Origin of the sequence: Sandarakinorhabdus sp., from assembly GCF_040398665.1 — a bacterium.
Classification (GTDB): domain Bacteria; phylum Pseudomonadota; class Alphaproteobacteria; order Sphingomonadales; family Sphingomonadaceae; genus Sandarakinorhabdus.
On the sequence record NZ_JBBATQ010000002.1, the window covers coordinates 1 to 227,972 of the forward strand.

The 227,972-nt window shown below is 65.0% G+C and carries 206 protein-coding genes, 3 tRNA genes, 2 pseudogenes and 1 riboswitch (1 of these 212 running past the window's edge); of the genes and pseudogenes, 124 read left to right on the forward strand and 87 right to left on the reverse strand.

Going from position 1 to position 227,972, the window contains the following annotated elements:
- Positions 1-360 precede the first annotated feature (360 nt).
- On the reverse strand, positions 361-690 hold the full coding sequence (locus tag ABWP22_RS02795) for a DUF6481 family protein (protein WP_353198426.1): 330 nt from the start codon (positions 688-690) through the stop codon (positions 361-363).
- Between the two features lie 110 nt (positions 691-800).
- On the opposite strand from ABWP22_RS02795, the gene ABWP22_RS02800 reads away from it, so the two are divergent.
- The 12 genes from ABWP22_RS02800 (at position 801) to ppdK (ending at position 14,564) form a co-directional block, all read left to right on the forward strand.
- Complete coding sequence (locus ABWP22_RS02800; protein ID WP_353198427.1) at positions 801-1,427, forward strand: Pr6Pr family membrane protein; 627 nt, start codon at positions 801-803, stop codon at positions 1,425-1,427.
- A gap of 21 nt (positions 1,428-1,448) precedes the next feature.
- Positions 1,449-2,972 carry an acyl-CoA synthetase gene (locus tag ABWP22_RS02805; protein WP_353198428.1) on the forward strand — a complete coding sequence of 508 codons (1,524 nt, stop codon included), beginning with the start codon at positions 1,449-1,451 and terminating at the stop codon, positions 2,970-2,972.
- Positions 2,973-3,013: 41 nt separating this feature from the next.
- Positions 3,014-3,865 (forward strand): TraB/GumN family protein, encoded by an 852-nt coding sequence (locus tag ABWP22_RS02810; RefSeq protein ID WP_353198867.1) that lies wholly within the window; start codon positions 3,014-3,016, stop codon positions 3,863-3,865.
- Positions 3,862-4,248, forward strand: coding sequence for a hypothetical protein (locus ABWP22_RS02815; RefSeq protein WP_353198429.1), 387 nt, complete (start codon positions 3,862-3,864; stop codon positions 4,246-4,248). Before ABWP22_RS02810 ends, ABWP22_RS02815 begins: the two co-directional genes overlap by 4 nt.
- A 305-nt stretch (positions 4,249-4,553) precedes the next feature.
- Entirely contained in the window at positions 4,554-5,150 is a 597-nt protein-coding gene (locus ABWP22_RS02820) for a 50S ribosomal protein L25/general stress protein Ctc (RefSeq protein WP_353198430.1), read from the forward strand.
- 69 nt (positions 5,151-5,219) lie between these two features.
- On the forward strand, positions 5,220-5,792 hold the full coding sequence (gene pth, locus ABWP22_RS02825) for an aminoacyl-tRNA hydrolase (protein ID WP_353198431.1): 573 nt from the start codon (positions 5,220-5,222) through the stop codon (positions 5,790-5,792).
- Positions 5,793-5,842: 50 nt separating this feature from the next.
- The gene (gene ychF, locus ABWP22_RS02830; RefSeq protein WP_353198432.1) at positions 5,843-6,943 is read left to right on the forward strand and encodes a redox-regulated ATPase YchF; all 1,101 of its coding nucleotides are present in this window, start codon (positions 5,843-5,845) and stop codon (positions 6,941-6,943) included.
- Positions 6,944-7,168: 225 nt separating this feature from the next.
- A complete protein-coding gene (locus ABWP22_RS02835; RefSeq protein WP_353198433.1) occupies positions 7,169-8,341 on the forward strand; it encodes a molybdopterin-dependent oxidoreductase in 1,173 nt (390 codons plus the stop codon).
- A complete protein-coding gene (locus ABWP22_RS02840; protein WP_353198434.1) occupies positions 8,341-8,637 on the forward strand; it encodes a cytochrome c in 297 nt (98 codons plus the stop codon). The genes ABWP22_RS02835 and ABWP22_RS02840 overlap by 1 nt, the downstream gene beginning before the upstream one ends.
- A 35-nt stretch (positions 8,638-8,672) precedes the next feature.
- Positions 8,673-9,626 (forward strand): glycine--tRNA ligase subunit alpha, encoded by a 954-nt coding sequence (locus ABWP22_RS02845; protein ID WP_353198435.1) that lies wholly within the window; start codon positions 8,673-8,675, stop codon positions 9,624-9,626.
- Positions 9,623-11,809, forward strand: coding sequence for a glycine--tRNA ligase subunit beta (gene glyS, locus ABWP22_RS02850; RefSeq protein ID WP_353198436.1), 2,187 nt, complete (start codon positions 9,623-9,625; stop codon positions 11,807-11,809). The genes ABWP22_RS02845 and glyS overlap by 4 nt, the downstream gene beginning before the upstream one ends.
- Positions 11,810-11,888: 79 nt before the next feature.
- On the forward strand, positions 11,889-14,564 hold the full coding sequence (gene ppdK / locus ABWP22_RS02855; protein ID WP_502951076.1) for a pyruvate, phosphate dikinase: 2,676 nt from the start codon (positions 11,889-11,891) through the stop codon (positions 14,562-14,564).
- Between the two features lie 90 nt (positions 14,565-14,654).
- On the opposite strand, the gene ABWP22_RS02860 is transcribed toward ppdK, so the two are convergent.
- The gene (locus tag ABWP22_RS02860; protein WP_353198437.1) at positions 14,655-14,954 is read right to left on the reverse strand and encodes a hypothetical protein; all 300 of its coding nucleotides are present in this window, start codon (positions 14,952-14,954) and stop codon (positions 14,655-14,657) included.
- Between the two features lie 65 nt (positions 14,955-15,019).
- On the opposite strand from ABWP22_RS02860, the gene ABWP22_RS02865 reads away from it, so the two are divergent.
- The gene (locus tag ABWP22_RS02865) at positions 15,020-16,054 is read left to right on the forward strand and encodes an alpha/beta hydrolase (protein WP_353198438.1); all 1,035 of its coding nucleotides are present in this window, start codon (positions 15,020-15,022) and stop codon (positions 16,052-16,054) included.
- On the forward strand, positions 16,051-17,181 hold the full coding sequence (locus ABWP22_RS02870) for an NAD(P)/FAD-dependent oxidoreductase (protein WP_353198439.1): 1,131 nt from the start codon (positions 16,051-16,053) through the stop codon (positions 17,179-17,181). Before ABWP22_RS02865 ends, ABWP22_RS02870 begins: the two co-directional genes overlap by 4 nt.
- 172 nt (positions 17,182-17,353) lie before the next feature.
- Here ABWP22_RS02870 and tgt read toward each other — a convergent pair whose 3' ends face one another.
- Complete coding sequence (gene tgt, locus ABWP22_RS02875; protein ID WP_353198440.1) at positions 17,354-18,505, reverse strand: tRNA guanosine(34) transglycosylase Tgt; 1,152 nt, start codon at positions 18,503-18,505, stop codon at positions 17,354-17,356.
- A 112-nt stretch (positions 18,506-18,617) separates the two neighbouring features.
- Between tgt and ABWP22_RS02880 the strand changes: the two genes are divergently transcribed.
- Positions 18,618-19,535 carry an NAD(P)-dependent oxidoreductase gene (locus tag ABWP22_RS02880; protein ID WP_353198441.1) on the forward strand — a complete coding sequence of 306 codons (918 nt, stop codon included), beginning with the start codon at positions 18,618-18,620 and terminating at the stop codon, positions 19,533-19,535.
- Here the strand turns inward: ABWP22_RS02880 and ABWP22_RS02885 are convergent.
- On the reverse strand, positions 19,516-20,370 hold the full coding sequence (locus ABWP22_RS02885) for a LysR family transcriptional regulator (RefSeq protein WP_353198442.1): 855 nt from the start codon (positions 20,368-20,370) through the stop codon (positions 19,516-19,518). The two genes, ABWP22_RS02880 and ABWP22_RS02885, sit on opposite strands and share 20 nt — an antisense overlap.
- Before the next feature lie 101 nt (positions 20,371-20,471).
- On the opposite strand from ABWP22_RS02885, the gene ABWP22_RS02890 reads away from it, so the two are divergent.
- The 4 genes from ABWP22_RS02890 to ABWP22_RS02905 all read left to right on the forward strand — a co-directional run bounded on the left by ABWP22_RS02890 (position 20,472) and on the right by ABWP22_RS02905 (position 24,024).
- A complete protein-coding gene (locus ABWP22_RS02890) occupies positions 20,472-20,840 on the forward strand; it encodes a hypothetical protein (RefSeq protein ID WP_353198443.1) in 369 nt (122 codons plus the stop codon).
- A gap of 5 nt (positions 20,841-20,845) precedes the next feature.
- Positions 20,846-21,871, forward strand: a complete 1,026-nt coding sequence (locus tag ABWP22_RS02895; protein ID WP_353198869.1) for a zinc-dependent alcohol dehydrogenase — start codon at positions 20,846-20,848, stop codon at positions 21,869-21,871.
- Positions 21,872-21,926: 55 nt separating this feature from the next.
- A complete protein-coding gene (locus ABWP22_RS02900; protein ID WP_353198444.1) occupies positions 21,927-22,310 on the forward strand; it encodes a cupin domain-containing protein in 384 nt (127 codons plus the stop codon).
- Positions 22,311-22,473: 163 nt separating this feature from the next.
- A complete protein-coding gene (locus ABWP22_RS02905) occupies positions 22,474-24,024 on the forward strand; it encodes a PEP-CTERM sorting domain-containing protein (RefSeq protein WP_353198445.1) in 1,551 nt (516 codons plus the stop codon).
- Here the strand turns inward: ABWP22_RS02905 and ABWP22_RS02910 are convergent.
- Positions 23,969-25,693, reverse strand: coding sequence for an O-linked N-acetylglucosamine transferase, SPINDLY family protein (locus ABWP22_RS02910; protein WP_353198446.1), 1,725 nt, complete (start codon positions 25,691-25,693; stop codon positions 23,969-23,971). The genes ABWP22_RS02905 and ABWP22_RS02910 overlap by 56 nt on opposite strands.
- A gap of 47 nt (positions 25,694-25,740) precedes the next feature.
- On the opposite strand from ABWP22_RS02910, the gene ABWP22_RS02915 reads away from it, so the two are divergent.
- The 7 genes from ABWP22_RS02915 (at position 25,741) to proC (ending at position 30,421) form a co-directional block, all read left to right on the forward strand.
- Positions 25,741-26,964: a radical SAM protein gene (locus ABWP22_RS02915; protein ID WP_353198447.1), complete on the forward strand. Its 1,224-nt coding sequence runs from the start codon at positions 25,741-25,743 to the stop codon at positions 26,962-26,964.
- A gap of 76 nt (positions 26,965-27,040) precedes the next feature.
- Positions 27,041-27,361, forward strand: coding sequence for a hypothetical protein (locus ABWP22_RS02920; protein ID WP_353198448.1), 321 nt, complete (start codon positions 27,041-27,043; stop codon positions 27,359-27,361).
- Positions 27,358-28,089: a TlyA family RNA methyltransferase gene (locus tag ABWP22_RS02925; RefSeq protein WP_353198870.1), complete on the forward strand. Its 732-nt coding sequence runs from the start codon at positions 27,358-27,360 to the stop codon at positions 28,087-28,089. The genes ABWP22_RS02920 and ABWP22_RS02925 overlap by 4 nt, the downstream gene beginning before the upstream one ends.
- A gap of 78 nt (positions 28,090-28,167) precedes the next feature.
- Positions 28,168-28,716 carry a TspO/MBR family protein gene (locus ABWP22_RS02930; RefSeq protein WP_353198449.1) on the forward strand — a complete coding sequence of 183 codons (549 nt, stop codon included), beginning with the start codon at positions 28,168-28,170 and terminating at the stop codon, positions 28,714-28,716.
- A 4-nt stretch (positions 28,717-28,720) separates the two neighbouring features.
- Complete coding sequence (locus tag ABWP22_RS02935; RefSeq protein ID WP_353198450.1) at positions 28,721-28,993, forward strand: accessory factor UbiK family protein; 273 nt, start codon at positions 28,721-28,723, stop codon at positions 28,991-28,993.
- A 95-nt stretch (positions 28,994-29,088) separates the two neighbouring features.
- Positions 29,089-29,607 (forward strand): type III secretion system chaperone family protein, encoded by a 519-nt coding sequence (locus tag ABWP22_RS02940; protein ID WP_353198451.1) that lies wholly within the window; start codon positions 29,089-29,091, stop codon positions 29,605-29,607.
- A gap of 31 nt (positions 29,608-29,638) precedes the next feature.
- Positions 29,639-30,421: a pyrroline-5-carboxylate reductase gene (proC, locus tag ABWP22_RS02945; protein WP_353198452.1), complete on the forward strand. Its 783-nt coding sequence runs from the start codon at positions 29,639-29,641 to the stop codon at positions 30,419-30,421.
- A 145-nt stretch (positions 30,422-30,566) separates the two neighbouring features.
- On the opposite strand, the gene ABWP22_RS02950 is transcribed toward proC, so the two are convergent.
- A complete protein-coding gene (locus tag ABWP22_RS02950) occupies positions 30,567-31,079 on the reverse strand; it encodes a MarR family winged helix-turn-helix transcriptional regulator (RefSeq protein WP_353198871.1) in 513 nt (170 codons plus the stop codon).
- A gap of 185 nt (positions 31,080-31,264) precedes the next feature.
- Between ABWP22_RS02950 and ABWP22_RS02955 the strand changes: the two genes are divergently transcribed.
- Positions 31,265-32,176 carry a branched-chain amino acid aminotransferase gene (locus ABWP22_RS02955; RefSeq protein WP_353198453.1) on the forward strand — a complete coding sequence of 304 codons (912 nt, stop codon included), beginning with the start codon at positions 31,265-31,267 and terminating at the stop codon, positions 32,174-32,176.
- A gap of 4 nt (positions 32,177-32,180) precedes the next feature.
- Here the strand turns inward: ABWP22_RS02955 and ABWP22_RS02960 are convergent, their stop codons facing one another.
- Positions 32,181-33,374, reverse strand: a complete 1,194-nt coding sequence (locus ABWP22_RS02960) for a glycosyltransferase family 4 protein (protein ID WP_353198454.1) — start codon at positions 33,372-33,374, stop codon at positions 32,181-32,183.
- Positions 33,375-33,391: 17 nt separating this feature from the next.
- On the reverse strand, positions 33,392-34,432 hold the full coding sequence (locus ABWP22_RS02965; protein WP_353198455.1) for a polysaccharide biosynthesis/export family protein: 1,041 nt from the start codon (positions 34,430-34,432) through the stop codon (positions 33,392-33,394).
- 279 nt (positions 34,433-34,711) lie between these two features.
- On the opposite strand from ABWP22_RS02965, the gene ABWP22_RS02970 reads away from it, so the two are divergent.
- From ABWP22_RS02970 to ABWP22_RS03025, 12 genes are all read left to right on the forward strand, one after another.
- A complete protein-coding gene (locus ABWP22_RS02970) occupies positions 34,712-34,999 on the forward strand; it encodes a hypothetical protein (protein ID WP_353198456.1) in 288 nt (95 codons plus the stop codon).
- Between the two features lie 149 nt (positions 35,000-35,148).
- The gene (locus tag ABWP22_RS02975) at positions 35,149-36,591 is read left to right on the forward strand and encodes a mannose-1-phosphate guanylyltransferase/mannose-6-phosphate isomerase (protein ID WP_353198457.1); all 1,443 of its coding nucleotides are present in this window, start codon (positions 35,149-35,151) and stop codon (positions 36,589-36,591) included.
- Positions 36,592-36,631: 40 nt separating this feature from the next.
- Positions 36,632-37,855: a KpsE/RkpR family capsule polysaccharide export protein gene (locus ABWP22_RS02980; protein ID WP_353198458.1), complete on the forward strand. Its 1,224-nt coding sequence runs from the start codon at positions 36,632-36,634 to the stop codon at positions 37,853-37,855.
- 6 nt (positions 37,856-37,861) lie between these two features.
- Positions 37,862-38,647 carry an ABC transporter permease gene (locus ABWP22_RS02985; RefSeq protein WP_353198459.1) on the forward strand — a complete coding sequence of 262 codons (786 nt, stop codon included), beginning with the start codon at positions 37,862-37,864 and terminating at the stop codon, positions 38,645-38,647.
- A complete protein-coding gene (locus tag ABWP22_RS02990) occupies positions 38,644-41,445 on the forward strand; it encodes an ATP-binding cassette domain-containing protein (RefSeq protein ID WP_353198460.1) in 2,802 nt (933 codons plus the stop codon). Before ABWP22_RS02985 ends, ABWP22_RS02990 begins: the two co-directional genes overlap by 4 nt.
- A 101-nt stretch (positions 41,446-41,546) precedes the next feature.
- The gene (locus ABWP22_RS02995) at positions 41,547-42,827 is read left to right on the forward strand and encodes a glycosyltransferase family 4 protein (RefSeq protein WP_353198461.1); all 1,281 of its coding nucleotides are present in this window, start codon (positions 41,547-41,549) and stop codon (positions 42,825-42,827) included.
- On the forward strand, positions 42,824-44,935 hold the full coding sequence (locus tag ABWP22_RS03000) for an FkbM family methyltransferase (RefSeq protein ID WP_353198462.1): 2,112 nt from the start codon (positions 42,824-42,826) through the stop codon (positions 44,933-44,935). The genes ABWP22_RS02995 and ABWP22_RS03000 overlap by 4 nt, the downstream gene beginning before the upstream one ends.
- Positions 44,935-48,933, forward strand: coding sequence for a glycosyltransferase (locus ABWP22_RS03005; RefSeq protein WP_353198463.1), 3,999 nt, complete (start codon positions 44,935-44,937; stop codon positions 48,931-48,933). The genes ABWP22_RS03000 and ABWP22_RS03005 overlap by 1 nt, the downstream gene beginning before the upstream one ends.
- Entirely contained in the window at positions 48,930-49,733 is an 804-nt protein-coding gene (locus ABWP22_RS03010; protein ID WP_353198464.1) for a class I SAM-dependent methyltransferase, read from the forward strand. Before ABWP22_RS03005 ends, ABWP22_RS03010 begins: the two co-directional genes overlap by 4 nt.
- An 8-nt stretch (positions 49,734-49,741) precedes the next feature.
- On the forward strand, positions 49,742-50,779 hold the full coding sequence (gmd, locus tag ABWP22_RS03015) for a GDP-mannose 4,6-dehydratase (RefSeq protein ID WP_353198465.1): 1,038 nt from the start codon (positions 49,742-49,744) through the stop codon (positions 50,777-50,779).
- Positions 50,780-50,785: 6 nt separating this feature from the next.
- The gene (locus ABWP22_RS03020) at positions 50,786-51,685 is read left to right on the forward strand and encodes an NAD-dependent epimerase/dehydratase family protein (protein WP_353198466.1); all 900 of its coding nucleotides are present in this window, start codon (positions 50,786-50,788) and stop codon (positions 51,683-51,685) included.
- Positions 51,678-52,781 carry a glycosyltransferase family 4 protein gene (locus ABWP22_RS03025; protein ID WP_353198467.1) on the forward strand — a complete coding sequence of 368 codons (1,104 nt, stop codon included), beginning with the start codon at positions 51,678-51,680 and terminating at the stop codon, positions 52,779-52,781. The genes ABWP22_RS03020 and ABWP22_RS03025 overlap by 8 nt, the downstream gene beginning before the upstream one ends.
- Here ABWP22_RS03025 and ABWP22_RS03030 read toward each other — a convergent pair whose 3' ends face one another.
- From ABWP22_RS03030 to ABWP22_RS03045, 4 genes are read right to left on the reverse strand one after another with little or no spacing between them, the layout of a single operon-like run.
- A complete protein-coding gene (locus ABWP22_RS03030; RefSeq protein WP_353198468.1) occupies positions 52,782-54,320 on the reverse strand; it encodes a capsular polysaccharide export protein, LipB/KpsS family in 1,539 nt (512 codons plus the stop codon). It abuts the gene before it with no gap.
- A 3-nt stretch (positions 54,321-54,323) separates the two neighbouring features.
- Positions 54,324-55,142 (reverse strand): 3-deoxy-8-phosphooctulonate synthase, encoded by an 819-nt coding sequence (gene kdsA, locus ABWP22_RS03035; protein WP_353198469.1) that lies wholly within the window; start codon positions 55,140-55,142, stop codon positions 54,324-54,326.
- Positions 55,142-55,957, reverse strand: a complete 816-nt coding sequence (locus ABWP22_RS03040; protein WP_353198470.1) for a 3-deoxy-manno-octulosonate cytidylyltransferase — start codon at positions 55,955-55,957, stop codon at positions 55,142-55,144. Before ABWP22_RS03040 ends, kdsA begins: the two co-directional genes overlap by 1 nt.
- Positions 55,958-55,963: 6 nt before the next feature.
- Positions 55,964-56,953 (reverse strand): KpsF/GutQ family sugar-phosphate isomerase, encoded by a 990-nt coding sequence (locus tag ABWP22_RS03045; RefSeq protein WP_353198471.1) that lies wholly within the window; start codon positions 56,951-56,953, stop codon positions 55,964-55,966.
- Between the two features lie 118 nt (positions 56,954-57,071).
- On the opposite strand from ABWP22_RS03045, the gene ABWP22_RS03050 reads away from it, so the two are divergent.
- Positions 57,072-57,743 carry an HAD family hydrolase gene (locus ABWP22_RS03050; protein ID WP_353198472.1) on the forward strand — a complete coding sequence of 224 codons (672 nt, stop codon included), beginning with the start codon at positions 57,072-57,074 and terminating at the stop codon, positions 57,741-57,743.
- On the opposite strand, the gene ABWP22_RS03055 is transcribed toward ABWP22_RS03050, so the two are convergent.
- Positions 57,712-58,335 carry a sterol desaturase family protein gene (locus tag ABWP22_RS03055; RefSeq protein ID WP_353198473.1) on the reverse strand — a complete coding sequence of 208 codons (624 nt, stop codon included), beginning with the start codon at positions 58,333-58,335 and terminating at the stop codon, positions 57,712-57,714. The genes ABWP22_RS03050 and ABWP22_RS03055 overlap by 32 nt on opposite strands.
- 249 nt (positions 58,336-58,584) lie before the next feature.
- On the opposite strand from ABWP22_RS03055, the gene ABWP22_RS03060 reads away from it, so the two are divergent.
- Positions 58,585-59,421 carry an SDR family NAD(P)-dependent oxidoreductase gene (locus ABWP22_RS03060; protein WP_353198474.1) on the forward strand — a complete coding sequence of 279 codons (837 nt, stop codon included), beginning with the start codon at positions 58,585-58,587 and terminating at the stop codon, positions 59,419-59,421.
- On the opposite strand, the gene ABWP22_RS03065 is transcribed toward ABWP22_RS03060, so the two are convergent.
- On the reverse strand, positions 59,408-60,859 hold the full coding sequence (locus tag ABWP22_RS03065; protein WP_502951077.1) for an LTA synthase family protein: 1,452 nt from the start codon (positions 60,857-60,859) through the stop codon (positions 59,408-59,410). The two genes, ABWP22_RS03060 and ABWP22_RS03065, sit on opposite strands and share 14 nt — an antisense overlap.
- Before the next feature lie 213 nt (positions 60,860-61,072).
- On the opposite strand from ABWP22_RS03065, the gene ABWP22_RS03070 reads away from it, so the two are divergent.
- Positions 61,073-62,338 (forward strand): capsule polysaccharide biogenesis protein, encoded by a 1,266-nt coding sequence (locus ABWP22_RS03070; protein ID WP_353198476.1) that lies wholly within the window; start codon positions 61,073-61,075, stop codon positions 62,336-62,338.
- A gap of 3 nt (positions 62,339-62,341) precedes the next feature.
- On the opposite strand, the gene ABWP22_RS03075 is transcribed toward ABWP22_RS03070, so the two are convergent.
- From ABWP22_RS03075 to flgB, 13 genes are all read right to left on the reverse strand, one after another.
- Complete coding sequence (locus ABWP22_RS03075; RefSeq protein ID WP_353198477.1) at positions 62,342-63,229, reverse strand: flagellar motor protein MotB; 888 nt, start codon at positions 63,227-63,229, stop codon at positions 62,342-62,344.
- 10 nt (positions 63,230-63,239) lie between these two features.
- The gene (motA, locus tag ABWP22_RS03080; RefSeq protein ID WP_353198478.1) at positions 63,240-64,106 is read right to left on the reverse strand and encodes a flagellar motor stator protein MotA; all 867 of its coding nucleotides are present in this window, start codon (positions 64,104-64,106) and stop codon (positions 63,240-63,242) included.
- Between the two features lie 146 nt (positions 64,107-64,252).
- Entirely contained in the window at positions 64,253-65,221 is a 969-nt protein-coding gene (locus ABWP22_RS03085) for a flagellin N-terminal helical domain-containing protein (RefSeq protein WP_353198479.1), read from the reverse strand.
- Positions 65,218-67,083, reverse strand: coding sequence for a FlgK family flagellar hook-associated protein (locus ABWP22_RS03090; RefSeq protein WP_353198480.1), 1,866 nt, complete (start codon positions 67,081-67,083; stop codon positions 65,218-65,220). The genes ABWP22_RS03085 and ABWP22_RS03090 overlap by 4 nt, the downstream gene beginning before the upstream one ends.
- Positions 67,083-67,313, reverse strand: coding sequence for a hypothetical protein (locus ABWP22_RS03095; RefSeq protein ID WP_353198481.1), 231 nt, complete (start codon positions 67,311-67,313; stop codon positions 67,083-67,085). Before ABWP22_RS03095 ends, ABWP22_RS03090 begins: the two co-directional genes overlap by 1 nt.
- A 68-nt stretch (positions 67,314-67,381) precedes the next feature.
- On the reverse strand, positions 67,382-68,470 hold the full coding sequence (locus tag ABWP22_RS03100) for a flagellar basal body P-ring protein FlgI (protein ID WP_353198482.1): 1,089 nt from the start codon (positions 68,468-68,470) through the stop codon (positions 67,382-67,384).
- On the reverse strand, positions 68,470-69,102 hold the full coding sequence (locus ABWP22_RS03105; RefSeq protein WP_353198483.1) for a flagellar basal body L-ring protein FlgH: 633 nt from the start codon (positions 69,100-69,102) through the stop codon (positions 68,470-68,472). The genes ABWP22_RS03100 and ABWP22_RS03105 overlap by 1 nt, the downstream gene beginning before the upstream one ends.
- A gap of 142 nt (positions 69,103-69,244) precedes the next feature.
- Positions 69,245-70,030 (reverse strand): flagellar basal-body rod protein FlgG, encoded by a 786-nt coding sequence (gene flgG / locus ABWP22_RS03110; RefSeq protein ID WP_353198484.1) that lies wholly within the window; start codon positions 70,028-70,030, stop codon positions 69,245-69,247.
- A 12-nt stretch (positions 70,031-70,042) separates the two neighbouring features.
- Complete coding sequence (locus ABWP22_RS03115) at positions 70,043-70,804, reverse strand: flagellar hook-basal body complex protein (protein WP_353198485.1); 762 nt, start codon at positions 70,802-70,804, stop codon at positions 70,043-70,045.
- Positions 70,805-70,815: 11 nt separating this feature from the next.
- The gene (locus tag ABWP22_RS03120; RefSeq protein WP_353198486.1) at positions 70,816-72,108 is read right to left on the reverse strand and encodes a flagellar hook protein FlgE; all 1,293 of its coding nucleotides are present in this window, start codon (positions 72,106-72,108) and stop codon (positions 70,816-70,818) included.
- A 3-nt stretch (positions 72,109-72,111) separates the two neighbouring features.
- A complete protein-coding gene (locus ABWP22_RS03125) occupies positions 72,112-72,387 on the reverse strand; it encodes a flagellar hook assembly protein FlgD (RefSeq protein ID WP_353198487.1) in 276 nt (91 codons plus the stop codon).
- Complete coding sequence (gene flgC, locus ABWP22_RS03130; RefSeq protein ID WP_353198488.1) at positions 72,384-72,779, reverse strand: flagellar basal body rod protein FlgC; 396 nt, start codon at positions 72,777-72,779, stop codon at positions 72,384-72,386. Before flgC ends, ABWP22_RS03125 begins: the two co-directional genes overlap by 4 nt.
- Positions 72,779-73,147: a flagellar basal body rod protein FlgB gene (gene flgB, locus ABWP22_RS03135; protein ID WP_353198489.1), complete on the reverse strand. Its 369-nt coding sequence runs from the start codon at positions 73,145-73,147 to the stop codon at positions 72,779-72,781. The genes flgC and flgB overlap by 1 nt, the downstream gene beginning before the upstream one ends.
- Before the next feature lie 226 nt (positions 73,148-73,373).
- On the opposite strand from flgB, the gene ABWP22_RS03140 reads away from it, so the two are divergent.
- From ABWP22_RS03140 to ABWP22_RS03175, 8 genes are all read left to right on the forward strand, one after another.
- A complete protein-coding gene (locus tag ABWP22_RS03140) occupies positions 73,374-73,895 on the forward strand; it encodes a hypothetical protein (RefSeq protein WP_353198490.1) in 522 nt (173 codons plus the stop codon).
- Between the two features lie 86 nt (positions 73,896-73,981).
- Positions 73,982-74,281, forward strand: a complete 300-nt coding sequence (gene flgM, locus ABWP22_RS03145; protein WP_353198491.1) for a flagellar biosynthesis anti-sigma factor FlgM — start codon at positions 73,982-73,984, stop codon at positions 74,279-74,281.
- A gap of 2 nt (positions 74,282-74,283) precedes the next feature.
- Entirely contained in the window at positions 74,284-74,613 is a 330-nt protein-coding gene (locus ABWP22_RS03150) for a hypothetical protein (RefSeq protein WP_353198492.1), read from the forward strand.
- On the forward strand, positions 74,610-75,329 hold the full coding sequence (locus ABWP22_RS03155) for a transglycosylase SLT domain-containing protein (protein ID WP_353198493.1): 720 nt from the start codon (positions 74,610-74,612) through the stop codon (positions 75,327-75,329). The genes ABWP22_RS03150 and ABWP22_RS03155 overlap by 4 nt, the downstream gene beginning before the upstream one ends.
- Positions 75,326-77,416: a flagellar biosynthesis protein FlhA gene (gene flhA, locus ABWP22_RS03160; protein ID WP_353198494.1), complete on the forward strand. Its 2,091-nt coding sequence runs from the start codon at positions 75,326-75,328 to the stop codon at positions 77,414-77,416. The genes ABWP22_RS03155 and flhA overlap by 4 nt, the downstream gene beginning before the upstream one ends.
- On the forward strand, positions 77,416-78,156 hold the full coding sequence (locus ABWP22_RS03165; protein ID WP_353198495.1) for a sigma-70 family RNA polymerase sigma factor: 741 nt from the start codon (positions 77,416-77,418) through the stop codon (positions 78,154-78,156). Before flhA ends, ABWP22_RS03165 begins: the two co-directional genes overlap by 1 nt.
- A gap of 183 nt (positions 78,157-78,339) precedes the next feature.
- A complete protein-coding gene (locus tag ABWP22_RS03170; RefSeq protein WP_353198496.1) occupies positions 78,340-79,164 on the forward strand; it encodes an HpcH/HpaI aldolase/citrate lyase family protein in 825 nt (274 codons plus the stop codon).
- A 99-nt stretch (positions 79,165-79,263) separates the two neighbouring features.
- A tRNA-Gln gene (locus ABWP22_RS03175) sits at positions 79,264-79,338 on the forward strand.
- Positions 79,339-79,493: 155 nt separating this feature from the next.
- On the opposite strand, the gene ABWP22_RS03180 is transcribed toward ABWP22_RS03175, so the two are convergent.
- Positions 79,494-81,212 (reverse strand): MmgE/PrpD family protein, encoded by a 1,719-nt coding sequence (locus tag ABWP22_RS03180; RefSeq protein ID WP_353198497.1) that lies wholly within the window; start codon positions 81,210-81,212, stop codon positions 79,494-79,496.
- A gap of 544 nt (positions 81,213-81,756) precedes the next feature.
- Here ABWP22_RS03180 and ABWP22_RS03185 point away from each other — a divergent pair.
- Together ABWP22_RS03185 and ABWP22_RS03190 are read left to right on the forward strand one after the other, a co-directional pair.
- Positions 81,757-83,442, forward strand: coding sequence for a tetratricopeptide repeat protein (locus tag ABWP22_RS03185; protein WP_353198498.1), 1,686 nt, complete (start codon positions 81,757-81,759; stop codon positions 83,440-83,442).
- 18 nt (positions 83,443-83,460) lie between these two features.
- The gene (locus ABWP22_RS03190) at positions 83,461-87,774 is read left to right on the forward strand and encodes a hypothetical protein (protein ID WP_353198499.1); all 4,314 of its coding nucleotides are present in this window, start codon (positions 83,461-83,463) and stop codon (positions 87,772-87,774) included.
- A 43-nt stretch (positions 87,775-87,817) separates the two neighbouring features.
- On the opposite strand, the gene ABWP22_RS03195 is transcribed toward ABWP22_RS03190, so the two are convergent.
- A complete protein-coding gene (locus tag ABWP22_RS03195) occupies positions 87,818-88,321 on the reverse strand; it encodes a pyridoxamine 5'-phosphate oxidase family protein (RefSeq protein WP_353198500.1) in 504 nt (167 codons plus the stop codon).
- 40 nt (positions 88,322-88,361) lie between these two features.
- Between ABWP22_RS03195 and ABWP22_RS03200 the strand changes: the two genes are divergently transcribed.
- Entirely contained in the window at positions 88,362-89,564 is a 1,203-nt protein-coding gene (locus ABWP22_RS03200; RefSeq protein ID WP_353198501.1) for a cobalamin-independent methionine synthase II family protein, read from the forward strand.
- A 67-nt stretch (positions 89,565-89,631) separates the two neighbouring features.
- On the opposite strand, the gene ABWP22_RS03205 is transcribed toward ABWP22_RS03200, so the two are convergent.
- Positions 89,632-90,657, reverse strand: a complete 1,026-nt coding sequence (locus tag ABWP22_RS03205) for a uroporphyrinogen decarboxylase family protein (RefSeq protein ID WP_353198502.1) — start codon at positions 90,655-90,657, stop codon at positions 89,632-89,634.
- A 54-nt stretch (positions 90,658-90,711) separates the two neighbouring features.
- Positions 90,712-91,467, reverse strand: a complete 756-nt coding sequence (locus ABWP22_RS03210) for a citryl-CoA lyase (protein ID WP_353198503.1) — start codon at positions 91,465-91,467, stop codon at positions 90,712-90,714.
- A 292-nt stretch (positions 91,468-91,759) separates the two neighbouring features.
- On the opposite strand from ABWP22_RS03210, the gene ABWP22_RS03215 reads away from it, so the two are divergent.
- The 9 genes from ABWP22_RS03215 (at position 91,760) to ABWP22_RS03255 (ending at position 101,141) form a co-directional block, all read left to right on the forward strand.
- Positions 91,760-92,920 (forward strand): CaiB/BaiF CoA transferase family protein, encoded by a 1,161-nt coding sequence (locus ABWP22_RS03215; protein ID WP_353198504.1) that lies wholly within the window; start codon positions 91,760-91,762, stop codon positions 92,918-92,920.
- A 55-nt stretch (positions 92,921-92,975) separates the two neighbouring features.
- The gene (locus ABWP22_RS03220; protein WP_353198505.1) at positions 92,976-93,770 is read left to right on the forward strand and encodes an IclR family transcriptional regulator domain-containing protein; all 795 of its coding nucleotides are present in this window, start codon (positions 92,976-92,978) and stop codon (positions 93,768-93,770) included.
- A 228-nt stretch (positions 93,771-93,998) separates the two neighbouring features.
- The gene (locus tag ABWP22_RS03225; protein ID WP_353198506.1) at positions 93,999-96,179 is read left to right on the forward strand and encodes a TonB-dependent receptor; all 2,181 of its coding nucleotides are present in this window, start codon (positions 93,999-94,001) and stop codon (positions 96,177-96,179) included.
- Positions 96,180-96,193: 14 nt separating this feature from the next.
- Entirely contained in the window at positions 96,194-96,796 is a 603-nt protein-coding gene (wrbA, locus tag ABWP22_RS03230; protein WP_353198507.1) for an NAD(P)H:quinone oxidoreductase, read from the forward strand.
- A gap of 35 nt (positions 96,797-96,831) precedes the next feature.
- Positions 96,832-97,380, forward strand: a complete 549-nt coding sequence (locus ABWP22_RS03235) for a VOC family protein (RefSeq protein WP_353198508.1) — start codon at positions 96,832-96,834, stop codon at positions 97,378-97,380.
- A 39-nt stretch (positions 97,381-97,419) separates the two neighbouring features.
- Positions 97,420-98,211 carry an alpha/beta fold hydrolase gene (locus ABWP22_RS03240; protein WP_353198509.1) on the forward strand — a complete coding sequence of 264 codons (792 nt, stop codon included), beginning with the start codon at positions 97,420-97,422 and terminating at the stop codon, positions 98,209-98,211.
- Positions 98,212-98,284: 73 nt separating this feature from the next.
- Positions 98,285-99,385 carry a CaiB/BaiF CoA transferase family protein gene (locus ABWP22_RS03245; protein WP_353198510.1) on the forward strand — a complete coding sequence of 367 codons (1,101 nt, stop codon included), beginning with the start codon at positions 98,285-98,287 and terminating at the stop codon, positions 99,383-99,385.
- Positions 99,382-100,137, forward strand: a complete 756-nt coding sequence (locus tag ABWP22_RS03250) for an enoyl-CoA hydratase/isomerase family protein (RefSeq protein WP_353198511.1) — start codon at positions 99,382-99,384, stop codon at positions 100,135-100,137. The genes ABWP22_RS03245 and ABWP22_RS03250 overlap by 4 nt, the downstream gene beginning before the upstream one ends.
- Positions 100,138-100,184: 47 nt before the next feature.
- Positions 100,185-101,141 (forward strand): zinc-binding dehydrogenase, encoded by a 957-nt coding sequence (locus ABWP22_RS03255; protein ID WP_353198512.1) that lies wholly within the window; start codon positions 100,185-100,187, stop codon positions 101,139-101,141.
- 126 nt (positions 101,142-101,267) lie between these two features.
- On the opposite strand, the gene ABWP22_RS03260 is transcribed toward ABWP22_RS03255, so the two are convergent.
- Complete coding sequence (locus ABWP22_RS03260; RefSeq protein WP_353198513.1) at positions 101,268-102,056, reverse strand: helix-turn-helix domain-containing protein; 789 nt, start codon at positions 102,054-102,056, stop codon at positions 101,268-101,270.
- Positions 102,057-102,559: 503 nt separating this feature from the next.
- Here ABWP22_RS03260 and ABWP22_RS03265 point away from each other — a divergent pair.
- Both ABWP22_RS03265 and ABWP22_RS03270 read left to right on the forward strand, forming a co-directional pair.
- Positions 102,560-103,177: a PEPxxWA-CTERM sorting domain-containing protein gene (locus tag ABWP22_RS03265; RefSeq protein ID WP_353198514.1), complete on the forward strand. Its 618-nt coding sequence runs from the start codon at positions 102,560-102,562 to the stop codon at positions 103,175-103,177.
- Between the two features lie 532 nt (positions 103,178-103,709).
- Positions 103,710-104,153: a hypothetical protein gene (locus ABWP22_RS03270; RefSeq protein WP_353198515.1), complete on the forward strand. Its 444-nt coding sequence runs from the start codon at positions 103,710-103,712 to the stop codon at positions 104,151-104,153.
- On the opposite strand, the gene epmA is transcribed toward ABWP22_RS03270, so the two are convergent.
- The gene (epmA, locus tag ABWP22_RS03275) at positions 104,119-105,135 is read right to left on the reverse strand and encodes an EF-P lysine aminoacylase EpmA (RefSeq protein WP_353198516.1); all 1,017 of its coding nucleotides are present in this window, start codon (positions 105,133-105,135) and stop codon (positions 104,119-104,121) included. The genes ABWP22_RS03270 and epmA overlap by 35 nt on opposite strands.
- A 95-nt stretch (positions 105,136-105,230) precedes the next feature.
- Here epmA and efp point away from each other — a divergent pair, with 95 nt between their 5' ends.
- Together efp and katG are read left to right on the forward strand one after the other, a co-directional pair.
- Positions 105,231-105,803: an elongation factor P gene (gene efp, locus ABWP22_RS03280; protein ID WP_353198517.1), complete on the forward strand. Its 573-nt coding sequence runs from the start codon at positions 105,231-105,233 to the stop codon at positions 105,801-105,803.
- Between the two features lie 185 nt (positions 105,804-105,988).
- Positions 105,989-108,217 carry a catalase/peroxidase HPI gene (gene katG, locus ABWP22_RS03285; protein ID WP_353198518.1) on the forward strand — a complete coding sequence of 743 codons (2,229 nt, stop codon included), beginning with the start codon at positions 105,989-105,991 and terminating at the stop codon, positions 108,215-108,217.
- 55 nt (positions 108,218-108,272) lie between these two features.
- Here the strand turns inward: katG and ABWP22_RS03290 are convergent, their stop codons facing one another.
- Positions 108,273-109,115, reverse strand: a complete 843-nt coding sequence (locus ABWP22_RS03290) for an AAA family ATPase (protein ID WP_353198519.1) — start codon at positions 109,113-109,115, stop codon at positions 108,273-108,275.
- A 119-nt stretch (positions 109,116-109,234) separates the two neighbouring features.
- Between ABWP22_RS03290 and ABWP22_RS03295 the strand changes: the two genes are divergently transcribed.
- Positions 109,235-110,758 carry a hypothetical protein gene (locus ABWP22_RS03295; RefSeq protein ID WP_353198520.1) on the forward strand — a complete coding sequence of 508 codons (1,524 nt, stop codon included), beginning with the start codon at positions 109,235-109,237 and terminating at the stop codon, positions 110,756-110,758.
- Positions 110,759-110,762: 4 nt separating this feature from the next.
- On the opposite strand, the gene ABWP22_RS03300 is transcribed toward ABWP22_RS03295, so the two are convergent.
- The 5 genes from ABWP22_RS03300 to ABWP22_RS03320 form a co-directional block, all read right to left on the reverse strand.
- Positions 110,763-111,449, reverse strand: a complete 687-nt coding sequence (locus tag ABWP22_RS03300) for a hypothetical protein (RefSeq protein ID WP_353198521.1) — start codon at positions 111,447-111,449, stop codon at positions 110,763-110,765.
- A gap of 132 nt (positions 111,450-111,581) precedes the next feature.
- Entirely contained in the window at positions 111,582-112,256 is a 675-nt protein-coding gene (locus ABWP22_RS03305) for a hypothetical protein (protein ID WP_353198522.1), read from the reverse strand.
- Positions 112,257-112,301: 45 nt separating this feature from the next.
- Positions 112,302-114,314 carry an RNA polymerase sigma factor RpoD gene (gene rpoD / locus ABWP22_RS03310; protein WP_353198523.1) on the reverse strand — a complete coding sequence of 671 codons (2,013 nt, stop codon included), beginning with the start codon at positions 114,312-114,314 and terminating at the stop codon, positions 112,302-112,304.
- Between the two features lie 171 nt (positions 114,315-114,485).
- Positions 114,486-116,321 carry a DNA primase gene (gene dnaG / locus ABWP22_RS03315; RefSeq protein WP_353198524.1) on the reverse strand — a complete coding sequence of 612 codons (1,836 nt, stop codon included), beginning with the start codon at positions 116,319-116,321 and terminating at the stop codon, positions 114,486-114,488.
- Positions 116,318-116,770, reverse strand: coding sequence for a GatB/YqeY domain-containing protein (locus ABWP22_RS03320; RefSeq protein WP_353198525.1), 453 nt, complete (start codon positions 116,768-116,770; stop codon positions 116,318-116,320). Before ABWP22_RS03320 ends, dnaG begins: the two co-directional genes overlap by 4 nt.
- Positions 116,771-116,908: 138 nt before the next feature.
- On the opposite strand from ABWP22_RS03320, the gene carA reads away from it, so the two are divergent.
- The 5 genes from carA to ABWP22_RS03345 all read left to right on the forward strand — a co-directional run bounded on the left by carA (position 116,909) and on the right by ABWP22_RS03345 (position 123,036).
- Positions 116,909-118,072 carry a glutamine-hydrolyzing carbamoyl-phosphate synthase small subunit gene (gene carA / locus ABWP22_RS03325; protein WP_353198526.1) on the forward strand — a complete coding sequence of 388 codons (1,164 nt, stop codon included), beginning with the start codon at positions 116,909-116,911 and terminating at the stop codon, positions 118,070-118,072.
- Positions 118,073-118,236: 164 nt separating this feature from the next.
- The gene (locus ABWP22_RS03330; protein WP_353198527.1) at positions 118,237-118,596 is read left to right on the forward strand and encodes an endonuclease domain-containing protein; all 360 of its coding nucleotides are present in this window, start codon (positions 118,237-118,239) and stop codon (positions 118,594-118,596) included.
- Positions 118,596-121,838, forward strand: a complete 3,243-nt coding sequence (gene carB, locus ABWP22_RS03335; protein ID WP_353198528.1) for a carbamoyl-phosphate synthase large subunit — start codon at positions 118,596-118,598, stop codon at positions 121,836-121,838. The genes ABWP22_RS03330 and carB overlap by 1 nt, the downstream gene beginning before the upstream one ends.
- A gap of 93 nt (positions 121,839-121,931) precedes the next feature.
- A complete protein-coding gene (gene greA / locus ABWP22_RS03340; protein ID WP_353198529.1) occupies positions 121,932-122,411 on the forward strand; it encodes a transcription elongation factor GreA in 480 nt (159 codons plus the stop codon).
- 19 nt (positions 122,412-122,430) lie between these two features.
- Complete coding sequence (locus ABWP22_RS03345) at positions 122,431-123,036, forward strand: rhomboid family intramembrane serine protease (RefSeq protein ID WP_353198530.1); 606 nt, start codon at positions 122,431-122,433, stop codon at positions 123,034-123,036.
- Positions 123,037-123,290: 254 nt separating this feature from the next.
- Here ABWP22_RS03345 and ABWP22_RS03350 read toward each other — a convergent pair whose 3' ends face one another.
- The gene (locus tag ABWP22_RS03350) at positions 123,291-123,770 is read right to left on the reverse strand and encodes an Lrp/AsnC family transcriptional regulator (protein ID WP_353198531.1); all 480 of its coding nucleotides are present in this window, start codon (positions 123,768-123,770) and stop codon (positions 123,291-123,293) included.
- A 193-nt stretch (positions 123,771-123,963) separates the two neighbouring features.
- On the opposite strand from ABWP22_RS03350, the gene trxB reads away from it, so the two are divergent.
- The 5 genes from trxB to ABWP22_RS03375 all read left to right on the forward strand — a co-directional run bounded on the left by trxB (position 123,964) and on the right by ABWP22_RS03375 (position 127,491).
- On the forward strand, positions 123,964-124,914 hold the full coding sequence (gene trxB / locus ABWP22_RS03355; protein ID WP_353198532.1) for a thioredoxin-disulfide reductase: 951 nt from the start codon (positions 123,964-123,966) through the stop codon (positions 124,912-124,914).
- Positions 124,915-124,918: 4 nt separating this feature from the next.
- Positions 124,919-125,089: a hypothetical protein gene (locus ABWP22_RS03360; protein ID WP_353198533.1), complete on the forward strand. Its 171-nt coding sequence runs from the start codon at positions 124,919-124,921 to the stop codon at positions 125,087-125,089.
- On the forward strand, positions 125,086-125,997 hold the full coding sequence (locus ABWP22_RS03365) for a LysR family transcriptional regulator (RefSeq protein WP_353198534.1): 912 nt from the start codon (positions 125,086-125,088) through the stop codon (positions 125,995-125,997). The genes ABWP22_RS03360 and ABWP22_RS03365 overlap by 4 nt, the downstream gene beginning before the upstream one ends.
- Before the next feature lie 353 nt (positions 125,998-126,350).
- A tRNA-Ile gene (locus ABWP22_RS03370) sits at positions 126,351-126,423 on the forward strand.
- Positions 126,424-126,441: 18 nt separating this feature from the next.
- A complete protein-coding gene (locus ABWP22_RS03375; RefSeq protein WP_353198535.1) occupies positions 126,442-127,491 on the forward strand; it encodes a lysylphosphatidylglycerol synthase domain-containing protein in 1,050 nt (349 codons plus the stop codon).
- Here ABWP22_RS03375 and ABWP22_RS03380 read toward each other — a convergent pair.
- The 3 genes from ABWP22_RS03380 to ABWP22_RS03390 all read right to left on the reverse strand — a co-directional run bounded on the left by ABWP22_RS03380 (position 127,415) and on the right by ABWP22_RS03390 (position 130,847).
- Complete coding sequence (locus ABWP22_RS03380; protein WP_353198536.1) at positions 127,415-128,095, reverse strand: MOSC domain-containing protein; 681 nt, start codon at positions 128,093-128,095, stop codon at positions 127,415-127,417. The two genes, ABWP22_RS03375 and ABWP22_RS03380, sit on opposite strands and share 77 nt — an antisense overlap.
- 227 nt (positions 128,096-128,322) lie before the next feature.
- Complete coding sequence (locus ABWP22_RS03385; RefSeq protein ID WP_353198537.1) at positions 128,323-129,885, reverse strand: OFA family MFS transporter; 1,563 nt, start codon at positions 129,883-129,885, stop codon at positions 128,323-128,325.
- A 179-nt stretch (positions 129,886-130,064) separates the two neighbouring features.
- A complete protein-coding gene (locus ABWP22_RS03390) occupies positions 130,065-130,847 on the reverse strand; it encodes an enoyl-CoA hydratase-related protein (protein WP_353198538.1) in 783 nt (260 codons plus the stop codon).
- Positions 130,848-131,317: 470 nt separating this feature from the next.
- Here ABWP22_RS03390 and proS point away from each other — a divergent pair, with 470 nt between their 5' ends.
- The 4 genes from proS to dnaE all read left to right on the forward strand — a co-directional run bounded on the left by proS (position 131,318) and on the right by dnaE (position 138,317).
- Positions 131,318-132,631, forward strand: a complete 1,314-nt coding sequence (proS, locus tag ABWP22_RS03395) for a proline--tRNA ligase (RefSeq protein ID WP_353198539.1) — start codon at positions 131,318-131,320, stop codon at positions 132,629-132,631.
- Between the two features lie 165 nt (positions 132,632-132,796).
- A complete protein-coding gene (locus ABWP22_RS03400) occupies positions 132,797-134,044 on the forward strand; it encodes a lipoprotein-releasing ABC transporter permease subunit (RefSeq protein ID WP_353198540.1) in 1,248 nt (415 codons plus the stop codon).
- On the forward strand, positions 134,037-134,717 hold the full coding sequence (locus tag ABWP22_RS03405) for an ABC transporter ATP-binding protein (RefSeq protein WP_353198541.1): 681 nt from the start codon (positions 134,037-134,039) through the stop codon (positions 134,715-134,717). Before ABWP22_RS03400 ends, ABWP22_RS03405 begins: the two co-directional genes overlap by 8 nt.
- An 87-nt stretch (positions 134,718-134,804) precedes the next feature.
- A complete protein-coding gene (gene dnaE / locus ABWP22_RS03410; protein WP_353198542.1) occupies positions 134,805-138,317 on the forward strand; it encodes a DNA polymerase III subunit alpha in 3,513 nt (1,170 codons plus the stop codon).
- A 103-nt stretch (positions 138,318-138,420) separates the two neighbouring features.
- On the opposite strand, the gene ABWP22_RS03415 is transcribed toward dnaE, so the two are convergent.
- Positions 138,421-138,765, reverse strand: a complete 345-nt coding sequence (locus tag ABWP22_RS03415) for a transposase (RefSeq protein ID WP_353198543.1) — start codon at positions 138,763-138,765, stop codon at positions 138,421-138,423.
- A gap of 1,255 nt (positions 138,766-140,020) precedes the next feature.
- Between ABWP22_RS03415 and ABWP22_RS15665 the strand changes: the two are divergent.
- Positions 140,021-140,125: pseudogene (locus ABWP22_RS15665) on the forward strand (PEPxxWA-CTERM sorting domain-containing protein); the annotation flags it as partial.
- 118 nt (positions 140,126-140,243) lie between these two features.
- Here ABWP22_RS15665 and ABWP22_RS03425 read toward each other — a convergent pair.
- Positions 140,244-141,182: a glutaminase gene (locus ABWP22_RS03425; protein ID WP_353198545.1), complete on the reverse strand. Its 939-nt coding sequence runs from the start codon at positions 141,180-141,182 to the stop codon at positions 140,244-140,246.
- 110 nt (positions 141,183-141,292) lie between these two features.
- Here ABWP22_RS03425 and ABWP22_RS03430 point away from each other — a divergent pair, with 110 nt between their 5' ends.
- The 16 genes from ABWP22_RS03430 to ABWP22_RS03505 all read left to right on the forward strand — a co-directional run bounded on the left by ABWP22_RS03430 (position 141,293) and on the right by ABWP22_RS03505 (position 157,063).
- Positions 141,293-142,675 carry a cytochrome P450 gene (locus ABWP22_RS03430; protein WP_353198546.1) on the forward strand — a complete coding sequence of 461 codons (1,383 nt, stop codon included), beginning with the start codon at positions 141,293-141,295 and terminating at the stop codon, positions 142,673-142,675.
- An 11-nt stretch (positions 142,676-142,686) separates the two neighbouring features.
- Positions 142,687-143,007 carry a 2Fe-2S iron-sulfur cluster-binding protein gene (locus tag ABWP22_RS03435; RefSeq protein ID WP_353198547.1) on the forward strand — a complete coding sequence of 107 codons (321 nt, stop codon included), beginning with the start codon at positions 142,687-142,689 and terminating at the stop codon, positions 143,005-143,007.
- Positions 143,008-143,435: 428 nt separating this feature from the next.
- A complete protein-coding gene (locus ABWP22_RS03440; protein ID WP_353198548.1) occupies positions 143,436-143,945 on the forward strand; it encodes a DUF1993 family protein in 510 nt (169 codons plus the stop codon).
- 100 nt (positions 143,946-144,045) lie between these two features.
- On the forward strand, positions 144,046-145,212 hold the full coding sequence (locus ABWP22_RS03445) for a PQQ-dependent sugar dehydrogenase (RefSeq protein ID WP_353198549.1): 1,167 nt from the start codon (positions 144,046-144,048) through the stop codon (positions 145,210-145,212).
- 235 nt (positions 145,213-145,447) lie between these two features.
- Positions 145,448-146,278, forward strand: coding sequence for a 30S ribosomal protein S2 (gene rpsB / locus ABWP22_RS03450; protein WP_353198550.1), 831 nt, complete (start codon positions 145,448-145,450; stop codon positions 146,276-146,278).
- Between the two features lie 116 nt (positions 146,279-146,394).
- Positions 146,395-147,321 carry a translation elongation factor Ts gene (gene tsf / locus ABWP22_RS03455; protein WP_353198551.1) on the forward strand — a complete coding sequence of 309 codons (927 nt, stop codon included), beginning with the start codon at positions 146,395-146,397 and terminating at the stop codon, positions 147,319-147,321.
- A gap of 187 nt (positions 147,322-147,508) precedes the next feature.
- Positions 147,509-148,237: a UMP kinase gene (pyrH, locus tag ABWP22_RS03460; RefSeq protein ID WP_353198552.1), complete on the forward strand. Its 729-nt coding sequence runs from the start codon at positions 147,509-147,511 to the stop codon at positions 148,235-148,237.
- Complete coding sequence (frr, locus tag ABWP22_RS03465) at positions 148,230-148,799, forward strand: ribosome recycling factor (RefSeq protein WP_353198553.1); 570 nt, start codon at positions 148,230-148,232, stop codon at positions 148,797-148,799. Before pyrH ends, frr begins: the two co-directional genes overlap by 8 nt.
- Positions 148,796-149,527 carry an isoprenyl transferase gene (locus tag ABWP22_RS03470; RefSeq protein WP_353198554.1) on the forward strand — a complete coding sequence of 244 codons (732 nt, stop codon included), beginning with the start codon at positions 148,796-148,798 and terminating at the stop codon, positions 149,525-149,527. Before frr ends, ABWP22_RS03470 begins: the two co-directional genes overlap by 4 nt.
- A gap of 5 nt (positions 149,528-149,532) precedes the next feature.
- Positions 149,533-150,396, forward strand: coding sequence for a phosphatidate cytidylyltransferase (locus ABWP22_RS03475; RefSeq protein ID WP_353198555.1), 864 nt, complete (start codon positions 149,533-149,535; stop codon positions 150,394-150,396).
- A gap of 10 nt (positions 150,397-150,406) precedes the next feature.
- Positions 150,407-151,567 carry a 1-deoxy-D-xylulose-5-phosphate reductoisomerase gene (locus ABWP22_RS03480; protein ID WP_353198556.1) on the forward strand — a complete coding sequence of 387 codons (1,161 nt, stop codon included), beginning with the start codon at positions 150,407-150,409 and terminating at the stop codon, positions 151,565-151,567.
- Between the two features lie 13 nt (positions 151,568-151,580).
- Positions 151,581-152,729, forward strand: coding sequence for an RIP metalloprotease RseP (gene rseP / locus ABWP22_RS03485; protein ID WP_353198557.1), 1,149 nt, complete (start codon positions 151,581-151,583; stop codon positions 152,727-152,729).
- A 65-nt stretch (positions 152,730-152,794) separates the two neighbouring features.
- Positions 152,795-155,425 carry an outer membrane protein assembly factor BamA gene (gene bamA, locus ABWP22_RS03490; protein WP_502951086.1) on the forward strand — a complete coding sequence of 877 codons (2,631 nt, stop codon included), beginning with the start codon at positions 152,795-152,797 and terminating at the stop codon, positions 155,423-155,425.
- Positions 155,425-156,024: an OmpH/Skp family outer membrane protein gene (locus ABWP22_RS03495; RefSeq protein WP_353198558.1), complete on the forward strand. Its 600-nt coding sequence runs from the start codon at positions 155,425-155,427 to the stop codon at positions 156,022-156,024. Before bamA ends, ABWP22_RS03495 begins: the two co-directional genes overlap by 1 nt.
- Positions 156,025-156,040: 16 nt before the next feature.
- Positions 156,041-156,520 (forward strand): 3-hydroxyacyl-ACP dehydratase FabZ, encoded by a 480-nt coding sequence (gene fabZ, locus ABWP22_RS03500; protein ID WP_353198559.1) that lies wholly within the window; start codon positions 156,041-156,043, stop codon positions 156,518-156,520.
- An 84-nt stretch (positions 156,521-156,604) separates the two neighbouring features.
- Positions 156,605-157,063 carry a hypothetical protein gene (locus ABWP22_RS03505; RefSeq protein WP_353198560.1) on the forward strand — a complete coding sequence of 153 codons (459 nt, stop codon included), beginning with the start codon at positions 156,605-156,607 and terminating at the stop codon, positions 157,061-157,063.
- Here ABWP22_RS03505 and ABWP22_RS03510 read toward each other — a convergent pair.
- Genes ABWP22_RS03510 through ABWP22_RS03530 form a run of 5 tightly spaced genes read right to left on the reverse strand, consistent with a single transcriptional unit; the run spans position 157,035 to position 160,936 of the window.
- On the reverse strand, positions 157,035-157,922 hold the full coding sequence (locus ABWP22_RS03510) for a DMT family transporter (protein WP_353198561.1): 888 nt from the start codon (positions 157,920-157,922) through the stop codon (positions 157,035-157,037). The genes ABWP22_RS03505 and ABWP22_RS03510 overlap by 29 nt on opposite strands.
- A gap of 32 nt (positions 157,923-157,954) precedes the next feature.
- Positions 157,955-159,181, reverse strand: a complete 1,227-nt coding sequence (locus ABWP22_RS03515) for a glutamate carboxypeptidase (RefSeq protein ID WP_353198562.1) — start codon at positions 159,179-159,181, stop codon at positions 157,955-157,957.
- Positions 159,178-160,341: an isovaleryl-CoA dehydrogenase gene (locus tag ABWP22_RS03520; RefSeq protein WP_353198563.1), complete on the reverse strand. Its 1,164-nt coding sequence runs from the start codon at positions 160,339-160,341 to the stop codon at positions 159,178-159,180. Before ABWP22_RS03520 ends, ABWP22_RS03515 begins: the two co-directional genes overlap by 4 nt.
- Positions 160,342-160,377: 36 nt before the next feature.
- On the reverse strand, positions 160,378-160,710 hold the full coding sequence (locus ABWP22_RS03525; RefSeq protein WP_353198564.1) for a DUF5615 family PIN-like protein: 333 nt from the start codon (positions 160,708-160,710) through the stop codon (positions 160,378-160,380).
- Positions 160,691-160,936 carry a DUF433 domain-containing protein gene (locus ABWP22_RS03530; RefSeq protein ID WP_353198565.1) on the reverse strand — a complete coding sequence of 82 codons (246 nt, stop codon included), beginning with the start codon at positions 160,934-160,936 and terminating at the stop codon, positions 160,691-160,693. The genes ABWP22_RS03525 and ABWP22_RS03530 overlap by 20 nt, the downstream gene beginning before the upstream one ends.
- A 140-nt stretch (positions 160,937-161,076) precedes the next feature.
- On the opposite strand from ABWP22_RS03530, the gene ABWP22_RS03535 reads away from it, so the two are divergent.
- A complete protein-coding gene (locus ABWP22_RS03535) occupies positions 161,077-161,343 on the forward strand; it encodes a helix-turn-helix transcriptional regulator (RefSeq protein WP_353198566.1) in 267 nt (88 codons plus the stop codon).
- An 87-nt stretch (positions 161,344-161,430) separates the two neighbouring features.
- Complete coding sequence (locus tag ABWP22_RS03540) at positions 161,431-161,841, forward strand: hypothetical protein (RefSeq protein WP_353198567.1); 411 nt, start codon at positions 161,431-161,433, stop codon at positions 161,839-161,841.
- A gap of 177 nt (positions 161,842-162,018) precedes the next feature.
- On the opposite strand, the gene ABWP22_RS03545 is transcribed toward ABWP22_RS03540, so the two are convergent.
- From ABWP22_RS03545 to ABWP22_RS03580, 8 genes are all read right to left on the reverse strand, one after another.
- Positions 162,019-163,974: an acetyl/propionyl/methylcrotonyl-CoA carboxylase subunit alpha gene (locus tag ABWP22_RS03545; RefSeq protein ID WP_353198568.1), complete on the reverse strand. Its 1,956-nt coding sequence runs from the start codon at positions 163,972-163,974 to the stop codon at positions 162,019-162,021.
- Between the two features lie 81 nt (positions 163,975-164,055).
- Positions 164,056-164,517 (reverse strand): nuclear transport factor 2 family protein, encoded by a 462-nt coding sequence (locus ABWP22_RS03550; protein ID WP_353198569.1) that lies wholly within the window; start codon positions 164,515-164,517, stop codon positions 164,056-164,058.
- Positions 164,502-165,281, reverse strand: a complete 780-nt coding sequence (locus ABWP22_RS03555; RefSeq protein ID WP_353198570.1) for an enoyl-CoA hydratase-related protein — start codon at positions 165,279-165,281, stop codon at positions 164,502-164,504. Before ABWP22_RS03555 ends, ABWP22_RS03550 begins: the two co-directional genes overlap by 16 nt.
- A 20-nt stretch (positions 165,282-165,301) precedes the next feature.
- Positions 165,302-166,876: a carboxyl transferase domain-containing protein gene (locus ABWP22_RS03560; RefSeq protein WP_502951078.1), complete on the reverse strand. Its 1,575-nt coding sequence runs from the start codon at positions 166,874-166,876 to the stop codon at positions 165,302-165,304.
- 58 nt (positions 166,877-166,934) lie between these two features.
- Positions 166,935-167,621, reverse strand: a complete 687-nt coding sequence (locus ABWP22_RS03565; protein WP_353198571.1) for an ABC transporter ATP-binding protein — start codon at positions 167,619-167,621, stop codon at positions 166,935-166,937.
- Entirely contained in the window at positions 167,621-168,559 is a 939-nt protein-coding gene (locus ABWP22_RS03570; protein ID WP_353198572.1) for a FecCD family ABC transporter permease, read from the reverse strand. The genes ABWP22_RS03565 and ABWP22_RS03570 overlap by 1 nt, the downstream gene beginning before the upstream one ends.
- The gene (locus tag ABWP22_RS03575) at positions 168,556-169,290 is read right to left on the reverse strand and encodes an ABC transporter substrate-binding protein (protein ID WP_353198573.1); all 735 of its coding nucleotides are present in this window, start codon (positions 169,288-169,290) and stop codon (positions 168,556-168,558) included. The genes ABWP22_RS03570 and ABWP22_RS03575 overlap by 4 nt, the downstream gene beginning before the upstream one ends.
- A 173-nt stretch (positions 169,291-169,463) precedes the next feature.
- Entirely contained in the window at positions 169,464-171,374 is a 1,911-nt protein-coding gene (locus ABWP22_RS03580; RefSeq protein WP_353198574.1) for a TonB-dependent receptor plug domain-containing protein, read from the reverse strand.
- A 163-nt stretch (positions 171,375-171,537) separates the two neighbouring features.
- A riboswitch (cobalamin riboswitch) is annotated at positions 171,538-171,739 on the reverse strand.
- An 88-nt stretch (positions 171,740-171,827) separates the two neighbouring features.
- Between ABWP22_RS03580 and rpmE the strand changes: the two genes are divergently transcribed.
- The gene (rpmE, locus tag ABWP22_RS03585) at positions 171,828-172,061 is read left to right on the forward strand and encodes a 50S ribosomal protein L31 (protein WP_353198575.1); all 234 of its coding nucleotides are present in this window, start codon (positions 171,828-171,830) and stop codon (positions 172,059-172,061) included.
- A gap of 259 nt (positions 172,062-172,320) precedes the next feature.
- On the opposite strand, the gene ABWP22_RS03590 is transcribed toward rpmE, so the two are convergent.
- The 7 genes from ABWP22_RS03590 to ABWP22_RS03620 all read right to left on the reverse strand — a co-directional run bounded on the left by ABWP22_RS03590 (position 172,321) and on the right by ABWP22_RS03620 (position 176,862).
- Entirely contained in the window at positions 172,321-173,886 is a 1,566-nt protein-coding gene (locus tag ABWP22_RS03590; protein WP_353198576.1) for an AMP-binding protein, read from the reverse strand.
- A gap of 67 nt (positions 173,887-173,953) precedes the next feature.
- A complete protein-coding gene (locus ABWP22_RS03595; RefSeq protein ID WP_353198577.1) occupies positions 173,954-174,166 on the reverse strand; it encodes a DUF4170 domain-containing protein in 213 nt (70 codons plus the stop codon).
- 26 nt (positions 174,167-174,192) lie between these two features.
- Entirely contained in the window at positions 174,193-174,774 is a 582-nt protein-coding gene (locus ABWP22_RS03600) for a gamma carbonic anhydrase family protein (RefSeq protein WP_353198578.1), read from the reverse strand.
- A complete protein-coding gene (locus tag ABWP22_RS03605; RefSeq protein ID WP_353198579.1) occupies positions 174,771-175,430 on the reverse strand; it encodes an MlaC/ttg2D family ABC transporter substrate-binding protein in 660 nt (219 codons plus the stop codon). Before ABWP22_RS03605 ends, ABWP22_RS03600 begins: the two co-directional genes overlap by 4 nt.
- 37 nt (positions 175,431-175,467) lie before the next feature.
- The gene (locus ABWP22_RS03610; protein ID WP_353198580.1) at positions 175,468-175,956 is read right to left on the reverse strand and encodes a hypothetical protein; all 489 of its coding nucleotides are present in this window, start codon (positions 175,954-175,956) and stop codon (positions 175,468-175,470) included.
- Complete coding sequence (locus tag ABWP22_RS03615; protein WP_353198581.1) at positions 175,949-176,371, reverse strand: phage holin family protein; 423 nt, start codon at positions 176,369-176,371, stop codon at positions 175,949-175,951. Before ABWP22_RS03615 ends, ABWP22_RS03610 begins: the two co-directional genes overlap by 8 nt.
- Positions 176,371-176,862: a hypothetical protein gene (locus ABWP22_RS03620; protein ID WP_353198582.1), complete on the reverse strand. Its 492-nt coding sequence runs from the start codon at positions 176,860-176,862 to the stop codon at positions 176,371-176,373. Before ABWP22_RS03620 ends, ABWP22_RS03615 begins: the two co-directional genes overlap by 1 nt.
- Before the next feature lie 125 nt (positions 176,863-176,987).
- Between ABWP22_RS03620 and eno the strand changes: the two genes are divergently transcribed.
- From eno to prfB, 4 genes are all read left to right on the forward strand, one after another.
- The gene (gene eno / locus ABWP22_RS03625; RefSeq protein ID WP_353198583.1) at positions 176,988-178,262 is read left to right on the forward strand and encodes a phosphopyruvate hydratase; all 1,275 of its coding nucleotides are present in this window, start codon (positions 176,988-176,990) and stop codon (positions 178,260-178,262) included.
- A 47-nt stretch (positions 178,263-178,309) separates the two neighbouring features.
- Positions 178,310-179,608, forward strand: a complete 1,299-nt coding sequence (locus ABWP22_RS03630; protein WP_353198584.1) for an N-acetylmuramoyl-L-alanine amidase — start codon at positions 178,310-178,312, stop codon at positions 179,606-179,608.
- A 39-nt stretch (positions 179,609-179,647) separates the two neighbouring features.
- Complete coding sequence (locus ABWP22_RS03635; RefSeq protein ID WP_353198585.1) at positions 179,648-182,044, forward strand: penicillin-binding protein 1A; 2,397 nt, start codon at positions 179,648-179,650, stop codon at positions 182,042-182,044.
- 60 nt (positions 182,045-182,104) lie between these two features.
- Positions 182,105-183,233, forward strand: a protein-coding gene (gene prfB, locus ABWP22_RS03640; protein ID WP_353198586.1) for a peptide chain release factor 2 whose coding sequence is annotated in 2 segments (ribosomal slippage) — positions 182,105-182,173 and positions 182,175-183,233 — 1,128 coding nt in all. Because the reading frame shifts where the segments join, the coding sequence is not laid out codon by codon here.
- A 140-nt stretch (positions 183,234-183,373) separates the two neighbouring features.
- Here prfB and metC read toward each other — a convergent pair.
- Together metC and sseA are read right to left on the reverse strand one after the other, a co-directional pair.
- The gene (metC, locus tag ABWP22_RS03645; RefSeq protein WP_353198587.1) at positions 183,374-184,582 is read right to left on the reverse strand and encodes a cystathionine beta-lyase; all 1,209 of its coding nucleotides are present in this window, start codon (positions 184,580-184,582) and stop codon (positions 183,374-183,376) included.
- A gap of 92 nt (positions 184,583-184,674) precedes the next feature.
- Positions 184,675-185,514 (reverse strand): 3-mercaptopyruvate sulfurtransferase, encoded by an 840-nt coding sequence (gene sseA / locus ABWP22_RS03650; protein WP_353198588.1) that lies wholly within the window; start codon positions 185,512-185,514, stop codon positions 184,675-184,677.
- 64 nt (positions 185,515-185,578) lie between these two features.
- Between sseA and queF the strand changes: the two genes are divergently transcribed.
- A complete protein-coding gene (gene queF / locus ABWP22_RS03655) occupies positions 185,579-186,073 on the forward strand; it encodes a preQ(1) synthase (RefSeq protein ID WP_353198589.1) in 495 nt (164 codons plus the stop codon).
- Positions 186,074-186,101: 28 nt separating this feature from the next.
- Complete coding sequence (locus ABWP22_RS03660; protein WP_502951079.1) at positions 186,102-187,835, forward strand: DUF885 domain-containing protein; 1,734 nt, start codon at positions 186,102-186,104, stop codon at positions 187,833-187,835.
- Positions 187,836-187,975: 140 nt separating this feature from the next.
- On the opposite strand, the gene queE is transcribed toward ABWP22_RS03660, so the two are convergent.
- From queE to ABWP22_RS03685, 5 genes are all read right to left on the reverse strand, one after another.
- Complete coding sequence (gene queE / locus ABWP22_RS03665) at positions 187,976-188,608, reverse strand: 7-carboxy-7-deazaguanine synthase (protein WP_353198590.1); 633 nt, start codon at positions 188,606-188,608, stop codon at positions 187,976-187,978.
- Positions 188,605-189,285: a 7-cyano-7-deazaguanine synthase QueC gene (queC, locus tag ABWP22_RS03670; RefSeq protein ID WP_353198591.1), complete on the reverse strand. Its 681-nt coding sequence runs from the start codon at positions 189,283-189,285 to the stop codon at positions 188,605-188,607. The genes queE and queC overlap by 4 nt, the downstream gene beginning before the upstream one ends.
- A gap of 3 nt (positions 189,286-189,288) precedes the next feature.
- Entirely contained in the window at positions 189,289-190,179 is an 891-nt protein-coding gene (gene hslO / locus ABWP22_RS03675; RefSeq protein ID WP_353198592.1) for an Hsp33 family molecular chaperone HslO, read from the reverse strand.
- A complete protein-coding gene (argF, locus tag ABWP22_RS03680) occupies positions 190,179-191,105 on the reverse strand; it encodes an ornithine carbamoyltransferase (protein WP_353198593.1) in 927 nt (308 codons plus the stop codon). The genes hslO and argF overlap by 1 nt, the downstream gene beginning before the upstream one ends.
- A 117-nt stretch (positions 191,106-191,222) precedes the next feature.
- Positions 191,223-192,410: an aspartate aminotransferase family protein gene (locus tag ABWP22_RS03685; protein WP_353198594.1), complete on the reverse strand. Its 1,188-nt coding sequence runs from the start codon at positions 192,408-192,410 to the stop codon at positions 191,223-191,225.
- A gap of 178 nt (positions 192,411-192,588) precedes the next feature.
- On the opposite strand from ABWP22_RS03685, the gene ABWP22_RS03690 reads away from it, so the two are divergent.
- Complete coding sequence (locus ABWP22_RS03690; protein WP_353198595.1) at positions 192,589-193,074, forward strand: YbaK/EbsC family protein; 486 nt, start codon at positions 192,589-192,591, stop codon at positions 193,072-193,074.
- A 311-nt stretch (positions 193,075-193,385) separates the two neighbouring features.
- Here the strand turns inward: ABWP22_RS03690 and ABWP22_RS03695 are convergent.
- Positions 193,386-194,387 (reverse strand): annotated as a pseudogene (locus tag ABWP22_RS03695) (ABC1 kinase family protein); the annotation flags it as partial.
- 111 nt (positions 194,388-194,498) lie between these two features.
- Here ABWP22_RS03695 and ABWP22_RS03700 point away from each other — a divergent pair.
- The 5 genes from ABWP22_RS03700 to ABWP22_RS03720 all read left to right on the forward strand — a co-directional run bounded on the left by ABWP22_RS03700 (position 194,499) and on the right by ABWP22_RS03720 (position 198,177).
- On the forward strand, positions 194,499-195,194 hold the full coding sequence (locus ABWP22_RS03700; protein ID WP_353198596.1) for a class I SAM-dependent methyltransferase: 696 nt from the start codon (positions 194,499-194,501) through the stop codon (positions 195,192-195,194).
- Positions 195,195-195,442: 248 nt separating this feature from the next.
- Positions 195,443-195,844, forward strand: coding sequence for a transposase (locus ABWP22_RS03705; protein ID WP_502951080.1), 402 nt, complete (start codon positions 195,443-195,445; stop codon positions 195,842-195,844).
- Positions 195,757-195,954 carry a hypothetical protein gene (locus tag ABWP22_RS03710; RefSeq protein ID WP_353198885.1) on the forward strand — a complete coding sequence of 66 codons (198 nt, stop codon included), beginning with the start codon at positions 195,757-195,759 and terminating at the stop codon, positions 195,952-195,954. The genes ABWP22_RS03705 and ABWP22_RS03710 overlap by 88 nt, the downstream gene beginning before the upstream one ends.
- A 59-nt stretch (positions 195,955-196,013) precedes the next feature.
- Entirely contained in the window at positions 196,014-197,852 is a 1,839-nt protein-coding gene (locus ABWP22_RS03715; protein ID WP_502951087.1) for an outer membrane protein assembly factor BamB family protein, read from the forward strand.
- Positions 197,853-197,949: 97 nt separating this feature from the next.
- Entirely contained in the window at positions 197,950-198,177 is a 228-nt protein-coding gene (locus tag ABWP22_RS03720; RefSeq protein WP_353198599.1) for a hypothetical protein, read from the forward strand.
- A gap of 142 nt (positions 198,178-198,319) precedes the next feature.
- Here the strand turns inward: ABWP22_RS03720 and ABWP22_RS03725 are convergent, their stop codons facing one another.
- The 3 genes from ABWP22_RS03725 to ABWP22_RS03735 form a co-directional block, all read right to left on the reverse strand.
- Entirely contained in the window at positions 198,320-198,478 is a 159-nt protein-coding gene (locus ABWP22_RS03725) for a hypothetical protein (RefSeq protein ID WP_353198600.1), read from the reverse strand.
- Between the two features lie 164 nt (positions 198,479-198,642).
- Positions 198,643-199,776, reverse strand: coding sequence for an HpcH/HpaI aldolase family protein (locus ABWP22_RS03730; protein ID WP_353198601.1), 1,134 nt, complete (start codon positions 199,774-199,776; stop codon positions 198,643-198,645).
- 94 nt (positions 199,777-199,870) lie between these two features.
- Positions 199,871-202,924, reverse strand: a complete 3,054-nt coding sequence (locus tag ABWP22_RS03735) for a TonB-dependent receptor domain-containing protein (protein ID WP_353198602.1) — start codon at positions 202,922-202,924, stop codon at positions 199,871-199,873.
- 265 nt (positions 202,925-203,189) lie between these two features.
- On the opposite strand from ABWP22_RS03735, the gene ABWP22_RS03740 reads away from it, so the two are divergent.
- The 4 genes from ABWP22_RS03740 to ABWP22_RS03755 all read left to right on the forward strand — a co-directional run bounded on the left by ABWP22_RS03740 (position 203,190) and on the right by ABWP22_RS03755 (position 208,395).
- Positions 203,190-204,359, forward strand: coding sequence for an NHL repeat-containing protein (locus ABWP22_RS03740; RefSeq protein WP_353198603.1), 1,170 nt, complete (start codon positions 203,190-203,192; stop codon positions 204,357-204,359).
- 230 nt (positions 204,360-204,589) lie between these two features.
- A complete protein-coding gene (locus ABWP22_RS03745) occupies positions 204,590-206,656 on the forward strand; it encodes an outer membrane protein assembly factor BamB family protein (RefSeq protein ID WP_353198604.1) in 2,067 nt (688 codons plus the stop codon).
- On the forward strand, positions 206,653-207,132 hold the full coding sequence (locus ABWP22_RS03750) for a hypothetical protein (RefSeq protein WP_353198605.1): 480 nt from the start codon (positions 206,653-206,655) through the stop codon (positions 207,130-207,132). The genes ABWP22_RS03745 and ABWP22_RS03750 overlap by 4 nt, the downstream gene beginning before the upstream one ends.
- Before the next feature lie 312 nt (positions 207,133-207,444).
- Positions 207,445-208,395: a cupin domain-containing protein gene (locus ABWP22_RS03755; protein ID WP_353198606.1), complete on the forward strand. Its 951-nt coding sequence runs from the start codon at positions 207,445-207,447 to the stop codon at positions 208,393-208,395.
- Between the two features lie 46 nt (positions 208,396-208,441).
- Here the strand turns inward: ABWP22_RS03755 and ABWP22_RS03760 are convergent, their stop codons facing one another.
- The 6 genes from ABWP22_RS03760 to ABWP22_RS03785 are packed head-to-tail and all read right to left on the reverse strand — an operon-like array spanning position 208,442 to position 215,105.
- On the reverse strand, positions 208,442-210,115 hold the full coding sequence (locus ABWP22_RS03760) for an outer membrane protein assembly factor BamB family protein (RefSeq protein ID WP_353198607.1): 1,674 nt from the start codon (positions 210,113-210,115) through the stop codon (positions 208,442-208,444).
- Positions 210,116-210,155: 40 nt separating this feature from the next.
- Positions 210,156-211,439, reverse strand: coding sequence for an NHL repeat-containing protein (locus ABWP22_RS03765; RefSeq protein WP_353198608.1), 1,284 nt, complete (start codon positions 211,437-211,439; stop codon positions 210,156-210,158).
- Entirely contained in the window at positions 211,420-212,274 is an 855-nt protein-coding gene (locus ABWP22_RS03770; protein WP_353198609.1) for a 2-keto-4-pentenoate hydratase, read from the reverse strand. The genes ABWP22_RS03765 and ABWP22_RS03770 overlap by 20 nt, the downstream gene beginning before the upstream one ends.
- Entirely contained in the window at positions 212,231-213,055 is an 825-nt protein-coding gene (locus ABWP22_RS03775) for an IclR family transcriptional regulator (protein WP_353198610.1), read from the reverse strand. Before ABWP22_RS03775 ends, ABWP22_RS03770 begins: the two co-directional genes overlap by 44 nt.
- 58 nt (positions 213,056-213,113) lie before the next feature.
- On the reverse strand, positions 213,114-214,148 hold the full coding sequence (gene dmpG / locus ABWP22_RS03780) for a 4-hydroxy-2-oxovalerate aldolase (RefSeq protein WP_353198611.1): 1,035 nt from the start codon (positions 214,146-214,148) through the stop codon (positions 213,114-213,116).
- 3 nt (positions 214,149-214,151) lie between these two features.
- The gene (locus ABWP22_RS03785) at positions 214,152-215,105 is read right to left on the reverse strand and encodes an acetaldehyde dehydrogenase (acetylating) (RefSeq protein WP_353198612.1); all 954 of its coding nucleotides are present in this window, start codon (positions 215,103-215,105) and stop codon (positions 214,152-214,154) included.
- Between the two features lie 192 nt (positions 215,106-215,297).
- Between ABWP22_RS03785 and ABWP22_RS03790 the strand changes: the two genes are divergently transcribed.
- The 6 genes from ABWP22_RS03790 to ABWP22_RS03815 all read left to right on the forward strand — a co-directional run bounded on the left by ABWP22_RS03790 (position 215,298) and on the right by ABWP22_RS03815 (position 221,037).
- A complete protein-coding gene (locus ABWP22_RS03790) occupies positions 215,298-215,903 on the forward strand; it encodes a cupin domain-containing protein (protein ID WP_353198613.1) in 606 nt (201 codons plus the stop codon).
- 58 nt (positions 215,904-215,961) lie between these two features.
- Positions 215,962-217,143, forward strand: a complete 1,182-nt coding sequence (locus tag ABWP22_RS03795; protein ID WP_353198614.1) for an NHL repeat-containing protein — start codon at positions 215,962-215,964, stop codon at positions 217,141-217,143.
- 139 nt (positions 217,144-217,282) lie between these two features.
- Positions 217,283-218,500: an MFS transporter gene (locus ABWP22_RS03800; RefSeq protein WP_353198615.1), complete on the forward strand. Its 1,218-nt coding sequence runs from the start codon at positions 217,283-217,285 to the stop codon at positions 218,498-218,500.
- A gap of 40 nt (positions 218,501-218,540) precedes the next feature.
- On the forward strand, positions 218,541-219,605 hold the full coding sequence (locus ABWP22_RS03805; RefSeq protein ID WP_353198616.1) for a sugar phosphate isomerase/epimerase family protein: 1,065 nt from the start codon (positions 218,541-218,543) through the stop codon (positions 219,603-219,605).
- Between the two features lie 134 nt (positions 219,606-219,739).
- Entirely contained in the window at positions 219,740-220,552 is an 813-nt protein-coding gene (locus ABWP22_RS03810) for a ThuA domain-containing protein (protein ID WP_353198617.1), read from the forward strand.
- Positions 220,549-221,037, forward strand: coding sequence for an SRPBCC family protein (locus ABWP22_RS03815; RefSeq protein WP_353198618.1), 489 nt, complete (start codon positions 220,549-220,551; stop codon positions 221,035-221,037). The genes ABWP22_RS03810 and ABWP22_RS03815 overlap by 4 nt, the downstream gene beginning before the upstream one ends.
- A 436-nt stretch (positions 221,038-221,473) precedes the next feature.
- On the opposite strand, the gene ABWP22_RS03820 is transcribed toward ABWP22_RS03815, so the two are convergent.
- The 5 genes from ABWP22_RS03820 to ABWP22_RS03840 all read right to left on the reverse strand — a co-directional run bounded on the left by ABWP22_RS03820 (position 221,474) and on the right by ABWP22_RS03840 (position 227,016).
- A tRNA-Glu gene (locus ABWP22_RS03820) sits at positions 221,474-221,549 on the reverse strand.
- Positions 221,550-221,631: 82 nt separating this feature from the next.
- Positions 221,632-223,416: a single-stranded-DNA-specific exonuclease RecJ gene (recJ, locus tag ABWP22_RS03825; protein ID WP_353198619.1), complete on the reverse strand. Its 1,785-nt coding sequence runs from the start codon at positions 223,414-223,416 to the stop codon at positions 221,632-221,634.
- A 40-nt stretch (positions 223,417-223,456) separates the two neighbouring features.
- Positions 223,457-224,437, reverse strand: coding sequence for a class II fructose-bisphosphatase (gene glpX / locus ABWP22_RS03830; protein WP_353198620.1), 981 nt, complete (start codon positions 224,435-224,437; stop codon positions 223,457-223,459).
- A gap of 71 nt (positions 224,438-224,508) precedes the next feature.
- Entirely contained in the window at positions 224,509-225,801 is a 1,293-nt protein-coding gene (locus ABWP22_RS03835) for a homoserine dehydrogenase (protein WP_353198621.1), read from the reverse strand.
- 3 nt (positions 225,802-225,804) lie between these two features.
- Positions 225,805-227,016 carry an LL-diaminopimelate aminotransferase gene (locus ABWP22_RS03840; RefSeq protein ID WP_353198622.1) on the reverse strand — a complete coding sequence of 404 codons (1,212 nt, stop codon included), beginning with the start codon at positions 227,014-227,016 and terminating at the stop codon, positions 225,805-225,807.
- Positions 227,017-227,303: 287 nt separating this feature from the next.
- Here ABWP22_RS03840 and ABWP22_RS03845 point away from each other — a divergent pair, with 287 nt between their 5' ends.
- Positions 227,304-227,972, forward strand: partial view of a PHA/PHB synthase family protein gene (locus ABWP22_RS03845; protein WP_353198623.1) — the start only. 1,122 nt of this gene lie beyond the right edge of the window; only the first 669 of its 1,791 coding nucleotides appear in the window; the start codon lies at positions 227,304-227,306; its stop codon lies off the right edge, out of view.

Here is a 227,972-nt window from a genome sequence, read left to right on the forward strand (position 1 = left end):
CACCAGCAAGGATTCTGAATCAGAAATCAGCCGCTTTGGGAATCCCCCATCGATTCAGCGACGTCGAAATCCGCTCTAGAGCGTTTTGCGACCAAGTTGGGCCAAATCCGCCCCGCCCCGAAGGGGTCGCCCGATAGGGCGATGACGGTGATCCAACTTGGTCGGAAATCGCTCCAGGGAGATCCAACTCCCTCCCCCTTGCGGGGAGGGCGAGTGACGAGCCGTAGGCGAGGCCACGGGGTGGGGGTTGCGCCTTATGTCACCAAAGGCGGGACCCCACCCCGCTTGGCTGGCGCCGAGCGGCCCGCCCCCGCACGGGGGCGGGAGCCGGGAAGCCACAAATTCAATGCTCTCGTGGGTTTACTTGATCCGCTGCTTGCGCGCCGCATAGCGCGCGTCGCGGGCGGCCTTCTGGGCGGCTTCGCGGGAAATGGCTTCCAGCCGGGCCTGCTCGACGGCCTTTTCACGCTGGGCTTCGCGGATCTTCTTTTCTTCGGCCTGCTGGCGGGCGCGCTCGGCGCGGGCGGCCTTGGCTTCAGCTTCCTTCTGGGCGCGCTTGTCGGCGCGAGCCTTGCTGGCGGCCAGGGCTTCTTCGCTGGGCGGGGCGGCTTGCTTGAACTTTTCCAGCTTGGCCAGGCGGGCTTCGGCCGCCGTCTTGGCGCGGTCATTGTGGTCGGGGAGTTTGAACATGCCCGCTGCTTTAACCGCTCAGGGGTGCTGCCGCAACTATGAACGGCACGGGTGATCCCCCCTATCCCAACAGGCTTTGCGCTGGCCGGCGCTTGCGATAGCAAGGATACATGAACGACAGGCTGCATCCGCGCGCCCGCATTGCTGCTGCCGGCATCGCGATGCTGGCTGGCTGCGCGCTGCTGACCCAATTCGGCCTGGATGTGGTGGAACGCGACCGTGATCCGGTGCGCGCTGCCGCGGTGCTCTTTGGCTGGTTCACCATCTGGTCGAACACGGCGGTGGCGTTGATCGCGGTGCAGGCCGGGCTGGGTGGGCGCGCCACTGGCCTCGCGCACCCGGCGCTGTTGGCGGCGAGCACAGCGTGGATCGTGGTCGTCGGCATCATCTACAACACGCTGCTTGCGGGCCTGAACCATCCGCCCACGTGGCTGCGCCAGGCGGTGGACGTGGTGTTCCACATCATCACACCGCTGGCCTGGGCTTCATGGTGGCTGTGGCTGCGCCCGGCCGGGCATTTGCGCTGGCGGCATCTGGCAGTGGTGCTGCCGCTGCCGTTGGCCTATTGTGGTTTTTCGTTGTGGGTTGGCGGGCAGACGGGACGCTATGCCTATTTCTTCATCGATGCCGGCAAACTGGGCTGGGGCCAGGTGATGCTGAACATGACCGGCCTTGCCGCGCTGTTTGCCGTGCTGATGGCGATGGCAATTCTATGGGACCGGCGCCGGCCGGCCTGAGCCTGATTTGGGGAGACGCGCATGCATCCGTTCCACCACGCCGCCGCGCAGCCGGACACACCGGCGATCATCATGGCTGGCAGCGGCCAGATGCTCAGCTATGCCCAGCTCGAGGCCGAATCGAACCGTGTGGCGCATCTGCTGCGCGGCCTCGGTCTGGTGCGCGGCGACACCATCGCCATCCTGATGCACAACGAAATCGATTATCTGCCGATCTGCTGGGCCGCGCAGCGTTGTGGGCTGATCTTCGTTGCCATGTCCACCAAGCTGAACGCCGAGGAAGCCGGCTATATCGCCCAGGATTCTGCCGCAAAGGCGATCTTCTGTTCACCGGCACTGGCGGCGGTGGCCGTGGCGGCAACGCCCGGGCTCGATCTCGGCGCGCGCCTGTGCACGGCGGCTGGCGCGGCCGGCTGCGTGCGGTTGGCCGATGCCGTTGCCGGCCTGCCCACAACCCGCATCGCCGATGAAAGCACCGGGCGCGACATGCTGTACAGCAGCGGCACCACCGGCCGGCCCAAGGGTGTGCGGGGCAATCTGCCTGAAGGGCCGATCGATCAGGTCGATGCGCTGTCCGGGCTGGTGGCGGCGCTGTATCAGTTCGCGCCTGGCATGATGTATCTGTCGCCGGCGCCGCTCTATCACGCGGCGCCGCTGCGTTATTGCATGGCGGTGCACAAGTTCGGCGGCACCGTGGTGGTGATGGAGAAATTCGATCCGGAAACCTATCTGGCGCTGGTCGAACGCTTCGCCATCACGCACAGCCAGTTGGTGCCGACGATGTTCGTGCGCATGTTGAAACTGCCCGAAGATGTGCGCGCGGCCCATGACGTGTCTTCAATGAAGGTCGCCATCCATGCCGCCGCGCCGTGCCCGGTGGATGTGAAGCAGGCGATGCTGGCCTGGTGGGGCCCGGTAATCTACGAATATTACAGCGCCACCGAAGGCGCCGGCTTCACCGCGATTTCCCCGCAGGAATGGCTGGCGCGGCCGGGCAGCGTCGGCAAATCCATTCTCGGTCAGGTCCGCGTGCTCGATGATGACGGCACTTTGTTGGGCCCGAACCAGACCGGGCGCATCTTCTTCCACGGCGGCGGATCGTTCAGTTACCACAATGATCCGGCGAAGACGGCGAGCGTGATGAGCGAGCATGGCGCCACCTTCGGCGATATCGGGCATGTGGATGAGGACGGCTATCTGTTCCTCACCGACCGCGCCGCCTTCATGATCATTTCGGGCGGGGTGAACATCTATCCGCAGGAAGCCGAAAACGCCCTGACCCTGCACCCGGACGTCGTCGACGTCGCGGTGTTCGGCATTCCCGACGATGTGATGGGCGAAGCCGTGCACGCCGTGGTGCAGCCGCGCGACATGGCCCGCGCTGGCCCGGATCTGGAGGCCGAACTCATCGAATTCGTGCGCGGGCGGCTCAGCCACGTCAAATGCCCCAAGCGCATCGATTTCCGCGCCGAGCTGCCGCGGCATGATACCGGCAAGCTCTACAAGCGGCTGCTCAAGGATGAATATTGGGCCAAGAGCGCCTGATCTTGCCCAAACGGCCCGGCCTGTTATGCCGGTCCATCGTGATGCGTCTCTTCCATCTGGTGCTTGCGCTGCTGCTGGCCGCGCCGGCGCTGGCCGCGCCGGCAATGTGGCAGGTGGAAGGTGGAGCCGCGCGCATCACGCTTTATGGCACGGTGCACGCGCTGCCGCCGGGAAAGGCGTGGATGAGCGATGCGGCGCGCGCCGCCTTCACCAGCGCCGGCACATTGGTGGTGGAGGTCGCCAACAGCGGCGATGCGGTCGCCATGGCCAGCGTGGTGCAGCGCTTGGGGCGGCTGCCGGCGCCGATCCCGCTGGCCAGCCGATTGCCGCCCGATCTGCGGCCGAAGTTGGCATCACATATGCTGGGGCTGGGCATGTCCGCCGGCAGCCTCGATCAATACAAGAGCTGGCTGGCCGCCATCACCATATTGGCCGTCGACATGCAGCGCAGCGGGCTGGACCCGGCCGATGGCGTCGATCGCGCCCTGATCGCCATGGCCCGAACGGCAGACAAACCGGTGGTCGCTCTGGAAACCGCCGAATTTCAGCTCGGCCTGTTCGATGCGCTGCCTGAATCCGAACAGCGCCTGCTGCTGGGTTCGGCAGTCATCGATGCCGGCGCCGCGCAGGATGAAGTGCGTGCGCTGTTGAAGGCATGGGAGGCTGGCGATGTCGAGCGCATCCGCGCGGAATTCGATGATGGCAGCCTGTCGCCAGCACTTGCGGCGGCGCTGATCACCCGCCGCAACATCGCCTGGGCGGATTGGCTGGCAAAGCGCGCCGCGCAGCCCGGCGCCGTGTTCGTGGCGGTGGGCGCGGCGCATATGGCCGGGCCAGACAGCCTGATTGCGCTGCTCACGGCGCGGGGCTTGCGCGTGCGGCGGGTGGAATGAGGCGGTTGTTGCCCCTGCTGATGCTGCCCGCAATGCTGGCGGCATGCAGCCGTGCGCCGGGCGAGGCCGACAGCGTGGCGGTGATCGACCGGTTCCATGTCGCTCTCAATGCTGGCGACACCACCGCCATCGATGGCCTGCTCAGCCAATCGACGCGCAACCTGCGCCCCGGCATCGGCACGGCGCGGGCGTTCCGGGCGATCAGCGCCCGGCATGGCCGCTATCTGGACGGCCGCGCCGCCAGCGTGACCAGCGCGGACGAACACACAAGCATCGATTGGCAGGCGCGCTATGACCGCGGCCCGGTGTCGGAATTGTTCGTGCTGGTGAACGAAGCCGGCGCGGTGAAGATGGACAGCTACACCGACAACGCCGCGCCCTGAGCGCCTTTGAGCTGAAGCGTTCAATTCCCTCCTCCTTGCGGGGAGGGCGACTCGCGCCTCTTGGCGCGAGCGGGGTGGGGGTCTCTTGTGCGGCCACTGGTGGAACCTCCACCCCGCTCGGCTGGCGCCGGGTCGCCCTCCCCGCAGGGGGGGGAGGCGCCAGGATACTTCGTCAAGACTGCAATCGAGCCTATCGCTTGCCTTTTGCCGTCGCTTCGCCTAAGCGCCGCCCTTCGCGTGGCCACCACCATTTTCGCATCCCTGGAGGCGGAGTGGCACCGCGATTGACCAATCAGGAGCGAGCAATGAGCATTACCGTGAAGCTCGCGGCCGAAGTTCGTGCCAAGGCAGGCAAGGGAGCCTCCCGCGCGATCCGCCGCGAAGGCCGTGTCCCGGCCGTGATCTATGGCGCCGGCGAAGCCGCGACCACCATCCACATCGAAGAAAAGCTGCTGGTTCGCCAGCTGCACACCGGCCATTTCATGAGCGCCGTGGTCGAGCTGGAGCTGGATGGCACCACCATCCGCACCCTGCCGCGCGATGTCGCCTTCCACCCGGTGAGCGACCGCCCGATCCATGTCGATTTCCTGCGCCTGTCGGGCAGCGAGCTGGTCACCGTGACCGTGCCGGTGCACTTCGTCGGCCAGGACGAATCGTCCGCGATCAAGGCCGGCGCCATGCTGAACATCGTCGCCCACGAATTGAAGCTGGATTGCCCCAGCGACAACATCCTGGACGAAGTGACGGTCAATGTGGCCGGCCTCGCCATCGGCGCGTCGATTCACATTGCTGATGTGGTGCTGCCGGCCGGCGTAAAGCCGCACGGCCGTGACACCGGCCTGACCATCGCCACCATCGTTGCGCCCAAGGCGATGCGCAGCGAAGAAGCCACTCCGGCGTAATCCCAGCCGTCGCGCCCTGTCGATCCGGCGGGGCGCGACGTTGGTTCGCAGGATTGGGGTATCCCGGCCATGCAAATTCTGGTCGGCCTCGGCAATCCCGGCGCGCAATATGCGCTGCATCGGCACAATGTCGGCTTCATGGCGGTGGACGCCATAGCCGCGCAGTGGAACATCGGCCCGTTCAAGCCGCGATTCCAAGGCCTCGCCGCCGAAGGTCGTATCGGCCCGCACAAGCTGCTGCTGCTGAAACCCGCGACCTTCATGAACGAGTCGGGGCGCAGCGTTGCGGAAGCGATACGCTTCTTCAAGCTCGATCCGGCCACGGCGCTGACCGTGCTGTATGACGAGCTCGATCTGGCGCCGTTCAAGCTCAAGCTGAAGCACGGTGGCGGCGCGGCCGGGCATAACGGCATCCGCTCCATCGACGCGCATCTCGGCCCCGATTGGCGGCGGGTGCGGATCGGCATCGGCCACCCCGGCCACAAGGACCGCGTGACCGGGCATGTGCTGGGCAATTTCGCCAAGGTGGAACTGGAGCCGCTCGCCGATCTGCTGGGCGTGATGGCCGCCGAATTGCCGACCCTGCTGGCCGGCGATGAGGCGCGTTACCTGTCGGATGTGGCGCTGCGGTTGCAGGCGTGACACCCGCGCTCTAGAGAGCCGCGCAAACCCCTTTCATCCGGAACACCAAAATGCCCATCCGCTGCGGTATCGTCGGCCTGCCCAATGTCGGCAAATCCACCCTGTTCAACGCGCTCACCCAAACGGCGGCAGCGCAGGCGGCGAATTATCCGTTCTGCACGATCGAGCCGAACGTCGGCAATGTCGCGGTGCCCGATGCGCGGCTCGATCGGCTGGCGGCCATCGCGAAAAGCCAGAAGATCATCGAAACGCAACTGGGCTTCACTGATATCGCCGGGCTGGTGAAGGGCGCGTCGAAGGGGGAGGGGCTGGGCAACCAGTTTCTCGCCAATATCCGCGAAACCGACGCCATCTGCCATGTGCTGCGCTGTTTCGAGGATGACGATGTCACCCATGTCGCCGGCCGCGTGGACCCGGTGGAAGATGCCGAAACGGTCGAGACCGAGCTGATGCTCGCCGATCTGGAGAGCCTGGAAAAGCGCGTGCCGCAGTTGCAGAAAAAGGCTGCGCAGGGCGACAAGGAGGCCAAGGTGCAGGCCGCGGTGCTCGGCCAGGCGCTGGCACTGCTGCAACAGGGCAAGCCCGCCCGACTGACCGAAGCCAAGGACGAGGAAGAAGCGCGCGCCCTGAAGAACGCGCAACTGCTCACCACCAAGCCCGTGCTGTATATCTGCAATGTCGAGGAGGCCAGCGCCGCCAGCGGCAATGCCCACAGCGCGGCAGTGGCGAAGATGGCCGCCAGCATCGGCGCCAGCGCCGTGGTCGTCTCCGCCGCGATCGAGGCAGAGATTGCCACCATGGAACCGGCCGACCGCCAGGAATATCTGGAATCGCTGGGCCTGGCCGAAACCGGCCTGACCCGCGTGGTGACCGCCGCTTATGCCTTGCTCGGCCTGATCACCTTCTTCACCGTCGGCCCCAAGGAAGCCCGCGCCTGGACCGTCAAGAAAGGCGCACGTGCCCCGCAGGCGGCGGGTGAAATCCACGGCGATTTCGAGAAGAAGTTCATCCGCGCCGAAACCATCGCCTTTGATGATTATGTGACGCTGGGCGGCGAAGGGCCGGCCAAGGATGCCGGCCGGCTGCGGGCGGAAGGCAAGGACTATGTCGTGGTGGATGGGGATGTGATGCATATATTGCATGGTGCGTGATGCGCAGCGCGGCTGGCGGCGTGCCGCCGCCTGGCTCGCGCAAGCACGGCCGGGCTGGCGGATGGCGCTCCTGCCATCCGAACAGCTTCGACGGCGTGGCTCTGCCACGCTCTTTCTTCCTTCCTTGTGGACCACCCCAGCGGACTCGGCGGCTTTGCCGCCGGCCGCGCTCAACCGGCCGCAGCTCCGCGTGACAGACCCCAACCCACCGGCTACACCATCCCCATGCTCACACGTCGCACCCTGATCGTCTCCGCGCTGGCCACACCGGCGATGGCGCAAGTCGATCTGGGCTTCAGCGACAACCCGATGCGCCTTCTCACCAGCGCCTTCCCGCAGAAGGGCGCGATGATCCTGCAGCGGTCCAGCCCGCCGCTGCTGGAAACCCCGATCGACGTGTTCGATACTGCGGATTTCACGCCCAATGATCGCTTCTTCGTGCGCTGGCACCATCCGTTTCCGCTGGAGATCGATCCGGCGCAGCACCGGCTGGCGGTGACCGGTCATGTCCGCAAGACGCTCTCCCTGTCGCTGGCTGATCTTGCCCGGTTGCCGCGTGTGGCCATTGCGGCGGTCAACCAGTGCGCCGGCAACGGCCGCGGTCTGTTCAACCCGCGCATCCCAGGCGCACAATGGGGCAACGGCGCGATGGGCAATGCCTTGTGGGAAGGTGTGCGGTTGAAAGACGTGCTCGCCTTGGCCGGGGTGCAGGCTGGTGCGGCGGCGGTGCGCTTCGGCGGGCTGGATGCGCCGCTCACCGACAGCGCGCCAGCCTTTGAAAAATCGCTGCCCTTCGATCATGCGCTCAGCGACGATGTCATGATCGCCTGGGGCATGAATGGCCAGCCGCTGCCATTGCTGAATGGCTTTCCGCTGCGGCTGGTGGTGCCGGGCTGGTACAGCACTTACTGGATCAAGATGCTGGATCGCATCACCGTGCTGGACAAGCCCGATGATGGCTATTGGATGACCAAGGCCTATCTGCAGCCGGACAATGCGCTGGCGGATATCGCGCCTGGTACCCCGCCCGGTCGGCGCGTGCCGGTCACCACCATGCGCCCGCGCGCCATCATCACCAGTATCAGCGGCGGCGCCAAGCTGCCGGCGCGCAGCTTCACCCCGGTGCGGGGCGTGGCGCTGGGCGGCGATCAGGGGGTGAAGTCGGTTGAGCTTTCGGCCGATGGCGGCGCCACCTGGCTGTCGGCGCAGCTTGGCCCCGATCATGGCCGTTTTGCGTTCCGGCGCTTTCTGGGCGCGCTGGCGCTGCCGCCAGGCCGCCATGTCATTCTGGCGCGCGCCACCAACGCGGCGGGCGAAACCCAACCCGTGCGGCAGAACTGGAATCCATCGGGTTATAATCGCGCCGGGGTTGAACCGGTGCCGGTGGAGATCAGCTGATGCGTATGGTGCTTGCCCTGGGTGCGATCTTGCTGCTCGCGGCTGCGCCGCCCGGCCGCCCGCTCAGTGTGGCGTTGCCCGACGCCGATGGCCCGCTGCCCGAACGCTATGGCGTGTCGTCTGTTGCGGTCAACGCCAATTGCCTGGCCTGCCACAGTGCCGGGATGATCACGGCGCAGCCGCGTCTGACGCGCGTGCAGTGGGGCGAGACGATCACCAAGATGCGCGCCGTTTATGGCGCGCCGATCAATCCGGCCGACGATGCCGCCATCCTCGATTGGCTGGTCGCCGATTGACCAGCTCATGCTGCGCCCGCTAAGGGCCATGCACCGTGAGCAAGTCGCTTTCCTTCCAGTCCATGATCCTGGCCTTGCAGTCCTATTGGGGCAGTCATGGCTGCGTGATTCTGCAACCCTATGATCTGGAAGTCGGTGCCGGCACCTTCCACCCTGCCACCACTTTGCGCAGCCTGGGCCCTGATCATTGGAACGCCTGTTATGTGCAGCCCTGCCGGCGGCCGTCGGATGGGCGCTATGGCGAAAACCCCAATCGCTTGCAGCATTATTACCAGTTTCAGGTCATCCAGAAACCGTCCCCGCCCGATCTGATCGGGCTGTATCTCGGCAGCCTCGACGCCATCGGCATCGACCGCGCCAGACATGATATCCGCTTTGTCGAGGATGACTGGGAAAGCCCCACACTTGGTGCCTGGGGCCTGGGCTGGGAAGTGTGGTGCGATGGCATGGAGGTGAGCCAGTTCACCTATTTCCAGCAGGTTGCCGGCATCGATTGCGCACCGGTGGCGGGCGAGCTCACCTACGGACTCGAACGGCTGGCCATGTATATCCAGGGCAAGGACAGTATCTATGATCTGGCCTACAACGATGCCGGCGTCAGCTATGGCGACGTGTTCCTGAAACAGGAGCAGCAGTTCAGCGCCTATAATTTCGAACATGCCAATACCGAGCGTCTGTTCCAGCATTTCAAGGATGTGTCCGAAGAATGCCGGGCGCTGGTGGCGGCCAGATTGCCGCTGCCGGCCTATGATCAGGCGATCAAGGCCAGCCACCTCTTCAACCTGCTGAACGCGCGCGGCGTGATTTCGGTGGCCGAACGCCAGGCCTATATCGGCCGCGTGCGTGATCTGGTGAAGGCCGTGGCGGATGTGTGGGTGAGCCAACAACTCCCCTCCCCTTCAGGGGAGGGGCTGGGGGTGGGGCCGGGGAGACCGAGCGCGTCATTCCCCACCCCCGACTCCTCCCCTGAAGGGGAGGGGAGAGCATGAATTTCCTCCTCGAAATCCTGTCCGAAGAAATCCCGGCGCGCATGCAGGCGGCGGCCGCCGAACAACTGCGCACGCGTTTTGTCGATGCGCTGAAGGCCGCTGGCCTCACCCACGGCGCGGTGATGGCCGACGCCACCCCGCGCCGCCTGTGGCTGATCGCGGACGATCTTGCCGCCGCCAGCGCCGGCAGCGCCGAGGAACTGAAAGGCCCGCGCGTCGATGCACCGGCGCAGGCCATCGACGGCTTCCTGAAAAAGACGGGCCTGACCCGCGACCAGCTTGAAGAGCGCGACACCGGCAAGGGCGTGGTGCTGTTCGCCATGCTGCGCCGCGAAGGCCGCAGCGCGGCGGACATATTGGCCGAGGTGATCCCGCAGATCATCCGCGATTTCGCCTGGCCCAAATCGATGCGCTGGGGCGCCGCCAGCCATAGCACGGCAAGCCCGCGCTGGGTGCGCCCGCTGGTCGGCATTGTGGCGCTGCTGCACGATGCGGTGGTGCCGCTGACGGTGCATGGCGTCACGTCCGGGCGCGCCACGCAGGGCCACCGCATCCACGCGCCGGGGCCGCTCGATATCCACAGCGCCGAAACCTATGTGGCGCAATTGCGCGCTGCGCATGTGATCGCGTCCAGCGCCGAACGCCGTACGCTCATCGCCGCGCGCGCGGCCGAACTGGCGCGGGAGGCCGGGCTGGCGCTGATCCCCGATGATGGCCTGGTCGCGGAAAATGCCGGCCTCACCGAATGGCCGGTGCCGTTGTTGGGCCGCTTCGATCCGGATTTCCTGTCGGTGCCGCGCGAGGTGATCGTGCTGACGATGCGCACCAACCAGAAATATTTCGCGCTGGCCGATGCGGCAGGGGCGCTCGCTCCGGCGTTCATCTGCGTCGCCAATCTTGTCGCCAGCGACGGCGGCACCGCCATCGTGGGCGGAAACCAGCGCGTGCTGTCAGCGCGGCTTTCGGATGCGCGCTTCTTCTGGGAACAGGATCTGGCCACCGTTCGCGCCGGCGGGCTGGAGGCGTTCCTGCCCAAGCTGGAGAATATCGTTTTCCACGAGAAGCTTGGCACGGTGGCGGACAAGGTCGCGCGTGTGGAAGCGCTGGCGACGTGGCTGTGGGATCACATCACCTCTCCCCTTGGGGGAGAGGTCGACCCGCCGCAGGCGGCGGGAGAGGGGGCGGCCACAGGCAGCACCCAGCCCCTCTCCCGGGCCGCCGCTGCGCGTCGTCTCTCGACCTCTCCCCAGGGGGGAGAGGTGACCGCACTCGCCGCCCGCGCCGCCCGCCTCGCCAAAGCCGATCTCGTCTCCGCCACCGTCGGTGAATTCCCTGAACTGCAAGGCCAGATCGGCCGCTACCTGGCGCTCAGCATCGGCGAGGACCCCGCTGTGGCGGACGCCATCCGCGACCATTACAAGCCGGTCGGGCAGGGCGATGACGTGCCGACCGCGCCGGTGAGTGTGGCGGTGGCGTTGGCGGACAAGTTGGATACGTTAGGTCAATTCTTCGCAGTCGGCGAATACCCCACCGGGTCCAAGGACCCATTTGCACTTCGCCGCGCGGCTTTGGGCATCATTCAGATTGTGCTGAAGAACGATATCAGGCTGCCGCTTCGCCCACTGCTTCGAGTTGCGATCGGTGAACCGCTTGCAACTCAGGCGACGCCGAAGCTGCTCGACTTCTTCGCCGACCGCCTAAAGGTCCAGCAGCGCGAAGCCGGCGTGCGTCACGACCTGATCGACGCCGTGTTCGCCCTTGGCGGTGAGGACGATCTCGTCCGCCTGCTGGCCCGCGTGAAGGCGTTGCAGGCGTTTGTGGAGACGGATGAGGGCATCAATCTGCTCGCCGGCTACAAGCGGGCGGCGAATATCTTGAAGGCGGCGGAGAAAGAAGGCCCACCCCCGGCCCCTCCCGCAAGCGGGAGGGGAGAAGGAAGTGAGGCGGCGCTCGCCAGCGCGCTCGACCTCGCCTTGCCCACCGCAACGCAAGCCGTCGCCGACGAATACTTCACCGACGCCATGGCGGCGCTCGCGTCGTTGCGCGCGCCGGTGGATGCCTTCTTCACCGATGTGATGGTCAACGATCCCGATCCGGCCATCCGCGCGCGGCGGTTGGCGTTGCTGGCGCGGTTCCGCGATGCGGTGCATGGGGTGGCGGATTTTTCGAAGATTGAAGGTTGATGGCAAATGCCGTTGCGGGCAGGGGTGGTTCGCGGCGCATGGGCATGTTGAAAGCCACATAGCAGGGATTCAGGGCAGCATGACCAAATCAGTGTTCAAATCAGTGTTCAAGTTCGGTGGCGGCATGGCGGAGGGCGATGCCCGCCAGAAGGAACTGCTCGGCGGCAAGGGCGCCAATCTGGCCGAAATGGCTGGCATCGGGTTGCCGGTGCCCCCCGGGCTCACGATCGCCACCCATGTCTGCGCTGCCTATTATGATGCCGGCGGCCGCCTGCCCGATGATGTGCAGGCCGCGGTGCTCGATGCGCTGAAGTTCATCGAAACGACCACCGGCAAGACCTTCGGCGACCCCGTGAATCCGCTGCTGGTCTCCGTCCGCTCCGGCGCGCGCGTTTCGATGCCGGGCATGATGGATACGGTGCTCAATCTCGGCCTCAACGATGCCACCGTCGCCGGCCTGGCCACGGCATCGGGCAATGCGCGCTTTGCGTGGGACAGCTATCGCCGCTTCATCCAGATGTACGGCGATGTCGTGCTGGAACTTGACCATTATCTGTTCGAAGACGCGCTCGAAATCGCCAAGGAAGACAAGGGCGTCACCCAGGATACCGGGCTGGACGCCGCCGACCTGCAAGGCCTGGTGGCCCGGTACAAGGCCATCGTCGAGCAGAATCTCGGCCGGCCGTTCCCGCAGGACCCGCATGAGCAATTGTGGGGCGCCATTGGTGCGGTGTTCGGTTCGTGGCGTTCTGATCGCGCCCGCACCTATCGCCGGCTCAACGACATCCCCGAAAGCTGGGGCACCGCCGTGAATGTGCAGGCGATGGTGTTCGGCAATCTGGGTGACACCTCGGCCACCGGTGTGGCCTTCACCCGCGATCCGTCGACCGGTGAGAAGGCCTGGTACGGCGAATATCTGATCAACGCGCAAGGGGAAGATGTCGTCGCCGGCATCCGCACCCCGCAATATCTGACGCTGAGCGCTCGCGAAAAGGCCGGTGCCAGGGCCGCCTCGATGGAAGAATCGATGCCGGTGGTGTTCGCCGAACTTGGCCGGGTCTTCGATCTGCTCGAAGGCCATTACCGCGACATGCAGGATATCGAATTCACGGTGGAGGATAACCGCCTGTGGATGCTGCAAACCCGCGCCGGCAAGCGCACCGCCCGCGCCGCGTTGAAGATCGCCGTCGATATGGTGGCCGAAGGACTGATCAGCGAAGCCGAGGCCGTGCTGCGTGTCGAGGCCAGCGCGCTCGATCAATTGCTGCACCCGACGCTCGATCCCAAGGCGCCGCGCGATATCATCGCCCGCGGCCTGCCGGCCAGCCCCGGAGCAGCCAGCGGCGCCGTGGTGTTTGACAGTGACACCGCCGAAACACGCTCCCGCACCGGCGAAGCCGTGATCCTGGTGCGCACCGAAACCAGCCCCGAAGATATCCACGGCATGCACGCGGCGCGCGGGATTCTCACTGCGCGTGGCGGCATGACCAGCCACGCCGCCGTGGTGGCGCGCGGCATGGGCCGCCCTTGCGTGTCGGGCGCCGGCAGCATCAGCATCGATCTGGTGGGCCGCACCATGTTGGCCGGCAACCGCCGCATCAATGAAGGCGATCGCATCACCATCGATGGCGCCACCGGCGATGTGATGCTGGGCGAAGTGCCGACGGTGGACCCGGATCTGTCCGGCGATTTCGGGATCCTGATGGTGTGGGCCGATCGCCACCGCCGCATGAAGATCCGCACCAATGCCGAAACCCCGGCCGATTGCCGCGTCGCCCGCCAGTTCGGCGCCGAAGGCATCGGGCTGTGCCGCACCGAGCATATGTTCTTCGAACCCAGCCGAATCACCGCGGTGCGCCGCATGATCCTGGCCGAAGACACCGCCGGGCGTGAGGCCGCGCTGGCCGAACTTCTGCCCGAACAGCGCAGCGATTTTGCCGAGATTTTCCGGGTGATGGCCGGCTTGCCGTGCACTATCCGCCTGCTCGATCCGCCGCTGCACGAATTCCTGCCGCATGATGATGCCGGCTTTGCCGATGTGGCGGCGGCGACGGGCCTGACCGAAGCCGTGGTGCGCCGTCGCATCGGCGAACTGCACGAATTCAATCCCATGCTCGGCCATCGCGGCTGCCGGCTGGGCATCACCTATCCCGAAATCTATGCCATGCAGGCGCGCGCCATTTTCGAGGCGGCGGTGCTGGTGGCACAGGAAACCGGCGAGGCGGTGGTGCCCGAAGTGATGGTGCCTCTGGTGGCGACACCCAAGGAACTGGAACTGACCAAGGCTGCCATCGATGCCGAAGCGTTGAAGGTGTTTGCCGCCACCGGCACCACGCTGGATTACATGGTCGGCACCATGATCGAACTGCCGCGCGCCGCGCTGCGTGCTGCCGAGATTGCGGAATACGCGCAATTCTTCAGCTTTGGCACCAACGATCTGACGCAGACGACGCTGGGCATCAGCCGCGACGACGCCGCCCGCTTCCTGGTGCCGTATGTCGAAAAGGGCATTTACCCGAAGGACCCGTTCGTTTCGATCGACGAAGAGGGCGTGGGTGAACTGGTTGCGCTGGCCGCCGAGCGCGGCCGCCGCACCAAGCCCGATCTGAAGCTGGGCATCTGCGGCGAACATGGCGGCGATCCGGCCAGCATCCTGTTCTGCGAAGGCCTGGGCCTCGATTACGTCAGCTGCTCCCCCTACCGCGTGCCCATCGCGCGGCTGGCAGCGGCGCAGGCGGCGTTGAAGAAGGGGTAAGGCGCTAACGCCGCCAGATCCACGCGCCCGTCACCAGCCCGACGGCAAAGCCGGCCAGCACCAACAGCCAGATTTCGCCGAACAGCCAACTCATGGCGCGGTCCTTTCCACCCACATCGCATCGGCGATGCCGGGGTGCTGGCGCAGGTGGGCAACCACGCGGGCGCGGGTGGCGGGGTCTGCCGTGCCCGAAACGCGGGCGATGCGGCCGATCATGCCGCTGGCGGCGCGGAAGCTGACGCTGCCATCGGCAACCTGTTCGGCGGCCATAGCATCGGCCGCCGCCCCGGACAGCGAAGCCATCAACGACTGGCCCTGCAGCATGGCGCCGGCCCGCGCCACCACCAAAGTGGCGGCCACCCCGGTCAGCAGCTTGAACCCGATGTGCATGCGCTCTGCCTATGGCGTCACCAAGGCGCTGGCAAGCATGGGCGCAGCAAGCTATCGACGGCAACATGAGCGATGTCGAACTTGGGCCCGAAGACGCCTATGTCGTGCAGCCGGTTCCCGGCATGGGCCCGTTGGCGCAGGCCTGGCTCACCGAGCCGGATTGGCGCGATCCGCTGGTGCGCCGCCGCGTGTTGCCGCCGGGCGGGGTCAGTGCCTATGTGCCGATGCGCGATGCCTGGCCGGTGCGGTCCTTGCGCTGGCTGCCCCGGAATGATGGGCGTGACCCTGGTCGCCCCACCATCCTGATCCTGACCGGGCGCGCCGATTTCGCCGAGAAATATTGCGAAACCCTGCACGATCTCACCGAGGCCGGTTGGGGCGTGGCGATCTTCGATTGGCGCGGGCAAGGCCTGTCGCGGCGGCTGGGCAAGACACCGCAGCACGGCGCCTCGCCCGGTTTTGGCGTGTGGCTGGATGATCTGAAACAGATGCTGGAATGGGCCGCCGTGGATGGCCCGGTGCATGTGCTTGCGCATTCGATGGGTGGGCATCTGCTGCTGCGCCATCTGGCCGCTGGCGGCGCACATGTGGCGCGCGCCGTGGTGCTCGCGCCGATGGTCGGGCTGGCCAGTGCGTCGCTGTTCGCCCGCCTGCTGACGGCGCTTCAGATGCTGCGCGGGCGCGGCAGCGATTATGTGATCGGCGGCGGGCCATGGCGGCAAGGCATGGCCGGTGATCGCCGCCAGACGATGTTGACCAGCGATCCTGAACGCTATGGCGATGAAAGCTGGTGGATCGGCCAATTTCCATCGCTGGCGCTGGGCAGCGTGACCTGGGGCTGGCTGGATGATGCCATGGCCAGCATCGCGGCACTGAACGGGCGCGGGGTCGCGCAAGCCATTACCACGCCGCTGCTGGCGTTGCTGCCCACCAGGGACGCGCTGGTCGATAGCGCTGCCACGCGCGCCCTGATCAAGCGCGTGCCCGGCGCGCAGTTCGTCGATTATCCCGGCGCCGGCCACGAGCTGCTGCGCGAAGCGGAACCGCTGCGCAGCCAGGTGCTCGCCCGCGCCCTGGACTTTCTTGACCTCGGATCATGACAGACGCGCATTTCGATATCGCCATCATCGGCGCCGGCATCGCCGGGGCCAGCACCGCCTGGGCTTTGCTGGAGGCTGCGCCGCACCTGCGCGTTGCCCTTATCGAGATGGAGGATCGCCCCGGTTATCACACCACCGGGCGATCGGCGGCCTTCTGGGTGGAAAGCTATGGCGGGCCCAAGATCGTGCCGTTGTCGCGCGCCAGCCGGGACTTTTTCGGCGCGCCGCCGGCCGGCTTTCCGCCGCTGCTGTCGCTGCGCCCGGGCCTGACAATCGAATCGCCGGACGATCCCCAGGGGCTTGAGCGCATGGCCGCCGAATTCGATGAAGGCGCCGTGGATTATCGCTGGCTGGATGCGGCCGCCATGGCCGCCCTGTCCGCTGCACCGATGCTGCGGCCTGAATGGCGGCAGCGGGGCCTGCTGGAACCCGATTGCCACGATATCGATGTGGCCGGCCTGCATCAGGGATTCTTGCGCGGGGCCGGCGGTGCCAGGCCGACCTTGATCTGCAATGCCGAGGTGGAACGGCTGGAGCGCCGCGGCGGCCAGTGGCAGATCATCACCCGCGCCGGCGTGGTGCAGGCGCCGGTGCTGGTCAACGCCGCCGGGGCCTGGGCCGATGGGCTGGCGGCCATGGCCGGCGCGCGCCCACGCGGCGTGCAGCCGCTGCGCCGGTCGATGGCCGTGCTGCGCATCGATCCGCCGCCGCCGGCCGATCTGATGGTGGTGATGGACGCCGCCGGGCAGTTTTATTTCAAGCCCGATGGCGGCCGGCTCTGGCTGTCTCCCCATGATGAAACGCCCGATGTCGCCCACGATGTGCGGCCCGACGATCTGGACATCGCCACGGTGATCGACCGGTTCGAGCGCGCCACCACGGTGCGCGTGCAGCGGCTGGAAAGCAGTTGGGCCGGCCTGCGCAGCTTCGCGCCGGACCGGGCGCCGCTGTTCGGCTTTGATGGCGCGGTCGATGGCCTGTTCTGGTGCGCCGGGCAGGGCGGCTTCGGCATCCAGACCGCGCCGGCGGCGGGGCGGCTGTGCGCGGCGCTGATCCTGGGGCAGACGCCGCCGCTCGATCCGGCACCCTATGCGGCGACGCGGGTGCTGGCCGCTTTGGCCCACTGATGCGCTTCAACTCCCTCCCCCTTGCGGGGAATGCGGCTCGGCGCCAGCCGAGCAGCCTGCCCCGGACTTGATCCGGGGGGCTGGGGGTTCCTGCTTTCGATGCCCGCTGGCGCAACCCCCACCCCGGGCCGCCTTCGGCGTCTCTCGCCCTCCCCGCAAAGGGGGAGGGATTTTAGGGCTTTGACGCCCGTGCCTTGTAACGCGCCAGGAAGCCCGCCGCGAAATCATCCAGCCCGCCGGCCGCAATCGCACCGCGCAGGCCGGCCATCAACTGCTGGTAAAATCCGATATTATGCTGGGTCAGCAGCATCGCGCCGAGCATTTCACCGGCCTTGATGAGATGGTGCAGATAGGCGCGGCTGGCGGCTTCCGGTCCGTGGCACACCGGGCAATGGCAATCCGCGTCCATCACGCGAAGATCCTCGGCATGGGCGGCGTTTCTCAGATTGAGCGGGCCATCGTGGGTGAAGGCCTGGCCATTGCGCCCGGACCGCGTCGGCAACACGCAATCGAACATGTCGACGCCGCGCTGCACCGCGCCAACGATGTCATCGGGCTTGCCCACCCCCATCAGGTAACGCGGCGCATCCTCCGGCAGTTGCGCAGTTGCATAATCCAGCACGCCGAACATCGCCGGCTGGCCTTCACCCACCGCCAGGCCGCCGATCGCATAGCCATCGAAACCGATTGCGCGTAGCGCCGCAGCGGATCCGGCGCGCAGCCGTTCATCCAGCCCGCCCTGCTGGATGCCGAACAGCGCTGCACCCGCCGCATGGCTTGCGCCGGCATCGAACGCCGCCCGGCTGCGCGCCGCCCAGCGCATGGAGCGGTCCATGGCCGCCTGCACCACCTCACGCGGCGCTGGCAGCGCTACCAGCTCGTCAAAGGCCATGACGATATCGCTGCCGAGCAGGCGCTGGATTTCCATCGAGCGTTCGGGACTCATCAAATGGCGCGAGCCATCGAGATGGCTGGCAAAGGTCACGCCTTCCTCGCTGCGCTTGGTCAGGCTGGACAGGCTCATCACCTGATAGCCGCCACTGTCGGTCAGGATCGGCCGCTCCCACCCCATGAAGCTGTGCAAGCCGCCCAGCCGCGCAATCCGCTCCGCAGTGGGCCGCAGCATCAGATGATAGGTGTTGCCCAGGATGATATCCGCCCCCGCCGCGCGCACTTCGGACGCGCGCAGCGCCTTCACCGTCGCGGCCGTGCCCACCGGCATGAACGCCGGCGTGCGGATTTCGCCGCGCCGCATCTGGATCGTGCCGGTGCGCGCCTTGCCGTCGCGGGCGTGGATGACGAACTGAAAACGGGGGTCTGTCATTCTGCGGGGCTTAGCCGGCTTTGTTGGCGGGCGCAAAAACGGGCGACCTGCTTGCAATGGGCGGCGACTGCGCCATGATCTGTCCCATTCTGGATGCAGGGATACGGTGCCGATGACCGGAAATCGATCCAATCCCGTGGGCTTCATCGGTCTTGGCGCGATGGGGGAGCCGATGGCGCTGAACCTGGTCCGTTCGGGCCAATCCATGATCGTCTGGAACCGCACGCCCGACCGCTGTGCACAGCTGGCGGCGGCCGGCGCAGAGGTGGCGGCCACGGCGAGCGCGCTGTTGGCACGCTGCGAGATTGTCTTCCTGATGCTGGCGGATGCAGCTGCGATTGACGCCGTGATCAGGCGCGGCACGACAGGCTTTGCCGCCAACGTGCAGGGCCGCACGCTCATCAACCCGGCAACCGTGTCACCGGGCTATTCCCTGGCGCTGGAGCAAGACATTGTTGCGGCCGGTGGTGCCTATGTCGAAGCGCCCGTTTCGGGTTCGCGGTTGCCGGCAGAAGCCGGCCAGCTGCTGGCCATGCTGAGCGGCGATCCGGCTGCCGTCGCGCGTGTGCAGCCGCTGTTTGCGCCGATGTGCCGGGCCGTGCTGCCCTGTGGCGCCGTGCCAGGCGCACTGACGATGAAGCTTGCCGTCAATATCTTCTTGATTGCCAGCATCACCGGCCTGGCTGAATCGGCCAATTTCGCTCGTGCCCTGGGGCTGGACATGGCCAACTGGGGCGCAATCGTGAACGCCAGCCAGATGGCCAGCGACATTTCGCGGGTAAAGGCCGACAAATTGCTGGCTGGGGACTTCGCAGCGCAGGCGGCGATCGGCAACGTGCTGGAAACCAATCGATTGATTGCCGAAGCGGCGCAAACCGCCGGCATTGCTGCGCCGCTCACAAATGCCTGCATGGCACTGTATCAGCAGTCGGTCGCACGCGGACTGGCCGAAGCAGACATGATAGCGGTCGTGCAGGCGCTAGGCACGCAAGCGCCGGCGGACGACGACCTCATCCAAAGGCGGCACTGATCCAGCGGCTCACCGCGCGCACCGCCGGCAGCCGGTGTACATCGCGGTGGACGGCCAGCCAAGGCGTGCGCAGCGGCGCTGGCGTGGTGGTGGGCAGCTCGATCAGCCCTGCCGCCAGCGCGGCGCGGCGCGGCAGCAGGCCGATGCCGGCGCCGGCCAGCGTCGCCAACAGCAGCGCCCGCGTTGAACCGGTGGCGAGCTTGACCGAAGGGGCGAGGCCCAACCCGGCGAGCCAGGCCATTTCCGGGATGCGGCCGTAGCTGTCGTCATAGGCGAGGATCGGGCCTTGGCTCGCGTCGATCGCGGCGGGATCCCGCCCCGCCAGCCACAGCGGCGACGCGAACAGCGCGACCTGCTCCACCGGCAACGCCCGGATGATCAGCGCAGCGCCTTCGGGGCGGACCATGCGCACGGCGATGTCGGCTTCACGTCCGGCCAGGCTGACCACGGCGCTCTGGCTTTGCAGGGTGAGGCCAAGATCGGGATGGCGGGCCCACAGAAAGGGCAGGGCGGGGGCGAGGCGATCGGCGATGATGGTTTCGGTGGCCGTCACCCGCACCATCGGCGGGCCGCCGCTGCGCATCGCGGCAGCGGCGCGCTCGATGCTGGCGATCTGGGCTTCCAGGGGTTCGGCGAGCAGGGCGAGGCGCTGGCCTTCAGCGGTCAACCGTGTGCCATCGGCGCGGCGATCGACGAGGCGCAATTTCAACGATGCCTCCAGGCCATCGAGCCGCCGTGTCGCCGTGGAGATGGCAATGCCGCGGGCCCGCGCCGCCGCGCTGATCGATTGCAGGCGGCCGATCGCGGCCAGCAGGGTCAGCTCGGCGATGTCCATGGCGAACCGTTCCAATAATGCAACGCTGGTTTCCTCAGATGTGCATAGCGTGAACATGCCCACCGCGCCTAGCCTTGGGGCATCAGACGGAAAGGAACCACATGATGCTGCCGAAAATGATCCCCACCCTGTTGCTGGGTGCGCTGCTTGCGGCGGGCACCGCCACCGCGGCTCCGGTCGCCGTGCTGGTCGCCGTTCCCGTGCCCGCCGGCCTGCCACGCGCGCAATTGGAACAGGCCTTTGCCGCCAGTGTCGGTGATTATCAGGGCCGCGCCGGACTGATCCGCAAATATTACACCATCGGCGACGATAACCGCGCCGGTGGCATCTACCTGTGGGAAAGCCGCGCCGCCGCGCAGGCCTGGTACAACGATGCCTGGAAGGCTGGCGTGCTCAAGCGCTGGGGCGCCCCGGCCAGCGTCTACTATTTCGATGTGCCATTGGTCGTCGACAATGCGGCAAAGCGGTGACGGCAATGCAGGCGCTGTATTTCCTGAAGCCCGGCCAGTTCGAATGGCGCGAGGTGGCGATGCCCCGCCTTGCCGCCGATACAGACGCGATTGTCCGCCCGCTCGCCGTCGCCCGCTGTGATCTCGATCTCTACATTGCCACCGGCGTCGTGCCGTTGGCCGGGCCGTTCGCCTTTGGCCATGAGACGGTAGCGGAAGTGATCGAAGCCGGGCCAGCGGCGGGCGTGGTGCCGGGGCAGCGCGTGGTGGTGCCGTTCCAGTTGAGCTGCGGGCGCTGCGATGCCTGCCGGCGCGGTTTCACCGGCAGTTGCGATGCCTATCCGCCGCTCGCCAATTATGGCCTGGGCGGGGCGCCGCGGACCGATTTTGGCGGCGCGCTCAGCGGTGCCATGCATGTGCGCTTTGCCGATCATATGCTGGTGCCGCTGCCCGATGGCCTCGATCCGGTGACGGTGGCCAGTGCCAGCGACAATATCGCCGACGGCTGGCGCGCGGTGGGGCCGCAATTGGCGGCGCGACCGGGCGCCAGCGTGCTGGTGATCGGCGGGCTGGCGCAGAGCGTCGGGCTGTACGCGGCCGGCTGTGCGGTGGCGGCCGGTGCCGGGCGCGTGCTGTATCTGGATGATGATGCCGGTCGTCGCGCCCGCGCTGCGACATTGGGGGCCGAAACCGAGCCGCTGGCCCTGGGCGAAGGCCGGCGCGCCAGGGAATTGTTCGATATCGTGGTGGAAGCCGCCGGCACGGCCGAGGCGCTGGCCTTTGCCATCCGATCGGCCGGGCGCAACGGGGTATTGACCAGCGTGGCCATTCACCTTTCACCACTTACCCCGGTGCCGTTGACCGAGGCCTATTATCGCGGCCTGACGCTGGTGACGGCGCGAGTCGATTCGCGTGCGCATCTGCCCGCCGTGCTCGGCTGCATCGCCTGCGGGGCGCTGCACCCAGCGCATGTCACCCACCGCGTGACCGGCTTTGCCGAAGCCGGCGACGCCATGGCCGATCCGGGGCCGAAGATCGTGTTCGTCGCCTGATTGCCAAACCGCGCCACTTGCCCGAAACTTGTGCGGCACAATCAGGAGGCGGGACATGATGAAGACATTTGGCGTTGGCGCGGCCATGCTTGCGGTGGGTTTTGGCGCAGGCCTCGCCTTTGCGCAGGCGCAGGCCCCCACCGGGCGCACGCCGCAGTTTGCCAATGATGAGGTGAAGGTGTGGAAAAGCCTGATCCAACCCGGCAATCCCCTGCCGCTGCACCGCCATGATCATCCGCGCATCATCATCGCGCTGAAGGGCGGCACCATGCACATCCTCGAGGAAACCGGCCCCGCCGCCGACAAATCCGACATTCAGACCTGGGAGAGTGGCAAGGCCTATTGGCTGCCGGCCAACCCGAAGACCCAGCATCAGGATGTGAACATCGGCAAGGAACCGATCGAGGTGATGGTGGTGGAACTGCAGAAGGCCTGGTGATCAGAAAAATCAGTTATCTCAGTCTATTGAATGGCATGTGTGGCATCGGTTCTGCGGCCGGCGTGTTGGCGATCTTAATGGATGGTTAGCCCATCGGGCCTAGCCAGATACCAAAGTTTCCCATAAGGAAACCTCTGGGGCTCATCTCAGGGGATCAAGCGTCATGCGGTACAGTCTCTGGTTGGCAGCGGCGGGCGGTGCCGCTTCGATGGCGGCGCCGGTTCTGGCTGTGCCGCTGCCCGGCGGCGGGACGCCGTGCGCCGTCGGCACCTTCTCCATCACCGGCAACACACCCTGCACGGACGCCACCCCAGGCCATTATGTTCCTGGAACGGGCCGAACCAACCAGACGGCCGCCAGCCCCGGCCATTATGTCACCGGCACGGGGAACACCGGCCAGACCGCCGCCAGCCCCGGTTTTTATGTGCCGACATCCGGCGCCTCCAGCCAGACGCCGGCCGACGTCGGCCATTTTGTGCCGGGCGCTGGCCAGACAGGCCAGACGCCGGCCAGCCCCGGCTATTTTGTCGACTCCGCGGCCGCTTCGGAAGCGACTCCGGCTGATCCCGGCTTTTACGTCAGCGGCAGCGGCGCGTCGGCACCGTCGGCGGCCGAACCCGGTTATTATGTTTCCGGCATCGCGGCCACGGCGGCAACCCCGGCCGGCCCGGGCTTCTTCGTCAGCGGCAGCGGCGCGTCGGCACCGTCGGCGGCCGAACCCGGTTATTATGTCTCCGGCATCGCGGCCACGGCGGCAACCCCGGCCGGCCCGGGCTTCTTCGTCAGCGGCAGCGGCGCGTCGGCACCGTCGGCGGCCGAACCCGGCTATTATGTCTCCGGCACCGCAGCGAATGCGGCAACCCCGGCTGGTCCCGGCTATTTCGTCAGCGGCAGTGGTGCATCGGCCCCGTCGGCGGCCGAACCCGGCTATTATGTCTCCGGCTCCGCCGCGACGGCGGCAACCGCGGCCGGACCCGGTTTCTTTGTCTCCGGCACCGCTGCCACGGCGCCCACCGAAGCCGGCCCCGGCTACTTCGTGGCCGGCACCGCCGCCACCTCGGCAACCCCAGCGCCGATCGGCTCCGTGGTGTTCGGCACCGGCGCATCGTCGGCAACGCCGGTCGCCGCTGGCCTTTATGCGCCCGATGTCGGCCTGGCCACCGGCATCGCCTGCGGTGCCGGCACCGAAAGCTATGGCGGCGCGCAATTATGCCGGATCGTGGCGGCCAATCCGGTGGGCGGCACCGGGCCGCTGTTCAATTCTACCCTGCCGCAGGCGATCGATTTCGGCACGGTGGCGCCGGGCAGCTTCGCCGAATTGAGCTTCGACATCAGCAACAACCCGCTGATCAGCGCTGTCGGCACCAACATCACCGATCTCAGCCTGTTGTCGTTGCAATTCAGCAATTCCGCCTTCAGCGGCAGCGGCTTCGCGCCGACGCTGGTGCTGGGTGATGGCGATACCGTCTCCTTGCTGCTCCGCTTCACGCCGGGATCGTCGGCCGCTTCGCTCGGCACATTGACCATCGGCACCGATCAGGGCGCCAGCTTCGGCAGCACCGGGCAGAGCTTCACCTTCAGCCTGCTCGGCAACAGCGCCGTGCCGGAGCCCGGCACCTGGCTGCTGCTGTTCACCGGCTTTCTGGGCATCGGCGGCCTCAGCCGCCGTCGGCGAGCCCGATCAGCGCCGCGTCGAGCGCCGCAGCAAGCCTGACGGTCGAACCCAGCGGCGAAGCGGCCAACCGTTCGCGCCGCTGCTTGCGGCTGTCGCCCAGCGCCAGCGCGCGCTGCACGGCGGCGGCATGATCATCGGGCGATGCCGCCACCGTCGCCGTCTCGCCGATGGCCGACAACATGGCACAGCTCTGGCGCGATCCCGGCGCGCGGCCGGGCAGCGTCACCACCGGCACGCCCATCCACAGCGCCTCCGCCGTGCTGGCGCCGCCACAGAAGGGAAAGGGATCGAGCGCCACGTCGATCCGGCCATAATCGGCCAGCAGGCGGGCATGATTGCTCTCCGGCTCCAGCACGAGGCGGACGGGATCGAGCCCGGCCTCCGCGAACATGGCCGTGATACGGCCGCGCAGCCACGGATCGGCCAGGCCGCGGCGCTTGATCAGCAGGCGGCTGCCCGGCACGTGATCCATCGCCTGCACCCATAGGGAAGCCACATCCGGATTGAGCTTGGCCAGCGCCTGGAAGCAGCCGAAGGTGACCGGGCCGCCCGGCTGTCGCGCCGGTTCTGGTGCTTCGGCCGGCGGGGTATAGGCAAAGCGGCCGCCGGGCAGACGCAGCAGCTTTTCTGCAAACAGTGCTTCGCTGCCCGGCGGCGCATGCCATTCATCCATCAGCACGGCGGCAACTGTCGGCAGGCCGGTGGTGGCGACATGGCCGAGCCAGGAGACAATCCTGGGCGCCGGCTGCATCGCCAGCACGCCCGGCCGGCCGCCAGCGGTGTGGCCGGCGAGGTCCACCAGGATATCGATCCGATCGGCGGCGATCTGGCGGGCGATGTCGGCATCGGCCAGGCTGGTGCAGTCGCGCCACAGCGCTACGCCGCTGCGGAACGCCCGCGCCACATCATCGTCGCTGTGCGCCGTGGCATAGACCAGCGGCATCAGCCGATCCGGATCATGATGCAACATGGCGCGCGCGCCCAGCCAGGCGACCGGGTGACGGCACAGATCGGCCGAGAGATAGCCGACGCGCAGCGGACGGCCCGGTGGGCGTGGTGGCAGTGGCAGGCGCGGCGTCCCGGCCGTCAGCCGCGCCCCCCAATCACAGGTGGCCTGCGCCGCCACCATCGGGTCCAGCGCAATGTCATAGCTCATGGCCATGAAGGCGTTCATCGCATGGCCGAGCGAGGCCGGCGCGACCCCGGCCGCTGCAATGGCGGCGGCGATGGCACCGGCGGGATCAGCGGCATCGAGCAGCAGGATGCCCCGGTTGCCGAGCGCGGATTCCGATCCCGGCGCCAGCGCCACGGCGCGATCGATGGCCACAAGCGCGCTGCCGATCCGCCCCATGGTGCGCTGCGCCATGGCCATGCCAACCAGCGCATCGGCGTGGCCCGGATGCCGGGCCAGAACCGCCGCAAAGCGATCGGCGGCCGCCTGCGCTTGGCCAGCGGCCAGCAGGGCATGGCCAAGATTGGCCGCTGCCACCGCATGATCGGGCGCCAGCGCCAGTGCGGCTTCGGCGCGGGCGATCGCGGCCAACGGATCGCCGGCGCGCAGCAGCGCCAGCGCGTGATTTGCCACCGCATCGGCATCATCGGGTGCCAGCGCCGCCGCGCCGGCAAAGGCGGCGAGCGCCCCGGCCGCATCGCCGGCCAAGGCCCGCTGCTGCCCCACGCTGTTCAGTCGTGCTGCGTCGTCCCGCATGACATGGCTCTGGCATGAGGCAGGCGATTCTGCCAAGTATTGCCCTGATGTTGGCAGAGATTTCGGCACATCTGGCGGCGGGCCGCTTCCGTTCGGCGGTGGCCGCGGCGGCTCAGCTACAAGCGACGCGGCGCTTCGATCCCGCGCTGATCGCGCTGCCGCGGCTGATGGGCGAGGCGCTGTTCGCTGCCAGATTGTGGCTTGAGGCGCAGCCCTGGCTGGCCGACGCTGCGGCGCTGGAACCGTGGGACGCAGGGCTCGCCGATCGCCTTGAACAATGCCGCTTGCCGGCCTGGCTGGCGCCGTCGTGGCAGGATCCGCACAGCGGCCGGCGGCTGCGGCGGCACCCGCCGCGCGAGGGCCGCGCCTACAGCTACACGGTCGATGTCGTCGGCACCTGCAATCTGCGCTGCCCATCCTGTCCGGTCGGCAATTCGCCAGCGCGGCCGCGCGGCTTCATGGCGCCAGCCTTGTTCGGGCAGATACTGGCCAAGATCCGCGCCGAAAGCCCGGACCCCGCGCCGCGGCTGACGCTGTACAATTGGGGCGAACCGCTGCTGCATCCCGAACTGCCGCGCCTGATCGGCATGGCGCACGATGCTGGCTTCGGGGTGCAGTTGTCGACCAACCTCAATATCCGCCACGGCCTTGAAGCGGTGATCTCAGCCGCGCCGGAGGAGCTGAAGATCTCGCTGTCGGGTTTCACCCCGCAAAGCTATGCGCGCAGCCATCGGCGCGGCGATCTTGCCCTGGTGCTGGCCAACATGCGCGAAGTCCGCCGCCTGATCGACAAGCATCGGGTCGGCACGAGGGTATGGATCGGCCACCACATCTATCGCTTCAATAAGGATCAGATTCCGGCGGTGGCGGCGCTGGCGCGGGAATTGGGCTTTGCCCATCATCCCATTGATGCCTTTTTCATGCCGCTGGAGCGGCTGGGCGACTATCTCGATGGCGACCCGGCGGCCGATCCGGGCGGCATCATCCCCGATCTGCCGCTCGATCCGCGCCAGCGGCAGGCGGCGCTGACCGGCCAGCAGGACCCCGACAGCGATTGCGAGCTGCGCTATGCGCAGACGGTCATCAATCACGACGGCAGCCTGGCGCTGTGCTGCTCGGTCTATGATCAGGCTAATATGCTGGGCGGCAACTTCCTCGATCTCGATCATGCCGAGATCCAGCGCCGCCGCTATGCCCACCCCTTTTGCGGGACCTGCATGGCAAAGCGCATGCATTATGCCGGCCGGGCGCTGATCGATCTGACGAACTGAAGCCGTGCCGAGCCGGCAATGCGGTTCGGGTGCGGATCTGTTTTGCAACGCCCGATCATTGGACTATCCTGCACGCATGATCTTCGCCGCCGCCCTGTTGCTCGCCGCCGCTGCTGCCCCAGAGCCGGCGACCTGCCTGATCACCGGGCGGCAACTGGATTACAAGTTTGTCAGCGAAACCGAACTGCTGATCCGGGCCGGGGGGCGCTGGCATCGATCAGCATTGCCCGAAGCCTGTCCGGGCCTGAAGCCCAACATGATCCTGGTGCGCCGCGAGGCCAGCCCCCGGCTGTGCGCCAATGATCTGTTCGAGGTGCGGGACAATTTCACGCCGGCCGTGTTCAGCCTGTGCCGCTTCGGCCGCTTCGAAACCCTCCCCAATGGCGCAAAGCCCTGAAAATTCGGGTCGATCAGTTGCTGGTGGCGCGCGGGCTGGCGGAATCGCGGGCGCGGGCGCAGGCGCTGGTGATGGCAGGGCTGGTCTATTCGGACACCCGCAAGCTGGCCAAATCCGGCGACACGTTGGCCGCGGATGCGCCGCTGGAGGTGCGCGGCCGCGATCATCCCTGGGTGTCGCGCGGCGGGGTGAAGCTCGATCATGGCCTGACGCATTTCGGCTGGGATGTGGCAGGCGCGGTGGCGATCGATGTCGGGTCGTCCACGGGCGGCTTCACCGATGTGCTGCTCACCCGCGGCGCCACGCGCGTTTATGCGGTTGATTCGGGCACCAACCAGTTGGCGTGGAAATTGCGCCAGGACGCGCGGGTGGTGGTGTTGGAGCGGCTGTCTGCGCGGCTGCTGACGTTGGAGCATATCCCGGAACCGGTCGATCTGATCGTCTGTGATGCCAGCTTCATTTCGTTGATGAAGGTCCTGCCCGTGGCGATGGGCTTTGCCGCGCCGGGCGCGCGCCTGCTGGCGCTGATAAAACCGCAGTTCGAAGCCGGGCGCGCCGATGTCGGCAAGGGCGGCGTGGTGCGTGATCCGGCGGTACACGACCGCGTCTGTGCCGAGGTGTCGGCATGGCTGACGGGCGCCGGCTGGCCGGTGCTGGGCCTGACGACCAGCCCGATCACCGGGCCGGAAGGCAATGTCGAATTTCTGATTGCGGCGCAGCGGGGCTAGGGGGCCAATCTCTGCTGCGTCATCATCGGCCAAGGCTTTCGATGGCGCCGCGCCGGCCAAGCCGCTACACCATCGTCAATGACCACCGAGTCCCCAGCGCAGGTGCACAACCCGTGGTTCGCCGCCGGCAGCTTCGCGCGCGCCGCGCTGGTGGCGGTGCCGGCCATCCTGTTTGCCGGCGGCATCGCGGCGCGGCTGTCGGGATCGACCGAAACCAACCCCTGGTACCAGTCGCTGACCTTGCCGGTGTTTCAGCCGCCGGGGCCGTTGTTCGGCATTGCCTGGTCGATCCTCTACACGCTGATCGGCTTTGCCTTGGCGTTGGTGTGGGGCACGCGCGATGCGCCCGGCAAGCGATTGGCGATCGGCCTGTTCCTGGCGGGCTTTGCCGTCAATCTCACCTGGTCGCCTCTGTTCTTCCGTTTCCACATGATTTCCGCCGCGCTCGGCGTGCTGGCGGTGATGCTGGTGGTGGCCTTGTTGACCACCTGGGCCTTTTATCGTGTCAACCGGCTGGCGGCCTGGCTGATGCTGCCCTATGTGGCGTGGCTATGCTTTGCCGCTGTGCTGAACACGCGGATCCTGATGCTCAATCCGATGGCCGATGCCATGCAGATGGGAGTTTGATACCATGCAGAACGACAATAAATTGTTTGAAGACCTGTCCAAGGTCGCCACCGCCGCCATGGGCACGCTGGCCGGCGCCAGCCGCGAATTTTCCGATGTCGCGCGCGAGCGCATGAAGGATTTCGTCGGCGCCAGCGACATCAGCCGCGACGAATTCGATGCGGTGAAGGCAATGGCGGCGTCGGCTCGCGAAGCCGTGGTGCTGTTGCAGGCCGAAGTGGCGGCCCTGAAGGCCGAACTGGCCAGTGCGCGCACATCTGGTGGGGACCAGGCCTGATATCCACAAGAGATTGGGGTTCGCCCCCCAGAGCCCCCTTGCCGAATCGGCAAGCCTTGCCCAGCCTGTGGGCGTTGCTGTAGAGGAGGGGCGAAATGAGCTTTTCCGAGATTGAACCCGCCGCCATTGATTCGGCCCCCATCGACTTGCTCGAACAATTGTTCGACGCCAACGGTTGGGCGTCCGAACGTGTCGCCGACGAAGAAATTGTCACCAGCATCAAGGGCGGCTGGACCAGTTACCAGTTGCGGGCGCTGTGGCGCGGTGAAGATCGGGTGCTGCAGATCATCGCGCAATCCGATCTGGTCGCCAGCCCCGAACAGCGCGGCGTCGCCTATGAAATGCTCGGCCTGATCAACGAACAATTGTGGATGGGCCATTTCGAGCTGTGGTCCGCCGATGGCAGCATCCTGTTCCGCCACGCCACCTTGCTGGCCGATGACGATGCCGCCGATGGCGGTGATCTGTCGGCGGCACAGGCCGAAATCCTCACCGAAGCTGCGGTGGAGGAATATGAACGCTATTATCCGGTGTTCCAACTGGTGCTGATCGCCGGCAAGACCCCGGTTGAGGCACTGGCGGCAGCGCTGATCGAAACCGCCGGCGAGGCTTGAGCGCCGGCCCTGACGGCGAGGGCTGCGGAACATGGATGGCGAAGGCAATGCCCCGATCTGGTTGATCGGATGCGGCAACATGGGCGGCGCGCTGCTGCGGCGCTGGCTGGATGAAGGCCTGGGGCCGGTGGCGGTGATCGATCCCGCGGCGCGCAGCCTGCCTGACGGTGTCACGGCATCGCCGCGCCCGCCAGCCAGCGGCAAGCCCGATATCGTCGTGCTGGCCGTGAAGCCGCAGGCCTGGCATCAGGCGGTGTTGCCGCTGGCCGGGCGGCTGGGCCCGCTCACCCTGGTGATTTCGGTGATGGCCGGCGTCTCCACCGTTGATCTTGCGCGGCTGTTTCCCGGTGCCGGCATCGTGCGCGCCATGCCCAACACGCCGGCGGCGGTGGGGCAGGGGGTCACGGCGCTGTTCACCCGCGATGGCGATATCGTGCAGGGCGCCGCCGAAGCGCTGTTCCGTCCGGTGGGGCCAACGGTGTGGCTGTCGGAAGAAGCCCAGTTCGATGCGGTGACCGCGCTGTCCGGTTCGGGCCCGGCCTATGTGTTTCATTTCATCGAAGCGCTGGCCGCAGCCGGCGTGGCGGCTGGTCTGGAACCGGGCATGGCCATGGCGCTGGCGCGGCAGACGGTGATCGGCGCGGCGGCCTTGGCCGTGCACGATGGCGCGACGCCAGCGGCCATCTTGCGGGAGCGCGTGACATCACCGGGCGGCACCACGGCGGCGGGCCTGGCTGTGTTGATGCCCGGCCTGGCGCCGCTGCTGGAGCAAGTGCTGGCGGCGGCAGCGGCCCGGTCGCGCGAATTGGGGTAAGGCGCGCTGCGGTTTCCAAGCGCGCCACCCCTCCGGCTCACTGCGCTCGCCACCTCCCCTTGAAGGGGAGGAACGTGTTCCTCCCCTTCAAGGGGAGGTGGCGCCGAAGGCGACGGAGGGGTGCCGAGCGCCCAGCTTGGTCCCGTTACCCCTGCAACGCCTCCACCTGCGCACGGTCGGCTGGCGGCACCAGCCCCATCAGCACCGCCCAGAACCCGGTGACTGCCTGCTGCCCGGCCTCGTTGTAGGCAGACGCCATGCTGCGTTCCAGCTCGGTGAACAAGCGCGCTTCCAGCGCTGCACCGGCGGGCGTCAACAGCAGCAGGCGTTGCCGACGATCGTTGGTGCCGATCCGCTGTTCGACCAGTTCGCGACCGTTCAGATCGGTCAGCACCCGGCCCAGCGACTGTTTGGTGATGCCGAGCAAGCCGAGCAGCTCGCCCACCGACAGGCCGGGGCGCCGCGCGATGAAATAGAGCGCGCGATGGTGCGCCCGCCCCAGGCCCTGTGCCTCAAGAATGGCATCGGCGCCGCGGATCATCGCGCTGTAGCCGAAATACAACAGCTCGATGCCACGGCGGATTTCATCTTCGCGCAGGAACAGCGGGGAGGCGGGAGTCACCTTCAGCGGCGGCGCGGCAGCGGCGGAAAATTGCATCTGGGGTGCCTGGCGATTTGGGACAGTCATGTTGACATATCTTGCACAGCCATTATGGCAGAACAAGCGGCCAGCGCAAGAACATGCCACAGCCGGACGGTTCGTCGTTCGTTTGTTGCACTGCATAAGCGGTTGTGCCGCCGAAAATTGCCACAACACCAATCAACACCAATATTGGGTGCCCAATGATCGATGCCACCTTCGACGACCGCGACGGCTTCATCTGGTTCGATGGAGCCATGAAACCGTGGCGCGAAGCCAATGTGCATATCCTGACCCATGGCCTGCACTATGCCAGTTCGGTGTTCGAAGGCGCGCGCGCCTATGGCGGGCAGATCTATGCGCTGTCGGCCCATTCGCAGCGCCTGATCGATTCGGCGCGCATCATGGGCTTTGCACTGCCGTACACGGTGGAACAGATCGACGAAGCCTGCCGGCAGACGCTGGCCGCCAATGGCCTGACCAATGCCTATGTGCGCCCGGTGGCGTGGCGCGGCAGCGAGCAGATGGGCGTTTCGGCACAGAAGACCAAACCGCATTTGGCGGTCGCCTGCTGGGAATGGGGTGCCTATTTCGGCGCCGAGGCGCTGAAGAAGGGCCTGCGCCTCAACATCGCGCCGTGGCGGCGGCCGGCGCCCTACACCGCGCCGGTGCGCGCCAAGGCGGCCGGGCTGTACATGATCTGCACCATGTCCAAACACGCCGCCGAAGATGCCGGCTACAATGATGCGATGATGCTCGATTGGCGCGGGCAGGTGGCCGAAGCGACGGGCGCCAACATCTTCTTCTTCAAGGATGGTGCGCTGCACACGCCGACTCCGGATTGCTTCCTGGATGGCATCACCCGCCGCAGCCTGATTGCACTGGCGCAGCGCCGCGGCATCAAGGTGATCGAGCGCGCCATCTGGCCGGAGGAACTGGCGACCTTCAGCGAAGCCTTCTTGACCGGTTCCGCCGCCGAAGTGACGCCGCTGGCCGAAATCGGGCCGTGGAACTTCCAGGTGGGTGAGGCGACGATGCAACTGGCGCAGGATTACAGCGATCTGGTGCACGGCCGCATCACCGGCGTGGTGCCGGTGGCATCGACGCAGGTGTGATGGATCAGGGTTGCAGCGTTTCCAGAAACGCATCGACCCTGGCGAAATGCCCGGCCCAATCGGGCGCGCGGAACCCCGCCAGCCGGGCCATCTGCGCCGCCCGAAGCGGGCTGCCATCGGTGGCATAGGCCATGATGGCCGCCTGCCAGCCGGCCACATCATCGGGGGGCAGCAGATCGGGCACGCCCTGACCGATCTCCAGGAACACCGGCAGATCGCTGGCAATCACCGGCACGCCGGCATCCAGCGCCTCCACCAGCGGCAGGCCATAGCCTTCAGCAAAACTGGGAAACAGCAGGGCCCGGGCACTGGCCAGCCGTCGGGCAATGGCGGCATCATCGAGCGCCCCGGTTTCCACCACCCGATCCCCGAAACCGCCGGCATCCAGCCGCGCCAGCACATCATCACACGCCCAGCCCCGCCGACCGATGATCACCAACCGCGGCGCCGCCCGGCCATGTTCGCGCAACAGCCGATCCCACACATCCAGCAGCAACATGTGATTCTTGCGGCCTTCGATGGTGCCCAGGATGATGAAGTCCCGCTGCTCCCCACCCACTGTGTCGCTTGTCACGGGCAGATGCGGGGTGCCCGGCCAGGCAACCAGCGCCGCCGGCATGGCCAGTGCCTCGCTGCGGGCAAAATCGGCCAGCGTTTCGATGGTGTGCTGACTGTTGCCGATCACGGCGTGGCCGATGGTCAGCAAGGCGTGCATCCGCAGCCGGTGGCGATCAGCCTCTCCGGCACGGCAATATTGCGGATGGGTGATGGGGATCAGATCATGCACCATCAGCACCGGGCGCAGTTGCGCGGAACGGCACCACGACGCGAGGCCTGGCAGATCCAATCCCGTGTGTCCGATGTTGAGCCACAACCGCCCAAGCCCCGGTCGGGCCCGCTGCGCCGACCCGAAGTGACGCAGGCCCCAACCGATCAAGGCCCGGCGAAACTGGTTGCGACCGCCATGGCCATCGCCGGCCGCCTCTGGTTCGGCCAGCAATTGAAACAGGGCCTGCGATGCGGAGCCAGACAGGATATGCCGGCCGTGGCGGTGGAGCAGCACCGCCTGGGATTGGCTGGCATAATGCTGCAACCAGGCCGAGCAGATCCGATCGATCCCGGTCGGGCGCACACCGGCCCAGCGTCGCCAGACCAGCCGCGACGCATCAAACAACAGGGGCGCCTCATTGTCGCGCACATCCGGCGCCTTTTCGATCAGTTTTGCTGGATCACCGTCGTCACCGTGGCGATCGGCAGCAAGGTTTGCGACACGATACCCACAAAACGCTGAAGTTCCGAAACGGGCGCATTGGTGATGTAAATCAGGTCGCGATCGTTCATGCGAAACTGTTGCGCCAGGAAGAACACGGCCGGATCCTTCAGGTCAAAGCTGTAGATGACCGGCGTGCGCGGGCCGCCGGGCACAGTCGGGGCCTCCCAGCGAAACAGAAACACGCCGCGAGGGTTTGCACGGCCATCCTGCAGCCCGCCAAAGCGCCCAAGCGCCTGCGAAAGGGTGATGCCAAAGGCCTCGAAACGTATCTCGTCGTTTCGGCCGGCGGCGCCCAGCACGGTAAAGCTGTAAGGCTGATAAAGCACGGTGACGACATCGTTGCGTGACAGCAGGATGTTGTTTTCCGTGCGCTCTATAATGTCCGACAGGATCATGCGGTAACTGTTCGCCCCACGCGTGACCTGGATGGTCGTCAAGTTTACCGGCGGCTTGACCCCGCCAGCCTGGGCCAGGACATCCAGCAGACGCTCACCACGAGGCGACAGCGGCAATCGCGCAGATTGGTTCACGTCGCCCACCACGGTCACCGTGGCGGTGTCGTTTCGCACCAGGCGCACCAGCACTTGCGGTGCGTTGGCGCGGCCGCGCAGCCGGCGGACAATCTCGCCTTCGATCTCCCGCAACGTGCGGCCACTGGCCGGCACCAGGCCGGCAAAGGGCACATTGATGGCGCCATCCGGGCCGACCAGCATTTCGGGCAGGGTGCTCGGCCGTGACGTGCTGATGGCACTGCCGATGCGGGTATCCGCCGCTGCGCCGCCAAACAGGGTCGCCGGCGGCGCTTCCCAAATGGTCACTTCCAGCGCATCGCCAGTGCCGACGGCCGCGCCGATCGGCTGCGCGTCACCCAGAACGTCGGCAAAGGCCGGCCATGATGGTGGCCTCTGCAACTGCGACGCCATATCTGCGCTCAATTGCACGATCTTGATGCTGGCGGCAGCATCAGTGGGTCCTGCAGGCACGCGCGCCGCGCGGAGCACGGCATTGCGGCTTGGGCCAAATGGTTGGCACGCGGTCAACGACAGGGTGATTGCCGTGATGGCGACAACGGGAGCGGCGGGAAAAGATCGCTTCATGAGGGTTTTGCCAATGTATTCCGGGTGATGCAGCGGCGGTTCTTTCGCAGGTTACCGCATTGCTGTCGACGCCATCGCATTTGCATCCGGCCGTGTCAAAGCCGCGCCGGCGCAACGACATCGTCCCCGTTGTCGGCCTGAAAATCTCGCCAAACCGATGGATGAATGGCCACTTCGATCACAGTGGCAAAGCTGGATGGTCGAGGTGCTCGCACGGCTTGCTTCGCCTCGCGGCTGACAGGTTCAAAAACGCGCCAAGCTGCCATGGAGCCAGGCGCGAGCCATCTCCAGCGCTTGACGAGGGCCAGCGATGACCGTATTTGCAAAGCGGATGTAAGTTGCTTAACCAGTGGAAATATCTCGCGCCTCAAGGCGCTGAAATCGGAGAAAAGCCTATTCTTGCCTGGTAAAACAATAGCAACAGGTTTTTATTTCCTGGCAAGATGTAACTGAAAGAGTGATCTTAGATTTGGTGTCAGTCACGCTTCAGCGTTCAAGTAGTCTGAATGAAATAGTGGTAAAGCGCACTTTAGCTGATTGAGCATTGAACTGATGGATTCGTTTGTCTGCCTACTTTCTTCCATCCCCCGGGAGACAATCGAATGACGCTCGCTCCGATCCATCCGGTTATCCTCTGCGGCGGGGCCGGAACGCGGCTGTGGCCGGCATCCCGGCGCAATCAACCCAAGCAGTTTGCCCTGATCATCGATGGCCTGAGCCTGTTTCAGCATGCCGTTCGCCTGGTGGATGCCGCCGATTTTGCAGCTCCAATGGTGGTGACCGGTGTGGACCAGCGGTTCTGGGTGATCGAACAGTTGGCCCGGATCGAACGCACGCCGGGCAGCATCATCATAGAACCCGACGCGCGCAATACCGCACCAGCGGTTCTGGCCGCAGCGCTGCATCTTGCGCAGCACGATCCCGACGCATTGTTGCTGGTGCTGCCGTCTGACCACCGCATTGCCGATGTTGCCGCCTTTCGCGAGGCCGTGGTGGCCGCCGCGTCGCGGGCGTCGGCCGGCGATATCGTGACCTTCGGGATCCGGCCGGTCCGGGCAGAAACGGGCTATGGCTATCTGGAAATGATGGACCCTGCGGCCCGCGATGCGGCGTTGCCGCAAACGTTGGTGCGGTTTGTCGAAAAGCCAGATGCGGTCCGCGCTCAAGCCATGCTGGATGGCGGGCGTCATTTGTGGAACGCGGGCATCTTCCTCATGTCAGCGCGCACGCTGGTGACCGCCTACCAGTCCCTTGCTGCCGATCTGTACGATGCCGTGCAGGATTCAGTGGCCGAAGCGCGGCTTGAAGCCGGTCTCACTTTGCTCGGCAAGCGTGGGTGGCTCAAGGCAAGCAGCATTTCCATCGACTTTGCCATCATGGAAAAGGCGCACAATCTGGCAGTCATGCCGTTTTCAGGCCGCTGGAGCGACCTCGGTGATTGGGACAGTGTTTGGCGCGACGGCGACGGCGACGGCAATGACAATGTATTGGTGGGGGACGCGCTGGTGTTCAACTGCCAGGGCAGTCTGGTGCGAACCGACGTGCCCGACCAGATGGTGGTCGGTCTGGATCTGGATCAAATGATCGTGGTTGCCACCAATGATGCTGTGCTGGTGGCGCCACGCGCTTCGAGCCAGCAATTGTCGAAACTCGTCAACGATCTGCGCAAGATGGAACGGCCGCAGGCCGACCGCAGTCGCCGGGATCACCGGCCATGGGGCTGGTACGAAAGTGTCGCCGTGCGCGATGGCTTCCAGGTCAAGCAGATCGTGGTCAGTCCGCATCAGGCCTTGTCCTTGCAGTCCCACAATCACCGGGCTGAACACTGGATCATCCTGTCTGGGACGGCCCGCATAACTGTTGGCAATAGCGTTCATGATGTCGATGGCGGAGGCTATGTTTTCGTCCCGCTTGGGGCGATCCATCGACTGGAGAATTTGTGCGATGAACCAGTGACCATGGTCGAAGTGCAGATTGGAAGCTACTTGGGTGAAGATGACATCATCCGTTATGCTGATCGCTATTCTCGGGTAGGAATGTCGTGAGATTTTACGCTGTGCGGTCATCCATTTTGTGTCGGGAACTATGAATTCGCATCCTGAAAATCTGCCACAACCGTCAGAAGTTGTGGCGTTTGACCAGCGCAGGGTTCGACCGCCGGGTGACGTGCCGGGCAGTCTCGAGAAGCAGCGTGTCAGCCGGTTCGGCAGTGCAATTTCGCAACTGCGGCGCATGGGTGTCATTTTCTGGATGACCGTACTTGTGCCGTCGACGTTGAGCATCCTGTATTTTGGCCTGATCGCCTCGGACATATATGTGTCCGAAACCCGTTTCGTCGTGCGCAGCCCTGAAAAGCCCCAAAAGAGCGGCTTGGGGGTCTTGTTGAGTTCGGCCGGATTTGCCAACGCCAGTGAGGAAGTGCAAGCTGCCCAAGGCTATATCCAGTCCCGCGATGCGCTGCGGACGCTAGACAAGGATGGTTTGGCGCGCGTGGCTTGGGGCAATAGGCAGGTCTCCCTGTTCAATCGCTTTGATCCGTTCGGATATGCAGGTTCGTTTGAAGAATTGTTTCTCTTTTATAGAGACAAGGTCGGTGTGGAATTTGACAGCGATACCGGCATCACTACGATGACCGTTCGCGCCTTTTCACCTGACGATGCGCGCCAGATCAACAGCAGACTGCTTGCGCAGGCCGAAGCGTTGGTCAACCAGTTGAATGAGCGCGGCCAGGGCGATCAGGTGCGTTACGCCGAGCGCGAGGCTGTAGAAGCGCAGACGCAGGCCCGGCGCGCGGCCCTCGCGCTGGCAGCCTACCGCAATAGCGCCGGCGTGCTGGACCCGGAGAAACAGGCAACCGTGCAGCTTCAGATGGTTTCAAAGTTGCAGGATGAGCTGATTGGCGCGCGGATGCAACTGGTGCAACTGACCACCGTTGCCAGCCAAAATTCGCAGATACCGCTGTTGAAGATGCGGATTGCCGGACTGCAGCAGGCTATCAACGAGCAACTTGGCCAAGTCGCGGGCAACAGCCGTTCTCTTTCGGCCGAGGCCGCACAGTACCAGCGCCTTCAGTTGCAACGCGAATTTGCAGACCGGCAACTTGGGTTGGCAATGGCAGCACTGCAGGATTCACGCAACGACGCACGTCGCCAGCGTGCCTATGTTGAACGGGTCGCGCAGCCCAGCCTGCCAGACCATGCGATGGAACCGCGGCGCTTGCGCGGCATCCTGGCAACGATCGTCATTGGGCTTGTGGCTTGGGGCATATTGTCCATGCTGTTGGCTGGCGTGCGCGAACATAGCGCTTGATTTGATATGGCGAGCAAGCTGGCTTCGTCTTTTGCAATACAACGGCGCACCGTGGTGGCACTTTTGCTGCGTGAAATGTTGACCCGTTACGGACGGCACAATATCGGCTTTTTATGGCTCTTTGTTGAACCCATGCTGTTCACGTTGGGTGTTACTGCATTATGGACCGCCACCCAGTCGGTGCATGGTTCCGATCTGCCGATTGTGGCTTTTGCGCTCACAGGTTACTCAAGTGTACTGCTTTGGCGTAACATGCCTAGCCGTTGTATCATGTCGGTAACGCACAATCTTGCCATTATGAACCACCGAAATATCAAGATTATTGATATTTATTTGGCGCGTATATTGCTTGAGGCCGCCGGCGCAACGATTTCCTTTGTGGTCCTCTCCGTGATCTTCATTGCGATCGAATGGATCAAGCCGCCGGAGAACTTGCTGCAGATCGCCTATGGCTGGTTCATGCTGGCGATGTTCGGCATGTCGCTCGCGTTTTTTCTGGGTGCCCTGTCAGAACAGTATGAGGCTGTCGAAAAACTCTGGCACCCGGCCTCTTATCTGCTGTTTCCGTTGTCGGGCGCTGCCTTCCTGGTTGATAGCTTGCCGAAGGCAGCCCAGGAGTTTGTGCTGACTTTGCCGATGGTCCACGGGGTGGAGATGATCCGTGAGGGTTATTTTGGCGGAAAGATCAACGTGATTTATGACAGCAGTTACATGACCGCCATGATCATGTTGTTGTTTTTTCTCGGGCTCATTCAAATCAGGCGGATCAGCAAGGATGTCGTGCCCGAATGATCCGGCTGGAAAACATATCAAAGAATTACCCGGGAAGCAGGGGCGCTTCGGTTCCGGTTCTGCGCAATATCGATCTTACCATCGGGCGTGGTGAGCGGATCGGGATCCTTGGCAGAAATGGCGCGGGCAAGTCCACGCTGATCCGGCTGGTGAGTGGCAGTGAACGGCCATCCTCAGGCTGCATCGAGCGCCAGATGTCGGTTTCGTGGCCACTTGCCTTCGGCGGCGCATTTCTTGGCCGATTGACCGGGTACGACAACTTCAAATTTGTTTGCCGCCTTTACAACGTCGATCCCAGCAGCAAGGTTGCGTTCGTCGAGGATTTTTCAGAGCTTGGCCGTTATTTCCGCGAGCCATTGCGAACATATTCCGCCGGCATGCGCGCCAGACTCGCGTTTGCCGTGTCGATGGCGGTGGAGTTTGATTGCTTTCTGATCGATGAGATCATCGCTGTGGGTGACAGTCGCTTTCAGGCCAAATGCCACGAAGAACTGTTTGTGAAGCGCGCTGATCGGGCGTTGTTGATCGTTTCGCACCATGCTGATTTTGTAAGAGAATATTGCACTTCAGCAAGCATATTGGAAGCCGGCGTGCTGCGATCTTTTCCCAGCGTTGACGCCGCCTACGAAGTGTATAGTGCGCAACAGGCCATGCGGCCGCCAATCATTGCGGCCACGATCGGGGACGTGGAGGATACATCGGAGCCCTCACGCGTGGTTATTGAAGAAAGGTCGAGCGGTGCGCTGATGGAAGAACGAGCGCAGAGCTTGGCCGAGGTGATTTTCGGGCTGGATCAGGACGGTATCGGTCACGACATGTTGCCATCGGTTGCGAAGGCCTTTGCCAATGAGCTGGGCGATTTTTCGATGGCCTTGCGGGTCATCGACATCGTCAGGGCCATGGGCAATCAGTCTGCGGCGATCAACCTGGCTCGGGCCGTCGGCCATCTTCATGGCAAAAACAGCCTTTACCATGTCGTGCTGGGCGATCTGCTCGTGCGCAATGAACGCGTCAAGGAAGCGATCAGCGCTTACCGCATGGCCGTCGAACTGGAACCGCATTCCTTCTGGGCCCAGCGCAACCTTGGCATCGCGTTGTTCGATATCGGATGTTACGCCCAAGCGGGCGAGGCATTTGAATTCGCGGCGCGCCTGGGCGCATCTGATACGTTGAAGCGCGAAATCAGCCGATATGTCATTGATTGTAAAACATATCTTGACGGCGGCGCGCTGTCAGGCCTGCCTCACCTGATCGCACACCCTGGCGATAATCTGGAAGAGGTCACGGCTGTTTCATATCCCGGACTGGGCGTTGTTTCCGTGCGTGTCCAGGGCTTCCGCCTTGCTGGGCGCCGCGATGATTCCATGCGGATAGCCATCGAAATCGGTTCAAGCCGGGAAATTATATCCGCCAATGGCCATGCGTCGAACTCGTTCCGACGCTATGCCGAATTTTCGGGCGGTGACAGCCATGGCTCTGAATTGATTGTTCGACACGCCGACCGGCCTGATCAGGTAAAGGTGACGCTGCTGATCGACGGTGAGCCGGTTGATCACCGCGTGGCTGATGTTCGTGTTGACGGGCGATCGCCCGCCGCCTCTTGCGATGTGGCGGGGAACGCCGCAGAAGCGGCCTCGAAGTCCTATGCGGCCCATGATTATGAAGCCTGCGCATTGTTTGCGGGCCTAGCGCTCGCTGACGGGCTTGCGATCGATCATGAAGCCTATGCAGAATCGTTGATCGCTCTGGGTCGCTATCATGATGCAGAGCATCATCTGGCTGGCCTGTTTGCGGCTGCCACGGCTGGGCAGATAGATGCCCAAGGCGGGAAACTGTTCGATCTGCTGTGCGTGGAGATCGCGCGATCACGATTGCCGGGCTGGCGGAATCATATTCAGTCCTTGATTGACAATAGATTGGCGATCGATCCCGATAGCGTGTGCGCATTGACCAACCAGGGTCATCTGTCCGTGGACGACCAGCGCATCCCCGACGCAATCGGATGGTATGCCAAGGCCGCCCAAACTGCTGGTGACCTTGATATCATTCATTTCAATCGCGGTATTTTTTCCGCGCAATTTGCCCAGTTCGATGATGTCAGCGGCGACGAGGCTGCGCAGAATGCATCGGCTGGGGCCGGACTTGTTCACCTGATTTCCTGTGATGCCACCTATTTCAAACGCTATGGCCCGGCTGTTGTGCGAAGTTCCCGCAATGCGATCGATAGTGAACGGACGATGATGCATGTCCATATCATTGATCCCGATGTTGAAGCGTTGGAACTTGCCCGTGAATTGCAACGGACCTATTCGTTCAATGTGACCACGGATTTTTTTCCATTCGATGATGCGCCGCGGCATGTCAGGATCGCCTATTATACTGCTGGGCGGTTTCTGGTCGCGCCGAAACTTCTGGATTTGTATCAGAAGCCGATACTGATCACGGAGACTGATTGCCTGATCAACTGGGCGTGGGGCGAGATCGTCGATTGGTGCGGCAATTCCGATTTCGGATCAATGCAATCCGCGCTTTCCAATCTTGTACCTTGGACCAAAATTCCGGCCGGCATCGTCTACTTCGACAACGGCCAACACGGCATACGCATGGCGCGGGACGTGCGCGATTTTCTGTTGCGCGTGTTCGGAGATGCAGATGCCCATCGTCATAATCTGTGGACCATTGATCAGGTTGCACTTTGGCTTGCGTGGCAACGCAATCATGAAGCGGTCAACGCTGTGCATCTTCCGATGTATTCGATGCTGAAGTTGGCTACAGGTGACAAAACAAATATACTGTAGCTGTATGGATGGCGTTGGTCGGGTGGCGTTGGACGAGATTTGGTAGCTGGCTATATGAAGATTTTTCTCATTGAAATCCGCCAGATAGACGATGATCATTCATGTTGATTGATCGGGCATCCGCGCCGTTGTTGACATCAATTGGCAGTGCACTGCGCCGCCGGCTTAAGGCGTCGTCCTACCAGTTCGAACCGGCCTCCACACCCGACAGGCGGCAATTGCTGGTTGATTTATCGGTCATCGTGCAAAGGGACGCGCGCACCGGAATCCAGCGGGTCGTGCGCGCGCTGCTCGGTCAACTCATGGCCTATTCCGGTCCGGATCTGGCCGTTGTGCCCGTGTTCGCCGCTCGTGATCATGGTTACTGCCACGCCAGACGGACGCCAGATGGACAGCTGGAAATGACCAGTCAGCATCGCCGGGTCCTGCAACCTGTGGCAGTGCGGTCAGGTGACATTTTCCTGGGGCTGGATCTGGCTGCCCATCTGCTGCCACAGGCGGAATCCGATCTGCGCCGCTGGCGCAGCGAAGGTGTCTCCATCAACTTGATGGTTTATGATTTGCTGCCCTTGCACCATCCTGAATGGTTTCCTGCGCGTACCGTGCGGAATTTTGATCGATGGCTTGGCGTGCTCGCGCGTCAGGCTGATCGCTGCATCTGCATATCCCGCGCTGTCGCAGCAATGTTGGCGCCAGCCTTGGCGATGCGAGTGCACGGCATCATGCCGGACATTGTTTGCATTCCCATGGGGGCGGACCTTGCTGCAAGTCATCCCAGCAGCGGTTTGCCGTCCAACATTGCCGAAGTGCGCGATTGGCTGCGCCGGCACCGTGTTCTGCTGTGCGTGGGCACCATAGAGCCGCGAAAGGGCCACGAGCCGGTTCTGGCGGCGCTGGAGCATCTCTGGCAGTCTCGACCCGCAAGCGACATTGCACTGCTTCTGGTGGGGCGGCCTGGTTGGAAAACAGCAATCCTGCAGAAGCGCTTGCGTCTCCATCCCGAACAGGGCCGGCGATTGCTGTGGCTCGACCAAGCCAGCGACGAATTGCTCGGCGAACTCTACGGCAGTGCATCGGGATTGATCGCTGCGTCGCGGGGGGAGGGCTTCGGCCTGCCATTGATCGAAGCCCTGGCCCATGGCGCCCCCGTGCTGGCACGGGATTTGGACGTGTTTCGCGAGACCGGCGGGCCGTTGTTCGAATATTTTGACGATGATGCGCCCCAGATGTTGGGCGAACGGATCGAACGCTGGCTGTCAGGTGCGCCCCGCGTGTCTGCAGAGCGGGTTGCGGCGTTGCCGCGGTGGGTGGATAGCGCTGGCGCTCTCGCCGCAATTCTTGGCCTTCCCCAACGACCGACGTCGATTTCGGTTACATCATGACGTTTGTAAGCCATGCCCAGAATTTCGAGGATGTGCGGCTGTGGCGCGCCTTCAGCGATGTCAGTGGCGGGCGATATCTGGACATCGGCACGCAGGAGCCGGTGCGGGACTCGGTCAGCCTTGCCTTTTATGAGCGGGGCTGGCGCGGTGTGCATGTTGAACCCACGCCGGCATATGCCGCCAGGATGCGGGCCGCGCGGCCGGATGAACTGGTCATCGAAGCTGCCGTCAGCATGGCCGCCGGCCCGATGCGATTTTTCGAGATTTCCGGCACCGGGTTGTCCACGGGCGTGACTGACGTGGCGAAGCGTCATGCTGATGCAGGATGGGATTGCCGGGAAATCACTGTTCTTACCGTCACTTTGGCCCAGCTTTTCGACCATATGGGGCCCGAACCGATCCATTGGCTGAAAATTGACGTTGAGGGCATGGAAGGCGACGTCCTCGCCAGTTGGGGTGATCATGTGGCACGACCAGCCGCGCTGGTGATCGAAGCGACAGCACCAAACACCCAGCAACCAACCCATCAGTTGTGGTTGGAACTGGTCACCAGCCGTCAGTATCATGAAGTCTTGTTCGATGGTCTCAGTCGGTATTTCCTGCATGAGACACATTTGCACCGGGCAGAGGCAATGGCACTGAGCCCGAATGTCTTTGACGGCTTTTCTGTACCGGAAACCCACTTTGCCGCTGGCCTTTTGGTGCAAGAGAAACAACTGGCTCTAAAGACGGCGAATGACCAGCTGGCGGACCAACTGCAAACGGCGGCAAGGGAACGGGCCGCGCTGGAACAGGCGGCCCAACAGCAGGCCGAAGCCGCGGTCAATCAGGTCAGGCTTTTCGAAGAAGAACAGGCCAGGGTGCACGCTGCACTGGCAAAGGCCGAGGCGGAGCAGGGGGCAGCGGCGGCAATTGCTGCCGCGCAGTTGGCCGTTCTCGATGCCGATCTGCGGGAGGCCAGAACGCAAAATGCCCACCTGCAGTCCCGGTTTGACGACCAGGCGGTGGCCCATTCGGCCCAGCTTGGCGAATTGCGGGAAGGATTCGAAGCAAGAATCGGTTTTGTCGACCTGAAGCTTGCCGAGGCTGGTGAAGCGCTTGCGGCCCAGCGGCAGCTTCATGCCGACTCCATGCGGGAAGCCGGGGTGCTTGAGGGCCGGCTGCGCGCTCAGGCCGAAGCGCATGACGCCCGCACGGCCGAACTTCAGCAGCAAGTCGACAAGGAGTCGAAGGCGCATCAGCTTGATGGCCGGCGCGCGCATGCCGACATGTTGGCGTTGCAGTCGCAGATTGCCTGGCGTGAAGCGCAATTGGCACAGGCCACGCAACTGTTATTGCGCGCGCCAAATCCTCTGACCGGCCGGCCAGTCGTCATCGCCCGCCTGGTGCGCTGGCTCGCTGGACGTGGCTGGCAGCACGCGGCAGCCGATCATCAAGCAGCCGTGCAGCAGTGGCAGACCGGCATCAAGGTGCCGCTACCATCCATGCCGCAAAAAATATCACATGATTCCAATATAGTAGTTGCACAGGCCGGCCAAGAACATGAGGGTGGGTACAATATGGACAGGGAAGGGCCGATCACATCGGTGCCCAGGCTGCTGGCACCGCACGACGCAGCATTCATCCATCTGGCTTATCAGGCGATATTGGGCCGGGCACCGGATCCCGTCGGCGGCGCGCATTATCTGGCGTCATTGCGTGCGGGAGCGCACAAGTTGAATATTGTCAGGCAGTTGCGTCAGTCGCCGGAAGGTCGGGCGTTTGTTCCTGGCGTGGCCGGGTTGGATCGTGCCATCAAACGCCATCGTTGGGCCGCGTTGCCCGTCGTTGGCCCGGTCTTCACGCTGTTCACGGGTGCCGAAGGTGACGGGCCGGTGCAGCGACAATTGCGTGTGATTGCCAATGATCTGGCAAGGTTGCGTGCCGAGCAGCGTGAGGCCATCGAAGATCTCAAGGGCGGTATCCAGGCCTTTGGGTCATCGAGTCAGGTCATGTCCGGCGAAGACATGGCAGCAAAGACGCAAAAGTCAGTGGCAACCGTCAATGCCTTAATACGGCTACGGCCTGGCCTTGCGGGATATTTTCAAGATAATCTGTGGAATAACTGATGGCAAAAATTCTGGCATTCAGTTTTTTCCCCGCCAATCTGCCGCCGCGCTCAGGCGGCGAAATTCGCTTGTTCGCCCTATACGAAGCGCTCTCCCACCACCACGATGTCACGCTCCTGACGTCCGGCGAATTGGGCGGCGCGCTCCAGACCTTCCAGTATAACCCGCGATTTCGCGAGATACGGGTCCCAAAGTCACACGAATTCGCCGAAACCTGGGCTCGTTTGGCACCGGTGGCTGGCTCGGGAGACCTGTCCGGACCTTGCCTGGCGGCGGCAAGCAGTCGGCCTTGCGCCTTGCATGACGCTTATTTGACCCACCATCCGTTGTCGGATGTCATCATCCACGATTCGCCATTCACCATCGGTTATGACCTTTTCGCGGGGTTTGATGGCAAGCCAAGAATATACAACAGTTATAATGTAGAACAGGATCTGTATCGGCAGTTGCATTGCGATGCGAAAGCGGATCAGATTCCAGAATTGGTGATGTCGTGGGAGCGGCAGATCATTGAGTGCTGCGATCTGGTGACCGCGTGTACCGATGATGATCTGAAGCGCTTTGCGGAGCTATATGATGCACCGAAAGCCGCGATGCTGCTGCCGAATGGTGTCGATGCTTTTCAGGCTCCGACAGTGGCGCCTGCCGGCAATCGGCTGGTGTTCATAGGCAGTGCGCATCGCCCCAATCAGACAGCGGCAGCACAGATCGTCAATGTGTTGGCGCCGGCCTTTCCCGATCATGTATTTGATATCATTGGCCGCTGCTGTGAACCCGGGCAACCAGCGCGAAATATACGATCGCATGGGATGGTGGATGACACTAGCAAGGCCAGATTGCTGGGTGACGCACTGGCCTGCATCAATCCGATGCTGGAAGGTGGCGGTTCAAGCCTCAAGATCCCCGACATGGCCGCCCACGGGGTGCCGATCATTTCAACAGACCTTGGCGCACGCGGTTTTGATCTTGTCGCTGGCCTGCATTACAGCTGCATCGATCCCGACGATCCCGTGGCGTCCGTGCGATCAGCGCTCGGCGATCATGGCCGGCTGGCCGCCCAGGCGATGGCCGCCGCCGAACATTTCAGCCAGAATTTCACCTGGCCCGGCATTGCCGGCAAGTTGGCCAAGCGGATCGACGCGCTTATGGTTGAGCGGCGCGAATCGAGCGATCGTCCGCGCGTGGTTGTTCTGAATGATTACGATCCAATCGAGGCCGTCGGCGGCGGCGGCACCCGGATCCGGGGATTGTATCAGGGCGCCAGTGAACAGATACAGCCCCTCATCCTCAGCTTTGTCGAAGGGCAGGAAATTGCGCGTCGCCCCATCTTTGATGGCAAGGGTCTGGCGATTGGCATCCCCAAGACGCGTGAACATTGCGAACACGACATGGCTCAGGCTGCCGAATTCCATGTTTCCACAGCCGACATCGTTTCGCAGTTGATGGCGCCACGCAATACGCTGTTGATGGCTGTCTTCCAGGCAACGGAACATTTCGTCGGCCTTGTTGCCTGTGAGCATCCCTACATGGCGACCATGCTGGTCGGGAGCACGCGCAAGTTTGTTTATTCTTCTCAGAATTTTGAGACCAATCTGAAGCGCCAGTTGCTGGCCTATCATCCCCGGCGCGAAGAATTGCTGGCAAATGTGGCGTCAATCGAACGCTTCTGCGTTGGCTGCAGTGAATTGATCCTGGCGGTGTCGGATAATGACGCGGAAAGCTTCGCTGCCGAGCATGATCTGGTCGCGCCTGTGCTGGTTGTCAGCAATGGCGCCGAAGACGTGCAGCGTCCCGATGGCCTTGTGCCTTTGCTGAACGGTTTCAATGTCTGTTTCCTGGGATCGGGGCATTTGCCCAATCACCAGGCTGTGCGATTTCTCATTGAAGATGTGGCACCGCACCTCCCCGATGTCATGTTCCAGATCGCGGGATCGGTTTGTGAAGGTTTTGATGAGGCTCCGGCGAATGTGCGGCTGTTGGGACGGCTGGATGATGCAGACAAAACCCTGCTGCTGATGCGGTGTCAGCTTGCTCTCAATCCGATGGAAGAAGGCAGCGGTTCCAACGTCAAGATGGCCGATTACTTGCGGCACGGGCTCCCGGTGCTGTCCACGCCATTTGGCGCGCGCGGCTATGATGGTTTGGACGAAGATGATCTGAAGCTGGTACCATTGGCGGATTTCGTGTCAGCCATTGTGGATGCAAGCCAACGCGATTTCACTGAATCGCATCGTGATGCCCGGCAAGACCGTTTCAGGGATCGGTTTTCGATGTCGTCCTTTGGCCAGGACTATGGTGCCATCTTGCGCGAATTGCGGTTGCCGCGGCGCCGGGCACTCTATGTCACCTATCGCTTCAACGCGCCGCCACGCGGGGGTGGGGAGCATTATGTCAATCGCCTGGTGGGGTTTCTCGCCGCCGCCGGTATCGATATTGATGTGTTGACCCCAAAGGTCGACAGGATCGTCGATACTGATCGATTTGCCAGCGACTATCCGGCGGTTGGACGCACATATCCCGTGCCATTTGCCCAGCCGCAAACGCGGGTGGCCAAGTTCGACGTTGCACCGATGGCCGATCGCGCCGCGCAGATTGATCAAATCTGGGCGCAGCAGCCTGCCTTCGAGGAAGCGCTGTACCGGCACTATATGGCGCAAACCACTGGCACAGGGCCGACCTGGGGGTGGAGCCACGGTGACGGAAATGGCCGTTGGGCATTGGCGCAGTTCGGGTTGCATGGTGGCGAAGCCGGACGGTGGCGGATTTCCGGCGAGTCTGCGGCAGAATATTATCTCGTCCTGCGTGGTGAAGCCGGACAACATCTGCTGGGCTGTACGGTCAGTGGCAGATTTGAATGTGAATTCGATGCCCCGGCCGGTTCGGTTGCTGCCACCCTGTTTCGAATTGCCGGTGACCGCCCACTGGATCCGCGGCCCCTTGGCATATATGTCACCCAATTGCAGCATGACGGGACATCGCTGCTGGCTCAGCCCGCGTTGCAGCCCTGGCAGGCAGCAGGTGAACCGCTCAGCCTGTTTCACGCCATGCATCAGGCCGCACGCGGAACGCGTTTTCAGGCTGGTGCATCATTGGCCGAACTGCGCGGGCCATATTGCCCTGATCTTGAAGCCTATCTGGCGCGTCACACGCACGAATATGATCTGGTCATTACCCACAACGTCGTTTTCCGAACCGCCAGCGTGGCCGTGGCGGCGGCAAATGCAGCCGGTGTGCCGTCGCTGATCGTGCCGCACGCGCATTTCGAGGATGATTATTACCACTTTCCCGATGTGATGACTGCAATCGCCAACGCATCGCGAGCGCTGGTCACGCCGCGGCTGGCCTGCCGGTTTCTAACCGAAATCGGGATGGACAATGTCGAATTTCTATCGCCCGGGATTGACGGTGACGAAGATTTTTCCGCCGAGGATGAAGCTGAATTTGCAGCCCGCTATCCCCGCAAGGGACCGTTTGTGCTGGTTGCCGGGCGCAAGGCGGCGGCCAAAGGCTATCGGGAGGTCATTGCGGCAACGGCGCAGGTGCGGACAAACGGATACTCCGATCTGCGGGTTGTGATCATCGGGCCTGATGACGATGGCGAGCCGATCACCGAGGATTTTGTCGATTATCTGGGAATGGTTGAACGTCCGGTGTTGCGCGGAGCCTACCGGGCATGCAGCATGCTGGCGAACATGAGCCGGAGTGAAAGTTTCGGGATTGTCTTGCTCGAAGCCGGACTCGCCGCTCGCCCGGTTGTTGCAAACAATGGCTGTGCGGCCTTCATGGAGTTGGTCGCGGATGGTCGCAACGGGTTTTTGACCACGCCGGCCCGGTTGGCCGAACGTCTGGCAGCCGTGATGGCTGATCCCGTCAGGGCATCGGCAATGGGCAAAGCCGGCCGCGAGATGGCGCTGGAATATGACTGGTCACGCATCGGGAGTGCCTTCGTGAACCATTGCACCCAGTTGATGAACACCAGGAAGGTGTCGGCCAAATGAGCGACGCTTACACAGAAGCGCAGGATTTCGCCGAAAAGGTAGGCGTGCTCAACGACCTTTCTCACTGGCTAGGCGAAGTGCTGCACGCGGGCCGCGTCGATCGTGCGCTTGAGATTGGCGGTTCCGGCGGATTGCTCGCCGGGCTTTTTGCCAGTCGCCACGGCAATGTGATCTGTACCGATATCGTTGATTGGGACATGAAATACGGCGGCGAGGGAATGAAGCTGCTGCGCGAGAAATTCGCCCGCAACGGACACGCGCTTGTTACGGAACGGCTCAAATATATTCCTGCCGACGCGCAGAATTTGATGTTCCGGGATGACTGGTTTGATATCGTGTTTTCACTCAATGCGTTCGAGCATATCTCCGATCCGGCATTGGCTCTCCGGGAAGCGGTTCGCGTAACGCGTCCGGGCGGAATGCTGTATTTGCGCTTTGATCCCGTCTGGACAGCCGATTCAGGCTGCCATTTTCTCCACCGCATTGGCGCCCCCTGGGCCCACCTGTTGCTGGGCGATGAAGATATTGCAGGCCTGATGCGAACCAATGGGGCCGACGAAGATGAAATCGCAAGCTACCGGCAGGACATGAATCGTCTTCCTGTAAACTATTACCAAAACATCTTGCCAAACCTCGTTGCTGAACTTGGCTGTTCGATGGTCTTTTTCACGCCGTGGTCTGGCACGGTTGATCCTGATTATGTTCACCATCCCAATCTGGCGATGGCAGCGGCCCGACTCAATCTCGATCCCGACGAATTGCTGGTTCGAGGATTTCAGTTTGTCATAAGGAAAGGTTGAAGAAATTTATGGCTCAATCAGCCATCATCACCGGCATCACCGGGCAGGACGGCGCCTATCTGGCCGAGTTGCTGCTGGGCAAGGGGTATATTGTTTACGGAACCTATCGCCGTACCAGCAGTGTCAATTTCTGGCGGATCGAGGAGTTGGGTGTCGCCAGCCATCCGAATCTGAAGCTGGTGGAATATGATCTGACCGACCTGTCGGCCTCCGTCCGACTGCTGCAGTCCACGGGTGCCACCGAAGTGTATAATCTTGCGGCGCAAAGCTTTGTGGGCGTGTCGTTTGATCAGCCGGTCACCACGGCTGAAATCACCGGCATCGGCCCGCTGAACCTTCTGGAGGCGATCCGTATCGTCAATCCGGCCATCCGTTTCTATCAGGCCAGCACGTCGGAAATGTTCGGCAAGGTGCAGGCCATTCCGCAGGTGGAAACCACGCCGTTCTGGCCACGCAGCCCCTATGGCGTCGCCAAGCTCTACGCCCATTGGATCACGGTGAACTACCGTGAAAGCTACGATATTTTCGGGTGCAGTGGCATCCTGTTCAACCATGAAAGCCCGCTGCGCGGCCGTGAGTTCGTGACCCGCAAGATCACCGACAGCGTGGCAAAGATCAGCTTGGGCAAGCTGGATTGCCTGGAATTGGGCAATCTGGATGCCAAGCGGGACTGGGGTTTTGCCAAGGATTATGTCGATGGCATGTGGCGGATGTTGCAGGCAGAAGTGGCAGACACCTACGTGCTTGCCACCAATCGCACCGAAACCGTGCGCGATTTTGTGGCGCTGGCGTTTCAGGCGGCGGGCGTAACCGTGGAATTCACCGGCCAGGCCGAGCAGGAGACAGCGGTTGACACGGCGTCGGGTCGTACGGTGATGCGCATCAACCCACAATTTTATCGTCCGGCCGAGGTGGAACTGCTGATCGGTGATCCGGCCAAGGCCAAGGCCGATCTGGGCTGGGAACCGACCACGGGGCTTGAAGATCTGTGCCGAATGATGGTGGAAGCGGATTTGCGCCGCAACCGCGCCGGCATGTCGTTCTGATCCGCGATGGCGCGCATCCTGATCACCGGCGCCAACGGATTCACCGGCCGCCACCTTCTCGATCGCCTGGCACGTGACGGCCATGAACTGCACGGGCTGTTCCATGTCGCGCCGGCGGAATCCCTGGCGCCCTTGCATGCGGCACACATCGGTGATCTGCGGGATCTGCCGAGCATTGCCGCGGCCATCGCGCAGGTGAAGCCCGACCTGGTGGTGCATCTGGCCGCCATTGCATTTGTCGCGCATGGCGATCCTGCGGAGTTGTACAGCACCAACATATTGGGCACGCGCAATCTGCTGCAGGCGCTGGCCACCGCCCCCAAGCAACCGCAAGCGGTTCTGCTGGCCAGCAGCGCCAATGTTTACGGCAACCGGCGTGAAGGTGTGCTGCGCGAGGACATGGCGCCGGCACCCGCCAATGATTATGGACTGACCAAGCTTGCCTGTGAGCAACTGGCGCAGCTTTATGCCGATCGCCTGCCGATCATCACCGTGCGGCCGTTCAACTACACCGGGTGCGGCCAGGCCGAACAGTTCATCATCCCCAAGATCATCGCCCATGCCAGGGCGCGTGCGCCCGTGATCGAGCTTGGCAATATCGACGTGGCCCGCGATTTTTCCGACGTCCGCACCGTGGTGGATTGCTATACGCGGCTGCTGGCGATGCCGTCAGCCGTGGGCGGGCTGTTCAACGTCTGCTCCGGCGAGGCGCGTTCCTTGGCAGAGGTGATTGCCATGGTGGAAACAGCGTCCGGCCATCGTCTGGAAGTTCGGGTCAATCCTGCGTTCGTTCGATCCGATGAGGTGAAGAGCCTGTGTGGCAGCCGCGCGAAGCTGGAGGGCGTGATCGGCCCGCTGGCAATGCCGCCTTTTGAAGACACGATCGCCTGGATGCTGGATGACTGATTCCGTGCGGGTGGCGCTTTCGGTGGACGCACTTGGCCCGCGCCTCACCGGCATCGGCCGCTATTGCCTGGAATTGGTGCGCGGTGTGCCGGCCGTGCCTGGCGTGGGCGATATCCGGTATTTCCGCGGCCCGCACTGGCTTGATGATCCTGAGGCTCTGCTGGCTGAAGGCTGGGCGCCAGCAAGGCGGGGCTGGTTCGGGCATTGGCTCGACCAACGGCGCAACCGGCGCGCCATGGGAACATCGGTGGTGCATGGCCCGAACTTCTTTCTGCCCGATTGGGCAGAGCATGGCGTGATCACCGTGCATGACCTGTCGGTCCTGCTTTATCCAGAAACCCACCCTGCCGAGCGGGTCCGCGATTTCGAGCGGCGCTTCAAGTCCAGCCTGGATCGCGCCTCGGCGATCATCACCGACAGCGAGGCGGTGCGCAGCGAGATCATTGCCATGCTTGGCGTGTCTGGCGAACGGGTGAAGGCGATCCCCCTGGGGGTGAGCATGGCGGCGACCCGGGCCGATCCGCAATTGCTTGGCCAATCGGGCCTTGTGCCGGGGGGCTACACCCTGTGTGTCAGCACGTTTGAACCGCGCAAACGCATTGATGATCTGGTCAGGGCCTATGGTCTGCTCGATCCCGCCCTGCGCCGCGCCGTGCCACTGGTGCTGGCCGGGGCAAGCGGCTGGCGCAACGATGCGTTGAACAGTCTGATCGAGGCCGGCGTTGGCGAAGGCTGGGTGAAGCGGCTTGATTTCGTTTCAGATCAATTTCTTGGCAGTCTCTATGGCGGTGCCCGGCTGTTCGTCTATCCCTCCCGCTATGAAGGGTTCGGTTTGCCGCCGATCGAAGCGATGTTTCATGGTGTGCCCACCATCGTGGGCAACGCCGCCACGCTGGTGGAGGTCACCAAAGGCGCGGCCCGTACCGTAGATGCTTCCGATATCGAGGCCTTTGCCACACTATTGGCCGCGTCGTTGGAGGATCGCGCCTGGCAGGCAGTTGCGGCAACGGCGGGCCGCGCTGTGGCTGAATCCTATCGTTGGGCGGATTGCGTTGCCGCCACTGTCGAGGTGTATTTCCGCGCCGCGCAGCAGTGATCAGCGCGCCAGCCGCCGCCGCACACGCCCGGTGGCGCGGCGGACGGCGACGACGGCGCTGGCGGTGGGGTCGAGCGTGGGTTGGCCTGATGTGAGGCGCTGCACCAGCACTTCGGCGGGGCAGGGCAGGCCGGTGGTGGGATCGAGATAGCGCGGGTAGAGCAGCAGGGCGGCGACGACCAGTTCATCCAGGGTGCGCCGGGCGGTGCGCCGGGCCGGCACCGGGCCATGGTCGGTGGTGAGGCCCCAGCCGGCATAGAAGGGCACACCGTGCACCGTCACCGGCTTGTGACGCAGCAGCGCCTCGAAGCCGGCGAGCGAGCTGTTGACGTGCAGTTCGTCGACACAAGCGATCAGCCCCGCCATGGGCGCGCTTGTCTCGACCTGGTCAGCCAGCGCCGCCATGTCGGCCGCGGCGATATGGCCGCGGCGGTGGCCGGCCAGCACGTCGGGGTGGGGCTTGTAGATCACAAACGCTTCCGGCCCGGCGGCGGCGCGGGCGCGGCGCAGCAGTTCCAGATTGCTGGCCAACGCACCGCCGCTGGTGACAGCGCGATCATCCTCGACCTGGCCGGGCACCAGCACATGGCGTCGTGCACCGCCGGGGCGCGGCAGGGCGATGGCCTGGCCGGATTCATATTTGGACAGGCCGCTGGCGACGATGGCGGTGCGCAAGGCGGCGGCGCGGGCCAGCAGATCGGACGGGAAATCGCCATCTTGCAGCAAGAGTTCCAGCCCGCTGGGGCCGTTGGGATCGAAATGCACGCCCACGCCGTCGACGATCACCGACAGCGGCGGCACACAATCGGCGCCCAACCCGGCGGATCGGATGAAGCCATCCTCCACTTCCAGAACCGGCACGGCGCAGCGGGCCAGTTCGCGCGATTGGGTGGCCGTCAGCCGGGAACGCCACACCGCCACTTGCTGGCCCGCGCCCAGCGCCGGCAGATCGCGCCGGAACGGTGATGCCGCACCATTCCACAGCAGGGGCGCCACCGTCGGCCGCTTCCAATAGGCAAAGCCCAATGCCGCCGCGATGCCGCGATTGCCATCGATCAATTGTCGCCAGAATCCCGCCAGCGCGATGGCCTGCCGGCAAGTGATGGCGCCGCCGCCGAACGGATCCTGCCAGTGCCAGCCGGTAAGCTGCGCATGCAGGAGCGCGGCGATCATCGCCGCATCCGGGGCCTGCTCGCGCCCGGCATCGCTCACCACCACATCGCGCCCGGCCGCCACCGCCAGCAGGATGCGGGCGTCGCCCGCCGGCAGCCGCACCCGCGCCGCACCGTCCAGCATGTGCCAGGGATCGGCATCGGCGGGCCAGGCCAATGCACCGGCGGCCGGCGACATGGTGCCATCCAGATCATGACCCGCAGCAGGCAGCGCCGGCTGATGGCCCCAGTAACAGCCGCCCACCCGTCGCTGCGCCAGCGCCGCCAGCAGGTCGGCCGCATCCTCGCTGCCGCCGCCCCACACGCCAAAGCGCGGCGGCCGCGCGCCGGGGAAGGGCGGGATGGCCAGAAGGGGGGCAAAAGCCACCGGCTACCCCACAGCAGCGATGGCGATCAGCCGCTGCATCAGGCCGGGCAATTGATCGAGCGGCACCATGTTGGGCCCATCCGAAAGCGCCGCATCGGGATCGGGGTGGGTTTCCATGAACAGGCCATCAACCCCGATTGCCACGGCGGCGCGCGCCAGTGGCTCGACATATTGGCGCTGGCCCAAGGAGCGGTCGCCGCCGCCACCGGGCAATTGCACGCTGTGCGTGGCATCGAACACCACCGGGCAACCCATGTCGCGCAGGATCACCAGCGCGCGCATGTCGACCACCAGATTGTTGTAGCCAAAGCTCGATCCGCGTTCGCACAGCAGGATAGTGCTGCTGTCCACCCCGGCCGCCGTGGCGGCGGCGCGGGCCTTGGCCAGTACGGCGGCCATGTCGTGCGGCGCCATGAACTGCGCCTTCTTGATGTTCACCGGCCGGCCGCTGGCGGCGGCGGCGGTGATCAGGTCGGTCTGCCGCGCCAAGAAGGCCGGGGTTTGCAGCATGTCCACCACTTCGGCGACCGCCGCCACCTGATCGGGCAGATGCACATCGGTCAGCACCGGCAGCCCGGTTTCGCGGCGGACTTTTTCCAGCACGCGCAGGCCTTCATGCAGGCCCAGGCCGCGATAGCCGGCGCCCGACGTGCGGTTGGCCTTGTCGAAACTGGCCTTGAAAATGACCGACAGGCCCAGAAGATCGGCCATGGCGCGCAATTGCCCGGCGATGGCCAGGCACAGCGCCTCGCTTTCGATCACGCACGGGCCAGCGATCAGGAAGGGCGGCGCACCGGGCGCGCGGGTGAAACGGGGGAGCATCAGGCGGTTTCCTCGGCGCGCCGCGCCAGCTGGGCCTCGATCAGGGGCGTGTCGGTCGGGTTGTTGAGCTCGATGAGGTCCCAGCCCGGCGCCGGGCACACCGCGACGCCCACCGGCAGGCCGGCATCCAGAAAGCGCAATTGTTCAAGGCCTTCCTGCAATTCCAGCACGGCCGGCCCGGCGGCGGCATAGGCTTTCAGCGCGTCCGGGCGATAGGCATAGAGCCCGACATGCAGCAGCACCGGCTGCGACGGCTGTGTGCCGGGCGCCACATGCGGGATGATCGATTTGGAAAAATACAGCGCGCGCTCGCTGCGGCTGCACACCACCGTCGTGCCGCCGACGCGCCCGGCCGCAGCATCGCTCTGCAGATGCGCCAGCACCGCTGCGCTGGCCGGCACAGCGGCCGTCGCCAGCGCCAGCCCCGGATCGGCGGCCAGGCAATCGATCACCGCCGCCACCATCGCCGCTGGAATCAGCGGGGCATCGCCTTGCAGGTTGACGACGATATCCGGCGCTGCCGTCAGCCCGGCCAGCGCGGCGGCACAGCGTTCCGTGCCGTTCAAACAGTCCGCCGGCGTCATCACCACCGCCATGCCGTGCGCGCGTGCGTGGTCCGCAATCCGTATGTCATCGGTGGCGACCACGCATTCGGCGAAGCCCGGTACGGCCCCGGCGGCCGCCCCCGCCGCTGCCCACGTCCATTCCAGCAAGCTGCGCACCCGGCCATCCGGGCCCGCCAGCGGCGCCAACGGCTTGCCGGGAAAGCGGCTGGAGGCAAAACGGGCCGGAATGATCAGGGCAATGCGCGCCATGGCGGTTCAGGCCTGCACCAGCGGATGCGGTTGAAGAGGTGGGGGCGCCGCGATGTCATAAATCTGCACCGCACCCAGCGGCCGGCGCGGCTGGGCATCGTCCACCACGAACAGTGTGGTGATGCGGTGAATGTTCATCATTTCCAGCGCGTCTTCCACCAGGGCCGTGCGCGGGATGGTCTTGGGCGTGGCGGTCATCGTGGCGGCTGCGGTGCTGGCCAGCAGGTCGGCGGCATGGCGGCGCAAATCGCCGTCGGTGATGATGCCGACCAACAGGCCCTGATCATCGACCACGCCGGTCATGCCCAGCCGCTTTTCCGTCATCGTCAGCAGCGCCTGGTGCATCGGTGTGTCCATCGCCACCAGCGGCAGCCGGTCACCGCCGTGCATCACATCCTCCACGCCGCGCAGGTGCAAGCCGATCGTGCCGCCGGGGTGCAGCGCCCTGATGTCCGGCCCGGACAGGCCGCGCGCCCGCATCACCGTCACGGCCAGCGCATCGCCCAGCGCCATCATCATGGTGGTGGATGTGGTCGGTGCCAGGCTGGCGGTGCAGGCTTCCTCGACCATGGGCAGCAACAGGCCAAGATCGGCAGTGCGCATCAACAGCGAGGTCGGGTTGCTCGACACCCCGACCAGCCGGCAGCCGATGCGCTTGGCGTGCAGGCACAAGGGTTGCAGCTCCACCGTGCCGCCGCTGTTGGAGAACACCAGCAGTAGATCGCCCGGCATCACCATGCCGGCATCGCCGTGCGCGGCTTCACCGGCATGCACGAAATGTGCCGGCGTGCCGGTGGCGGCCAGCGTGGCGGCGATCTTGCGGGCAATGTGGCCGGATTTGCCGATGCCCGATACGATCACCCGGCTGCGGCAAGACAATATGGCATCGACCACGGCGGAAAAACGGCCGTCGATCATGGCTTCCAACTGGCGCAGCGCTTCGGCTTCCAGGGCAATGACCTGACGGCCGATATCCTGATGCAGACCGCCGCTCATCCTGTTGTTCTTTCTGTCCAACCGCCGGCCCAGCGCGCTCGAGTCTCTATCCATGGGCTGATTTGCGGTCAATTGCAGCACGCTTGACAGGGCCGTGCCGGGCAGGGATGCGTCGGCCATGCCGGCGCCCCCCCCTGATGCGATCCTGTTCGATCTGGATGGCACGCTGATCGATTCGGTGCGGATCACCTGTGCGATCATCGATGCGATGCTGGCGGCGCGCGGCAGCGATGATCGTGCCGATCCGGCCATCGCCCGTGCCATGGATGCGGTGGGTGGTGCGGCGATGATTGCCGCGGTGCTGGGCCGGCATTGCCGCGATCCGGATGCCGAAATTGCCGAATTCCGCGCCCGCCATGCGGTGGTGTCCACGCCATCCGATCTGGCCTTTCCGGGCGTGACGGCGGCGTTGGCAGCGTTGCACGATGCCGGCATTCGCTTGGGCATCTGTTCCAACAAGCCGCAGGCTCTGTGTGACAAGATTCTCGCCGATCTCGATCTGGCCCGGTATTTCGGAGCCATTGTCGGCGCGCGGCCCGACCGGCCGCGCAAGCCGGCCCCCGATGCCGCGCGCTTCGCCATGGCCGGCATGGCTGCCGACGCAGCGACCTGCCTTTATGTGGGCGATTCGGCGGTGGATGTGGCAACGGCCCATGCAGCAGGGCTCCCGATCATGTTGGTCGGTTGGGGATATGGTCTGGCCGGGGCAAGATCGGCGGCGCCCGACGCGCCGGTGCTGGCCAGCATGGATGAACTAGTCAGGCTTGCGAGGCCGTCGCCGGCCGCTTGATGCTGTTCAGGCGGGTGACGAACAACCGGTCCCACATCATGCCGGTGATGGCATAATTGCCTTTGTCATGGGCATGGTGGTGGCGCATGTGATGCTGCTTGAGCATGCGGGCAACGCGGCCCTTCATCGGCCACTGGTGGCAGGCATAATGCACCAGATCATAGGCGACATAGCCGGTCATGAAGCCCAGCAGCAGCCACACGCCCGACGGGCCGATCATCGCGACAAAGCCGGCACCGACCGCCAGGCCAACGGGAATGCTCACCATTGGCGGCATCAGATTGCGCAGCGGATCGTTCGGCACTGCATGATGATTGCCGTGCATGATGAACACGAATTTTTCCAACAGCACCGACGCTGGCTCCCAATGGAACAGGAAACGGTGCAGCGCATATTCGGTGAGCGTCCAGATCAGGCCGCCGGCCAAGGTGAGCCCCGCGGCGGTCATGGGCGTCGCCGTACCCCATGCCGTCCACAGGATGGCAGGCAACAGCACGGCCCACAGGGCGATGAACGCCGGCGCCGACAAAAGCGTCAGCTTTTCCAGCCAGCGATTCTGAAACAGCGTGGGTCGGGATTGGTATACGGTCATTAAATCTGTTTCAACAGATGCGCGGGCCAACTGTCAAGGATGATAAGTCCCATTGCTGCGGCCTTGCGGCGATTTGCCAACTCATTGCGTCTTTTGGGTAATTTGTGAAAATATCGTGACAGTTCAAGGCGCTGCACCAGCAGAGCGCGCCGCCACGACGACGATGCGTGTGACGATTGCGCTGATCTGACCGCCCGGCTTGTGCCGGGGCCGGTCATTGCCGATGAAGAACAGGCCATGTCCACATCCTTGTCTCCAACGCTCCCTGCTTCAACGCCGCCGGATCGTCCGATCCTTCGCGATGCACCGACGCCAGCGCGCAGTGCCGCGTCTGCCCGCCACATCCTGATCACCGGTGCGTCGGGCGCGTTGGGCGGCGCGCTGGCCCGCGCACGCGCAAAGCCGTGTGTGGCGCTGCAACTGTGGGGGCGCGATCTTGGGCGTCTCGCGGCCACGGCAGACGCCTGCCGCGCTGCGGGAGCCGACGTGACGGTGCGCAGCCTCGATCTGGCGGACATCGGCGCCATGCTCGCTGCCATTGCCGAGGCCGATGCGGCAACCCCATTTGACGAGGCGCTGCTGGTCGCCGGGCAGGGCGATACGGCGGCGGCGGACGCCAGGGTGGAGGATGCCGCGCAGGTCGCCCGGCTGGTGCAGGTGAACTTCGCAGGCCCAGCGGCGCTGGCAGCGGCGCTGGCGGATCGGATGGCGGCACGCGGCCACGGCCGCATCGTGCTGATCGGATCGGCGGCGGCCTTTCATGCCTTGCCGTTTGCGCCGGCCTATGCGGGCAGCAAGGCCGGGCTGGCGCGCTTCGTCGATGCGCTGCGCCTGGCGGTGCGGGGCTCTGGCGTGCAGGTGACCTTGGTGTCGCCCGGCTTCATCGATTGGCCCGGCGGCGGCCGGCCGGTGCCGCGGGCGCTGCTGATGTCGCTGCCGACGGCCGTGCGGCGGGTGCTGGCGGCGGCGGATCGTGGCCAGTCCCATGCCATCATTCCCTGGCCGTTCGCCGCGCTGCGCCTGATCGACCGGCTGTTGCCAGCGCCGTGGCGCGATCGGCTGTTGCTGGCCTTCAAGCCGCCGTGAGCGCAGCAATCAGCGCGTGATGCAATTGGGCCGGTGACAGATCGCAGGGGCCATCGCCACTGCTGATCATCTGCCCATCCGTTCCATAACGCAGCAGCACGAACGGCGTATGGCGCGGGCCATCCGGTGACGTCGCGCCGGGAATGCTGGGCCGATGATCACCATAGAACAGCAGCAACGCCGGCTGCGCGCGCGCGGCAAGGCTGGCGTGCAGACGCGCCAGCATGGCGTCGCCCCGGCGAACCAGTTTCAGATAGGAGGTGGACAGGCTGCCTGTTGCTGCCGCCCCATCAACCAGCCAGGGCCCGTGATTTTCGATGGTGACCGCATGCAGCAGTGTGGGGCCGGTTGCGGCCGCGATCTGCGCCAGCACCGCATCGGTGATCGCCGCATCAGAGACATAGCGGCCCTGTTCCGCCGTGGGCGGTGCGAAACGGTCCAGCCCGATCAGTTCATCGAAGCCGGCGGCTGGCAGGATCGCATCGCGGCCATAGAAGCGCATGTCGTGCGGATGGACGAACAGGCTGCGCCAGCCGGAGCGGGCCAGACGTGCCGGCAGGGCGTGGCTGGCCTCGCCTGCGGCGGTCAGATAGGGATCGAAGCGGCGAAACCCCAGGGCGGCCTCGTCCCGGCCGAAGATCACGCCATATTCGGTGCGCATCGTATAGGCGCCAAAGCCCGACACCAGCAGCCGCCCGTGCAGCCAGGCCGCGCCTCGCGCTGCGGTCAGGCCGGGCAGGGCCAACGCCGGATCACTGAACAGCTCGGCCGGATCGGCAAAGGATTCGCACTGGATGATCACCACCAGCCCGGCATTGGCTGGTCCCGGCAGCGTTGCGGTGGATGGCAGCGGGTCGCGGCTGGCGCGCCAGCGCTGCCGGTGCAGGAAGATGGTCGCCAGCAGGCCATGGCGCGCCACATCGGCATCGGCATCGGGCACCGGCGCCAGATCGCGCCAGGGCGGCAGGCGCAGGCTGATAGCCAGCAGCGCCAGCGCCCCGCCCAGCACGGCCAGGCCCCACAGATGCGGGGCCAGCGCCGGCACGAACAGCCAGGCCATCGCTGCGGGCGCGGCCAATGCGCCGCCCACCAACGCCAGCAACTGAAGCCGGCTGAGCGCGGTGAAATAGAATTGCGGATGCCGGAACAGCGCCCGCACCAGCGCCAGATCGGAGAACAGGATCGGCTCGCCCAACACCCGGTGCTTGGCATTCGATCCCAACACCAGCGCCGCCATCAGCATCAGCGTCGCCGCCGCCGCTGCCAGCGGATTGCCGCACAGCGCCAGCACCAGGCCAAAGCCTGCCAGTAGCCCCAAGCCCTGCACCCACAGCCCAGCCGCGCTGCGCAAGGCCTTCGCGGCGCGCGGCTGCACAGCCATGTCCAGCAGCGTGGTGCCAACCAGCAGGGCGACAATGATCAGCGGCAAGTTCGGCACTGCAACAGGAGCTCCATACGGGTCTGGCGCCGCTGCCATGCCCAAAGCGTGGCCAAATGCCCACAACATTGGTTGAAATTGTGGCGGCTCTTGCGCAATTGCCGCCCAAAAGGCAGGGAGCGCGGGGGGCGGTGTGTGTTGTGACCGCAGGGCAGATGGTGCGGACAGGGGTCGCAAAACGGGTCTGATTCGGCCCGCCACGGAGCGCAATTGATGCCCGAAGGATCGATCATGGCCCAGGCCACGCTCACGCCCGCGCCCGCCGCGCGGCGCAGCGTGTTGTTGTTGCAGGGCTTGATGGGTCCGCTGTTCCGTCGGCTGGGCCAGGGCCTGCTCGCCGCCGGGCATCATGTGCACAAGGTGAATTTCAACGGCGGCGATCGCGCCTTCTGGCGGTTGCCCGGTGGCATCGATTATCGCGGCACGCTGGCCGATTGGCCCGATGCGCTGGCCGGCATCATTCGCGCCCACGCCATCACCGATGTCGTGCTGTTCGGTGATTGCCGCGATCACCATATCCAGGCCACGCGCGTCTGCCGCGAACTGGGCATCACGGTGCATGTGTTCGAAGAAGGCTATGTCCGCCCCGATTGGGTGACGCTGGAACAGGGCGGCGTGAACGGCCATTCCACGCTGCCGCGCGATCCGGCCTGGTATCGCGAAGTGGCGGCAACGCTGCCGCCGGTGCCGGTGCACACCCGCGTGCTGTCCTCCTTCCCGCGCCGCGCCACCGAAGGCGTGATCTACAATGTCGCCGATCTGTTCAGTCGCTGGCATTATCCGCACTGGCGCAATCACCGGCCCTGGCATCCGTTGGTGGAGGCCACCGGCTGGGCGCGCAAGCTGCTGCGCCGCAAGCGCCGCGAGACCGAAGCCGCCGCCCTGCTGAACCGCCTGGCCGCCCCCGACGCGCGTTATTTCCTGTTTCCGCTCCAGCTTGATTCCGATGCACAGATCCGGCTGCATTCTCCCTTTGCCGGGATCGCCGATGCGCTTAAGCTGGTGATCGAATCCTTTGCCGCCCATGCGCCGGCCGATGCCCGGCTGGTGGTGAAGGAACATCCGCTCGACAATTGGGTCCGCGATTGGAACCAGGAGGCGCGGGATGTCGCCACCCGCTGTGGCGTCGCCGATCGGGTGGATTATCTGGCGTGGGGCGATATCGAAGCCATTGCTCAGGGCGCCCTCGGCATGGTGACGATCAACAGCACCAGCGGCACGCTTGGTCTCGCCAAGGGCGTGCCGGTGATCGTGCTCGGCCATGCGGTGTACGACATTCCCGATATCACCTGCCAGAACGGGCTGGATGATTTCTGGCAGCGGCCGGTGCCGCCCGACGCCGCCACCTTTGCCGCCTTCCGCCGGGTGCTGATCGATCGCTGCCTCATCCCCGGCGGCTTCTTCAGCGAGGCGGCGCTGGCCCGCGTGATCCAGCATGCCATCGCCCGCTTCGAAGGCCGGCCGCTGCTGCCGGAATAGGGCCTACGCCGGGTCCTGATACAGCAAGGTGATGCTGATCCGGCGGTTGCGCGGGTCGGTGGGCGCATTTTTCACGAAGGGATCGGTATCGGCCACGCCTTCGATGCGGCGGAACCGGCTGCCGGCTATGCCGGCACCCATCAGCAGGCGGCGGGTGGCATCGGCGCGGGTGGTCGAAAGGCTCCAGTTCGAGGCACCGCCCGGCGATTTGAAGCCCAGCGCATCGGTATGGCCGCGCACCGCCAGATGATTGGGCGTGTCTTCGATGGCATGCGCCACGGTCTGCACGAGGCTGCCGGCGGCGGTGGTGGGGGCGGCGGTGCCCAGGGCGAACATCGAAAAATCGGCGCGCTCCACCAGATCGATGCGCAGGCCATCGCGGGTCTTCACGAATTTCACCTGGCCCTTCAGGCCCTTCAATGTCGGATCGGCTTCCAGCCTGGTTTGCAGCTTGCGGGTGATGGCCTCGAACCGCGCTTCATCGCTCGCCTTCTTGCTGCCGGCCTGGCCTTGCAACGGCTGATGTACGCCGGGCTTCGGGTCGGGCCGCGTCGGTTTCAGGTCGCTGCCCGCCTGGGTCAACGGCCGCTTGCCGGTGGTTTCCGGGCGGACCGAACTGCCCTCTGGCGCCACCACCGATTTGCCGCCGAACAGGCCGTTGGAACCGCCGCTGGCCTGCATCTGGATGACGGTGGGGGTGAAATAATCGGCGATGCCCTTGCGTTGCTGTTCGTTGGTGGCCCCCAGGATCCACAGCAGCATGAAAAACGCCATCATCGCGGTGACGAAATCGGCATAAGCGATCTTCCAGGCGCCGCCATGGTGGCCATGGCCGTGCACTTTCACCTTCTTGATGATGATCTCCGGCTCGATCTTGCCTTCCGGTTTCATGTGGGCAGGCTCACTTTGCCGTCCGCAGACCGTCGAAAATCTCGCTGAAACTCGGCTGGTGGGTCGGGCTGATCGCGGTGCGCGCCGATTCGATCACCAGCGGCTGCGGCTGGCCCTTCAGCGTGGCGATGATCACCCGGCGCACCACCAGATAAATCTCGCTGTCCTCGTCGATCACCGCCTTCAGCCGCGCCGAAAGCGGGCCGACGATGCCATAGCTGAGCAACACCCCCAGAAACGTGCCGACCAGTGCCGAACCCACCATCGCGCCCAGAATGGCGGGCGGCTTGTCGATGCTGCCCATCGTCTTGATCACGCCCAGCACGGCCGCGACAATGCCCAGCGCCGGCAGCGCGTCCGACATGGTCTGCAGGCGCTCGACCGGCTTCAGCGCGGCATGGTGGTGGGTTTCGATATGGGTATCGATCACCTCTTCCACCGCATGTGGTGACAGCGTGCCGGTGGAAACGACCAGCAACCGGATTGAATCGGTGACCAGGCTGATGAAGAAATGATCCGCGGCAAATTGCGGATACTCGGCAAAGATGTTCGATGATTTCGGGTCCTCGATATGCGGTTCCACCGCCGTCGGGCCATCGGTGCGGAACAAGCGCATCAGCCGCGCCGTCAGGAAGATGGCGGCGCCATAATCGGCCTTCTTGTATTTCGGCCCCTTGACCACCTTGCCCAGGCCGCCACCCATGTCCTTGATGCCCTTGATATCGGTGGCCACCAGCGTGGCCCCGGCTGCCGCGCCGCCGATGATCAGGAATTCGTGCGGCAGCGCATGCATCACCGGCCCCAGGCTGCCGCCGGTGATGGCAAAGCCGCCAAACACCATGACGATGAGCACGACAAGGCCGATGATCGACAACATTGGGCAGGGCGGCTCCGGGTGAGGGTTCGCTCCGGATTACGGCCGGTGCCAAAGCGGATTAAATAGGTCCGTTGTGGAGGGGCAGCAGGAGCGCGACAAACGCCCTCCCCCTTGCGGGGAGGGCGCCAGACCACTTCGACAATCGCCTACCGCAGTTCGTCCCACAGGCTCAGCCGGGACACCCGCGCAAAGCTCGCCTGCGCCGCATCCAGCACCACGCCAAGCCGGTCCAGCCGCGCGATCGCGGCGGCCATGTCGGTGTCCTCCAGCTTTGATACCTCGCTCTTCAACTGCAATTGCGCCTTGTCGAGCCGCTCGGCTTCCGCTTCCAGCCGCGCCGCGCGTGTGCCCAGCGTCGCCTGCGCTGCGGCCAGCCGATCGATGTGGCCGTCAATCGCAGCCAGCGCCTCGTCCATGCCGGCTTCGAATAACGCCGGCCGGGCTTCGGTCAGGCTGGCGGCGAGATGCGCCAGCGCGTCGAACAGGTTGCGAGCGCGCGGGGGCGGCGGCCGCAGCGGGTCGGGCGCCGCCATTGGATCAGGTGGGGGGAGTGGCGCCGTCACCCCGAAGGCTTCCGGGCCGGTGATGCCGGCGGCCAGCGTGCGGCCCTGCACGGCGACCCGCGGGCTGGTGCCCAACCCGGCCCAGGCGGCCAGGCCTTCACTATCCTCGCCATAGCTGGGCGACAGGCCGGCCCCGGCGAACAGCGCCTCGCCATCGGGCCCGCGCGCTTCGGCCAGGCCGCGCGCAGCACTCAGCAATTCGCCGACTTCGTTGGCCAGGATCGTGCGGTCGGCAGCGTTCAGGCTGGCGTTGCGCCCGGCCAGTGCCAGTTCCTTGGCGCGCGCCATGATGTCGGCGATGCTGGCCAGTGCCGTCTCGCTGGCGGACAGGCGCGATCCGGCGGCGTCCATGGCCCGGCGCTGCACATCGGCGCTGGCATCGGCGCGTTTCAACGTCGCGGCGCGGGCAAAGGCCACCGGATCATCGCCGGGCCGCACCACCTTGCGGCCGGTGGAAATCTGCTGCTGCACGTCGGCCAGTTGCCGTGACAGATCGGTCAACCGGCGCACCGCGGCATCATGGCCGGATCGTGTCGAGATCGGCGGGATCACCGGCTGAGGCCCAGGATCTGATCGAACAGGTCGCGCGCCACGCCGATCACCTGCGCGTTGGCGCGATAGGCGGCCTGCAGGCGGGTCAGCTCGGCGGCTTCAACTTCCAGATCGACGCCCGACACCGCATCATTGGCGCGGGCCGTGTCTTCCTTCAGCGTGGCGGCCGCGGCCTCCAGACGGCGCGTGTCGGCGATGCGTGCGCCGATGCCGGCGCTGTCGGCGGCCAGTTCCGCCTCCAGCGTGCCGTTCGGCCCCGGTTGCACCCGCAGCCGCCCCAGCAGAATCGCATTTGCATTGTCCGGGCTGCCGGCCGGGGTGGGGCTGATTCGGAACAGATCACCGGCCGCCGCGCCTGCCGGCACGCTGAAGCGCACGCCCGGCCCGGCGATCAAGCTGCCATCGGCCGGCACCGTGTCGATCAGGGTGGTGCCGGCACGAATCTCCGCCAGGCCGCCAGCGATCACGCTGATCCGCCACGGCGGCGGCGTCGTGTCGCCGCCGGGCAGCGCCAGCGCGGTGGCATCATCGATGATCGTCGGCAGGCCGCTGCTGGCATTGTCCGGTGGCGCATCGATCTGCCAGCGCGCGGCGGCGGCGACCTCGCCGGGCTGCAGCGGCCGCAGCGCCAGGCCGCGCGCGCCGTCCAGCCGCGCCAGCGTCCATTGATCGCCGGCCACCGCGTCGCCGCCGATGCTGACCGTCAAGCCGTCGAGCAGCAACGGGCCCGCACCGGTCACGCTGGCGCTGCCATCGCCGCGCGCCAGGGTGAAGCCGGCAGCGTCCGCGATCAGCCGATAGCCTGATGCATCCGGCACCGCCCCATCGGCCAGCACCACATGCACCGGCGCGCGGCCGGCATTGGCCTTGCCCACTGTCGTCGCCACGCCCAGGCGCGCAAACACCGCCTGGCCCGGCGCGCCATCGCCATCGACCCCGCGCCCATGCCAATCATTGACCAGCGCTGCAAAGCCGGCAGCGCTGCTGTCCAGCGCGGCGCGGGCACGGGTGATGTCGGCGCTGGCCTCCAGCAGGCCAGCGAGCCGTCCGGAGGCGGGCAGGCGCAGCGGCGTGGGATCGAATTCCGGATTGAGCAGCACGGCCGCGCCATCGGGCGCCACCCCGATGCGACGGCTGTTGCCGGCCTGCGGCACCAGTTGCACCGCCGATGGCCCGCTGCCGAGGTTCACCTCGACCACACCGCGCGGGCCTTCATTGATGCTGATCCGCACCTCGGCGGCGAGATCGGCCAGCAGCCGGTCGCGGTTGTCGAGCATGCCGGCCGCCGCCGCATCGTCGGGATCGCCGCGCCGGAGCTGCTCGTTGATGCGCACCAGCGCGGCGGCGAGATCATTGACCGTGCGCGCCGACAGGGCGGCTTCACGGCCGATGTCGTCGCCGAGCGCGGCCAGCGCCTCGCCATGCCCGGCAAAGGCCGATGCCGCATCATCGGCCGCGCCCAGAAACAGCGTGCGCGCGGCGCGATTGGTGGGTGCGGCGGCCAGATCGGTGGCTGCATTGAAGAAGGCGCCGACCCGCGTCGCCACGTCGGCACTCACCCCCAGCCCCTCCAGCCGCTCCAGCCAGTCCAGCCGTGCCGCAAAGCGCGCCTGATCGCCGCTGGCGGTGCGCGCGGCATTGGCCTTGAGCGCATCGACATCGCGCACCAGCGTGGCGAACCGCACGCCGGCCGATGTCGGCGCACGCTCCAGCGGTCCGCCGCGCCCTGCCGGCTGCGTCGTCAGCAACGCGCGCCGCCGCACGAAGCCCGGCGTGTCGGCATTGGCGACATTCTCGCCCGTTGCGTTCAGCGCGCGCTGAAACGCCAGCACGCCGGAACGGCCAAGGCCGAGCAGATCCATCAGCGTTTCGCCTCGCGCGCCAGCAACTGTGCCAGGCCGAGCGGGGCGGCCGCCGTAAGGCTGCGCGCGCGGGTTTCGTCGATCAGGTCGCGGATCTGGTCGTTCGTGCCCATCAGATCGTCGCCGAGTTTGGCAGCGCGGGCGGTTTTCAGCAGGCGGGTGACGAGCAGGGCTTCGAAATCGCTGCCGGCCTTGGCGGCGCGTTTGGCGTCGTCTTGTGTCGGGTTCATCGGCAAGCCCTTCGACAGGCTCAGGATGAGCGGTTCCTTGATGGGAAGGGCAGGCGGGCGCACCGCCATCAGATCACCACCAGTTCGGCCCGCAGCGCACCGGCTGCCTTCAACGCCTCCAGGATCGCCACCAGATCGCCCGGTGCCGCGCCGATGGCGTTCACTGCATCGACGATGTCACCCAGCTTCGCGCCCGGTGCGAACAGGTTCATGCGGGTCTGCGCCTCGCCGGCCTCGACGCTGGATTGCTGGGTCACCACCGTCTGGCCGCGCCCCAGCGGAGCGGGCTGGCTGGCTTGCTGGTTCTCGGTGACGCGCACGGTCAGATTGCCGTGGGCGACGGCGGCGGGCAGGATGCGCACTTCGCCCGAAATCACCACGGTGCCGGTGCGCGCATTGACGATCACCCGCGCCGGCGGCGGTGACAATGCCACTTCCAGCGCCTCCACTCGCGCCGCCAGCGCGATGCGGCGGGTGGGATCATCGGGCGCATTCAACTTGATGCGGATGCCGTCTTCGGCCGTGGCGACCTCGCCGCCATAGGCGCGGTTGATGGCATCGGCGACCGCCTTGGTGGCGGAAAAATCCGGCTCGTTCATGTCCAGGTGCATCGGGCCGCGGTTGGTGAACGGCGATGGCACCGATCGTTCGACAATGGCCCCGCCCGGCACGCGGCCGGTGGCGGGTGTGCCGACGACGATGCGGCTGCCGTCACGCCCCTCCGCGCCGAACCCGCCCACTGCCAGACTGCCTTGCGACAGCGCATAAATCTCGCCGTCCGGCCCTTGCAGGCTGGTGAGCAGCAGCGTGCCACCGCGCAGGGATTTCGCCTGGCCCAGCGCCGCCACCGTCACGTCCAGCCGCTGGCCGGGCTTGGCAAAGGGCGGCAGTTCGGCGGTGACCATCACGGCGGCGGCATTGCGCAACTGCGGATTGACGCCGGGCGGCAGTCGCACGCCCAGCCGGCCCACGGCGGCGATGAGGGACTGGATGGTGAATTCCAGATTCTGGTCGCCGCTGCCGGTCAGGCCGACGACGACGCCATAGCCGGTGAGCGCATTGGCGCGCACCCCGGCAAAGCGCGCGATATCCTTCACCCGCTCGGCCTGTGCCGGCACGGCCAGCAGGGCCATCACCAAGGCGATCAGCGCCAGCATCAGAACGGCAGGATCCTGGCGAAGAAGCGCGCCAGCCAGCCTTGCCGGCTGTTGTCCGCCACCTGGCCGGTGCCGCCAAAGCGGATATGCGCATCGGCGACGCGGGTGGATTCGACGCTGTTGTCGGCACCCAGATCGTCGATGCGCACCAGGCCGCTGATCTGCAGATGCTCCTCGCCGCGATTGAGCGCCAGGCGCTTCTCGCCGGCCACGCGCAGCACGCCGCCGGGCAGCACTTCGGCGACGGTGACGCTGATCTGGCCGATCAGTTCATTGTTCTGCTCGGCGGTGCCGGTGCCGGCAAAGCCCTGGCTGCTGCCGGCTTCGGTGGCGCCGGGCGGCACCCGCGTGAACGGGAAAAACTGCGGCAGCCTTATGGCGGTGTCGCTTTCCCGGTTCGATCCGGCACTGGCGGATTTCGATGCGGTGGTGCGCTCGGCAAGTCTTATGGTGATCAGATCGCCCACCCGCCGCGCCCGCCGATCGGTGACCAGCCCGGTGAAGCTGGCGGGGTTGAACAGGCTGCCGGTGATGGCCGCCGGTTCGATGACCACGACCGGCAGGGCGGGGGGCATGGGCTTCACCTTGGCTGCGCAGGCCGGGGCAGAGAACAGCAGGAGCAACAGCGCCACGCCCTCCCCCTTGCGGGGAGGGCGGCTCGGCGCCAGCCGAGCGGGGTGGGGGTTCGCGCCTTGGGTTTCCACGGGCGCAACCCCCACCCCGCCGCGCTGCGCGCGGGTCGCCCTCCCCGCAGGGGGCAGGGAGTTGGGCGGCTCAAACATTCTGCACCACGTACCGGCTCATCTCGTCGGCCGCGCTGATCACCTTGGAATTGATCTCATAGGCCCGCTGCGTTTCGATCATGTCGACCAGTTCCTGCACCGTCGACACGTTCGATCCTTCCAGCATGCCCTGGCGGACCTGGCCCATGCCGGCCTGTCCGGCAACGCCCTGGGTTGGTGGCCCCGATCCGGCGGTTTCGCGATAGAGATTGTCGCCCACCGGCATCAGCCCGGCCGGATTGAGGAAGCGCGCCAACTGCAACTGCCCCACTTCCACCGGCACGGCCTGGCCGGGCAGGCTTGCCGTCACCGTGCCGTCGGGCGCAATCACCAACTGCGTCGCGCCATCGGGCACGGTCAGCGGCTGCGCCAGCCGCAGCCCGGCGGTCGTGACGATCTCGCCGGTGGCGGACAATTTGAAGCCGCCGTCGCGCGTATAGCCCACCGTGCCATCCGGCATCTGCACCGCGAAGAACCCGGCGCCGTCCACCGCCAGATCGAGCGCATTGTCGGTCTGGATCATCGTGCCCTGCGCATGGATACGCTCGGTGCCGACCACGCGCACACCGGTGCCGGTGCCCAACCCGCTGGCATATTGGCTGTCGGCGCCGCTGGCTGCACCGGGGCTGCGATCATCCTGATACATCAGGCTGGCGAAATTGGCGCGATCGCGCTTGAAACCGGTGGTGGAAACATTGGCGAGATTGTTCGAGATCGTCTTCATGCGCTGATCGAGCGCGTCGAGGCCCGAACGGGCAATCTGCAAGGCGGTGGTCATCGCATATGCTCCTCATTTGCCATCCAGGCTGATCAGCCGCGCACCCTGCTCGTCCATGTCCTGCACCAGTTTCAGCAGCCGGGCGTTCACTTCGAACCCGCGCTGTTCCTCGACCAGTTCGACCAAAGCTTCGGCGGCGGTGATGTTGGCGCTTTCCAGTGCGCCGGTTTCCAGGCGTGCGGCCGGGTCTGCCGGCAGCGGCTCTTCGGGCATGAACAGGCCATCGGCGGCCTTGTCGCGGCTTTTCAGGCTGCTGCCATCGACCAGTTTCAGCTTGCCGAGCGCCTGCGGTCCGTCGGGCAGGGTGGCGGTGATGGTGCCATCCTCGCCGATGGTGAGCTGAGCGCCGGGCGGCACCGAAATCGGCGCGCTGTTGCCGTTCAGCACGACGCGGCCATCGCCCAGCGTGATCAGCCCGGCGGCATTCACCTGCAAGTCGCCGCGCCGCATATAGGCCTCGCGCACATCGCCGCCGACGATCGGGCCCTGTACGGCCAGCCAGGCTTCGCCGGCCAGCGCGATGTCCAGCGGGCGGCCTGTCGCCGAAATGCGCCCCGGCTGGTGCGGCGTGGCCAGGCTGGGCGCGCCGGCCTGCGCCCGCGCGCGCCAGGCGCCATCGACAGCGCGCGCCGCGCTCAGATAGCGGCTTTCCTGCGCCACCACATCGCGGCGAAAGCCCGGCACGCCGGCGTTGGCCAGATTGTTGGCGGTCACCACGCTTTCGCGGGCCCGCGCCGAAAGGCCGGTCAGAACGGTGTAGATGGCGCGATCCATTGTTGAGCCGATCAGGAGCTGATGTTGATCACGGTCTGCATCGTCTGGTTGTCGGTTTCGATGGCCTTTGACGATGCCTGGAAATTGCGCTGCGCCGCGATCAGACTGATCAGTTCGGTGGTCAGATCGACGTTCGATCGTTCCAGCGTGCCGGAAACGAGCGCGCCGATGCCGTTCTGGCCGGCCTCACCGGTAATGGGTTCGCCCGCTTCGGGGGTGCCGACATAATGGGCCTCGCCCACCTGCTTCAGTCCCTGCGGATTGGAAAACGTGGCCAGCGCCACCTTGCCCATGATCTGTTTCTGCCCATTCGAATAACCGATGCTGACAGCGCCATCACTGCCCATCGAGATGGCCTCCAACTGGCCGGCGGCAAAACCGTCCTGCTCCTTGGCTTCCACGGCAAACGGGCCGGCAATCTGGGCCGTCAAACTGCCATGATTGATGGTGATCGACAGCGGATCGCCGCCGCGCGGTGGCGGCACCGTATCAAAGGTGAACGGGGCGGTCGGGCTGGTCAGCACGCCGCTGGCATTGAACACGAGGGGAATGCCGGGCGTGCCGGCCACGCTCAATTCCTGGTCGCCCACAAACATCCGAGCGGTCCAGCGATGGGTGGGATCGCCCGGGCTCGGCACGGCATCCTTCACATAGTAAATGGTGGCGGCCAGCGGATTTCCCAATGAATCATAGATCGTGTTCGAACTGCTGTGATTGTAGGTGCCGGGGTTCTTGGGATCGAACACATAGGGGTTGGCCGGTGTGTAAACGGGCTTGTTGCGGATGATTTCCGCATCGGCTGGCAGATTGACCGAAACATTGATCCTTGATGTGGCGCGTGGCTCCCCGGACGACAGGGGGATTTTCGCCGGGATGGTGCTGTCCAGATCGCTGGCGCGCAGGCTGCCATCGCTGCTGGTCGGGAACAACTGCAACTGCCGGCCAAGATCATCCACCAGAAACCGATCGGATGTTACCTTGAAGCTGCCGTTTCTGGTATAACTGATGGACCCGCTCAGTGGGTTCTTCACGATGAAAAAGCCTTGCCCGCTGATCGCAAGATCGGTCGCCGAGCTGGAGGTTTCCAGAGCGCCCTGGCCAAACTGCATCAGCACGCCCTGCACCTTCGTGCCGGAACCGACCAGCCGCGACGGGTTCTGTTTGGGGCTGGTCGAGATGATGTCGCCAAAGCTGACGCGGCTCCGCTTGAAACCGCTGGTGCCAACATTTGCGATATTGTTGGCGATGGTGGCCAGTTCGGTCTGTGCCCCGTTCAGGCCGGTCAGCGCAGTGTAGAAAGCCATGGGTTATTGCTCCGTGCTGGGAAAACGGGTGACCAGTTGATCAAGCCGATCGGAAATGCCGGCCAGTGCCTCATTGGTCTGGTTGGCGGCAGCCAGCTGGCTGAACATCGCCATCTGCTGGACATATTGCAGGTTATCGACCGGCTTGGTCGGATCCTGGCTCTTCAATTGCGCGATCATCAGGGTGAGGAAATCGCCCTGATCCAGCGCCGTCTTTGGGGTGCGCACCGGGGCGGCCGGCGCCGTCGGGTTGGCGTTCATGGGCGCGATGCTGCTCATTTGCCGATCCGCAGCGTATCGAGCGCCAGGCCGCGTGCGGTGCTGAGCACTTCGACATTATTGGCATAGGCGCGTGCGGTTTCGACCATTTCCACCATCTCCTGATTGGGATCGACCGCGGCCTGCCAGACATGCCCCGTGGCATCGGCCAGCGGATGGTGCGGATCGAGCTTGCGTTCCGGCGTGCCGGTGCGCGCCATCGATGCGACATCCACCGTGGCAGCGGCACCATCATAACGGGTGGCAAACACCGGCCGCAGCGCGCGATAGGCACCCTGTTCGGTGCCGGAAATGCTGCCCGCATTCGCCAGATTGGATGCGATGGCGTTCATCCGCACCAGTTGCGATGCCATGGCGCGCCCGGCGATATCGAAGGTGGAAAGCCCCTTCATCACTCTGGCCGCATCGCGCTCATCAGCGTCTGGATGCGTCCGTTCAGGAACTCCAGGCTGGCGCGGTATTTGAGGGCATTTTCGGCAAAGGCCGCCTGTTCGGTGGCCATGTCCACCGTGTTCCCATCCAGGCTGGGCTGCATGGCGGCGCGGAATTTCAGCGCGCCGGCTCCGGCCTGTTCGCCGGCCAGCATCCGGGCAAAGCCGCCAGCGCCGATCCGTGCCAGCGCCGCATCGGCATCCAGATCGCGGGCCTTGAAGCCCGGCGTGGAGGCGTTGGCGATGTTGCCGGCGATCACATCCAGCCGTTGGCCGCGCAGTTTCAGCGCGGCGGCGGACAATCCCAGGGCGGAGTCGAGCATGGTCATGGCCAGCGCAATGCACAGGCCGTGCCAAGCGCCAGCAACAGCGATGGAATCACCGGTGAGGCCCGGGGCTCGGCAAAGGCCTGCCGCTGCGGCGGCAAGCCATTGCCGGCCCCGGGCCGGGTCGCGGCGCGCCAAACGGGGGATCTGCAATTGGCGCGGTTCTTGCTGGTCAGGCCGGAATGCCGGGGGACATGCACCCTGGCCTGACCGAAAGGATCAACGGCCGATGCGCGCGCCCCTTAAACGGCTTGATCGTAAATTTGCCCATCTGGCCATTGGGCTTGTTGGCCTGGCGGTGCTGGTGTTCAGCGGGTCGGCCCATGCCCAATCCGGCCCGGCCCAATACACGCCGGCCTTGCACGATGTGGCGGTGCTGCGCGCGGCGGTCGAGCGCTTTGCCGGCGGACCGGCGCGCCTTGATGACCGCTTGGTGGTGCCGCGCTGCCCGTCGCCGGCGCTCAGTTGGGCCCGCGCCGACGTGGTGCGTGCCGATTGCGCCGATCCGGCGTGGACGCTGTATGTGCCGGTTGCCGGCACGGCGCCCCCCCAATCGTCCGCCCGCGCCAAACCCGCCATCCGTCGCGGCGAACATGTGCTGGTGGAAGCCAGCGGGCCGGGCTTTGCCATCCAGATGGAAGCCGAAGCCGAACGCGATGCCGATGGTGCGCGCGTCGCCCTGAAAGGCCCCGCCGGCCGCCGCTTCACCGGCCGCATCGAACCCGGCGGGCGCGTCGTGCTGGCGCGATGACCGGCGAATTAAAGCCCATGGTGAATGGCCGTTAACAGCGTTGGGCCGCCCGTGACGACCGGCAGCCAGGCAAAGGGACCAACAGGATGATCGATGGCATCAATGGCGGCGGCGGCCCGATCCGCAGCCCGTTCACCGCGCGAAATCAGCCGGCTGGCGACACCGCCGCCAGCGACCCCGGCAAGCCGGTGCGTCGCATCGCACCGGCTGTGGCCGTATCCGGCAGCATCGGCAACAGCGGCCTGATCAAGGACATGGCCAGCGCGCCGCCGGTGAACGGCGCCCGCGTTGCCCAGTTGCAGGCGGCGATCGCGGCCGGCGGCTATCCGATCGATGCCGATGCCATTGCCGGCGCCATGCTGGCGCTGGACCGCGGCAGGCGCTGATCATGGCGGGGGGCATCGAGGATCTGGCCAGCACCCTGGTCGACGCGATCCGCGCCGAGCTGGCGGCGCTGGAATCCGAAGATGCCGACAGGATCGAACGCGCCACGGCCGCCAAGACGGCCGCACTCGCCGCCGTGCAGGCTGCAGTCGCCGACGGCGCCGCGCCGCCGCGCCCGCTGCTGGAACAGGCGCGCGACCTCAACAGCGAAGCCATCCTGCGCAGCCGCGCCAAGCTGATCAGCGTCGAACGCCGGCTGGCGGCACTGCGCCCGCCCGGCACGACGCTGCGCCCGCCGGCCATCACCTATGGCAGCGACGGCCGCTGGGCATGACCATCGCGGTCTCCTCGGCGCAGGCGCGCAGCGGCATCATCGCCGCCGTCGAACAGGCGGCGGCGCGCACCGGCGTGGATTTTTCCTATCTGCTCGCCAACGCCCGCGCCGAATCCGGCCTGAACCCCACGGCCCGCGCCCGCACCTCGTCGGCCAGCGGCCTGTTCCAGTTCACCGATGCCACCTGGCTGGGGGTCGTCGCCCGCCATGGCGACAAGCACGGCCTGGGCTGGGCGGCCGACGCGCTGAAAAATGGCGCCAGCCGTGCGGTGAAGGATTCGATCCTCTCGCTGCGCCACAACGCCGAAGCCGCTGCCGCCATGGCCGGCGAGTTCACCCGCGACAATGCGGCATTGCTGGAACGGTCGCTGGGCCGCGCCGCCGGCAGCGCCGATCTCTATCTCGCCGCCTTTCTGGGGGCGGGCGGGGCGATCAAGTTCCTCGGCGCGATGGCCGCCAACCCCGGCACTGCCGCCGCCGGCCTGCTGCCCGCCGCCGCCGCCGCCAATCGCAGCACATTCTTCCACAAGGATGGCAGCGCACGCTCGCTGAGCGACGTTCATGATCTCGTCGCCAGCCGCATCAACCGGCATATGGGTGGCAGTGGTGGCGGCAATCCCCTGCCGCCCATCGGCCGAACCCTGCCGCCGGCCGATCCGGCGCTCACCGCATCGCGCGCCCAGATGGCCTATCTCGTGCTGGCGGCCATGCAATGAACTTTGCCGCCCGCCTGCCGGCGCAATTGCGCGCCAATTTCACCGCCCGCGCCGCCTTGATGCCGACGGCGATATTGGTGCTGGTCGGCCTGATGGTGGTGCCGCTGCCGGCGTTGCTGCTCGATCTGTTCTTCGTCACCAACATCGCGGTGGCGCTGATCGTGCTGATGGTGGCGATCAACATCCGCCAGCCGCTGGATTTCTCGGCCTTTCCCACCGTGCTGCTTTACGCCACGCTGCTGCGCCTCGCGCTCAATGTCGCCTCCACCCGCGTCGTGCTGGTGCACGGACACGAAGGCACGGCGGCGGCCGGGCATGTCATCGAAAGCTTCGGCAATTTCCTGGTGGGCGGCGATTATGTCGTCGGCCTGTTCGTGTTCGGCGTGCTGATGATCATCAATCTGGTGGTGATCACCAAGGGCGCCGGCCGCGTCTCCGAAGTCGCCGCGCGCTTCACCCTTGATGCCTTGCCCGGCAAGCAGATGGCGATCGATGCCGATCTCAACGCCGGGCTGATCACCGCCGAAGACGCCCGCCTGCGCCGCGCCGAGGTCACCACCGAAGCCGATTTCCACGGCGCCATGGATGGCAGCAGCAAGTTCGTGAAGGGCGATGCCGTCGCCGGTGTGCTGATCCTGGCGATCAACATCATCGGCGGGCTGATCCTGGGCACCGTTTCCCATGATCTGTCGCTGGCTGATGCGGCACGCACCTATCTGCTGCTCGCGGTTGGTGATGGCCTGGTGGCGCAGGTGCCGGCGCTGCTGCTGTCGATCGCTGCCGCCATGGTCGTCACGCGCGTCGGCAAGACGCAGGATCTGGCCGGGCAGGTCGGGGCGCAACTTGGCCTCACCGCGCCGTGGTTGCCGGTGGGGGTGATATTGGCGCTGCTCGGCCTGTTGCCCGGCATGCCGCTGCTGATCGTTGCGCCGGCGGCCGGCGCGGCGTTCTGGCTGGCGCTGCGCAAGCGCCCGGCCGCGCCGCCAGAGGCTGACACTGCCAGCACGGACGCGCCCGACAGCAGCGCCCGCATCGATTGGGCCGATGTGGCCGATACCGCGCCGGCCGCGCTCGATATCGGCTTTGCGCTGGTGCCGCTGGTTGATGCCGCGCGTGATGCACCGTTGATGGCGCGCATCACGGCGGTGCGCCGGCAATTGTCGCGCAATCTCGGCTTCGTGCTGCCTCAGGTGCGGGTGCGCGACGATCTCGGTCTCGCGCCGTTCCGCTATCGCATCACGCTGGCCGGCGTGGTCGTCGGCGAAGACGAAATTTTCCCCGACGACATGCTCGCCATCGAAGCCGGGCCGATCGCCACCGTCATTCCGGGCCGCGAATGCGCCGATCCCGCCTTCGGCCTGCCGGCCCGCTGGATCGATCCGGCCGAAGCCGATCTGGCCGAGGCCGCCGGCTATACGGTGGTCGATCCCGCCGCGGTGGTCGGCACCCATCTCAATCAGCTCCTCGCACGCCACGCCCACCGCCTGCTTGGCCAGGATGATACGCAGGCGCTGCTCGATACGCTGGCCGAGACCGCGCCCGCGCTGGCCGGGGCGCTCACGCCGAAACTACTTTCGGTTGCGGTGGTCACCCAGGTGCTTGCCCGCCTGCTCGAAGAAGCCGTTGCCATCCGCGATCTGCGCTCCATCGCCGCCGCGCTGGTGGCCTCCGCGCCCAAGACGCAGGACCCTGCCGAACTTGCCGAACTGATCCGGCCGGCGCTGGGCCTGGCGCTCGTGCAGCAATTGGCCGGCGTGAAGGGCGCGCTGCTCGCTGTCGCGCTCGATCCCGGGCTGGAGGGCCTGCTGGTCCAGGCGGTGCGCGCCAATCCGGGCATCGCCCACCCGTTCGATCCGGCGCTGGTCACCCGCGTGGCCGAAGCCGCCGCTTCGGCCTGTGCGCCGATGCTGGCCGATGGCCGGCGCTTTGCCATCGTCACCGTGCCGCAGATCCGCCGGCCGCTCTGGCAGATGCTGCGCGCGCGGCTGGCCGGCGTCGCCGTGCTCGCCTTCCCCGATATCCCCGATGATCGCGATGTGGAGGTTGCCGCCATCATTGGCGCTGCCCAACCCAAAGGAGACGCCTGATGGACGCCCGCCTTGGCCTTGATCCGGCGCTTTATGCGCCCGCGCGGCTGGTTCAGGTCGATCCCGAACGGCTGATCTCCGGCCATCTGCCGCTGGTGCGCCGCATCGCCTGGCATGTGCATGCGCGGGTGTCGTCCGCCATCGAGGTGGAGGATCTGGTGCAGATCGGCATGATCGCGCTGATCGAATCGGCGCGCAGCTTTGAAGATCGCGGCCACGCGGCGTTCGCCACCTATGCCAGCGTGCGGGTGCGCGGCGCGATGATCGATCATCTGCGCAAGGGCGCCACGCTGGTGCGATCGGCGATGCGCCGCAAACGCGAATGGGGCCAGGTGCGCGGCCGGCTGGAAGGTCAGTTGGGCCGCAGCGCCACCGATGCCGAAATGGCGCAGGCGCTGGAGATCAGACTGGCCGATTACCGCGCCGGCATGGCGCAAACCGTGGCGGCGCACACCGAAAGCATCGACGATGTCTATTCCGATCACAGCGACTGGTTTGCCAGCAACGATCCCGATGCCCATGATGTGCTGGAAAGCGACCGCCGCCGCCGCGCCATCGCCGGGGCCATTGCCAGTCTGCCCGAACGCGAGGCGCGCGTGCTGCAACTTTATTTCGTCGAGGAACTGAATCTGGAGGAGATCGGCCAGGTGCTGGGCGTCGGGGCGGCGCGCATCTGCCAGATCAAGAAAGCCGCGCTCACCAAATTGCGCGGCACGCTCACCGGCTGGGCTGACGATTGAAGCCAACGCCCTCCCCCTTGCGCGGCGGGGCGGGGGTCCCCAGCGTTGCCACGCTTGGCACCCCCACCCCGCTCTCGCCAAGGGGCGAGGGTCGCCCTCCCGGCAAGGGGGAGGGAGTTGAACTGCGCATATTGTACGCCTCGCCAGTTGCACCCCACCGGTCAGGCTGGCACGCTGGCCGCCATGGACATGACTCGCCTGAAATCCCTGCTCTATCTGCCGGCCAACCGCGCCAGCGCCATTGCCAAGGCCCGCACCCTGGCCAGCGACGCGGTGATTCTCGATCTGGAAGATGCCGTGCAGCCCGATGCCAAGCCGGATGCGCGCATCGCGGCCGTGGCGGCGGCGCTGGCGGGCGGCTGGGGCCACCGCGCGCTGTTCCTGCGCATCAATGGCGTCGGCACGCCATGGCATGATGACGATCTGGTTGCCGCGCATGTCGATGGCTTTGCCGGCGTGGTGGCGCCCAAGATCGAAACTGCGGCGCAGGCCGCCCAGATCGTCGCCCACGCCGGTGGCCGGCCGCTGCTGGCGATGATCGAAACGCCCGGCGGCGTGCTGAATGCGCCGGCCATTGCCGCCGTGCCGGGGGTCGCCGGGCTGGTGGCCGGTCTCGCCGATCTGGCCAAGGCGCTGAACACTGGCGCTGATCCGGAACGCAGGCCCTTGGTTTACGCCATGTCGGCCATGGTGATCGCCGCCAGGGCCGCCGGCATCGCGGTGTTCGATGGTGTCTGCACCGATGTCCGCAACGAAGCCGCGCTGCGCGCCGAAGCCGCCCAAGCGCGGATGCTGGGCTTTGATGGCAAGACGCTGATCCACCCCGGCCAGGTCGATCCCTGCAACGCCGTGTTCGCGCCCAGCGCCGCCGACATCGCCGAGGCCCAGGCGCTGATCGCCGCCTATGAGGCGGCACTGGCCGAAGGCCGCGGCGTCGCCACCCACAAGGGCCAGCTCGTCGAAGTGCTGCATGTGGCGCAGGCCAAGGCCCTGCTGGCGCGTCTCTGAACAACTGCGGCCGATTTTCGCTTGGCAAACCCGGCCCGATTGCCTAACGCCGCAATCCGTCCCGGCTGCCGCGCCCGCGCAGCGCAGTTGGACGCCTGCTGGGGCGTCGCCAAGCGGTAAGGCACCGGTTTTTGGTACCGGCATTCCCAGGTTCGAATCCTGGCGCCCCAGCCATTCTTGCTTCAGATCGTGGAGGTTCCTGACGTCGGCACATCAGCCGGGGTCCGGCTGTGCCTGCTGCTGTGCGCGCCAGGGGGTGATCGATGGCCGGGCAGAGCCAGATCGATCGGCGGGGCCACCAATGGCGGTTCCGGATTTTCTGCCGCGACTTATGCGCTTCCAGCCGCGGCGATCCGTGCGGCATCGTCGAGCGTCTCGACGTGCCAGCACAGGTCGATCAGCCGCTGGGTGGCGGCATCGGGCAGAATGCCGCTCGCCAGATCCCTGAACTTCGTCTCGATCATCGTATCGGTCATGGGCGCTTCGAGACTGCCGATGGCATGTTCGATATGCTTGTTCAGACGGCGGCCGTCCCTGAGCGTCAGTGTCAGATCGCATTTGTCCGGTGGCACGGCTGGATCGATGCGCAGCGTGATCCGTTTGCGCAACGCGATCACCTGGGGATCGCGCACGATCGTATCGGAAAATTGCCGTTCGCCGGCCGCGCCCTGCATGATCCCCATGGCGATGCAATGATAGATCGAAAACTTGCCTTCCAGCCCGACCATCGGATCGGTCTTCCCCATCAGCGACGGTACGAGCGGATTGCAGTGCAGTTCGGCGGACTCGATCTCGGCGCCGGTCAGGTTGTGCGCGTTGCGCAACTGGATGGCGGCGTCGATCGCGGGATGGCTGACGATGCCGCAGGCGAATGGCTTGTAGCTGTTCAACGCCGCCTCGTACCGCACGCCCAGGCCGTCGGTGATCTGGGTCCAGTCCTGACGCGTGGACAGCGTCTGACCCCAACCGTCCTTGCCTTCGATCGCCGCCACATTCGCGGTAAAGCCCTGCTGTGCCAGCAGCGCGGCGAACAGGCCATTCTGCGCCGCGCGACCGGGATGGAAGCTCTTCGTCATGGATCCAAACTGGATCTTCAAGCCGACCGGCTGGGACGCGGCGATCCCTAGCGCGTGCGTCATCTGCTGTTCGTCCAGCCCGAGCAGCTTGCCGCAGGCAACAGCCGCCCCGAACGGGCCGGTCGAACCGGTGATGTGCCAGCCCATGGCATAATGTTCGGGGTACACCGCGTTGCCAATCCGGCACTCGGTTTCCACACCCAGCACCAGCGCGTTCAGAAACTCCGTCCCGGTCACCTTGCGGTGCTGCGCCAGCGCCAGGATCGCCGCGGCGACCGGACCGGCAGGGTGGATGATCGTCTTGAGATGGGTGTCGTCGTAATCGAAGACATGGGACGATGCACCGTTGAGAAAGGCGGCCGTGACGCTGTCGAACCGCTCACGGCGCCCCAGCACATTGGCCTCGGCCTTGCCCGAGAATGGCGCAAGCGCCGCAATGGCCTTGTCGATGGTCTCGTGGCGCGATCCACCGACGGCACAGCCGACCCAGTTGAGCAGCGTTCTTGTGCCCTGCTTGCGCACCATCTCTGGCAGATCGGCGAATTTGGCCCCCACGATGTACCGCGCCAGGATCCGCGTTACCGCGGGCGGCGTTCGAGGCGGCGCGCTGGGAACGGATATGGCCGGTTGCGCGGTCGTGGGTGCGTGCACTGCGGCTGCAGCCGCGACGGCCCCGCTCAGAACAGCGCGGCGGCCAAGAAGCCTTGGTGTGTTGTTCATTTGATCGTCCCCCTTGCGCGCCACGCGCATAGCGCATTTCGCACGACCGTCCACCGGTTCGCCAGGCGCTGCGCCGCCGACGATGCCGATGAGGCAGGTTGAGCGGGGCGTCCATTCAAACCCTGGTTGGCAATCCGCGCGCCCCCGCCAGTCGATTGGATGGATTTTGCGGCATGGCGCGGCCTGCTGCCGCTGCTGCTCTGCCGATGTCACGGGCGGGAAAAGTTGCGGCCCTGCCGCCTGCAGGGTCAATCACAGGCGGCAGGGCTCGCGCCGGCTGGGGTGCCGGAAGTCTGGGCCAGCGGCGGTGTCGGAAAGGGAAGGGCGTCAGTCTGGTTCCGGCGCCTGTCGCCCCGCGTCCTGGGTCGATGGCCATCGGATCATCCTGTCGCCCGCCGCCACCGGCCGCTGGCCTGATGTGGGCATCCCGGCATTGCGATGTGGGTCCTCATCGCGCGCCCGGGATGTTCCCCCGCATCATTGGTTTGGCTGTTGTGGCAATGCCACCATGCGCAGATTGCGCCTGCGCATTGCCAAGCCGTAACTTCGAACCGATGAGCAAACCCGAAAGCCGCTGACCGGTCACGATCGGGCCAGGTGCGCCGCCATCAGCAATGCCGACAGCCGACCCTGGGCCAGATCCTCATGGATTGGCCTTGCGACCAACCCCTTGAAATAGCGTTAGCCCATGCCGCAGCGCCGGTCATCCCGGCTGGCGTGACCTTGCCGTGAATAATGCGTGACACCGCCGGCCGGCCCATATTAACGAGGAAGACGGCAAGGCATGGAGAGACATGTGCAACAGGGCGATGACACCGATGACCATGCCGCCAACCACCCAGCCGGCGGCAGCAGCGGCAATCGGCGCGCGCATCCGCGCTTGCGCATCGGCCTGCACGGGCCGTTCCGCATGCTTGATGCGGCCGGCAACCGCATCGAATTGCCCAGCCGCAAGGGCATGGCGCTGATCGCCATGCTCGCCCTCGTGCCTCGCCATGAACACACGCGCGATTGGCTGCGGCGGATGCTGTGGGGCCGGGTTGACGAGGAACAGGCCCAGGCCTCGCTGCGCAAGGAACTGTCGCGCCTGCGCCAGCGGCTGGAATCGGTGGCCCCCGATCTGGTGCAGGCCCGGGGCCGCCGCGTGTGGCTCGATGCGGCGGCCTATGATCTGATGCCGGCCGAACCGGGGCAGATGCTGCTGGAAGGCCTGGACATTCCGGGCGCAGAACCGTTCGCGGACTGGATCGCCCAGCAACGCGCCGATGCCCCGCACCGCCAGCCAGCCGGTTTTTCGGTCCCGCGCGCCGCAGCCTCCCTGGCGGTGCTGCCGTTCACCAACGAAAGTGGTGACAGCGCGGCGGATTATCTGGCAGCGGGCATCGGGGATGAACTTGCCGGCCGCATCGCGCAGTTGCGCTGGTTGAAGGTGATCGGTTCGGGGGACAGCTTCCCCATCGATGGTTCTGAAGCGGCGCTCGATGCCGGGCGGCGTTTGGGGGCGGCGTTCGTGTTTGGCGGGCGCCTGCGCAAATTGGGCAACGGCTGGCAACTGGCCGGGCGACTGATCGATACCAGCGATGGCAGCTTGATGTGCGCGCCAAGCCTTGATCTCGCCAATCCGCAGGAAAGCAATGCCTTTCTGCCGATCATCGATCAACTGGTGGCGATGCTTGCCGTGCAGCTCGATGATGCCGAGCGCGACCGGGCGGCGACCTTGTCGTCTGATGCGCTGGCGGTGAATGATCTGATCTGGCGCGGCCGCTGGCATCAGAACCGGCTGGCGCGGCCCGATCTGGACGCCGCCGCCGGCTATTTCGATCAGGCACGCGTCGCAGCACCGCAATCGGCCAATGCCGCCATCGAATGGGCGCAGAATTTCGGCTATCGCCTGTGGAGCCAGCGGGCCGGCCCGGACGATATCGCCGCCTTTGGCGAAGCGGCGCGGCGCGCGGTCGAGCTTGATCGCCGCGATGGCCGCGCCCATATGTTGGTCGGTATCGCCGAAATGTGGCAACGCCGGATGGAGCCGGCCGAAACCTGGCTGCGCCAGGCGGTGGATCTGTGCCCCAGCCTGGCGATGGCGCATGAACAATTGGGCACGCTGCATTTATTGGCGGGGCGGCCGGCGGTGGCGGTGGACTGGCTGGACACGGCGCTGCGGCTGTCGCCGCATGATTTCCACCGCTTCTTTCGCCACGGCGAACTGGCCTTGGCGATGCTGTTGCAGGGCGAGTGGGAGGCTGCGCAGCGCCATGCATCCATCGCGACGGCCTTGCAGCCCGGCTATTGGCACGCGCATGTGATCGTCATCAACGCCCTGTGGCGCAGCGGTGATGGTGCAGGCGCCGCCGCCGCATTGGCCGCGCTGAAGGCGGCACGGCCAACCTTCAACATCGGCCATATCGACTGGATTCCGTTCCGCAGCGCGGTTTGGAACGATTGGTTGAAGGAACCGCTGGCGGCGTTGCGATCGGATTAGGGGCGTTTTGGGGATGGCATGGCGGGAGTTCGGGTGAAATATCCGGTGGCAGACAGGCCGGCCGATTGGCATCTCGCCGGGCAGGATCTGGCGCAGGTCGATTTCCGGCTGGAGCGGCGGACGCCCGGCACCGGCCTGGCGGCGCGCTTCAAATCCTGGCTGTTCGCGCTGGCGCTGTGGCTGTTCAAGTTCGTGGCCGCCCGGCTCGGCAAGCTGAAATTGTTCGGCGTCACCATCTTTGCCCGCGACGCCAATGTCACCGCGGTGCTCGGCGATCCCGCCACCTATCCGGTGCCATTCGGTGCCGAAATGCGGCTGCTGGCGCATGGTCCGCCCGGCACTGGTGATGACCCGGCGCTGCGCCCGGCGTTCATGCTCGGCACCGAAGGCGAAGATCATGCCGGCCAGCGCGCCTTTGTGCTGGCCGCCATGCAGCAAGGCACGGCGAGGAACGCGCGCTTTGCCGCCGACACCAGCGCCCTCACCGCGGCGCTGACGGCGAACAGCGATGGCCAGATCGATGTGATGCGTGACGTGTTTGCCCATGTCATCGCGCAAACCGGCGCGGACTGGCTGGGCTTGGCGCCGCCCGACATCGATGCCTATTCCGACTGGACGCTGGCGATGTCGGCGATGCTGTTCGGTGAAGTGCTGGGCGATCCCACCACCCGTGATCTGGCGCAGCATGCCGGCTGGCGGCTGCGCGGCCTGATCGATGCCCAGATTGCGGCGTGCGTGGCCGAACTGGCACCGCTGCCCGGCGATGCGCGCGCGGAAATCGCCGCGGCGCGCGGCCTGATCTGGGCGCTGGTGGCTGCAAAGATGGCCGGTGAAGCCAGCCTGACGCCGGCCGATCATGCCCTGATCCGTGCCATCATGACCGGGCTGGCGATCGGGCTGGGGCCCACCACCGCGCTGGCCGGCGGCAAGGCCTTCGAATGGCTGCTGCGACATCCGGCGGCGTTCGCTGCCACCTGCAACGCCGCCACCGCCGGGGACCACGACGCGCTGCGCCGCATCGCGCTGGAGGCCGCGCGCATGGCCCCGGCGCTCGATCCCGGCCAGTTCCGCATGGGCCCTGATGGCCCGGTGCTGGCCGCCACCGCCATTGCCATGCACGATGCCACCAAATGGCCGCAACCCGGCCAGTTCAAGCCCGAACGCTGGGCCGGCATCGAACAGGCCGGCAATCTGATGTTCGGCCATGGCATCCACAGCTGCATCAGCCAGCATATGGCCATTGATCAGCTGACCCGCATCTTCGCCGTGCTGTTCGCGCTGCCTGGGCTGGCGCGCGCGCCGGGGGCGGCCGGGCGCATGCAGACCGCCGGGCCGTTCCCGCGCCGGCTGGAGGTGCGCTTTGGCGCGGCGCAGCCCGCCGGACCGGCGACGCACAGCATGATCACGCTGAACGTGCCGGTGCTGCACGGCGTCGCCCCGGCCGCTGCGCCGGCGGCGCTCACCGCGCTTGAAGATGATCTGCTTGGGTTCGGCAATCCAGCCGGGCCGCTGGTGCGGGCCTGGCTGGACGATGCCGCCATCGTGCATTTCCTGTCGATCAATGCGCTGGACGTCGGCACGCCTGCTGCACCCGATGTGCGATTGCTGATCGAGATCAGCGTCGATGGCCCGCCCGAGGCCGCGCTCGACAGGATTTTCGGCAGTGCGCCGCCCGAATTGATCCATTTGTTCGAACAGGCCAGCGGCTGGGATGGCGTGTCGCCGCTGCCGGCCTTCCTCAACCGCCATCGGCTGGATGTGCGGCCACGGGCCTGGGGCGCCACCGGCCTGCTCTATGACGGCTCGCCCGGCTTCACCATGGCCGCCAAGCGCGCCCGCGATGATCTGGCGGATTTCGCCCGCAAGGCGCTGGATGATTGGCAGCAGCATTGCGCCGGTGCGATGCAGCCACCGCTGGCGGCGCTGGCGCATGTGCGCGGGCTGCTGGATGGCAGCATCACGCCGCCGCCGCACCTCGCCGAAGCCGCCGCGCGGTTGCGCCCGATGCTGCTTGTGCCCGGTCGCCAGCGGCTGAACTTCGTCGATTTCCGTTTTCCCGGCCTGTGGGGCGGCATCTTCGCCCATCTTTTCAGCCGGGATGGGCGTTGGATCATCGCCACCGGCCTGCTGCCGGTGCTGGTCTGCGGCCTGCTGGCCTGGGCGGCGATGGGGGACGGGTTCTGGATTGGCCGGGCGCTGATCGCCATCATTGCCGGTATCATCGGCGGCGCGGCGCTGTGGATCGGCCTTGGCTTCCGGGCCTGTTTCGCGCTGCGCGCGCTGGAAACCGCCGATGCGCCCGACACGCGCGATCCCGATCTGTTGCGCCGGCTGCGCATCACGGCCCGCGAAAATCCGCCCGGCCACGAACAGAGCCACATCATTTCGGCCAGCGATTTCAAGCCCGGCATCCTGCGGCGGCTCACCTTCGCCTTCGCCATGTGGGGCATCGGCGTGTTCGCGCGCCACTACACCCGCCCCGGCTTCATCCTGTCGATGGGCACCATCCATTTCGCCCGCTGGCTGCGGCTGCCCGATGCCGAAAAGCTGATCTTTTTCAGCAATTATGATGGCACCTGGGAGTCTTACCTCGAGGATTTCATCACCAAGGCCCACCCCGGCCAGACCGCGGCGTGGAGCCATGGCATCGGCTTCCCGCCCACCGTCGGCCTGATCGGCGAAGGCGCGAAGAACGGCGATCTGTTCAAGCGCTGGGTGCGCCGCCAGCAACAGCTCACCGGCTGCTGGTACAGCGCACTGCCGCATCTGACGCTCGATCGCATCCGCGCCCAGGCGTTGATCCACCACGGGCTGGCCCGCGCCAGCGATGCCGCTGCCGCACGCGACTGGCTCGATCTGCTCGGCGCCCTGCCGCGCCCGGCCGCCACGGTGGAAACCGCGCAGGTGCAAAGCCTGGTGTTCCGCAGCCTCGGCAGCTTGCAGCACGGTGCGCATATCTTCCTGAATTTCCCGGACGTGGCCCCCGGTGCTGCGCTGTCCCGCATCGTCGGCGGGGAGGGCGCGCTGCCGCCGGTGATCTTCGGCGATCTGCCATCGGGTTCGGCGCGGATCGATGCCGCCGCGGCCATCGCGCTGTCCCCTGCCGGGCTCGCGCGTCTTGGCCTGCCGGGGCCAGACAGCGCGCAGGGGCTGGCCAGTTTCCCGCTGCCGTTCATGGCCGGCATGGGCGCCCGTGCCGACATTTTGGGCGATACCGGCCTCTGGCAACTACCGGGCAGCGGCCAGCCGGGCCTCGCCGCCTATGACCGTTGCGACGCGGTGCTGATGCTGGCGGCCGACACGCCCGAACGGGTAAATGCTGCCCTCGCGGTGCTGGGCGGCATCGTCACCATCATCGATTCCGTCATCACCGGCCCGACCGGTACGGCGCCCGATGGCCAGCCCGGCCTCGATCATGATCATTTCGGTTTCCGCGACGGCATTTCGCAGCCGGCCATTCGTGGCACCGGCGATTGGCGTGACCGGCCGGCGCGCGACCACCTGGCTCCCGGCGAATTCCTGCTCGGTTACCCGGCCAGCGCCGGCTATACCGCACCGCCGCTGCGCCTGGCCGCCGAACAGGATCCCGCCGGCCTGCTGCCCGGCACGGCGGAACCGGCGCGGCCCTACCCGGATTTCACCGCCAGCACCGCCTTCCGGGATTTCGGCCGCAACGGCAGTTTCCTGGTGGTGCGCCGCCTGAAACAGGATGTTGCCGGTTTCCATGGCGGCACGGCGGCGGCGGCCGGCGATCTTGTCGCGCGCTGCCCGCATTTGCCGGCCGCGCTTCACCAGACCATCGATGGCCCCTGGTTGCAGGCGCGCATCATCGGCCGCTGGCCCGATGGCACGCCGGTGATCGACCGCGCCGGCGCCACCGGCCACAGCGGCGCGCGCAACGATTTCTCCTTCGCCGCCGAAGACCCGCAGGGGCTGGCCTGCCCGCTGGGTGCGCATATCCGCCGCGCCAACCCGCGCGACAGCCTTGATCCCGCCGATCCGCTGGCCTGGGATCTGTCCAACCGCCACCGCATCATCCGCCGTGGCCGTCCCTTTGATACGGGATCGGAAAAGGGCCTGATGTTCACCGCCATCTGCGCCGATATCGAACGTCAGTTCGAATTCGTGCAGCAGCGCTGGCTGTTGGGCCGCAGCTTCCACGGCCTGCCCGGCGAAGTCGATCCGCTGTTGGGGCAGGGCGATTTCACCCTGCCCACGGCCATTGGCCCGGTGCGGGTGCACGGCCTGAACAACTGGGTGGAAACGCAGGGCGGCGGCTATTTCTTCATGCCGGGCCGCGCCGCGCTGCAATGGCTGGCGCAGGGGCGCTGATGAACTCCCTCCCACCTGCGGGGAGGGAGCCAAAGCATTGCCCCTACAGCGAAACCTTCGCCACCTTGTTCGTGTAGTCCGCCTTGGGATCCATCCCCAGCAGCATCTTCATGCCCGTCACGATGCTCGATGCGTCGATCCAGATTTCCGCTTCGTCCGGGTCCAGCCGGATCAGCGCCACGCTGGGATCATCCTTGCCGCCCGGATACCAGGCGGCGATGAAACGGTTCCACAGCCGGTCGATCACGGCCCGATCCTGGCTGGTGGTCAGGCGGCCGTGCACGGTGGCCCACACATCATGGCCCTTCGATACGAAATGCGCCATGGCGCGCGCGCCCGGGGTGATCTGCTGATACAGGCCGCCGTCGGTGGAGGTGAAGAACCAGATCGGTCCATGATAAAGGTCGCCGCGCTTTCCTTCATCCTCCAGTTGCGCCGTCATCGGCCGGGCATGGCCATCGGCGCCTTCCGCCAAACCCAGGAACATCGTGCGGTCGCTGCGCAGCGCATCCCAGAATTTGCAGGTGATGTCATGGTCGTTCGGCATGGTCGTCTCCGGCTTGTCCATGCTTTCCAAAACCGCGCAGATGCCGCAGGGTTCCCCGCTGGCGTGCCTGGCGCTACACCGCGCCCACAACATCAAGGGGATCATCATGGCCGGTCGTTTTCTCACCACCCACGTCGGCAGCCTGCCGCGCGCCACCGACCTGCTCGATCAGATCATCGCCAGGGAAGAAGGCGCTGCGGTGGACGAAGCCGCACTGGCCAGCCGCATCGAACAGGCCGTGGCCTATGTGGTGGGCAAGCAGGCCGCCGCCGGCATCGACATCATCAACGATGGCGAACAATCCAAGCCCAGCTATGCCACCTATATCAAGGATCGCCTCACCGGCTTCGGCGGCAGCGGCACCTCCTATGTCTTTCAGGACATCGAGGATTTCCCCGGCGTCAAGCAGCGCATCTTCGGCGATGAGGGCCGCAAGCACCGCAAGACCCCGGCGTGCAACGCCCCGATCAGCGTGAAGGACATGGAAGCCGTCAAGCACGACGCCGCAAATCTGAACAACGCGATTGCAGCCCACCCCGGCAAGCAGGCCTTCATGTCGGCTGCGTCGCCGGGCGTCACCGCCCTGTTCTTCCGCAACGATTATTATGCCAGCGACGAAGCCTATGTGATGGCGCTCGCCGAAGGGCTGCGCCACGAATATGAAGCCATCGTCGGCGCCGGCATCATGCTGCAGGTCGATTGCCCCGATCTCGCCATGGGCCGCCACACGCAGTTCCGTGAACTCGATCTGCCGGGCTTTCGCGATCACATGGCGCTCAACATCGCCGCGCTCAATCACGCCACGCGCAACATCGCGCCCGAACAGATGCGCATGCACCTGTGCTGGGGCAATTATCCCGGCCCGCATCACTGCGACGTGCCCTTGCAGGATATCATCGATCTGGTCTGGCAGGCCCGCCCGCACGCCATCCAGTTCGAAGCCGCCAACCCGCGCCACGCCCACGAATTCGCCATCTTCGAAAGCGTGAAGCTGCCCGATGGCAAGAAGCTGATTCCCGGCGTCGTCGAATGCCAGAGCCCCTATATCGAACACCCCGGGCTCATTGCGCAGCGCATCGCCCGCTACGCCCACCTTGTCGGCCGCGACAATGTGCAGGCCGGCATCGATTGCGGCTTTTCGATCCACGCCGGATCGGGCGGCGTCGATCCTGATGTGGTCTGGGCCAAGATGGCCGCCATGGCCGAAGGCGCGGCCATCGCCAGCAAACAATTCTGGCCCTGATCTTTACCCCCCTCCCTTGGCGCGTGCCGCGCTGGTCAACCCCTCCCCGGCGGGGAGGGGGGAGGGCTCAACCCGCCAGTTCGGCTCGCACGATGGCAGCGCCCGCCACCATCGCCTGCATCTTGCCGAATGCCGTTTCGCGCGGCAGATATTTCATGCCGCAATCGGGCGCCACGATGATGCGGGCCGGATCGACATCCATCAGCGCGCGGCGGATGCGGGCGGCCACCACGTCTGCGGTTTCGATGGCCGGGTCGGAAAGGTCGATCACGCCCAGGATGATCGTCTTGCCCGCAAGGCTTTTCAGGATGCTGGTGTCGAGGTTGGACTGCGCGGTTTCCACGCTGACTCCGCTGACGCTCGATCCGGCCAGTTCGGGCAGGAAATTATAGCCAGCCGGCCGTTCGTGGATGATCGCGGCATAACCGAAACAGATGTGCAGCGCGGTTTCGCCATTGATGCCATCCAGCGCGGCGTTCACCGCCTCCAGGCCATATTCACGGGCCTTTTCGGGTCGGGCTTGCATATAGGGCTCGTCGATCTGCACCACGTCGGCACCGGCGGCGAACAGATCGCGGATTTCGGCGTTCACCGCAGCGGCATAATCCAGCGCCATCTCGCGCTCGCTGGTGTAGAAATCATTCTGGGCCTGCTGCGCCATGGTGAACGGGCCTGGCACGGTGATCTTGATGCGGCGGTCGGTGTTGGCGCGCAGGAACTGCACGTCGCGCACCTCCACGGCATGGCGGCGGCGGATGCGGCCGGTCACCCGCGGCACCGGATTGGGATGGCCGGACCGGTCCAGCGCCGAGCCGGGATTGTCGAGATCGACGCCATCGAGCGCGGTGGCAAAGCGGTTTGAGTAGCTTTCGCGGCGCATCTCGCCATCGGTGATGATGTCCAGCCCGGCGCGCTCCTGGTCGCGGATGGCAATGATCGTGGCATCGTCCTGCGCCTGATCCAGAAACTCCGGCGCCACCCGCCACAATTCGCGCGCCCGCACGCGCGGCGGGAAGCGCCCGGCCAGCTTGGCGCGATCGATCAGCCATTCCGGCTGCGGATAACTGCCGACGAGTGACGTTGGAAACAACATGGTCTTCTCCGCTTCGGTGGTTGTGGTGGTTGCTTCATGCACGGCCAGGGCCGGTCACGGCCCATCGTACGAGATCGCCGCCGCTGCCGCACCTGACATGATGAAGCCGATCGGCCGCTGGGTCTCTTCCTGCAAGTGCCCGATCAGGCTGGCGGTGCGGGCGAGCAGCGAGATGCCCTTGAGCGCGGCAAGCGGGAAGCCGACATCGAGCATCACGGCGGGAATGGCGCCGTTGACGTTGATCGGCAGGCTGCGGCCGATGGCGCCGGGCAGGGCGGCCTGAATGGCGTTGAGGGCCGCGATGTGCGGGCCTTCGATACCATGTTCGGCGGCAAGGCGCAGCAGCAGGTTGGCGCGCGGGTCGCCATCGCTGTGCTGCGGGTGGCCAAAGCCGGGGATGGCCTGTTTCGTGGCGCGCAGCTGCGCAATCTCGCTGGCCGGATCGCCGCTGGCGACCACCTGGGCCAGGAAGCGTCCGGCGACTTCGGCGGAGCCGAGCACGACGCTGCCACAGCCGAGCAGCCCGGCAGCGACAGCGCCGTGGAAGGCTTCCGGCGCGGCGGCATAGGTCATGCGCGCGGCGACCACCGATGGCACCAGGCCGTGTTCGGCAATGGCGCACAACACGGCGTTGGCGAAATATTTCTGCGTCTCGGTGGGGGCCTGGCCGGTGACCAGCAGCCAGAAATAGCTGGTGAAATCGGTGTTGCCGATGATGTCTCCGGTCAGGTCGCGGCCGCGCACGGTGATGCTGTGCGCATCGGATGTGCAGATGGCGGAGAGCGGGGCGTCCTGCTTGCCGATGCGCATGAAAAGGGCTCCTCAGAAATTCGCAAATCGAACTTGCCTTCGATATGCGAAAAGACTAGCAACGGCAAGCTGTGTAAGGGTGCCCCGTTTCGGCTGGGGTGTAGGAAGGGGCGCCCTGGTTGGCCGCCTGCGCCGGCGCGGCGCAGGAACGTTCCAACAGGAATTCGCCGATTTCCAACGGCAAAAACAGGTGGTTTTTTGGCCGATTGTTGCAGCGAGCCGCCGCAAACAGCAGCAAAACGGCCGCAAATGCCGGCCGGGTTGATGATGTTGCGGTGCAGGAGGACGGGTGATGCAGGATCAAACCCCAGATCAGACAGCGGATCAGACGGCCGCACTGCCGCTTTCGGGTGTGACGGTGCTGGAAATGGGCACGTTCATCACCGGGCCGTGTGCCGGCATGCTGCTGGCCGATCTGGGCGCGCGGGTGATCAAGGTGGAGCAGCCGGGCACCGGCGATCCATTCCGTGCCTTCAAGGGCACGCTTTATTCCCCGCATTTTCAAACCTATAACCGCAACAAGCAATCGATCACGCTCGACACGCGCGATGCCGCCGATCTGGCTGCCTTCGATGATCTGGTGCGCGGCGCCGATGTGTTCATCCAGAATTTCCGGCCCGGCGTGGCGAAGAAGCTCGGCGTGGATTGGGACCGGCTGCGCAGCCTGAACGAAGCACTTGTTTACGCGAGCATTTCCGGTTTCGGCAGCACCGGGCCGGATGCCGCCCGGCCGGCGTTCGACACGGTGGCGCAGGCGGCCAGCGGTTTCCTGCGGCTGCTGGTCAACCCACGGCACCCACGCGTGGTCGGCCCGGCGATCGGCGATGCGATGACCGGATTCTACACGGCGCAGGGCGTGCTGGCGGCGTTGTATCAGCGGCAGCAGACCGGACGGGGGCGGCTGGTGGAAACATCGATGTTCGAAGCGATGTGCCACTTCAACCTCGATGATTTCACGCATCTTTTTGCCGCCGGTCAGGTGATGGATGCCTATTCCCGGCCGCATGTGTCGCAATCCTATGTGTTCCAGTGCAGCGATGGCCTGTGGCTGGCGCTGCACATGAGCTCGCCGCCGAAATTCTGGGAGAATCTCAGCGTTGCGGTGGAGCAGCCCGGCATGCTGGCGTTGCCGGCCTTTGCCACGCGGGACAGCCGCATCGCCCATTATGATGATGTGGTGGCGCATCTGGCGCCGCTGTTCGCCGGCCGCCCCCGCGCCGAATGGCTGGCACGGCTGCGCGATCTGGAGGTGCCATCCGCCGCAGTGGCGACCAGCGCCGAAGTGCTGGAAAATGATCAGGCGAAGCATCTGCAGCTCGAGGTTTCGGCGCCGGGGCCGATGGGCGAATTCCGCACCATCCGGTCGCCGCTCAGCTTCGATGGGCAGCGCAGCCTGAACGTCACCGCGCCGCCGCTGCTTGGGCAGGACAATGCCAAGATCCTGGGGCGATAGTGCTGCGTTGGCCGGCGAGTTGACGCCAGGCGGACAAGCCTGTCAGACGCAGCGGATGACGGCTGGCAAGGATCCGGAATATCTGTCCACCCTGGAACGCGGCCTGAAGGTGCTGCGCGCCTTTGATGCGACGCGACCCGAGATGGCGCTTTCGGACGTGGCAGCAGCAACCGCGCTGTCGCCGGCAGTGGCGCGGCGTTGCCTCAACACGCTGGTGGCATTGGGGTATGTCAAGCAGGATGGAAGGCGGTTCCTGTTGACGCCGGAGGTGCTGACCTTTGGGTCGGCCTATCTGGATTCGATGAACATCGAAAGCGTGGCGGTGCCGCCGCTGCAGGCGCTGGGCCAGACCACCGGCGATTCGGTGAGCCTGGCGGTGCTGTCGGGGCGGGATATATTGTATGTCTGCCACATCCCATCGAACCGCCGCATCCGGCTGGGTGCCGGGGTGGGCACGCGCTTCCCGCTCCACGCCACGTCGATGGGCAAGGTGCTGCTCGCCTACAGCAGCGAGGCCGTGATCGCGGAATTGCTTGGCCAGCCGCTGACCCGGCTGACCGAGCGGACGTTGACCGACCCGGCGAGCGTCCGCAGCCGATTGGCGGCCGTGCGCGACCGTCATTACGACAGCGCGCTCGATGAACTGGATTATGGCATTGTCTCCGTGGCGGTGCCGGTGCGCGACAGTGGCGGCAAGGTGGTGGCTGCGATCAACTGCTCCACCTCCACCACGCGGATCAGCCAGGATGAGCTGGTGCGCACCCGATTGCCGTTGCTGCAGGAGGCCGCCGGTGCGATTGAAGCGGAATTGCGCCGCTTCCCGATGCTGGCGCGATCACTGGCGCGCTGACGCGGTGCGTTGCCGAAAAGTGACATCGGGGAATCAAAACGCGGCGTGATGCCGCAAAGCGGCCTCGGTAGCCTGCCAACGCCCAATTCTTCGCATATCGAACTTGACTTCGCAATACGAAAGGCTAATCCCCAAAACAGGCAAGCCATGCCGGCCTTCTCTGTCGTTACCCGGCGGACAGGATCAGGCGGCGGCCGCCGCGGTCTGCCGCATCTGGGGAGGTTCAATATGGCAATTTCGTTCAAGATCATCGGTTTGGCTGGCGCTTCGGCAATTGCTCTGGCGGCTTCGCCGGTGCTGGCGCAAACCGCGGCCGCGCCCGAAACCAGTGCGGACAGTGGCGAGATCATCGTCACCGCCACGCGTCGCGCCGGCACGGTGCAGGAAACGCCGGCCGCCATCGCCGCCTTCAGCGCCGCCACCATCCAGGCCGCCGGCATCGAGCGGCCGGGCGATTTCATCGGGCTGACCAGCAACGTCAATCTGGTGGAAACCCAGAATGCCGGCAACGCCTTCGTCATCATCCGCGGCATCACCCAGGCCCGCAACAGCGAGCCATCGGTGGCGGTGATCGTCGACGGCATCCAGCAGGTGAACCCGGCGCAGTTCAACCAGGAACTGTTCGATATCGAACAGATCGAAGTGCTGAAGGGCCCGCAGGGCGGTCTCTATGGCCGCAACGCCATCGGCGGCGCCATCATCATCAAGTCCAAGGCCCCCACCGATGAAATGGCCGGCAAGATCACCGCCGGGGTGGACAATGGCTTCGGCTATTATGTGCGCGGCAATGTTTCGGGCCCGCTGGCCGAAAATCTGAAATTCCGCCTGTCGGGCAGCTGGTACGATACCGATGGTTTCATCCAGAACACGTTCCTGAACGAGAAGGCAGATCCGATCAAGGATCTGAACCTGCGCGGCAATCTGCTGTGGACCCCCACCGCCGGTCTCGATGTCGATCTGCGCGTCAGCTATTCCAACCTGCAGACGCAGGCGCTGTATTTCAACATCGTCAATGATGTGAACAACACCTCGCTGCCGGTGCGCGTCAACAATCGCGGCCAGAACGATCGCGAAATGTGGAACGGCGCGCTGAAGCTGAAGTACAGTGGCGATTTCGGCACCGTTTCCAACGTCTTTGCCTACGATCGCGTGACGGAAGTGCTGACCGGTGATGCGTTCAACTTCCTGCCAATTCGCGAATCCCTGTTCTTCCAGTTCTTCGGGTTCGATCTCAACCAGAGCCAGTATCTGGAAGTCGATGCCTGGTCGAACGAGCTGCGCTATGAATCGCCGTCCGACAAGCCGGTGCAGTTTGTCGCCGGGACCTACATGGTGGGCACCAAGCGCTTCATTTCCACCGGCAACATGATCGACACCGGCGCCGGCGTATTCCCGGTATTCCGCACCCCCAGCACCAATGCGGCCAACCCGCAGTTCAGCTTCCTGTCGGACAGCCAGGACAATTTCGCCTGGGCGGTCTTTGCCAACACAAGCTGGAAAGTGAACGAGCAACTGCGGGTGGACGCCTCGCTGCGTTATGACCGCGACAATCGTGAGAACACCACGCTCACCCCCACCGCATTCCTGCCCAACGTGGCCGGCTTTCCACAGGGTCGCAGCGGCGATGTCCGCGAGCGCAGCTTCCAGTCCTGGCAGCCGAAGTTCACCATCAGCTACAAGCCGATCGACGAAGTGAACCTGTACGGTGGCTGGAGCCGCGGCTTCCGCTCCGGCGGCTTCAACCAGACCGGTGTGGGCGCGGTGGCAGCCGGCAACGGCATTGTCGGCGTGAGCGACATCTTCAACGCCGAAGTGGCGGAAACCTGGGAAGTCGGCGTGAAGACGCAGACCAGCGACCGCCTGTTCACCTTCAACGCGGCGGCCTTCTCCACCCGCACGGAAAACAGCTATTTCTTCGTGTTCCTGGCCGCCAACTCGACGCAGAATCTCGGCAATGTGCCGCTGGCGCAGATCAAGGGCTTTGAACTCGAAGCCAGCCTGCGCCCGATGAAGGGCCTGGATATCAATGTCGGCCTGGGCTATACGGACAGCAATATCAAGGCGTTCGCAGATGCCCGCCGCATCGGCAACGAATTGCCGCTGATCAGCCGCTACACGCTGAATGCCGGCATCAACTATGCCCGGCCGATCACCGACACGCTCGATCTCAACGCCCGGCTCGATTATCGCCGCACCGGTCGGACCTGGTGGGATGTGGAAAACAGCACCAGCCGCGATCCGGTGGATATCGTCGATGCCCGCCTGGGGGTCTCCACCAAGCGCTTCAGCGTGACGGCGTTCAGCCAGAACCTGACCAACAGCATCTACAACGCCGAATTTTCGCCGGGCGGCTTTGTGTTCAAGGCGCGTCCGCGGCGCTATGGTATCGAAGCCAGCGTCAATTTCTGATCAGGAGTAACCCCATGGCCCGCGTCCTCGTGCTTTACTATTCCAGCTATGGCCATATCGAGACCATGGCGCATGCGGTGGCAGAGGGCGCGGCCAGTGTGGCGGGTTGCCAGGTGGCTGTGAAACGGGTGCCGGAACTGGCACCAGTCGAGGTGACGGCGGCCTATGGCTTCAAGACGGAGCAGGATGCCGCCATCGCCGATCCGAACGAGCTGGCCGATTATGATGCCATCATCATCGGCACGCCGACCCGCTTCGGCAACATGGCCGCCCAGATGCGCAACTTTCTGGATCAGACCGGCGGCCTGTGGGCCAAGGGCGCGCTGATCGGCAAGGTCGGCAGCGCATTTGTCTCCACCGCCAGCCAACATGGCGGCCAGGAAACCACGCTCACCAGCACCCATACCACCTTGCTGCACCATGGCATGATCATCGTCGGCTTGCCCTACAGCTTTGCCGGCAACACCATCATGAGCGAGATTTCCGGCGGCACGCCCTATGGCGCCAGCACGATCGCCGGCGGCGATGGCAGCCGCCAGCCCTCGGAAAACGAATTGGCCGGCGCGCGTTTCCAGGGCAAGCATGTCGCGGAAATTGCCGGCAAATTGTTCGGCTGAACCATCTTGCGATCCATCTTTGAGGGGAGGACCATATGAGCATCACCCGCCGCCCGAACCGTCTGCATCACACCGCCTATGTCACCAAGGATCTGGAGGCGACGCGGGCCTTTTACGAAGATGTGATCGGCCTGCCGCTGATTGCCACCTGGACCGAAGCGGACGAGCTGTTCGGCAAGCTGCGCACCTATTGCCATGTCTTTTTCGAATTGGCCGATGGCTCCTGCCTGGCATTCTTCCAGTTCGTCGATGCGGACGATCAGGCCGAATTCGGCCCCGATATTCCGTACAGCCCGTTCATCCACATCGCGCTGCATGTCGATCAGGACACCCAGGCCGATATGGAAGCCCGCATCGCCGCCGCCGGCATCGTCGAGCCGCAAACCTATGTGCTGGAACATGGTTATTGCCGGTCGGTCTATGTCACCGATCCCAACGGCATGATCCTGGAATTCACCTACGATGCACCGCAGGCGCTCGATCCGGCGCTGGATGCGGCCCGCCGTGCCTCTGCCCATGCCGATCTGAAGCGCTGGCTGGCGGGCGATCACAGCAACAACAATCATTTCCGCACTGCCGCCTGAGGGCGGCCGGTGACGCCCATGCCGGCGGTTGCGACGGGCATGGACGGTGCCTTCGCCGATGGCCGCACGCACCGGATCGCCGTGCCCGGCGGTGATCTGGTGGTCGAGATTGCCGGATTGGATCCGGGGCGCGGCCCAGCGCTGATCTTCTGGCACGGCTGGACCCTGGATCGTCGCCAGTGGCGTGGCCAGGCGCCGCTGGCCGATCACTTCACCCTGGTGGCGGTGGATCGGCGCGGCTTTGGCGAGGCGACCGCGCCGCCGGGCCTGGGCGAAGAACCCGCCGACGTAACCCGGGTGGCGGCGGCGCTGGGCCTGAGCCGCTATCATCTTGTCGGCTTCAGCCAGGGTGGCAAGGTTGCGCTGGCACACGCGGCGGCGCGGCCTGCGGGCCTCGATCGGCTGGTGGTGATCGGCGCGCCGCTGGATGCCGATCTGTCCGATCCGCAAGACGTCCTGCCGCTGGCCGAAATGACCGTGCTGGCCGCGGCAGGCCGTCTGGATGCGATGCGGCAATTGTGGCTGGCCGATCCGCTCACGGCCGCCCAGCCGGCGGTGCGCAGCGCGGTGGTGGCCATGTTGGCGCGCTATCGGGCACGCGACCTGCTGGCGCCGGGCCAGAAGCTCAGCGTGACGCTGGGTGATGTGCGCCGCATCAAGGTGCCGGCCACGGCCCTGGCCGGCGCGGATGATACGCCGTGGCGGCGGGCGGTGGCGGCGGCGCTTGGTTCGGCTGGCTTTGCGACCGGCCTGATTGCCGGGGGCGGCCATCTCGCGCCGATGGAGGCGCCGGCCGCCACCAATGCCGCGATTGTCGCGGCATTGGGCTGACGCGCGGCTTGCCGGCGGCCGGGCGCGGTGCGATGGCAAATCCTCAAACCCGCAGCGGAGGCGCAACAATCAGATGGGCAAGTTGTCCGGTATCCGCGTGATTGATCTCAGCCAGTTCCTGCCTGGCCCGATGCTGACCATGATGATGGCCGATCAGGGCGCCACCGTGATCAAGATCGAACCGCCGGCCGGCGATCCCGCGCGGGAACAAGGCCCGTTCGAGGCTGGCCACAGCATCTGGTTCGCCAATCTCAACCGCGGCAAATCCAGCGTGGTGCTCGATCTGAAAAGCGATGCCGGCAGGGACGCGCTCGCCGAATTGGTGCGCGGCGCCGATGTGTTCGTGGAAGGCTTCCGCCCCGGCGTGATGGCCCGGCTGGGCTTTGGCTGGCAGGCTGTGCAGGCCATCAATCCGCGCATCGTCTATTGCTCGCTGTCCGCCTTCGGCCAGTCGGGTGCGCTTTCCGATCATCCGGCGCACGACATGGCGGTGCAGGCGCTGGCTGGTTTTCTCAGCGTGAACGATGGCCCGGAGGGCAAGGGTGGGATTGGGCCGGTGGTGCCCGGCGTGCCGGCGGCGGATGTGGCGGCCGGCCTGACGGGCCTGTCGGCGGTGCTGATGGCGCTGATCGGCCGGGAACGCAGCGGGCAGGGCGACTATATCGATATCGCCATGTTCGACAGCCTGCTGCCCTGGTGCGCCCACACTGCCGGCGCGGCGATCGCCGGCGGCCCGGCGCCGACATCGGCCTCCCAACGCTCGCTGGGCGGTGCCGCCTTCTACAATGTCTATACCTGCGCCGATGGCCGGCACATCGTGCTGGGCGGGCGGGAGATCAAGTTCGCGAGGCATCTGCTCACCGCGCTGGGCCGGCCCGATCTGATCGCCCTGGCGCAAGCCGAGGCCGGGCCGGCACAGGCGCCGTTGATCGCCTATTTGCGCGAGACATTCGCCACCCGCAGCCGCGATGCGTGGGAATCGTATATGGCCGATCTCGATGTGGCGTTCGCACCGGTGCTGGATTTCGCCGAAGCCTTTGCCAGCGATCACGTCGCGCAGCGCGGTCTGATCGTCGAGGCCCATGGCCGCCACCAGATCGCGCCGGCCATCCGCTTTGCCGGCGAGACCTGGACGCCGGGGCCGGTGCCGGAACTGGGAGATTCCATGCCATGACGCTGCGCTTGCAACAGGACGGCGCCGTCGCCCGGCTGCTGATCGATCGCCCCGACAAGCGCAATGCCTTCAGCCTGGCGATGTGGCAGACGCTGCCGCGGCTGCTGGCCGCTGCGGCGGCCGATCCTGGCTTGCGCGTGCTGGTGGTGCAGTCGGCCAATGGCGGGGCGTTTTGCGCCGGGGCCGATATCGATGAAATGCTGGCCAACCGCGACGATGCAGATTGGCGCGCTGCCAATCAGGCGGCGATCAACCGCGCGCAATTTGAACTCACGCGTTTTCCGCTGCCCACCATCGCCTTCGTCACCGGCGATTGTGTCGGCGGCGGCTGCGGGCTGGCACTGGCCTGCGATCTGCGCATTGCCACAGCGGCGGCGCGGCTTGGCATCACCCCGGCCAAGCTCGGTCTGGTCTATCCGCTGCATGATGTGAAATTGCTGGTCGATCTGGTCGGGCCGGGCCAGGCGCGGCGCCTGTTGTTCACCGGCAGCCTGCTCGGCGCCGAGGAGGCGCTGCGCATCGGGCTGGTGGAATTGATCGCCGACACGCCTGCGCCGGTGATCGAGGCCATCGTCGGCGGTTCGCGCCATTCCACCAAGGCGATCAAGGGCTTCGTGCGCCGTGTGCTCGATGGCCAGGCGGCGGAAGATGCCGAAACCGCTGCCATCTTCGCTGCAGCCTTCACGGGTGCGGACTTTGCCGAAGGCGCCGCCGCCTTTGTCGCCAAGCGCAAGCCGGTCTTTCGCGCCTGACGTTTGAGCCGGGTGGCGCGGCCGCGGACGACGGGCCATGTTGCCCCATGCGCGCTGCCGTCTGTTCCCGTCTGTCCGATGATCTGTCCGGCCTTGCCCTGGTCGATGACTGGCCGGAGCCGCCCGCGCCGGGGCCGGGCGAAGTGCAGGTTGCGGTCAGCCATGTCAGCCTGAATTTCCCGGATTGGCTGATGCTGCAAGGCGGTTACCAGTACAAACCGGACCTGCCGTTCATCCCCGGCACCGAAGCGACCGGCCAGGTTGTCGCGGCGGGCGCAGGGGCGGAGGCGCTGCTGGGCCAGCATGTGATGCTGGGCGGCCGGTCGGGCATGATGGCCGAGCGCGTCACCCTGAAGGCAGGCAGTGTGCGGGCCGTGCCGGCAGGGCTCAGCCTGGCCGAGGCCGCCGCCTTCACCGTGGGCGCGCTCACCGCCTGGGTCGGCCTGGTCGAGCGTGGCCGCATCGCCGCCGGGGAACGGGTGCTGGTGACGGGTGCGGGCGGCGGCATGGGCCGCGTTGCGGTGCAACTGGCAGTGCACATGGGGGCGCATGTCGTGGCGCTGGCCAGCAGCCCGGCGCGGTTGCAACTGGCGCGCGAGGCCGGCGCGCATGAGGCCTTTCTGGTCGATCGCGAGACCCCGGACATTCCGCTGCGCGATATCGATCTGGTGTTCGATCCCGTCGCCGGGCCGCTGGTGCTGCCGCTGGTCAAATGCCTGCGCCGCGGTGGCCGCTATGCCATCATCGGCTTTGTCGGTGGGCGTGGGCCAGCGGTGCCGCTGAATCGGCTGTTGCTGAAGGAAATCGAACTGGTCGGCGTGCGGGCGGGCGAACAGGGGCGGCAAGACCCGGCGGCCGGCGTGCGCCACATCGCCGAGATCGACGCGCGGGCCGTGCACATGCGCCCGCATATCGGGCTGGAACTGCCCTTGGCCGCGGTGCGGGATGCGTTTGTGGCCATGGGGGCGGGGCGGATTGATGGGAAGTGCGTGATCGGGGTTTGAACTTGGGATCCCCCTCCGTCAGCCTTCGGCGGCCACCGCCCCCAGAGGGGGAGGCGCTTGGTGATCCTCCCCCTTCTGGGGGCGGTGGCACGCGAAGCGTGACGCAGGGGGGCGGACGGGACCGCCTCAGCCAAACGCCGCCCGCGTCGCTTCATCCGCCGGGAACAGCAATTCCAGCCGCAGATCGCGCACGGTCACATCTTCCGACGTGCCGCACTGGGCAATCACCGACAGGAACGACAGCCGCCCGCCGGGGGAATTGTAGATCACCGGCATGATCGGCGATCGCAGCCGCGCGCTCGGTTTGAAGGGGTGGCGCTGCGCCGCAGCGCGGGTGATGGCGATCAGATCGGCCAGCACCGGATCATCGCCGGCCAGCGCCTGCTCCAACGCCAGCCGCTCCAGGCTTTCGTGCAGCACCTGGGGCAGATTGGCGATCAATTCGGCGGACCGTGGATGCGTGGCGGTGAGCGCAAACACATTCGGCGGGCCATTCCAGCCCTCCAGCAGCGGGCCGAGCATCGCGGCGGCCGCCGGGCTTGCCTCCAGCACATTCCAGTGCCGATCACACAGCAGCGCCGGGAAGGGGGCATGGTTCGCCATCATCTGGGTGAGGATCGCCCGGAACGGCGCCACCGCTTCGGAACTGAGCGGCGATGCCGGAAACGCCGCCGCAAAACCCGCCGCGGTGAGCAACTGGTTGCGCTGCCACAGCGGCAGCGCCAGCGCCTCGGCCAGGGTCAGCACCATCTCGCGGCTTGGGGACGCGCGCCCGGATTCCAGGAAGCTCAAGTGCCGCGCACTCACCCCGGCATCCAGCGCCAGCGCCATCTGGCTGAGCCGCCGGCTGGCGCGCGCCGTGCGCAGCGCGGTGCCGAACGGGCCGGGGTCGTGCAGGTCGGGACGGGTCGCCATGGGTGCATTGTGCCACAGGCGCGCAGGCGCGCAATGATGTGGCAGGTAAGGGTGGGGATGATGTGGTTGGCCGAAGCCAACAGACCTCCGCCCGGATCAAGTCCCGGCTGATGTGGGCAGTGCTTGAAGCCCTGCACCTGGTTTCGGGTTGGTTCCGGCCGATGGGACGGGTTGACCCACGAGACGCACGATGGCTTTCGCCCGGAATCCGGCATTGGTTCGCACGGCGCCGGCTCCGAACGTCCTGACGTCGTGCGGTTCCGGGCTTCGACAGTTCCGCTTGCTGCGGGGCCCGGACATTGCGGCCTGTTCAAGATGGCTCTTGCCCGAACGAAATGTGGGATTCAGCCCTGAAGTGTAAAAAAATAATACAGTTTGGCCAGGGAACTTTTTACGTTTTTCCGATCCTTCACGGTGAAAAACGCCGGCACGCACTTGGCACGATATATGCTTGAAATGTGGTGCGCGGGGTCAACCTTGTCGACGTAAGGATTACCAACAAAATGGCTTTCTCCCGTATTTCCCTACCGCTCGCCGCACTCGCCATTGTGCTTGGTGCCACGGGTGCGAATGCGCTCACGCTCACCAGGGCTGCCGTCACTGGCGCGTCGGGCACGATCTGGACGACCGGGCAAACCGGCAACTACACGCTGTTCGTCGCCACCCCGAATGCGGGCGACTATCTCAACCCGAACGATCAACCGATCAGCCTTGGCATCGCGCCCGACGCCATCACGCGCGCTTTGCTGTCTGGTGAAGGTTATCTGCCCGGTACGGTCGTCGATTCAGATGCGATCTACAATTTGACGCTCAACTTCGACACCGGTCAGACGCTGACGGGCATGTACACGCCGCTGACGAACACGTTCAACAGCGGCAGTTCGTTCACGTCGGGCGGCCAAAGCTACGCGTTGATCGAGTTCTCGTTTCGCCGTGACCTCGGCGACTCGGTACAAGCCAACGTTGCAACGTTCGGCGGCGACGGCAATGACTATAACGGCAACTTCCGCCTCCAATCCGGTGCGGTTCCGGAGCCCGCCATGTGGCTGATGATGCTCGGCGGCTTCGGACTGGTCGGCGCATCCATGCGTCGTCGCTCGCACGCAGCCATCGCTGCCTGACCCGGCAACCAACCGGCAGATCAAAGGGGCGTCGTGGCAACACGGCGCCCTTTTCTTGCGGCCAGGCCTGATGGAGGCGTGCGTGCCAGAACATGTTGGCGCAAGCTTCGATTTCGCCCGTCTTTCCTTCAAGGCGGCTCGTGGCGGCAGGCCGATGCGGGGCCTGTCCTACACCGCCGAAGCCTGTCATCATGACAAGAGCGGTTGGTCTGGCGCCGGGCAGGGATGATCACTGAAAACAACGCTGAACCCCGCCGGATTCGTCAATTTGGTCAAAACTGCCGCCGGTGGATTCGCCACTTTGCCCGCAAGTGCGCGGGCTGTGATCTGGTTTTCCGTTCTTTTTCAGGTCAGGAAAAGGCGCGGTGCCGACGCCTGAATCGAACGGGTGCGGGGGCCGCCGCTGCCCACGTCACGGGCTTGATCCGGGGCGCAGGCCTCTTCTGATTTCTCATATCCTATGCACCCGGTAATTGCGGCGCTTCCCCGCCCGGTCCAGTATGGCGAGGCAATCAGGCAGAGGGGTCCGGCAATGACGCGCATTTTCTGGCAGCAATGGCTGCACATCTGGTGCTGGGCGATGATCGGTCTTGGTGTGGTGTTTTCGGCGGCCGGAGTGCCGGGGCTGGATGGCGCGGCGGGGGCGTTCTACCAGATGGTCAGCCTGGGCACGCTTTCGGCGGCGGATTTCGCGGCGCCGGGGATGCGGTTGACGGTGTCGCTGGCCGGGGCGGTGATGCTGGGTTGGGGGTTGTGTCTGCTCGCCATATACCGGGCGTGCGGCGCTGAACCGGTGGTGTGGCGCGGGTTGGGCTGGGGCGTGTTCGGGTGGTGGGCGGCGGATTCGGCGCTGTCGATGCTGAATGGTGTGCCGGTGAATGTGGTGACGAATACGGTGCTGGTGACGGCCTATCTGGTGCCGGCGGTCAAATTGGGGTTCTTCAAACCGGAAACGGGGTCCAGATCACCTGCCTGATGTCGGTGCCGCCCAGCGCCAGCAGCGCCAGCCGATCAAAGCCGAGCGCGACGCCACTGGCCGGCGGCATGGCGCCCAAGGCCGCGAGGAAATCCTCGTCGAGCGGATAGCGCCGGGCGTAGAGGCGCTGCTTCTCGTCCATGTCGGCTTCGAACCGCCGGCGCTGCTCGACGGCATCGGTGAGTTCGCCGAAGCCGTTGGCGAGTTCCACGCCGCAGGCATAGGCTTCGAAGCGTTCGGCCCAACGCGGATCGGTGGGGCAGGGGCGGGCAAGCGCGGCCTCGCAGACGGGATAGTGGGTTAGGAAGGTCAGGCGGTCGCGGCCCAATAACGGTTCGATGGTGACGATCACCCGGCTGAACAGGTCGGACCAGGTGTCGTCGCCGCGCACGTCGAGGCCGATGCGCGACACTTCGGCGGCCAGCGCGTCGCGATCATCCAGGCATGCGGCGAGATCGATGCCGGCGTGGGCTGCGAAGGCGTCGGCGACGCTGAGCATGTCGGGTTCGGCCAGCGCGTCGCAGCTACGGCCGCGCCAGCGCAGCAGGCCACCGCCAGCCACTTGCGCAGCGCGGGCCAGTGCCAGTGTGTCGGTGATCACGGTGGTCCAATCCGCGTCGGTGCGATACCATTCGACCATGGTGAATTCGGGGCTGTGCAGCGGGCCGACTTCGCCGTTGCGCCAGACGCGGGCGAAATCGACGATCCGCGTTTCACCGGCCGCCAGCAACTTCTTGGCGGCAAATTCCGGGCTGGTGTGCAGATAACGTGTCTGTTCCGCTTCGCCGTCCGGGCGCCACAGCACGGGAAAGCCATGCAGGTGGATTTCGTTGCCGGGCGACAGTTGCACGGCGCCGCATTCCACCTCGGTAAAGCCCTGATCGGCGAACCAGTGGCGCAGCGCCGCCTTGACCCGGTTGCGGCCGAGCAGGAAGGGGCGGCGGTCAGCGTGGATGTCGGCATGCCAGAACGGGCGAGGCAAGATGATTTTCCCAATCATGATTTAGCTTGAACAGTCATGCTGCCATGCCCTAACGCCGGGCAGCATTATCGGTGCGTTGGCGCATAGGGGATAGCATGGTCAAGGAAATCGCGAGCAATTTCCGCAAGGGTCAGGTGATCGAGCACGAGGACAACCATCTGTATGTCGTGCTCAAGGCGGAAACCTTCCGCCCCGGCAAGGGCACGCCGACCACCACCATCGACATGCGCCGCATTTCCGATGGCGTGAAAACGGTGATCACCGTGAAAACCACCGACAGCCTGGAAAAGGCGTTTGTCGAGGAAGTGCCGCACAATTATCTCTACAAGGATGGAGAGGAGTATATCTTCATCAATAACGAAACCTATGACCAGATCAGCCTGACTGAAACGATGATCGGCGATGGCATCGGGTTCCTGCAGGAAAATGCCGAGTGCAAGATCCTGATGTTCGATGGCAAGGCAATCACCATCACCCTGCCGACCCGCGTGACCATGGCGATCACCGCCACCGAGCCGGTGATGAAGGGCCAGACCGCCAGTTCCAGCTACAAGCCGGCAACGGTGGAATCCGGCGCCCGCGTGATGGTGCCGCCGCATATCGAAGTCGGCACGCGCATCGTCATCAACACCGAGGATTCGAGTTACGTGGAGCGCGCCAAGGACTGAGGCGCTCGCCTGACCGATGCGTTGCAAGGGCCGGCAGTGATGCCGGCCTTTTTGCTGCCGGCGCAAATCAACTTAGGCACAATTTCGATCAGCCTGAGCGCAAATCCCAATTTCTTCGATGGAACCGTGCCAGCGTAGGGTTTGTTGCAGTGGGAACCGACCCGCGCCAACCGCAGGGAGCGAGCATGAAACGCAATTTCGCATCGATCGTGGCATTGGCCATCGCCAGCATGACCAGCAGTCTGGCCGCCACGGGCGCCGCCGCGCAAACAAACCCGACCGCCAACACCAGCAACCAGTTCTGGTGGCCCGAACTGGTCGATCTGTCGCCACTGCGCCAACAGGCACCGTCGTCGAACCCTTATGGCAGCAATTTTGACTACGCCGCTACGTTCAGCACACTGGACCTGAAGGCGGTGAAGGCCGACATCGCAAAGGTGCTGACCACGTCGCAGCCGTGGTGGCCGGCCGATTATGGCAATTACGGTCCATTCTTCATCCGCATGGCTTGGCACAGCGCCGGCACTTATCGCATCGCCGATGGTCGCGGCGGGGCCGGTGGTGGCCAGCAGCGCTTCGAACCGCTCAGCTCGTGGCCGGACAATGCCAATCTCGACAAGGCGCGTCGCTTGCTGTGGCCGGTGAAGCAGAAATATGGCCGGGCGCTGAGCTGGGCCGATCTGATGGTGCTGGCCGGCAATGTCTCCCTGGAAACCATGGGCTTCAAGCCGTTCGGCTTTGCCGGCGGTCGCCAGGATGATTGGGAAGCCGACAAGGTTTATTGGGGCCCGGAATCCAAGATGCTGGACGACAAGCGTTACAGCGAAGGCCGCAAGCTGGCGAACCCGCTCGCCGCCGTGCAGATGGGCCTGATCTATGTGAACCCGGAAGGCCCGAACGGCGTCCCCGATCCGCTGCTCGCCGCGAAGGACATCCGCGAAACCTTCGGCCGCATGGCGATGAATGATGAGGAAACCGCAGCGCTGATCGCCGGCGGCCACACCTTCGGCAAGGCGCATGGTGCCGCCAAGCCCGACGGCAATGTCGGCAAGGAGCCGGCCGGCGAAGCGCTGGAAAAGCAGGGCATGGGATGGGAAAACAAATATGGCACCGGCAAGGGCGCCGATACCATCACCTCCGGCCTGGAAGGCGCCTGGTCGGCCAGCCCGACCCAGTTCACCATGCAATATCTGGAAAATCTATACGGCAACGAATGGGTGCAGACCAGGAGCCCGGCCGGGGCCATCCAGTGGGAACCCAAGGATGCGGCCAACAAGAAGTTCGTCCCGGACGCGCACCGCGAGGGCGTGTTCCATGCACCGATCATGTTCACCACCGATCTCGCGCTGCGCATGGACCCGGCCTACAAGAAGATCACGCAGGCCTGGCTGAAGAACCCCAAGGGCTTTGAAGATGCCTTTGCCCGCGCCTGGTTCAAGCTGACCCACCGCGACATGGGCCCGCGTGGCCGCTACATCGGCCCGGATGCGCCCAAGGAAGTGCTGATCTGGCAGGATCCGGTGCCGGCCGTCGATCACCCGCTGGTGGTCGAGGCTGACGTGGCCAGCCTGAAGGCCAATGTGCTGGCCAGCGGCCTCAGCGTGCCGGAACTGGTGCGCACCGCCTGGGCGGCGGCGGCGAGCTTCCGCGGCACCGACATGCGCGGCGGCGTCAATGGCGCCCGGCTGCGGTTGGCTCCGCAAAAGGATTGGGCGGTGAACAATCCGGCTGAACTGGCGAAGGTGCTGCCCGTGCTGGCCCGGGTGCAGGCCGATTTCAACAAGGCCGCGCCGGGTGGCCGCAAGATCAGCCTTGCCGATCTGATCGTGCTGGCCGGCAATGCGGCGGTGGAGAAGGCTGCTGGGGATGCTGGCGTGGCCATCAGTTTGCCGTTCACGCCGGGCCGCACCGATGCGTCGCAGGCGCAGACCGACGTGACCAGCTTTGCCGCGCTGGAGCCCAAGGCCGATGGCTTCCGCAATTATTGGACCGCGGACAGCCACTACAACCCTACGCAAGGGTTGATCGACCGCGCCAATCTGCTGGGCCTGACCGTGCCGGAAATGACCGTGTTGATCGGCGGCCTGCGTGTGCTGGATGCCAATGCTGGTGGCAGCAAGGTGGGTGTGTTCACCGCGCGTCCGGGCGTGCTGAGCAATGACTGGTTCGTCAATCTGCTCGGCATGGACACCAAGTGGCAGAAGTCCGCGACGACAGGCCAGTATGACGGTCTCGATCGCAGCACCGGCGCAGCCAAGTGGACGGCCAGCCCGGTCGACCTGCTGTTCGGTTCGCACAGCGAACTGCGCGCCGTGGCCGAAGTCTATGGTGCTGCCGATGGCCATGCCCAGATGGTGCGGGATTTCGCGCACGCCTGGACCAAGGTGATGGCGAACGACCGGTTCGGCCGCTAAGCTGCAAGCATCCAATGAAGGCGGCGGCGCTCCACCCGGAGAGCCGCCGTCTTCTTTACTGGCCGCGCCGGCTCATGAAGGCCAGCCGCTCGAACAGCATCACGTCCGCCTCGTTCTTCAGCAACGCGCCATGCAGCGGCGGGATCAGGGTCTTGGTATCACGATTGCGCAGCACTTCGATCGGCAGATCCTCGTGCATCAGCAATTTCAGCCAATCGAGCAGTTCGCTGGTGCTCGGCTTCTTCTTCATGCCGGGCACTTCGCGCATGTCGAAGAAGATGTTGAGCGCCTCGCCGACCAGCGCGCGCTGGATGTTCGGGTGGTGCACGCGCACGATGGCTTCCATCGTCTCGCGATCCGGGAACTTGATATAGTGGAAGAAGCAGCGGCGCAGGAACGCGTCGGGCAGTTCCTTCTCGTTGTTGCTGGTGATGATCACGATCGGGCGCTGCGCGGCCTTCACCCGCTCACCGGTTTCATACACGTCGAATTCCATCCGATCGAGTTCGGTCAGGAGATCGTTGGGAAATTCGATGTCGGCCTTGTCGATCTCGTCGATCAGCAGCACCGGCAGTTGCGGACTGGTGAAGGCCTCCCACATTTTGCCGCGCCGGATATAATTGTTGATGTCCGACACGCGCGGATCGCCGAGCTGGCTGTCGCGCAAGCGGGACACGGCATCATATTCATACAGGCCCTGTTGCGCCTTCGTGGTGGATTTGACGTTCCATTCGATCAGCGGCGCATCGAAGGCGTTGGCGATCTGCTGGGCCAGCACGGTCTTGCCGGTGCCGGGTTCCCCTTTCACCAGCAGCGGCCGGCGCAGGGTGACGGCGGCGTTGACCGCAACCTTCAGATCATCGGTGGCGACATAACCGGTGGTGCCTACAAAGCGCATGGAACATCCTCTTCTGCGGCCAAGAGTTAAAGTCGGGCAGGTTCGGGCGCAATCCTGTCATTGTGCCAAGGGCAACCGAAATGCCAAAAGGCCGCAACGAATCGCTTGAGGGGTCATACATGAAGCGTTGGTTTGGCTGGGCTGTTGCCGGCTCCATCCTTTTTTCTGCCGTGCCGGTGCTGGCTGCACCGTCGGCGCTCATCCGCTGCGACGGCTATGGCCGCCGTCAGACGCCGGGCGAGCAGGTGGGGCGTGGTTTGCTGGTGCTTGGCACTCTGGGGCTGTTCGGCAGTGCCGAAGCCGACAATCCGGCCGCGCGCGAACCCGGTGACAAGGGCATTGCCGCCTGCACCGAAGCCCTGGCCGACAGCCGCACCACCAGCAATCCGGTGCGCCGCGCCGAGGTATTGTTGATGCGCGGTGTGCGCCAGTTCGAAATGGGCCGGTTCGACGAGGCCATTGCCGATGCGCGCGCCGCCCGTCAGGTCGATCTGACCCCCCTGGTGCGCGCGCATTTCGATCGCAACGTTGGCGCCAGCACCAACGTGTTGGAAGCGCTGGCGCTCTTGTCCCAGAACAAGCAGTCCGAAGCCGAGACGTTGATGTTCAAGGCGGCCACTGCCCGGCCGCAGGGCAATTTCCTGGCCGAGGAGGCGCTGCGGCTGATGGCGTTGACCGCCGAGATCTCGCCAGACGAGCGCCAGTTGCTGGATCGGCAATGGCGGCTGCAACCCAATGTGCGCCAGTCCCAGCATCTGGAAGGCGCCGGCGATTGGAAAGGGGCAGCGGCCAGCCTGACCCAACTCGTGGCGCTGCTGACGAAACCGGGCGTCGTCATTCTGGCGCGCCAAGCCGCCGTGCAGGCTCTGGCCGGCGAATCGGCCGCGGCGCAGACGACTCTGGCTCGCGCCGCGCAGGATATCGATGAACTGGCGGCCAAGGCCGGCGGCACCGATCAGGCCGCGCAAACGGCCGCCCAGCAGGTGGCCCGTGCCGATGAACTGGTGCAATTGGCCAAGGCGCAGTTGGCGCTGAACGCGGGCCAGTTGGAAGAGGCCAAGGGCTATCTGGCCGGCCGGCCGCGCTGGTTGTCACCGGCCGCGCTGACGGCGGCCGTCATCGCCAACGTGCAGGCCAAGGCCGGAGCGGGTGCGGCACCAGGCCTTGATCCGGCCAAGATCCGTACCGATGCTGTCAAGGTGGCGCGGGAAAACCTGACCGGCAAGGGCGTGTTGAATGTGCTGGTGACAATGCTGCCACGCTGGGAAGAGGCCAGCGAGGCCAGCGAGTTCGGCAAGGCGATGCTGCCCACATCCAAGCTGATGCAGCCAAAGCCGGTGCGTGACGGCACCGCAACCGGGATCACTGCATCGCGGACCGCGGCGATCGACACGGCCGCTGAAGCCTTGCTGGTGGCGGCGGCGAAGGCGGCAGCGGCCAAGGGCCAGGATCGCTTTGCCGTACTGGCGCAACTCACCATACCTGGGACAGCGCGGGTCGGCCTGGTCAACCGGTTGAGCATCCTGGAATTTGTCACCCCGGCCGATGCGCTGTTTGCGGCGCAGGCCAGCCGGGCGATCATGGTGGCGGATATCGAGGCCGCGCTGGGCGAAGCCTATCGCGCGCCGCTGCCCGTCAAATGACGCTTCAGCGGTAGGTGTAGGTGACCTGATTCACCTCGCCGCCGCCAAAGCCGAACATCTGGCCCTTGCTCAGCGCGCTCTGACCGGTAAGTCGCGGCCTTCCATTGGGGCCGAGGCCGAAATCAAGTGTCTGCCGGAATTCGGTGACCTTGATGCGGCCACCCAGCTTGAAGGGCTCACGGGCCTTCAGATTGAGCTGGCTGACCCAGGGCTTGCCGTTGGTGGTGGTTATGACGGCCTCACCCGACAGGTGGCTGGAAACATCGTCGCTCTCGCTGCGCACCGAAGCCGCCGGCAGCACCGCAATTTTCAGGATCTTGCGGCCCTTTTCGTCGGTGCTGATCTCGCCCGCGGCGGTCAGCATCGCTGCCAGGCGATGATAGCCCGGCACCGGGGCGTTTACGGTGGCCCTTTGAAAATATCGGCGGTGGGATGATTTGGGCGTGCTGCCGTTCACGCTGACCAGGGTCCAGCCCTTGCCATCCCAACGTTCGATGGTGACGCTTTTCTCACTGCCGAGCGGGCTGTGCTTGGTCGCCGTGGTGGTGCGATCAAAGGCCAGCGCAGCCGGTTCAATGCGGCTTGCTTCGGCGATGATGGCGTCGCGCACCAGCCCCAGATCGGGCGGCGGCGCTGCGGCCACGAGCAGGCCGGCGACGGCCGGCAATAGCGTGCGACGATGGTGGCTCATCTGCAGATGCCTAGCGTTCGCGGCGTTATGCCACAAGTTGCAATGGCATCACGTTCATCGGCCCGGCGCGGATTGGCGAAGGCGTCCCAGCCAATGGCCTCACGACCTTGCTGGGGTGTGAACCGGATGCGATCACCCCAATATCGTGTAGAGGCTTTCGCTGCGGCTGGTACCTGATTTGCCCATCTGCTTGCCGGCGATGACCTGGGTCTGGCGTACCAGCATCGGTCGGCCGCCGACCAGACGATATTCCGAGACCGCCTCGAAACTGTCCAGCCGGGCCATAAACATCAAGCCCAGCGGCTTTGGCAAGGTGATGCGCAGTCGGCTGACAAAGGGCTGCGGCCCGCTGTTGTCGATCAGGGCCTCTGCAACCAGACTGCCGGAAATATCCCTGCCGATGTTGATGCTGCCCTTGGGCAGGCCGTTGACCCGGTAGAACATCCGCCCTTGCGCATCCTGGCTGCGGATGGCGCCGGTGCCGAAATAATCTGCCACCCGATGATAGCCGGGCAGCGGCCGGCCAGCACTGGCCTTGCGATGGCTGGCGATGTCATCGGCGGTTGGCGGTTTGCCATCGACATTGATCAGGGTCAGTTGCTTGCCATCCCAGCGCTCGGTGCGGCTGTGGCTTTCGGTGCGGCTGTCGCCGGCTTCCTGGCCCGACTGTTTCAGGGCGCGTTCCCAGCGGGCACTGGCAGGCGGCACCGCGCGCGCGCCCGCCACGATCTGCTGCAACAGCGGATCAGGAGCAGGGGCCGCAGCAACGACGAGCAGAAACGAAAGGGCGGCAAGGACAAGGCGCATGCCGTGACCTTACCGCCCTTTTTGTGTATTGCAAGAGCAATACACTCAGACGTCGAGGAAGCTGCGCATCTTGCGGCTGCGTGACGGGTGCTTCAGCTTGCGCAGCGCCTTGGCCTCGATCTGACGGATACGCTCGCGGGTCACGCTGAACTGCTGGCCGACTTCTTCCAATGTGTGATCGGTGTTCATGCCGATGCCGAACCGCATGCGCAGCACGCGTTCTTCACGCGGGGTGAGCGACGCCAGCACGCGGGTGACGGTTTCCTTCAGATTGGCATGGATCGCGGCATCCACCGGGATGACGGCGTTCTTGTCTTCGATGAAATCGCCGAGATGGCTGTCTTCCTCGTCACCGATCGGCGTTTCCAGACTTATCGGTTCCTTGGCGATCTTCATCACCTTGCGAACCTTCTCCAGCGGCATGGAGAGGCGTTCGGCCAGTTCTTCCGGAGTCGGCTCGCGGCCGATTTCGTGCAGGATCTGCCGGCTGGTGCGCACCAGCTTGTTGATCGTTTCGATCATGTGCACCGGAATGCGGATGGTGCGCGCCTGATCGGCGATGCTGCGGGTGATGGCCTGGCGGATCCACCAGGTGGCATAGGTGCTGAACTTGTACCCGCGGCGATACTCGAACTTGTCCACCGCCTTCATCAGGCCAATATTGCCTTCCTGAATGAGATCAAGGAATTGCAGACCGCGATTGGTGTATTTCTTGGCGATGGAAATCACGAGGCGCAGATTGGCTTCAACCATTTCCTTCTTGGCGATGCGGGCTTCGCGCTCGCCCTTTTGCACCATGTTGACGATGCGGCGGAATTCGCCCAGGTCGACACCCGTGGTTTCGGCGATGCCGGCCAGCTCGCGGCGGTTCTGTTCAACCGATGCGCCTTCGCTCTGAACGAAGGCCGCCCACTTCTTGTCGATGGCGGCCACACGCGGCAGCCAGCCTTCGGCAAGCTCGTTGCCGACATATTCATCCAGGAAATTCTTGCGGTTGATGCGATGCTTGTCGGCCAGGCGCAGCATGTTGCCGCCCAGCGCCATCAGCCGCTTGTTCTGGGTATAGAGCGATTCAACCAGCAGCTCGATCTTGTTGTTGTTGAAATGGATCGACTGCACGCCGCGCGTCAGTTCCTCGCGCAGCTTCTGGTATTTCTTCTCGTCACCGCCGGCAAAGGCCGGGCCACCATGAATGGCCGACAGGCGAGCTTCCTGCAGCTTCTGGAACTTCTTGTAGGTGCCGGTGATCTCGGCGAATTTCTCCAGGGCGGCCGGTTTGAGCTGCTCTTCCATCTGGCCCAGCGACAGCCCGCCTTCGTCGTCTTCCTCGGCTTCGGCGGCACGTTGCGGCGCCCGGCGCTCGGTGAATTCATCCTCTTCGTCGGCGGCCGGCGTTTCGGCTTCCGGTTCTTCGTCTTCCTTGAACTGCACGGTGGGCAGGTCGCTGCCTTCGGCCACTTCTTCGCCGTCCTCACCCGGAACCTTGGCCAGCATGGCTTCCAGATCGAGGATCTCGCGCAGTTGCATGCGGCCTTCGTTCAGCGCGTTCGACCAATCGATGATGGCGCGGAAGGTCATCGGGCTTTCGCACAGCCCGGCAATCATGGTGTTGCGGCCGGCCTCGATGCGCTTGGCGATGGCGATTTCGCCTTCGCGGCTGAGCAGTTCGACCGCGCCCATCTCGCGAAGATACATGCGCACCGGATCGTCGGTGCGATCCAGCGGGGCCTTGACCACGGCGACCGGCGCCGGCGCCAGATCGCCATCGACGGCTTCCGGTTCGTCCTCGGCCTCTTCGGGGGTTTCCGCTTCGTCGGAGGTGTCGTCGTTCTCGACGATGTTGATGCCCATCTCGTTGATCGACGACATGATGTCCTCGATCTGCTCGCTGGTCATCTGATCCTGGGGCAGGGCCTCGTTGATTTCGTCATAAGTGATGTATCCGCGCTTCTTGGCGCGGGCGATCAGCTTCTTGATCGAGGCTTCGTTCAGGTCGATCAGCGGGGCATCGCCCTCAGCCTTGGGATCGACCGCTTCGTTGGCGCCAGCTTTGGCCATCCGATTTTGCATCCTTGCATCTGGCCGAGGCAGGGACCTGCACCGGCAAAAATCTTCTCACGCACATGGCGAACCGTGCCAACCGAACCGTCTTAACATACAACAGCCCGCCCGCCCGGCTGTTTGCGCGGGCGGAGCAGGTTCAAACTGCCCGCGTATTATACAGGCTCCTTAATCCTCTCGCCGCGATTCCACCAGCTTCATCATCGCTGCGTCAAGCGATTCCATATCCTGGCGCAAGGCCTGCTGCGCTTCGAAATCCGCCTCCGACAGGCTGTGCTGAAACCGCGTCGTGGCTTCGGCCAAACCGGCGAGCAAGGCCGATCGCGCCGTGGCCTGGCGCAGCGCCAGCCCGAAATCCGCATCGGCCACATCTGCCGATGCATCCGCCCGCGTGAACGAGAAAGCCAGCCGGTTCATGGCCTGCACGCGCCGGGCGGTTTCCCCCAACCCGATGCTGTGCAGATGGGCGGCCAGGCCAGCAGATTCAAGGCCCAGCCCGCTGGCCGTTGCCGCCAGCACTTCGGCCAACAGGGCGGCTTCCTCCGGATCGCCAAGCGGCAGCCCGGCCAGGGCGTCGGCATGGGCATCGGCCAGGCTGGGCCGCACCAACAGACCGGCCAGCACGGCGGTGAGCAACGGGTCGCGATCCCTGCTGACCAGCGCCTTCAGCGCCGCCGAGGCGCCGGGCACCGGTGGCTGCCATTTATCGCCGGGCTGGCGCGGCTGCCAGGGCGCGCGCGCCGGGCGCGACAGGAAGGCGGCTTCAAAACGATTGTTGAACTCGGCTTGATACAGGCTGCGCACATCGGGATCGGCGATGCTCGCGGCGGCTTCGCGCAGCCTTGTGCGGGCTTGGGCGCGGCGTTCCGGGATTGCGACCTCCAGCCCGGCGGTCTCGCTGGCCCAGATATGATCGATCAGCGGCACGGCAGCGGCCAGCACGGCTTCGAACGCGGCAGCGCCCCCCGAACGGCACAGATCATCCGGGTCCTGCCCCGGCGGCAGTGTGGCGATGCGCAGCGACTTGCCGGGCTTCAGCAGCGGCAGCGCCCGGCCAGCGGCGCGGGTGGCGGCGCGCAGGCCGGCGCCGTCGCCATCGAAGCAGAGGATGGGTTGATCGACCAGCCGCCAGGCCAGGGCGATCTGGGTTTCCGTCATCGCGGTGCCAAGCGGCGCAACCGCCTCGGCGATGCCCGCATTGGCGAGGCCGATCACGTCCATATAGCCTTCGACGACGATCAGCCGGCCACTCTGGCGGGCGGCCGGCCCGGCGAGATCGAGATTGTAGAGCAGCCGGCCCTTGTCAAACAGCGGGCCATCGGCGGAGTTCAGATATTTGGGCTGCACATCGCCCAGCGCGCGGCCACCAAAGCCGACCACGCGCCCGCGGCGGTCGCGGATCGGGAACATGAGCCGGCCGCGGAAGCGATCGAAGATTTCGCCTTGGTCCGATTTGCCGATCAGCCCGGCTTCGAGCAGCTTGTCGGCCTCCACATCATTGAAGTGGCTGCGTAGCGCCGTGCGACCGTCCAGCGCAAAGCCCAGCCCGAAGCGTTTGGCGAGGTCGGGCGACACGCCGCGCCGATCGAGATAGGCACGCGCCGCCGCACCGGCTTCGCCGGCGAGCTGCGCCTGGAACCATTTGGCAGCGCGTGTCGTGAGCTCGGACAGGCTGTCGGCGACCTTGGCTTTCGCCTGGGCTTCGGGCGAGGCGGCCGGCACTTCCAGGCCGGCTTCTGACGCGAGCTGCTTGACCGCCTCCATGAACGGCATGCCCATATTGTCGGTGAGGAACTTGATGACATCGCCATGCACACCGCAGCCGAAGCAGTGGTAGAAGCCCTTGTCGTCGTTGACGTAGAAGCTGGGGGTCTTCTCGTTGTGGAACGGGCAGCAGCCCTTCATCTCCCGCCCGGCCCGCGTCAGCTTCACCCGCCGCCCGACCACGCCCGATACGGGAACACGGGCGCGCAATTCATCGAGGAAGGCGGGGGAGAGGGTCAACCCAGCGCGGCCTTCACCAGCCCATTCGCCTTGCTCATGTCGAGCTTGCCGGCAAAGCGCGCCTTCACGGCGGCCATCACCTTGCCCATGTCCTTCACGCTGGTGGCACCCAATTCGGCGACCAGCGCCTGGATGGCGGTCATCGCTTCGGCCTCGTCCATCTGCACCGGCAGGAAGCTTTCGATCACGCCGAGTTCGGCGCGTTCGGCATCGGCCAATTCGGCGCGGTTGCCGGCCACATACATCTCGATCGATTCGCGGCGCTGCTTGGCCATTTTCTGCAGCACGTCCACCACAATCAGATCATCATCGGCCGGCGCGGCGCCGGTACGCAATTCGATATCCTTGTTCTTCAGGGTGGAACTGATCAGGCGCAGAGCACCCAGGCGGGCGGTGTCCCGCGCCTTCATGGCGTCGGTGGTGGCGGCTTTGATGGCATCGCGCAGCATGGCGGGTTCCGATCTGAAAATTGCGGGTTGATGTTTGCCGGTCGATAGCGTCTTGAACCGCGAAAGAATAGATTGACGGGCACAGCGGTGGACCTTATCCGCCCGGCCGTTTGCCCGCCTGACAAAAGGAATCACTGCATGGCCGTCGCCAAAGCGCCTGTCCAACCCAAAGGCGCGACTGGCGTTCTCGTGCTGGCCGATGGCAGCGTGATCTGGGGCCATGGCTTCGGCGCCGAAGGGGCCGCAGTGGGCGAGGTGTGCTTCAACACCGCGATGACCGGCTATCAGGAAGTGCTGTCGGATCCCAGCTATGCCGGGCAGATCATCAATTTCACCTTTCCCCACATCGGCAATGTCGGTGCCAACAACGATGACATCGAATCGCCCAACCCGCACGCGCTGGGCTGCGTGGTGCGGGAACCGGTCACGGCGGCGGCCAATTTCCGGTCGCAGCGCCGGTTCGATGATTGGATGCGCGCCTGGGGCCGCATCGGCGTATCGGGCGTGGATACCCGCGCGCTGACCAAGCGCATCCGCGAAGGCGGCGCCCCCAACGGCGTGATCGCCCACAACCGCGCCGGGCAGTTCAACGTGAAGAATCTGCTCAATCAGGCGCGCGGCTGGCCGGGCCTGGAAGGCATGGACCTCGCCAGCGTGATCAGCGCCACGCAGAATTACACGTGGGACGATGGCCTGTGGACGCTGCAGGGCGGCTATGCCGTGCACAGCGGCAACCCGAACGGCCCGCATGTCGTGGCCATCGATTATGGCATGAAGCGCAACATCCTGCGCAACCTGGTCGCCGCCGGCGCACGGGTGACGGTGGTGCCGGCCACCGCGACCTTCGACGAGATCATGGCGCTGAAGCCCGCCGGCATCTTCCTGTCGAACGGCCCCGGCGACCCGGCCGCCACCGGCATCCACGCCGTGCCGACCATCCAGAAGATCCTGAACGCCGGCCTGCCGCTGTTCGGCATCTGCCTCGGCCACCAATTGCTCGGCCTGGCGGTGGGCGCAAAGACGCTGAAGATGACGCAAGGCCACCGCGGCGCGAACCATCCGGTGAAGCGGCTTTCCGATGGCCGGGTGGAAATCACGTCGATGAACCATGGTTTTGCCGTCGACACCGCGACGCTGCCGGCGACGGCGCGGCCGACGCATATTTCGTTGTTCGATGGCACGCTGGCCGGGCTGGAACTCACCGATCGGCCGGCGTTCAGCGTGCAATATCACCCCGAAGCCAGCCCAGGCCCGCAGGACAGCCACTATCTGTTCGAGAAGTTCGTCTGGGGGCTCACGTGAGCGTGGCTGGAGAGGCGTTCACCTCTCCCCTTGGGGAGAGGTCGAGAGACGCCGAAGGCGGCCCGGGAGAGGGGTTGCCCAGCGTCACCACAGCCGGCGCTCACCCCCCCTCCCGGGCCGGCGCTGCGCGCCGTCTCTCGACCTCCCCCCGGCGGGGGGAGGTGATGGAGGCGCAGCGTGGGCGTGCCAAGGCGATGCGGCATCAAATGACGCCGCCAGAGGCCCGGCTTTGGAACGTGCTGCGTGCGGGTCGCTTGAACGGCTGGAAATTCAGCCGTCAGGTGCCGATTGGCATCTATATTGCTGATTTCGCTGCTCGTCGTGAAAAATTCATTGTCGAAGTTGATGGCCAGTCCCATCAACAAACGCACACGCATGACCAGCGCCGCGATCTCTGGCTGACAACCCAAGGTTATCGCGTCCTGCGCATTGCTGCGGCCGACGTGCTCGCCAACCTCGACGGCGTTGCCCGTAGCATCGATCATGCACTTGGCTTGCATGTTGCAAATATCCGGAACAACTGATGCCCAAACGCACCGACATCAAATCCATCCTGATCATTGGCGCTGGTCCGATCATCATCGGCCAGGCTTGTGAGTTCGATTATTCGGGCACGCAGGCGGTGAAGGCGTTGAAGGCGGAAGGCTATCGGATCATCCTGGTCAACAGCAACCCGGCGACGATCATGACCGATCCGGAGCTGGCCGACGCCACCTATGTCGAGCCGATCACCCCGGAAATCGTCGCGCGCATTATCGAGAAAGAACGTCCGGATGCGGTGCTGCCGACGATGGGCGGGCAGACGGCACTGAACACCGCACTGGCGCTGGCCAAGGATGGCACGCTGGAAAAATACAATGTCCAGTTGATCGGCGCCGATGCCGAAGCCATCGACAAGGCCGAGGATCGGCTGAAGTTCCGTGACGCCATGGACAAGATCGGCCTGGAAAGCCCGATCAGCCGCATCGCGCACACCGTGGAAGAAGCGCTGGCGGCGCTGGAGCATGTCGGCCTGCCAACCATCATCCGCCCCAGCTTCACCATGGGCGGCACCGGCGGCGGCATTGCCTATAACCGCGAGGAATTCATCCGCATCGTTACCGGCGGCCTCGACGCCAGCCCGACCACCGAAGTGCTGGTCGAGGAATCGGTGCTGGGCTGGAAGGAGTATGAGATGGAGGTGGTCCGCGACCGCGCGGACAATGCCATCATCATCTGCTCGATCGAGAATGTCGATCCGATGGGCATCCACACCGGGGACAGCATCACGGTGGCGCCGGCGCTGACGCTGACCGACAAGGAATATCAGATCATGCGCAACGCCAGCATCGCGGTGCTGCGCGAGATCGGCGTGGAAACCGGTGGGTCGAACGTGCAGTTCGCGGTCAACCCCAAGGATGGCCGGCTGGTGGTGATCGAGATGAACCCGCGCGTCAGCCGTTCCTCGGCGCTGGCGTCCAAGGCCACCGGCTTCCCGATCGCCAAGGTCGCGGCGCTGCTGGCGGTCGGCTATACGCTCGATGAGATCATGAACGACATCACCGGCGCCACGCCGGCGTCGTTTGAACCGACCATCGATTATGTGGTGACGAAAATCCCGCGTTTCGCCTTTGAAAAATTCAAGGGCTCGGCACCGCTGCTCGGCACGGCGATGAAGTCGGTCGGCGAAGTGATGGCGATCGGCCGCAACTGGCAGGAAAGCGTCCAGAAGGCCCTGCGCGGGCTGGAAACCGGCCTGACCGGCTTCGATGAAGTGCCGGAACTGGTCGGCGCGTCGATCGAGGAAATCGAAGCGGCGCTGTCGCAGCCGACCCCCAACCGCCTGCTGGTCGCCGCGGACGCGCTGCGCGCCGGGATCAGCGTGGAGCGCATCCACCAGATCGCCAAGTTCGAACCCTGGTTCCTGCGCCAGATGCAGGAACTGGTCGAGGCCGAAGCCGGCGTGAAAGCCGGCGGCTTGCCCAGCGAGGCCGCCGACTTGCGCCGCCTGAAATCCATGGGCTTTTCCGATGCGCGTTTGGCGCAGTTGACGGGGCGCAGCGAAGCCGATGTCTCCGCCGTCCGCCGTGCGCTGAATGTGCGCCCGGTGTTCAAGCGCATCGACACCTGCGCTGGCGAATTCGCCGCCAAGACGCCGTACATGTACAGCAGTTACGAAGCGCCGAGCTTCGGCGAACCGGAATGCGAAAGCGCGCCCAGCGCCGCGCGCAAGATCGTCATCCTGGGCGGCGGGCCGAACCGCATCGGCCAGGGCATCGAATTCGATTATTGCTGCTGCCATGCCTGCTTCGCGCTGGGCGACGCCGGGTACGAGACCATCATGGTCAACTGCAATCCGGAAACCGTCTCCACCGATTACGACACGTCGGACCGGCTGTATTTCGAGCCGCTGACCGCGGAAGACGTCCTGGAAATCCTGAATGTCGAACAGCGCAATGGCGAGCTGGTCGGCGTGGTCGTGCAGCTTGGTGGGCAGACGCCGCTGAAGCTCGCGCAGGCCTTGCAGGATGCCGGCATCCCCATTTTGGGCACCAGCCCGGACAGCATCGATCTGGCCGAAGACCGCGAGCGTTTCGCCGCGCTGATCACGGAACTTGGCCTGAAACAGCCCGACAACGGCATCGCCCGCAGCGCCGAAGAGGCGTTGAACGTGGCCGAAACCATCGGCTATCCGGTGCTGATGCGGCCATCCTATGTGCTGGGCGGGCGCGCCATGGAAATCGTCGACAACCGCGCCCAGTTGGAAACCTATATCCGCGAAGCCGTGGTGGTGTCGGGCACGTCGCCGGTGCTGATCGATCGCTATTTGCGCGATGCCATAGAGGTTGATGTCGATGCCGTGGCCGATGGCACCGACGTGCATGTGGCCGGCGTGCTGCAACATATCGAGGAGGCCGGCGTGCATAGCGGCGACAGCGCCTGTTCGCTGCCGCCGTATAGCCTGCCGGACGACATCATCGCCGAAATCGAGCGGCAGACGGCCGTGCTGGCCCGCGCGCTGAAGGTGACCGGCCTGATGAACGTCCAGTTCGCCGTGAAGGACGGCGATGTCTATCTGATCGAGGTCAATCCGCGCGCCAGCCGCACGGTGCCGTTCACGGCCAAGGCCACCGGCATTCCGGTTGCCAAGATCGCGGCGCGGGTGATGGCCGGCGAAAAGCTCGCCAGTTTTGATCTCAGCCCGCGCAATGTCGGCTATCATATCGCCGTGAAAGAAGCGGTGTTCCCGTTCGCGCGCTTCCCCGGCATCGATCCGGTGCTCGGCCCCGAAATGAAATCCACCGGCGAAGTGATGGGCATTGATGTCGATTTCGCCACTGCCTTTGCCAAGAGCCAGCTCGCCGCCTCAACAAGGCTGCCCGAAACCGGCAACGTGTTCATTTCGGTGAAGGACAGCGACAAGCCGCAGATGATCGACGCGGCGCGCGATCTGGTGACGATGGGCTTTGGCCTGGTCGCCACCGAAGGCACGGCCGCCGTGCTGTCAGCGGCGGGCATCCCCGTCACGATGGTCAACAAGGTGGCCGAAGGCCGGCCACACATTGTCGATCGTATCAAGGATGGCGATATCGCCTTGATTTTCAACACCACCGAAGGCCGGCAATCGTTGACCGACAGCCAGTCGATCCGCGCTTCGGCGCTCTATGGCCGCATCCCGTATTTCACCACGGCACCGGCCAGCCGGGCGGCCGTGGCGGCCATTGCTGCGCTGCGGCGACAACCGCTTGAAGTGCGGCCGCTTCAATCCTATCATCGTATCCCCTGACACACTCGTATGTGGTGTGCCATTGCTCTGCCGGATCTGCATGAGCAGGTGCGGGCAGCGTTTTGAACCGATTTGCAGGATGTGACAAAAGCCATGGCGACGTTGGAAAAGGTGCCGATGCTGCCAACCGGACACCAGTCCCTGTTGGTGCAGTTGAAGCAGCTGAAGGAAGTGGAGCGGCCGGCGGTGGTGCAAGCCATCGAGGAAGCGCGTGCCCACGGCGATCTTTCGGAAAATGCCGAATATCACGCCGCCAAGGAACGTCAGGGTCAGATCGAAGCCCAGGTGATCGAATTGGAAGACATGCTGGCGCGTGCCATCGTGATCGATCCCAAGACCCTGTCTGGCGACAAGGTGGTGTTTGGCGCCACCGTGCATCTGCAGGATGAAGACGACAAGCCGGTGACCTACCAGATCGTCGGCCAGCATGAAGCCGACGTGAAATCGTCACGGATCAGCTTTTCCTCACCGCTGGGCAAAGCCTTGATCGGTCGCCTCGTTGGCGACGAAGTTGAAGTCCACACGCCGTCGGGCGACAAATATTACCAGATCGATCGCGTTGAATTCATCTGAACTTGGCGTGGCGGCGCGCGTGGAACCGTATCTGACACGCGTGATGCTGCTGGCCAATCTGGGGGTGGCGGCGGCCCTGTTTCTGGCCGGGCCGGCGATCAACCAATCCGTGTTGCTGCACTATGGCCTGGTGCCGCTGCGCCTGACACTAGCACTGGATGGCAATGCAGCGCTGCTGCCGGCGCTGGCCAGCCTGGTCACCCACCTGTTCCTGCATGGCGGCTGGCCGCACCTGGCGATGAACATGATCATGTTGCTGGCCATGGGCAATTTGCTGGAACCCATCGCAGGGGCACGGCGGTTGGGGCTGCTGTATCTGGCCGGCGGGCTGGCATCGGCGCTGGCCGAATGGGCCATTCATCCGATGAGCATGGTGCCGACCGTCGGCGCATCGGGGGCGATTTCAGCCTTGATCGGCGCACAGGCGATGCTGGGCGGGCAGGGCCCCCAGGGCCCGTTGCTGCGCGGGCTGGGGCTGGCGGCGGCGTGGATCGCCTTCCAGTTGCTGGCTGGGCTGGTGATGAACGGGCCGGGATTTCAACTGGCAATCGCCGGCCATATCGGCGGGTTCCTTGCCGGGTTGCTCTTGGCGCAGACTTTGATCAGGCCGGCTGCGTTTCGCTGAACGCGGTCGCCGACGGGCTGAACCCGTCATCAAATTCCTGATTGAGAAAGAGCCGCCGCAGCCCGACACCCGGCCTTGGCTTTTGCCACTCTTGACGATTCCGGCGGGATTGGGCGTTGGAGAGTCGTCCAAAACCATAAATGACAAGCATCCCGGACGAGGTCATCGTGACAGAACCGCCATCGGCACGAATCCCACGCCGAGCCATGATGACAGAATCAGTCCGTGTAGGACATTTGTTTGCCGGGCCGCGCTCAATCCACCGGAACGCCCGGCCGTGACAGCGATGTGCGGATCACGAAGCTCGTCTTGACGCTTTCGACGTTGGGCGCCGGGGTGAGTTCGCTGGTCAGGAATTTCTGGAATTCCTGCAGATCGTGGGCGACCACCTTCAGGATGAAATCGATCTCGCCGTTCAGCATATGGCATTCGCGCACCTGGGGCAGGGCGGCGATATGGTCTTCGAAGGCGCGCAAATCCGCTTCGGCCTGGCTTTTCAGGCTGACCATGGCGAACACGGTGATGCCATAGCCCAGCGCCACCGAATCGAGATCGGCGTGATAGCCGCGGATGACGCCGCCTTCTTCCAGTGCCCGCACGCGGCGCAGGCAAGGCGGTGCGGTCAACCCGGCGCGGGTGGCCAGATCGACATTGGTGACCCGGCCTTCGGCCTGCAGATGGCGCAGGATCACGCGGTCGATATCGTCGATCGGCAAACGCGAGCGGTGGACCAAGAGCAATACTCCAAGCTTTACGGGCCGGTATTGATAACATTATTTCACGAGCGCGCAAGATGCAGGCTGATATCCGGCCTGATTCGGCAAGCCCGGCCGCTTTGGGGCCGCCGGACTGGAAATGCTGGCAAATCCGGTTAAGTCAGGTTCCATCGCTGCGCGGCCGCGCGCGCCCTTTCGGAGATTCGGTTGAATGACTGCCCCCGCCACGAGTTTGCGCCATACCAAGTTGCTGATCATCGGTTCCGGCCCCGCCGGCTATACCGCCGCGGTTTATGGCGCGCGCGCGCTGCTGGCGCCGGTGTTGCTGCAGGGCCTGCAACCGGGCGGGCAGTTGACCATCACCACCGAAGTGGAGAACTGGCCGGGCGATACCATGGTGATGGGGCCCGATCTGATGCTGCGCATGGAGGCGCAGGCGCGGCATGCCGGCGCAGAGATCATCACCGATATTGTCACCGGCGTCGATCTGTCGAACCGGCCGTTTGCCGTGCAGACCGACAGTGGCCAGGCCTGGACGGCGGATACGCTGGTGATTGCCACCGGCGCCCAGGCGCGCTGGCTGGGGCTGCCCGGCGAGACGCGCTATCGCGGCTTCGGCGTGTCGGCCTGCGCCACCTGCGACGGGTTCTTCTTCCGCGGCAAGACGGTTGCTGTGGTTGGCGGCGGCAACACGGCGGTGGAAGAAGCGCTGTTCCTAACCAAGTTCGCCAGCAAGGTGCATCTGATCCACCGTCGCGGTGAACTGCGTGCCGACAAGACCAACCAGGCGCGGTTGCTGGAGAACCCCAAGGTCGAGACGCATTGGTACAGCGAAGTCGCCGATGTCCACGGAACGGACATGCCGTTGAAGGTGGAAGCCATCACGCTGGCGGACACGCGCGACGGCAGCACGCGGCCGTTGCCGGTCGATGGCCTGTTTGTCGCCATCGGCCACGTGCCGGCGACCGCGCTGTTCGAAGGGCAGGTCACGATGGACGATGAAGGCTATGTGATCACCGCGCCGGACAGCACCGCGACCAGCATCCCCGGTGTGTTCGCCGCCGGCGATGTGAAGGACAAATTGTACCGTCAGGCGGTGACGGCGGCCGGCATGGGCTGCATGGCGGCGTTGGAAGCAGAGCGGTTTCTGGCGCACGGATGATGCAATGATCGGCACCTTCCTGCGCTGGTTTTTCGCGCCCTTCGTGCTGCTGGGTGTGCTGGGCGTGATGTTCGGCCACGCGGGGCTGCTGGCGAAGATCGTCGCCGGTGTCGTCGGTTGCATCGTGATCGGCGGGGGGCTGCTGGCGCTGGCGTCGCACGGCAGGAGGGGGTGAAGTCGGCCATGGGCCTCGATTGGGAAAAGCTGCGGCTGTTCGATACGGTTGCCGAAGCCGGCAGCTTCACCGAAGCCGCGCGGCGCCTGCACATGAGCCAGCCGGCGCTGTCGCGTCAGGTGGCGGCGCTGGAGGAAAGCCTGGGCGCCAAATTATTTCATCGCCACGCCCGCGGCCTCGCCATGACGCATGAAGGCGAGCAGTTGCGCGCCGCCACCGCCGACATGCACGAGCGCATCGACAAGGCCGCACAAGCCATTGATGCCAGCCGCGATCGCCCCACCGGCACCATCCGCCTCACCACCACCGTCTCCTTCGGTTCCACCTGGCTGGCGCGCCAGCTTGGTGATTTCCTCGATCTTTATCCAGATATCAGTGTGCATCTGATGCTCACCGATGCCGATCTCGATCTCGCCAAGCGCGAGGCCGATGTCGCCATCCGTTTCCACCGCCCGTTTCAGTCGGAGCTGATGCAGCGCCCGCTGGCCGAGATCCGCCACCATCTGGTCGCCAGCCCTGAGTATATCGCCCGCCACGGCGAGCCGCAGACCGTGGCTGATCTCGATCATCACCGGCTGATTGCCTATGGCGATGCTGCGCCAGACTATCTGAAGGGCATCAACTGGATCCTCGAACTCGGCCATGAAGGCCATCCCCGCGTAGCCGCGCTGACCATCAACAACAGCCACGGCGTGTTGCAGGCGGTCGAAGCTGGTGCCGGCATCGCGGCCTTGCCGACCTATCTGATCCGGTCATCCGGCCGGGTGAAGCTGGTGCTGCCGCATGTGGAAGGCCCGCTGTTTCGTACCTTTTTCACCTATCCTGCTGAATTGCGACGCAGTTTGCGCATCGCGGCGCTGCGCGATTTCCTGCTGGCCCGGATGACCAACGCCGCGCTGGACATGTAGCGTCATTATGTCGCCATGCACTGAGTGCATGGCTGCACAGCTTTTTTGTGCACTGCAATATAATCCGCCATCGCCTAAATAGAGGGTGTCGCCGCGATAGCGGTAACGCCGGGCCCGCTGCTCTCCCCTCCTTGCAGCGCTCCCGGCCGGCTGGCTGCCTCTCCCCCCTGCGGCAGCCGCCAGCCCGGACCGCGCCTCCTCCCCCCCTGGCGCCTTCCGGGCCATATCGAAGGGCCGGGTGCCGAACAGGCACCCGGCCCTTTTTTTGCCTGTGCGACCACCCGCCATCTGGCTGCGACGGCGCGGCCTTCCCAAATCACCATCCATCGGCTAACCGCGAACGTCCCGGGTCGGGGCCTGTAGCTCAACGGTTAGAGCTGGCCGCTCATAACGGCTAGGTTGGGGGTTCGAATCCCTCCGGGCCCACCGGTGTTGGAAGGACAGATGTTGGGCGTATCGGTGGATGAAGCGGCTGGTGCAGAACAGGACCAGCGACCCCGTGCCAACTGGAAAAGCTGGGCTGGTGCCGCGCTGGGCCTGGTGGTGCTTGGCCTCGCCGCCTGGGGGCTGAACAAGATCGCGGGCCAGGTCACCATGGCGCAGGTGATGGCCGAGATCCAGGCGACGCCGCCGCATCTGATCGTCTTTGCTGCCAGTTCCACCGCCTTGTCCTATGTTGTGCTGATTGGTTACGATTGGTTTGCCACCCGCCATCTGGGTTACAAGATCGGTTGGCCGACCCTGGCCGCTGCCAGCTTCTCCAGCTTCACCATCAGCCACACGCTGGGGGTCACCGTGTTGACCGGCGGCACCGTCCGCTATCGCATCTATACCCGCGTCGGCGTCCGTGCGGCTGATATTGCCATGATCGTGCTGTTGTGCGGCTGGACCTTCTGGCTGGGCATCATCTTCGTGGCTGGGCTCGGCCTGATCGTGGCGCCCGATCTTGCGGCGCCGATCCGCGCCTGGATGCCGCCGCAGGCCGAGGAATGGACCGGCGCGCTGCTGCTTGGTGGCGTTGCGGCCTACACGGTGTTGACCAGCTTGTGGAAGCACGAGTTCAAATTGTGGCGCTATCGCTTCGCACTGCCCGACGGCAAGCAGACGCTGCAACAGATTGCCATCGGTACCCTCGATCTCGCCCTTGCCGGCGGCGCGCTCTACATCCTCCTGCTGCCGGTGGCCGGCGTGCCCGATCTGCTGACCTTTCTGGTCATCTATGCCGTTGCCATGGTCTCCGGCGCGTTGGCGCATGCGCCGGGCGGGCTGGGCGTGTTCGAACTGGTCGTTGTCGGCCTGATGCCTGAAGCCGAAAAGGCCGGCGTGCTGGCTGCGGTGGCGCTGTTCCGCATCCTGTATACCTTCATCCCGTTCACATTGGGCTCCAGCCTGTTTGCGATCCTGGAATTGCGCGCGCTCAGGGCAGCCCGCGCTGCCCAGACAAATGCTGCAATGCAAGCCGCTGCGCCAGTTTTGCCCGCCAATAGCCACTGAGGCCAGGCAGCAGCGCCAGTTCGGCCAGTTCTTCAACCCGGCCCGACTTGCCGGCCGCAATCGGCGTGAAGCGGCTGATCGGCCAGGCCGGGTTGGGCCGATCGATCACGTCATGCCTGTCCCCGGCGGCCACCGCGCCCGGTTCCAGCACGCGGAAATACCAGCCGCAGCGCCCGGATCTTGCCATGGCCTTCACCACCGCCTTGGTGCCGATCGCGATGGCAAAGGTGCTGCACGGTTCGCGGATCTGCGCGATCTGCAAGGTGGCGGTGCCACAGCGCACGACATCGCCCAGGCACAGCATCGATTCATCAAGGCCATCGATCACCAGATTCTCGCCCATCGCGCCGGCCACGAAGCGTTCGGCAATGGCCGGAAACTCTGTTGCCCACGTCGCATAGCCGGACAGCGGATAGGCATAGACGGCTTTTTCCGGGCCACCGTGGACGCGCGGGTTGCCGACCTGATCGCCGGCGAGGCCCAGTTCCTGCACCGCGACGCTGCCGTTCACCGGCTGGCGGCGATAGGCCGAGGGGAAGGGGGCGCCGGCCAGCGGCTGCGGGCGGCCGATGCGCAACTGCGCGATTATTCCGCTTGCGATCATGGCCGTTATCCCTGAAGCTTCAATTCCTGCTCAACAAGCTGAAAGGAGGTGATCCAGTGTCTCATTGCTTCATCATTGGCGCAAACGCGCTGGTGGCCACAGTCAAGGTTGTGGCGTTCTGAACACCAGACACCGGCCTTTTGCGACCGGATGACAATGTGGGGGCTGCCCGGCAACGGGTGGCCCCCTTTCTTTCAGGGGACTGAGCCACCATCACAGCGCCCCCATCACAGCAACGTCAGCACCTTCCGCACCGTGAACCACGCGCCCCAGCCGAGCGGAACCAGCATTGCGCTCCACGCTGCCGCGCGCAGGCCCCAGCGGGCCGGCGCGGGCGTTTCGGCAGCCGCCATAACCGTCGCCCCAACTTCTGGCGCCCCTCGCCACCAATGCGCCGCCACCGGGCGCACCAGCAGCGCGGCGACCAGCCCCAGCGCCAGCATCGCCGCCATCAGCAGATAGATGGGCGCATAAACCGCTTCGCGGGCCGTGCCGGCGGCCAGACCGGCATCGCGGGCATAGGCGACGAGCAGCGGCCCCAGCACGCCGGCTGTGGACCAGGCGGTGAGCAGGCGGCCATGAATGGCGCCGACATTTGCCGTGCCGAACAGATCGGCGAGCCAGGCCGGCACCGCGGCAAAGCCGCCGCCGTACATCGACGCCACCAGCGCAAAGCAGGCCAGGAACAAGGGCAGCGACGCCGATGCCGAGAACCCGGGCAGTGCCAATCCGTAGCTGGCCGCGCCCAGCGCCAGGATGGCGGCATACATCGCCTTGCGGCCGATGCGATCCGACAGGCTGGCCCAGAAGAAGCGGCCGGCGATGTTGAACAGGCTGATCAGGCCGACAAAGCCGGCGCCGGCGGCGGCTGCGGCAGTTTTTTGGCTCTCCGTGAAATCCTCGAACCGCACGCCGGCTTCGCCAAATAGTCGCCCGCCGAAAATTTCCTGCACCATCGGCGATGCCAGCCCGATGATGCCGATCGATGCCGAGACATTGAGCAGCAGTACCGCCCACACCAGCCAGAATTGCGGGGTGCGGTGGGCATCGGCCAGCGCCACATGGCGCCCGCCGGCCGCGCGTTCCGTCTTGCCCGGCGGCACCCAGCCCGGCGCCGGCAAGCGGAAGCCGAGCGCGCCGCCCGCCATGACCAGCGCATAGAGTGTGGCCAGCACAAGCATCGCCGGCGCGACGCCGACGCTGTCTGGCCCGGCGAAAAAATTCATCAAGCGGTCGGCCGCCGGGCTGCCGACCATGGCGCCGCCGCCAAAGCCCATGATCGCCATGCCGGTGGCGAGGCCGCGGCGATCGGGGAACCATTTGATCAGCGTGGACACCGGCGTGATGTAACCGATGCCAAGGCCAATACCGCCGATCACCCCGGCGCCGAGCCAGAACAACCACAGTTGATGCACCTGCACGCCGACCGCACCGATCGCCATGCCGCCGCTCCAGCAGGCGGCGGCGACCAGGCCGGCCAGCCGCGGCCCGACCCGTTCCACCCAACCACCGAACAGCGCCGCCGACCCGCCGAGCACGACGAAGAACAAGGTGTAGACCCAGACGAGATCGCTCACCCGCCAGTCGCAAGCCGTGGTGACGAGCGCGGTGGCGAGGGTGAGGCTGTCACAAGTGACGCTGTCGGTGATGCCGATGGCGTGGGTGAGCGGCAGCCAGAACACCGAAAAGCCATAGGCCATGCCGATGCACAGATGGATGGCCAGCGCACACGGCGGCACCAGCCAGCGATCATGGCCGGCAGGCGCGGGGGTGTGGACCGTGGATAGCATAGGCGGGGCCATCGTATGTTGGCGGGTTGCAGGGCAGGTTGGCGCCTTATGACCGCGCGTTCCACAAACTCCAAGTCATGCTGGCGCAGGCCAGCATCCACTGCCGAGCGGGAGCCTTGCTGCAGGGTGGATGCTGGCCTGCGCCAGCATGACTGGCTCCCGTATGTCTGAAAGGTCCGTCAGCGCCCCTGCCACACCGGCTTGCGCTTCTGCGCGAAGGCCAGCGGACCCTCGCGCAGATCCTCGCTGCGGAACAGCGCCTGCACGGCCGGAAACGCGCCCTGGCCTTCGTAAGCGGCGCGCAGGGTGGGGGCTTCGAGGCCTTTCAGCACGGCCTGTTTCGACGCGCGCAACGACAGCGGCGAGAGTTCGCACATCGCCGCGGCCAGCGTGCGCGCGGCGGCGAGCAGATCGGCGGCCGGCACCACATCGTGGACGAAGCCCAGCGATTTGCCTTCCGCGGCGGAAACCGTGCGGGCGGTGAGGATCATCGCCATCGCGCGCGACACGCCGATGGCGCGCGGCAGCCGGTGCAGGCCGCCGGCCAGCGCCGCCAGGCCGACCTTGGGTTCGGGCAGGGCAAATGTGGCATTGTCGGACGCCAGGATGATGTCGGCGGCCAGCGCCACTTCGAAACCGCCGCCCATGGCAACGCCGTTCACCGCGGCGATCACCGGCTTGTCGAGATCCCAGCGCGTGGTGAGCCCGCCAAAACCGGATGGCGGCACGGTGATGGCATTGCCTTCGGCCTGCCAGCGCAGATCATTGCCGGCGGAAAAGGCGCGGTCCCCGGCGCCGGTGATGATCGCCACCCAAAGATCGGGATCGGCGGCGAAATCGTTGAACACGCTGTCCAGCTCGGCATTGGTCGGCGGGTGCAGGGCGTTCATGCGTTCGGGGCGGTTGATGGTGACGATCAGGATCTTGCCGTCGCGTTCCACCGTGATGTGATCATAGGCCATGGTAATGTCTCCCTTTGGCCGGGAGTTTGGCACGGCGCCTTGCCTTGGGCGGCCTCATCAAATCCGGGGGCCAAAACGAAAAGGCCCGGCCAGTTGCCTGGCCGGGCCTTCCGCGACGAGACGGAACGATGAACCACCACCCTGCGCCGGCCGGAGCCAAATGCCCCCATCTGCCCCGGCCGGCGCGCGCAGCTGCGACCTTGCGATCGGCGCGCGGCGGTGGAAAACGACTTTCGCCTTTCTCCCCGGACGCCGGCCCTTGCAGGCCGTCATCCTGTTGCAGTTGATATGCCGATTCTTTTGCGCTGTCAGTCGGTGAGAATCGCCAAGCGTGACGAAATCGTGAACTGTGGCGTTAACGTCACACTCTGGCCCCGCACGGTTGGTGCGGTGCGTTGTTGCCGATGCTGTTGCCGGGTGGGCCAGAAATGCTAAGGCCGCGTTCATCCGCGATTGCCGAAAGAAGCCCCGTGCGCCTGTCCAGATTTTTCATGCCCGTCCTGAAGGAAACCCCCGGCGAAGCCCAGGTGATTTCCCACCAGTTGATGCTGCGCGCCGCGATGGTGCGGCAGACAGCGGCGGGAATCTATGCCTGGCTGCCGATGGGCAAGCGCGTGCTGGCCAATATCGAGCGCATCGTGCGGCAAGAGCAGGATCGCGCCGGCGCCATCGAAGTGCTGATGCCCACCATCCAGGGCGCCGATCTGTGGCGGCAATCCGGGCGTTATGATGCCTATGGCCCGGAAATGCTGCGCATCACCGACCGGCATGATCGGGAAATGCTGTTCAGCCCCACGGCCGAGGAATTGTTCACCGCGATTTTCCAGAATGGCGCGAAAAGCTATCGCGACCTGCCGCGCAATCTTTACCAGATCCAGTGGAAGTTCCGTGATGAGGTGCGCCCGCGCTTTGGCGTGCTGCGCGGCCGTGAGTTCCTGATGAAGGATGCCTACAGCTTTGATGCGGATTATGCCGGCGCGCTGCACAGTTATAACCGGATGTTCGTGGCCTATCTGCGCACCTTTGCGACCATGGGCCTGAACGCCATTCCGATGCAGGCCGATACCGGGCCGATCGGCGGCGATCTGTCCCATGAATTCATCGTGCTGGCCCCGACCGGCGAAAGCGATGTGTTTTACCACGAAAACTGGCTGAAGCCGCGTGACACGTCCGGCGTCGATCCCGACGATGCGACGGCGCTCGCCGGGTTCATCGATGGGCTGAACGCCGATTATGCCGCGACCGATGAAAAGCGGGACCTGGCCGCTGAAGCGGCGTGCGGCGCGGCATTGCAGCAATCGAAGGGCATCGAGGTCGGGCAGTTGTTCTACTTCGGCGACAAATATACCGCGCCGCTGGGTGTGAGCGTGCAGGGCAAGGATGGCCAGCCCGTCACACCCTTGATGGGCAGTTACGGCATCGGCGTGTCGCGTCTGGTCGGCGCCATCATCGAGGCTTGCCATGACGAGGCCGGCATTGTCTGGCCCGATGCGGTGGCGCCGTTCCGCGTCGCGCTGATCAACCTGCGCGCCGACGATGGCGCCTGTGCGGCGGCATGTGACAAGCTCTATGCGCAGTTCACGGCGGCCGGCGTTGATGTGCTGTACGACGACCGCGATGAACGCGGCGGGGCGAAATTCGCGACGGCCGATCTGATCGGCCTGCCGTGGCAGGTGATTGTCGGGCCGAAGGGCCTTGGCGCTGGCGTGGTCGAATTGAAGCGCCGCGCGACTGGCGAGCGGGTGGAAGTGCCGATCGAAGCGGTTGTGGGGCGGGTGGTTTGAGGTTGGGGGAGGGCGTGCCATCGCCCCTCTCCCGCCGCGCTGCGCGCGAGTCGACCTCTCCCCAGCGGGGAGAGGTGATCGTTCACCTCTCCCCGCTGGGGAGAGGTCGAGAGATGCCGGAGGCGGCCCGGGAGAGGGGCGCGGGCGCCGAATGATCACCGCCCCATGATCACCGCTTACGAACGCATGATCACCCGGCGCTATCTGCTGCCGGGCAAGGGCGAGGGCTTCATCTTCCTCGTCGCCGGGATCAGCCTGGTGGCCGTGGCGCTGGGCGTTGCCGCGCTGATTGCGGTGATGAGCGTGATGAACGGATTCCGGGCGGAATTGTTCGATCGCATCCTCGGGCTGAACGGCCATGCCGTGGTGCAGGGCTATGGCGGCCGGCTGGAAGACTGGCCGCAGGTGTTGGCCGATGCGAAAGCGCTGCCCGGCGTGACCAGCGCCGTGCCGATGATCGAACAGCCGTTGATGGGCAGCTATGGCGGGCGCGTGGAGGGCGTGGTGGTACGCGGGCTGCGGCTGGATGATCTGCGCGCCAACGCGACCATCGCCAGCAACATCACCGGCGGCAGCCTGAATGCGATGCGGGTGGGCGCGGGCACCGTGGCGATCGGCGCGCGCCTTGCCGAACAATTGGGCGTGCGGGTGGGGGAGCAGATCAGCCTGATCAACCCCGCCGGGCAATCGACGCCGTTCGGCACCGTGCCGCGCATCGTCGCCTATACGGTGGCGGCGGTGTTCGAAGTCGGCGTCTATGATTATGACAAGGCGTTCATCATCATGCCCTTGGAGGACGCGCAGACGCTGATGCGGCTGGATGATGCGGTCGGCATGATCGAGGTGGTGACCGATGATCCTGATCAGGTCGGGCGCATTCTCGATCCGCTGAAGCAGAAGCTGGCGGGCATCGCGGTGGTCAACGATTGGCAGGCCAGCAATTCGGCGCTGTTTTCGGCGCTGGTGGTCGAACAGACGGTGATGTTCTGGGTGCTCTCCATCATCATCGTGGTGGCGGTGTTCAACATTCTTTCGTCGTTGATCATGCTGGTGCGGGCGAAGACGCGCGACATCGCCATCCTGCGCACCATGGGCGCCAGCCGCGCGGCCCTGATGCGGGTGTTCGTGATGGTGGGCACCAGCATCGGTGCGGCCGGGGTGGCGGCGGGGCTGGTGCTGGGCTTTGGCCTGCTGCAGTTCCGGCAGGGCATCGTCGATGGCGTGTCCCGCTTGACCGGCACCGACATCTGGGACCCGTCGGTGCGTTACCTCACCCTGCTGCCGGCGAAGACCGATCCGATGGAGGTGCTTGGCATCGTGTTGCTCACCTTGGCTCTGTCGCTGCTGGCGACGCTGTATCCGGCGTGGAAGGCGGCTTCGACTGATCCGGTCACGGTGCTGCGCTATGAGTGAGGCCGTTCTGGAGACGATCGGGCTCGCCAAGAGCTTCGAGCAGGCGGGCGCGCGCATCGATGTGCTGACCGGCGTCGATCTGGCTGTCGCGCCTGGCGAGATTGTCGCGCTGCTGGGGCCGTCCGGTTCGGGCAAATCGACATTGTTGCAGGCGGTTGGCCTGTTGGAAGGCGGCTTTTCCGGGCGCATCCGGATTTGTGGCGAGGAGGTTGGCAGCCTCGACGATCTGGGGCGCACGCGCGTGCGGCGGCAGCGGTTGGGGTTCGTCTATCAATTCCATCATCTGCTGCCCGATTTCACCGCGCGCGAAAATGTCATGCTGGCGCAGATGGTGGCCGGCGTGCCGGCGCGCGCGGCGACATCGCGCGCCGATGAATTGCTGACGGCGCTGGGCCTCGGCGCGCGGCTCACCCACAAGCCGGCGCAATTGTCCGGCGGGGAGCAGCAGCGCGTTGCGGTGGCGCGCGCATTGGCCAATCGGCCGGCATTGGTGCTGGCCGATGAACCGACCGGCAATCTGGATGAAGCCACGGCGGGGCTGGTGTTGGCGGCGTTTCTGGATCTGGTGCGCGGGCAGGGGGCGGCGGCCCTGGTGGCCACGCACAATCTGGCGCTGGCGCGGCGGATGGATCGGGTGCTGACGCTGCATGAAGGGCGGCTGGTGGCGCTTTAGGGGTTGGCGCCAACGGCACCCACAATCGGTGGTGGATAAGTCGCCGAGCGCCCTTTCCCCCAAGGCCCACGCCGGCCATGATAGGCCATGCCGCACGCCGGATTCGTCCCTCTTCGTTGCCACAGCGCCTTTTCGATGCTGGAAGGCGCCATTCAGCCGGAGCAACTGGCCAAATCGGCGCGCGCCGGCGGGTTCCCGGCCATCGGCCTGGCCGACCGTGCCAACATGTTTGCCGCCATGGATTTTTCGGCCGCCGCCAAGGATGCCGGTGTTCAGCCGCTGATCGGCGCACTGCTGCCGGTGGAACGGCCGGGCACATCTACACCCTTGGGCCGGGCCACGGTCGATTGGCTGGTGCTGTTTGCGCAAGGCGAGGCGGGCTACACCAATCTCATCGCTCTGGTGTCCGACGCGCATCTGGAATCGGAATCCGCCGGCGATCCGGTGTTGCGGATGGAGACGTTGCAGGGCCGCACCGATGGCCTGATCTGCCTGACCGGCGGTGCCGATGGTGCGTTGGCGCGGCTGCTGGCCGATGGACAATCTGCCGACGCGCTTGCCGACAGCCTCGAAGCACTGTTCCCCGGCCGGCTCTATATCGAGATTTCGCGCAGCAATGATCCCATCGAGCTGCGCAGCGAAGCCGGGCTGCTGCGGCTGGCGGCGGCGCGGCATCTGCCGATCGTTGCGACCGCGCCGGTGAAGTTCCTCACCGCCGACATGCACGCCGCGCATGATGTGCTGCTGTGCATCGCCGACAGCGCCTATGTCGAGGCCGAGGACCGGCGCAAATCCAATCCCGAACATTGGCTGAAATCCGCCAAGCAATGGCACGCGCTGTTCGCCGATCTGCCTGAAGCCATCGCCAACACCATTGTCGTGGCGCAGCGCTGCGCCGTGCTGGCACCCAGCCGCAAACCGATCCTGCCGCGCCTGGCCGCTGGCGGCGAGGATGAGGCGCTGCGGGAGGCGGCGTGCGCGGGCCTGGATGCGCGGCTGGCGTTGCTTGGCCTGACCGGCGAGGCGCGCGCCGCGCATGACAAGCAGCTGGCGTTCGAGCTGGATGTCATCATCAACATGGGCTTTGCCGCCTATTTCCTGATCGTGGCCGACTTCATCAAATGGGCGAAGGCGCAAGGCATTCCGGTCGGGCCGGGGCGCGGGTCCGGTGCCGGTTCGGTGGTGGCCTGGGCGCTGACCATCACCGATCTCGATCCGCTGGCGCATGGCCTGTTGTTCGAACGCTTCCTGAATCCCGATCGCGTCTCGATGCCGGATTTCGATATCGATTTCTGCGAAACCCGGCGCGGCGAAGTCATTGATTATGTGCAGGCGCGCTATGGCAAGGACCGGGTGGCGCAGATCATCACCTTCGGGAAGATGAAGGCGCGCGCCGTGCTGAAAGACGTCGGCCGCGTGTTGCAGATCCCCTATGGCCAGACCGACCGGCTGGCGAAATTGGTGCCCAACGCGCCGGCCGATCCATGGACGCTCGATCGCGCCCTGGGCCTGGGCCGCGACAAGGATGGCAACAAGCAGCCCGGCGAACCGCAGTTCATGGCCGAGGTCGAGCGCGACCCCAAGATCAAGGCGCTCGTCGATATCGCGCTGCGACTGGAGGGCCTGCCGCGCCACAGCTCCACCCATGCTGCCGGCGTGGTGATCGGCGATCGGCCGCTGCAACAACTGGTGCCTCTGTATCGCGATCCGCGATCCGACATGCCGGTGACGATGTTCGAAATGAAGGCCGCCGAAAAGGCTGGCCTCGTCAAGTTCGACTTTCTCGGCCTGAAGACGCTGTCGGTGCTCGACCGCGCCGCGCGGATGCTGGCCGAACAGGGCATCGATATCGATTGGGCGACGTTGCCCACCGATGACGCCTTGGTCTATAAATTGATTGCCGAAGGCGACACGGTCGGCGTGTTCCAGTTTGAATCGGAAGGCATGCGCCGCGCGCTCACCCAGGTGCGGCCCGATTGCTTTGCCGATATCGTCGCGCTCGGCGCGCTGTTCCGCCCCGGCCCGATGGAAAATATCCCCAGCTTTGCGGCGCGCAAGGCCGGCCGCGAGAAGGTGACCTTGCTGCACCCGGCGATGGAAAAGACGCTGCGCGAAACCTATGGCATCATCGTCTATCAGGAACAGGTGATGAGCCTGGCGCGCGAGCTGGCCGGCTATAGTCTTGGCGAAGCCGATCTCCTGCGCCGCGCCATGGGCAAGAAGATCCATGCCGAAATGGTGGCGCAAAAGGCACGCTTTGCCGAAGGCGCGGCCGCCAACGGCATCGACCCGGCGACGTCAGAGGCGATTTTCGATCTGATCCTGAAGTTCGCCAACTATGGTTTCAACAAGAGCCATGCGGCGGCCTATGCGGTGATTTCCTACCACACCGCCTGGCTGAAGACGCATCATCGCGCCGTGTTTTACGCCGCGTCGATGGAATATGATCTCGACAACAGCGACCGGCTGGCGGCGTTTGTCGATGATGCCCGGCGTGGGTTGGTGGCGGTGCTGCCGCCCTGCCTGAATGCGTCGGCGGCGGATTTCACCGTGCAGGCCAATGGCTCTGCTCTTGCGGTGCGCTACGCGCTGGCCGGCCTGAAGGGCGTCGGCCGCAAGGCGATGGAGGCGCTGGTCGCCGAGCGGGCTGCCAATGGCCCGTTCCGCGATCTCGCCGATTTCGCGCGGCGCGTTGATCCCAGGGGCCTGAACAAGCGCCAACTGGAAAGCCTGATCGGCGGCGGCGGCTTCGATGCGCTGCACCCCAATCGCGGCGGCGTGCACATGCTGGCCGAAGCCGTGATGGCCAGCGCCAACGCTGCGGCGCAGGAACGCGAATCGGCGCAGGCGGCGCTGTTCGGCGAAAGCGCCGGCGATGATCATGCCCGGCTGGTGCTGATGGTGCCGGCGCAGGCGTGGAGCGAGGCCGAGCGCATGGCGCATGAACAGGAAGCGTTCGGCTTCTTCTTCTCCGGCCACCCGGTCGATGCCTTTGCCAATGTGCTGGTCGCCAACAAGGTGATCACCCATGCCGATGCGCTGGCAACGCCAGCCCCACAGGGCGGCGGCAAGCGCAACGTGATGATGGCCGGGCGGCTGGAGGAACGGCGCTGGCGCACCACCCAGGCCAGCAACCGGCGCTATCAGATGCTGACCTTCTCCGACCGCTCTGGCCAATATGTGGTCAGCTTGTGGGAAGACGAGTTGCAGGAGCGCGTCGAGGCGATGCTGAATGACGCGCCGGCCTTGTTGCTGACGGTCGAATTGCAGTGGCGCGATGCCGACGATGTGCCGCGGCTGACGCTGCGCAGTTTCCAGCCTTTGGCCGAACTGGCCAAGCGCACGCGCGGCCGGCTGGTGGTGCGGCTCGAACAGGCGCACGAGGTGGCGGCCATGCTGGATGTGCTGGCCAAACACCCGGCGCAGGGCCGCGGCGAACTTGTGGCGCAGGTGGCGACGGACGCCGGCACGGCGCGGCTGGTGCTGGGCCGCCGCTGGCTGATCGATGCAGACCTGGAAGCGGCCCTGGCGCGGGCGCTGGGGCCGGACCGGGTGGAGCAGGAAGCGCTCGACCCGCCGCATCTGGCGCTGGTGGGGTAGCCCCAGCCCCTCCCGCAAGCGGGAGGGGAGCAGATTGTGCATGGACCGAACGGCTCCCCTCCCGCTTGCGGGAGGGGCTGGGGGTGGGTTTCGCCGCAAGGGCCTAAGGCACGTCCGGAAACAACCCCTGCGCATGCAGCAGCGCGCCAGTGGTATGCGCCTGCAAATGCGCCGCCGTCACCGTGAAGCGCCCACCGGGCCGCGCCGCCAGTTCGGTCAGGATCAGATTGAACACCCCCAGTCGGCTCCAGCGCATGAAGCGATTATACAGCGTCTTGTGCGGGCCATAGGCGGCCGGAGCGTCGCGCCAGCGCAGATTGTGGCGCAGCACGAAGATGATGCCGGACACAACGCGCCGATCATCCACCCGCGGCACGCCATGGGCGAGCGGGAACAGCGGCGCGATCCGGCGCATCTGCGTTTCAGACAGCAGCCAGGGGCTGGTCATGGCCTGCTCTGCGGCTTGATGGGGCATTTTGCGTAGATCATGGTTAACCGTGAATTTTCCGTGAAACCAGCATGGTTAATGGGTCGCGAATCGAGGCAAATTCGTCAGTATAATGGGTCCCGAATCGATGAGTTAGAAAATCATGATTCATTTCTGCTTCACTTGTGCCGGTTCATAGTCAAAAAAAATGTCGCTTGCCAATGGGTTTCTGGTTGGTAGCAATACCTCTGATGATCGAAATCTGTTGTTCACGTGTCAACGATGATTGGAAATGTCATGGTAAAGTCATTTGCAATTTCTGCCCTGGCCGGCTTGGCTTTGGGAAGTGCTGCGATTTCTGATGCTCAAACTGTGACCCTGACGCCTATTCAGGTGCCAACGGATCTGAACTGGGGGGGGTTATGAATTGAGAGGGGGTGGTTCTGTAACCGGTCTCAATGATGTTGGTCAGTTTGTAGGAATGTTTGGTGAGCAGAACTGGGTCATTTGGGGCGTACCCCATGCCTATATCTATAATTTTCAGAATGGAAATCCAGCCTATGGCATTGGGTCATACAGCCGAACGTCTTCACTCGTCGGCGGACAACAATTCAGGCTTGGCCAACTTGGCGGTTCAATTCGGCCAGATCCAAATTTCAGATATCTTGATGTGGCGCCAGCGACCGGAAGCGACTTCAATTCTCGAACATTCTATCCATCGGCCATAAACAACTCAGGCGTCGTGGTTGGGCGATTTTCCGACTGGGGCTCTCAGGATGTTCCCGTGATTTTTGATATAAATAATTTAACATTGTCTATTCTGTCGGTTCCGAATGCGATATTCGCATCGGCAACCGATATCAATTCTTCAGGTAAAGTTGTCGGTCGTTTCTATGATGGGAGCAGATATTTCGGTTTCACATATTTCAATGGCATATTTACAACGATTGACGCGCCATGGTCTGATTTCACGACTGTCAGCGGGATGAATGACCGCGGAGATGTTATCGGACATACCGGGTGGGGTAATGCATTCATCTGGAACGCTGGAAGCTTCGAGCGTTTTTCCATAACGCCGCATTTCGAGCCCGCTGATATCAACAACCGGAGACAGATTGTTGGGACAATGGGATCGCCAGGCAACCGTCGTGCCACATTATTGGAGGATGGCGCTTATCATGTCTTTGGGCCTCAAGGTACGTGGGGCAACACCATAAACAACCTCGGCATGATCGGTGGCGAGTTCACCAATGGTGGCTTTCTCGTTCGTTCGTCGAGCATCACGGGAGCGGCCGTACCTGAGCCGGCAAGCTGGGCGATGCTGATTGCCGGCTTTGGCCTGACGGGCGCGGCAATGCGGCGGCGGGTTTTGGCGGCGTAGGCCCACCCCCAGCCCCTCCCGCAAGCGGGAGGGGAGCAGCTTGAGCATTGCTGCACGATCGCCCCGCCAGCACACATGGCGCCCCTCCCGCTAGCGGGAGGGGCTGGGGGTGGGTTTCTCAACAATCCGGGTTGAACACGCTCCAGCCCATGCCGTGCGCCAGCCGTTCCAGTGCGGCGGTGCCGAGCAGCGAATTGCCCTGCGGGGACAGGCCGGGGGACCACACCGCGATGCTGGCCCGGCCCGGGGCGATGGCGAGGATGCCGCCGCCGACGCCCGATTTTGCCGGCAGGCCGACCTGGAAGGCGAATTCGCCGCTGGCGTCATAATGGCCGCAGCTCAGCATCAGCGCGGCGATGCGGCGGGCACGTTCCGGGCTGACGATGCAGTGCCCGGTGGCAGGATCGATGCCGCCGTTCATCAGGAACCGCCCGGCGCGGGCGAGTTGCCGGCAGCTCATGGCGATGGCGCACTGGTGGAAATAGGTGGAGAGCGTGGTGTCCACCGGGCCGTCGATGGTGCCGTGTGCCTTCATGAAATGCGCCAGCGCGGCGTTGCGGTGGCCGGTGGCAGCTTCGGAATAGGCGACGGCACCATCGCTGGCGATGCTGTCGTCGCCGGCCAGGTCACGCACCAGTCGCAATATGGCACCGATGCCGGCGCGGCTGTCTTCGCCGGCAGCGACCAGATCGGTGACGGCGATGGCGCCGGCGTTGATGAACGGGTTGCGCGGGCGACCGCCCTCGGCCTCCAGTTGCACGATGGAATTGAAGGCGCTGCCCGATGGTTCGCGGCCCACCCGCGCCCATACGGCGTCCGCGTCGCGGCTGAGCGCTTCGACCAGCGAGAACAGCTTGGAGATCGACTGGATGGAAAAATCCATATCGGCATCCCCGCCCGCCACCTCGCGGCCATCGGCGGTGATCACCACCATGCCGAAATGGTCCGGCGAAACCTTGGCGAGTTCCGGGATATAGTCCGCCACGCGGCCGCGGACCGCAGCGGCAGACATTTCGGCCGTGATTTCGGCCACCAGCCTGTGCAGATCAGCCATCATGTGCTCCCGATTGTGGCCTTCATGCCTTGCACAGGTGGGCCTGTGCAAATGCGCAGGCCGGATCCGCATTTTCGGTTGGCAGGGGCTGTTTGCGTAGTGTATGTCCGTAAATGAGGGGATCAGCCGGGCTGCGGCCCAGGGGAGAGTATATGGCCACGCAACTGAAAGATATCCGCATCACCCAGACGCTGCCGCAGGGCAGTGTGACCTGGCCGCTGCCGCCGCGCGAGCGGCCCGATCTGCCGAACCACGAAACCGCCACGCTGGAAGCCTATCTGAACACGGCGCCGCTGGAAGACGTGGATATCGCCGATCCGCTGTGGTGGGAGACGGACACCAACCGCGTCTATTTCAAGCGGCTGCGCGATGAGGCGCCGGTGTTCTTCACCAGCGTCAACTCCAATCGCCACCGCGGTTTCTGGAACGTGACGCGCTGGGCCGATGTGATGGCGGTGGATACCAACCATCAGGTGTTCAGTTCCGACGCGCATCTGGGCGGCATCACGCTGTTCGATATGGACCCGGATTTCATCATGCCGATGTTCATCGCCATGGACCCGCCGAAGCATGATGTGCAGCGCAAGGCGGTGAACCCGATCGTTTCGGGCACCAACCTGGCCGGTTACGAGGAACTGATCCGCAGCCGCACCTGCGAAGTGCTGGACAGCCTGCCGCGCGGCGAAGCGTTTGACTGGGTGGACAAGGTGTCGATCGAATTGACCAGCCGCATGCTGGCGACGCTGTTCGGCTGGCCACAGGAGCGCCGCCGCATGCTGACCTATTGGTCGGATGTGTCGACGTCCGATCCGGAACTGCCCGGCAACCCCGGCAAGGAAGAGCGGCAGGGCATCCTGCTCGGCATGCTGCAGGAATTCACCATGCTGTGGAACGAGCGGGTGAATGCCGAGCCGACCGGCGATCTGGTGTCGATGCTGGCGCACAATCCCGCCACGCGGAACATGCCGCCGATGGAATTCATGGGCAATCTGGTGCTGCTGATCGTCGGTGGCAACGATACCACCCGCAATTCGATCAGCGGTGGCCTGTATTTCCTCAACAAGAATCCGGGCGAATATGCCAAGCTGCGCGCCAATCCGGCGCTGGTGGAAAACATGGTCAGCGAAATCATCCGCTACCAAGTGCCGCTGGCCCATATGCGCCGCACGGCTCTGCAAGATACGGTGCTGGGTGGCCAGTTGATCCACAAGGGTGACAAGGTGGTGATGTGGTACGCCTCGGCCAACCGCGACGAACGGGCGGTCGAGAATCCGGACGACTTCATCATTGATCGGCCGCGTGCCCGCCAGCACATGAGCTTCGGCTTCGGCATCCACCGCTGCGTCGGCAATCGCCTGGCGGAATTGCAGTTGAAGATCCTGTGGGAAGAAATTCTCAAGCGCTTTGACACGATCGAAGTGATCGGTGAACCGGAACGGGTGCCCAGCGCCTTCGTGAAGGGTTACAAATCGCTGATGGTCCGCATTCCGGCATAACTGGGGGTACAATGGTCAAGATCATCTATGTCGAGCACAACGGTGCTCGCCACGCCATCGACGTGGCTGAAGGTGAGAACCTGATGGAAGGCGCGTTGCAGAACAATGTGCCGGGCATCGATGGCGATTGCGGCGGCAACGCCGCCTGCGCCACCTGCCACTGCTATATCCCGTCGGAATGGGAAGCGGTGACCGGCGAGCGTTCCGAAACGGAAGACGCCATGATCGAACTGGCGGACACGGCCAAGCCGAACAGCCGGCTGGCGTGCCAGATCAAGGCGAGCGCGGCGATGGACGGGATGGAAGTGCATATGCCGTCGAGCCAGCATTGATCGCAGCCAGGCGTGAAAATAGCGGCAGCTATTTTCCGACTCTGGCAAGATCGGACGGCGAGCGAAAAGGGCGGGGCATTCCCCGCCCTTTTTGACTCGTCCGACCCCGGATCAAGTCCGGGGCAGGCATTGCGGCTTTGCCGCGCTCTTCCTTCCTTTCTTCTCTTCTTCACAAGCCAAACGGACTCGGCGGCTTCGCCGCCGGCCGTGCCCGCCGCGCCCGAACTTGGCACGAGCGGCACGTCCCCACCCCCAGCCCCTCCTCTGAGCCGAAGGCGAGCTAGCTCAACGGGAGGGGAGTGGCTCGTCGCCCCAGCGGCGCATCCCACCCCCAGCCCCTCCCGCAAGCGGGAGGGGAGCCGCTTGTGCCTGTTGCGCAGCCGGTGCAATCGCGCCACAACCCGGCAATATCAACCGGGGGACCCCATATGCCCATCTCGCTCCACGCCGCGTTCGTGCCTTCCTGCCGCCAGGTCATCGCTGGTTGCCTCGGCGTGTTGGCCAAGGCCGAAGCCGCCGGCATCGGCGATCTGGCCGAGGCGAAGCTGGCGCCCGACATGTTCCCGCTGGCCTTCCAGGTGCAGAGCGTGGCCGGGCACAGCGCGGGGGCCATCGCGGCGATGCGCACCGGCCAGTTCAGCCCCGGCGGCGGCTTTGCCATGCCAGGCGCGGATTATGCCAGCTTCACGGCGATGCTGACCGAGGCCGATGCGGCGCTGGCGGCGGTGACCGAGGCGGAGATGGAGAGCTTCATCGGCGGCGACACCGCGTTCGTGTTCGGTGAGCGGCGGATGCCGTTCAAGAGCGAGGATTTCCTGCTGAGCTTTGCCCAACCCAATTTCTATTTCCACGCCTCGATGATCTATGGGATTTTCCGCAACAAGGGTGTGGCGCTGGGCAAGAAGGATTATCTGGGCCGGCCCCGAATGGCGGTTTGAAACCATCCGCCTGAGCGGGGCAACCCGAGCGCGGCAATCAGCTTGTCGCATTGCAGCCCGAGCGGCGCGGTTGCATACGCCGGCACAAAGGAGATCATCCATGCGCATCCCCCTCATCCTCGTTGCCCTTCTCGCCGCGCCGGCCTGGGCTGCGCCTGTCACCCAGGCAGCGCCCAACGTGCCGGAAAAATCCCCGGCCTTTCCCGGTCAGACCCGCGCCGAAGCGGTGGTGTCGAAAACCAAGCTGACCGTCACCGAAATCGCCACCGGCCTGAACAAGCCGTGGGGCGTGGCCATCCTGCCCGATGGCCGCTTTCTGGTCAGCGAGAAGGCCGCCGGGCGACTGACGATCGTGAGCAAGGACGGCACGAAAACCCCGCTCACCGGCACGCCGGCCACCGATATGCGCAACCAGGGCGGCATGCTCGGCGTGGCGGCACCCGGCGATGGCTTTGTCTATTGGAGCTATGCCGAGCCGCGTGAAGGCGGCAATGGCACATCGGTGGCGCGCGGGCATCTGGTCGGCAGCGAAATCCGCGACGTGACGGTGATCTTCCGCCAATTGCCGACGCTGGAATCCGCGCAGCATTATGGCGGGCGCCTGGTGTTTCCCAAGGATGGCACGCTGATCATCACGCTCGGTGAACGTTCGATCCTGGCCGGGCGCATGCAGGCGCAGAAGATGGACAGCCTGCTCGGCAAGATCGTGCGGGTGAACCGCGATGGCTCGATCCCCAGGAACAATCCGTTCGTGAATGCGCCCGATGTGCGGCCGGAAATCTGGAGCTATGGCAACCGCAATGTGCAGGGCGCCGCATTGGATGCCAAGGGCCGGCTGTGGGAAGTGGAGCATGGCCCGCAGGGCGGTGACGAGCTGAACCAGATCCAGATGGGCCGCGATTATGGCTGGCCGAGCATCACTTATGGCGAGGAATATTCGGGCAAGCCGATTGCCGACAACGCCACCCAGGCGCCGGGCATGGAACAGCCGATCTATTATTGGGATCCGGTGATCGGCCCGTCAGGCCTGATTTTCCACAGCGGCAAGGGCGCGCCGGAGTACAAGGGCAATATCTTTGCCGGCGGCCTGCGCGTGCAATCGCTGGTGCGGCTGGTGCTGAACGGCGACAAGGTGGTCGGCGAGGAACGCCTGCTCACTGACCGCAAGGAGCGTATCCGCGATGTCATCGAGGGCCCTGATGGCGCGATGTATCTGTTGACGGATGATATCAACGGGAAGTTGCTGAAGGTGACGGCTGGGAAGTGACTTCTCTTCGTCGTCCCGTGCTTGACGCGGGGTTTGGCTTTCTGGCGTCGGTGGAAACAGCAAAGCCAAGCCCCGCGTCAAGCGCGGGGTGACGAAGGAGGGGGCAGACGCTTGACGCCGCCCACCCCGTTCGCTAAGCGCGCCACTCTCAAACCCCACGCGGGGGGACATATCCGGTGCCGGGCATGACGCTCGTCCACTCCCCCGCGGCGGCTCAACCGGAGGCAAAGTTACTATGGCGGCTCCCGTCGTTTCCATGGCGAATCTGCTCGAAGCAGGCGCCCATTTCGGTCACCAGACGCATCGCTGGAACCCGAAGATGAAACCCTACATCTTTGGTGAGCGCAACGGCGTCCACATCATCGATCTCAGCCAGACCGTGCCACTGTTTGCGCGCGCGCTCGATTTCACGCGCGCTGCCGTGCAGCATGGCGGCAAGGTGCTGTTCGTCGGCACCAAGCGCCAGGCGCAGGACCCGATTGCCGAAGCCGCGCGCCGCTGTGGCCAGCATTATGTCAACCATCGCTGGCTGGGCGGCATGCTCACCAACTGGAAGACGATTTCGGGTTCGATCCGCAAGTTCAAGCAGCTTGAGGAAACCTTGTCGGGCGACACCACCGGCTTCACCAAGAAGGAAGTGCTGAAGCTCACCCGCGCGCGCGACAAGTTCGAAGCGTCGCTGGGCGGCATCCGCGACATGGGCGGCCTGCCGGACGTGATCTTCATCATCGACGTCAACAAGGAAGAGTTGGCCGTCAAGGAAGCCAATGTGCTGGGCATTCCGGTGGTGGCAATTCTCGATACCAACACCGATCCGTCGGGCATCGCCTTCCCGGTGCCGGGCAATGACGATGCCAGCCGCGCCATCCTGCTGTATGTCAACGCCATCGCCGATGCGGTGATCGATGCCCGCCAGGGCCGCGCTGCCGACATGGGCATCGATCTGGGCGCCATGGAAGAAGCCCCGGCCGAATATTTCGCGGACGAACCGGTGATCGAAGCCGCACCGGTGCTGACCGAAGCGGCTGCGCTTGACGAGGCGGCCGCCGAGGCACCGACGGCCTGAGCCTGTCCCTCGTGATTGTCGGGAGGCCGGGCGCATGAGCGCCCGGCTTCTTGTCACACCATTTTCATATTGGCGGCGCATTGCCCCGCCATTCCCACGAACCGAAGGAGCATCCCATGGCTGATATCACTGCCGGCATGGTGAAGGATCTGCGCGACAAGACGGGCGCAGGCATGATGGATTGCAAGAAGGCATTGGCCGAAACCGCTGGTGACATGGAAGCCGCCATCGATTGGCTGCGCGCCAAGGGCCTGGCATCGGCCGCCAAGAAGGCGGGCCGCACGGCGGCCGAGGGTCTGGTCGGTGTTGCCGTTTCGGGCACCAAGGGCGCTGCGGTCGAAGTGAACAGCGAGACTGATTTCGTCGCCAAGAACGAGATTTTCCAGGGCTTCGTGTCGACGGTGACCGGTCTGGCGCTGGCCACCGGTGCCGACGCGGCGGCGCTGGCGAACCTGCCCTATCCCGACAGCGAAACCAGCGTGGCCGAAAAGCTGACCGCCAACATCGCCACCATCGGCGAGCAGCAGGCGCTGCGCCGCACGGCCATCCTGGAAGTGAGCCAGGGCGTTGTGGCCGCTTATGTGCACAACGCGGTGGTGCCCGGTTTGGGCCGTATCGGCGTGCTGGTCGGCCTGGAATCCGCGGCCGACGCCGCCGTGCTGGAGCCGCTGGCCAAGCAGATCGCCATGCATGTTGCCGCGGCCAGCCCGCTGGCGCTCGATGAAGCCGGCCTCGATCCGGCGCTGATCGAGCGTGAGCGCGCCATCGCCCGCGAAAAGGCTGCCGGCAGCGGCAAGCCGGCCGACATCATCGAAAAGATGATCGAAGGCGGCGTGCGCAAGTTCGCCCAGGAAAGCGCGCTGATCACGCAGTTGTTCGTGATCGACGGCAAGACCAAGGTGGGTGATGTTGTCGCCGCGGCTGCCAAGGCTGCCGGCACCGCCATCACGCTGAAGGGCTTTGTGCGCATGCAGCTTGGTGAAGGCATCGAGAAGCAGCAGAGCGATTTCGCTGCGGAAGTGGCGGCTGCAGCCGGCCTGTAATTTTCGCGGGCAAGCATTTTGGGGGCGGGCAGGGGCAACCTTGCCCGCCCTTTTTCTTGGCATTGTGCCCGCAAGGCCATGTCCAAGCGCATCCCATCCACCGATTTTCGCACCCTTCCGCTTGGCAGTCGCACCAAGCGCCGCTAGTGACCGTGTAGTTTCAACAGCGTCAGAGACCTATCGCGCCATGCCCGGCTTCAAACGTATCCTTCTGAAGCTGTCCGGCGAAGTGCTGATGGGGCAGGGCGCCTATGGCATTGATCCCGAAGAAGCCACCCGCATCGCCGGAGAGGTGAAGGCGGTGCATGATACTGGGGCGGAAATCTGCATCGTGGTGGGCGGCGGCAATATCTTCCGCGGCCTGGCGGCAGCGGCCAAGGGCTTTGATCGCGGCAGTGCCGATTACATGGGCATGCTGGCCACGGTGATGAACGCGCTGGCCATGCAGAATGCGCTGGAAAACATCGGTGTCGAAACCCGCGTGCAATCGGCGATCCCGATGCCGAGCGTGTGCGAGCCGTACATCCGCCGCCGCGCCGAACGCCATCTGGAAAAGGGCCGCGTGGTGATCTTTGCCGCCGGCACCGGCAACCCGTTTTTCACCACCGATACCGGCGCGGCCTTGCGCGCGGCGGAAATGAACTGCGATGCGCTGTTCAAGGGCACCAGTGTCGATGGCGTTTATGATGCCGATCCCAAGCAGGTGGCCACGGCGCGCCGTTATGACAGCGTGAGTTTCTCACGGGTGCTCGCCGACAATCTGAAGGTGATGGACGCCAGCGCGGTTTCGATGTGCCGCGACAATGATATCCCGATCATCGTGTTCTGCATCCGCGAACCCGGCATGTTGTTGTCGGTGTTGCGCGGCGAAGGCACGTCGACCATCGTGACAGGAGAAGGAGCGCCGCATGGCTGATTTCGCACCAGGCCCCTGGAAGGCCGATCTTGAACGCCGCACGGCCGGCGCCGTCGACGCATTGAAGCATGATCTGGGCAGTTTGCGCACCGGTCGTGCCAACACTTCGCTGCTCGATACCGTGCATGTCGAGGTCTATGGCGCCAGCATGCCGCTCAGCCAATTGGCGACCGTGACGGCGCCGGAAGCCCGCATGCTGAGCGTGCAGGTGTGGGACAAGAGCAATGTGACCCCGGTGGAAAAGGCCATTCGCGCCGCCGGCCTGGGCCTCAATCCGATCACCGACGGCCAGACGCTGCGCCTGCCGATCCCGGACATGACCGAGGAACGCCGCAAGGAGATGGTCAAGTTGGCCGGCACTTATGCGGAAAAGGCCAAGATCGCCGCCCGCAACGTGCGCCGCGACGGCATGGAATCGCTCAAGGCCGCCGAGAAGAAGGGCAAGATCAGCCAGGACGAGCAGAAGCGGCATGAAGCCGAGGTGCAGAAGATCACCGACAAGGCTATGACCGACATCGACGCCACGGTGGCCGCCAAGGAAAAGGAAATCCTGGGCCGGTGAAGCCGGCGGCGGCCTCGTTGGTGGATACCGGCACTGTGTGCCGGCATCTGGCCATCATCATGGATGGCAATGGCCGCTGGGCCAAGGCCCGGCGCCTGCCACGCATCGCCGGCCACCGCGAAGGCGTGGAGGCCGTGCGGCGGGTGGTGGAGGCCGCACCCGGACTGGGGCTGGAAGTGCTGACGCTTTATGCCTTTTCCAGCGAGAACTGGAAGCGTCCGCCGGATGAAGTCACCGATCTGATGGGCCTGCTCAAACATTATGTGCGCAGCGAGATCGAGGCCTTGCACAGGAACGACGTGTGCCTGGATTTCATCGGCGATTGGCGCGCGCTGAAACCCGATCTGGTGCAGTTGCTGGAAGATGCGCGGGCGCGCACGGCCGGCAATCGCCGGCTCAAGCTGGTGATGGCGCTGAACTATGGCGGGCAAAGTGAACTGGTGCGCGCGGCACAGCGCCTGGCCACAGACGTGGCGGCTGGGCAGCTTGATCCCGATGCGATCGGGCTGGACGCGCTGGAAAGCCGGCTCGACACCGCCGGCATGCCGCCGCCGGATGCAGTGTTGCGCACATCGGGCGAGCTGCGCCTGTCGAACTTCCTGTTGTGGCAATCAGCCTATGCCGAATTTCTGGTCACCGACACGCTGTGGCCGGATTTCGATGGTCCGGCGCTGGCGCGGTCGCTGGATGAATTTGCACGCCGCGAACGGCGTTTTGGCGGGCGTTGAGCGGGATGCAGCGCCAATTGCGCCAGCGGGTAATCACCGGCATCGCACTGGTGACGGTGGCGGTGGCCGCGCTGTGGTTTGGCGGCGTGGCCTTTGCCGGGCTGGTGGCGGCGGCCGTGCTGGTGATGTTCAGCGAATGGGCGGCGATGCACCGCTTGCCATCGTTGTTGCGCCGCCTGGGGCTGGCGGTGCTGGGCGCGGCGGTGTGGGTCATCGCCGTGATAGGCAATCCGGCGGAATCGCTGATGCTGCTGGGTGGCGGCGCGGCGATTATGTTCATTTTTGCCGGTACCTATGCCGCGCCGGAGGTGAATGTGGCCAAGGGCGGCCGACGGGGCTTTGCGCCGCGCGCCGCGCGCAGTGCGGCATTGGGGCTGCTCTATAGCGGCCTGCCGGCGGTGGCATTGATCTGGCTGCGCGCCCTGCCGTGGGGCTTTCATGCCACCCTGTCCGTGATGGCGGTGGTGTGGGGCGCCGATATCGCCGCCTATTTCACCGGGCGGGCCCTTGGTGGCCCGAAACTGGCACCTTCGATCAGCCCGAACAAAACCTGGAGCGGCGCAGCCGGTGGCCTGCTGGGTGCGATTGCAGTGGCTGGTGCCATGCTGCTGATCTGGCCTGGCTATGCAAATCCGGCCGGTGCGCTGCGCTTGCTGCCGCTGGCGGTGCTGCTGGCGATCCTGTCCATCCTGGGGGATTTGTACGAAAGCAGCTTGAAGCGCCGCGCCGGCGTGAAGGACAGCGGGACCTTGCTGCCCGGCCATGGCGGTGTGATGGACCGGCTGGATGGGCTGGTGCCGGCGGCCGTGGCGGGAGCCGCGGCTTTTGCCCTGAGCAGCTGGATTTTGCCGACGGGGTGGGCGGGATGACGGGTGTAGAATGACTCGCAGTTTGACCATCCTGGGCGCCACCGGATCGGTGGGCAGCCAGGCGCTCGATCTGGTGGCGCGCAATCCCGGCCGCTGGCAGGTGGAGGCGCTGACCGCGGGCAGCGATATCGAAGGCCTGGCGCAAGCCGCCCGCAACTGCGGCGCGCGCTTTGCCGCGGTGGCCGATACCAGCAAGGGCGCGGCATTGAAGGCGTTGCTGGCGGGCAGCGGCATTGAATCCGCCGCCGGCGCCGATGCGGTGATCGAGGCGGCCGCGCGTGATGCCGAGATCGTCATCACGGCCGTGATGGGCGCGGTTGGTCTGGCGCCGACCATGGCGGCCGTGCGGCGCGGCGCGCAGATCGGCATTGCCAACAAGGAGACGCTCGTTTGCGCCGGCCCGGTGGTGACAGCCGCCGCCAGGCAGCATGGTGCAACGCTGCTGCCGGTGGACAGTGAGCATAACGCGATTTTCCAGGTGTTCCCGCACGATGATCCGGCCCAGGTCGAGCGCGTCATCCTGACGGCCAGCGGTGGCCCGTTCCGCAGCCGCAGCCGCGACACGCTGCGCGAGGTGAGCGTGGCAGAAGCCTGCAAGCATCCGACCTGGTCGATGGGCGCCAAGATCAGCATCGACAGTGCGACCCTCATGAACAAGGGGCTGGAACTGATCGAGGCGGCGCAACTGTTCCCGGTGGATATCGCCAGGCTGGATGTGATCGTCCACCCGCAATCGGTGATCCATTCGATGGTGGAATATGTCGATGGCAGCGTGCTGGCGCAACTGGGCAGCCCGGACATGCGCATCCCCATCGCCTATGCCATGGGCTGGCCGGAACGCATTGCAACGCCGGCTGCGCGGCTCGATTTTGCGCAGGTGGCCAACCTGTCGTTCGAAGCCCCTGATCTGGAACGTTTTCCCTGCCTGGCGCTGGCCTGGGCGGCGATGCGTGCGGGGGGCAGTGCGCCGTGCATCCTGAATGCCGCCAATGAAATTGCCGTGGCGGCGTTCATCAATGGGCAAGCAAGCTTCCTTGATATCGATGCCATCGTAGCGGAGACATTGAACATGGTGGCATCGGGCCCGGTGGCGACCCTGGAAGAGGTGGTGGCGATTGACGCCGCGGCCCGCGCCGCTGCGCGCACGCTGGTGGCGCGGCGGGCAGCATGAAGGGGCGGGCAGCATGAACCCGATCGATACGCTGCAACAACCGGGGCTGCTGTTCACCCTGGCCAGCTTCGTCGCGATGATCGCGGTGCTGGTGGTGGTGCATGAAGGCGGACATTATCTCGCCGGCCGGTTGTTCGACACCCGCATGGAAGCGTTTGGCGTCGGCTTCGGCCGCGAACTGATCGGCGTCACCGATCGACGCGGGGTGCGCTGGCGCATCAACGCCATCCCGCTCGGCGGCTATGTGAAGTTCGTTGGCGACATGAACGAGGCCAGCCAGGCTGATCCGGCGCTGATGAGCCTGCCGGAAAGCGAGCGGCGCGGACTGTTCGCGTTCCTGCCGCTGTGGCAGCGCGCGATCATCGTTGCGGCTGGGCCGGCAATCAACTTCATCTTTGCCATCGCCATATTGGCGGCCTTCAACATGACACTCGGCCATCTTTCCAGCCCGCCGGTGGTGGCGCAGGTGCAGCCGGGCAGTGCGGCGGCGCGTGCCGGCATGCAGGCCGGTGATCGGGTAACCGCGGTGGACGGCGCTGCTGTCGAACGCTTTGAAGATGTGGTCAACCTTGTGATCACCGGCGTCGGCAAGCCGGTGCTTCTCGATATCGAACGCGGCGGCGCTGCCCGCCAGATCACCATTGTGCCCGACATGATCGAGGCGACCGACCGGTTCGGCAATGTCACCCGCCATCCGCGCCTCGGCCTCGCCCGCCCGGCCGAGCAGGTGCAGATTGTCGGGCTGGTCGATGCCGTCCGCTGGGCGGCGATCGACACCTGGAGCATCACCCAGACCATCGGCCGCACGCTGCGCCAGGTGGTGATGGGCGAACGCAGCCTGAAGGAGATGGGCGGCCCGGTGAAGACCGCGCAGATCGCCGGGCAGCAGGCCAGCCTGGGCCTGATCTCGGCGGTGGCGTTCATGGCGTTCTTTTCGATCAACCTCGGCTTCATCAATCTCCTGCCCATCCCCACGCTGGACGGCGGACATCTTCTGCTCTACGGCATCGAGGCCTTGCGGCGGCAGCCTCTGGCAGAACGGGTTCAGCAATGGGCCTTCATGTCGGGCTTTGCCGCTCTGATGTCGCTTATGGCGGTGCTCACCTGGCATGATATCGGTTCGGTTGGCGTGTTTGGCCGCATTGCAGGCTGGCTTGGTTGATGGCTGTACTGGAATCGCTGCCGGGCCAACCGGGGCAATCGCGACTGGGACGACTGGTGGAGTTGATGCAGGGCAGTTCAAAGACAGGAGCGGCAGCGCCTTCGTTGGCAGGGTTCGGTTGGCGGCGTCCGGCGGCGATGCTGCTGATGTCGACCGCGCTTGCCGGCCCGGCTCTGGCGCAGCAGCGGCCACGCCCGCCGCCACCGCAGCCGGCTCAGCCATCGGCCGAAGCCGAAGCCCGCGCCTTTGAAACCCGCGGCCAGACCGCGCTGCCCGCCACCGCTGCCAATGTCGGCATCGTGCGCAGTGTCGTGGTGCGCGGCACCGAGCGGCTGGAGCCCGAAACCGTCCGCTCTTATCTCAATCTCGCCATCGGTGATGACTATGATCGCGATGCGCTCGATACCGCGCTGAAGGCGCTTTATGCCTCCGAACTGTTTGCCGATGCGACGATCCGCGACGACAATGGCGCGCTGACCGTCGAGGTGAAGGAAAATCCGGTGATCAACCGGATCATCATCGAAGGCGGCAAGCGGGTGAAAGAGGAGAAGATCCGCGAGGAAATTCGCTTGGCGCCGCGCCAGATCTTCACCCGATCGAAAGCCCGCGCCGATCTGGGGCGCATCCTGGAACTCTATCGGCGCGGCGGGCGCTTTGCCGCCAGTGTCGAACCCAAGATCGTGCAACTGGAACAGAACCGCGTCGATGTGGTGTTCGAAATCAACGAAGGTCCGAAATCCAAGATCCGCCAGATCAATATTCTGGGCAACGTGAAGTTCAAGGAAGGCCAGATCCGCAAGCAGATGGCGTCCAAGCAGCAGCGCAGTTGGCGCTTCTTCACGTCGAACGACACCTATGATCCCGATCGCCTGGCCTATGACCAGCAGAAGTTGCGGCAATATTATCTGACCGAAGGCTATGCCGATTTCCGCGTTGCTTCGGTGGTGGCCGAACTGACGCCCGACAAGAAGGATTTCATCGTCACCTATGTGGTCGAGGAAGGTGACCGTTACAAGTTCGGCAAGGTCGATCTGAAATCCGATCTGCGCGACATCAAGCCCAAGGAATTCCGGTCGATCATCCGCATCAAGGAAGGCGACTGGTATAACGCGCAGGCCATTGAAAACACGGTTGAAGGCCTGTCGGAAACCGCCGGCCTGCTCGGCTATGCCTTTGCCGACGTGCGCCCGCAGTTCGATCGTGACAAGGAAAAGCTGCAGATGAACGTCACCTTCCAGATCGGGGAGGTGCCGCGCGTTTATGTGGAGAAGAATGCCATCAACGGCAACACGATCACGCACGACAATGTGATCCGCCGCGAATTCCGCCTGGCCGAAGGCGATGCCTTCAATTCGATCAAAGTGAAGCGCTCGAAGGATCGCCTGCTCGGCCTCGGCTTCTTCCAGGACAAGCTGGATATCGAACAGAAGCCGGGCACCACGCCCGATCGCATCGTGCTGGAAACCAATGTGCAGGAACGGCCGACCGGCGAACTGCAATTGTCTGCCGGCTTCTCCAGCATCGAACGCTTCATCTTCTCGGCCAGCGTGCGCCAGCGCAATTTCCGTGGCCGCGGTCAGGAAATCCGGCTGTCGGGCAATATCTCCAGCTTCGCCCGATCAGTCGAAGCCGGCTTTACCGAGCCGTATCTGGGCGGTCGCAACCTCGCGCTGGGCTTTGACGTGTTCCGCCGCGATTTCCGGTCGTTCCGCTTCACCGGCAACAACACGCGTGACACCACCTACACGCAGGTATCGACGGGTTTCCAGATCCGCACCGGGTTTTCGATCACCGAATTCTGGGCCGCCTCGCTGCGCTATGGCCTCAGCCGTGAAGAAACCGGGCTGGATCAGTCGGTGTTCTTCACCAACGGCGTCTGCGATCCACTGCTCGCCGGACGCTTCCTGTGCGAACAGATCGGCAATCGCACCGTTTCCACGATCGGTTTCTCGCTGATCTACAACAGCCTGAACAATTTGCGGCTGCCGTCAGCCGGGCAGCGTTTCACGTTCAGTTCCGATTTGGCGGGCCTGCCGATCGGCATCAAGTTCATCACCACCCGCGCCAATTATGATTGGTTCACGCCGCTGTTCGGCACCGATTTCGTGCTCAATATCGGCGCGGAAGGTGGCTATGTCACCGGCTATGGTGGGCAGGATGTGTTCCTCACCAACCGCTTCTTCCTCGGGCAGCCGCAGTTCCGTGGTTTCAACATCCGCGGCGTCGGCCCGCGCGTGCTGCGCCGTCCGCTCGATGGGACGGGTGGGATCGTGCAGGATCGCCGGCAGGCGCTGGACGATGCGTTGGGCGGCCGTGCCTATTATCTGGCGCGCGCCGAAATTCGCATCCCGCTGGGTTCGGCCGTGCAGGAACTGGGCATTCGCCCGTCGATCTTTGCCGATGTCGGCGGGCTGTGGAGCCTGAAGACGCCGTCGCTGACCTGCCAGAACGGGCCAACCATTGCAGCCCCCAGGTTGACGGGCCAGACGGCACCGTGTTTGCCATCGGATGGTTTCTCGGCAGGTTTTGTCGAAGAGTATCTGGGCAATTCGCCCAAGCCGCGTGTTTCGGTGGGGATCGGGGTGAACTGGAATTCGCCGTTCGGGCCATTCCGGTTTGACCTTGCCAAAGCCCTGGTTCAACAGCCAGGGGACGATCCACAATTGTTCCAATTCAACGTAGGGACCGCGTTCTGATGAAAAAAATGCTGCTTGCGCTGGCACTCGCCGGTGCGTCCACCCAAGTTCTTGCCCAGCAACTGCCGGCGGCCGTCATCGTGACGGTCGACAGTCAGGAAATGATTGCCGCGTCGGCTGCTGCAAAGGCCGCCCAGGCCGAGCTGAAGCCCAAGGGCGATCAGCTTGTCGCCCGGCTGAACCAACTGCGCACCAGCCTTTCCGCCGAGGAAAAGACCCTGCGCGACACCCAGCCCCAGCAAGGTGCGGCGCCCGCCGCCATCACCGCATGGCAGGCCAAGGTGAAGGATTTCGATACCCGCCGTCAGCAGGCCGATGCCGAACTGCAGCGCCGCCAGCAGGAAATCCAGGCCGCCGAGCAATGGGTGATCAAGCAGATCACCGATGCCTCCGCCCCGATCGTCAGCACGATCATGCGCGAACGCGGCGCCAACATCGCCGTGGATGAACGGGTGACGTTGCAGCATGCTGCTTCCATCGACATCACCGCCGATGTGCTCGCCCGCCTCGACAAGGCGCTGCCGAAGGTGTCGGTGACGCCGCCGGCCCCGCCGGCCGCGGCCCCTGGTGCGGCGCCGGCCGCGCCGCCGCGTCCTTGATGTTGGGCTGATCCCGATGGCTGAGCCGATTGCGGTCAGCCCGATTGATGTGCGGGCGGTGATGGCGATGTTGCCGCACCGTTTCCCGATGTTGCTGGTTGACCGGGTGATCGATCTGATCCCCGGTCAATCCGCCACCGGCATCAAGGCGGTGACGATCAATGAACCGTTTTTTGCCGGGCATTTCCCGGCGCGCCCCATCATGCCCGGTGTGCTGATCATTGAAGCATTGGCGCAGACCGCCGGCGTGCTGGCGATCCACGGCGCGCGTGCCAAGGCCGGGGATGGGGAATATTCGGACAAGCTGGTCTATTTCATGGCCATCGACAACGCCAAGTTCCGCGTGCCGGTGGAGCCGGGCTGTCTGCTGCATCTGAAGGTGGAACTGGTGCAGGATCGCGGCCGCATTGCCAAATTCACCGGCCGGGCCGAGGTTGATGGCAAGCTGGTTGCCGAGGCCAGTTTTACGGCCATGATTGCCGATCCCCCGGCCTGAAATTGGCCGGGGCACGCTTTTGTCCCGAATAACCGCATTGCATCGCCGCTGGCCCGCCCCATATTGCAGGGCGGAGACCATGCGATGATTGTTGCCCTTGCCCTCGGCCTCGTGCTGTCTGCCAGCCAGTTTGCGGCCGATGCCGCCAAGGACGGCCCGCGCCCGGCGATGCAGAAGCTGGTGGAGGGCGGCGACTGGCCGCGCGTGCTGGGCGCCATCCGCAATGGTGCGGCCGACTGGATCGCGCTCAGCCCCGAACTGGCGCGGGGCAGCGATGCGCAGCACGGTGCCGAATTGACCGCCGCGCTGGCCGCTGCCTTGCCGCGCGCGCCTTTCGATGTGCTGGCGGTCGCCGATCCGCGCCGGTCGCCGGTGCTGGGCATTCAGGCGATTTGCGGTGCGCCGGACGGCAGCTATAGCCTGGACGCCAAGGCGGCGTATCTGGCCGAGGCCCGCGAGGCGCTGGAATTGCTGCCCGATGTCGCCGCCATTGGCCGCGCCAAGACGGTGTGTCTCAGGGAACTGGCGCTGGCGGCGCCTTGACCGCTGCCGGTTCGGGGCGGGTCGCCCACAGGCAGGCGGCAGCGATGATCATCGCACCAACGATCGTGGTGGGCGCGACCGGTTCGGCAAAGAGCATCCAGCCCAGCAGCGCCGCCCATGGCAGGCCGGTGAACTCCATCACCGCCGAGGCTTGCGCTTCGAGATGGACATAGCCGCGCGCGATCAACTGCACGCCGATATTGCCGACCAGACCGGTGGCCAGCATCAACGCCAGATCATGGGCGCCAACCGGCCCGGCACTGATCAGGGTGGGTGACAGGATCAGGGCGGGCACGCCAGCGCCCATCAAGGTGATGACGGTGGCGCCATCCGACGCGGCCCGGGCGCGCAGCACCAGCGCCGACAAGGCATAGAGGAACGCCGCGCCCACCGCAGCCGCCACCGCCAGCAGCCGGGTGCCGGCCAGATCGGGTACGCCCCCCGCCGCCACCACGACCCCGCCAAAGCCAATCACGCCGGCCAGCACGAAGCGCGGCTGCATGCGTTCTTTCAGGAACAGTGCCGCCAGCGGTGGCACCAGCAGCGGGCCGACGAAGGCGAGGGTGAGCGCCAGCGCCAGCGACAACAAGGTGAGCGCCCAGAAGAACAGCAGCGCCATCGCCGCGATCAATGATCCGCGCAAAACATGCGCGCGCAGCCCGCCGGGTGCCAGGCCGGGTCGGCCCTGCCATTGCCAAACGCCCAGGGCAATCAGCACGCCGCTGCCATAGCGCGCAAAGGTGGTGAGCGGCACGCCGTGGCGCAGCGCCAGATATTTCACCAGCCCATCCATCACGCACAGCGCCCCGATGCCGGCGGCGACCTGGACATAGGCAACAAGGGCAACGGCGCGCGGCATGGACCGGCCTTAACCGGCCTGGCCTTGCGCGTCTATCGGCCCAGCCGGCGGATCAGGCTGGCGGCCAGATAGAGCCGGCGTGGCACGCTTTCCAGATACACATATTCGGCATCGGTGGTGTGATAGCCGGCGCCGGGCAGCCCCAGCGATTCGATCACTGGCACGCCGGCCAGCGCGGCATAGCCGGCATCCGTGCCGCCGCCGCCGCGTTCGGTGACGGTGAATTGCTTGCCCAATCCGCCGTAAATCTCCTGCGCAGCTTCGATGAGCAGGTTGCTGGCCGGCGTTGCCGTGAACGGCGGCCGATTCACCCGCACCTCTGCGGTCACCACGGCGCCGGGGATGGAAGGGGTTTTCAGCCGGTCCAGCAGCTCTGCCTTGAACGCATCGAATTGTGCCATATCGGCGGTGCGCAGATCGCCGGTCAGCGTGATGCTGTCCGGGATGATGTTGCGCACGCCGCGTTGCTGTTCCACCACCGTCCAATTGAAGCGGCGGTTGCCGGGGCCGCGATCGAGATCGCTGGTGGCCTGGATGATATGCGCGGCTTCGGTGAGCGCGTTGATGCCGGCTTCTGGGCTGTTGCCGGCGTGGCTGGCCTTGCCCTTGATGGTGACGATCACCGTGTTGGTCGCCGATGTGCCGCGCGTCAGCCGTTCCGGCATGGTGGTGGGTTCAAAGCTGAGCACCGCCGTCTGGCCGCGCGCCAGTTCGGTAATGCTGGCGCCCGATCCCAACGAGCCGCGTTCCTCGTCGGTGTTGATTGCCACGGTCAGCTCGGCAAAATCCTTGGCACCGAGCAGCGGCAGCGTGTGCAGGATGGTGGCGATGCCGCCCTTGTCGTCGGCGATGCCCGGGCCAAAGGCCAACGAGCCCTGCGGACTGTCGGCCACCCGGAACGGCGCCCGCGCCAGCGCGCCGCGCTGATACACGGTGTCCATATGGGCGATCAGCAGCAACTTGCCTTTGCCGGTGCCTTTCCAGCGCGCGACGATGATATCGCCCGCCACGCCGCCGGTCGGCTTCTGGCGGGTCACGCTGCCGCCGCGCGCGGTGAGGGCGGCTTCGAGAAACTGGCCCATCGCCGCCATGCCGTCGGCATCGCCGGTACCGGTTTCGATCTCCACCAGCTTCTTCAGCGTGGCGGTCACGGCCGGCGCTTCGGCGGTGGCGGCCTTCAGCAGCGCGGCATCCGGCCTGGCAGCGGCAAGCGCCGGTGCGGCCAGCAGGGCCAATGCGGCGAAGATCATGCGCATCATCTGGTTTCCTCGAACAATTCCCGGCCGATCAGATAGCGGCGGATCTCGGACGTGCCAGCGCCGATTTCATACAGTTTGGCATCACGCAGCAGACGCCCGGTGGGATAATCGTTGATATAGCCATTGCCGCCCAGGCACTGGATCGCCTCCAGCGCCATCCAGGTGGCCTTTTCGGCGGTGTAGAGGATACAGCCGGCGCTGTCCTTGCGGGTGGTCTCGCCGCGGTCGCAGGCCTGCGCCACGGCATAGGTGTAGGCGCGCGCGGTGGACAGCGCGACATACATGTCGGCCAATTTGCCCTGCATCAGCTGGAAGGTGCCGATGGGCTGGCCGAACTGCTCGCGATCATGGACATAGGGCACCACCACATCCATGCAGGCCTGCATGATACCGATGGGGCCGGCGGCGAGCACGACGCGTTCATAATCCAGACCACTCATCAGCACCCGCGCGCCATTGCCGACCCCGCCCAGCACATTTTCCGCCGGCACGGTGCAGTTTTCGAACAGCAACTCGCACGTGTCGCTCCCGCGCATGCCGAGCTTGTCGAGCTTCTGCGCGGTGGAAAAGCCCGCCATGGACTTTTCGATCAGGAAGGCCGTCACGCCGCGCGAACCGGCGGCCGGATCGGTCTTGGCATAGACGACCAGGGTTTCGGCGTGCGGCCCGTTGGTGATCCACATCTTGTTGCCATTCAGCACATAATCGCCGTTGCCCTGGATGTCGGCGCGCAATTTCATGCCGATCACATCGCTGCCCGCGCCCGGCTCCGACATGGCGAGGCTGCCGACATGCGCGCCGCTGATCAGGTCGGGCAGATAGCGCGCCTTTTGGACAGCGGTGCCCCAGCGGGCGATCTGGTTGATGCACAGATTGGTGTGCGCGCCGTAACTGAGCCCGACACTGGCCGAGGCGCGCGAGATTTCCTCCACCACCACGACATGGGCGAGATAGCCGAGGCCCGCGCCACCATCGGCTTCGGGCACGGTGATGCCATGCAGGCCGAGTTCGCCCAATTTGGGCCACAGGTCGCGCGGAAATTCGTTGGTCGCATCGATTTCGGCGGCGCGCGGCGCGATTTCGGCCGCCGCAAAGGCACGCACCGTATCGCGCAGCATCTCGATGGTATCGCCATGGTCGAAGCGCAACTGGCTGAGCATTTCACTATCCTCATTCTAACGTGTCAGCCGCGACGCTCAGCCTGTTGCTTGAGGGTCGACGAAATGGAACTTGCCGGGCTGGCAGGCTGTGATGGCGGCCAGCAAGGCCCCCTGCATTGCGGCGAGTACAGGCGTTCGATTGGTTGGTAACACAATAATGCCCAGGGTGCGGCCAGCCATGGATTGCTGATAGGCCATGTTGGTGTCCGCCGTCAGCATGCGGTCAAAACCCGCTGCCTCTGCAGCAGCAAGCAGTCTGCCGTTGGTAAGGCCCTGCCAACCCATGGCAGCGACCGAGGACACATCATGCCCGGGCAGGAATTTTGCCAATTTGGGGGAAAGATTTTCGTCAAGCAGCAACCGCATCATGCCCTTCCGATGATGCACTGGCGGCCAGAAACGTCAGCATCAGTTCCACATCACCGGGCCGGATCGACGGGAAATCTTCGTAAACGGCACTGGCCGGCACATCATGCAAGGCATTCAGAACGGCCCACGCCGGCACCCGGGTGCCGCGGAACAGCCAGGCGCCGCTCACCTTGTCAGGCACTTGTTCCAGCGCGGGGCATTTCTCCCAATCCGGCGCGACGGGCATCATTGTCTCCTTCCGCCAAAGTATAGACCAGCGATCTTTGACCTGCCAGCCGCAATGACCTTCGATCATGCGCGTTCATCGGCGGAGGGTTTCATTTTGCGCTCTTGAAACAAATATTTGTTGTGTATACACAACGAATCATGGTTTCCGACAACGAAATCCTGCACAACCGCCTTGCCCTGTTCCGGGCCGAGGCCGGACTGTCGCGCAAGGATCTGGCCGAACAGGTCGGCGTCAACCCGCAGACCATCGGCTTTCTGGAGCGCGGGCAATACGGCCCCAGCCTTGAGCTGGGCCTGAAGCTGGCGCGCGTGTTCGGGGTGCCGGTGGAGACCTTGTTCAGCCTGGACCCGTTCACGCCGCTGGCGGAATCGCTGGCCGCGCCGCGCGATCATCGCGGGATCTGATGAGGAGAGACGACGATGGCGCAAGGCAGACGCAATTCTCTCAACGCACCCTTGAAGCTCGGCCTGCGGAGCGCGCGCATCCTTTCAGTGCTGCTGGTTGTCGGCCTTGGCATTGGCTATCTGGGCGGCGCGATCGCCAGCGGGCCGGATGGGGATCGGCCGGTGTTGTTCACCCTGCTGCGGCTGCTTGGCCTGTGCAGTGCACTGGCGCTGTTCATTGAAGCGCGGGGGCAGATGGCGCAGGCCAGCGACGCGATGCTGGACGAACGCGAACGGGCGCTGCGGGACCAGTCCTATCGGCTGACCCACCAGATCATGGTGGCGGTGATGTTCGGCTTTTTCCTGTGGTCGATCCTTGCCAGGTTGATCGGTGGCTGGATGCCGGATCAGGAGCAGGCACTCGATCTGTTCAGTGGCTTTGCGATTGCGTCGATGGCCTTGCCGGGTATCATCATGGCCTGGCGGGAGTTGCCGGAGGGCGAACCAGACGAGGCTTGAATTGACATGACAACAGGCGGTTGCGCCTGGGGTGTATTGTGCTCAACTTGAATTCCTCAACGCCCTCCCCGCAAGAAGGAGGGCGCAGGGATGCTCCAATCAATCGGCAACCTGCTCTAGATTGAAACGCCCCACTCCCCTGATGGGAGAGAGTGGCTCAATCTGATCGCGATCGCCTCAGCTGATCTCCACCAGCAGCATGCCGTCGTTCACCTGATCACCCACCGCGATGTGCAGCGCCTGCACGGTGCCGGCGGTTCGCGCCAAAAGGCGGTGCTCCATCTTCATCGCTTCCAGCACCAGCAGGCGATCGCCTTCGGCCACGGCCTGGCCCAGCGCGACATCCACACTGAGCACGCGGCCCGGCATCGGCGCATGCACATGCGCCTGGCCGCTGCCGGCGCTGGCGCGGCGCGGCGGGCGCGTGCCAAGCTGCCAGCTCTGCCCGGCCAGCCGCACTTCGACATGCCTGTCGCCCGGCACCACCGTGGCGGGCAACAGGCGGCCACCCAGATCGACCATCAGGCCAAATGCGCTTGTCCGGCGGGCGGTGACCTCGCCAACACCGGCCAGCCCGCCGATGCGCCAGCGAGCCTGACCCATCTCGCGCAGGCTGATATCGTGCACCACATCGTGCCACCATAGTTGCACATGGGTTTGCGTTGGCAGGTTGATGCGCAGAGGCAAGCGTTCAAACATCGTGGCCGGCGCAGACGATGGCAATCCCAGCCCCAGCGCCGCGACCAGCAGCACCGGCGGCGGGCACAGCGTGGCGGCCCCCAGATCGGCGGCGTGGCGGGCGATGAAGCCGGTATCGACATCGCCGGCGCGAAATGCCGGATGATCGGCCAGCCGCGCCAGAAACGCCCGGTTCGATTTCAAGCCATCGACAATCGTCGCGTCCAGCGCCCCGACCAGCCGATCAATGGCGTCGCTGCGGGTTGCGCCGTGGGCGATCACCTTGGCGATCATCGGATCATAATCCAGCCCGATGCGGCTACCGGTTTCGACGCCGGTATCGATGCGCACACCCGCCCCACCGCCAAACACCAACCGGCTGAGCGTGCCGGTGGCGGGCAGGAAACCGCTGTCCGGGTCTTCGGCATAAAGCCGTGCCTCCACCGCATGGCCGGTGATGGTGAGTTCGTCCTGGCGTTTCGGCAAGGGCTCACCGCGGGCGACGCGGATCTGCCATTCCACCAGATCTTCGCCAGTGATGCATTCGGTGACCGGATGTTCCACCTGCAGGCGGGTGTTCATCTCCATGAAGTAGAAGGCCGGATCGCCCGCCGCGTCGATGGTGTCGAGATCGAGGATGAACTCCACCGTGCCGGCACCGGCATAGCCGATGGCGTGGGCGGCGGTGACCGCGGCAATGCCCAGCGTGTGGCGCAGCCGATCAGACAGGCCGGGGGCCGGGGCTTCCTCGATCACCTTCTGGTGGCGGCGTTGCAGCGAACAGTCGCGCTCGAACAGGTGGACGGCATTGCCGTGGTTGTCGGCAAACAATTGCACTTCGACATGGCGGGGGCGCTGGATCAGCTTTTCCAGCATCACCGCCGGATTGCCGAACGCGGTTTCGCCCTCGCGCTGCGCCGCCATCAGATTGTCGGCGAAGTCGGCGGCGCTGTTCACGGCGCGCATGCCCTTGCCGCCGCCGCCGGCCACCGCCTTGATCAGCAGCGGGAAGCCGACGCCTTCGGCGGCCTTTTGCAGGCGTACCAGGCTTTGGTCATTGCCCTGGTATCCCGGCGTGATCGGCACGCCGGCTTTCTTCATGGCGGCCTTGGCGGTGTCTTTCAGGGCCATCACCCGCATCGCGGCTTCGGGCGGCCCGATGAAGATCAGGCCGGCCTTGTGCAGGGCGCGGGCGAAATCGGCATTTTCGGACAGGAAGCCATAGCCGGGGTGGACCGCATCGGCGCCGGTGCGCTTGGCCGCCGCGATGATGGCATCGGCATCAAGATAGGCGCGGGCGCCGGCCAGCGGCACCGCCTGGCCGGCTTCGCGCACGAACGGCGTGTCAGCGTCCGCAGCGCTGTGCACGGCAACGGTGGCGATGCCCATCCGGTGTGCAGTGCGGATGATGCGGCGGGCGATTTCGCCACGATTGGCGATCAGGATTTTTTGCATGTTTGTCTTCCGTGCTCGCAACCCCTCACCCCGCTCGCCTGCGGCGAGTCGCCCTCTCCCGCAAGGGGAGAGGGAAGGATGTCACTTCGGCGGGCAGCCCTTGGGATCGGCGGTCCAGGCGAAGCTGGTCAGCAGCCATTTGCCGTCGATCTTGCTCCAGCCGAAGCTGTCGATGCCGCAATGGATGCGCTTGCCATCGATATCCAGCGTGTACGGCCCCCAGACATGCGCGAAATCGCGGGTGAGGGAGATTTTGGGCTTCACCAGATATTCCTCGAACTTGCGCGGCGGGGCCTTGCGGAAATTGTCGAACAACTGCTGGCGGGTGAGGGTGGAGAATATGCTCCCGCCTTCGGGTGGAAAGCGCAGGATCTGGATGGTCAGCGACGGGTGGGTGAGCGCTTCGGCGGCATCGGGATTGTTGCTGTTCAGCGCGGCCATGAAGGCATCGCTGGCGGCCAGCACGTCCTCTTTCGGCCCGGCAACGGCTGGTGCGGAAAGCAACAGCGCAGCGGCAACGAGCGATTTCAGTCCATTACCCATGACGGTTTCCCCTTGCTCAGGAAGGCGTTGATGCCTACGCGTCCCTCTTGGCTCACCCGGCGCGCGGCGATGCGGCGGGCGGTGTCCGCGCGCAGTTCGTCGGTGATCGGCTGGTCGGCAAAATCCAGGGCGAGACGCTTGGCAGCGGCGACAGCGTCCGGTGCCGCCTGGCCGATATGGGCCAGCCAATGCGCCACGACCGCCTCGGCGGCGTCGGCGTCTTCGGCCACTTCATCGACCAATCCCATCGCTTGCGCTTGGTCGGCGGTGAAGGCCTCGGCGGTGAGGAACCAGCGCCGCGCCGCCGCACCGATTTTGGCAATCACGAAGGGTGAGATGGTCGCCGGGGTAAGGCCCAGCCGCACTTCGGACAGGCGGAACTGCGTGCCGTCGATGGCGACGCCCAAGTCCGCACAGGCCACCAGCCCGACGCCGCCGCCCGTCACATGGCCGTGCGCGACGACGATCACCGGCTTGGCGCAATTGTTGATGGCGGCCAGCATGTCGGACAGGCGCATCGCATCGGCCTGGTTCTCCGCCTCGCTCCAGCCGGCAGCGGCGCGCATCCAATCGAGATCGGCACCGGCCGAAAAACTCTTGCCCGCACCGCTGAGGATGATGGCGCGCACGTCGTCCACGCCGGACAGGCGGGTGAAGGCCTCGGTGAGCGCGGCGATCAGATCGGCGTTGAAGGCATTGTGCCGCTCTGGCCGGTTGAGGGTCAGCCGGGCCGTGCCCCGGTCGTCGATGCTTTCATCCAGCATGGGTCATCACATCCGGCCCATTACATTCTAAACGTGCCGAAGCGCGTTTCCGGCACCGGCTGTTGCAGCGATGCGGCCAGCGACAGCGCCACCACGGCGCGCGTGTCTTCCGGCGCGATGATGCCATCGTCCCACAGGCGGGCGCTGGCATGCAGGGGATGGCCTTCGCGTTCATATTGGGCGCGGATCGGCGCCTTGAACGCCTCCTCCTCGGCGGCCGATTTGAAGCCGCCGCCTTTCACCGTGGCCAGCACGCTCGCCGCCTGTTCGCCGCCCATCACGCTGATCCGCGCATTGGGCCACATCCACAGGAAGCGCGGGGAATAGGCCCGCCCGCACATGCCGTAATTGCCGGCACCGAAACTGCCGCCGGTGATCACGGTGATCTTCGGCACGGCGGCGCAACTGACCGCGGTCACCAGCTTGGCACCATGCTTGGCGATGCCTTCATTCTCGAACCGACGGCCGACCATGAAACCGCTGATATTCTGCAGGAACAGCAGCGGAATGCGGCGCTGGCAGGCCAGTTCGATGAAATGCGCGCCTTTCTGGGCGCTCTCGCTGAACAAGATGCCGTTGTTGGCGATGATGCCGACCTTATAGCCTTCGATCTCGGCAAAGCCGGTCACCAGCGTTTCGCCATAGCGCGGCTTGAACTCGTGCAGTTCGGAGCCATCGACCAGCCGGGCGATGATCTCGCGAACGTCCACCGGCACGCGCGTGTCGATGGGGGCGAGCGCGTTCAACTCGCTGGTGTCGAACAGCGGCTGGCGTGCCGGGCCGGGCAGCACCGCAGCCGGAGCCGGGAAGGTGGCGACGATCCGCCTTGTGATATCCAGCGCATCCTGATCATTTTCGGCCAGATGGTCAGCCACGCCCGAAAGCCGCGTGTGCACATCGCCGCCGCCCAGTTCCTCGGCGGTGACTTCTTCGCCGGTGGCAGCCTTCACCAGCGGCGGCCCGCCCAGAAAGATCGTGCCCTGATCCCTCACGATGATCGATTCGTCCGCCATCGCCGGCACATAGGCGCCACCGGCGGTGCAACTGCCCAGCACGGCGGCAATCTGCGGGATGCCGTTCGCGCTCATGTTGGCCTGGTTGAAGAAGATGCGACCGAAATGCTCGCGATCGGGGAACACCTCGTCCTGGCGCGGCAGGTTGGCGCCGCCGCTGTCCACCAGATACAGGCAGGGCAGGCCGTTCTGCGCGGCGATTTCCTGGGCGCGCAGATGCTTCTTCACCGTGAGCGGATAGTAACTGCCGCCCTTCACCGTCGCATCATTGGCCAGGATCACGCACAGCCGGCCCGCCACCTGGCCGACCCCGGCAATCAGTCCGGCAGCCGGCACATCCTCGCCATAGACATCATGGGCGGCGAACTGGCCGATTTCGAGGAAGCCGGTGTGCGGATCGAGCAGCGCCTCGACACGGCTACGCGGCAGCAGCTTGCCGCGCGCGACATGTTTTTCGCGTGAGGCCTGCGGGCCGCCCAGCGCGATGCGCGCGGCCTTCTCGCGCAGATCGTTGACCAGGTCGGCCATGGCGCTGGCCGTGGTGCGGGCGGAGGGGGGCAGGGGTTGGCCGATGCGGGGCATGTTATGGGTATAGGCGGCAGGGCGGCAGTCGCCAAGTGGCCCAAAGCCGGGCGAGCTGTCAGACGCGCTGCCAACCAAGCGGGCCGCGCTTGACGCCGAAACTGGCGGCGAGCTGGCCATCTGCCAAGACATCGCCGGGCGGGCCATCGGCGACCAGCCGGCCGCCGTCGATCAGCAGCAGGCGATCGCAGCGCGCCGCCAGATCGAGATCATGCAGCGCCAGCACGATGCCCGCACCGCGCGCCGCTTCGGCGGCGAGCAGCGCCAGCACGTCCAGACGATGGCCGGGATCGAGATTGGCGATAGGCTCGTCAAGCAGCAGCCACGCCGGCCGCGCCACCAGCGCGCGCGCCAGCAGCACGCGGGCGCGTTCGCCGGTGGAAAGCTGGTTGACGGCGCGGGTGGCGAGATGGGCGGCATCACAGGCAGCCAGCGCGGCTTCGACGGCGGCCGGATCGGGCGGCGCGCCGGGACCAAGGCCGAGCGTGACCAGTGCGCTCGCCGTCATCGGCCAGACGGCATCGCGGCTGGCGGGGAGCCAGGCCAGGGTGTGCGGGTGCGGCCGCACGGGCTTGCCATCGATCATCACCGTGCCGGGGCCGATGGAGACGCCGGCCATCGCGCGCAGCAGGGTGGTCTTGCCGGCACCATTGGGGCCGATCACGCCAGTGACATTGCCGGGATGCAGCGCAAATGTGACGGGCGCCAGCATCGGCGGCCGGGTGAGGGCGACAGCCTCCAGCATCAACGCCCTTTCAGGATCAGCCAGAGGAAGAACGGCGCGCCGATCAGCGCCGTGAGCACGCCGAGCTTGAGATCGAGCCCCGATGGCAACAGCCTGATGGCGATATCGGCGGCGAGCAGCAGCGCCGCGCCAGCCAGCGCCGCCGGCACGATCGCCGCACCCGGGCGATGGCCCACGAACGGCCGCACCAGATGCGGCACCACCAGCCCGACAAAGCCGATGCTGCCCGCCACTGCCACGCCAGCGCCGGTGACCAGCGCAACACCGATCACGACACGCGCACGCACTTGCCCAAGCGCGATGCCCATGGTCTGCGCCACCTCCTCGCCCAGCGTCAGCGTGTCGAGCGCCGGGCCACTGCGCACCAGCAGCACGAGGCCCAGCCCGATCAGCGGCGCCGCCACCAGCAATTGCGGCAGCGTGCGATCCGCCAGGCTGCCCATCAGCCAGAACATCAGATCATAAAGCGCGAACGGCGACGGCGCGAGGCTGAGCGCCAGATTGATGGCGACACCGAACAAGGTGGCGACCGCAACGCCGGCCAGCACCAGCCTTGTGGTGCTCGCTCCGCGGCCGGCCAGCGCCAGCAGCAGCACAAGGCCGCCGCCGGCCCCGGCCAGGCTGCCCAGCGCCATGCCGGCGATGCCGAACCCCAGGAAATAGCCCGCCAGCACCGCACCCAAGGCGGCGCCGCTCGATGGCCCCAGCACGTCAGGCGACGCCAGCGGATTGCGCAGCAACGCCTGCGCCGCCGTGCCGGCCGCGCCCAGCCCAGCCCCGATGGCCAGCGCCAGCCCGGTACGCGGCAGCCGCAGTTCGAGGAACAGCGTGCGCGCGAGTTCGGGATCGCGGGCGTGGATGGCCAGCAAGTCGACCGGCCCGATGGCCAGCGACACGGCCAGCAGCACCGCGACTGCCAAGGCGAGGCGCAGGTTCATCCCTTGAGCGCCGCGCGCAGGCGGCGGATTTCGGCGGGCATGGCGGCGCCGCCGCACAGGAAGGCGCGGCCATCGGTGCCGACGCGGCGGCTGCGCAGCCGGGCCAGCGCCGGATGGCTGGTCCAGGCGTTTGGCTGTGAAAACTGGCCGGGGCGATATTTGTTGATGACCAGCACGGCCGGCGGGTTGGCGAGCAATGCCTCCATTGCCACCGGGCCGGACTGGCGCTGCTGCAAGCCGGCGAGCCGCAGCCAGCCGGCCGCCAGCCCGCCCATGGCCGGCGCCAGACCGCCGCCGCCGAGCATCAGCGCCGGGATCGGCGCGGCCGGCGCGGTAAGGCCAAGCGATTGCACATCGTGCGCGAACGCCGCGCCGGCAGCGGGATTGCCCACCAACGCTGCAATCTGTTGCACCTGGCGCGCAACCTCTGCCGGGCTTTGCGGATAGGGCAGGGCGATGAGGCTTATGCCCAGCCTGGCGGCCAGGGCGACGTCCTGCGGACTGGCACCCATGGTCAGCACCAGATCGGGCTGCTGGCCGAGCACATCGCCGAGATGGCCGCTGTTGGTTGCGCGATCACGCGCCCGGCCGGCTAGCGGGCTTTCCTGTGCGTCCGCGCCCAGCCGGCTGATGCTGGCGATCTGGTCCGGCCGGGCGGTGATCAGCAGATATTCGTCGGTGCACAGGTTCAAGGAGACGATGCGGGTGGGCGCGGCCGTTGCCGGGCCCATGATGACAAGGGCTGCCGCAAGGCCACGCGGGATGGATGCTGGCCTTCGCCAGCATGACATCGTCCATTTGCGCATAGCATATGTCATGCTGGCGAAGGCCAGCATCCATCGTTGCGCAAGGCCAATCCACACCGACTTCGCGCCATAGGGTTGCAAAGAAAGGCCGCCTTGCATCACAATCTGAATCGCACCCCGCCATGCGCGGTGATGCCCGGCCCGCGATAGGCGAACACGTCGATCTGCGTGGCATCAGCCGCGTTTTCCACCCGCAGCGTGACGTCGATCCTGTCGGTCAGATGCCAGGCCCCCGCGAGCGTCACCAGCGTATAGGCCGGCAGCGTCACCGGCACGAAGCGGGCGAAATCCGTGTCGCCGCGCGCGCCGGTGATGGCGGCGGCAGCGGAGAGATCGAAGCGCCGGGCCGAATAGCTGAGCGCAATGCTGCCGCTGTGGCGCGGGCGGCGCACTTCACGCACCCGCAAGGCACCGGCCACCTGCTGCTGATCGGCGTCCAGCCATGTGTAGCTGGCGGTGAGGTTCAGCCCCTCGGCCAGGTTCGCCGCGCCGGCCACTTCGATGCCGCGCCGCTTGCTGCGCCCGCTGGCGTTGCCGACGCCGGATTGGAAGGTGGTGCTGTTGAAGGTGCCGATGATTTCATTGTCCAGCGTGGCATCGAACGCCGTCACGTCGATGCGGTGCCTGCCATCGTCCCAGCCGATCCCGGCCTCGACGCTGCGGCTGCGCTCGGGCGTCAAATTGGGATTGCCGACGAACGATCCGGGGAAAAAGCCGAACTGATCGAAGAAGGTCGGATCGGCGATGCCGGTGCCATAGGCGGCGTGCAGGCGCAGCTTGCCGATGGGCGCGACTGCATCGAAGCGCACGGTGGTCACATCGGCAAAGCGGTCGTTCAAGTCGCGGCGCAGCGCGGCCCCGGCGGAAAGGCCGCTGGCGTTGAGGCGGTATTCGCCGATCAGGCTGGTCTGGCGGCGGCGCTGGCGCTGGTTGGAGGCGGCGTTGGCGTTGGCGTCGATGCTTTCAAAGCGTTCGGTTTCCACGTCGAGCGCGGCGGTGATGCGGTGCCGGGCACCGGCCGCGCTGAATTGCCCAGTCGATTGCAGGCGCATCAGGTCGCGCTCGCCATCGCTGCGGTTCTCGAACGAGGCGGCACGGCGGTTGCTGTTGTCGGCGCGCACCGCCATGACACTGGCCCTGGTGACCCAGCGGCCGTCGAACGGATCGAGCGCGGCTTCGGCGCGCAGCGCGGTCTGGCGGCTGCGGGTGGAGAGCGGTTCGTCGCGGGGGACGCCGGTGGCATAATCGAAGCCATCGAAGCGCGACGTCGAATCCTGGTGGCGGCCGACCAGCAGCAGGGTGAGCGCCGGCAGCGCCCGCCATTCCAGCCGGCCATGCGCAGTCACATTCTCATACCCATCGCGGTCACCGCCCGCGCGGGCAATGTCATAGCCGTCGGTTGCAAGCCCCGACACCTGCCCGCTGACCGTCAGGTCGCGTCCGGCCCAGCCGCCGCCGATGCCGGCCCGGTATGTGCCAAGGCTGCCGGCCTGCGCCTCGCCGTACAGCAACGTGCCGGCGGTGGGTGCCCGGGTGGTGATGCTGATCACGCCGCCGATGGCCTGGCTGCCCCACAGCGCGCTTTGCGGCCCGCGCAGCACTTCGATGCTGCCGACCCCGTGGCTGAGCAATGTATCGATGCGGAATTCCCCGGACGATGCCGGATCGTTCATTTCGATGCCATCGATGAAGCTGATGCTGTGGTTGGCCTCGGCACCGCGGATGCGCACTTGCGTCTGCGCGCCCAACGGCCCGGTCTGCGCGATGGCAACGCCGGGGATGAGGGCGAGATAATCCTTCACCAGCGGCAGCGACAGGCCTTCGATCTGCGGCTGGCTGATCTGGCTGATGCTGATACCGGTTTCGGCCAGCCGCAGCGTGGTGCGGCCGGCAGAGACGGTGATCGGCGCCGTTGTCTCGACAAGGCGGATGGGTTGGTTGTTCAGACCTTGCGACGGGGCCGCAACTGCAACGACAGCTTGCCCGGCAAGCACAACAAGGAGGGGCATCCGGCATGACCTTTCGTTCGGTCCGGCGCGTTGGCCGGACAGGGGGCGACACGAAGTCGCCACGAACGAAAGGTCGGGCAGGGCATGCGCCCGCCTGTCCTCGTCACATGCGCCACTGGTCCCGGCAGGCATGGGGCGACCCTTCGCGACCATGGCAATCGCCATGGCCTCAAAGGGAACGGCAGGTCTCCTGGCTTGCGGCTCATGGCGCTGATGCTTCGCCTTCCCGGATTTCTCCAGTGGCATGTGAAGCGTCAGCTGGCCGCTTACAGTTGCGGGCACAGCGCCGGACTTGGGATTTCCCCCGCACCGGCTTCCCTATTCTCCTCCCGGTCAGGGGAGGCACCGTTCGCAGGCGGGTTACGCCTGTTGCCAAGCTGCGGTCAAGCCGCTATGCCGCGCCTTCATTTTCCAGGGCCGGTCGGAACCGGTCCGCTGACGAGGAAATCACCCATGAAGTCCGGCATTCACCCCAAGTATCACACGATCACCGTCAAGATGACCGACGGCTCCTCCTATGAGACCCGCACCACCTGGGGCAAGGAAGGCGATGTGATGACCCTGGAAATCGATCCGACCAGCCATCCGGCATGGACCGGCGGCACGGGTCGCATGCTGGACGCCGGCGGCCAGGTGGCGCGCTTCAACAAGCGTTTTGCCAGCTTTGGTTTGGGCGGGAAGAAATAACGCGCAGCGCGGCGCGTAAATAGCGCAGCTATTTGCCGACTCGCGCCAGCGCGGACGGCGAGCGAAAAAGGCGGCCCTTACAGGCCGCCTTTTTTGACTCGTTCGACGGCGTGGCTCTGCCACGCTCTTTCTTCCTGTTCTTCCTTTTGAAAGCCCGAATGGACTCGGCGGCTTTGCCGCCGGCCGTGCGTGCCGGGACCAAGCGCGGACCCGGCGGCACGGCCCCACCCCCGGCCCCTCCCCTGAAGGGGAGGGGAGGTTAGTTGGCCATCATCGCCTTGGCGGCGGCATAGTCCGCCTTGCCATTGGGCGCGCGGGGCACTTTCTTCACCACCAGCACCGTCTTGGGTGTCTTGTAGCCGGCGAGATGCTGGCGAACATGCGCGCGCAGCTCCTCGATATCCACCGGGCCTTGCGCTTCGACCACGGCGCTGACGGCCTGGCCCCATTTTTCATCCGGCACGCCGAACACCAGCGCGTCTTCGATGGCGGGGTGGGTTTTCAGCGTTTCTTCCACCTCTTCGGGGAAGACCTTCTCGCCGCCGGTGTTGATGCACTGGCTGCCGCGGCCGAGCAGGATGAAGCTGCCGTCGGCTTCGATGATGGCGAAATCGCCGGGGATCGAATAGCGCTTGCCGTCGATTACCGGGAAGGTGGCGGCGCTTTTCACCGGATCCTTCCAGTAACCGCGCGGGATCAGGCCACCGCGCGCGATGCGGCCCATGGTGCCGGGCGGCACCGGCTTCATGTCGTCGCCGATGATCAACGTGTTGCCATCGGCCATGAATTTGGTCGGCGCGCCGGCATTTTCGGCGGTCTGCGCGGCGGCGCCGAGGCCAAGGCCTTCCGATGACCCCAACGAATCGACGATCATCATCGCCGGAGCATGCCCCAGCAGGCCAGCCTTCACCTCCGGCGACCACATGGTGCCGGACGAGATCATCACATTCAGCGTGGCGATGCTGCCGGTGCCGGCATCGAGCGCCTTCAGCAGCGGCCGCGCAAAGGCATCGCCGACGATCACCGCGTAATCGCAAGCCTCGCGCTGGCAGGTGGTGGTGGCTTCAACGGGATCGAAATTGGCGCTCGCCAGGGTGACGACAGTGCCGCCCCGGCACAGCGTGGCCAGCGCGATGATCAGCCCGGTGCCATGCATCAGCGGCGGCAGCACCAGCGCGCGTTGCCGGCCCACCCCGGCCGCCACATTGGCGGCGTGCGCGTCGAGCGAGTCCGGTGATGCCCCGGCCGTGCCGGCGTTCATCAAGTCCCACAGCGCCGCCTGATCCCACATGACCCCCTTGGGCAGGCCGGTGGTGCCGCCGGTATAGATGAACAGCATGTCGGTGGGATCATGGGCCTGCGGCGGCAGCGCATGACCGGCCGCGGCGACCTTGTCGAAATCCTGGGCGAAATCCGCCGTGTCGCCGCCCACCTGCAACCAGACCCGGGTGGGCAGGCGCGACCGGATGGCAGCGACCAACGGCGCGAATTCGACATCATAGATGACGACAGCAGCATCGCTGTTCTCGAATATGTAGAACAGCTCCTCGCCGGTGTAGCGGTAATTCACGTTCACATGCACGAGGCGTGCGCGCAGGCAGGCGATCAGCCCTTCGACATAAGCGGGGCCATTGCGCATCAGCAGGGCGCAGCGATCGCCGGGAGCAGCGCCAGCGGCCAGCATGGCGCCGGCCAGGCTGGCGGTGCGGCTGGCCACATCGGCCCAGCTCCGCCGGGTTTCGCCATGGATAAACGCCGGCAGATCCGGATCGACAGCAGTGACAACCGTTTCGATGACGGCGCCCAGGCTCATTTCTTGCGGCATGGATCGTCCTCCCCGCTGCGCACTCTATGGACGCTGGCGGGCAGGGCAAGCCTGAACTTGTTGGGGGTCAGTTGTCCGGCTGCAACAATTTGTGCAGATGGACCACGACATAGCGCATGGTGGCGTCGTCCACCGTGCGCTGGGCGTTGGCGCGCCAGGCGGCTTCGGCCTGGGCATAATCGGGGAAAATCCCGACGATGTGCAGATCGGCGGGATTGGTGAAATCCATGCCTTGCGGATCGGCCACGCGGCCGCCGAACACCAGATGCAGTTTGCTCATGCGCGGTGGCTTACCCGCGCGGGCGTTCAGGCGCCAGTGCCGTTCACTGCATAGTCGCCCTGCAAGCGCTGCATGGTGGCGGCGAACCAGGCTTCGAAGTCGGGCCCGGCCCAGGCCCGGTGGTTGCCGGCCGCATAGCATTCGCCATTGCGCATGTAGAATTCGGCGTTGATGCGGTTGGGCAGCCGGTTGTCGCGGGTGGCGATCACCTTGGCCGGGCTGCCGACCACGATGCTGTTGTCCGGCACCTTTGTGCCATCCTTCAGATAGGCATGCTGGCCGACGATCGATCCCGCGCCGACATGGCTGCCGTTGTAGACCGTGGCGTTGATGCCGATCAGGCAATGATCGCCGATGGTGCAACCGTGCAGCGTCACATGATGGGTCACACTGGTATAGGCGCCAACGATCACCGGTTTGCCGGGATCGGTGTGGATCATCACGAAATCCTGGATGTTCGCGCCTTCGTGGATTTCGACATGGGCGGTTTCGGCGCGGATGACGGCGTTGCACCAGATGCTGGCGCGCGGGCCGATGGTGACATGGCCATAGATCTGGGCGGAAGGATGGACGTAGGCTGTCGGATGGATCTCGATCTGGCTCGTCATTTGTTCCCCGCCTGCACCGCCAGGCTCCTGGCGTTGGCGGTCTTCAGGAAGGCCACCAGCGCATCAAAGCCGTTCTTGGCGATGTAACTGGTGAAATCGGCTTCCTGCGTCAACGAAAGATTGACGCCGCCCACCACCAGATTGTTGACCTGCAATTTGCCGCCCGAACTGTCATCCCTGGTCTTCACCTGCCAGATCGTGTCGATCGGCTGTGCGCCGGGGCGGGTCACGCGGGTGTAGACTTCGGTATAGGGGCCGCGCCCGATGGTGCGCTGCACCTGCACCCGCGCGTCGGCATAATCATACAGCCGGTCGGCATAGGCGTTGAGCACGAATTCCGGGAAGGCGGCGCGATAGGCCGACAATTGCGCCGGCGTGAGGCCGGTGCGCTGCCGCCGGATCAGGCGCATGCCGATATCATCGAGTGCGACGTCGCGCTGCAATATCTGCCGGAATCTGGCGCGGGCGGCCTGCCGGTCGATCGATTTGTCGCGCAGGATGGCAAAGCCGTCGCCCACCAGGGCCTCGACAAACGGCCGCGCGGCGGGATCGCCGGGGCTGGCTGCCGAGGCTGAACCGACCTGGGCAGCCGCCGGCAGGGCCGGCGCCGCAAGGGCAGAGAGTGCGGCGATGAGGGCGATCAGTGGCTGTTTCATGGGGCGCGGCAATGACAGCGTCTGGTTGAACCGGCGATTAAAGCCCGGTGACCCGCTTGGCGAGCGCACCAAGACTGCGCCGTTCGGAATCGCTGCCGGGAAACAGCATCGCCAACGCTGCGCCCGCCGCCAGTCCAGCAAGAATGGCCAGCACCGGATTTTCGGTGACCAGTTCCCGCGCGTCTGCCGTGCTGCTGGCGGCGGTGGCGGACGGCACATCGTCATAATCGGTGTAGCCGGCCAGATCATTGTCGATATCAAGCTCCGCGCGCGAAATGCGGCCGCCGGCATAGACCGCCAGCCCGACCGCAGCCACTGCCGCCCCGACCACCACAGGGTGCGCCTTGACCAGGCCGGTGGCGTCCCGAGCCAATTCCGTGCCACGGGCTTTGGCAGCATTCAGGGCATCGTCCATGATACGGCGCGGAGTCAGCCGTTCCGCCAGATCGTTGACGCCATCGGCCAGCCGGGCGCCGGCATCGTCGGCAGCGCGGGCGAGGTCTTCGATGGTGGCCGGCTCAGTCATGCGCTTTGTCCTTATGGGCGTTGCCGCCATTGTTGGCCAATCCGGCGAACCGGTCAATCTGGGCCGCCAATGCCGCAAGGCTGCGGCGCGGCGCAAGATTGGCTTGCTCCAGCCGCGACAGGCCGGTCCTGCCGAGCGCCAGACCCGCGACGGCGGCGACCACCGCGACAATGGCCGTGGCCGCCGTGGCGCCGACCAGCTCGGCCAGCGCCAGCACGGCGGCGACCAGCAACAGCGTCATGCCGATCGTCAGCAGGCCCATGGCTGCTGCCAGCATGGCCAGCGGCCCGCGCAGCGATCCGAAATTGGCCTTGAGCTCGGCCGAGGTCAGCGCCGCCAGCGCTTGCAGCAGGGTCAGCAGCCTCGCAATCAGATGGCGGGGCTGCGTGGAATGCTGGGACTTTGGCGCAATCATCAGTCTTGCGAAGCCTTTGCGATGCGGCCGATCAGGAAGCCGACAGCAATCGCCAGGCTCACGGCCATAACGGGCTGGGCGCGCACCAGTTCCCGGCCATTGTCCACCAATTCCTCGACCGATTTTTCAGCCAGCGTGTCGGCGATGGTGTCGATGGTGGCGGTGGCACTGCCGATGAAGCGCTTTACCGGCGCCGTGTTGCTGCCCAGCGAATCGCCGATATTGTCGGCCAGCAAGTCGGCCAGTGCTTTCAGGCCGCGCACCTGGCCAACCAGGCTGTCGCGTGCGTCTTCGACCAGCAGGGTCAGCCGGCCGCGCGCCAGATTGATCAGCATGTCCAAGCCGCCGCTGGCTGCCACCGTCGGCGCTCCGGCCGGTGTCCTGTTGACGCGACCCGCAGGGGGAATGGCCACGTCATCGGCCGACCAGTCATCAGACCAGTCCGCAGCGTCGATCGGCAGTGAGATGTCGGCGGGATCGATCGTGCTCATCAAAGCTTCACTCCTGGGCTCGCGGATGCTTGCCCGCACCGGCAACCCTCTCTATCTGGCCTGTCACGCGCCTCGGTTCAAGGCCGACGGTGCCCAGTATCCAGTTGCAAGAGGGTCAGACCGCCATGACTGCCATCGTCGATATCCATGCCCGCGAAATTCTCGACAGCCGCGGCAATCCCACGGTCGAAGTGGATGTGGTGCTGGCGGATGGCTGCACCGGCCGCGCGGCCGTGCCGTCGGGCGCTTCCACCGGCGCGCACGAAGCGGTCGAGCTGCGCGATGGCGACAAGGCGCGTTACCTGGGCAAGGGCGTGCTGAAGGCCGTGGCGGCGGTGAACGGCGAGATTTTCGATGCGCTGGCCGGCATGGAGGCCGAGGAGCAGGGCGCCGTCGATGCCGCGATGATCGAACTGGATGGCACCGCCAACAAGTCACGGCTGGGGGCCAACGCCATCCTGGGCGTGAGCCTGGCGGTGGCCAAGGCGGCAGCGGATTCGCGCGGCCTGCCACTGCATCGCTATGTCGGCGGCGTGTCGGCGCGACTGTTGCCGGTGCCGATGATGAACATCATCAATGGCGGTGCCCATGCCGACAATCCGATCGATGTACAGGAATTCATGGTGATGCCGGTGGGCGCCGGCAGCATTGCCGAAGCCGTGCGCTGGGGCGCGGAAATTTTCCACACACTCAAAAGCGAGTTGAAGGCGCAAGGCCACAACACGGCGGTGGGCGACGAAGGCGGCTTTGCGCCGAACCTGAATGGCACCCGCGCCGCGCTGGATTTCGTGATGGCGGCCGTTTCGAAGGCCGGCTTCACGCCCGGCGAGAATGTCATGCTGGCACTTGATGCTGCGGCAACCGAATTCTTCAAGGATGGCCAATATCATCTGCACGGTGAAGGCCTGACCCTGTCCCCGGCACAGATGACGGATTACTGGGCCAGCCTGTGCGCTGACTATCCGATCCTGTCGATCGAGGACGGCATGAGCGAAGACGACATGCTGGGCTGGAAGATCCTGACCGACAAATTGGGCGGCACGGTGCAACTGGTGGGCGATGATCTGTTCGTCACCAATCCGGCGCGGCTGGATCAGGGCATCAAGGATGGCCTGGCCAATGCGCTGCTGGTGAAGGTCAACCAGATCGGCACACTCACCGAAACCCTGGCTGCTGTGGATCTGGCGCACCGCAACCGTTATCGCACGGTGATGTCGCACCGTTCGGGCGAAACCGAAGACGCCACCATCGCCGATCTGGCGGTGGCGTGCGGCTGCGGCCAGATCAAGACCGGCAGCCTGGCGCGTTCCGACCGGCTGGCCAAATACAACCAGCTCATCCGCATCGAGGAAGAGCTGGGCAGCGAAGCGCTGTACGCAGGGCGGTCGGTGCTGCGCTGATCGGGGTGCGGTTGCCCAAGCGTGGCAGCCGCTCTATCCATGACGCGGTGCGCCGTGTTCTGCTGATCCTGTGCTTGTTGCTGGCCCCGATGCTTGCTGCGCCGGCTTGGGCCGCGCGCATCACGGCTATCGAAAGCCAGCCCGGCCGGGTGATCGTCACCGCCGATGGCCCGCTGCCGGCCGGGCAGGCGTTTGCGCTGGCACAACCTTTCCGCCTGGTGGTGGATTTTGTCGGCGTGGTCGATCCGCTGACGGCGCCGGGCAGCAACAGCGTCTCTGCGCTGCGGGCGGCGATGTTTGCGCCGGGCACGGCGCGGCTGGTGATTGATCTGAAGGCGCCGGTGATCATCCGCGAGGCGCGGGCCAGTGGCAATCAGGTGGTCATCGCGCTGGAGCGCGCGGATGCGCAGGTGTTTGCCGCCACCGTGGCGCGCGGCCGCCGGCCACTGGCGCTGTTGCGCAGCGATGGCCCACCACCACCGCCAACGGTGGCGACGGGCGAGTTCAGCCTGCCCGACAATTTCGGCCGCAAGCCCGATCCGGCGCCGTCAGTCACCGTGGCCGATCCGCCGGTCGTGCCCGTTGCGACGGCAGCGCCAGAGCCTGCGCCAGCCAAAGCCGAACCCAGCAAGGCCCGCACGCCGGCGCGGCGCGGGCGCGGCGGCGGCAAGCCGCTGGTGGTGATCGACGCCGGCCATGGCGGCAAGGATGTCGGGGCGATCGCCGTGAGCGGTGGCTATGAGAAAGAGGTGACGCTGGCCATTGCCCGCGAAGCCGCGCGCATCCTGCGCCAATCGGGGCGGGTGCGGGTGAAGCTGGTGCGCGAGGATGACCGCTTCATTCCGCTGGGCGGGCGGGTGCGCATCGCCCGCGATGCCCGCGCCGATCTGTTCGTTTCGGTGCATGCCGACAGCGCGCCGAACGAGGGTGCACGCGGCGCATCGGTCTACACCTTGTCCGCGGTGGCCAGCGATGCCATCGCCGAACGGCTGGCAGCGCGCGAAAACAAGGCGGATATCATCGGCGGCGTCAATCTGGGGGTGGAAGCGCCAGAGGTTGGCGAGATCATGGTCGATCTGGTGCGGCGCGCCACCGGCAATGTCTCGTCGCAATTTGCCGAGGATCTGCAGGCGGCGCTGGAACGCGAGGGCGTGAATTTCCGTGGCCAGTTCCACCATTTTGCCGCCTTTGCCGTGCTGAAGGCACCCGATGTGCCGTCGGTGCTGCTGGAAACCGGCTATGTCTCCAACAAGGACGATGCCGAACGGCTGTTTTCCCATGATGGCCGCAAGCGGCTGGCCAAGGGCATCGCGCGGGCGATCGAACGGCATCTGACCGGTGAGTAGGGCTATCGCTGCGTGCGGCTGGCGGCTATTCGGGGCGGTGTGAAGCGTCTGCGCCGCCTTGTGCTGATTGTCGTGCCGCTGCTGCTGGCCGGCCTGCTCTATTGGCAGGCCACCACCGGCCTGCCGGCGGAGGCGGAATTGGCGGCGTTCAGCCCGGCGCTGCCGTCCACGGTGCGCGATGTGAACGGGCTGGTGGTGACCAGCTACAGCCGCGAGCGCCGCATTTTCATACCCTATGATCAACTGCCGCCGCGACTGGTGCAGGCCTATATCTCGGCCGAGGACAAGACCTTCTTCGAACATGACGGCATTGATTGGGTGGGCCTGGCCGGCGCGGTCGTCACCAATATCCAGGCGGTGTTTACCGACAAGCGGCCGGTGGGCGCGTCGACGATCACCCAGCAGGTCGCCAAATCGCTGGTCGGCAACGAAGTGTCGCTGTGGCGCAAGCTGCGCGAGGCGATCCTGGCGCGGCGGCTGGAATCCGTGCTGACCAAACAGCAGATTCTTGAACTGTACCTCAACCAGATTTTCCTCGGCCGCAACGCCTATGGCGTGGAGGCGGCAGCGCAATCCTATTTCGGCAAGTCGGTCGATCAACTCGATCTGGCGGAGATGGCCTATCTCGCCATCCTGCCCAAGGCGCCATCCACCTATGATCCGGTGCGCCAGCGCGACCGGGCGCTGGCACGCCGCGATTATGTGCTGGGCCAGATGCTGGCCAATGGCCAGATCAGCGCCGCCGAGCGGGCTGCGGCGGCCGCAATGCCATTGGATGCCATACCCAATCGCGCCATCGCGCGCGGCCGTGACGATTATTTCATCGAGGATGTGCGCCGTACGTTGATCGCCAGATATGGCGATGCGCAGGAAGATGGCCCGAACAGCATCTATGGCGGCGGGCTGTGGATCCGCACCTCGCTCGATCCCGCGATGCAGGCGGCCGCCGAAACCGCCATGCGCGATGGCATGACCCGCTATGAATCGCAGCGCGCCTGGCGCGGCCCGGCCGGGCATATCGAGCCGGGCGACGGCTGGCAGAACCGCTTGTCGGGCGTGGCGGTGGCGCTGGGCTATCCGCGCTGGGTGAAGGCGGTGGTGCTGGCCAAGCGCGGGGTCGACAGCCAGATCGGCCTTTCCGATGGCAGCACCGGCACCTTGCCCGGCCGCAACGCCGCCAGGCCCTATCGTGCCACCCAGCGATCGGCGGCGCAGGTGCTGCGCCCCGGTGATGTGATCATCGTGACGCGCACCGGTGCGGGCTGGGCGCTGCGCCAGACCCCGGAGATATCGGGCGGCATGGTGGTGGAGGAAGTCGCCACCGGGCGGGTGCGGGCGATGGTCGGCGGATTTGACGCGCGCGCGCAGGCCTTCAACCGTGCCACCCAGGCCAACCGCCAGCCCGGCTCCACCTTCAAGCCGATCGTCTATGCCACCGCGATGGACAATGGCTTCACGCCGGCCAGCATCGTCGTCGACGGGCCCTATTGCGTGTTCCAGACGAAATTGCTTGGCACCAAATGCTTCCGCAATTTCGGCAACATGCGCGGGGCAGGTGCGCAAACCTTGCGCTGGGGCCTGGAACAATCGCGCAACCTGATGACGGTGCGCATCGCCGACGCCACCGGCATGGATCATATCGTGGCGCAAGCCAAGGCGCTCGGCATCGGCAATTACCAGCCGGTACTGTCGATCGCGCTGGGCGCCGGCGAAACCACGGTGCTGAAGCTGACCAACGCCTATGCGCAGATTTTCAACCAGGGCCGGCGGCTGGAGCCTGGCCTGATCGATTATGTGCAGGATCGCGGCGGCAAGGTGATCTGGCGGCGCGACACCCGCGGCTGCCCGGGCTGCAATGCGCCGGCCTGGAACGGCGGGGCGATGCCGCGGCCGCAAGGGCGGGTGGAACAGGCCATTGATCCTCGCACCGCCTATCAGATCGTGCATGTGATGGAAGGCGTGATCCAGCGCGGCACCGGCACGGCGCTGGCGGCGCTCAATCGGCCGCTCGCCGGCAAGACCGGCACCACCAACGGCCCCAATGATGTGTGGTTCGTCGGCGGCACGCCCGACATCGTGGCGGGCCTGTATCTGGGCTATGATCAACCGCGCAGCCTGGGCGGCTATGCCCAGGGCGGCACCACGGCGGCGCCGATCTGGCGGCAATGGGGAGAGACGGCGCTGAAGGATTGGCCCAAGCGCCCGTTCGCGATTCCATCCGGCGTGCGCATGGTGCGCATCGACCGGCGCAGTGGCCAGCGCGTGTTCGGCGTCTGGCCCGATCCCGGCCCGCGCCCGGCGGTGATCTGGGAAGCCTTCAAGCCGGAAAGCGAACCGCGCCGCACGGGCAGCGCCGAAGATGTGCTGGCCCGCCGCGCCTCCACCCGCGTGCGATCGGACGCGCAGTTCCTGGAGCAGGAAGGCGGCATCTACTGAGTTCTTGCGCGCCGCGCGCCAGCCCTCTATCCCGCCGCTTCTGTTTCATTGGACACAAGCATGAGAGCCGAAGCTGAATCCGCTGCCCTCCAGATCAAGCAGGCGCTCGACCTGCTGAGGAGGTCTCTTTGACTGGGATCGTGCACTCCGCCGTCTTGATGAACTGAATGCGCGGGTCGAAGACCCGAAACTGTGGGACAATCCCAAGGCCGCCCAGGCCCTGATGACCGAGCGGCGGCGGCTGGATGAAGCCATCACCGCCACGCGCAGCATCGAACGCGATCTGGCCGACACCAGCGAACTGATTGAAATGGCCGAAGCCGAAGGCGATGAGGCGCTGGCCGAAGATGGCGTCGCGGCGCTGAAGGCGCTGGCCGCCAAGGCCGAGACCGACAAGGTCGCGGCGCTGCTGTCCGGCGAGGCCGACAACAACGACACCTATATCGAAATCAACAGCGGCGCCGGCGGCACCGAAAGCCAGGATTGGGCCAGCATGCTGTTGCGCATGTACCAGCGCTGGGCCGAAAAACATGGCTACAAGGTGGAATTGATGGATTTCAACAGCGGCGAAACCGCTGGCATCAAGAACGCCACGCTGCTGGTGAAGGGCGCGCAGGCCTATGGCTGGGCCAAGACCGAAAGCGGCGTGCACCGGCTGGTGCGCATCAGCCCCTATGACAGCGCGGCGCGCCGGCACACCAGCTTTGCCAGCGTCTGGGTCTATCCGCAGGTCGATGACGATATCGAGATCGAGGTGAAGGAAAGCGACCTGCGCATCGACACCTACCGCGCCTCGGGTGCTGGCGGGCAGCATATCAACACCACCGATAGCGCCATCCGCATCACCCACGTGCCCACCGGCGTCGTGGTGGCCTGCCAGAACGAGCGCAGCCAGCACAAGAACCGCGCCACGGCGATGAAGATGCTCAAGGCCCGGCTGTATGAGCGCGAACTGGCCATCCGCGAAGCCGAAGCCGCCAAGACCGAAGCCAACAAGACCGACATCGGCTGGGGCCACCAGATCCGATCCTATGTGCTGCAGCCCTATCAGCTGGTGAAGGATCTGCGCACCGGGGTCACCTCCACCAGCCCGGATGATGTGCTGGATGGCGATGTCGATCCGTTCATGGCGGCGGCGCTGTCACAGCGTGTGACCGGCGATGCGGTCGACGTGGAGGATGTGGACTGATGGCGGGCGCCCGCTAACGGCACACGCGCAACCCCTCCGTCAGCCTTCGGCTGCCACCTCCCCTTGCAGGGGAGGATCATCGGGAAAATTCCTCCCCTCCAAGGGGAGGTGGCACGCGAAGCGTGACGGAGGGGTGCCGGTCAGCTGGAAAACTGCGCCACGTACCGCGCCAGCCCCGCATCGAGATCAGCGATCAGATCATCGGCATCCTCCAGCCCGATCGACAGGCGCACGATCGGGCCGGGCAGGGTTGTGTGGGTGGCGGTGCGGATGCGGTCCAGCTCGACGGGCAGCACCAGCGATTCATAACCGCCCCAGGAAAAGCCGATGCCGAAATGCTGGAGCCCATCGATCAGCGCGGCGGTGTGCGGCCGGCTGCCCTGTTTCAGCACCATGGCAAACAGCCCGGTCGCGCCGGCAAAATCGCGCTTGAACAGCGCGTGCTGCGGGTGAGAGGGCAGGGCGGGGTGCCAGACCCGATCGACAGCCGGATGGGCTTCCAGCCAGCGCGCGATTGCCAGCGCCGATTGTTCGTGCCGGTCCAGCCGCAGGCCCAGGGTGCGCAGGCCGCGCAGCACCAGCGCCGTATCATCGGCCGAGACATGATGGCCAAGCCGGTAGCTGGTGGCCTTCAGGCGTGGCCACAGTGCCGGTGTGGCCGCAGCGCAGCCCATCATCACGTCGCTGTGTCCGCCGACATATTTGGTGAGCGCCTGGATGCTGATGTCCACACCCAGCGCCAGCGGTTGCAGGCGCAGCGGTGTCGCCCAGGTGTTGTCGATGAGGGTGGTGACGCCGCGCGCGCGGGCGACTGCGGTGATCGCCGGCAGATCCTGCACGTCGAACGACAGCGATCCCGGCGATTCCAGCAGGATGGCACCGGTTTGTTCAGAGATCAGATCAGCAATGCCGGCGCCGCAGCACGGATCGATATAACGGGTGGTGATGCCCAGTGGCTTCAGCAACTGATCGGCAAACGTCCGGCTGGGTTCATAGGCACTGTCGGTGACCAGCAGCTCATCGCCGGCCTTCAGGCAGGCGAGCAGGCTGGTGGTGATGGCCGCCACGCCGGAGGGAAACAGCTTGGTGCCGGCCGCGCCCGGTTCCAGCGCGGTGAGCGCGTCTTCTAGCGCCCAATGGCTCTGCGTGCCGCGCCGGCCGTAATAGAGCCCGGCATCCGGATCACGCAGCGCCGCATCAAGATCGGCAAGATTGTCGAACAGGATGGTCGAGGCGCGCGCCACGGGCGGGTTGACCATGTCGTGCGCATGATCGCGCCCCGCCTGGGCGAGTTGCGTGCCGATGCCGAGCGCCGAAAGATCGGTGGGTGTGGGCCGTCGTGCCGTCATGTGCGCAATTTACCCTCATCCCCCGGATCAAGTCCGGGGCAAGCCTGTCCATGCTGGCGCCGAGTCGCCTTCTTCCCTCAAGAACGAGGGATTCAAGCCCCAGTTACGACGGGATTGTGCGGGTTCGCACCCCATTCGCTCCAACTGCCGTCATAAATGGCGACATTGCTCTTGCCGATCAACGCAGCGCCGAAGGCCAGCACCGGCGCGGTGATGCCGGACCCGCAAGTGGCGACCAGCGGCTTGGCAAGATCGATGTCGGCCGCGTCGAACAATGTCTTGATCGCCGCTGCGGGCTTGTATGTGCCGTCGTCGTTGAACAGCGCCGCATAGGGGATGTTGCGCGATCCGGGGATATGGCCGGGGCGCACGCCGGGGCGCGGTTCGGGTTCGGTGCCGGCGAAGCGGCCGGCGCCGCGCGCGTCCACCACCTGTTCGGCCTTGGTGCGCAGATTCTCGGTCATCTGGCCCATGTCACGCACCAGGCTCTTGTCTGCCCAGACGGTGAAGTGGCGATGGCGCACGATCGGCTTGCCGCTTTCTTGCGTGCGGCCTTCGGCCTGCCATTTGCCGAAGCCGCCATCCAGGATGGCGACTTCGTGGGCGCCGAACAGGTTGAACATCCACCATACCCGCGCCGCCGAATGCAGCGGGCTGTTGTCATAGATGACGATGCGGCTGCCATCGCCGAGGCCCAGTGCCTGACAGCGTGACGCGAATTTCTCCGCCGGCGGCAACATGGTCGGCAGCGCATTGCTGGTATCCGACACTTCCTCGATATCGAAGAACACGGCCCCCGGAATATGCGCAGCTTCGAATTCGGCACGAGCGTTGCGGCCAGACCCCGGCAGGAACAACGTGGCGTCGATGATCCGCAGGTCCGATTTGCCCATCTCTGCGGCAAGCCAATCAGTGGACACCAGTAGGTTCATGCGTCACTCCCTGCGGATCATTGTTCCGTCCGCTGATATGGTGACATAATTATGCGCTGTCCGCATGTCACCCCCGCGCGGTTCGAAGATGAAGAAATGGAGACGATTAGTGGTGGACGTGTTGCATCTTGGCCAGACCTCAGGCCTGCCCGCCAGCCCGGAAGCGGCCGTGCTGGATTATCCGCCCAATCCGCGGCCGGATGCGCTGTATCTGGTGCGCTTCACCTGCCCGGAATTCACGTCGCTGTGCCCGGTGACGGGTCAGCCGGATTTCGCGCATATCGTCATCGATTATGTGCCGGCGGCTACCATCGTCGAATCGAAGGCGCTGAAGCTGTTTCTGGGCAGTTTTCGCAACCACGCCGGATTTCATGAGGATGTTACGGTCGGCATCGGCCAGCGGCTGGTGGCGGAAATGCGCCCGGTCTGGCTGCGCATCGGTGGTTACTGGTATCCGCGCGGCGGCATCCCCATCGACGTGTTCTGGCAAAGCGGGCCGGTGCCCGATGGGCTGTGGTTGCCCGATCAGGGCGTGCCGACGTATCGCGGCCGGGGATGACAACGGGATTATACTGGGGGGAAGTTTGATGATTCGCACGATGTTGGTGGCCATGCTGCTGGCCGGCACCGCAAGCGCGCCGGCCTTGGCACAGTCGGCGGATAGCCAGTTGAAGACGATCTACGACGCGGAATGGCAGTGGCGGCTGGGGCAGACCGGGCAGCAGCAGTCCGGGATCGAGACCAAGCCGGGCAATCGCCTGTCGTGCGTGACGCCGGCCTGCCAGGCGCAGCGCCAGGCCTATTGGCAGGACGTATTGAAGCGCATGGCCGCGATTCCCGACGCCGATCTGTCGCCGGAAGAGCGGCTGAACAAGGCGGTGCTGACGGAATCGCTGCGCAGCGAAGTGGTGAGCATCGGCTGGCGCCAATATGAAATGCCGATCAACAGCGACAGCAACATCTGGAGCTATCTGCCAGCGCAGGTGCAATTCCGCACGGCGCAGGAATATCGCAATTATCTGAGCCGTTTGCGCGACATGCCGCGTTATTTCGATGAGCATGTGGCCAATATGCGCGCCGGGGCCAAGCGCGGCTTCACGCCGCCGGCCGTGACCATGGTGGGCCGCGACGAGACGCTGGCCGCGCAGATCAAGCCCGCCGCCGACAGCCCCTTCTATGTGCCGTTCCGGTCAATGCCGGCGCAAATTCCGCCGGCCGAGCAGGAGGCGATGCGCGCCGAGGCCCGCGATGTGATCGATACCATCGTCAATCCGGCGCAGACACGGCTGTTGAGCTTCCTGCGGACCGAATATCTGCCGGCGGCACGAAAGACCACTGGCGCGAAGGACCTGCCCAATGGCCTGGCCTGGTATCGCGATCAGATCCGCGAGTTCACCACGCTCGATCTGGCGCCCGCCGATGTGCATGCGCTGGGCCTGCGCGAAGTTGCACGCATCGATGCCGACATGCAGCGCACCATGCGCGATGCCGGCTTCACCGGCGATTTCAAGGCATTCCTGGCCTTCTTGCGCACCGATCCGCAATTCTATGCCCGCACGCCCCGCGAGTTGCTGGGGTTTTCGGCGCTGGTGATGAAGAAGATGGATGGCAAGCTGGATCAGGTGTTCACCACGCTGCCGCGCTATCGCTTCACGCTGCGCGCCGTGCCGGATGCGATCGCGCCGGTCTACACATCGGGGCGCGGCGGGCTGGATGCCTGTTTCATGAACACCTATGATCTGAAATCGCGGCCGCTCTACAATCTCGTGGCGCTCACCTTGCATGAATGTGTGCCCGGCCACAGCCACCAGGCCGCGATGGCGCTGGAGGCGCCCGCCCGCCCGGCCTTCCGGCGCCGCACCTATTTCTCCGGCTATGGCGAGGGCTGGGGCCTCTACACCGAATGGCTGGGCACCAAGTTGGGCCTGTATGAAACGCCCTATGAGGAATTCGGCCGGGAAACCTTCGAAATGTGGCGCGCGGCGCGGCTGGTGATCGATACCGGCCTGCACACCATGGGCTGGAGCCGTGATCAGGCCATCGCCTATCTGGAAGACCATACCGCCCTGGCGCGCCGTGACATCGAGGTGGAGGTGGACCGCTACATCAGTTGGCCCGGGCAGGCGCTGGCCTACAAGTTGGGCGAGCTGAAGATCCGCGAACTGCGCGCGAAGGCCGAGGCTGAACTCGGCCCGCGCTTCGACCAGCGGCCGTTCCACGACACGCTGCTCGGCATGGGCAGCGTGCCGCTGCCGGTGATGGAGGCGGAAATGCTGGCGTGGATCGCGCGGGAGAAGGCGAAAGCTGCCGCAGTGCAGTAGCGGCATCGACCACCAAGTAGCGCGTCATGCTGAACTTGTTGCAGCATCGATGGAGCCAATGCCCCGTCATTTCGGCTTGCGGAGGCTTGATCCCATGGATGCTGAAACAAGTTCAGCATGACATTATTTTCGAAATGGCCTCACGCGATGCCGATGACCTTGTGCGTCTGCAGACCCAGCCGCCATTGCGGGTGGTCCAGGCAATAGGCAATCGCCGCCTGGATGTTGGCGGCCTGATCGGGGCCGTCCATCGGTTGCAGGAAGAAATGCGTGAAGGGCAGGGCGGCGAAGCGTTCGGGCATGGCCTTGGGCTGAGGGTAGACCAATTTCAGTTCATTGCCGGCGCCGAGCAGCAGCGGTGCGTCGGCCTTGGGCGACACGCAGATCCAGTCGATGCCCGGCGGCGGCACCTGCGTGCCGTTGGTTTCGATGGCGATTTCGAAGCCGTGGGCGTGCAGGGCTTCGACCAGCGGGCTGTCCAGTTGCAGCAGCGGCTCGCCGCCGGTGCACACCACCAGGCGATGGTCTGGCGTGTCGCCCCAGCAGGCGGCAACCGTATCGGCTAGCGCATGCGCATCGACGAACTTGCCGCCGCCCGGCCCGTTGGTGCCGACGAAATCCGTATCACAGAAGCTGCATACCGCAGCGGCGCGGTCCTGTTCGCGGCCGGTCCACAGATTGCACCCCGAAAAGCGCAGGAACACCGCGCGGCGCCCGCTCTGTGCGCCTTCGCCTTGCAGGGTGAGGAACAATTCCTTGACGGCGTAACTCACGTTGGCTGACCTTGGGCAGGGTCCACGACGCCGGCTTCGGCAAAGCCCTTGGCGCGCAGGCGGCAGCTATCGCAGGCGCCGCAGGGGCGACCTTCCGGGGTCGGATCATAGCAGGACCAGGTGAGGTGCAGCGGGGCCTGCACCGCATGCGCCGCCGCGATGATCCCGGCCTTGTCGAGCGCCATCAGCGGCGTGTGCACGCGGAAACGATCACCCTCCACGCCGGCCTTGGTGGCAGTATTGGCCATGGTTTCGAACGCCGCGATGAATTCCGGGCGGCAATCGGGGTAGCCGCTGAAATCCAGCGCGTTGACGCCGATGAACAGGTCGCGCGCGCCGGCCGCTTCGGCCCAGCCCAGCGCCACCGACAGGAAAATCGTATTGCGTGCCGGCACATAAGTGACCGGAATGCCGGGCATCACGCCATCCTTCGGCACATCGATATCGGCCGTCAGCGCCGATCCGCCGAAGCCGGTCAGATCCAGTGGCAGCACGATATGGCGTTCGGCGCCCAGGGCGGCGGCCACGCGGGCGGCATGGTCAAGCTCGATGCGGTGGCGCTGGTTGTAATCGATGGTCAGCGCCAGGATGCGCCAGCCCTGCGCCTTGGCGATGGCGGCGACCGTGGTCGAATCCAGCCCGCCTGACAGCAGGATGACGGCCAGCTTGCCTGCCATTGCTCAGGCCGCAATCGCGAACACGCGGCTGCAGAATTGGCAGTCCACCGAAATCAGGCCCTTGTCGTCACGCATGTCGATGCGTTCGGTTTCGGGGAAGCGCATCAGCACGTCGCGGATATGCGCCGCCGAACAGCGGCAGCCCTTCACCGGCCGTGGGCCCGGCACCACGCGCACCTGCTCTTCGTGGAACAATCGCCACAGCAGGGCTTCCGCGGTCAGATCGGCATCGGTCAATTCTTCGGCACTGGTGGTGCCGGCCAGCGCCGCGACATGCTCCCAATCCGGATGCTGGTCGCCGGCATCGAGCCGCTCCCCGCCGATTTCGGCGCGGGCCAGATGCTGGACGATCAGGCCGCCGGCCAGCCAGCCGGTTTGGGCGCTGCCGGCCACACCGATGCGCATCAGCGTCGGCAATTGTTCGGATTGGCCGAACCAGCCTTCCAGCGCGGCAGCGAGGCTGTGGCCTTCCAGCGGCACGATGCCCTGCCAGCGTTCATCGGAGGCGGCCTGATCGACGGTGATCGCCAGATAGCCTTTGCCGAACAGCTCCGGCAGGCTCATGCCGTCGGTCACCGGGATCTGGTCATCGAACTTGATATGGCCGCGCAGCTCGCCGGTGCGCCAGTCACAGGCCAGCAATTCCACCGGGCCGCCCTTGGCCGAGGCCTGCACCGTCACCTGGCCATCGTGCAGTCGCATCGTGGCGCCCACCAGCGCCGTCAGCGTGAGCGCTTCGGCGAGCAACCGGATCAGCGGTTCCGGGTAGGGATGGGCTGCGACGATGGCATTGAGCGTTGCGTCCAGCCGCACCACCTGGCCGCGGGCGCCGCGGGCCGGCACCATGAAGCCCAAGGTGCGATCGGCGGTGGGGGCGATGCCTTCAACCCGCATCAGATGATCCCTGCACACCAGAGCAATATGGCCTTCTGCACATGCAGGCGGTTTTCGGCTTCATCCCACACCGCCGATTGCGGCCCGTCCATCACGCTGTCGGTCACTTCATCGCCGCGATGGGCCGGCAGGCAATGCAGGAAAATCGCGCCGGGGTTGGCGCGCGCCATCAGCGCATCATTGACCTGGAACGGCTGGCACAGCGCCATTTTCTCCTTGGTGTCGGCCTGGCCCATCGACACCCAGGTGTCGGTCACCACGACATCGGCGCCCTCGACGGCGGCCTTGGCATCGTGCAGCACATCGATGCAGCCGCCGCGTGCGCAGGCCATGGCCATCACACCGGAATCCGGTTCCAGCCCGTGCGGCACGCCGACCTTCAGATCGAACTTCAGCAGGGATGAGGCCTCGATCAGCGAATTGGTCATGTTGTTGCCATCGCCGACATAGGCCCAGGTCGATCCGGTCACCGGTCGGCCGCAGCGTTCCTCGAAGGTCATGATGTCGGCCATCACCTGGCACGGGTGCGACAGATCGGTAAGGCCGTTGATCACCGGCACCGCGGCATGCTCAGCGAGTGCCTCCAGCTTGCCATGGTCGTTGGTGCGCAGCATCAGCGCATCGACCATGCGGCCGAGCACGCGCGCGGTATCGGCGATGGTCTCCCCGCGCCCCAACTGCATGTCGCCGGCGCTGGAAACGATCGTGGTGGCGCCCAATTGGCGCGCCGCCATGTCGAAGGAAAAGCGCGTGCGGGTGCTGGGCTTTTCAAAGATCATGCCGAGCACATGGCCGGCGAGCGGCGCATCGGCGTCGACCCGGCCCTTGGGCCAGCCGGCGCGGGCCGCCTTGCGGCGATGCGCTTCGTCCAATATGGCGCGCAGTCCGGCGGGTTTGGCAGTGGCAAGATCAAGAAAATGCGGCATTTTTGAAATCCTCCCCTCCCGCTTGCGGGAGGGGCCGGGGGTGGGAATCTATGGGGCAGACCCTGAAGTCCTACCCCCAACGCCTCCCGCAAGCGGGAGGGGAGCAAGAAGCATTGTTCAGGCTGCAGCCGCCGGCTGATAGCTGCGGGCCGCGGCTGACAGCCGGTCCACGCATTCGCGGATCTGCTGTTCGCCGATGGTGAGCGGCGGCAGCAGGCGCACGACATTGTCGCCAGCGGCCACGGCCAATATGCCGTGGCTGCGGGCGTGGGCCACGAAGGCGCGGCTGTCGGATTTCAGCTTGAGGCCGAGCATCAGGCCGGCGCCGCGCACGCTGTGGAACAGATCATCATGGTTGGGGATCATCTGTTCCAGCGCCTGGGTCAGGCGCGCGCCCATTTCGCGCACCTGGACCAGGAATGCCGGCTCGGCCACGATATCGAGCACGGCCTCGCACGCCGCCATCGCCAGCGGGTTGCCGCCATAGGTGCTGCCATGAGTGCCGATCACCATGCCGCTGGCGGCACGTTCGGTGGCGAGGCAGGCGCCGACCGGGAAGCCGCCGCCGATGCCCTTGGCGATCGCCATGATATCGGGCGTGATGCCGTATAGTTCATGGGCGAACAGCGCACCGGTGCGGGCGACGCCGCACTGCACTTCGTCCAGGATCAGCAGCAGGCCATGCGCATCGGCCAATGCGCGCAGACCTTTCAGAAATTCCGGGCTGGCCGGGCGGATGCCACCTTCGCCCTGGATCGGTTCCACCATGAAGGCCCCGACACTATCGTCGATGGCGGCTTCGGCAGCGGCCAGATCGTCGAATGGCACCACCTTGAACCAGTCCGGCAGCGGTTCGAAACCCTTGCGCAGCTTTTCCTGATCGGTGGCCGAGATGGTGGCCAGCGTGCGGCCGTGGAAGGCGTTGGAGAAGGTGATGATGCGATGCTTGTGCGGGTTGCCGGCGGCATAATGATGGGAAAAGGCGGTCTTCACCGCGCATTCGATGGCTTCGGCGCCGCTGTTGGTGAAGAACACCGTGTCGGCAAAGGTCAGTTCGACCAGCCGCTGCGCCAGATGCTCCTGCGCCGGTACCCTGTACAGGTTGGAGGTGTGCATGAGCGTCGCCGCCTGCTTCTGGATGGCGGCCACCAGATGCGGGTGGCCATGGCCCAGGCAGTTGACGGCAATGCCGCTCGCCATGTCGAGCCACTCGCGACCCTGCGCATCGTACAGATAGCAACCGTCGCCTCGCACCGGCGCAACCTCGCACCGGCCATATACGGGCATCAGCGGGCTGATCGTCATCGTCTCGTTCCCAAGCGGCGCCGGGATGCGGGCGCCAAAAAACGCATGTGGTGCAACGCAAAAAGGCGGCCCCGAGCGAGCACGCCTTCCTGGCGCCGCTATAGCGATTTGGCTGCCGTGCCTCAACCCCTTCTCCTCAGGCTTGAGCCGTCCGGGAAAGCCCGGCAATTTGCGCGGCATGGCTCACGAAGATGTTCTGAACTGGCTGGCCGCGCACGCGCCCGACATATCGGTAATCGTGCCGGGGGTATCGACCGCTACGGTCGCCGAAGCCGCAGCCGCGCTCGGCGTTGAACCCGGCCGCATCGCCAAGACGCTGGCCATGCGGGTAAACGGTGACGCGCTGCTGCTGGTGACGCGCGGTGATGCCCGGCTGGACAATCCGAAATCCCGGGCCGCGCTGGGCGGCAAGCCACGCATGCTGGATGCCGATGAAACGCTGGCGCTGACCGGCCATGCCGTGGGCGGGGTCTGCCCGTTCGGGCTGCTGACGCCCTTGCCGGTGTGGCTGGATGTGTCGCTCAGGGCCTATCCCACCGTGTTCCCGGCCGCCGGCTCCCGGGAAACCGCGGTCGAAATCGCGCCGGACCGGCTGGCGGCGCTGGTGTCGCGCGGCTGGGTGGATGCCTGCAAGCTGCCGGAAACGCTTCCCGGATCGGTATAGGGCCGCACCAGCGCCGCCACGTCCACCCGCGCCTTCAGCTTGGCGGCCAGCAGATACATGCCGGCGATCTTGCGCTGGATGAACAGCAGGTCGGGCGGCGGCGCACGGAAATGTTCGCGCGCCGCGATCAGGCTGGCGGATTGATCCTTCAGATTGGCGGCCAGACCGGAGCCACCGAAATCGAATTCGCCAGACGCGCGCAGCGGCGCAAAGCCATCGCGGGCCATCGCGATCAGGGTGTTGCGCATGGCGGCGGGTGCATCGGGCGGGATCAGGCCGATGCCCTGCATGGCGGCCAGCAGGCCCTCATCATCGCCGGCCATGCCGGTGGCCAGCATGGCGCGATAGGCATCGCTGGTTGCCGGCAACACCTCGCGCGCCGCGCCGAAATCGAGCAGCACCAGCCGGCCGCTGTTCAGATCATAGCGGTAGTTGGCAAAGTTCGGATCGGTCTGCATCAGCCGCCAATCGAACAATTCGGCCATCAGCAGACGCAGCATCAGGGTCATCACCCGGTCGCGTTCGGCCTGTGGCAGTGCGGCGGTGCGATCGATGGCAACGCCCTTCACATGGGCCATGGCCAATATGGTGGGGGTGGACAGGTCGGCGGCCAGAGCGGGCACCACCACATCGGGCCAACTGGCCGCCAAGGCACCATAGCGGACGAGCATATCGCCTTCGCGCCCATAATCCGATTCTTCGTGCAACTGGCGCTTGGCCTCGGCCAGCAGCGGCCCGATGGCAAAGCCGGCCGGCACCAGGCCCGACATCTTCACCAGCGTGGCGACATTGTCGACATCGGCGTCGATGCTGGCGGCCACGCCGGGATATTGGACCTTGATGGCCAGATCGCGACCGTCGATTGCGGTGGCGCGGTGCACCTGACCGATGGAGGCAGCGGCGATCGGCCGATCATCGAAATGCCGGAATTGCGCGCGCCAGTTCGGCCCCCAGCCGGCGACCAGCACCTGTTCCAGTTGCGCCTGCGGCATCGGATCGGCCTCCGATCGCAGCCGCGCCAATATGTCGGTCAATTCCGGTGGCAGGATGTCGCCGCCATCCATGGAAATCAACTGGCCCAGCTTCATCGCGGCGCCGCGCAGCCGCGCCAGTTCGTCGGCCAACCGCTTGGCGTTGCCGGGGGTGAGCAACAGGCTGGGCAGATCAGGCCGCTGGCCCTTCAGCATCTGGCCGGCGCCGGCACCGATGACATTGCCGACAATGCCGCCGGCCAGTCGCCCGAACCCCGCAAGACGCGACAGGCGGGTAGCGGGAACGGCGCGCGGTTTGTGGGTGGGGCGGGGTGGCTGCATGCGATTGCCATGCCCGGTGGCGCGTCCCGGCGCCAGTGTGGGCCATTGCCGCTGGTTGGCCCGATTGCCGCATGTTATATGCCGGGCATTCGTAACGGGGGAGCCGCCACCATGAAATATCTCGCCGCCACACTGATCGTCTTATCAGCTCTGCCCGCCGCCGCGCAGCAGCGCCCGGCCGAGGATGTGGCGCGCGATGCCGCCCGCAAACCGATGGAGATGGTGGCCTTTGCCGGCATCAAGCCGGGCCAGACCGTGGCCGATTTCCTGCCCGGCGGCGGCTATTTCACCCGGATCTTCTCCACGGCCGTCGGTGCATCGGGCAAGGTCGTCGCCGTGGTGCCTGCCGCCGCCGAGGCCGCCAATCCGGAGCGCTTCAAGGCGGTGCGGGAAATGGCCAGCACCGGCTGGGCGAATGTCAGTTTCGCGACATTCCCGCTTGATCCGGCGATGGCGGGGCGCCTCGATCATTTCTGGACGGCGCAAAATTACCATGATCTGCACAACAGCATGACGCCGGAGGCGGTGATCGAATTCAACAAGGCCGTGCTGGCTGCGCTGAAGCCGGGAGGCACCTATGTGGTGATCGACCATGTTGCACTCCCCGGGAGCGGCCTCGCGGCCACCCGCACCCTGCACCGCATCGATCCGGACATCATCAAGGCGGAAATCACCGCCGCCGGCTTCAAATTCGATGGCGAAAGCCAGGCGCTGCGCAACCCCGGCGATCCCCGCAATGTCGGCGTGCGCGATCCATCGATCCGCGGCGAAACCGATCAGATTGTCTATCGCTTCAAGAAGCCATGACCCGGAGGAGCGCTTGCACAGCCACCTGTGCGGCGCGCTGATGGTGATCCCTACGGAAACGCCGAAACCATTTAATCACAATCGCTTGCATCGTCCAAAGTGCGGAAGAATCCCGTTGAAATCAGTCGCGGATTTTGCCGGCTGTTCAGGCCGTGTCGGCATGATGGAATTCCCAAGCTGTTAGGTTTCAGATTCAAAGCTGTTCTTTGGGGCGCAACTGGGTTTCGCGGGGATCTGACGGACGAGCATTGGCCGGTGGCGGGCATGCTGTTGCCGCCTCAGCGCGGTCGCTGGGCTCGGCCAGCCGGCAACACCGCCGCTACTTGAGCTCAATGCGGCCGGTGCTGCGGGTGCGCTGCCCTTGGCGGGACACACAACAGCGGTACGGCAAGTGGAATTCGGTTTATGTTCGGTTCCAGCCCTGGGCCGCACAGGGCCTATGGGATGGCTTGCTGCAAGCGCCGGTCGATCCCGGACTCACCGACGAATGTCTGCACAGGATCGATAGCATCACCGTTGGCGCCCACGTCTCGGCAGCGGGTGGAGAAGGACGGCTGTGCGAATGCTTTTGGTCGATCAGGCGGCGACATCCAATGCGCGCCTTTCCGGCGAAGGCAGCGATGGCGGCGCCTTCCGGCAGAGCCTCCTGATGCACCGCATCTTGCCCGTCATCCTGCCGCGATTGAACGGCAAAGCGCCTGAGCACCCAGGCTGCAGACTATATACAATTTTACTGGTCGGGCTGGGAAAGCTTCTCTAGTGTTCGGGGCAAAGGGGGAGGATCTGATGGGAATTCTGCGTCTGGCCGTTGTGACAGCTATGGTGTCCGTGGTTCCGGCTCATGCGGGACCCGCGGATTGGCCGAGTACCAACAAGGAGCCGGACGGGCAGCGGTTTTCACCATTGGCCCAGATCAATGCCGGCAATGTCGGGCGTTTGCGGGAAGCCTGGGTCTATCACATGAAGCCGGCGGACGGGTCGGGAGGCACGCGTCTGGTGACGACGGAAACGGTGCCGCTGGTGGTGGGCGACACGATGTTCGTTTCCACGCCGTATGGCCGGGTGGTGGCGCTGGACAGTGCGACCGGCAAGGAAAAGTGGAACGTCACGCTGCCCGACAACGAGCGACCGGCGGTGCGCGGCGTGGCCTATTGGGCCGGCGGCAAGGGCGCCCGGCCCTCAGTGATCGTGGGGACGCGGCAGGGGCGGGTGCTCTCGTTCGATGCAGCGACAGGCAAGCTGGCGGCTGATTTTGGCACCAGCGGCTTCATCGACTTGAAGACGGCCGATGTGATGCCGACGGGTATGGACAAGCCATATGTGTTGGCGGCGACGCCGTTCGTTTACAAGGATCTGATCATTACCGGCGGCGGCAGCCCCGACCAGGCGGCGGCGCTTGGGCCGCTTGGCGACGTGCGAGCATGGGATGTGCGGACGGGCAAGCTGGTGTGGCAGTTCCACACGGTTCCTCGGCCGGGGGAAGTGGGCAACGACACATGGGGCGGGGAAAGCTGGAAGAACCGTGCCGGGGCGAATGTCTGGGGCTATTTCTCCGCCGATCCGGCGCGCGGCATTCTGTACATGCCGGTGGGCGCGCCGAACAATGACCGGATGGGGATCGATCGGCCTGGGGACAATCTTTTCGGCAGCTCGATCGTGGCGGTGAACGCTGCGACCGGCAAATATATCTGGCATTTCCAGGTGACGCACCACGACATCTGGGATTGGGATGCGGCACCGGCACCGATGCTTTTCGACGTGAAGAAGGACGGGCGGGTGATCCCCGCACTTGGCACGGTGAACAAGAATTCGCTGTTGTTCATTCTCGATCGTCGGACCGGCAAGCCCATCCATGGTGTGGAGGAGCGGCCTGCACCGCCTTCCAACGTGCCGGGCGAGATCACCAGCCCGACGCAGCCTTGGCCGGTGAAGCCCGAGCCGCTGGCGCAGACGAGCCTCTCTCGCGACAATCTCTACAAGGACACGCCGGAGCACAAGGCATGGTGCGAGGCGCTGGTCGATGACAACAACATGAAGTTGGGTGCAACACCCTATCAGCCGATCATGCTCGACCAATATACTGTGAATCTGCCGGGTACGCAGGGCGGGGTGAATTATTACGGCGGCGCATTTGACCCGCGGCTGGGGCTCTTTGTTGTCAACGTGAACAATCTGGCGCAGCCGATGCGGATGGTGAAGATGCCGGACGGCAGCTATGCCAATTCGGGGCCGCTGGCGGGCACGCGGCGGTTCTGGAATCCGGAAAACCATCTGCCGTGCGGGCCGACGCCCTGGGGGCAGCTGGTGGCGGTGAACGTGAATACCGGTGAAATTGCCTGGCGATCGACGCTGGGGGTGACCGACATTCTGCCCGAGGGCAAGCAGGCAACCGGGCGGCCGGGGCTGGGTGGCGCGATCACCACTGCCAGCGGGCTGACCTTTGTCGGGGCGACCGATGATGCGCGTTTCCGGGCCTTCGAGACTGCGACCGGCAAGGAGGTTTGGACCTACAGGCTGCGCGGATCGGCCAGTGCGACGCCGGTGACCTACCAGGGAGGGGACGGGCGGCAATATGTGGCGGTGATGGCGACTGGCGGCGGGCAGGTGGGAGCTGCGCTGACGACGGACGAACTGGTTGTGTTCAGCCTGGCTCGGTGATCAGGCTGTGATCATTTACCGATCCACGTTCTTGCTCGCCCTGACGGGGCTTGTTGCCAGCGCCAGTGCACAGGCGCCCGAACCGCGGGCTCCTGCGTTGCTGACCCCCGAATTGTTGGCCGCCTTTCCGGCAGGCGAGGGGCGCGAGGCGACGGTGCGGGTCTGCTCTGGATGTCATGCGCTCGAGATCATCACGCAGCAGCGGCTGGGCGCAGGCGATTGGGCGCAGATGGTCGACATGATGGCCGGGCGCGGGGCGCAGGGTACGGATGCCGACTTCAATGCGATCACCGCCTATCTGGCGAAAGCGTTTCCTGCGGCGTAATCCGGCCTCCTGCAGCGCGCCACGAGCAATCAGATCATCCTGCGTCAGGCTGGAGTGCATTCTGGTCGCAACGCCCAGGCCCACACTGCCAGTGGAATGATTCGACCGCTATCCGCTCCTCGGTGCGGCTCGGGTCGCTGTGTCACCCTCCCGATGCGCGAAACCGTTGCAACCGTTCACCGCTCCGCAAGCCGAGCAGATAATGAATTGCATTGATAAGCGGACCTGCATGCGGATTGACCGCAACCTTGTCCTGCGGTCGGAGCACAAGACGATACTGCGCCGCCATCATCGTCGTCATCGAAGCGCAGCTCGCCTGATGCCCTCCAACCTTGAATCCGTCTCGATTGGGACGCTGATCACTCGCGGATGGCCGGGCGAGCCTCGGGAGCTGGCAAGTTCCTTGCCGGACGTGGTGCGCCAAGACCCAAAAGGCCCCCGAGGACGCGCAAAAAAACGTGCCCGTCAGGCAGGCATCCGGCGCTTCGAATAGGCACGCGCCTCCATGACGACCTTTTCATTCTCGCCGGGCAACATGCGCATGCCGGCATCGATGCTCTGGTTGTGCGTCATGCCTCGCGCGGTACCAAGCCACTGCACATTGTTCTTCTTGGCGGCCATCCTGATCCGCTCCAGCGTCAGCTCGAGCCGTTCCTTTGAGGGCAATGCGGCGCGTTCGGCCTCCGGCATTTCGCGGATAGCGTCATAGCCCATGATCGACCAACTATTGTCACTTGGACCCGGCTCGGCGAACGCCAGCCCGCGCACCGCCATCAGTTGCTCGGCACTCTCCGAGCCGTGGCGGTTCTCCACCTTGAAACCCATCGATATCTCGCCCTTCGGGTTGAGTGGCCAGGTGTCGGCCACATCGAGATACCCCCTCGCCGGCAGCCCCCAGATATGGGCTGCAAAGACCTGGCTGCCTGCGCCGCGCATGCCCTCGACAGGAAGATCGGGAACGCCCGGCAGCGAGAATTTGTAGCGCGCAGCGGCAATGGCAATCTCGCCGGCTTCGGCCGAGTGCATCTCGCAGATCAGGACACCGTGGGCGCCGGCGGCTAGCGCCTGCTGGATCTGCCACGCGTTGGCGCGCATTGAGGCCGCGTCGAAGCCCGTGGCCGGCAGTGTGACGAACACCATCGGCGTGCGGTGGCCGCTCGGCGTAGGCCCGCCATCGACCAGCCCCTGCATGAAGTTGCGCAGATTGGCGAAATCGAAGCAGGCATTTTCCATTTCATAGTTGATGGCATCGCAATAGGTGTGAACCATGCGCAGGCCTTCTTCATAGCCATCGGGTGCTCCGGTCGGTCCATAGGCATGGTAATAGACGACCTGATTATCTTCCCACAGCTCGATTGCCTTGTTTATCCGGCGCGGCTTGTAATTGGCATCGGCGGTGGGAATTTGCGGCAACGTGCGGGCAAAGGTTTTCTTGAAGCCATGGCCTTTGCTGGCGGTCCCGATGTAATTGGGGCTCTCAAGCATTGTCTTGCCTGTGGCCTTGGGAACGCCGGCGGGTTGGGCCGCCGCGCCAGCGGCAGTGGTGGCTGCGCCTGCAATGGCCATTCCGCCGAGCAGATCACGCTTGCTGATATCCATTTCAGTGCTCCCGGGAACGGTTGGATCAAAAAATTGAGGCGCGGAACAATCCGGTTCCGCGCCTCATTCAGTTGTCGATCGTCACGGCTTGGCTTCAGAAATTGAGCCGGACGCCTGCGCGATACCGCCGGCCGATCGTATCGTAGATGCTGGGGCTGCCGAAGGGCGGTGCCAGCTGGTTGAAGATATTGTCGACGTTTGCGTAGACTGACACCTTGTCGTTCACTCGGAAGATCGTGCCAAAGTCGACATAGGTCTGGCCAGGGATGTAGTTGAAGTTTGTCGTTGCGTTCTGCAGCGTGGTGACCGGGCAGTTGGGCTCGACGCAGACCACGTTGTCCGGGTTGATCGCGCCCGAGCTCACGATCCGCTCGGTGGCCGTGAAGGTGAACTTGCCCACCTCCAGCGACTGCTGGAAGAAGAATTTCCAGCGTGCGATGGCGTTGGGGTTCGGTGCCGGCTGGCTCGCCGAGTTGTTGCCCGCAAACTGGGATGTCGCCACACCGATCACACCGGGGTTGATGGTGAAATCTATGGTGTGCGTGGCCAGTGCGCGCATCGTCAGGCTGCCATCAATGCCGATGCTGTCCAGATTGGCCTGATAAGTCGCCTCCATATCGAACCCGCGCGTTTTCAGCGAGGCCACGTTGAACGGCCGCCGGTTGACATAGGGCGGGTTGTTGCTGCCGGTGACGCCGGTCAGCTGGAAGTTGTTCAGACCGCAGAAGTTCTGATTCTTTTCGATCTGGCAGGTATCGATGATCTGCTGGTTGGTCAGGTTCTGAATGGCATCATTGAGATTGATTTCGAAATAATCGAGCGACAGCCGCAGCCCCGGCACGAAGTTGGGCGTGTAAACCGCGCCCACACCAAGGTTGGAGGCGATTTCCGGCGTAAGCTGCGGGTTGCCGAGGTTGCGTTCCACCACCTGCACATTGTTGTTGTTGTTGAGGCGGTCGAGCACGCCGGCATTGAGGCTGACGGGCGCCGTGAACAGATCGCTCAGGTTCGGTGCGCGGATATCGCGTGACCGCACGGCACGCAGGCGCAGGCCGTCGAGCGGCGTATCCCAGGTGCCGCCGAGCTTCCAGGTGGCGACCCAGCCCGACGTGCTGTAGTTGGTCGCGCGGACACCGGCGTTCACATCGAATTTGCCGACCGCGCCGCTATCGAAAACCGGAACGCCGGTTTCGAAGAACACGTCTGTCGCGTTGTATTCGCCGCTACCGTTGGCAAAATTGCCCGCGAACCAGTTGGCCCCGTTGACGCCGAGCACCGGATTGGCCGGAAATTCTGCATTGAACGGGCTGTTGGCGATGCCGGCGCCGTAAGGGTCGCCCACGACCTTGTACGATTCCCGCCGCCATTCCGCACCGAACGCAACCGACACATTGCCCGCCGGCAGCGCGAACGGCTCGCCGTTGAACACGAGGCTGGCCGCATCCTGTTCCTGATCGGCCTTGGACTGCGACCCGGATGCCGGCGCAAACCAGCGGAAGGCCTCCATCGAGTTCTTGACATCGCCGAAGGCATTGAACGGCAGACAGCCAGCCGCGCGCGCCACTGGATCGCGGCAGACAATCGGCCCGCCCGGCGTCAGGCGCACCGCATCAAAGGCCTGCCGATAAGCGGCCGTCAGAATGTTGTTCCGGACGGTGACGTCGGCCGACGACCGACCGCGCTGAAAATAGGTGTCGAACTTCCATTCCTTGCCGAAAAGATCGAACGCACCTTCGGCACCGACAACGTAACGCTGCATTTTGCGCACGTTGAGCACATCGAGATACTCGTTGTTGTTGGCGCTCCAGGTTGCCCACCGGAATTCGGTGATGCCGGCAGCGTTGCACCGCTGCAGGATGGACGGATCGAGGAAGGCGTTGTCGCACCGCGCCCTCAGGCCCGTATAGGGCGTGCCGGACACCGGCTGGGTGACGGTGCGGACATGGGAGATATTGACCGTCCCGTAGATCTCGATCCGATCGGTGATCTCATAGGACAGCCGGCCATAGCCGACATACCGCTCCACCCGGCCATCGAGGGCGGGATCGGCGACGTTGGCGCTGCTTTGCGGGCCGCGCGCCGTGCCGCGCACCGACGTATCGCAGACGGCTGCAATACAGCCATTGACCGTGCCATCGCTGGTCAGGCTGCCATTGAAGTTGGGAACGCCGCTGCCGCCGTAATTGAACTGAAACGGGACACCGCCGACGCCGAAGCCGGTGCCCATCAGGGGACCGGAGGTGATCAGCCCGTTCTGGGCGCGCAGGATCGACTGGGAGCCATCGGTCAGCCGAATAAGCTGGGCCTGCCCGGGGCCAGTCGCGGTCGCGCCGCGGTTTGCCGTGCTCGTGATGAACGGAGCGGGACGCCCGTTGAGCGAAGTGCCACCCGGGCCGCTGCCCGGAATGATGCCGTGGTTGTAAAGGAATTCCCCGGCGACCGAATAGTGCAGCCGCCCGCCGGCCGCATTGCCGCCATAGGCCGCCTGCACCGTGCCGCCCGGATCGTCGCCATAGGTGGTGATCCCACCCTGAATATTGGCCTTGAAGCCTTCGAAACGCTTGTTGGTGATGAAGTTGACCACACCGGCCACGGCATCGGAACCGAACGACGCCGATGCACCGCCGGTCACGACATCGACACGCTGGATCAGCAGCTGCGGCAGCAAGCTGACATCGACAAGGTTGGAGACGTTCGACGGCACGACCCGCTGGCCATCCATCAGGATCAGCGTGCGGAACGTGCCGAGGCCGCGCAGGTTGAGCGCGGAAATGCCGGTCGCACCCGTGCTGGTGTTGAAGTTGTTGACCGTCGTACCGCTGTTGCCCTGCAGTGCCGGGATCTGCGTGAGGACGTTGAAGATGTTGGGCTGGGCCTGCTTGAGGATCATTTCCTCGCCAAAGACCGTCGTCGGCGTCGGCGCTTCGAACCCGCTGGCGCTGATCCGCGAGGCCGAAACGATGATACCACCTTCTTCTGCAGGTTCTTGCTCGGCCATGTCGACCCGCGGTCCCTGCTGTCCGGCAGCCTGAGCAACGGCAGGTGCGGCCGCAAGCATCAGTGCCAGGCCGCTCGCTGGCGCAACCAGCGCAGTCCAATGCCGCAAAGCGGCTCGCAAGGTCCTGGTGTCAACATACGCTAAGGTCATGAAATTTCTCCCCTCCGATAGAAGCCAATCAATTTTTTTGATTTTGGAAATGTATACTGAATGCAATCGGCTTTTGATCAAGTCATGAACAGCCGGGACATCTCATCTGTTGAGAGTGGAGGCCTCGCCCAGCGCCTCTTGCTGCCTGTGGCGCCCGGATCTTTGGGCTTATGCCATTGACACCCGCGGACGGTTTGACGACGAATCATGCGATTGTGTCGACAATCCAGACAGCGGCCAAGCGACGTTTCGGGAGGAATCATCGATGATGATGAAGGACTTAAGCGCAGGCGTGCTGCTGTTGCTCGCGCTTGGTGCCGGCCCGGTCTGGGCGCAGCCGGCCGCACCCGATTTTCCCGGCGCGCCAAGTATAGCTGCGGGTAACTATGGAATATCGAAACGAAGTGCTGTCGATCTGGCGTTGCCCGACCGTTACCGGCGCGACGAGCTGTTCTTCCGCTGGCCAGCGGGGCGCACGCTCGGAGCGATCAGCGCGATCGACATGGACCGCGACGGCCGGTCGATCTGGGTTGCCGAACGCTGCGGCGGTCAAAGCCATTGCATTGGCAAATCCGTCGATCCGGTGCTGAAATTCGATGCCAACGGCAAGGTCGTGCGGCAGTTCGGTGCCGGCATGATTGTCTATCCACACGGCATTTTCGTCGACCATGACAACAATGTCTGGGTGACGGACCTCCAGTCAAATGTCGATCGCCCAGCCCCCCGGCCCGGGCAGCCGCCCGAGGTTGTGCCGGGTCTGAAGCCCAACGGCGCGCAGGTGGTCAAGTTCAGCCCCGAGGGTAAGCGGCTGCTGACGCTTGGCGTGCCAGGGGTTTATGGCAATGACGCCACTCATCTGAGCCAGCCTTCGGATGTTCTGGTGACCAAATCCGGCACCATATTCGTGGCTGACGCGCACGACAGCGCGCCTTCGAACCACCGGATCGTCAAATATGACCGCACCGGCAAGTTCATCAAGGCCTGGGATGCATGTGGCAGCGCGCCGGTTCCGGGCGCCAACAAGATCGATTGCGCTCACGCGTTGGCGATGGACAGCCAGGGGCGGCTGTTTGTTGCCAACCGCGGCAGCAGCCGGATCGAGATCTTCGATCAGGAAGGCAAGCTCCTCGACGAGTGGTATCAGTTCGGCAAGCCGAGTGGCATGGCGATCGATGCGGAGGATCGGCTCTACGCTGTCGATACCCAATCAGGCGTCCGGGAGGGCAACGCCTTTGTGCGCGGCATGCATGTTGGCAGTGCCCGCACAGGTGAGGTCATGTCCTTTACGCCCGATCCGCTCGGCAACCCGGCACCATGGTTTCCGTTGCGCGGTACCACCGGGTCGGAAGGGGTTACGGTCGGACCCGACGGTACCGTCTACACCTCTCAGGTGACCCCGCCGGGATTGGTCCGCTATGTGCCGAAGCCCGATTGACGCGTCGGCGGCGCCGTTCGGGCCACCCAAAATCCTTGCCGTCTCTCATCTGGTGAAAGCCGGGCCCGGTCAGTCCTGCTGTCTCGCTTGTTGGTACCGATGCGCGCCTTTAGCTTCGTCGATCATGTGGGCGGGTAGAGCGTGGCAATGATCGAACCAAATTCTGATCATCATGTGCCAGGGTGGCGGATCGGGTCGCGTTTTTCACCGCAACTTTGCGAGACAGCCAAATGACCAACCCATCAGACATCAGCCGGCGCGCACTTCTGAGAAGCACGGCTGCTGGCGCCTCGTTGGCGCTGTTCGAAGGCGTGGGGTTGGCGCAGGAGACGATCGGGCAAGCCCGAAGCGCCCCCGCGAACAGCGAATGGCGAGGCTATGCCAATGATCTGGCGAGCACACGATATTCGGCGCTTGACCAGATTGACGCCACCAATTTCAACCAGTTGCAGGTCGCATGGTCGTTCAACTCAAACGCGCTTGGGCCGAGGGTCGATGTCAACTGGCAATCGACGCCGATCATCGCCAATGGCCGGCTGTTCACGACGGCAGGCGTACGGCGCGACATCGTGGCGCTCCACCCCGGCACCGGCGAACTGCTCTGGCTGTATCGCCTGGATGAGGGCGAGCGAACCGGCTCGCGCGGCGGTCCCGGCTTTGGTTGCAGCTATTGGACCGATGGCACCCATGAGCGGGTGATCTTCACCACAATCGGCTACCAGATGGTGTCATTGGACGCCAGGACCGGCCTCCCCGACCCGACCTTCGGCAAGGGCGGCGTGGTCGACCTGCGAGACGATTTCGATCAGGACATCGACCATGTGAAGCCGGTTGTGGGGATTCATTCCGCGCCGCTGATCGTGGGCACGACGGTTGTGGTTGGCAACGCCCCGACGGCGGCGATCAAGGGCTATGTCCGCGGCTTTGATGTGCGCACAGGAAAGCGCAAATGGATCTTCCATACGATCCCGCGCGCGGGCGAATCCGGCGCGGACAGTTGGGTTGATCAGGCAGAGCGTGAAAACGCCCGCAACACCGGCGCCTGGGCGCAGATGTCCGCCGATCCCGAGCTTGGCCTCGTCTATATCCCGGTCGAGTTGCCGGCAGCCGATCAAGTGGGCGTTACCCGCCGTGGCAACGCGCTGTTCAGCGAGTCCATCGTGGCAGTTGATATCGAGACCGGTATGCGCCGTTGGCATTATCAGCTTCAGCACCATGGGCTGTGGGACCGTGACATCCCCTGCGCGCCGATCCTGTGCGATATTCCGCAGAACGGAAAGGTCATCAAGGCTCTGGCACAGCCCACCAAACAGGCCTTTCTCTATGTGCTCGACCGGACCAACGGCAAGCCCGTCTGGCCGATTCCCGAAGCAAAGGTGGAACCGGGCGATGTGCCCGGCGAATGGTACTCGCCCACCCAGCCGAAGCCTTCGAAGCCGCCAGCGTTCGACAAGCAAGGCGTGACAGAGGCCGATCTTGCCGACTGGACGCCGGCAATCAAGGCTCGCGTGCTTGAGATCGCCAGACACTACCGGATGGGACCATTGTGGACTGCGCCTGCCTGGTCGAAACCGGGCGGCCCATGGGGGACGATGATCATGCCCGGCACGCAGGGCGGCGCAAACTGGGGCGGCGCCTCCTATGACCCGGAAAGCCATATCGTCTACGTCTATTCGAAGACCGTTTTGGAGGCGCCGCTGATCGGCTATGCCGCTGACGGCAAGACCATCGTGATGATCGCCAACAACCAGAGCAAGAACACGTTCGACGCTGGCGGTGGCGGCTTTCTCGGCGCGCGCGCCCGAGCGATGGACCTGGGCACCAATGATGCGATCGATGCGCCGATTGTGCCCGAGCTGTTTTCGATCGAAGGGCTACCCATCCACAAGCCGCCCTATGGTCGGATTTCAGCGCTCGATCTGAAGACTGGCACGCTGCTCTGGCAAAGCGTGCACGGCGAGACCCCCGATATCATCAAGAACCATCGGCTGCTGAAAGGCGTCTCGATCCCACGCACCGGACAAGCCGGCATTCTGGGCACGCTGACCACAAGGACACTGGTGATCTGCGGCGACGCCGGGCTTTTCACTGACGAGACCGGCCGCAAGGGCGCTCGCCTGCGGGCCTATGACAAGACAACCGGCCGCGAGGTGGGCGCAGTGTTCTCACCCAAACCGCAGACCGGCGCCGCCATGACCTATATGTTCGAAGGCCGGCAGTATATCGTGAACGCTGTGAGCACCGGCGCGGGCGCCGATCTGATTGCCTATCGGCTGCCGGCGGCTACGCGCGCATGAACGATCGACGCAAGCGCGACGTTCACGCTGTTCGTGCGGCGCGGCAATTTTTGTTTTTGATTCCAAGGCAATCAGTCTGTGTCGGGAGTAGATCGCAAGTGATGTCGATGGCTTTGCGGGTGTTTTCTTCGCTGAAGTTTGGCGTGCTGATCAGCGCAACGCTTGCCGGCGTGGCGGTTGCCGATGAGCCGACGTTGCCTGATGGTCCAGGCAAGGCTCAGGTGATGCAGGCCTGTTCAACGTGCCACGCGCTCACACAGGTCACGTCACAGGCGCGCTCGGTTGCACAATGGGCGGACACTGTCGAACAGATGATTGCCCGTGGCGCCCCGGTTTCGGATGAGGATTATCCGGTGATCGTCAAATATCTCGGCAAATATTTTGCACCCGCGCAACAGCCGACAGCGTCTCTTGCACTGCCGCCAACGTTGACCTGGACCCGGCCGCAGGCGATCCGGCAGGGTAGCGCCGATTGAAAGGTGCTGGCGGCGGGTGCGCTCAGAGAGGCCTTTGTGTCGACATGACCGTTGACCGCTATCGTCAATGCAAAAAACGCGACTGGATGCCCACTGAAATCAGTCCGGAATAAATTCGATTCAAGTTCGTCCAGATAAATAGAAGATCTGCCGTGACATACAGTCATCGGCGCCATTCTGCTCTGCAGTCTGAAATAAAAATATTGCATTAATTGTTGACTGACCATCGGTCTCATGAGACGTTTGTGAAGTCAACTTCGGCCGGATCAGAGTCGGCCTGTGACGCTCATTGGATGAGACGGGGGGACGAACATGCGATATCTGCTCTTTATTGGGGTTGCTGCGGTGGCAGCCTTGGCCGCGCCTGTCTCGGCGCAGTTTCTGGGCAAACCAGACTCCCCGCCAAGATCAGCGCCGAGCGTTGCGCAACAGTTCTGGGCACCCAAGCCGAGCGCACCGACGCCCTATGTGGCGCCCAACAAGATCCATTGGAAGCTTTCCGAGATCCTGGCCGCACACCGTGGTCAGAGCGATTGGCTGCAGCCGCTTGTGCGGAACCCCGAGCAGGAGGCAGACTATGTTTCTCTCGGCGCAGGCAAGAAAACGAAGGCGAAGATGTATGCCGATGATCGGGTGATGTGGATCGTCCAGGATGGTGCGATGCGCGTTTCGATCGAAGGCTTCGAGCCGTTCATTGCCACCAAAGGGTTCATGGTCACGGTCCCCTATCGCAATATCTACACCATCGAGACGATCGGCGACAAACCGTCGCTCAGGTTCGAGGTGCGGCGTTCGGGATCGAAGCCGCTGTATCCGCTCGGCGAAACGCCTGATCCCGTCGACGGCAAGACCTATGTGAAGGTTGCTCGCGGAACGCCTGGCGCGGCGACACTCGCCACTGACAATCCGATCTACGTCGACTTTCTCAAGCAAGTGGCGATCGACGATAAGCCCTATAATGGCAAATTCGTCTGGGACGATCACTTCACGTCGAACATTCTGCGTGGCAAGGCCCAGCCTGTCGCCCCGGATACCAACCGCGGCCATTTCCACATCGATTTCACCGAGTTCTGGTTTATCATGGAAGGAAAGATCGGCTATCTGATCGAAGGTTATCCCTATTTCGAGACCGAGCAGGGCGATGTGGTGACTGCTGCCGCGGGCCGCTGGCACCGCGCGTCGAACAGTCCCAACACGCCGGTATCAACGCGCATCCCGCTCAATCCGCGGCCGGGTATCTTGCACAATTTCGAAAGCCAGTAGGCAACGCCCGCAATCCAGCCTCTGGGATCGCGCTCAACGCGCGATCTCAGAGGCCGAAGGCGTAGACGTGCGCATCGTGAGTGACCAGAAACACCTTGCCCAGCGCGACAACGGGCTCACCGAAATGCACCCAGTCCGTGATCGTCTTGCCGCTTGAATAGAGCGGCTTTCCGGTTTCCGCATCAAAGGCCTGAAGAATGAGATTGCCCACGGGCGTGGAGCGGTTCTTGATCGATTCGGGCGTGGTGTTGAAGAGCCGCTCGCCGGCGGGCGTACGAGGGTTCTGCATCGTCTGGCCGCCGGTTGATGTGGCGTAAACAACGCCGTTCGCAACGGATACGGGATCGGGCATGATCATGTCGCGGGTCGTCCAGCGCGGCTCTGCAGATACGATACCGTCTCGCTCGACCACCTCGAACGCCATGATCGAACCGTTCGGCGCAGCCCCACCGTTCACCGGGAACGGCGGCGCCTTCACCGAAGGCGGCCCCCAGACCGGCAGATAAATGAAGCGCTTGCCGCCCGGCGACAGCCATGTGGTGATGGCTCCCCAGATCCCCTGGCTTGGATCGGTGCCGGCAGCGAGATCATTGGCGAGAAGCGGGGATTCCCACAAAGGCTTCTGGTGAAGATTGGCCAGCTTTCCGCCAAGATTGCTGGCATCAAGCAAGCGCAATATCCCTTCCTTTTGCGCATATGCAACGATCTTGCGCTCCCCGAGCGGGAAGATGACTGGGCTGGCAGAGCCGCCAAGATCCTTCGACAGGATATATTTGTGGCTCTGTGGCGTGAAGCTGTCGACGACGCGCGTTGCCTTTGGGGCGAGTTGAAGCAGCGTATCGCCCCAACTGCCGCTCGCCGGGTCAAAAAGCCCATCTGATGTTGCGAAGATCACGCTATCAACCGGGCCCCTGACAAGCCCGCCGCGTCCCCAGGGAGACGCTGGGCGGCCATTGCTCAGGTAGAAGCGCGTAACCTGCGGTTTCGCCAGATCGGCAACGTCAATCGCGGTCACCGCCGATGGGTCGGTCGGGCGGGCATTGGGATTATAGGGTTCGTCGAGAAACCGCGCGGCCAGCATGGGCGATTTGGGGTCGGTGATCTCGCCGCAAGCTCGGCCGCTCGTCGTGTACAGCGTATCGCCGACAAGATTGAGGCTCCATGCCCGTGCGAAGGGCGCCACCATCTCGGTGGCCTCCATCCGGTCGCTGCCATCCGCGAGCGAAACACCACGCAGCTTGCCGTCACTCGGCAGGAAGAAGACGATGCTCCGCGCCTTGTCGATCGTCGGCGTTGCATTGTTGGTGTTGGGGCAGAGCCAGGTGGCAATCTTGGTTGGCTTCACTGGGTTGGGGTAGCTGCGCGTCCAGAGCGTCGCGCCGGTGGCGGCATCAAGCGCATAGAGTATATCGTTCGAACCGAGGATCAGCATGATGTCACGCTTGCCTTGCGCGGTATCGACTTTCTCGACCACGACCGGCGCAGTCAGGGTGGACAACACAACGTCGATGATCGGCACCGGCAGCTGCACCTGCCATTTGACCTTGAGCTTGCCGACATTGGACGTGGACAGGCTGGTTTCACCGCGGTTCCATGCCGTGCGCTCGCTATCATAACCCCAGGTCGGCCAATCGGCGGCAGCTGGTGGCTGCACAGGAGGTGTTTGCGCCTGGGCAACGGCCGCGACGAGCGCTGTGGCAGCGAGCAAAAGGCTTTTCATCATCATCCCTCGGGTGAAAGCTGCAGCATGACAGGCGCGATCAACCGCGCGGGCGCATGACCGTGATACGGCTGACGCTGGTATCGCCGGCATAGATCGCCATGTCCCGATCGAAGACGAAATAACTCGCCTCGATGAACTGGCCGCGTCCGATCCCCATGCCGTTGCCGATGGCGCCAAGCACCCGGCCGGATCGGTCAAGCTTCAGGAACTGGCCATCCTGACCACTCGCCATCCAGGGGTTGCCGGCAGGATCAAACTGGATGGCACAAACGAGATTGCGGGTGGGTATCTGGCGGAGAAACTTGCCGTCGGCCGAATAGACAAGAATGCGGTAATCCTCGCGGTCGCCAATCCAGACATCGCCGTTGGTCGGATCAATGCCCAAGGCATGGGCATTGGCGAACTTGCCTTCGTTGACTTCGTTGCCGAACCACTGGCGGATGAACTTGCCATCCTTGTTGAACTGCAGGATCCGCGCCGCGCCCGACTGATTGGCGGGATCGGCGCTGTCGGTATCGTTCGGGCTTTCGTTGCCGTGACCTTCGGCAATGTAGAAATCGCCGTTACGGCCAAAGGCGATCATCACCGGCTCCCAGAGCAAATGCTGGCCGCGCTCCTCATTCCAGTCACCGCGCCGGCCTCGGGTGCCCAACTGCATCAGCACCTTGCCGTTCGGGCTCAATTTGATGGCGGTCGCGAGGCCGGTGTCGAGGATCCAGACATTGTCTTCAGAATCGACCGCCATGCCGTGCGCCTTGTTGTGGTGGCCGATGACATCCTCACCGACGGTCAGCAGCAGGCGGTTGTCAGGGCCATATTTGAATAGCTGCGCCATGCCTGTCGGTTTGCGCTGGAACACCCAGAGGTTGCCTTTTGAATCAAGCGCTACCGCCGGCACCCCGCCTGTGCCCGCGGGCAGATCAATCGGATAGGCGAAGTCATAGCCAAGCGTCTGCTCCCATTGCACACGTTGCATGTCGCTGCGTTTTGGCGCCCCCGCCTGTCGATTGCCGCAATGGGGGGCGCCGCGACAGGGCGGCGGATTGGGCAGCGCCAGCACCGGCGGCGTCGCAGGTCGCGGCAACACCGTTACGATCCCGCCGGGCGCCGTTGCCGTATAGCCGGTTGGATCGGGAAAACTGCCCTGAAGGAACCAGGCAGGCTGGCCGCGCTCCGCCGGTCCGCGGACCGGCGGCACCGATTGCGCTGCAGATGTGGTGGCGCAGGCAAAAACAAGGAGAGCGGCTGTAGCAATCTTCATGACGTGCTCCGCGAAATGACAATACGGCCAGGAAGCGCCCTTACGTGAAGCGGACGGCAAGATCGGGTTGACCGGTAAGGCTGACCACAAACTCGTCACCGGCTGCGACTGGCAGCATCTTTGTGAGCGCGCCCGAAATCACGATATCACCGGGCTCGAGGCTCTCGCCAAACTCGGCCAGCTTGTTGGCGAGCCACGCCGTTGACAGCGCCGGCGAGCCGAGCGCCGCAGCGCCCAGGCCTTCGCCGGCGAGGATCCCGTTCTGATGGATGGTCATGGCGAGCGCAGGCAGGTCGGCGTGCCGCATCGCCGCGTCCCATGGGCCGAGCGCGAAACCACCATATGAGGCGTTATCGGCAATTGTGTCGGCAAGCTTGATCCGCCAATCGGCAATCCGGCTGTCGACGATCTCGATCGCCAGCGCGCACGCATCGGTCGCATCGATGACCTGCTCGGCCGTGATGCCGCCGCCTTCGAGCCGCTTGCCGATGCGGAAAGCGATTTCGCCCTCGATGCGCGGCTGCAGGAAATCACGGGCAGGGATGATGACCACGCCGTCCCTGGTCGGATAATGGCTGGATTGCCATAGCGCGCCATAATCGGGCTCATTCACGCCGAGCTGAGCCTGGATTACCGGGTTCGTAAGGCCGATCTTGCGGCCAACAACGATTTCGCCGCGGCCTTTGCGGAGCAGCGACCATGCCGACTGTATTGCATAGGCGAGCCCCGTATCGGTCACGCCTTCCGCTTCGGTGATCGGCGCGATCGGCGTGCGCGCGCGCCACGCGGCGTCAAGGCGCTCGGCAATGGCCTCGGCTCTGGATGCAAACATTACGTCCCCCTTGCAATGGTCATGCCGACAAAGGCGCGCGCTTGTACCGCTTGGCGTTGCCAAGCATGGTTGGCGCCGGCCGGGGATCGGCCGGGAAGATGCGCGCGGCGATGTCGGCAGCGGCGGATTGCAACGCCTCCAGAAACTCCTGTGAACGCGCCGCGCAGATCTTCTCAGCGTGTTCCGTTATCGAAATGGCGGCAACAGTGCGCCCCTGCGGATGCTTGATGGGCACTGCGATACAGCTCATATCCGGCCGTATCTCGCGGTCATCGACCCCGTGACCAGCTTCTCGAACCGCCCGTAGCTGCGCCCGCAAGGTGCAGGGTTCGATGATCGTGGCCGGGGTCAAAGCCACCAGTTCCCCTTCCATGATGAAGTTTTCGAGTTCGTCGTCCGGCAGTGCGGCAAGCAGCACCTTGCCGAGCGCCGAACAATAGGCTTCGAGCTGTGCGCCGCGGCGCGTATTGATCGTGTAGGAAGCAGGCGTAGCTGCCTTGCTTGCATAGGTGACCATGCCGCCTTCCAGAATGCCGATATGGACAGTCACATTGTAGCGCGCGGCCAGGTCCTCGATCACCCGATGGCCAGCTTCGTGCAGCAGATCGCCGATGATGACTTTTTCCGACAGCGAAACCAGCAACATGCCTGGCCGATACCGGCCGCGAGGCCCGCGGGTCACAGCGCCAAGTTCCTCAAGCGTCTGGATCAGGCGATAACCCGATGCCTCCGGCAAATTGGCGCGGCGGCTGAGTTCAGAGCTGGTCACCCATTCGTCGCGCGACGAAAATGACTTCAGCATTGCAAAAGCCTTGAACACTGAATGATTTCTTGGCGTCGTCATTGCCGATTATTCCCCCCATTGGCACTATTTCGCCCCTCCCTTGCCGGGATTTTGATGTCTACTGTGCAACCGCCTTTCCCCCGGCGAGATCAAGTGCGACATCGACGATCATATCCTCTTGACCACCGATCATACCCCTGCGGCCAATTTCTACCAGTATCGTGCGCGTGTCGATGCCATATTCACGGCTGGCCTTTTCGGCGTGCCGCAGGAATGAGGAATAGACCCCGGCATAGCCCAGGCTGAGCGTTTCGCGGTCGACCCGAACCGGCCTGTCCTGAAGCGGGCGCACCAGATCTTCGGCAGCATCCATCAGTTTGAAAAGATCGCAGCCGTGCCGCCACCCCTTGCGGTCAGCGGCGGCGATGAACACCTCGATCGGCGTGTTGCCGGCACCGGCGCCCATTCCGGCGAGCGAGGCATCGATCCTGACCGCGCCGCATTGCGCACCGACCATGGCATTCGCCACACCGAGCGCCAGATTGTGATGCGCATGGATGCCACGCTGGGTTTCAGGGCGCAGCACAGCATCATAGGCCGCCAGCCGCTCGCGATAACCGTCCATGTCCAGCGCGCCGCCACTGTCGGTTACATAAACGCAGTCAGCGCCATAATCTTCCATCAGCTTCGCGTTTGCGGCGAGTGTTTCCGGTTTGGCCATGTGGCTCATCATCAGGAACCCGGACACATCCATGCCGATCTTCTTGGCGAAACCGATGTGCTGGCGGGCGATATCGGCTTCGGTGCAATGGGTCGCGACGCGTACCGACGCCACGCCCAAATCGCGCGCACGGCGCAGATCCGTGATCGTGCCGATGCCGGGCAGCAGCAGCGTGGTCAGCTTCGCGCGGCTGATCGCCTTGCCCGCAGCAGCAATCCAGTCCCAGTCGGTGTGGGCGCCAAAACCATAGTTGAACGACGAGCCATTCAGGCCGTCGCCATGCGCAACCTCGATCGCATCAACACCGGCATCGTCGAGCGCGCGGGCGATGCCGATCACCTGATCGATGCTGTAGCGATGCCTGATGGCATGCATGCCGTCGCGCAGCGTGACGTCCTGGATGTAGAGCGGGTCATTCAGGGGGTTGAACATGGCTCAGGCCGCGCTTCGAAGGATTTTGTGACGGACCATGCGTTCGGCTGTCGCGAGCGCTGCCGAGGTCATGATATCAAGATTGCCAGCATAGGCAGGCAGATAATGTGCCGCACCCTCGACTTCGAGAAAGACGCTGGTCTTCAACCCTTCGAAACTGCCGAGACCGGGAATTGCAACCGGATCGTTGGCGCCATAGCGCTCGAACTGCACCGACTGCTTCAGGCGGTAGCCGGGAACATAGGCGCTGACCTGCGCGATCATCGCAAGGATCGATGCTTCGATCTCGGCCTCCGTGGCACCCGACGACAAGGTGAAAACCGTGTCGCGCATGATCATCGGCGGCTCCGCCGGGTTCAGGATAATGATTGCCTTGCCCTTTGCGGCACCGCCAACGCTTTCGAGGCCGCGTGCCGTGGTTTCGGTGAATTCGTCGATATTGGACCGTGTTCCAGGGCCGGCGGAGGCCGATGCAATGGAAGCAACAATCTCCGCATAATGAACATTGGCGACCCGGCTGACAGCCGCAACGATCGGGATCGTTGCCTGGCCACCGCAGGTGACCATGTTGACGTTCGCGGCGTCGAGATGTGCGTCCCCGTTGACGACCGGAACCACGTAGGGACCAATCGCCGCCGGCGTCAGGTCGATGATCGTCTTGCCCGCCGCGCGGCAGACCTCGCTGTTGCGGGTGTGTGCACCAGCACTGGTGGCATCGAACACCAACTCGATCTCTGGCCAGCCTGGCATTGCCATCAAACCGTCCAGGCCGTCGTGCGTCGTGGCGACGCCCATGCGAGCGGCGCGCTTCAGTCCATCGCTCTCCGGATCGATACCGACGAAGGCCGCCATCTCGAGGACGTGCGACATGCGCATGATCTTTATCATCAGATCGGTGCCAATATTGCCCGACCCGATGATAGCCACCTTGATTCTCGGCGGCTCCCGATCGCTCATCAGCTAAAACTCCCGTGAATGTCATCCATGATGCCCAATCGAATGTGGAAACTCAAAGAACCTCGGGCAACGCCGTCTCAACTGATGAGAGATGCGCGCGCAATTCTTGGCGCGCGGGTTTGAAGCGGCAAATTTTTGGATCATAGTTTCCGGGTCATGCGTTCAAGCGCAAGAGTGGCCTGGGAGGACGATATGCGGTTGAATTTGTTTCTTGTTGAAGTCGCGCTGGCGGGATCGTTGCTGGCATTCGGCAGCGCGGCGCCGGCGCAGCCCGCAGCGGCCGGCGCACCGCCGGTGCCGCTTGCCGGGCCGCCGACCAACGCGCCGAATGCGCCTTCGCCCGCCAACGCCGCTCAGGTGCCGAAGCCGGGCGATCCCTATGCCGCCTTCTTCCCCAGCCCCAAGAACACTCCCTTTTTCCGCCCCGATCAGATCCCGTGGAAAACCAATGGTGAGGGCTTGCTGGAGTATAATCTCTTCGGCAATCCACGCGAACCTGGCCCCTATGCCGTTTTGCTCAAATGGTTGCCGGGCCATTATTCAACGCCGCACTATCATCCCAACGCGCGTTACGCGGTGGTGATCTCGGGCACATGGTGGACAAGCACCAGCAACGTGCAGGATGTGACCAAGACCTATCCGCTTGGGCCGGGAACGGTGGTAACCGATGTGATTGGTACCGTGCACTGGGATGGCGCCAGGGACGAGCCGGTGGTGCTGATGCTGATGGGCGATGGTCCTTCGCCCAATGTGAAGGTCGACAAGAATGGCAAGCCGCTCGGCGCGGTGGAATTTTGATGCGTCGGGCGCGTGGCGGTCCGGTCCGCTGCGCGCCTTCGCTGTTGAAGGATATACAATGCATTACGCTTCGTTGAAGACGCTGGTCGCGCTGGTTGGGATCGTGGCTGCCACAGCCACCGCTCCGTCGGTTGCGCAGACGGTCAACCCCTCGATGTCGCAGCCCGCGATCCGCAAGGGCAATTACAATATTTCTGCGCGGACGGCGGCGGATATTGCGCTGCCCAATCCCTATCTGATGGACGAGACATTCTTCAAATGGCCCAAGGGGCGTCCGATCGGCGCAATCAGCGCGATCGACATGGATCGCGACGGCAAGTCCATCTGGGTATTCGAGCGCTGCGGCAACATCAACAATTGCATCGGTTCAACCGTCAACCCGATCATGAAGTTCGATGAGACCGGGCGGCTCGTCAAAGAGTTTGGTGCCGGGCTGTTTGTCTATCCACACGGCATTTTCGTCGACTATGAGAATAATATCTGGGTGACCGACCTGCAGTCGAATATCGATCGTGCAGCCGGGCTGACCGGCGAGAAGGCGCCGCAAGCGCCGCCCGGAACGCCGCCAAATGGCGCTGTGGTCCGCAAATTCAGTCCGGATGGCAAGCTGCTGCTGACGCTCGGCACGCCCGGCGTCATGGGCAGCGACAATGTGCATTTCAGCCAGCCTTCAGACGTGGTGGTCGCGCGCAATGGCGATGTTTTCGTCGCCGACGGCCATGACACTCAGCCTTCGAACCACCGCATCATCAAGTTCGATCGCAACGGGCGGTTTATCAAGGAATGGTTCGCCTGCGGCACCCTCCCGCAGGACACACTCGACTGCCAGCATGGGCTTGCCCTCGACAGCCAGGGTCGGCTCTTTGTGGCCAACCGCGGCAACAACCGGCTCGAAATCTTCGACCAGGAGGGCAAGCTGCTTGACGAGCTCTACGACTTTGGGCGGGTGAGCGGACTGTTCATCGACGACAACGACATTCTCTACGCGGCTGATTCGGAAAGCGACGTCATGCAGCACAACGCCTTTGTGCGCGGCGTGCACATCGGCAATGCCCGGACCGGCGCTGTCACCGCCTTCCTGCCTGATCCGCAGGGCAATCCGTCTCCGTGGATGCCTGCGGGTGCCACCAACGGTGCTGAAGGTGTGGCGGTGGCGCGAGACGGGACGATCTATGTTTCCAAGGTCGTTCCGGCACAGCTGGTCCGCTATGTGCGCAAGGATTCGCTGCCGCCGAAATGAGTGCAGCGGCGAACGGGCCGCCGCCATCTCTCAACAGGTGAACGAGCGCAGCGCCATCACTGTGGCCGATGCTTGTTGAGGAGGCAGCGGCTCCATAGTCTGGTGCCACGCTGAATTCATGCAGCGCGGAGGTATTGGGATGGCAAAGGGCGCGGCAGCCAGGGCGGCAGGCATCTACTACGGATGGGCTATAGTTTTTGCGGCTTTTGTTGCGTTTGGTATTGTATTCGGCACGATTACCTACTCCTTCACGATCTTCGTCAATCCCATTGCCACCGCATTTGATGCCACGCCGACAGCCGTGCTGCTGGCCTTTACGCTGACCAATATCGGCACCGGGGTGCTTGGAGTCTATGCCGGGCGGGTGCTCATGCGCTACCGTATCCGGATCGGGATGATGATCGGCCTTTTGGCAATGTCGGCCGGTTTCCTCTGCCTCTCCTTTGCCACGGCGCTTTGGCAAATCTATGTGATATATGGGCTGATGCTGGCGTTCGGTGCGGTGATCGTGGCGCCGCTTGGGGCCTCGGCGCTGGTGACCAACTGGTTCACCGCATCGCGCGGCCGCGCGCTTACCCTGGCGACGCTCGGCACCTCATTCGGGCAACTGCTGCTGCCGCGATTGGCGGCGATAGTCATAGACCGGCATGGCTGGCAAGCCGCGTATCAAGCCTTCGCGCTGGCGATCCTGCTCGCCATGCCGCTGATCTATGTGCTGGTGGTCGACCGCCCGGAGGACCGAGGCTTGCAACCCTTTGGTGGCCCAGCCGAAAAGACTGTTACGCCGACCGGCAATGCGCTGGAGACCGGCGAAATCCTCCGCCACCGGTCGTTTTGGACGATCGGTGTCAGCTATGCGCTGACGGTCACGGTCTATCTGGCGCTTGTCGGCGTGATGGTGCCTTATGCCCGCACCTATGGGGTGACTGCCCTGGAAGCGAGCAACCTTGTCGTGTGCATGGGCGTGTTCGCGATCATCGGAAAAATCTTCTTCGCGACCTTTACCGACCGGCTTGGGCTGAGAAACACGTTCTGGATCGCCATTGCGCTGAACCTCACCGGCTGCGGGCTGCTGGTCACTGCACCGGCCTATCAGATCCTGTTCCTGGCCAGCGCACTGGTCGGTGCCTCTGCGGGGGGCGTGCTACCGCTTTGGCCAGGCATGATCGCATTCCGTTTCGGCCGTGAGGCCCTGCCCAAGGTGATGGGACTGATGAGCCCGATGGTCCTCATCGTTCAAGGATTTGGCGCGCCATTGGCAACCGCGCTCGAGTATCGGCCGGCTTATTGGTTGTTCATCGCAATGCTCATCGGTTCGGCGGTTCTGGCACGCGGCGCCAGCACGCCGAATCGATGAGATATCTTCACGCAGCGCCTTCGAAAGGATTGGACACGCCATGAAACCTTTACTTGATCGTCGCACCTTCATTTCAGGCGCAGTGGCCGCCGCCGGTCTGGCGGGCGTGGCCGCCATCGCGAAGGGCCTCGATCCCATCAATCCCGATATATCGTTCGGAACGACAGGCTCGATCTTCGGCACCTGGGCCCCTGCCGGTCCCAAGAATGAACTGACGCTGCAAATGTCCACCGACATGCCAAAGATGCTTGCTGCATGCAGGCAATACGGGCTCGAGGGTCTGGAGCCCTATTCGGGACAGGTGGTGCAATTCCTCGACAATCCGATGGCATTGAAGAAGCTGCTCGACGGGTCGGGCGTGGCGCTGGCCTCCGTCGGCGATCTGCCACTCCGCCCTGCCGACCGGATGCAAGTGCCAGCGGGCCAATACCCATGGCTCGGCGGCGAAGGTCGCGACTTGCTGATCGCCCAGATGGAGCGTTGCGCGCGCGATTTCCTGCAGCCGCTCGGTGTGACGCACTGGAAGAACAACATGGGGGCGCGGCCCGATGGCGGTCCGAGCGACGATCAACTCAAGAAGCTGGCCGATACCGCGAACGAGATTGGCCGGCGGACGCTGGCGCATGGCGTCAAACTCTCACTCCACCCGCATATTTGGGGACCGATGGAGCGCGAGCATGAATTCCGGCGGATCATGGAACTGACCGATCCGCGCTATGTCTTCCTGATCCTCGACACCGGCCACAATGTTCTGGGCGGGATGGACACCCCGAGAATCGTGAAAGAATTTCTGCCGCGTATCACCGAAGTGCATCTCAAGGATACGTTTCCGAAATTCAAGGGCAACACCAGCACGCCGACCCGCGAACAGCATCTTCAGAAGGGGGTTTATGCCTCGGTCGGGCAGGGCGGAGGCGTTGATTTTCCGAGCATATTCAAGGTGCTACGCGAGGACAAGTTCAAGGGCTGGGCGGTGTTCGATATTGACGCGCCGCGCACCAATGACGGCACCGGGAGCATTGACGACAACATCGCTGCCAGTGTGCGATATATGCGCGACGCGCTGAAGGTGAAGCTGCCCCCGCCCGGCAAGCCGGCATTCTGAACCACGGCGGCCTTTTGGGGAGATGCACAATGCAATGTCGTTCACATGGTTCAAGAATTGGTGGGCTGCTGCTCGCCGCGCAGCTCGCCGCGCTTCTTGCAATGCCATCAGCGGTCCAGGCAGCGGTCCAGGCTGTGGCCAACAATCCCGCGCCTGCCACCGAAACGCCGAAAATTCCGGGGCAGAATCTTGCGGGCATGCGGGTGTATCTGCGCGCCGGTTTGAAGACGCATTCGCCTGGCGAGCATGATTATCCGCAATTTCTGGCGGATTGGTCGAAGCTTTTGACCGAGCGGGGCGCGGTTGTGGACGGATCGTTTCATGCGCCATCGGCGGCCGAGCTGGCGAACATCGATGTGATCGTGATGTACAAGGGCGACGCCGGATACATGAATGCAGAGGAGCGGGCGGCGCTGCGGGCGTTCATCAAGCGTGGGGGCGGGCTGGTGACGATCCATGATCCGCTGTGCGGGCCGGACCCCGAGGAGTTCGCGGGCTATGTCGGCGGGGCGAAGAAGCACGGCGAGGTGAATTACACGCTGGGTGCCGATATTCCGCTGACGATCGTCGACCGGGCTTCGCCGATCATGAAGGGGATGACCGATATCACGCTGTTTGACGAAGCGTTTTACAAGATGACCTGGGCGAAGGGGCCGGGTCTGCATGTGCTGGCGTCGGCGGTGATCCCCGACACACCGGCGGCACGGCGCGGCGGCGGCGTGGGCCAGACGGTGCCGCAAGTCTGGACATATGAACACCGGCTGGAAGACGGAGCGCCGGCCCGGGCCTTTGTGTGGATGCAGGGCCACAGCTATGAGAATTTTGCCAAACCGCAGGTCCGCGACATGCTGTTGAGGGGGATTGCATGGGCTGGCCGGCAGCCGGTCGATGTGCTGGTCGATTATGTCCCGCCCGCAGCGCCGGTGCGAGGGGCGACGCGGCCATGAAGATGACGATGGTCGTGCTTGCGGCGTGGCTGTCTGCTCCGGTGATGGCTGCCGACTATGTGTCGGTGATCAACGAGGTGACCGTGGAGGCGCCGGCCGATGCGGTGTGGGCGCGGGTGGGCGGATATTGCGCGATTTCGGAATGGTTGCCGACGACATGCGTGCTGGAGGGAAGCCTCGCGCCCGGGGGCGAGCCGGGCGTGGTGCGGCGGATCGTGAATGGTACGGTGGTCGAGCCGATGGTGGCGAAGACGGCACGATCATATACCTATTGGCAGACCGTCGGGAATTTGGCGGCTGCCGGGCTGCACGGCACGCTTGCGGCCGAGGCCGATGGTCCGGGGCGGACCCGGCTGCGCTATACATTGGTGTACGACCAAGCGGCGCTGGCATCGGATGCGCTGCGGGCTTCGGAGCGAACACGCCTGCAGGGACGGTTTGCGCAGGCGCTGGCGCGGATGAAGGTGCTTGCCGAAGCGAAGTGAGGATTTTTCCACGCCCAACTCGTCTGCATCGGGGTGTCTCCCGTCAGCACCAACGGCAGAGATCGCCAGGCTCGTAGCCGCGGGCGACATTGCTCGCCCCTTTTCAACCGCCTCACCACAGCAGCGTTGCGCGCGTCCCGTCTTTCGCCGCTGGTGGGCGCCTTGCCGTCGATCGTGCCCGGGCTGCCTTCGCCATCGCGAGCGACCCCGGCATTGACGACATGATATGCGTTTCATAGGAGCGCGCCGATTCGGAAGTCGGCGACCGGGCCTCGCGCTGATTGGCGAGCGTTCAACGTCACCCTGACGCAGGATCTGAGCCCATATATCGTCAGTTCGAGCAGGCAGACCGGTCCCACCTGCCGCAATCGGGCAACGTTCATTACCCTGCAGGCACCAGTCAAGGTTGCGCCAAATCCTAACCTTCTGAAAAGGTTGGTGATCCCTACGGGACTCGAACCCGTGTTTTCGCCGTGAAAGGGCGACGTCCTAGACCGCTAGACGAAGGGACCATCAGCGGGAGGCCGCCTGTTATTGGTCTGAAAGGGCGGCGTCAACCGTGATTTTCAAAAGACGCAAGGAAATGCAGGGCGTTCAGCGGCCATCGGCGAAGGCGGCGTCGTCCAATTCCAGTTCGACCGCGTCGCCGCCGGTCCATTCGTCGCGCTTTACGCGGCCGGCGACATGGATGGGCCGGCGCCCGGCGCCCTGAAGCGCGGCGCCCAGTTCGGTGTCGCCATGCCGCCACGCCATCGCCTTGATGCGGCCGCCATCCGGGCCAGCCAGTTGCAAGCGCAGGTGATTTTCGCCGACGATGCGCGAATCGACCAACTGGAACGGCCCGGCGGCCACCCGCGGTGCCGGCCAGCCCTGGCCATAGGGGCCCGCCGTTTCCAGCACATCGACCAGCCCGGCATTCAGCCCGCGCGGCGCGACGGCGGCATCGATGGCAAGATGACGATTGGCGGTGGCGATTTGCACCGCTGCCAGAAGCCGCTGGTCCAGAAATTCGGCCAGTGCGGCAATGTCGCCCGTCGATACCGTCAACCCCGCGGCCATCGCGTGGCCACCGCCGGCGATCAGCAGGCCCGCGTCCTTCGCGGACAGCACGGCGGCCCCCAGATCGACGCCGGTGATCGACCGGCCGGAGCCCTTGGCGGTGCCATCCTCCTGAATGGCGATGACGATGGCCGGCCGTCCCAGCCGCTCTTTCAGGCGGGAGGCGACGATGCCGATCACGCCGGGATGCCAGCCGCTGCCCGCCACCACGGCGCAGCCCGCTGCGGCATGGCCGGCTTCGGCCATGGCGGCGTCGGAAACCATCTGCTCGATCCCGCGCCGTTCCTGGTTCAAGCGATCAAGTTCGGCGGCAATTGCCGCCGCTTCGCCCGCATCATGGGTGGTGAGCAGGCGCACACCGAGATCGGCCTGGCCCACGCGCCCGCCGGCATTGACGCGCGGTCCCAGCGCAAAGCCGAGATCGCGGGCAAGGGGCGCGCGCGACAGGCGGGCGGCATCGCACAGCGCCGCAAGGCCGATATTGCCGCGCCGCGCCATCACCTTCAAACCTTGCGTGACGAACGCCCGGTTCAGCCCCTGCAGCGCCGCGACATCGGCGACTGTGCCCAACGCCACCAGATCAAGCAGATCGAGCAGATTGGGCGCCTCGCGGCTGGCGAACCAGCCTTGTGCCCGCAACAGGCGATTGAGCGCCACGGCGAGCAGGAAGGCCATGCCAACGGCCGCCAGATGGCCATGTGCGGCGGCCTCAGCGCCTTCATCCAGTCGATTGGGGTTCACCAGCGCCAGCGCGTGCGGCAGCGCTGTGCCGGCCTTGTGGTGATCCACGACAATCACATCCAAGCCGGCGGCCTTCGCGGCCGACAGCGCTTCAAAGCCTTGCGTGCCGCAATCGACCGTCACCACCAGATCGGCGCCGGCCTGTTTCAACGCCACCAGCGCGCCCGCGGACGGGCCATAGCCTTCCAGCAGACGATCCGGGATATAATGGCCGACCTTGCCGCCCACAGCCCGCAGATAGCGGATCAGCACGGCAGCGGAGGTGGCGCCGTCAACGTCGTAATCGCCATAGATCACGATGGCTTCATCGCGGCGCAGCGCCAGCGCCAAGCGTTCGGCGGCCACATCCATATCGGCAAAGATCGACGGATCGGGCAGCCAGTCGCGCAGGGTCGGGGTTTTCAGCCGGGCATAATCCGCCGGATCGCCGCCGCGCGTGCGGAACAGGTGATGCAGCAGGTCATCGGCACCGCGGCCATCCAGGCCATCGCCCGGCACAAACCCGCCGCGCCAGGCCCAGGGCTGGCCGGAGAGCGAGGCAGCAACGCCAAGAACGGGGCGGGGCGGGGGCAGGGACATTCCCCCTTATGCGGGCCGCTGCCACTGCCCTGCAAGCGGCTTAGCCGTGGCGATGGCCGCGATGTTCGCCGCTCACCCAGCGGATCGTGCCGGAACTGGCGCGCATCACCACACTTTGCGTGGTGATCACGCCGTCCTTGCGGCGCTTGACGCCTTTCAGCATCGAACCGTCGGTAACGCCGGTGGCGGCAAAGATGCAATCGCCCTTGGCCAGATCGGTCAGGCCATAGATGCGATCCAGATTCTCGATGCCCCAACGCCGGGCACGGCCACGTTCATCATCGTTGCGGAACAGCAATTTGCCCTGCATCTGCCCACCGACACAGCGCAGCGCCGCCGCGGCGAGCACACCTTCGGGGGCGCCGCCCGAACCCATGTAGATATCGATGCCGGTATCGGGATTGGTGGTGGCGATCACGCCGGCGACATCGCCATCCGGGATCAGCATGATGCCACAGCCCAGGCCGCGCAGTTCGGCCACCAGGGCTTCGTGGCGCGGGCGATCGAGCACGCAAACGATGAGATCGCCGGGCTTCACGCCTTTGGCGGCGGCGACGGCGCGCACATTTTCCGTGGCGCTGCGGCGCAGATCGATGACGCCTTCGGGGTAACCGGGGCCGACCGCGATCTTGTCCATATACACGTCGGGTGCGTTGAGCAGGCCGCCTTCTTCGGCAATGGCCAGCACGGCCAGGGCATTGGGGCCGGCCTTCGCAGTGATGGTGGTGCCTTCCAGCGGATCGAGCGCGATATCGATGCGCGGCCCGGTGCCGATGGCCTTGCCGACCTTTTCACCGATGAACAGCATCGGCGCTTCGTCGCGCTCGCCTTCGCCGATCACCACCGTGCCATCAAGGTCCAACTGGTTGAGGGCGTCGCGCATGGCTTCCACGGCGGCCGCATCGGCGGCCTTTTCGTTGCCGCGGCCGATCAGATGCGAGGCGGCAATGGCGGCATTTTCGGTAACGCGAACCATTTCAAGTACTAACACGCGTTCGAGCATGTTGCTGGCAGCCGTCATGTTTGGAATTCCTTGTAAAGAATCACTAATCGGCGTTCGCTTTACGCCGGCCGCTGGCACGGCGCAAAGCGTCAAAAATCCAGGATATGCATCATCACCGGCTGCCCGGTGACCGAGGCGGACGCCGCCATGTGCGCCAGACTGGCCAGCACATCGGCTTCGCGCGCTTCGTGGGTGATCATCACCAGCGTCGCATCGCCGTCGCTGGAGGTGCCGCGCTGCACCAGGCTTTCGATGGAAACGCCGCAATCACGCAGCACTGCGGTGAGTTCGGCGAGCACACCGGTGCGATCCGCCACGCTGAGCCTGAGATAATAGCGGCCCTGCCGGTCTGCGGCCGGCGCACGCGGCATGGCGGCCAAAGCGCCCACCGGCATCACGAACGGCGGCCGCACATCACCGCGGGCAATATCGACCAGATCGGCGACGACCGCGCTCGCCGTGGGACCCTCGCCGGCGCCGCGGCCCTGGAAGAACAGCCGGCCGACGAAATCGCCTTCCACCACCACGGCGTTCAGGCTGCCCATGGTGGTGGCCACCGGATTGTCGATGGGCACCAGCGCCGGGTGGACGCGTTGGAACAACTGGCCATCCTGCACTTCGGCCAGGCCGACCAGCTTGATGCGGAAGCCCAAGGCCGCGGCCTGGGCGATATCGGTGCGGGCGATGGCGCGGATGCCATGCGCCGCCACCCCGGCAAAATCGATGCGCGCGCCAAATGCCAGCGCCGCCAGAATCGACAATTTGTGCGCGGTATCAATGCCATCAATGTCGAAACTCGGGTCCGCTTCGGCAAAGCCCAGCGCCTGCGCATCGGCGAGCACGGCAGCGAAATCCAGCCCTTCGGCCTCCATGCGCGACAGGATATAATTGCAGGTGCCGTTCATCAGGCCGTAAACGCGGGTGATGCGATTGGCGGCAGCGCCTTCGGCCAGCCCCTTGATGACGGGAATGCCGCCGGCCACGGCCGCTTCATATTTCAGCGGCAGGCCAGCAATTTCCGCGATTTGCGCCAGTTCCATGCCATGATGGGCGAGCATCGCCTTGTTGGCGGTGACCAGCGGCTTGCCGGCGGCAAAGGTGCGCCGGGCCAGGGTGAGCGCCGGGCCATCGCTGCCGCCGATCAGTTCGACCACCACATCGACATCGGCGCGCGTCGCCAGTTCGGCGGCATCGTCTTCCCAGGCGATGCCATCCAGCGAGATACCGCGATCGCGATTGCGGTCCCGTGCCGAAGCCGCTGTCACCACGATCGGCCGCCCGGCGCGGCGGGTGATGAGATCAGCGTTCTGGTTCAGGACCTTCACCACACCGGCGCCAACATTGCCCAACCCGGCAATGCCGATTTTCAGCGCATCCACCATGGTTCAGGCCCCTAACTTCGCCGCCGGCGTGTTGACGCCCATCATCTGGAGATATTTGCGGATATTGCGCGCCGCCTGCCGCAGGCGCTGTTCGTTTTCAACAAGCGCGATGCGCACATGGCCTTCGCCATCCTCGCCATAGCCGACGCCCGGCGCCACCGCGACGCCGGCATGGACCAGCAACTGCTTGGAAAATTCCAGGCTGCCCAGATGCTTCAGGGCCGGCGGCAGCGGCGCCCAGGCGAACATGCTGGCGCGCGGCGGCGGGATATCCCAACCGGCGCGGCCAAAGCTTTCCACCAGCACGTCGCGGCGGCGATGATAGAGCAGGCGGTTCTGCTCGACGATATCCTGCGGGCCATTGAGCGCGGCAACAGCAGCGGCCTGGATGGGCGTGAAGGCGCCATAATCCAGATAGGATTTCACGCGCGTCAGCGCCGAAATCAAGGTCTTGTTGCCGACAGCGAAACCGATGCGCCAACCAGCCATCGAATAGGTCTTGCTCATCGAGGTGAACTCGATCGCCACGTCGCGGGCGCCGGGCACTTGCAGGATCGACGGCGTCGGGCAGCCATCGAACCAGATTTCGCTGTAGGCGAGATCAGACAGCACCCAGATCTGGTGCTTCTTGGCAAAGGCGATCACGCGTTCATAAAAGGCCAGATCGGCGACTTCGGCAGTGGGGTTGGACGGATATCCCATCACCAGCACGCTGGGGCGCGGCACGGTGAAGCGGACGGCGCGCTCCAGCGCTTCGAAATAGGCTTCGTCCGGCGTGGTCGGCACGCTGCGGATGGTGGCACCGGCGATGATGAAGCCAAAGGTGTGAATGGGATAGGACGGGTTGGGCGCCAGCACGACATCGCCGGGCGCGGTGATCGCCTGCGCCAGATTGGCCAGGCCTTCCTTCGAACCCAGTGTCACCACCACTTCGCTATCCGGATCAAGATCGACGCCGAACCGTCTGGCATAATAGGCCGATTGTGCCTTGCGCAGGCCGGGAATGCCCTTTGATGCGCTATAGCCATGCGCGTCGGGCTTGGCGGCCACTTCGGCCAGCTTGGCGATCACATGCGGCGGCGGCGGCAGATCGGGATTGCCCATGCCCAGATCGATGATGTCTTCGCCGCGGGCGCGGGCTGCCGCGCGCATGGCATTCACTTCCGCGATCACATAGGGCGGCAAGCGTTTGATGCGGTAAAACTCGTCCTGCATGGGTTCGTCCGTTGCGCTGAAGGGCTGCGTGTAGGCAACATTGCTTCAAAAGAAAAGCGGCGGGGGACGCTTGTGTGTTCCGCCGCCGCTGCTGTGAAATCCGCTGATCCGGGCGGGTTTCAAGGCGGCGCGGTCGCCACCGCGCGCGCTGCGGCATCCGCAATCGCGGTGCCTGGATTCGCGGCAGTGGCGGCCAGATTGCGGATCATGTAGCCTCGTTAACGCAAGCAGCGATGTTTTGCAAAACCGGCCCGGGCAAGGCATGGTTCGGCCAACGGAGACCTGCCATGCCCGAGCCGACAAAAACCCCCGATCTTGCCGATCCGGCCGCCCTGCAGGCGGTGGCTCAGCAGAATTTCCAGAAGGCCACCGATCTGATGGGCCGCGGCCAGCAGATGGTGCTGGAATTCCTGAGCAAGGAACACGGACAGGAGCCGCTGATCCCCGATCCGCTTGGCATGATGACCACCTGGACCCGGGCGTGGACGGCAATGCTCACCGATCCCGTGCGCCTGATGGAACAACAACAACGGTACATGACCGATGCGCTGGCATTGTGGCAGCGGTTCATGGTGTCGGACAGCGACAAGACGTCAGAAAAGATGGGTGTGAAGGACAAGCGCTTTGCCAGCGCCGCCTGGGCGGAAACGCCGGCCTTCGATTTCCTGCGCCAATCCTATCTGCTTACCGCGAGCCATGTGATGGAGGCGGCACAAGGCATTGACGGCATGGATGCACAGGAAAAGGCCAAGGCGCAGTTCCTGATCAAGCAGTTCGTCGATGCGATGAGCCCGTCGAATTTTGCGCTCACCAACCCCGATGTGCTGAAGGCGACGGTGGATACCGGCGGCACCAACCTGTTGAAGGGCCTCGAACATCTGCTGGATGACCTGCGCGCCGGGCGGATGCGGATGACCGACGAGAACGCCTTTGAAGTCGGTCGCAATGTTGCCATC

What these genes read in the sequence shown, in the direction of transcription:
- ABWP22_RS03790 (WP_353198613.1), top strand. Translation starts at nt 215,298, where the DNA reads ATGCGGTTGAATTTGTTTCTTGTTGAAGTCGCGCTGGCGGGATCGTTG.
- ABWP22_RS03550 (WP_353198569.1), bottom strand. Translation starts at nt 164,517, where the DNA reads ATGGGTAATGGACTGAAATCGCTCGTTGCCGCTGCGCTGTTGCTTTCC.
- ABWP22_RS03235 (WP_353198508.1), top strand. Translation starts at nt 96,832, where the DNA reads ATGAGCATCACCCGCCGCCCGAACCGTCTGCATCACACCGCCTATGTC.
- ABWP22_RS03170 (WP_353198496.1), top strand. Translation starts at nt 78,340, where the DNA reads ATGGACATGACTCGCCTGAAATCCCTGCTCTATCTGCCGGCCAACCGC.
- ABWP22_RS03245 (WP_353198510.1), top strand. Translation starts at nt 98,285, where the DNA reads ATGGGCAAGTTGTCCGGTATCCGCGTGATTGATCTCAGCCAGTTCCTG.
- ABWP22_RS03535 (WP_353198566.1), top strand. Translation starts at nt 161,077, where the DNA reads ATGGTTTCCGACAACGAAATCCTGCACAACCGCCTTGCCCTGTTCCGG.
- ABWP22_RS03300 (WP_353198521.1), bottom strand. Translation starts at nt 111,449, where the DNA reads ATGAGCCACCATCGTCGCACGCTATTGCCGGCCGTCGCCGGCCTGCTC.
- ABWP22_RS03305 (WP_353198522.1), bottom strand. Translation starts at nt 112,256, where the DNA reads ATGCGCCTTGTCCTTGCCGCCCTTTCGTTTCTGCTCGTCGTTGCTGCG.
- ABWP22_RS03225 (WP_353198506.1), top strand. Translation starts at nt 93,999, where the DNA reads ATGGCAATTTCGTTCAAGATCATCGGTTTGGCTGGCGCTTCGGCAATT.
- ABWP22_RS03660 (WP_502951079.1), top strand. Translation starts at nt 186,102, where the DNA reads ATGATTCGCACGATGTTGGTGGCCATGCTGCTGGCCGGCACCGCAAGC.
- ABWP22_RS02950 (WP_353198871.1), bottom strand. Translation starts at nt 31,079, where the DNA reads ATGCAATTTTCCGCCGCTGCCGCGCCGCCGCTGAAGGTGACTCCCGCC.
- ABWP22_RS03565 (WP_353198571.1), bottom strand. Translation starts at nt 167,621, where the DNA reads ATGCTGGAGGCTGTCGCCCTCACCCGGCCGCCGATGCTGGCGCCCGTC.
- trxB (WP_353198532.1), top strand. Translation starts at nt 123,964, where the DNA reads ATGACTGCCCCCGCCACGAGTTTGCGCCATACCAAGTTGCTGATCATC.
- ABWP22_RS03100 (WP_353198482.1), bottom strand. Translation starts at nt 68,470, where the DNA reads ATGCTGGCGCTGATCGCCTTGGTGATGGCCCTGCTGGCCGTGCCGGCA.
- ABWP22_RS02840 (WP_353198434.1), top strand. Translation starts at nt 8,341, where the DNA reads ATGCGTATGGTGCTTGCCCTGGGTGCGATCTTGCTGCTCGCGGCTGCG.
- flgM (WP_353198491.1), top strand. Translation starts at nt 73,982, where the DNA reads ATGATCGATGGCATCAATGGCGGCGGCGGCCCGATCCGCAGCCCGTTC.
- ABWP22_RS03725 (WP_353198600.1), bottom strand. Translation starts at nt 198,478, where the DNA reads ATGACGACGATGATGGCGGCGCAGTATCGTCTTGTGCTCCGACCGCAG.
- ABWP22_RS02910 (WP_353198446.1), bottom strand. Translation starts at nt 25,693, where the DNA reads ATGCGGGACGACGCAGCACGACTGAACAGCGTGGGGCAGCAGCGGGCC.
- ABWP22_RS03430 (WP_353198546.1), top strand. Translation starts at nt 141,293, where the DNA reads ATGAGGGGATCAGCCGGGCTGCGGCCCAGGGGAGAGTATATGGCCACG.
- ABWP22_RS03775 (WP_353198610.1), bottom strand. Translation starts at nt 213,055, where the DNA reads ATGACGACGCCAAGAAATCATTCAGTGTTCAAGGCTTTTGCAATGCTG.
- ABWP22_RS03265 (WP_353198514.1), top strand. Translation starts at nt 102,560, where the DNA reads ATGGCTTTCTCCCGTATTTCCCTACCGCTCGCCGCACTCGCCATTGTG.
- ABWP22_RS03010 (WP_353198464.1), top strand. Translation starts at nt 48,930, where the DNA reads ATGAGCGACGCTTACACAGAAGCGCAGGATTTCGCCGAAAAGGTAGGC.
- ABWP22_RS02885 (WP_353198442.1), bottom strand. Translation starts at nt 20,370, where the DNA reads ATGGACATCGCCGAGCTGACCCTGCTGGCCGCGATCGGCCGCCTGCAA.
- ABWP22_RS03580 (WP_353198574.1), bottom strand. Translation starts at nt 171,374, where the DNA reads ATGCCCCTCCTTGTTGTGCTTGCCGGGCAAGCTGTCGTTGCAGTTGCG.
- flgB (WP_353198489.1), bottom strand. Translation starts at nt 73,147, where the DNA reads ATGACCATGCTCGACTCCGCCCTGGGATTGTCCGCCGCCGCGCTGAAA.
- ABWP22_RS02820 (WP_353198430.1), top strand. Translation starts at nt 4,554, where the DNA reads ATGAGCATTACCGTGAAGCTCGCGGCCGAAGTTCGTGCCAAGGCAGGC.
- ABWP22_RS03835 (WP_353198621.1), bottom strand. Translation starts at nt 225,801, where the DNA reads ATGGTGGATGCGCTGAAAATCGGCATTGCCGGGTTGGGCAATGTTGGC.
- ABWP22_RS03330 (WP_353198527.1), top strand. Translation starts at nt 118,237, where the DNA reads ATGGAGGCGCAGCGTGGGCGTGCCAAGGCGATGCGGCATCAAATGACG.
- ABWP22_RS03735 (WP_353198602.1), bottom strand. Translation starts at nt 202,924, where the DNA reads ATGACCTTAGCGTATGTTGACACCAGGACCTTGCGAGCCGCTTTGCGG.
- ABWP22_RS03745 (WP_353198604.1), top strand. Translation starts at nt 204,590, where the DNA reads ATGACCAACCCATCAGACATCAGCCGGCGCGCACTTCTGAGAAGCACG.
- motA (WP_353198478.1), bottom strand. Translation starts at nt 64,106, where the DNA reads ATGTTGTCGATCATCGGCCTTGTCGTGCTCATCGTCATGGTGTTTGGC.
- ABWP22_RS03075 (WP_353198477.1), bottom strand. Translation starts at nt 63,229, where the DNA reads ATGAAACCGGAAGGCAAGATCGAGCCGGAGATCATCATCAAGAAGGTG.
- ABWP22_RS02980 (WP_353198458.1), top strand. Translation starts at nt 36,632, where the DNA reads ATGAATTCGCATCCTGAAAATCTGCCACAACCGTCAGAAGTTGTGGCG.
- ABWP22_RS03610 (WP_353198580.1), bottom strand. Translation starts at nt 175,956, where the DNA reads ATGACTGAGCCGGCCACCATCGAAGACCTCGCCCGCGCTGCCGACGAT.
- ABWP22_RS02990 (WP_353198460.1), top strand. Translation starts at nt 38,644, where the DNA reads ATGATCCGGCTGGAAAACATATCAAAGAATTACCCGGGAAGCAGGGGC.
- ABWP22_RS03690 (WP_353198595.1), top strand. Translation starts at nt 192,589, where the DNA reads ATGGCTCACGAAGATGTTCTGAACTGGCTGGCCGCGCACGCGCCCGAC.
- ABWP22_RS02930 (WP_353198449.1), top strand. Translation starts at nt 28,168, where the DNA reads ATGACCACCGAGTCCCCAGCGCAGGTGCACAACCCGTGGTTCGCCGCC.
- ABWP22_RS02815 (WP_353198429.1), top strand. Translation starts at nt 3,862, where the DNA reads ATGAGGCGGTTGTTGCCCCTGCTGATGCTGCCCGCAATGCTGGCGGCA.
- ABWP22_RS03710 (WP_353198885.1), top strand. Translation starts at nt 195,757, where the DNA reads ATGCTTTTGGTCGATCAGGCGGCGACATCCAATGCGCGCCTTTCCGGC.
- ABWP22_RS03515 (WP_353198562.1), bottom strand. Translation starts at nt 159,181, where the DNA reads ATGATGCGCATGATCTTCGCCGCATTGGCCCTGCTGGCCGCACCGGCG.
- ABWP22_RS03375 (WP_353198535.1), top strand. Translation starts at nt 126,442, where the DNA reads ATGTTGGGCGTATCGGTGGATGAAGCGGCTGGTGCAGAACAGGACCAG.
- ABWP22_RS03575 (WP_353198573.1), bottom strand. Translation starts at nt 169,290, where the DNA reads ATGGGCCCGGCAACGGCCGCGCCCACCCGCATCGTCTCCTTGAACCTG.
- ABWP22_RS02975 (WP_353198457.1), top strand. Translation starts at nt 35,149, where the DNA reads ATGACGCTCGCTCCGATCCATCCGGTTATCCTCTGCGGCGGGGCCGGA.
- ABWP22_RS03755 (WP_353198606.1), top strand. Translation starts at nt 207,445, where the DNA reads ATGCGATATCTGCTCTTTATTGGGGTTGCTGCGGTGGCAGCCTTGGCC.
- carA (WP_353198526.1), top strand. Translation starts at nt 116,909, where the DNA reads ATGGCCGTCGCCAAAGCGCCTGTCCAACCCAAAGGCGCGACTGGCGTT.
- ABWP22_RS03045 (WP_353198471.1), bottom strand. Translation starts at nt 56,953, where the DNA reads ATGAGCGGCGGTCTGCATCAGGATATCGGCCGTCAGGTCATTGCCCTG.
- ABWP22_RS03440 (WP_353198548.1), top strand. Translation starts at nt 143,436, where the DNA reads ATGCCCATCTCGCTCCACGCCGCGTTCGTGCCTTCCTGCCGCCAGGTC.
- ABWP22_RS03140 (WP_353198490.1), top strand. Translation starts at nt 73,374, where the DNA reads ATGCGCGCGCCCCTTAAACGGCTTGATCGTAAATTTGCCCATCTGGCC.
- gmd (WP_353198465.1), top strand. Translation starts at nt 49,742, where the DNA reads ATGGCTCAATCAGCCATCATCACCGGCATCACCGGGCAGGACGGCGCC.
- ABWP22_RS03165 (WP_353198495.1), top strand. Translation starts at nt 77,416, where the DNA reads ATGGACGCCCGCCTTGGCCTTGATCCGGCGCTTTATGCGCCCGCGCGG.
- tsf (WP_353198551.1), top strand. Translation starts at nt 146,395, where the DNA reads ATGGCTGATATCACTGCCGGCATGGTGAAGGATCTGCGCGACAAGACG.
- eno (WP_353198583.1), top strand. Translation starts at nt 176,988, where the DNA reads ATGACTGCCATCGTCGATATCCATGCCCGCGAAATTCTCGACAGCCGC.
- ABWP22_RS03740 (WP_353198603.1), top strand. Translation starts at nt 203,190, where the DNA reads ATGATGATGAAGGACTTAAGCGCAGGCGTGCTGCTGTTGCTCGCGCTT.
- ABWP22_RS03600 (WP_353198578.1), bottom strand. Translation starts at nt 174,774, where the DNA reads ATGACGAGCCAGATCGAGATCCATCCGACAGCCTACGTCCATCCTTCC.
- fabZ (WP_353198559.1), top strand. Translation starts at nt 156,041, where the DNA reads ATGGCTGAGCCGATTGCGGTCAGCCCGATTGATGTGCGGGCGGTGATG.
- ABWP22_RS03805 (WP_353198616.1), top strand. Translation starts at nt 218,541, where the DNA reads ATGAAACCTTTACTTGATCGTCGCACCTTCATTTCAGGCGCAGTGGCC.
- ABWP22_RS03040 (WP_353198470.1), bottom strand. Translation starts at nt 55,957, where the DNA reads ATGGCGCGCATTGCCCTGATCATTCCGGCCCGTTTTGCCTCCAGCCGC.
- rpsB (WP_353198550.1), top strand. Translation starts at nt 145,448, where the DNA reads ATGGCGGCTCCCGTCGTTTCCATGGCGAATCTGCTCGAAGCAGGCGCC.
- hslO (WP_353198592.1), bottom strand. Translation starts at nt 190,179, where the DNA reads ATGCGGGTTGAAGGCATCGCCCCCACCGCCGATCGCACCTTGGGCTTC.
- ABWP22_RS03320 (WP_353198525.1), bottom strand. Translation starts at nt 116,770, where the DNA reads ATGCTGCGCGATGCCATCAAAGCCGCCACCACCGACGCCATGAAGGCG.
- ABWP22_RS03190 (WP_353198499.1), top strand. Translation starts at nt 83,461, where the DNA reads ATGGCGGGAGTTCGGGTGAAATATCCGGTGGCAGACAGGCCGGCCGAT.
- ABWP22_RS02800 (WP_353198427.1), top strand. Translation starts at nt 801, where the DNA reads ATGAACGACAGGCTGCATCCGCGCGCCCGCATTGCTGCTGCCGGCATC.
- ABWP22_RS03200 (WP_353198501.1), top strand. Translation starts at nt 88,362, where the DNA reads ATGCCGCAGGGTTCCCCGCTGGCGTGCCTGGCGCTACACCGCGCCCAC.
- queF (WP_353198589.1), top strand. Translation starts at nt 185,579, where the DNA reads ATGTCACCCCCGCGCGGTTCGAAGATGAAGAAATGGAGACGATTAGTG.
- ABWP22_RS03240 (WP_353198509.1), top strand. Translation starts at nt 97,420, where the DNA reads ATGGACGGTGCCTTCGCCGATGGCCGCACGCACCGGATCGCCGTGCCC.
- ABWP22_RS03840 (WP_353198622.1), bottom strand. Translation starts at nt 227,016, where the DNA reads ATGCAGGACGAGTTTTACCGCATCAAACGCTTGCCGCCCTATGTGATC.
- ppdK (WP_502951076.1), top strand. Translation starts at nt 11,889, where the DNA reads ATGACCAAATCAGTGTTCAAATCAGTGTTCAAGTTCGGTGGCGGCATG.
- ABWP22_RS02895 (WP_353198869.1), top strand. Translation starts at nt 20,846, where the DNA reads ATGCAGGCGCTGTATTTCCTGAAGCCCGGCCAGTTCGAATGGCGCGAG.
- katG (WP_353198518.1), top strand. Translation starts at nt 105,989, where the DNA reads ATGAAACGCAATTTCGCATCGATCGTGGCATTGGCCATCGCCAGCATG.
- ABWP22_RS02995 (WP_353198461.1), top strand. Translation starts at nt 41,547, where the DNA reads ATGTTGATTGATCGGGCATCCGCGCCGTTGTTGACATCAATTGGCAGT.
- recJ (WP_353198619.1), bottom strand. Translation starts at nt 223,416, where the DNA reads ATGTCCCTGCCCCCGCCCCGCCCCGTTCTTGGCGTTGCTGCCTCGCTC.
- ABWP22_RS02865 (WP_353198438.1), top strand. Translation starts at nt 15,020, where the DNA reads ATGAGCGATGTCGAACTTGGGCCCGAAGACGCCTATGTCGTGCAGCCG.
- ABWP22_RS03495 (WP_353198558.1), top strand. Translation starts at nt 155,425, where the DNA reads ATGAAAAAAATGCTGCTTGCGCTGGCACTCGCCGGTGCGTCCACCCAA.
- frr (WP_353198553.1), top strand. Translation starts at nt 148,230, where the DNA reads ATGGCTGATTTCGCACCAGGCCCCTGGAAGGCCGATCTTGAACGCCGC.
- ABWP22_RS03620 (WP_353198582.1), bottom strand. Translation starts at nt 176,862, where the DNA reads ATGAGCACGATCGATCCCGCCGACATCTCACTGCCGATCGACGCTGCG.
- ABWP22_RS03435 (WP_353198547.1), top strand. Translation starts at nt 142,687, where the DNA reads ATGGTCAAGATCATCTATGTCGAGCACAACGGTGCTCGCCACGCCATC.
- glpX (WP_353198620.1), bottom strand. Translation starts at nt 224,437, where the DNA reads ATGACGGCTGCCAGCAACATGCTCGAACGCGTGTTAGTACTTGAAATG.
- ABWP22_RS03405 (WP_353198541.1), top strand. Translation starts at nt 134,037, where the DNA reads ATGAGTGAGGCCGTTCTGGAGACGATCGGGCTCGCCAAGAGCTTCGAG.
- dnaE (WP_353198542.1), top strand. Translation starts at nt 134,805, where the DNA reads ATGCCGCACGCCGGATTCGTCCCTCTTCGTTGCCACAGCGCCTTTTCG.
- ABWP22_RS03290 (WP_353198519.1), bottom strand. Translation starts at nt 109,115, where the DNA reads ATGCGCTTTGTAGGCACCACCGGTTATGTCGCCACCGATGATCTGAAG.
- proC (WP_353198452.1), top strand. Translation starts at nt 29,639, where the DNA reads ATGGATGGCGAAGGCAATGCCCCGATCTGGTTGATCGGATGCGGCAAC.
- pth (WP_353198431.1), top strand. Translation starts at nt 5,220, where the DNA reads ATGCAAATTCTGGTCGGCCTCGGCAATCCCGGCGCGCAATATGCGCTG.
- ABWP22_RS02985 (WP_353198459.1), top strand. Translation starts at nt 37,862, where the DNA reads ATGGCGAGCAAGCTGGCTTCGTCTTTTGCAATACAACGGCGCACCGTG.
- rpmE (WP_353198575.1), top strand. Translation starts at nt 171,828, where the DNA reads ATGAAGTCCGGCATTCACCCCAAGTATCACACGATCACCGTCAAGATG.
- ABWP22_RS02860 (WP_353198437.1), bottom strand. Translation starts at nt 14,954, where the DNA reads ATGCACATCGGGTTCAAGCTGCTGACCGGGGTGGCCGCCACTTTGGTG.
- ABWP22_RS03250 (WP_353198511.1), top strand. Translation starts at nt 99,382, where the DNA reads ATGACGCTGCGCTTGCAACAGGACGGCGCCGTCGCCCGGCTGCTGATC.
- wrbA (WP_353198507.1), top strand. Translation starts at nt 96,194, where the DNA reads ATGGCCCGCGTCCTCGTGCTTTACTATTCCAGCTATGGCCATATCGAG.
- ABWP22_RS03400 (WP_353198540.1), top strand. Translation starts at nt 132,797, where the DNA reads ATGATCACCGCTTACGAACGCATGATCACCCGGCGCTATCTGCTGCCG.
- pyrH (WP_353198552.1), top strand. Translation starts at nt 147,509, where the DNA reads ATGCCCGGCTTCAAACGTATCCTTCTGAAGCTGTCCGGCGAAGTGCTG.
- ABWP22_RS03295 (WP_353198520.1), top strand. Translation starts at nt 109,235, where the DNA reads ATGAAGCGTTGGTTTGGCTGGGCTGTTGCCGGCTCCATCCTTTTTTCT.
- flhA (WP_353198494.1), top strand. Translation starts at nt 75,326, where the DNA reads ATGAACTTTGCCGCCCGCCTGCCGGCGCAATTGCGCGCCAATTTCACC.
- ABWP22_RS03605 (WP_353198579.1), bottom strand. Translation starts at nt 175,430, where the DNA reads ATGAAACAGCCACTGATCGCCCTCATCGCCGCACTCTCTGCCCTTGCG.
- ABWP22_RS03150 (WP_353198492.1), top strand. Translation starts at nt 74,284, where the DNA reads ATGGCGGGGGGCATCGAGGATCTGGCCAGCACCCTGGTCGACGCGATC.
- queC (WP_353198591.1), bottom strand. Translation starts at nt 189,285, where the DNA reads ATGGCAGGCAAGCTGGCCGTCATCCTGCTGTCAGGCGGGCTGGATTCG.
- ABWP22_RS03785 (WP_353198612.1), bottom strand. Translation starts at nt 215,105, where the DNA reads ATGAGCGATCGGGAGCCGCCGAGAATCAAGGTGGCTATCATCGGGTCG.
- ABWP22_RS03685 (WP_353198594.1), bottom strand. Translation starts at nt 192,410, where the DNA reads ATGACGATCAGCCCGCTGATGCCCGTATATGGCCGGTGCGAGGTTGCG.
- ABWP22_RS03270 (WP_353198515.1), top strand. Translation starts at nt 103,710, where the DNA reads ATGACGCGCATTTTCTGGCAGCAATGGCTGCACATCTGGTGCTGGGCG.
- ABWP22_RS03210 (WP_353198503.1), bottom strand. Translation starts at nt 91,467, where the DNA reads ATGCGCATCGGCAAGCAGGACGCCCCGCTCTCCGCCATCTGCACATCC.
- ABWP22_RS03000 (WP_353198462.1), top strand. Translation starts at nt 42,824, where the DNA reads ATGACGTTTGTAAGCCATGCCCAGAATTTCGAGGATGTGCGGCTGTGG.
- flgG (WP_353198484.1), bottom strand. Translation starts at nt 70,030, where the DNA reads ATGACCACCGCCTTGCAGATTGCCCGTTCGGGCCTCGACGCGCTCGAT.
- ABWP22_RS03530 (WP_353198565.1), bottom strand. Translation starts at nt 160,936, where the DNA reads ATGCCCGTCGCGCCGGATTGGGAGAAATGCCCCGCGCTGGAACAAGTG.
- ABWP22_RS03590 (WP_353198576.1), bottom strand. Translation starts at nt 173,886, where the DNA reads ATGCCGCAAGAAATGAGCCTGGGCGCCGTCATCGAAACGGTTGTCACT.
- bamA (WP_502951086.1), top strand. Translation starts at nt 152,795, where the DNA reads ATGCAGGGCAGTTCAAAGACAGGAGCGGCAGCGCCTTCGTTGGCAGGG.
- efp (WP_353198517.1), top strand. Translation starts at nt 105,231, where the DNA reads ATGGTCAAGGAAATCGCGAGCAATTTCCGCAAGGGTCAGGTGATCGAG.
- ABWP22_RS03260 (WP_353198513.1), bottom strand. Translation starts at nt 102,056, where the DNA reads ATGGCGACCCGTCCCGACCTGCACGACCCCGGCCCGTTCGGCACCGCG.
- rpoD (WP_353198523.1), bottom strand. Translation starts at nt 114,314, where the DNA reads ATGGCCAAAGCTGGCGCCAACGAAGCGGTCGATCCCAAGGCTGAGGGC.
- ABWP22_RS03255 (WP_353198512.1), top strand. Translation starts at nt 100,185, where the DNA reads ATGCGCGCTGCCGTCTGTTCCCGTCTGTCCGATGATCTGTCCGGCCTT.
- ABWP22_RS02835 (WP_353198433.1), top strand. Translation starts at nt 7,169, where the DNA reads ATGCTCACACGTCGCACCCTGATCGTCTCCGCGCTGGCCACACCGGCG.
- ABWP22_RS03595 (WP_353198577.1), bottom strand. Translation starts at nt 174,166, where the DNA reads ATGAGCAAACTGCATCTGGTGTTCGGCGGCCGCGTGGCCGATCCGCAA.
- ABWP22_RS03095 (WP_353198481.1), bottom strand. Translation starts at nt 67,313, where the DNA reads ATGAACCCGACACAAGACGACGCCAAACGCGCCGCCAAGGCCGGCAGC.
- ABWP22_RS03525 (WP_353198564.1), bottom strand. Translation starts at nt 160,710, where the DNA reads ATGATGCGGTTGCTGCTTGACGAAAATCTTTCCCCCAAATTGGCAAAA.
- glyS (WP_353198436.1), top strand. Translation starts at nt 9,623, where the DNA reads ATGAATTTCCTCCTCGAAATCCTGTCCGAAGAAATCCCGGCGCGCATG.
- ABWP22_RS03220 (WP_353198505.1), top strand. Translation starts at nt 92,976, where the DNA reads ATGACGGCTGGCAAGGATCCGGAATATCTGTCCACCCTGGAACGCGGC.
- ABWP22_RS03715 (WP_502951087.1), top strand. Translation starts at nt 196,014, where the DNA reads ATGGTGTCCGTGGTTCCGGCTCATGCGGGACCCGCGGATTGGCCGAGT.
- ABWP22_RS03155 (WP_353198493.1), top strand. Translation starts at nt 74,610, where the DNA reads ATGACCATCGCGGTCTCCTCGGCGCAGGCGCGCAGCGGCATCATCGCC.
- ABWP22_RS02795 (WP_353198426.1), bottom strand. Translation starts at nt 690, where the DNA reads ATGTTCAAACTCCCCGACCACAATGACCGCGCCAAGACGGCGGCCGAA.
- ABWP22_RS03795 (WP_353198614.1), top strand. Translation starts at nt 215,962, where the DNA reads ATGCATTACGCTTCGTTGAAGACGCTGGTCGCGCTGGTTGGGATCGTG.
- ABWP22_RS03615 (WP_353198581.1), bottom strand. Translation starts at nt 176,371, where the DNA reads ATGATTGCGCCAAAGTCCCAGCATTCCACGCAGCCCCGCCATCTGATT.
- ABWP22_RS02890 (WP_353198443.1), top strand. Translation starts at nt 20,472, where the DNA reads ATGATGCTGCCGAAAATGATCCCCACCCTGTTGCTGGGTGCGCTGCTT.
- ABWP22_RS03750 (WP_353198605.1), top strand. Translation starts at nt 206,653, where the DNA reads ATGAACGATCGACGCAAGCGCGACGTTCACGCTGTTCGTGCGGCGCGG.
- metC (WP_353198587.1), bottom strand. Translation starts at nt 184,582, where the DNA reads ATGACGGCACGACGGCCCACACCCACCGATCTTTCGGCGCTCGGCATC.
- ABWP22_RS03125 (WP_353198487.1), bottom strand. Translation starts at nt 72,387, where the DNA reads ATGAGCAGCATCGCGCCCATGAACGCCAACCCGACGGCGCCGGCCGCC.
- ABWP22_RS02915 (WP_353198447.1), top strand. Translation starts at nt 25,741, where the DNA reads ATGTTGGCAGAGATTTCGGCACATCTGGCGGCGGGCCGCTTCCGTTCG.
- ABWP22_RS03760 (WP_353198607.1), bottom strand. Translation starts at nt 210,115, where the DNA reads ATGAAAAGCCTTTTGCTCGCTGCCACAGCGCTCGTCGCGGCCGTTGCC.
- ABWP22_RS03415 (WP_353198543.1), bottom strand. Translation starts at nt 138,765, where the DNA reads ATGACCAGCCCCTGGCTGCTGTCTGAAACGCAGATGCGCCGGATCGCG.
- ABWP22_RS03545 (WP_353198568.1), bottom strand. Translation starts at nt 163,974, where the DNA reads ATGCAAAAAATCCTGATCGCCAATCGTGGCGAAATCGCCCGCCGCATC.
- ABWP22_RS02970 (WP_353198456.1), top strand. Translation starts at nt 34,712, where the DNA reads ATGGCCACTTCGATCACAGTGGCAAAGCTGGATGGTCGAGGTGCTCGC.
- ABWP22_RS03505 (WP_353198560.1), top strand. Translation starts at nt 156,605, where the DNA reads ATGATTGTTGCCCTTGCCCTCGGCCTCGTGCTGTCTGCCAGCCAGTTT.
- ABWP22_RS03020 (WP_353198466.1), top strand. Translation starts at nt 50,786, where the DNA reads ATGGCGCGCATCCTGATCACCGGCGCCAACGGATTCACCGGCCGCCAC.
- ABWP22_RS03815 (WP_353198618.1), top strand. Translation starts at nt 220,549, where the DNA reads ATGAAGATGACGATGGTCGTGCTTGCGGCGTGGCTGTCTGCTCCGGTG.
- ABWP22_RS03055 (WP_353198473.1), bottom strand. Translation starts at nt 58,335, where the DNA reads ATGACCGTATACCAATCCCGACCCACGCTGTTTCAGAATCGCTGGCTG.
- ABWP22_RS02905 (WP_353198445.1), top strand. Translation starts at nt 22,474, where the DNA reads ATGCGGTACAGTCTCTGGTTGGCAGCGGCGGGCGGTGCCGCTTCGATG.
- ABWP22_RS03480 (WP_353198556.1), top strand. Translation starts at nt 150,407, where the DNA reads ATGACTCGCAGTTTGACCATCCTGGGCGCCACCGGATCGGTGGGCAGC.
- ABWP22_RS03385 (WP_353198537.1), bottom strand. Translation starts at nt 129,885, where the DNA reads ATGCTATCCACGGTCCACACCCCCGCGCCTGCCGGCCATGATCGCTGG.
- ABWP22_RS02900 (WP_353198444.1), top strand. Translation starts at nt 21,927, where the DNA reads ATGATGAAGACATTTGGCGTTGGCGCGGCCATGCTTGCGGTGGGTTTT.
- ychF (WP_353198432.1), top strand. Translation starts at nt 5,843, where the DNA reads ATGCCCATCCGCTGCGGTATCGTCGGCCTGCCCAATGTCGGCAAATCC.
- dmpG (WP_353198611.1), bottom strand. Translation starts at nt 214,148, where the DNA reads ATGTTCAACCCCCTGAATGACCCGCTCTACATCCAGGACGTCACGCTG.
- ABWP22_RS02880 (WP_353198441.1), top strand. Translation starts at nt 18,618, where the DNA reads ATGACCGGAAATCGATCCAATCCCGTGGGCTTCATCGGTCTTGGCGCG.
- ABWP22_RS02940 (WP_353198451.1), top strand. Translation starts at nt 29,089, where the DNA reads ATGAGCTTTTCCGAGATTGAACCCGCCGCCATTGATTCGGCCCCCATC.
- ABWP22_RS03390 (WP_353198538.1), bottom strand. Translation starts at nt 130,847, where the DNA reads ATGGCCTATGATCACATCACGGTGGAACGCGACGGCAAGATCCTGATC.
- ABWP22_RS03800 (WP_353198615.1), top strand. Translation starts at nt 217,283, where the DNA reads ATGGCAAAGGGCGCGGCAGCCAGGGCGGCAGGCATCTACTACGGATGG.
- ABWP22_RS03560 (WP_502951078.1), bottom strand. Translation starts at nt 166,876, where the DNA reads ATGCCCCGCATCGGCCAACCCCTGCCCCCCTCCGCCCGCACCACGGCC.
- ABWP22_RS03445 (WP_353198549.1), top strand. Translation starts at nt 144,046, where the DNA reads ATGCGCATCCCCCTCATCCTCGTTGCCCTTCTCGCCGCGCCGGCCTGG.
- flgC (WP_353198488.1), bottom strand. Translation starts at nt 72,779, where the DNA reads ATGAAGGGGCTTTCCACCTTCGATATCGCCGGGCGCGCCATGGCATCG.
- ABWP22_RS02955 (WP_353198453.1), top strand. Translation starts at nt 31,265, where the DNA reads ATGATCGATGCCACCTTCGACGACCGCGACGGCTTCATCTGGTTCGAT.
- ABWP22_RS03050 (WP_353198472.1), top strand. Translation starts at nt 57,072, where the DNA reads ATGCCGGCGCCCCCCCCTGATGCGATCCTGTTCGATCTGGATGGCACG.
- ABWP22_RS03570 (WP_353198572.1), bottom strand. Translation starts at nt 168,559, where the DNA reads ATGAACCTGCGCCTCGCCTTGGCAGTCGCGGTGCTGCTGGCCGTGTCG.
- ABWP22_RS02920 (WP_353198448.1), top strand. Translation starts at nt 27,041, where the DNA reads ATGATCTTCGCCGCCGCCCTGTTGCTCGCCGCCGCTGCTGCCCCAGAG.
- ABWP22_RS02935 (WP_353198450.1), top strand. Translation starts at nt 28,721, where the DNA reads ATGCAGAACGACAATAAATTGTTTGAAGACCTGTCCAAGGTCGCCACC.
- ABWP22_RS03380 (WP_353198536.1), bottom strand. Translation starts at nt 128,095, where the DNA reads ATGATCGCAAGCGGAATAATCGCGCAGTTGCGCATCGGCCGCCCGCAG.
- ABWP22_RS02870 (WP_353198439.1), top strand. Translation starts at nt 16,051, where the DNA reads ATGACAGACGCGCATTTCGATATCGCCATCATCGGCGCCGGCATCGCC.
- ABWP22_RS03730 (WP_353198601.1), bottom strand. Translation starts at nt 199,776, where the DNA reads ATGGATATCAGCAAGCGTGATCTGCTCGGCGGAATGGCCATTGCAGGC.
- ABWP22_RS03555 (WP_353198570.1), bottom strand. Translation starts at nt 165,281, where the DNA reads ATGCTGGATGAAAGCATCGACGACCGGGGCACGGCCCGGCTGACCCTC.
- ABWP22_RS03475 (WP_353198555.1), top strand. Translation starts at nt 149,533, where the DNA reads ATGCAGCGCCAATTGCGCCAGCGGGTAATCACCGGCATCGCACTGGTG.
- ABWP22_RS03090 (WP_353198480.1), bottom strand. Translation starts at nt 67,083, where the DNA reads ATGGATCTGCTCGGCCTTGGCCGTTCCGGCGTGCTGGCGTTTCAGCGC.
- ABWP22_RS03425 (WP_353198545.1), bottom strand. Translation starts at nt 141,182, where the DNA reads ATGATGGCTGATCTGCACAGGCTGGTGGCCGAAATCACGGCCGAAATG.
- argF (WP_353198593.1), bottom strand. Translation starts at nt 191,105, where the DNA reads ATGCCGCATTTTCTTGATCTTGCCACTGCCAAACCCGCCGGACTGCGC.
- sseA (WP_353198588.1), bottom strand. Translation starts at nt 185,514, where the DNA reads ATGAACCTACTGGTGTCCACTGATTGGCTTGCCGCAGAGATGGGCAAA.
- ABWP22_RS03215 (WP_353198504.1), top strand. Translation starts at nt 91,760, where the DNA reads ATGCAGGATCAAACCCCAGATCAGACAGCGGATCAGACGGCCGCACTG.
- carB (WP_353198528.1), top strand. Translation starts at nt 118,596, where the DNA reads ATGCCCAAACGCACCGACATCAAATCCATCCTGATCATTGGCGCTGGT.
- kdsA (WP_353198469.1), bottom strand. Translation starts at nt 55,142, where the DNA reads ATGCTCCCCCGTTTCACCCGCGCGCCCGGTGCGCCGCCCTTCCTGATC.
- ABWP22_RS03700 (WP_353198596.1), top strand. Translation starts at nt 194,499, where the DNA reads ATGAAATATCTCGCCGCCACACTGATCGTCTTATCAGCTCTGCCCGCC.
- ABWP22_RS03005 (WP_353198463.1), top strand. Translation starts at nt 44,935, where the DNA reads ATGGCAAAAATTCTGGCATTCAGTTTTTTCCCCGCCAATCTGCCGCCG.
- tgt (WP_353198440.1), bottom strand. Translation starts at nt 18,505, where the DNA reads ATGACAGACCCCCGTTTTCAGTTCGTCATCCACGCCCGCGACGGCAAG.
- ABWP22_RS03115 (WP_353198485.1), bottom strand. Translation starts at nt 70,804, where the DNA reads ATGGATCGCGCCATCTACACCGTTCTGACCGGCCTTTCGGCGCGGGCC.
- ABWP22_RS02805 (WP_353198428.1), top strand. Translation starts at nt 1,449, where the DNA reads ATGCATCCGTTCCACCACGCCGCCGCGCAGCCGGACACACCGGCGATC.
- ABWP22_RS02810 (WP_353198867.1), top strand. Translation starts at nt 3,014, where the DNA reads ATGCGTCTCTTCCATCTGGTGCTTGCGCTGCTGCTGGCCGCGCCGGCG.
- ABWP22_RS03070 (WP_353198476.1), top strand. Translation starts at nt 61,073, where the DNA reads ATGCCCGAAGGATCGATCATGGCCCAGGCCACGCTCACGCCCGCGCCC.
- ABWP22_RS03120 (WP_353198486.1), bottom strand. Translation starts at nt 72,108, where the DNA reads ATGGCTTTCTACACTGCGCTGACCGGCCTGAACGGGGCACAGACCGAA.
- greA (WP_353198529.1), top strand. Translation starts at nt 121,932, where the DNA reads ATGGCGACGTTGGAAAAGGTGCCGATGCTGCCAACCGGACACCAGTCC.
- ABWP22_RS03205 (WP_353198502.1), bottom strand. Translation starts at nt 90,657, where the DNA reads ATGTTGTTTCCAACGTCACTCGTCGGCAGTTATCCGCAGCCGGAATGG.
- ABWP22_RS03520 (WP_353198563.1), bottom strand. Translation starts at nt 160,341, where the DNA reads ATGCTCAGCCAGTTGCGCTTCGACCATGGCGATACCATCGAGATGCTG.
- ABWP22_RS03195 (WP_353198500.1), bottom strand. Translation starts at nt 88,321, where the DNA reads ATGCCGAACGACCATGACATCACCTGCAAATTCTGGGATGCGCTGCGC.
- rseP (WP_353198557.1), top strand. Translation starts at nt 151,581, where the DNA reads ATGAACCCGATCGATACGCTGCAACAACCGGGGCTGCTGTTCACCCTG.
- ABWP22_RS03360 (WP_353198533.1), top strand. Translation starts at nt 124,919, where the DNA reads ATGATCGGCACCTTCCTGCGCTGGTTTTTCGCGCCCTTCGTGCTGCTG.
- ABWP22_RS03025 (WP_353198467.1), top strand. Translation starts at nt 51,678, where the DNA reads ATGACTGATTCCGTGCGGGTGGCGCTTTCGGTGGACGCACTTGGCCCG.
- ABWP22_RS03510 (WP_353198561.1), bottom strand. Translation starts at nt 157,922, where the DNA reads ATGCCGCGCGCCGTTGCCCTTGTTGCCTATGTCCAGGTCGCCGCCGGC.